Annotated in this window: 237 protein-coding genes, 3 tRNA genes, 1 other RNA gene and 2 riboswitches (2 of these 243 running past the window's edge); of the genes, 143 read left to right on the top strand and 98 right to left on the bottom strand. The window is 29.5% G+C overall.

Annotated features, from left to right (window positions below):
- The 17 genes from AC5YGC_RS06735 to AC5YGC_RS06655 all read left to right on the top strand — a co-directional run.
- On the top strand, window positions 1-407 hold the final stretch of the coding sequence (locus tag AC5YGC_RS06735; RefSeq protein WP_496139451.1) for a long-chain-fatty-acid--CoA ligase. 1,222 nt of this gene lie to the left of the window's left edge; 407 of the gene's 1,629 nt are visible here — the last part of the coding sequence; its start codon lies off the left edge, out of view; its stop codon occupies window positions 405-407.
- The gene (locus AC5YGC_RS06730; protein ID WP_496139450.1) at window positions 404-1,180 is read left to right on the top strand and encodes an alpha/beta fold hydrolase; all 777 of its coding nucleotides are present in this window, start codon (window positions 404-406) and stop codon (window positions 1,178-1,180) included. Before AC5YGC_RS06735 ends, AC5YGC_RS06730 begins: the two co-directional genes overlap by 4 nt.
- The gene (locus AC5YGC_RS06725; RefSeq protein WP_496139449.1) at window positions 1,177-2,286 is read left to right on the top strand and encodes a dimethylsulfoniopropionate demethylase; all 1,110 of its coding nucleotides are present in this window, start codon (window positions 1,177-1,179) and stop codon (window positions 2,284-2,286) included. Before AC5YGC_RS06730 ends, AC5YGC_RS06725 begins: the two co-directional genes overlap by 4 nt.
- 20 nt (window positions 2,287-2,306) lie before the next feature.
- Window positions 2,307-3,314: an aspartate-semialdehyde dehydrogenase gene (locus tag AC5YGC_RS06720; RefSeq protein ID WP_496139448.1), complete on the top strand. Its 1,008-nt coding sequence runs from the start codon at window positions 2,307-2,309 to the stop codon at window positions 3,312-3,314.
- Window positions 3,304-3,687, top strand: a complete 384-nt coding sequence (gene sdhC / locus AC5YGC_RS06715; protein ID WP_496139447.1) for a succinate dehydrogenase, cytochrome b556 subunit — start codon at window positions 3,304-3,306, stop codon at window positions 3,685-3,687. Before AC5YGC_RS06720 ends, sdhC begins: the two co-directional genes overlap by 11 nt.
- Window position 3,688: 1 nt before the next feature.
- Window positions 3,689-4,018 carry a succinate dehydrogenase, hydrophobic membrane anchor protein gene (sdhD, locus tag AC5YGC_RS06710; protein WP_415313326.1) on the top strand — a complete coding sequence of 110 codons (330 nt, stop codon included), beginning with the start codon at window positions 3,689-3,691 and terminating at the stop codon, window positions 4,016-4,018.
- Window positions 4,015-5,787, top strand: a complete 1,773-nt coding sequence (gene sdhA, locus AC5YGC_RS06705) for a succinate dehydrogenase flavoprotein subunit (protein ID WP_496139446.1) — start codon at window positions 4,015-4,017, stop codon at window positions 5,785-5,787. The genes sdhD and sdhA overlap by 4 nt, the downstream gene beginning before the upstream one ends.
- Complete coding sequence (locus tag AC5YGC_RS06700) at window positions 5,787-6,560, top strand: succinate dehydrogenase iron-sulfur subunit (protein WP_415308234.1); 774 nt, start codon at window positions 5,787-5,789, stop codon at window positions 6,558-6,560. The genes sdhA and AC5YGC_RS06700 overlap by 1 nt, the downstream gene beginning before the upstream one ends.
- Before the next feature lie 24 nt (window positions 6,561-6,584).
- The gene (locus tag AC5YGC_RS06695; protein ID WP_496139445.1) at window positions 6,585-8,078 is read left to right on the top strand and encodes a CoA-acylating methylmalonate-semialdehyde dehydrogenase; all 1,494 of its coding nucleotides are present in this window, start codon (window positions 6,585-6,587) and stop codon (window positions 8,076-8,078) included.
- 8 nt (window positions 8,079-8,086) lie between these two features.
- Window positions 8,087-9,049 carry a malate dehydrogenase gene (gene mdh / locus AC5YGC_RS06690; RefSeq protein ID WP_496139444.1) on the top strand — a complete coding sequence of 321 codons (963 nt, stop codon included), beginning with the start codon at window positions 8,087-8,089 and terminating at the stop codon, window positions 9,047-9,049.
- A gap of 3 nt (window positions 9,050-9,052) precedes the next feature.
- Window positions 9,053-10,213 (top strand): ADP-forming succinate--CoA ligase subunit beta, encoded by a 1,161-nt coding sequence (sucC, locus tag AC5YGC_RS06685; RefSeq protein ID WP_496139443.1) that lies wholly within the window; start codon window positions 9,053-9,055, stop codon window positions 10,211-10,213.
- Between the two features lies 1 nt (window position 10,214).
- Window positions 10,215-11,090, top strand: coding sequence for a succinate--CoA ligase subunit alpha (gene sucD, locus AC5YGC_RS06680; RefSeq protein ID WP_496139442.1), 876 nt, complete (start codon window positions 10,215-10,217; stop codon window positions 11,088-11,090).
- 34 nt (window positions 11,091-11,124) lie between these two features.
- A complete protein-coding gene (locus AC5YGC_RS06675) occupies window positions 11,125-14,028 on the top strand; it encodes a 2-oxoglutarate dehydrogenase E1 component (RefSeq protein ID WP_496139441.1) in 2,904 nt (967 codons plus the stop codon).
- Window positions 14,029-14,030: 2 nt separating this feature from the next.
- Complete coding sequence (gene odhB / locus AC5YGC_RS06670) at window positions 14,031-15,308, top strand: 2-oxoglutarate dehydrogenase complex dihydrolipoyllysine-residue succinyltransferase (RefSeq protein WP_496139440.1); 1,278 nt, start codon at window positions 14,031-14,033, stop codon at window positions 15,306-15,308.
- Window positions 15,309-16,709 (top strand): dihydrolipoyl dehydrogenase, encoded by a 1,401-nt coding sequence (gene lpdA / locus AC5YGC_RS06665; RefSeq protein ID WP_496139439.1) that lies wholly within the window; start codon window positions 15,309-15,311, stop codon window positions 16,707-16,709.
- Between the two features lie 68 nt (window positions 16,710-16,777).
- Window positions 16,778-16,987, top strand: a complete 210-nt coding sequence (locus AC5YGC_RS06660; protein WP_415286315.1) for a hypothetical protein — start codon at window positions 16,778-16,780, stop codon at window positions 16,985-16,987.
- Complete coding sequence (locus AC5YGC_RS06655; RefSeq protein ID WP_496139438.1) at window positions 16,984-17,763, top strand: prepilin peptidase; 780 nt, start codon at window positions 16,984-16,986, stop codon at window positions 17,761-17,763. Before AC5YGC_RS06660 ends, AC5YGC_RS06655 begins: the two co-directional genes overlap by 4 nt.
- 2 nt (window positions 17,764-17,765) lie before the next feature.
- Here AC5YGC_RS06655 and AC5YGC_RS06650 read toward each other — a convergent pair whose 3' ends face one another.
- Window positions 17,766-18,137, bottom strand: coding sequence for a hypothetical protein (locus tag AC5YGC_RS06650; RefSeq protein WP_496139437.1), 372 nt, complete (start codon window positions 18,135-18,137; stop codon window positions 17,766-17,768).
- A 91-nt stretch (window positions 18,138-18,228) separates the two neighbouring features.
- Here AC5YGC_RS06650 and AC5YGC_RS06645 point away from each other — a divergent pair, with 91 nt between their 5' ends.
- The 29 genes from AC5YGC_RS06645 to atpC all read left to right on the top strand — a co-directional run bounded on the left by AC5YGC_RS06645 (window position 18,229) and on the right by atpC (window position 48,332).
- Window positions 18,229-19,239: a PilT/PilU family type 4a pilus ATPase gene (locus tag AC5YGC_RS06645; RefSeq protein ID WP_496139436.1), complete on the top strand. Its 1,011-nt coding sequence runs from the start codon at window positions 18,229-18,231 to the stop codon at window positions 19,237-19,239.
- Window positions 19,220-19,822: a prepilin-type N-terminal cleavage/methylation domain-containing protein gene (locus AC5YGC_RS06640; RefSeq protein ID WP_496139435.1), complete on the top strand. Its 603-nt coding sequence runs from the start codon at window positions 19,220-19,222 to the stop codon at window positions 19,820-19,822. The genes AC5YGC_RS06645 and AC5YGC_RS06640 overlap by 20 nt, the downstream gene beginning before the upstream one ends.
- Complete coding sequence (locus AC5YGC_RS06635; protein ID WP_496139434.1) at window positions 19,785-20,504, top strand: prepilin-type N-terminal cleavage/methylation domain-containing protein; 720 nt, start codon at window positions 19,785-19,787, stop codon at window positions 20,502-20,504. The genes AC5YGC_RS06640 and AC5YGC_RS06635 overlap by 38 nt, the downstream gene beginning before the upstream one ends.
- Window positions 20,497-20,955 (top strand): prepilin-type N-terminal cleavage/methylation domain-containing protein, encoded by a 459-nt coding sequence (locus AC5YGC_RS06630; protein WP_502314014.1) that lies wholly within the window; start codon window positions 20,497-20,499, stop codon window positions 20,953-20,955. Before AC5YGC_RS06635 ends, AC5YGC_RS06630 begins: the two co-directional genes overlap by 8 nt.
- Window positions 20,952-21,827 carry a prepilin-type N-terminal cleavage/methylation domain-containing protein gene (locus AC5YGC_RS06625; protein ID WP_496139432.1) on the top strand — a complete coding sequence of 292 codons (876 nt, stop codon included), beginning with the start codon at window positions 20,952-20,954 and terminating at the stop codon, window positions 21,825-21,827. The genes AC5YGC_RS06630 and AC5YGC_RS06625 overlap by 4 nt, the downstream gene beginning before the upstream one ends.
- Window positions 21,824-22,387: a PilX N-terminal domain-containing pilus assembly protein gene (locus tag AC5YGC_RS06620; RefSeq protein WP_496139431.1), complete on the top strand. Its 564-nt coding sequence runs from the start codon at window positions 21,824-21,826 to the stop codon at window positions 22,385-22,387. Before AC5YGC_RS06625 ends, AC5YGC_RS06620 begins: the two co-directional genes overlap by 4 nt.
- Entirely contained in the window at window positions 22,387-22,911 is a 525-nt protein-coding gene (locus AC5YGC_RS06615) for a hypothetical protein (RefSeq protein WP_496139430.1), read from the top strand. Before AC5YGC_RS06620 ends, AC5YGC_RS06615 begins: the two co-directional genes overlap by 1 nt.
- Window positions 22,890-26,786, top strand: coding sequence for a PilC/PilY family type IV pilus protein (locus AC5YGC_RS06610; RefSeq protein WP_496139429.1), 3,897 nt, complete (start codon window positions 22,890-22,892; stop codon window positions 26,784-26,786). Before AC5YGC_RS06615 ends, AC5YGC_RS06610 begins: the two co-directional genes overlap by 22 nt.
- 524 nt (window positions 26,787-27,310) lie before the next feature.
- Entirely contained in the window at window positions 27,311-29,380 is a 2,070-nt protein-coding gene (gene pilM, locus AC5YGC_RS06605) for a pilus assembly protein PilM (protein WP_496139428.1), read from the top strand.
- Window positions 29,380-30,075 (top strand): pilus assembly protein PilO, encoded by a 696-nt coding sequence (locus AC5YGC_RS06600; RefSeq protein ID WP_496139427.1) that lies wholly within the window; start codon window positions 29,380-29,382, stop codon window positions 30,073-30,075. The genes pilM and AC5YGC_RS06600 overlap by 1 nt, the downstream gene beginning before the upstream one ends.
- Window positions 30,062-30,487: a hypothetical protein gene (locus tag AC5YGC_RS06595; protein WP_496139426.1), complete on the top strand. Its 426-nt coding sequence runs from the start codon at window positions 30,062-30,064 to the stop codon at window positions 30,485-30,487. The genes AC5YGC_RS06600 and AC5YGC_RS06595 overlap by 14 nt, the downstream gene beginning before the upstream one ends.
- 3 nt (window positions 30,488-30,490) lie before the next feature.
- Window positions 30,491-32,044 carry a type IV pilus secretin PilQ gene (pilQ, locus tag AC5YGC_RS06590; RefSeq protein WP_496139425.1) on the top strand — a complete coding sequence of 518 codons (1,554 nt, stop codon included), beginning with the start codon at window positions 30,491-30,493 and terminating at the stop codon, window positions 32,042-32,044.
- Between the two features lies 1 nt (window position 32,045).
- Window positions 32,046-33,746, top strand: a complete 1,701-nt coding sequence (locus tag AC5YGC_RS06585) for an ATPase, T2SS/T4P/T4SS family (RefSeq protein ID WP_496139424.1) — start codon at window positions 32,046-32,048, stop codon at window positions 33,744-33,746.
- Window positions 33,746-34,978, top strand: coding sequence for a type II secretion system F family protein (locus AC5YGC_RS06580; protein WP_496139423.1), 1,233 nt, complete (start codon window positions 33,746-33,748; stop codon window positions 34,976-34,978). The genes AC5YGC_RS06585 and AC5YGC_RS06580 overlap by 1 nt, the downstream gene beginning before the upstream one ends.
- Before the next feature lie 82 nt (window positions 34,979-35,060).
- Window positions 35,061-35,498 (top strand): prepilin-type N-terminal cleavage/methylation domain-containing protein, encoded by a 438-nt coding sequence (locus tag AC5YGC_RS06575; protein WP_496139422.1) that lies wholly within the window; start codon window positions 35,061-35,063, stop codon window positions 35,496-35,498.
- Window positions 35,499-35,517: 19 nt separating this feature from the next.
- Complete coding sequence (locus AC5YGC_RS06570) at window positions 35,518-35,904, top strand: prepilin-type N-terminal cleavage/methylation domain-containing protein (protein ID WP_496139421.1); 387 nt, start codon at window positions 35,518-35,520, stop codon at window positions 35,902-35,904.
- Between the two features lie 2 nt (window positions 35,905-35,906).
- Window positions 35,907-36,080 (top strand): hypothetical protein, encoded by a 174-nt coding sequence (locus tag AC5YGC_RS06565; RefSeq protein WP_496139420.1) that lies wholly within the window; start codon window positions 35,907-35,909, stop codon window positions 36,078-36,080.
- Window positions 36,077-36,595 (top strand): prepilin-type N-terminal cleavage/methylation domain-containing protein, encoded by a 519-nt coding sequence (locus AC5YGC_RS06560; protein ID WP_496139419.1) that lies wholly within the window; start codon window positions 36,077-36,079, stop codon window positions 36,593-36,595. Before AC5YGC_RS06565 ends, AC5YGC_RS06560 begins: the two co-directional genes overlap by 4 nt.
- Entirely contained in the window at window positions 36,596-37,153 is a 558-nt protein-coding gene (locus tag AC5YGC_RS06555; protein WP_496139418.1) for a prepilin-type N-terminal cleavage/methylation domain-containing protein, read from the top strand.
- The gene (locus tag AC5YGC_RS06550; RefSeq protein ID WP_496139417.1) at window positions 37,119-37,652 is read left to right on the top strand and encodes a prepilin-type N-terminal cleavage/methylation domain-containing protein; all 534 of its coding nucleotides are present in this window, start codon (window positions 37,119-37,121) and stop codon (window positions 37,650-37,652) included. The genes AC5YGC_RS06555 and AC5YGC_RS06550 overlap by 35 nt, the downstream gene beginning before the upstream one ends.
- A 616-nt stretch (window positions 37,653-38,268) precedes the next feature.
- Complete coding sequence (locus AC5YGC_RS06545) at window positions 38,269-39,267, top strand: phytanoyl-CoA dioxygenase family protein (protein ID WP_496139416.1); 999 nt, start codon at window positions 38,269-38,271, stop codon at window positions 39,265-39,267.
- Window positions 39,264-40,184, top strand: a complete 921-nt coding sequence (locus tag AC5YGC_RS06540; RefSeq protein ID WP_496139415.1) for a methyltransferase domain-containing protein — start codon at window positions 39,264-39,266, stop codon at window positions 40,182-40,184. Before AC5YGC_RS06545 ends, AC5YGC_RS06540 begins: the two co-directional genes overlap by 4 nt.
- Complete coding sequence (gene egtD / locus AC5YGC_RS06535; protein WP_496139414.1) at window positions 40,181-41,104, top strand: L-histidine N(alpha)-methyltransferase; 924 nt, start codon at window positions 40,181-40,183, stop codon at window positions 41,102-41,104. Before AC5YGC_RS06540 ends, egtD begins: the two co-directional genes overlap by 4 nt.
- A gap of 376 nt (window positions 41,105-41,480) precedes the next feature.
- Window positions 41,481-43,436 (top strand): replication restart helicase PriA, encoded by a 1,956-nt coding sequence (priA, locus tag AC5YGC_RS06530; RefSeq protein WP_496139413.1) that lies wholly within the window; start codon window positions 41,481-41,483, stop codon window positions 43,434-43,436.
- A gap of 110 nt (window positions 43,437-43,546) precedes the next feature.
- The gene (atpH, locus tag AC5YGC_RS06525) at window positions 43,547-44,104 is read left to right on the top strand and encodes an ATP synthase F1 subunit delta (protein ID WP_496139412.1); all 558 of its coding nucleotides are present in this window, start codon (window positions 43,547-43,549) and stop codon (window positions 44,102-44,104) included.
- Window positions 44,105-45,640, top strand: coding sequence for a F0F1 ATP synthase subunit alpha (atpA, locus tag AC5YGC_RS06520; protein ID WP_496139411.1), 1,536 nt, complete (start codon window positions 44,105-44,107; stop codon window positions 45,638-45,640).
- A gap of 3 nt (window positions 45,641-45,643) precedes the next feature.
- Window positions 45,644-46,519, top strand: a complete 876-nt coding sequence (locus tag AC5YGC_RS06515; protein WP_496139410.1) for a F0F1 ATP synthase subunit gamma — start codon at window positions 45,644-45,646, stop codon at window positions 46,517-46,519.
- A gap of 2 nt (window positions 46,520-46,521) precedes the next feature.
- Entirely contained in the window at window positions 46,522-47,940 is a 1,419-nt protein-coding gene (gene atpD / locus AC5YGC_RS06510) for a F0F1 ATP synthase subunit beta (protein ID WP_496139409.1), read from the top strand.
- Complete coding sequence (gene atpC, locus AC5YGC_RS06505; protein WP_415278147.1) at window positions 47,940-48,332, top strand: ATP synthase F1 subunit epsilon; 393 nt, start codon at window positions 47,940-47,942, stop codon at window positions 48,330-48,332. The genes atpD and atpC overlap by 1 nt, the downstream gene beginning before the upstream one ends.
- Here the strand turns inward: atpC and AC5YGC_RS06500 are convergent.
- The 12 genes from AC5YGC_RS06500 to metX all read right to left on the bottom strand — a co-directional run bounded on the left by AC5YGC_RS06500 (window position 48,325) and on the right by metX (window position 57,376).
- Complete coding sequence (locus AC5YGC_RS06500) at window positions 48,325-48,801, bottom strand: RNA pyrophosphohydrolase (protein WP_496139408.1); 477 nt, start codon at window positions 48,799-48,801, stop codon at window positions 48,325-48,327. The genes atpC and AC5YGC_RS06500 overlap by 8 nt on opposite strands.
- Complete coding sequence (locus AC5YGC_RS06495) at window positions 48,802-49,941, bottom strand: S41 family peptidase (RefSeq protein ID WP_496139407.1); 1,140 nt, start codon at window positions 49,939-49,941, stop codon at window positions 48,802-48,804.
- Window positions 49,938-50,288: a ribosome silencing factor gene (gene rsfS, locus AC5YGC_RS06490; protein WP_496139406.1), complete on the bottom strand. Its 351-nt coding sequence runs from the start codon at window positions 50,286-50,288 to the stop codon at window positions 49,938-49,940. Before rsfS ends, AC5YGC_RS06495 begins: the two co-directional genes overlap by 4 nt.
- A gap of 17 nt (window positions 50,289-50,305) precedes the next feature.
- Complete coding sequence (nadD, locus tag AC5YGC_RS06485; RefSeq protein WP_496139405.1) at window positions 50,306-50,848, bottom strand: nicotinate (nicotinamide) nucleotide adenylyltransferase; 543 nt, start codon at window positions 50,846-50,848, stop codon at window positions 50,306-50,308.
- Window positions 50,829-52,079, bottom strand: a complete 1,251-nt coding sequence (locus tag AC5YGC_RS06480; protein WP_496139404.1) for a glutamate-5-semialdehyde dehydrogenase — start codon at window positions 52,077-52,079, stop codon at window positions 50,829-50,831. Before AC5YGC_RS06480 ends, nadD begins: the two co-directional genes overlap by 20 nt.
- 1 nt (window position 52,080) lies before the next feature.
- On the bottom strand, window positions 52,081-53,187 hold the full coding sequence (gene proB, locus AC5YGC_RS06475; protein ID WP_496139403.1) for a glutamate 5-kinase: 1,107 nt from the start codon (window positions 53,185-53,187) through the stop codon (window positions 52,081-52,083).
- Window positions 53,177-54,160: an Obg family GTPase CgtA gene (cgtA, locus tag AC5YGC_RS06470; RefSeq protein WP_496139402.1), complete on the bottom strand. Its 984-nt coding sequence runs from the start codon at window positions 54,158-54,160 to the stop codon at window positions 53,177-53,179. Before cgtA ends, proB begins: the two co-directional genes overlap by 11 nt.
- A gap of 29 nt (window positions 54,161-54,189) precedes the next feature.
- The gene (rpmA, locus tag AC5YGC_RS06465) at window positions 54,190-54,444 is read right to left on the bottom strand and encodes a 50S ribosomal protein L27 (protein ID WP_271525759.1); all 255 of its coding nucleotides are present in this window, start codon (window positions 54,442-54,444) and stop codon (window positions 54,190-54,192) included.
- 12 nt (window positions 54,445-54,456) lie between these two features.
- Complete coding sequence (gene rplU / locus AC5YGC_RS06460; protein ID WP_496139401.1) at window positions 54,457-54,873, bottom strand: 50S ribosomal protein L21; 417 nt, start codon at window positions 54,871-54,873, stop codon at window positions 54,457-54,459.
- 65 nt (window positions 54,874-54,938) lie between these two features.
- The gene (gloB, locus tag AC5YGC_RS06455) at window positions 54,939-55,658 is read right to left on the bottom strand and encodes a hydroxyacylglutathione hydrolase (protein WP_496139400.1); all 720 of its coding nucleotides are present in this window, start codon (window positions 55,656-55,658) and stop codon (window positions 54,939-54,941) included.
- On the bottom strand, window positions 55,659-56,255 hold the full coding sequence (gene metW / locus AC5YGC_RS06450) for a methionine biosynthesis protein MetW (RefSeq protein WP_496139399.1): 597 nt from the start codon (window positions 56,253-56,255) through the stop codon (window positions 55,659-55,661).
- 2 nt (window positions 56,256-56,257) lie between these two features.
- Window positions 56,258-57,376 (bottom strand): homoserine O-acetyltransferase MetX, encoded by a 1,119-nt coding sequence (gene metX, locus AC5YGC_RS06445; protein ID WP_496139398.1) that lies wholly within the window; start codon window positions 57,374-57,376, stop codon window positions 56,258-56,260.
- 191 nt (window positions 57,377-57,567) lie between these two features.
- Here metX and hisC point away from each other — a divergent pair, with 191 nt between their 5' ends.
- Both hisC and AC5YGC_RS06435 read left to right on the top strand, forming a co-directional pair.
- Window positions 57,568-58,650: a histidinol-phosphate transaminase gene (hisC, locus tag AC5YGC_RS06440; RefSeq protein WP_496139397.1), complete on the top strand. Its 1,083-nt coding sequence runs from the start codon at window positions 57,568-57,570 to the stop codon at window positions 58,648-58,650.
- A gap of 2 nt (window positions 58,651-58,652) precedes the next feature.
- A complete protein-coding gene (locus AC5YGC_RS06435; RefSeq protein ID WP_496139396.1) occupies window positions 58,653-59,549 on the top strand; it encodes a prephenate dehydrogenase/arogenate dehydrogenase family protein in 897 nt (298 codons plus the stop codon).
- Here the strand turns inward: AC5YGC_RS06435 and AC5YGC_RS06430 are convergent.
- From AC5YGC_RS06430 to AC5YGC_RS06420, 3 genes are read right to left on the bottom strand one after another with little or no spacing between them, the layout of a single operon-like run.
- Complete coding sequence (locus AC5YGC_RS06430; protein WP_496139395.1) at window positions 59,546-60,292, bottom strand: NlpC/P60 family protein; 747 nt, start codon at window positions 60,290-60,292, stop codon at window positions 59,546-59,548. The genes AC5YGC_RS06435 and AC5YGC_RS06430 overlap by 4 nt on opposite strands.
- Window positions 60,282-61,658, bottom strand: coding sequence for an AmpG family muropeptide MFS transporter (locus AC5YGC_RS06425; protein ID WP_496139394.1), 1,377 nt, complete (start codon window positions 61,656-61,658; stop codon window positions 60,282-60,284). The genes AC5YGC_RS06430 and AC5YGC_RS06425 overlap by 11 nt, the downstream gene beginning before the upstream one ends.
- A 2-nt stretch (window positions 61,659-61,660) precedes the next feature.
- Window positions 61,661-63,106: a potassium transporter TrkG gene (locus AC5YGC_RS06420; protein ID WP_496139393.1), complete on the bottom strand. Its 1,446-nt coding sequence runs from the start codon at window positions 63,104-63,106 to the stop codon at window positions 61,661-61,663.
- A 90-nt stretch (window positions 63,107-63,196) separates the two neighbouring features.
- On the opposite strand from AC5YGC_RS06420, the gene AC5YGC_RS06415 reads away from it, so the two are divergent.
- From AC5YGC_RS06415 to AC5YGC_RS06400, 4 genes are read left to right on the top strand one after another with little or no spacing between them, the layout of a single operon-like run.
- Window positions 63,197-64,759, top strand: coding sequence for a lysine--tRNA ligase (locus AC5YGC_RS06415; protein WP_496139392.1), 1,563 nt, complete (start codon window positions 63,197-63,199; stop codon window positions 64,757-64,759).
- On the top strand, window positions 64,759-65,811 hold the full coding sequence (locus AC5YGC_RS06410) for a quinone-dependent dihydroorotate dehydrogenase (RefSeq protein ID WP_496139391.1): 1,053 nt from the start codon (window positions 64,759-64,761) through the stop codon (window positions 65,809-65,811). The genes AC5YGC_RS06415 and AC5YGC_RS06410 overlap by 1 nt, the downstream gene beginning before the upstream one ends.
- A 53-nt stretch (window positions 65,812-65,864) precedes the next feature.
- Entirely contained in the window at window positions 65,865-66,188 is a 324-nt protein-coding gene (gene rpmB / locus AC5YGC_RS06405) for a 50S ribosomal protein L28 (protein WP_496139390.1), read from the top strand.
- Complete coding sequence (locus tag AC5YGC_RS06400; protein ID WP_496139389.1) at window positions 66,188-66,742, top strand: queuosine precursor transporter; 555 nt, start codon at window positions 66,188-66,190, stop codon at window positions 66,740-66,742. Before rpmB ends, AC5YGC_RS06400 begins: the two co-directional genes overlap by 1 nt.
- Here AC5YGC_RS06400 and speB read toward each other — a convergent pair.
- Genes speB through AC5YGC_RS06385 form a run of 3 tightly spaced genes read right to left on the bottom strand, consistent with a single transcriptional unit; the run spans window position 66,739 to window position 69,838 of the window.
- The gene (speB, locus tag AC5YGC_RS06395) at window positions 66,739-67,614 is read right to left on the bottom strand and encodes an agmatinase (RefSeq protein ID WP_496139388.1); all 876 of its coding nucleotides are present in this window, start codon (window positions 67,612-67,614) and stop codon (window positions 66,739-66,741) included. The two genes, AC5YGC_RS06400 and speB, sit on opposite strands and share 4 nt — an antisense overlap.
- 2 nt (window positions 67,615-67,616) lie before the next feature.
- Window positions 67,617-68,660 (bottom strand): 1,9-bis(guanidino)-5-aza-nonane synthase, encoded by a 1,044-nt coding sequence (locus AC5YGC_RS06390; RefSeq protein ID WP_496139387.1) that lies wholly within the window; start codon window positions 68,658-68,660, stop codon window positions 67,617-67,619.
- Entirely contained in the window at window positions 68,660-69,838 is a 1,179-nt protein-coding gene (locus AC5YGC_RS06385; RefSeq protein WP_496139386.1) for a type III PLP-dependent enzyme, read from the bottom strand. The genes AC5YGC_RS06390 and AC5YGC_RS06385 overlap by 1 nt, the downstream gene beginning before the upstream one ends.
- Window positions 69,839-69,984: 146 nt before the next feature.
- Between AC5YGC_RS06385 and AC5YGC_RS06380 the strand changes: the two genes are divergently transcribed.
- Window positions 69,985-70,548, top strand: coding sequence for an ActR/PrrA/RegA family redox response regulator transcription factor (locus tag AC5YGC_RS06380; protein ID WP_496139385.1), 564 nt, complete (start codon window positions 69,985-69,987; stop codon window positions 70,546-70,548).
- On the opposite strand, the gene AC5YGC_RS06375 is transcribed toward AC5YGC_RS06380, so the two are convergent.
- Together AC5YGC_RS06375 and AC5YGC_RS06370 are read right to left on the bottom strand one after the other, a co-directional pair.
- Entirely contained in the window at window positions 70,541-71,092 is a 552-nt protein-coding gene (locus AC5YGC_RS06375; RefSeq protein WP_496139384.1) for a biotin transporter BioY, read from the bottom strand. The genes AC5YGC_RS06380 and AC5YGC_RS06375 overlap by 8 nt on opposite strands.
- A 32-nt stretch (window positions 71,093-71,124) precedes the next feature.
- Window positions 71,125-72,054: an ATP-binding cassette domain-containing protein gene (locus AC5YGC_RS06370; RefSeq protein WP_496139383.1), complete on the bottom strand. Its 930-nt coding sequence runs from the start codon at window positions 72,052-72,054 to the stop codon at window positions 71,125-71,127.
- A 50-nt stretch (window positions 72,055-72,104) separates the two neighbouring features.
- Between AC5YGC_RS06370 and polA the strand changes: the two genes are divergently transcribed.
- The 7 genes from polA to AC5YGC_RS06335 are packed head-to-tail and all read left to right on the top strand — an operon-like array spanning window position 72,105 to window position 80,602.
- A complete protein-coding gene (gene polA / locus AC5YGC_RS06365) occupies window positions 72,105-74,879 on the top strand; it encodes a DNA polymerase I (protein ID WP_496139382.1) in 2,775 nt (924 codons plus the stop codon).
- A gap of 50 nt (window positions 74,880-74,929) precedes the next feature.
- Window positions 74,930-75,637 carry a response regulator gene (locus AC5YGC_RS06360; RefSeq protein WP_496139381.1) on the top strand — a complete coding sequence of 236 codons (708 nt, stop codon included), beginning with the start codon at window positions 74,930-74,932 and terminating at the stop codon, window positions 75,635-75,637.
- Window positions 75,637-77,175: an ATP-binding protein gene (locus tag AC5YGC_RS06355; protein ID WP_496139380.1), complete on the top strand. Its 1,539-nt coding sequence runs from the start codon at window positions 75,637-75,639 to the stop codon at window positions 77,173-77,175. Before AC5YGC_RS06360 ends, AC5YGC_RS06355 begins: the two co-directional genes overlap by 1 nt.
- Window positions 77,176-77,218: 43 nt before the next feature.
- Window positions 77,219-78,505: an adenosylhomocysteinase gene (ahcY, locus tag AC5YGC_RS06350; protein ID WP_496139379.1), complete on the top strand. Its 1,287-nt coding sequence runs from the start codon at window positions 77,219-77,221 to the stop codon at window positions 78,503-78,505.
- Window positions 78,489-78,950: a tRNA (adenosine(37)-N6)-threonylcarbamoyltransferase complex ATPase subunit type 1 TsaE gene (gene tsaE, locus AC5YGC_RS06345; protein ID WP_496139378.1), complete on the top strand. Its 462-nt coding sequence runs from the start codon at window positions 78,489-78,491 to the stop codon at window positions 78,948-78,950. The genes ahcY and tsaE overlap by 17 nt, the downstream gene beginning before the upstream one ends.
- On the top strand, window positions 78,951-79,916 hold the full coding sequence (locus tag AC5YGC_RS06340) for a phosphotransferase (RefSeq protein WP_496139377.1): 966 nt from the start codon (window positions 78,951-78,953) through the stop codon (window positions 79,914-79,916).
- Window positions 79,913-80,602, top strand: a complete 690-nt coding sequence (locus tag AC5YGC_RS06335) for a sugar phosphate nucleotidyltransferase (RefSeq protein WP_496139376.1) — start codon at window positions 79,913-79,915, stop codon at window positions 80,600-80,602. The genes AC5YGC_RS06340 and AC5YGC_RS06335 overlap by 4 nt, the downstream gene beginning before the upstream one ends.
- Here AC5YGC_RS06335 and AC5YGC_RS06330 read toward each other — a convergent pair.
- Window positions 80,591-81,307, bottom strand: a complete 717-nt coding sequence (locus AC5YGC_RS06330; RefSeq protein ID WP_496139375.1) for a 2,3-bisphosphoglycerate-dependent phosphoglycerate mutase — start codon at window positions 81,305-81,307, stop codon at window positions 80,591-80,593. The two genes, AC5YGC_RS06335 and AC5YGC_RS06330, sit on opposite strands and share 12 nt — an antisense overlap.
- A 49-nt stretch (window positions 81,308-81,356) precedes the next feature.
- Between AC5YGC_RS06330 and AC5YGC_RS06325 the strand changes: the two genes are divergently transcribed.
- Both AC5YGC_RS06325 and AC5YGC_RS06320 read left to right on the top strand, forming a co-directional pair.
- Complete coding sequence (locus AC5YGC_RS06325) at window positions 81,357-81,761, top strand: hypothetical protein (RefSeq protein ID WP_496139374.1); 405 nt, start codon at window positions 81,357-81,359, stop codon at window positions 81,759-81,761.
- Window positions 81,748-82,347 carry a transglycosylase SLT domain-containing protein gene (locus AC5YGC_RS06320; RefSeq protein WP_496139373.1) on the top strand — a complete coding sequence of 200 codons (600 nt, stop codon included), beginning with the start codon at window positions 81,748-81,750 and terminating at the stop codon, window positions 82,345-82,347. The genes AC5YGC_RS06325 and AC5YGC_RS06320 overlap by 14 nt, the downstream gene beginning before the upstream one ends.
- Here AC5YGC_RS06320 and AC5YGC_RS06315 read toward each other — a convergent pair.
- From AC5YGC_RS06315 to msrA, 4 genes are read right to left on the bottom strand one after another with little or no spacing between them, the layout of a single operon-like run.
- The gene (locus AC5YGC_RS06315) at window positions 82,344-85,466 is read right to left on the bottom strand and encodes an efflux RND transporter permease subunit (RefSeq protein ID WP_496139372.1); all 3,123 of its coding nucleotides are present in this window, start codon (window positions 85,464-85,466) and stop codon (window positions 82,344-82,346) included. The two genes, AC5YGC_RS06320 and AC5YGC_RS06315, sit on opposite strands and share 4 nt — an antisense overlap.
- Window positions 85,466-86,335 carry an efflux RND transporter periplasmic adaptor subunit gene (locus AC5YGC_RS06310; protein ID WP_496139371.1) on the bottom strand — a complete coding sequence of 290 codons (870 nt, stop codon included), beginning with the start codon at window positions 86,333-86,335 and terminating at the stop codon, window positions 85,466-85,468. The genes AC5YGC_RS06315 and AC5YGC_RS06310 overlap by 1 nt, the downstream gene beginning before the upstream one ends.
- A 3-nt stretch (window positions 86,336-86,338) precedes the next feature.
- The gene (locus AC5YGC_RS06305) at window positions 86,339-87,151 is read right to left on the bottom strand and encodes a rhodanese-like domain-containing protein (protein WP_496139370.1); all 813 of its coding nucleotides are present in this window, start codon (window positions 87,149-87,151) and stop codon (window positions 86,339-86,341) included.
- A 1-nt stretch (window position 87,152) separates the two neighbouring features.
- On the bottom strand, window positions 87,153-87,596 hold the full coding sequence (gene msrA, locus AC5YGC_RS06300; RefSeq protein ID WP_496139369.1) for a peptide-methionine (S)-S-oxide reductase MsrA: 444 nt from the start codon (window positions 87,594-87,596) through the stop codon (window positions 87,153-87,155).
- Between the two features lie 35 nt (window positions 87,597-87,631).
- On the opposite strand from msrA, the gene AC5YGC_RS06295 reads away from it, so the two are divergent.
- Window positions 87,632-88,516: an EamA family transporter gene (locus tag AC5YGC_RS06295; protein ID WP_496139368.1), complete on the top strand. Its 885-nt coding sequence runs from the start codon at window positions 87,632-87,634 to the stop codon at window positions 88,514-88,516.
- A complete protein-coding gene (locus AC5YGC_RS06290) occupies window positions 88,509-89,144 on the top strand; it encodes a DNA-3-methyladenine glycosylase family protein (RefSeq protein WP_496139367.1) in 636 nt (211 codons plus the stop codon). Before AC5YGC_RS06295 ends, AC5YGC_RS06290 begins: the two co-directional genes overlap by 8 nt.
- Here AC5YGC_RS06290 and AC5YGC_RS06285 read toward each other — a convergent pair.
- A complete protein-coding gene (locus AC5YGC_RS06285) occupies window positions 89,131-89,427 on the bottom strand; it encodes a DUF1330 domain-containing protein (protein ID WP_496139366.1) in 297 nt (98 codons plus the stop codon). The genes AC5YGC_RS06290 and AC5YGC_RS06285 overlap by 14 nt on opposite strands.
- 28 nt (window positions 89,428-89,455) lie before the next feature.
- On the opposite strand from AC5YGC_RS06285, the gene AC5YGC_RS06280 reads away from it, so the two are divergent.
- The gene (locus AC5YGC_RS06280) at window positions 89,456-89,992 is read left to right on the top strand and encodes a phosphoribosyltransferase family protein (RefSeq protein ID WP_496139365.1); all 537 of its coding nucleotides are present in this window, start codon (window positions 89,456-89,458) and stop codon (window positions 89,990-89,992) included.
- A 33-nt stretch (window positions 89,993-90,025) separates the two neighbouring features.
- Here the strand turns inward: AC5YGC_RS06280 and AC5YGC_RS06275 are convergent, their stop codons facing one another.
- Complete coding sequence (locus AC5YGC_RS06275; RefSeq protein WP_168607077.1) at window positions 90,026-91,336, bottom strand: NCS2 family permease; 1,311 nt, start codon at window positions 91,334-91,336, stop codon at window positions 90,026-90,028.
- 131 nt (window positions 91,337-91,467) lie between these two features.
- Between AC5YGC_RS06275 and AC5YGC_RS06270 the strand changes: the two genes are divergently transcribed.
- On the top strand, window positions 91,468-91,773 hold the full coding sequence (locus tag AC5YGC_RS06270; RefSeq protein ID WP_496139364.1) for a hypothetical protein: 306 nt from the start codon (window positions 91,468-91,470) through the stop codon (window positions 91,771-91,773).
- 10 nt (window positions 91,774-91,783) lie between these two features.
- On the opposite strand, the gene AC5YGC_RS06265 is transcribed toward AC5YGC_RS06270, so the two are convergent.
- Window positions 91,784-93,859, bottom strand: coding sequence for a S9 family peptidase (locus AC5YGC_RS06265; protein WP_502314011.1), 2,076 nt, complete (start codon window positions 93,857-93,859; stop codon window positions 91,784-91,786).
- A gap of 17 nt (window positions 93,860-93,876) precedes the next feature.
- Between AC5YGC_RS06265 and AC5YGC_RS06260 the strand changes: the two genes are divergently transcribed.
- Entirely contained in the window at window positions 93,877-94,383 is a 507-nt protein-coding gene (locus AC5YGC_RS06260; protein WP_496139363.1) for a J domain-containing protein, read from the top strand.
- On the opposite strand, the gene AC5YGC_RS06255 is transcribed toward AC5YGC_RS06260, so the two are convergent.
- Both AC5YGC_RS06255 and AC5YGC_RS06250 read right to left on the bottom strand, forming a co-directional pair.
- Window positions 94,380-95,318, bottom strand: a complete 939-nt coding sequence (locus AC5YGC_RS06255; protein WP_496139362.1) for a glycosyltransferase family 9 protein — start codon at window positions 95,316-95,318, stop codon at window positions 94,380-94,382. The genes AC5YGC_RS06260 and AC5YGC_RS06255 overlap by 4 nt on opposite strands.
- Entirely contained in the window at window positions 95,315-96,250 is a 936-nt protein-coding gene (locus AC5YGC_RS06250) for a GDP-mannose 4,6-dehydratase (protein WP_496139361.1), read from the bottom strand. Before AC5YGC_RS06250 ends, AC5YGC_RS06255 begins: the two co-directional genes overlap by 4 nt.
- Before the next feature lie 44 nt (window positions 96,251-96,294).
- Here AC5YGC_RS06250 and AC5YGC_RS06245 point away from each other — a divergent pair, with 44 nt between their 5' ends.
- The 3 genes from AC5YGC_RS06245 to AC5YGC_RS06235 all read left to right on the top strand — a co-directional run bounded on the left by AC5YGC_RS06245 (window position 96,295) and on the right by AC5YGC_RS06235 (window position 98,480).
- Entirely contained in the window at window positions 96,295-97,179 is an 885-nt protein-coding gene (locus AC5YGC_RS06245) for a dihydrodipicolinate synthase family protein (RefSeq protein WP_496139360.1), read from the top strand.
- A gap of 87 nt (window positions 97,180-97,266) precedes the next feature.
- Window positions 97,267-97,416: a hypothetical protein gene (locus AC5YGC_RS06240; RefSeq protein WP_496139359.1), complete on the top strand. Its 150-nt coding sequence runs from the start codon at window positions 97,267-97,269 to the stop codon at window positions 97,414-97,416.
- An 800-nt stretch (window positions 97,417-98,216) separates the two neighbouring features.
- A complete protein-coding gene (locus AC5YGC_RS06235) occupies window positions 98,217-98,480 on the top strand; it encodes a hypothetical protein (RefSeq protein ID WP_496139358.1) in 264 nt (87 codons plus the stop codon).
- Window position 98,481: 1 nt separating this feature from the next.
- Here AC5YGC_RS06235 and AC5YGC_RS06230 read toward each other — a convergent pair whose 3' ends face one another.
- The 3 genes from AC5YGC_RS06230 to AC5YGC_RS06220 are packed head-to-tail and all read right to left on the bottom strand — an operon-like array spanning window position 98,482 to window position 99,781.
- On the bottom strand, window positions 98,482-99,024 hold the full coding sequence (locus AC5YGC_RS06230; protein ID WP_496139357.1) for a CDC27 family protein: 543 nt from the start codon (window positions 99,022-99,024) through the stop codon (window positions 98,482-98,484).
- A 43-nt stretch (window positions 99,025-99,067) separates the two neighbouring features.
- Window positions 99,068-99,415, bottom strand: coding sequence for a DCC1-like thiol-disulfide oxidoreductase family protein (locus AC5YGC_RS06225; RefSeq protein WP_496139356.1), 348 nt, complete (start codon window positions 99,413-99,415; stop codon window positions 99,068-99,070).
- Between the two features lie 3 nt (window positions 99,416-99,418).
- Window positions 99,419-99,781 (bottom strand): rhodanese-like domain-containing protein, encoded by a 363-nt coding sequence (locus tag AC5YGC_RS06220; protein WP_496139355.1) that lies wholly within the window; start codon window positions 99,779-99,781, stop codon window positions 99,419-99,421.
- A gap of 111 nt (window positions 99,782-99,892) precedes the next feature.
- Between AC5YGC_RS06220 and tldD the strand changes: the two genes are divergently transcribed.
- The 3 genes from tldD to AC5YGC_RS06205 are packed head-to-tail and all read left to right on the top strand — an operon-like array spanning window position 99,893 to window position 103,598.
- Complete coding sequence (tldD, locus tag AC5YGC_RS06215; RefSeq protein ID WP_496139354.1) at window positions 99,893-101,305, top strand: metalloprotease TldD; 1,413 nt, start codon at window positions 99,893-99,895, stop codon at window positions 101,303-101,305.
- Window positions 101,306-101,310: 5 nt separating this feature from the next.
- Window positions 101,311-102,630, top strand: a complete 1,320-nt coding sequence (locus AC5YGC_RS06210; protein WP_496139353.1) for a metallopeptidase TldD-related protein — start codon at window positions 101,311-101,313, stop codon at window positions 102,628-102,630.
- Window positions 102,627-103,598, top strand: a complete 972-nt coding sequence (locus AC5YGC_RS06205; RefSeq protein WP_496139352.1) for an NAD(P)-binding protein — start codon at window positions 102,627-102,629, stop codon at window positions 103,596-103,598. Before AC5YGC_RS06210 ends, AC5YGC_RS06205 begins: the two co-directional genes overlap by 4 nt.
- Before the next feature lie 2 nt (window positions 103,599-103,600).
- On the opposite strand, the gene AC5YGC_RS06200 is transcribed toward AC5YGC_RS06205, so the two are convergent.
- Entirely contained in the window at window positions 103,601-104,221 is a 621-nt protein-coding gene (locus tag AC5YGC_RS06200) for a DUF6134 family protein (protein ID WP_496139351.1), read from the bottom strand.
- 112 nt (window positions 104,222-104,333) lie between these two features.
- Here AC5YGC_RS06200 and yczE point away from each other — a divergent pair, with 112 nt between their 5' ends.
- On the top strand, window positions 104,334-104,981 hold the full coding sequence (gene yczE / locus AC5YGC_RS06195; protein WP_496139350.1) for a membrane protein YczE: 648 nt from the start codon (window positions 104,334-104,336) through the stop codon (window positions 104,979-104,981).
- Here yczE and typA read toward each other — a convergent pair.
- Window positions 104,978-106,804, bottom strand: coding sequence for a translational GTPase TypA (gene typA, locus AC5YGC_RS06190; protein WP_496139349.1), 1,827 nt, complete (start codon window positions 106,802-106,804; stop codon window positions 104,978-104,980). The genes yczE and typA overlap by 4 nt on opposite strands.
- Before the next feature lie 195 nt (window positions 106,805-106,999).
- On the opposite strand from typA, the gene AC5YGC_RS06185 reads away from it, so the two are divergent.
- A complete protein-coding gene (locus tag AC5YGC_RS06185; RefSeq protein WP_496139348.1) occupies window positions 107,000-108,835 on the top strand; it encodes a DEAD/DEAH box helicase in 1,836 nt (611 codons plus the stop codon).
- 164 nt (window positions 108,836-108,999) lie between these two features.
- On the opposite strand, the gene AC5YGC_RS06180 is transcribed toward AC5YGC_RS06185, so the two are convergent.
- The 3 genes from AC5YGC_RS06180 to AC5YGC_RS06170 form a co-directional block, all read right to left on the bottom strand.
- Complete coding sequence (locus AC5YGC_RS06180; RefSeq protein ID WP_502314010.1) at window positions 109,000-109,734, bottom strand: glycosyltransferase family 2 protein; 735 nt, start codon at window positions 109,732-109,734, stop codon at window positions 109,000-109,002.
- Window positions 109,731-111,290 (bottom strand): hypothetical protein, encoded by a 1,560-nt coding sequence (locus tag AC5YGC_RS06175; protein ID WP_502314009.1) that lies wholly within the window; start codon window positions 111,288-111,290, stop codon window positions 109,731-109,733. The genes AC5YGC_RS06180 and AC5YGC_RS06175 overlap by 4 nt, the downstream gene beginning before the upstream one ends.
- Window positions 111,291-111,393: 103 nt before the next feature.
- The gene (locus AC5YGC_RS06170) at window positions 111,394-112,122 is read right to left on the bottom strand and encodes a hypothetical protein (protein WP_496139344.1); all 729 of its coding nucleotides are present in this window, start codon (window positions 112,120-112,122) and stop codon (window positions 111,394-111,396) included.
- A gap of 422 nt (window positions 112,123-112,544) precedes the next feature.
- Here AC5YGC_RS06170 and AC5YGC_RS06165 point away from each other — a divergent pair, with 422 nt between their 5' ends.
- Window positions 112,545-113,453 (top strand): FkbM family methyltransferase, encoded by a 909-nt coding sequence (locus AC5YGC_RS06165; protein ID WP_496139343.1) that lies wholly within the window; start codon window positions 112,545-112,547, stop codon window positions 113,451-113,453.
- 209 nt (window positions 113,454-113,662) lie between these two features.
- Here AC5YGC_RS06165 and groL read toward each other — a convergent pair whose 3' ends face one another.
- Both groL and groES read right to left on the bottom strand, forming a co-directional pair.
- Complete coding sequence (gene groL, locus AC5YGC_RS06160) at window positions 113,663-115,327, bottom strand: chaperonin GroEL (protein WP_496139342.1); 1,665 nt, start codon at window positions 115,325-115,327, stop codon at window positions 113,663-113,665.
- 23 nt (window positions 115,328-115,350) lie between these two features.
- A complete protein-coding gene (gene groES / locus AC5YGC_RS06155) occupies window positions 115,351-115,641 on the bottom strand; it encodes a co-chaperone GroES (protein ID WP_415278084.1) in 291 nt (96 codons plus the stop codon).
- A 123-nt stretch (window positions 115,642-115,764) separates the two neighbouring features.
- On the opposite strand from groES, the gene AC5YGC_RS06150 reads away from it, so the two are divergent.
- The 6 genes from AC5YGC_RS06150 to AC5YGC_RS06125 are packed head-to-tail and all read left to right on the top strand — an operon-like array spanning window position 115,765 to window position 122,322.
- Complete coding sequence (locus AC5YGC_RS06150; RefSeq protein ID WP_496139341.1) at window positions 115,765-116,583, top strand: TIGR01459 family HAD-type hydrolase; 819 nt, start codon at window positions 115,765-115,767, stop codon at window positions 116,581-116,583.
- Between the two features lie 3 nt (window positions 116,584-116,586).
- Window positions 116,587-117,504 carry a riboflavin biosynthesis protein RibF gene (ribF, locus tag AC5YGC_RS06145; protein WP_496139340.1) on the top strand — a complete coding sequence of 306 codons (918 nt, stop codon included), beginning with the start codon at window positions 116,587-116,589 and terminating at the stop codon, window positions 117,502-117,504.
- A 1-nt stretch (window position 117,505) separates the two neighbouring features.
- Window positions 117,506-120,223 carry an isoleucine--tRNA ligase gene (gene ileS, locus AC5YGC_RS06140; RefSeq protein WP_496139339.1) on the top strand — a complete coding sequence of 906 codons (2,718 nt, stop codon included), beginning with the start codon at window positions 117,506-117,508 and terminating at the stop codon, window positions 120,221-120,223.
- Window positions 120,224-120,235: 12 nt separating this feature from the next.
- Window positions 120,236-120,736 (top strand): signal peptidase II, encoded by a 501-nt coding sequence (gene lspA, locus AC5YGC_RS06135; protein ID WP_496139338.1) that lies wholly within the window; start codon window positions 120,236-120,238, stop codon window positions 120,734-120,736.
- On the top strand, window positions 120,723-121,175 hold the full coding sequence (locus AC5YGC_RS06130) for a DUF3035 domain-containing protein (RefSeq protein ID WP_496139337.1): 453 nt from the start codon (window positions 120,723-120,725) through the stop codon (window positions 121,173-121,175). Before lspA ends, AC5YGC_RS06130 begins: the two co-directional genes overlap by 14 nt.
- Before the next feature lie 4 nt (window positions 121,176-121,179).
- Window positions 121,180-122,322 carry a phosphoglucose isomerase-related protein gene (locus tag AC5YGC_RS06125; RefSeq protein WP_496139336.1) on the top strand — a complete coding sequence of 381 codons (1,143 nt, stop codon included), beginning with the start codon at window positions 121,180-121,182 and terminating at the stop codon, window positions 122,320-122,322.
- Here the strand turns inward: AC5YGC_RS06125 and rsmD are convergent.
- Together rsmD and purD are read right to left on the bottom strand one after the other, a co-directional pair.
- Entirely contained in the window at window positions 122,314-122,880 is a 567-nt protein-coding gene (gene rsmD / locus AC5YGC_RS06120) for a 16S rRNA (guanine(966)-N(2))-methyltransferase RsmD (RefSeq protein ID WP_496139335.1), read from the bottom strand. The two genes, AC5YGC_RS06125 and rsmD, sit on opposite strands and share 9 nt — an antisense overlap.
- Window positions 122,877-124,142: a phosphoribosylamine--glycine ligase gene (gene purD / locus AC5YGC_RS06115; RefSeq protein ID WP_496139334.1), complete on the bottom strand. Its 1,266-nt coding sequence runs from the start codon at window positions 124,140-124,142 to the stop codon at window positions 122,877-122,879. The genes rsmD and purD overlap by 4 nt, the downstream gene beginning before the upstream one ends.
- 21 nt (window positions 124,143-124,163) lie before the next feature.
- Here purD and AC5YGC_RS06110 point away from each other — a divergent pair, with 21 nt between their 5' ends.
- Window positions 124,164-124,403, top strand: coding sequence for a DUF2093 domain-containing protein (locus tag AC5YGC_RS06110; RefSeq protein ID WP_496139333.1), 240 nt, complete (start codon window positions 124,164-124,166; stop codon window positions 124,401-124,403).
- Here the strand turns inward: AC5YGC_RS06110 and AC5YGC_RS06105 are convergent.
- Genes AC5YGC_RS06105 through ubiA form a run of 5 tightly spaced genes read right to left on the bottom strand, consistent with a single transcriptional unit; the run spans window position 124,356 to window position 129,992 of the window.
- Window positions 124,356-125,216: an LpxL/LpxP family acyltransferase gene (locus AC5YGC_RS06105; RefSeq protein WP_496139332.1), complete on the bottom strand. Its 861-nt coding sequence runs from the start codon at window positions 125,214-125,216 to the stop codon at window positions 124,356-124,358. The two genes, AC5YGC_RS06110 and AC5YGC_RS06105, sit on opposite strands and share 48 nt — an antisense overlap.
- Window positions 125,203-126,147 carry a tetraacyldisaccharide 4'-kinase gene (lpxK, locus tag AC5YGC_RS06100; protein ID WP_496139331.1) on the bottom strand — a complete coding sequence of 315 codons (945 nt, stop codon included), beginning with the start codon at window positions 126,145-126,147 and terminating at the stop codon, window positions 125,203-125,205. Before lpxK ends, AC5YGC_RS06105 begins: the two co-directional genes overlap by 14 nt.
- The gene (locus AC5YGC_RS06095; protein WP_496139330.1) at window positions 126,128-127,390 is read right to left on the bottom strand and encodes a glycosyltransferase N-terminal domain-containing protein; all 1,263 of its coding nucleotides are present in this window, start codon (window positions 127,388-127,390) and stop codon (window positions 126,128-126,130) included. The genes lpxK and AC5YGC_RS06095 overlap by 20 nt, the downstream gene beginning before the upstream one ends.
- Complete coding sequence (locus AC5YGC_RS06090; protein ID WP_496139329.1) at window positions 127,390-129,129, bottom strand: ABC transporter transmembrane domain-containing protein; 1,740 nt, start codon at window positions 129,127-129,129, stop codon at window positions 127,390-127,392. Before AC5YGC_RS06090 ends, AC5YGC_RS06095 begins: the two co-directional genes overlap by 1 nt.
- The gene (gene ubiA, locus AC5YGC_RS06085) at window positions 129,129-129,992 is read right to left on the bottom strand and encodes a 4-hydroxybenzoate octaprenyltransferase (protein WP_502314008.1); all 864 of its coding nucleotides are present in this window, start codon (window positions 129,990-129,992) and stop codon (window positions 129,129-129,131) included. The genes AC5YGC_RS06090 and ubiA overlap by 1 nt, the downstream gene beginning before the upstream one ends.
- A gap of 52 nt (window positions 129,993-130,044) precedes the next feature.
- On the opposite strand from ubiA, the gene AC5YGC_RS06080 reads away from it, so the two are divergent.
- A complete protein-coding gene (locus AC5YGC_RS06080) occupies window positions 130,045-130,449 on the top strand; it encodes a DUF2721 domain-containing protein (protein ID WP_496139327.1) in 405 nt (134 codons plus the stop codon).
- Here the strand turns inward: AC5YGC_RS06080 and AC5YGC_RS06075 are convergent.
- Genes AC5YGC_RS06075 through AC5YGC_RS06060 form a run of 4 tightly spaced genes read right to left on the bottom strand, consistent with a single transcriptional unit; the run spans window position 130,446 to window position 132,920 of the window.
- Entirely contained in the window at window positions 130,446-131,420 is a 975-nt protein-coding gene (locus AC5YGC_RS06075) for a zinc-binding dehydrogenase (RefSeq protein WP_496139326.1), read from the bottom strand. The two genes, AC5YGC_RS06080 and AC5YGC_RS06075, sit on opposite strands and share 4 nt — an antisense overlap.
- The gene (locus tag AC5YGC_RS06070; protein ID WP_496139325.1) at window positions 131,420-132,259 is read right to left on the bottom strand and encodes a pirin family protein; all 840 of its coding nucleotides are present in this window, start codon (window positions 132,257-132,259) and stop codon (window positions 131,420-131,422) included. The genes AC5YGC_RS06075 and AC5YGC_RS06070 overlap by 1 nt, the downstream gene beginning before the upstream one ends.
- 2 nt (window positions 132,260-132,261) lie before the next feature.
- Window positions 132,262-132,672, bottom strand: a complete 411-nt coding sequence (locus tag AC5YGC_RS06065; protein WP_496139324.1) for a DoxX family membrane protein — start codon at window positions 132,670-132,672, stop codon at window positions 132,262-132,264.
- An 8-nt stretch (window positions 132,673-132,680) separates the two neighbouring features.
- Entirely contained in the window at window positions 132,681-132,920 is a 240-nt protein-coding gene (locus AC5YGC_RS06060) for a CDGSH iron-sulfur domain-containing protein (protein ID WP_496139323.1), read from the bottom strand.
- A 94-nt stretch (window positions 132,921-133,014) separates the two neighbouring features.
- Between AC5YGC_RS06060 and AC5YGC_RS06055 the strand changes: the two genes are divergently transcribed.
- From AC5YGC_RS06055 to AC5YGC_RS06045, 3 genes are all read left to right on the top strand, one after another.
- Window positions 133,015-133,374, top strand: coding sequence for a winged helix-turn-helix transcriptional regulator (locus tag AC5YGC_RS06055; protein WP_496139322.1), 360 nt, complete (start codon window positions 133,015-133,017; stop codon window positions 133,372-133,374).
- Window positions 133,375-133,535: 161 nt separating this feature from the next.
- A riboswitch (SAM riboswitch) is annotated at window positions 133,536-133,600 on the top strand.
- A 75-nt stretch (window positions 133,601-133,675) separates the two neighbouring features.
- Window positions 133,676-134,737, top strand: a complete 1,062-nt coding sequence (locus AC5YGC_RS06050; protein ID WP_496139321.1) for a homocysteine S-methyltransferase family protein — start codon at window positions 133,676-133,678, stop codon at window positions 134,735-134,737.
- Between the two features lie 3 nt (window positions 134,738-134,740).
- A riboswitch (SAM riboswitch) is annotated at window positions 134,741-134,805 on the top strand.
- Between the two features lie 5 nt (window positions 134,806-134,810).
- A complete protein-coding gene (locus AC5YGC_RS06045; protein WP_496139320.1) occupies window positions 134,811-135,365 on the top strand; it encodes an OsmC family protein in 555 nt (184 codons plus the stop codon).
- A 28-nt stretch (window positions 135,366-135,393) separates the two neighbouring features.
- Here the strand turns inward: AC5YGC_RS06045 and AC5YGC_RS06040 are convergent, their stop codons facing one another.
- Window positions 135,394-136,065 carry a haloacid dehalogenase type II gene (locus tag AC5YGC_RS06040; protein ID WP_496139319.1) on the bottom strand — a complete coding sequence of 224 codons (672 nt, stop codon included), beginning with the start codon at window positions 136,063-136,065 and terminating at the stop codon, window positions 135,394-135,396.
- 17 nt (window positions 136,066-136,082) lie between these two features.
- On the opposite strand from AC5YGC_RS06040, the gene AC5YGC_RS06035 reads away from it, so the two are divergent.
- The 6 genes from AC5YGC_RS06035 to AC5YGC_RS06010 all read left to right on the top strand — a co-directional run bounded on the left by AC5YGC_RS06035 (window position 136,083) and on the right by AC5YGC_RS06010 (window position 141,475).
- Entirely contained in the window at window positions 136,083-136,784 is a 702-nt protein-coding gene (locus tag AC5YGC_RS06035; RefSeq protein WP_496139318.1) for an RsmE family RNA methyltransferase, read from the top strand.
- A gap of 81 nt (window positions 136,785-136,865) precedes the next feature.
- Entirely contained in the window at window positions 136,866-137,681 is an 816-nt protein-coding gene (gene coxB / locus AC5YGC_RS06030; protein WP_415286157.1) for a cytochrome c oxidase subunit II, read from the top strand.
- Window positions 137,682-137,683: 2 nt separating this feature from the next.
- Entirely contained in the window at window positions 137,684-139,321 is a 1,638-nt protein-coding gene (gene ctaD, locus AC5YGC_RS06025; protein ID WP_496139317.1) for a cytochrome c oxidase subunit I, read from the top strand.
- Window positions 139,322-139,484: 163 nt separating this feature from the next.
- A complete protein-coding gene (locus AC5YGC_RS06020) occupies window positions 139,485-140,021 on the top strand; it encodes a cytochrome c oxidase assembly protein (RefSeq protein ID WP_415291314.1) in 537 nt (178 codons plus the stop codon).
- A 2-nt stretch (window positions 140,022-140,023) separates the two neighbouring features.
- Window positions 140,024-140,812: a cytochrome c oxidase subunit 3 gene (locus AC5YGC_RS06015; RefSeq protein WP_496139316.1), complete on the top strand. Its 789-nt coding sequence runs from the start codon at window positions 140,024-140,026 to the stop codon at window positions 140,810-140,812.
- A 9-nt stretch (window positions 140,813-140,821) separates the two neighbouring features.
- Complete coding sequence (locus AC5YGC_RS06010) at window positions 140,822-141,475, top strand: SURF1 family cytochrome oxidase biogenesis protein (RefSeq protein ID WP_496139315.1); 654 nt, start codon at window positions 140,822-140,824, stop codon at window positions 141,473-141,475.
- Window positions 141,476-141,486: 11 nt separating this feature from the next.
- Here the strand turns inward: AC5YGC_RS06010 and AC5YGC_RS06005 are convergent, their stop codons facing one another.
- Window positions 141,487-142,074 carry an SCO family protein gene (locus AC5YGC_RS06005; RefSeq protein WP_496139314.1) on the bottom strand — a complete coding sequence of 196 codons (588 nt, stop codon included), beginning with the start codon at window positions 142,072-142,074 and terminating at the stop codon, window positions 141,487-141,489.
- Window positions 142,075-142,107: 33 nt separating this feature from the next.
- Here AC5YGC_RS06005 and AC5YGC_RS06000 point away from each other — a divergent pair, with 33 nt between their 5' ends.
- The 7 genes from AC5YGC_RS06000 (at window position 142,108) to cyoE (ending at window position 148,035) form a co-directional block, all read left to right on the top strand.
- Window positions 142,108-142,788, top strand: a complete 681-nt coding sequence (locus tag AC5YGC_RS06000) for a cytochrome c oxidase subunit 3 (RefSeq protein ID WP_415313141.1) — start codon at window positions 142,108-142,110, stop codon at window positions 142,786-142,788.
- Between the two features lie 298 nt (window positions 142,789-143,086).
- Window positions 143,087-143,929, top strand: coding sequence for a cytochrome c oxidase subunit II (locus AC5YGC_RS05995; protein ID WP_415313140.1), 843 nt, complete (start codon window positions 143,087-143,089; stop codon window positions 143,927-143,929).
- Between the two features lie 6 nt (window positions 143,930-143,935).
- Window positions 143,936-145,774: a cytochrome c oxidase subunit I gene (locus AC5YGC_RS05990; RefSeq protein WP_415313139.1), complete on the top strand. Its 1,839-nt coding sequence runs from the start codon at window positions 143,936-143,938 to the stop codon at window positions 145,772-145,774.
- 9 nt (window positions 145,775-145,783) lie between these two features.
- Window positions 145,784-146,488 carry a cytochrome c oxidase subunit 3 gene (locus AC5YGC_RS05985; RefSeq protein WP_415313138.1) on the top strand — a complete coding sequence of 235 codons (705 nt, stop codon included), beginning with the start codon at window positions 145,784-145,786 and terminating at the stop codon, window positions 146,486-146,488.
- An 8-nt stretch (window positions 146,489-146,496) separates the two neighbouring features.
- Window positions 146,497-146,835 carry a cytochrome C oxidase subunit IV family protein gene (locus tag AC5YGC_RS05980; RefSeq protein ID WP_415313137.1) on the top strand — a complete coding sequence of 113 codons (339 nt, stop codon included), beginning with the start codon at window positions 146,497-146,499 and terminating at the stop codon, window positions 146,833-146,835.
- 5 nt (window positions 146,836-146,840) lie between these two features.
- On the top strand, window positions 146,841-147,104 hold the full coding sequence (locus AC5YGC_RS05975) for a hypothetical protein (protein WP_496139313.1): 264 nt from the start codon (window positions 146,841-146,843) through the stop codon (window positions 147,102-147,104).
- Between the two features lie 31 nt (window positions 147,105-147,135).
- Window positions 147,136-148,035, top strand: coding sequence for a heme o synthase (gene cyoE, locus AC5YGC_RS05970; protein ID WP_496139312.1), 900 nt, complete (start codon window positions 147,136-147,138; stop codon window positions 148,033-148,035).
- Between the two features lie 35 nt (window positions 148,036-148,070).
- On the opposite strand, the gene AC5YGC_RS05965 is transcribed toward cyoE, so the two are convergent.
- Complete coding sequence (locus AC5YGC_RS05965) at window positions 148,071-148,316, bottom strand: DUF1467 family protein (protein ID WP_415278050.1); 246 nt, start codon at window positions 148,314-148,316, stop codon at window positions 148,071-148,073.
- Between the two features lie 170 nt (window positions 148,317-148,486).
- Between AC5YGC_RS05965 and thrC the strand changes: the two genes are divergently transcribed.
- On the top strand, window positions 148,487-149,863 hold the full coding sequence (gene thrC / locus AC5YGC_RS05960; RefSeq protein WP_496139311.1) for a threonine synthase: 1,377 nt from the start codon (window positions 148,487-148,489) through the stop codon (window positions 149,861-149,863).
- Complete coding sequence (locus AC5YGC_RS05955; RefSeq protein WP_496139310.1) at window positions 149,863-150,348, top strand: redoxin family protein; 486 nt, start codon at window positions 149,863-149,865, stop codon at window positions 150,346-150,348. Before thrC ends, AC5YGC_RS05955 begins: the two co-directional genes overlap by 1 nt.
- Here the strand turns inward: AC5YGC_RS05955 and rnhA are convergent.
- Genes rnhA through AC5YGC_RS05880 form a run of 15 tightly spaced genes read right to left on the bottom strand, consistent with a single transcriptional unit; the run spans window position 150,340 to window position 163,024 of the window.
- Window positions 150,340-150,765, bottom strand: a complete 426-nt coding sequence (gene rnhA / locus AC5YGC_RS05950; protein WP_496139309.1) for a ribonuclease HI — start codon at window positions 150,763-150,765, stop codon at window positions 150,340-150,342. The genes AC5YGC_RS05955 and rnhA overlap by 9 nt on opposite strands.
- Complete coding sequence (locus AC5YGC_RS05945; RefSeq protein WP_496139308.1) at window positions 150,765-151,733, bottom strand: homoserine kinase; 969 nt, start codon at window positions 151,731-151,733, stop codon at window positions 150,765-150,767. The genes rnhA and AC5YGC_RS05945 overlap by 1 nt, the downstream gene beginning before the upstream one ends.
- Complete coding sequence (ispH, locus tag AC5YGC_RS05940) at window positions 151,734-152,678, bottom strand: 4-hydroxy-3-methylbut-2-enyl diphosphate reductase (RefSeq protein ID WP_496139307.1); 945 nt, start codon at window positions 152,676-152,678, stop codon at window positions 151,734-151,736.
- On the bottom strand, window positions 152,668-153,603 hold the full coding sequence (locus AC5YGC_RS05935; RefSeq protein ID WP_496139306.1) for a beta-carotene 15,15'-dioxygenase, Brp/Blh family: 936 nt from the start codon (window positions 153,601-153,603) through the stop codon (window positions 152,668-152,670). Before AC5YGC_RS05935 ends, ispH begins: the two co-directional genes overlap by 11 nt.
- Before the next feature lies 1 nt (window position 153,604).
- Window positions 153,605-154,672 carry a lycopene cyclase family protein gene (locus AC5YGC_RS05930; RefSeq protein WP_496139305.1) on the bottom strand — a complete coding sequence of 356 codons (1,068 nt, stop codon included), beginning with the start codon at window positions 154,670-154,672 and terminating at the stop codon, window positions 153,605-153,607.
- Window positions 154,659-155,510, bottom strand: a complete 852-nt coding sequence (locus AC5YGC_RS05925) for a squalene/phytoene synthase family protein (protein WP_496139304.1) — start codon at window positions 155,508-155,510, stop codon at window positions 154,659-154,661. Before AC5YGC_RS05925 ends, AC5YGC_RS05930 begins: the two co-directional genes overlap by 14 nt.
- On the bottom strand, window positions 155,510-156,967 hold the full coding sequence (gene crtI, locus AC5YGC_RS05920) for a phytoene desaturase family protein (RefSeq protein WP_496139303.1): 1,458 nt from the start codon (window positions 156,965-156,967) through the stop codon (window positions 155,510-155,512). The genes AC5YGC_RS05925 and crtI overlap by 1 nt, the downstream gene beginning before the upstream one ends.
- A 42-nt stretch (window positions 156,968-157,009) precedes the next feature.
- The gene (locus AC5YGC_RS05915; RefSeq protein WP_496139302.1) at window positions 157,010-157,513 is read right to left on the bottom strand and encodes a F0F1 ATP synthase subunit B family protein; all 504 of its coding nucleotides are present in this window, start codon (window positions 157,511-157,513) and stop codon (window positions 157,010-157,012) included.
- Entirely contained in the window at window positions 157,494-158,033 is a 540-nt protein-coding gene (locus AC5YGC_RS05910) for a F0F1 ATP synthase subunit B family protein (RefSeq protein WP_496139301.1), read from the bottom strand. Before AC5YGC_RS05910 ends, AC5YGC_RS05915 begins: the two co-directional genes overlap by 20 nt.
- Window positions 158,034-158,089: 56 nt before the next feature.
- Entirely contained in the window at window positions 158,090-158,317 is a 228-nt protein-coding gene (locus tag AC5YGC_RS05905) for a F0F1 ATP synthase subunit C (RefSeq protein WP_006997791.1), read from the bottom strand.
- Between the two features lie 19 nt (window positions 158,318-158,336).
- Complete coding sequence (locus tag AC5YGC_RS05900) at window positions 158,337-159,071, bottom strand: F0F1 ATP synthase subunit A (protein ID WP_018413543.1); 735 nt, start codon at window positions 159,069-159,071, stop codon at window positions 158,337-158,339.
- Between the two features lie 12 nt (window positions 159,072-159,083).
- A complete protein-coding gene (locus AC5YGC_RS05895) occupies window positions 159,084-159,359 on the bottom strand; it encodes an AtpZ/AtpI family protein (RefSeq protein WP_271492225.1) in 276 nt (91 codons plus the stop codon).
- 7 nt (window positions 159,360-159,366) lie between these two features.
- The gene (locus tag AC5YGC_RS05890; protein WP_496139300.1) at window positions 159,367-161,940 is read right to left on the bottom strand and encodes an AAA family ATPase; all 2,574 of its coding nucleotides are present in this window, start codon (window positions 161,938-161,940) and stop codon (window positions 159,367-159,369) included.
- A gap of 8 nt (window positions 161,941-161,948) precedes the next feature.
- Window positions 161,949-162,539, bottom strand: coding sequence for a thioredoxin domain-containing protein (locus AC5YGC_RS05885; protein WP_496139299.1), 591 nt, complete (start codon window positions 162,537-162,539; stop codon window positions 161,949-161,951).
- Entirely contained in the window at window positions 162,536-163,024 is a 489-nt protein-coding gene (locus AC5YGC_RS05880; RefSeq protein WP_496139298.1) for a DciA family protein, read from the bottom strand. Before AC5YGC_RS05880 ends, AC5YGC_RS05885 begins: the two co-directional genes overlap by 4 nt.
- Between AC5YGC_RS05880 and AC5YGC_RS05875 the strand changes: the two genes are divergently transcribed.
- Both AC5YGC_RS05875 and AC5YGC_RS05870 read left to right on the top strand, forming a co-directional pair.
- On the top strand, window positions 163,025-164,005 hold the full coding sequence (locus tag AC5YGC_RS05875; RefSeq protein WP_496139297.1) for an A/G-specific adenine glycosylase: 981 nt from the start codon (window positions 163,025-163,027) through the stop codon (window positions 164,003-164,005).
- Window positions 164,005-165,156, top strand: coding sequence for an FAD-dependent monooxygenase (locus tag AC5YGC_RS05870; RefSeq protein WP_496139296.1), 1,152 nt, complete (start codon window positions 164,005-164,007; stop codon window positions 165,154-165,156). The genes AC5YGC_RS05875 and AC5YGC_RS05870 overlap by 1 nt, the downstream gene beginning before the upstream one ends.
- On the opposite strand, the gene AC5YGC_RS05865 is transcribed toward AC5YGC_RS05870, so the two are convergent.
- The 3 genes from AC5YGC_RS05865 to AC5YGC_RS05855 form a co-directional block, all read right to left on the bottom strand.
- Entirely contained in the window at window positions 165,153-166,223 is a 1,071-nt protein-coding gene (locus AC5YGC_RS05865; RefSeq protein ID WP_496139295.1) for a DNA methyltransferase, read from the bottom strand. The two genes, AC5YGC_RS05870 and AC5YGC_RS05865, sit on opposite strands and share 4 nt — an antisense overlap.
- A 121-nt stretch (window positions 166,224-166,344) precedes the next feature.
- A complete protein-coding gene (gene rnhB / locus AC5YGC_RS05860; protein WP_496139294.1) occupies window positions 166,345-166,905 on the bottom strand; it encodes a ribonuclease HII in 561 nt (186 codons plus the stop codon).
- Window positions 166,905-167,636 (bottom strand): uracil-DNA glycosylase family protein, encoded by a 732-nt coding sequence (locus AC5YGC_RS05855; protein ID WP_496139293.1) that lies wholly within the window; start codon window positions 167,634-167,636, stop codon window positions 166,905-166,907. Before AC5YGC_RS05855 ends, rnhB begins: the two co-directional genes overlap by 1 nt.
- Window positions 167,637-167,746: 110 nt before the next feature.
- Here AC5YGC_RS05855 and AC5YGC_RS05850 point away from each other — a divergent pair, with 110 nt between their 5' ends.
- The 4 genes from AC5YGC_RS05850 (at window position 167,747) to AC5YGC_RS05835 (ending at window position 171,566) form a co-directional block, all read left to right on the top strand.
- The gene (locus AC5YGC_RS05850) at window positions 167,747-169,333 is read left to right on the top strand and encodes a tetratricopeptide repeat protein (protein ID WP_496139292.1); all 1,587 of its coding nucleotides are present in this window, start codon (window positions 167,747-167,749) and stop codon (window positions 169,331-169,333) included.
- A gap of 3 nt (window positions 169,334-169,336) precedes the next feature.
- Window positions 169,337-170,182 (top strand): GHMP family kinase ATP-binding protein, encoded by an 846-nt coding sequence (locus tag AC5YGC_RS05845; RefSeq protein WP_496139291.1) that lies wholly within the window; start codon window positions 169,337-169,339, stop codon window positions 170,180-170,182.
- A 32-nt stretch (window positions 170,183-170,214) separates the two neighbouring features.
- A tRNA-Gln gene (locus AC5YGC_RS05840) sits at window positions 170,215-170,288 on the top strand.
- A 3-nt stretch (window positions 170,289-170,291) separates the two neighbouring features.
- On the top strand, window positions 170,292-171,566 hold the full coding sequence (locus AC5YGC_RS05835) for a tRNA nucleotidyltransferase/poly(A) polymerase-related protein (RefSeq protein WP_496139290.1): 1,275 nt from the start codon (window positions 170,292-170,294) through the stop codon (window positions 171,564-171,566).
- Here AC5YGC_RS05835 and greA read toward each other — a convergent pair.
- From greA to AC5YGC_RS05820, 3 genes are read right to left on the bottom strand one after another with little or no spacing between them, the layout of a single operon-like run.
- The gene (gene greA / locus AC5YGC_RS05830) at window positions 171,563-172,039 is read right to left on the bottom strand and encodes a transcription elongation factor GreA (RefSeq protein WP_496139289.1); all 477 of its coding nucleotides are present in this window, start codon (window positions 172,037-172,039) and stop codon (window positions 171,563-171,565) included. The two genes, AC5YGC_RS05835 and greA, sit on opposite strands and share 4 nt — an antisense overlap.
- 1 nt (window position 172,040) lies before the next feature.
- Entirely contained in the window at window positions 172,041-172,868 is an 828-nt protein-coding gene (gene hemF, locus AC5YGC_RS05825) for an oxygen-dependent coproporphyrinogen oxidase (protein ID WP_496139288.1), read from the bottom strand.
- Entirely contained in the window at window positions 172,868-173,329 is a 462-nt protein-coding gene (locus tag AC5YGC_RS05820; protein WP_496139287.1) for a TrmH family RNA methyltransferase, read from the bottom strand. Before AC5YGC_RS05820 ends, hemF begins: the two co-directional genes overlap by 1 nt.
- A gap of 86 nt (window positions 173,330-173,415) precedes the next feature.
- On the opposite strand from AC5YGC_RS05820, the gene petA reads away from it, so the two are divergent.
- The 3 genes from petA to AC5YGC_RS05805 are packed head-to-tail and all read left to right on the top strand — an operon-like array spanning window position 173,416 to window position 175,978.
- Complete coding sequence (gene petA, locus AC5YGC_RS05815; protein ID WP_496139286.1) at window positions 173,416-173,925, top strand: ubiquinol-cytochrome c reductase iron-sulfur subunit; 510 nt, start codon at window positions 173,416-173,418, stop codon at window positions 173,923-173,925.
- A gap of 9 nt (window positions 173,926-173,934) precedes the next feature.
- On the top strand, window positions 173,935-175,194 hold the full coding sequence (locus AC5YGC_RS05810) for a cytochrome b N-terminal domain-containing protein (RefSeq protein ID WP_496139285.1): 1,260 nt from the start codon (window positions 173,935-173,937) through the stop codon (window positions 175,192-175,194).
- Between the two features lie 4 nt (window positions 175,195-175,198).
- Window positions 175,199-175,978: a cytochrome c1 gene (locus AC5YGC_RS05805; RefSeq protein ID WP_496139284.1), complete on the top strand. Its 780-nt coding sequence runs from the start codon at window positions 175,199-175,201 to the stop codon at window positions 175,976-175,978.
- Here AC5YGC_RS05805 and ychF read toward each other — a convergent pair.
- Genes ychF through lgt form a run of 7 tightly spaced genes read right to left on the bottom strand, consistent with a single transcriptional unit; the run spans window position 175,955 to window position 181,880 of the window.
- The gene (ychF, locus tag AC5YGC_RS05800; RefSeq protein WP_496139283.1) at window positions 175,955-177,028 is read right to left on the bottom strand and encodes a redox-regulated ATPase YchF; all 1,074 of its coding nucleotides are present in this window, start codon (window positions 177,026-177,028) and stop codon (window positions 175,955-175,957) included. The two genes, AC5YGC_RS05805 and ychF, sit on opposite strands and share 24 nt — an antisense overlap.
- Window positions 177,028-177,588, bottom strand: coding sequence for an aminoacyl-tRNA hydrolase (pth, locus tag AC5YGC_RS05795; protein WP_496139282.1), 561 nt, complete (start codon window positions 177,586-177,588; stop codon window positions 177,028-177,030). Before pth ends, ychF begins: the two co-directional genes overlap by 1 nt.
- Before the next feature lie 45 nt (window positions 177,589-177,633).
- A complete protein-coding gene (locus tag AC5YGC_RS05790) occupies window positions 177,634-178,326 on the bottom strand; it encodes a 50S ribosomal protein L25/general stress protein Ctc (protein WP_496139281.1) in 693 nt (230 codons plus the stop codon).
- 44 nt (window positions 178,327-178,370) lie between these two features.
- The gene (locus AC5YGC_RS05785; protein ID WP_496139280.1) at window positions 178,371-179,303 is read right to left on the bottom strand and encodes a ribose-phosphate diphosphokinase; all 933 of its coding nucleotides are present in this window, start codon (window positions 179,301-179,303) and stop codon (window positions 178,371-178,373) included.
- Window positions 179,304-179,309: 6 nt separating this feature from the next.
- Entirely contained in the window at window positions 179,310-180,071 is a 762-nt protein-coding gene (pgeF, locus tag AC5YGC_RS05780) for a peptidoglycan editing factor PgeF (RefSeq protein ID WP_496140315.1), read from the bottom strand.
- A 4-nt stretch (window positions 180,072-180,075) separates the two neighbouring features.
- Window positions 180,076-181,119, bottom strand: a complete 1,044-nt coding sequence (locus tag AC5YGC_RS05775; RefSeq protein ID WP_496139279.1) for an SAM-dependent methyltransferase — start codon at window positions 181,117-181,119, stop codon at window positions 180,076-180,078.
- Window positions 181,116-181,880: a prolipoprotein diacylglyceryl transferase gene (lgt, locus tag AC5YGC_RS05770; protein WP_496139278.1), complete on the bottom strand. Its 765-nt coding sequence runs from the start codon at window positions 181,878-181,880 to the stop codon at window positions 181,116-181,118. The genes AC5YGC_RS05775 and lgt overlap by 4 nt, the downstream gene beginning before the upstream one ends.
- Window positions 181,881-181,926: 46 nt before the next feature.
- Between lgt and AC5YGC_RS05765 the strand changes: the two genes are divergently transcribed.
- Entirely contained in the window at window positions 181,927-182,181 is a 255-nt protein-coding gene (locus tag AC5YGC_RS05765) for a hypothetical protein (RefSeq protein ID WP_496139277.1), read from the top strand.
- Here the strand turns inward: AC5YGC_RS05765 and AC5YGC_RS05760 are convergent.
- From AC5YGC_RS05760 to AC5YGC_RS05750, 3 genes are read right to left on the bottom strand one after another with little or no spacing between them, the layout of a single operon-like run.
- Window positions 182,159-183,478: an ATP-binding protein gene (locus tag AC5YGC_RS05760; protein ID WP_496139276.1), complete on the bottom strand. Its 1,320-nt coding sequence runs from the start codon at window positions 183,476-183,478 to the stop codon at window positions 182,159-182,161. The two genes, AC5YGC_RS05765 and AC5YGC_RS05760, sit on opposite strands and share 23 nt — an antisense overlap.
- Complete coding sequence (locus tag AC5YGC_RS05755) at window positions 183,459-184,136, bottom strand: response regulator (protein ID WP_496139275.1); 678 nt, start codon at window positions 184,134-184,136, stop codon at window positions 183,459-183,461. The genes AC5YGC_RS05760 and AC5YGC_RS05755 overlap by 20 nt, the downstream gene beginning before the upstream one ends.
- Window positions 184,129-184,566: a MarR family winged helix-turn-helix transcriptional regulator gene (locus tag AC5YGC_RS05750; protein WP_502314006.1), complete on the bottom strand. Its 438-nt coding sequence runs from the start codon at window positions 184,564-184,566 to the stop codon at window positions 184,129-184,131. Before AC5YGC_RS05750 ends, AC5YGC_RS05755 begins: the two co-directional genes overlap by 8 nt.
- A 71-nt stretch (window positions 184,567-184,637) precedes the next feature.
- On the opposite strand from AC5YGC_RS05750, the gene AC5YGC_RS05745 reads away from it, so the two are divergent.
- Window positions 184,638-185,510, top strand: a complete 873-nt coding sequence (locus tag AC5YGC_RS05745; RefSeq protein WP_496139273.1) for a branched-chain amino acid aminotransferase — start codon at window positions 184,638-184,640, stop codon at window positions 185,508-185,510.
- Between the two features lie 5 nt (window positions 185,511-185,515).
- Here the strand turns inward: AC5YGC_RS05745 and pgsA are convergent, their stop codons facing one another.
- The 5 genes from pgsA to uvrB are packed head-to-tail and all read right to left on the bottom strand — an operon-like array spanning window position 185,516 to window position 191,252.
- Window positions 185,516-186,100, bottom strand: a complete 585-nt coding sequence (pgsA, locus tag AC5YGC_RS05740) for a CDP-diacylglycerol--glycerol-3-phosphate 3-phosphatidyltransferase (protein ID WP_496139272.1) — start codon at window positions 186,098-186,100, stop codon at window positions 185,516-185,518.
- Window positions 186,101-186,102: 2 nt separating this feature from the next.
- Complete coding sequence (uvrC, locus tag AC5YGC_RS05735; RefSeq protein ID WP_496139271.1) at window positions 186,103-187,938, bottom strand: excinuclease ABC subunit UvrC; 1,836 nt, start codon at window positions 187,936-187,938, stop codon at window positions 186,103-186,105.
- Window positions 187,925-188,350, bottom strand: coding sequence for a dihydroneopterin aldolase (locus tag AC5YGC_RS05730; protein ID WP_496139270.1), 426 nt, complete (start codon window positions 188,348-188,350; stop codon window positions 187,925-187,927). The genes uvrC and AC5YGC_RS05730 overlap by 14 nt, the downstream gene beginning before the upstream one ends.
- Window positions 188,347-189,099, bottom strand: coding sequence for an SDR family oxidoreductase (locus AC5YGC_RS05725; RefSeq protein WP_496139269.1), 753 nt, complete (start codon window positions 189,097-189,099; stop codon window positions 188,347-188,349). Before AC5YGC_RS05725 ends, AC5YGC_RS05730 begins: the two co-directional genes overlap by 4 nt.
- Window positions 189,081-191,252, bottom strand: coding sequence for an excinuclease ABC subunit UvrB (gene uvrB / locus AC5YGC_RS05720; RefSeq protein ID WP_496139268.1), 2,172 nt, complete (start codon window positions 191,250-191,252; stop codon window positions 189,081-189,083). The genes AC5YGC_RS05725 and uvrB overlap by 19 nt, the downstream gene beginning before the upstream one ends.
- A 35-nt stretch (window positions 191,253-191,287) precedes the next feature.
- Between uvrB and AC5YGC_RS05715 the strand changes: the two genes are divergently transcribed.
- Both AC5YGC_RS05715 and AC5YGC_RS05710 read left to right on the top strand, forming a co-directional pair.
- Window positions 191,288-192,487, top strand: coding sequence for an aminotransferase class I/II-fold pyridoxal phosphate-dependent enzyme (locus AC5YGC_RS05715; RefSeq protein WP_496139267.1), 1,200 nt, complete (start codon window positions 191,288-191,290; stop codon window positions 192,485-192,487).
- 7 nt (window positions 192,488-192,494) lie between these two features.
- Entirely contained in the window at window positions 192,495-193,511 is a 1,017-nt protein-coding gene (locus AC5YGC_RS05710) for a putative sugar O-methyltransferase (protein ID WP_496139266.1), read from the top strand.
- A gap of 50 nt (window positions 193,512-193,561) precedes the next feature.
- Here AC5YGC_RS05710 and AC5YGC_RS05705 read toward each other — a convergent pair whose 3' ends face one another.
- Window positions 193,562-195,331, bottom strand: a complete 1,770-nt coding sequence (locus AC5YGC_RS05705) for an ABC transporter transmembrane domain-containing protein (protein ID WP_496139265.1) — start codon at window positions 195,329-195,331, stop codon at window positions 193,562-193,564.
- A 103-nt stretch (window positions 195,332-195,434) separates the two neighbouring features.
- Here AC5YGC_RS05705 and AC5YGC_RS05700 point away from each other — a divergent pair, with 103 nt between their 5' ends.
- Window positions 195,435-195,884, top strand: coding sequence for a YtoQ family protein (locus AC5YGC_RS05700; protein WP_496139264.1), 450 nt, complete (start codon window positions 195,435-195,437; stop codon window positions 195,882-195,884).
- On the top strand, window positions 195,884-196,537 hold the full coding sequence (locus AC5YGC_RS05695; protein WP_496139263.1) for an NAD(P)H-binding protein: 654 nt from the start codon (window positions 195,884-195,886) through the stop codon (window positions 196,535-196,537). The genes AC5YGC_RS05700 and AC5YGC_RS05695 overlap by 1 nt, the downstream gene beginning before the upstream one ends.
- Before the next feature lie 5 nt (window positions 196,538-196,542).
- Here AC5YGC_RS05695 and AC5YGC_RS05690 read toward each other — a convergent pair whose 3' ends face one another.
- Window positions 196,543-197,562 (bottom strand): NAD-dependent epimerase/dehydratase family protein, encoded by a 1,020-nt coding sequence (locus AC5YGC_RS05690; RefSeq protein ID WP_496139262.1) that lies wholly within the window; start codon window positions 197,560-197,562, stop codon window positions 196,543-196,545.
- A 106-nt stretch (window positions 197,563-197,668) separates the two neighbouring features.
- On the opposite strand from AC5YGC_RS05690, the gene AC5YGC_RS05685 reads away from it, so the two are divergent.
- Window positions 197,669-198,046 carry a winged helix-turn-helix transcriptional regulator gene (locus AC5YGC_RS05685; RefSeq protein WP_496139261.1) on the top strand — a complete coding sequence of 126 codons (378 nt, stop codon included), beginning with the start codon at window positions 197,669-197,671 and terminating at the stop codon, window positions 198,044-198,046.
- A gap of 1 nt (window position 198,047) precedes the next feature.
- Here the strand turns inward: AC5YGC_RS05685 and trxB are convergent, their stop codons facing one another.
- Window positions 198,048-198,992, bottom strand: a complete 945-nt coding sequence (gene trxB, locus AC5YGC_RS05680) for a thioredoxin-disulfide reductase (RefSeq protein WP_496139260.1) — start codon at window positions 198,990-198,992, stop codon at window positions 198,048-198,050.
- Window positions 198,993-199,013: 21 nt separating this feature from the next.
- Here trxB and AC5YGC_RS05675 point away from each other — a divergent pair, with 21 nt between their 5' ends.
- From AC5YGC_RS05675 to AC5YGC_RS05665, 3 genes are all read left to right on the top strand, one after another.
- Window positions 199,014-199,967 carry an ELM1/GtrOC1 family putative glycosyltransferase gene (locus AC5YGC_RS05675; protein ID WP_496139259.1) on the top strand — a complete coding sequence of 318 codons (954 nt, stop codon included), beginning with the start codon at window positions 199,014-199,016 and terminating at the stop codon, window positions 199,965-199,967.
- The gene (locus tag AC5YGC_RS05670) at window positions 199,954-200,616 is read left to right on the top strand and encodes a hypothetical protein (RefSeq protein WP_496139258.1); all 663 of its coding nucleotides are present in this window, start codon (window positions 199,954-199,956) and stop codon (window positions 200,614-200,616) included. The genes AC5YGC_RS05675 and AC5YGC_RS05670 overlap by 14 nt, the downstream gene beginning before the upstream one ends.
- A gap of 176 nt (window positions 200,617-200,792) precedes the next feature.
- Complete coding sequence (locus AC5YGC_RS05665; RefSeq protein WP_496139257.1) at window positions 200,793-201,848, top strand: D-alanine--D-alanine ligase family protein; 1,056 nt, start codon at window positions 200,793-200,795, stop codon at window positions 201,846-201,848.
- Here the strand turns inward: AC5YGC_RS05665 and carB are convergent.
- Both carB and carA read right to left on the bottom strand, forming a co-directional pair.
- Window positions 201,845-205,069, bottom strand: coding sequence for a carbamoyl-phosphate synthase large subunit (gene carB / locus AC5YGC_RS05660; RefSeq protein WP_496139256.1), 3,225 nt, complete (start codon window positions 205,067-205,069; stop codon window positions 201,845-201,847). The two genes, AC5YGC_RS05665 and carB, sit on opposite strands and share 4 nt — an antisense overlap.
- Window positions 205,047-206,243: a glutamine-hydrolyzing carbamoyl-phosphate synthase small subunit gene (gene carA / locus AC5YGC_RS05655; protein ID WP_496139255.1), complete on the bottom strand. Its 1,197-nt coding sequence runs from the start codon at window positions 206,241-206,243 to the stop codon at window positions 205,047-205,049. The genes carB and carA overlap by 23 nt, the downstream gene beginning before the upstream one ends.
- Before the next feature lie 128 nt (window positions 206,244-206,371).
- Between carA and AC5YGC_RS05650 the strand changes: the two genes are divergently transcribed.
- The 5 genes from AC5YGC_RS05650 (at window position 206,372) to AC5YGC_RS05630 (ending at window position 210,725) form a co-directional block, all read left to right on the top strand.
- Entirely contained in the window at window positions 206,372-206,833 is a 462-nt protein-coding gene (locus AC5YGC_RS05650) for a GatB/YqeY domain-containing protein (protein WP_496139254.1), read from the top strand.
- Window positions 206,833-208,608, top strand: a complete 1,776-nt coding sequence (dnaG, locus tag AC5YGC_RS05645) for a DNA primase (RefSeq protein WP_502314004.1) — start codon at window positions 206,833-206,835, stop codon at window positions 208,606-208,608. Before AC5YGC_RS05650 ends, dnaG begins: the two co-directional genes overlap by 1 nt.
- 66 nt (window positions 208,609-208,674) lie before the next feature.
- The gene (gene rpoD, locus AC5YGC_RS05640) at window positions 208,675-210,498 is read left to right on the top strand and encodes an RNA polymerase sigma factor RpoD (RefSeq protein ID WP_496139252.1); all 1,824 of its coding nucleotides are present in this window, start codon (window positions 208,675-208,677) and stop codon (window positions 210,496-210,498) included.
- A gap of 9 nt (window positions 210,499-210,507) precedes the next feature.
- Window positions 210,508-210,582: transfer RNA gene (locus AC5YGC_RS05635), tRNA-Val, on the top strand.
- Window positions 210,583-210,648: 66 nt separating this feature from the next.
- Window positions 210,649-210,725 (top strand) — tRNA-Ile (locus AC5YGC_RS05630).
- A 20-nt stretch (window positions 210,726-210,745) separates the two neighbouring features.
- Here the strand turns inward: AC5YGC_RS05630 and AC5YGC_RS05625 are convergent.
- On the bottom strand, window positions 210,746-211,339 hold the full coding sequence (locus AC5YGC_RS05625; RefSeq protein WP_496139251.1) for an ABC transporter substrate-binding protein: 594 nt from the start codon (window positions 211,337-211,339) through the stop codon (window positions 210,746-210,748).
- Between the two features lie 13 nt (window positions 211,340-211,352).
- The gene (locus AC5YGC_RS05620; protein WP_496139250.1) at window positions 211,353-212,138 is read right to left on the bottom strand and encodes an MlaA family lipoprotein; all 786 of its coding nucleotides are present in this window, start codon (window positions 212,136-212,138) and stop codon (window positions 211,353-211,355) included.
- Window positions 212,139-212,216: 78 nt separating this feature from the next.
- Between AC5YGC_RS05620 and AC5YGC_RS05615 the strand changes: the two genes are divergently transcribed.
- From AC5YGC_RS05615 to AC5YGC_RS05535, 17 genes are all read left to right on the top strand, one after another.
- The gene (locus tag AC5YGC_RS05615) at window positions 212,217-212,948 is read left to right on the top strand and encodes an N-acetylmuramoyl-L-alanine amidase (protein WP_496139249.1); all 732 of its coding nucleotides are present in this window, start codon (window positions 212,217-212,219) and stop codon (window positions 212,946-212,948) included.
- Between the two features lie 42 nt (window positions 212,949-212,990).
- Window positions 212,991-213,345: RNase P RNA component class A (gene rnpB, locus AC5YGC_RS05610), an RNA gene on the top strand.
- 255 nt (window positions 213,346-213,600) lie between these two features.
- A complete protein-coding gene (gene mraZ, locus AC5YGC_RS05605) occupies window positions 213,601-214,068 on the top strand; it encodes a division/cell wall cluster transcriptional repressor MraZ (RefSeq protein WP_496139248.1) in 468 nt (155 codons plus the stop codon).
- A gap of 2 nt (window positions 214,069-214,070) precedes the next feature.
- Window positions 214,071-215,546, top strand: coding sequence for a cell division protein FtsZ (gene ftsZ, locus AC5YGC_RS05600; RefSeq protein WP_496139247.1), 1,476 nt, complete (start codon window positions 214,071-214,073; stop codon window positions 215,544-215,546).
- A gap of 18 nt (window positions 215,547-215,564) precedes the next feature.
- Window positions 215,565-216,575 (top strand): 16S rRNA (cytosine(1402)-N(4))-methyltransferase RsmH, encoded by a 1,011-nt coding sequence (rsmH, locus tag AC5YGC_RS05595; protein WP_496139246.1) that lies wholly within the window; start codon window positions 215,565-215,567, stop codon window positions 216,573-216,575.
- Window positions 216,572-216,880, top strand: coding sequence for a cell division protein FtsL (locus AC5YGC_RS05590; protein ID WP_496139245.1), 309 nt, complete (start codon window positions 216,572-216,574; stop codon window positions 216,878-216,880). Before rsmH ends, AC5YGC_RS05590 begins: the two co-directional genes overlap by 4 nt.
- Window positions 216,867-218,552 (top strand): penicillin-binding transpeptidase domain-containing protein, encoded by a 1,686-nt coding sequence (locus AC5YGC_RS05585; RefSeq protein WP_496139244.1) that lies wholly within the window; start codon window positions 216,867-216,869, stop codon window positions 218,550-218,552. The genes AC5YGC_RS05590 and AC5YGC_RS05585 overlap by 14 nt, the downstream gene beginning before the upstream one ends.
- 7 nt (window positions 218,553-218,559) lie before the next feature.
- Window positions 218,560-221,406 carry a bifunctional UDP-N-acetylmuramoyl-L-alanyl-D-glutamate--2,6-diaminopimelate ligase MurE/UDP-N-acetylmuramoyl-tripeptide--D-alanyl-D-alanine ligase MurF gene (gene murF / locus AC5YGC_RS05580; protein ID WP_496139243.1) on the top strand — a complete coding sequence of 949 codons (2,847 nt, stop codon included), beginning with the start codon at window positions 218,560-218,562 and terminating at the stop codon, window positions 221,404-221,406.
- Window positions 221,396-222,481 (top strand): phospho-N-acetylmuramoyl-pentapeptide-transferase, encoded by a 1,086-nt coding sequence (mraY, locus tag AC5YGC_RS05575; RefSeq protein ID WP_496139242.1) that lies wholly within the window; start codon window positions 221,396-221,398, stop codon window positions 222,479-222,481. The genes murF and mraY overlap by 11 nt, the downstream gene beginning before the upstream one ends.
- Window positions 222,481-223,776, top strand: coding sequence for a UDP-N-acetylmuramoyl-L-alanine--D-glutamate ligase (gene murD / locus AC5YGC_RS05570; RefSeq protein WP_496139241.1), 1,296 nt, complete (start codon window positions 222,481-222,483; stop codon window positions 223,774-223,776). Before mraY ends, murD begins: the two co-directional genes overlap by 1 nt.
- Complete coding sequence (locus AC5YGC_RS05565) at window positions 223,773-224,897, top strand: FtsW/RodA/SpoVE family cell cycle protein (RefSeq protein WP_496139240.1); 1,125 nt, start codon at window positions 223,773-223,775, stop codon at window positions 224,895-224,897. The genes murD and AC5YGC_RS05565 overlap by 4 nt, the downstream gene beginning before the upstream one ends.
- The gene (locus AC5YGC_RS05560; protein WP_496139239.1) at window positions 224,898-225,968 is read left to right on the top strand and encodes a glycosyltransferase; all 1,071 of its coding nucleotides are present in this window, start codon (window positions 224,898-224,900) and stop codon (window positions 225,966-225,968) included.
- Window positions 225,958-227,352: a UDP-N-acetylmuramate--L-alanine ligase gene (murC, locus tag AC5YGC_RS05555; protein WP_496139238.1), complete on the top strand. Its 1,395-nt coding sequence runs from the start codon at window positions 225,958-225,960 to the stop codon at window positions 227,350-227,352. Before AC5YGC_RS05560 ends, murC begins: the two co-directional genes overlap by 11 nt.
- The gene (murB, locus tag AC5YGC_RS05550; RefSeq protein WP_496139237.1) at window positions 227,352-228,260 is read left to right on the top strand and encodes a UDP-N-acetylmuramate dehydrogenase; all 909 of its coding nucleotides are present in this window, start codon (window positions 227,352-227,354) and stop codon (window positions 228,258-228,260) included. The genes murC and murB overlap by 1 nt, the downstream gene beginning before the upstream one ends.
- A 1-nt stretch (window position 228,261) precedes the next feature.
- Complete coding sequence (locus AC5YGC_RS05545; RefSeq protein WP_496139236.1) at window positions 228,262-229,176, top strand: D-alanine--D-alanine ligase; 915 nt, start codon at window positions 228,262-228,264, stop codon at window positions 229,174-229,176.
- Window positions 229,157-229,834 (top strand): cell division protein FtsQ/DivIB, encoded by a 678-nt coding sequence (locus AC5YGC_RS05540; protein ID WP_496139235.1) that lies wholly within the window; start codon window positions 229,157-229,159, stop codon window positions 229,832-229,834. Before AC5YGC_RS05545 ends, AC5YGC_RS05540 begins: the two co-directional genes overlap by 20 nt.
- Window positions 229,834-230,686, top strand: the 5' portion of a protein-coding gene (locus AC5YGC_RS05535; protein WP_496139234.1) for a cell division FtsA domain-containing protein. It continues 257 nt past the right edge of the window; 853 of the gene's 1,110 nt are visible here — the first part of the coding sequence; its start codon is at window positions 229,834-229,836; its stop codon lies off the right edge, out of view. The genes AC5YGC_RS05540 and AC5YGC_RS05535 overlap by 1 nt, the downstream gene beginning before the upstream one ends.

Below are 230,686 nucleotides of genomic sequence, written 5' to 3'. Positions count from 1 at the left end.
AAGCAACAGATAGGTCAATGGCAGGTGGATGGTTTCATTCAGGAGATTTAGCTGTGACCCATCCTGATGGATATATAAAAATTCAAGATAGATCTAAAGATATTATTATTTCTGGAGGAGAAAATATTTCTTCAATAGAAATTGAAAATGCAATTGCAAAACACCCTTCAGTTTCTTTAGCAGCTGTAGTGGCTAAGTCAGATGAAAAATGGGGAGAAACACCTTGTGCTTTTGTTGAATTAATTAAAGATAAGCCAGCAACTGAAAAAGAAATAATAGATTTTTGTAGAGAAACATTGGCAGGATTCAAAATCCCCAAAAGTGTTATTTTTTGTGATTTACCAAAAACTTCAACAGGAAAAATTCAAAAATTTGAACTAAGAAATAAAGTTAAGGAATTAAGTTGATCTTTCAGCTAGACAATAAGAATGTCTTTGTATCGGATTCAGGTCAAGGTATTGATAAAAAAAAAGTCACAATAGTTTTACTTCATGGAAGTGGTCTCTCACATATTGTTTGGTCTTTAACAGAGCAGTATTTATCAAATCAAAATTACAATGTTTTAGCAATTGATTTACCTGGTCATGGAAATTCTGAGGGTGATTGTTTAAAATCGATAGAAGAAATTTCAGATTGGTTAGAAAAAGTTTTTAAAGAACTTAATGTTTCTGAATTAACAATAATAGGTCATTCCCAAGGGTGTTTGGAAGCATTGGAATATTATTCAAGATATTCAAAAAGAGTTAAAAATTTAATATTTGTTGGTGGTTCTTATAGAATGCCTGTTAATCAAGATTTAATAGATCTTGCTGAGAGTGGAGATGATAAAGCAGTTAAATTAATGATGAAATGGAGCTATGAAAACTCTAAAAAGTTTATTGGAGGTAATCCTGTAGAAAAAATTATTAATTCTCCAAGAGATATTAGGGAGGTTTTAGCCATTGATCTTATAGCTTGTAATAATTATAAAAACGGATCTGAGGCTTTAAAATCAATCAAGTGTCCCACATTATTTATTTTTGGTGAACTAGATAAGATGGTTAACCTTGAAAAAGGCAAGAAATTTGCTGAACTTATTCCTAATTCAAAAACTCATATAATAAAAGAATGTGGACATATGATTATGTTTGAAAAAGCTTTTGAAATGAGAGAAAAGATCTCTAAATTTTTAAAAAAATGAAAAACTTTTCAGTAGCAAAATCTAGAAGATTAAGAAGTACTCCTTATACCTCAAGAATAGAGAAACAAGGGGTTACAGCATACACAATTTATAATCATATGCTGTTACCTGCTGCATTTGGATCAATAGAGGATAGCTACAAACATTTAAAAGAGCACGTTCAAGTATGGGATGTTGCTGCAGAAAGACAAGTAGAAATATCAGGAAAAGACTCTGCAGAGTTAGTACAATTGATGACATGTAGAGATTTATCAAAATCTAAAATTGGGAGATGTTATTATTGTCCAATAATAGATGAAAATGGAAATTTAGTTAATGATCCAGTTGTTCTAAAGCTGGATGAAAATAGATGGTGGCTATCAATAGCAGACTCGGATGTAATCTTTTTTGCCAAAGGTTTGGCATCTGGACATAAATTCGATGTTAAAATTATAGAACCAGTGGTGGATATAATGGCAATACAGGGTCCGAAATCATTTGCATTAATGGAAAAAGTTTTTGGAAAAAAAATTACTGAACTAAAATTCTTTGGATTTGATTATTTCGATTTTGAAGGGACAAAGCATCTTATAGCAAGGTCAGGATGGTCTAAACAAGGTGGATATGAAGTTTATGTTCAAAATACAGAGTCAGGACAAAAATTATATGACTATCTTTTTGAAGTTGGAAAAGAATTTAATGTAGGACCTGGGTGTCCAAACTTAATAGAGAGAATTGAGAGTGCATTGCTATCTTATGGAAATGATTTTGATAACAGTGATAATCCATTTGAATGTGGTTTTGATCAATATGTTAGTTTGGATAGTGATATAAATTTTTTAGGAAAAGATAAATTAAAAGAAGTTAAATCAAAAGGAGCCCAAAAGAAGTTAATGGGTATTAAAATTGATATAAAAGAAATTAGTCTCACAGGATCAAAAAATTTATATGATGAGAAAAATAATATAATTGGTGAATTAAGATCGGCTTGTTATTCACCTCATTTTCAAATGGTTATTGGAATAGCAATGATCCAGAAGTCCTACTGGGAAGTATCTCAAACCTTTAAAATTCAAATAAATGACAACACTTTTCGTGGAAAAGTTTGCGATTTACCCTTCATCTAGTATAAAAGCCTAATAACATCATGAATATAGCAATTGTAGGAGCCACAGGTAATGTTGGAAGAAAAATTCTCGAAGTTCTAGAGAGAAAAAAACTTCCTATAAAGGAACTATTTTTAGTTGCTTCACCAAGAAGTGCTGGTCAAAAAATAGATTTTAGTGGCAAAGAACATGAGGTCTTCAACCTTGAAACATTTGATTTTTCAAAAATTAAAATTACTTTCTTTGCGGCAGGTGGAAAAATTTCAGAACAATATGCTTTAAAAGCAGCAAAGCACTCAATAGTTATAGATAATTCTAGTTTTTTTAGAATGGATCCTGATGTGCCATTAATTGTTCCACAGGTAAATCCAGAAGCAATTAAGAGTATGAAAAAAAATATAATTGCTAACCCTAATTGCTCAACAGCTCAGTTAGTAATTGCTCTTAAACCGTTACATGACTTATTCAATATTGTACGAATAGTTGTTTCGACATATCAGTCTGTTTCAGGTGGTGGCAAAGACCCCATGGATGAACTAATAGAACAAACTAAATCATCTCTAGAAAATAAAGAAATTAAACCTAGAAATTTTACTAAACAAATTGCTTTTAACGCCATTCCCCACATCGATGTTTTTGCAGATGATGGTTATACTAAAGAAGAATTAAAAATGACTAATGAAACCAAAAAAATTCTTGGTGACAAAATAGAATTAACAGCAACATGTGTAAGAGTTCCAGTTATGGTTTCTCATGCCGAGTCAGTAAATATTCAATTTGAAAAATCATTTTCTTTAGAAAAAGTTAGAGACACTCTTAGTAAAGCAGAGGGCTGTAAAGTTTACGATAAAAGAGAAGATGGAGGATATAGTACTCCAATTGAAGCAGAAGGTAGAGACGAAACTTATATTTCAAGAATAAGAGAAGATAAAACTAACAAGAATTCATTAAACCTATGGATTGTTTCTGATAATTTACTTAGAGGAGCGGCATTGAATGCTGTTGAAATTGCAGAAACTTTAATTAAAAATAATCTTAATGGAAAATAATAATCCTTTATCACCACATATTCAGATCTACAGATGGCACATATCTTCTTTAGTATCTATTTCACATAGAATTACAGGAATAATAAATATAGCTGCCATAACAATAATTTGTTTTTGGATTGCATCCTTACTATTAGGTGAAAATAGTTATGAGTTTACTAAGGTACTTTTAAATTCTATTTTAGGAAAATTCATAATTTTAGGTTTAACATGGTCATTTAGTTTCCAGATATTAAGTGAAATAAGACATTTAATTATGGACCTAGGATATGGGTTTGAATTAAAAGTAACAAAGATAACAGGATTAATCGTGATCATTGGTTCATTTTTTTTAACAATTTTAATTTATTTAATTGGAAAGCAATTTATTTAGTATGAATAACGTGACTAAAAAATGGCTATTAATGAGAGTAAGCTCTGTGGTGTTAATACCGTTAATGACATGGTTTATTTTAAATTTAGTTTCAGTTTTCAATAAAGATTATGTTGATATTGTTAATTTTTTTTCAAATCAGCCATCTAAATTTTTAGTTTCTTTGTTGCTAGTTTTTGCTTATTTTTTTTCAGCTTTAAGTATTAGCGAGGTATTTGAAGACTATATACAGGATGAAAAAATCAAAAATGTCGCAAACAAAACTTTGAATATATTTGCTATAATAATTCCCTTAATTACAATTATAATAATATTTAATTTAAATACATGAGTTCATATAAAATTATAGATCATGAATACGATGTCATCGTACTTGGCGCAGGAGGCTCAGGCTTAAGAGCCGCTGTTGGTTTAAGTGAAGCTGGTTTAAAGACAGCCTGTATTTCAAAAGTATTTCCAACAAGAAGTCATACCTCTGCCGCTCAAGGAGGAATTTCTGCATCTTTAGGGAATATGGGCGAAGATGATTGGCGTTGGCATATGTATGATACTGTCAAAGGTGCTGACTGGTTAGGTGACCAAGATAGTATAGAGTATCTTTGTAAAGAAGCTCCAGCAGCTGTTATAGAATTAGAAAAATACGGAGTTCCATTTAGTAGAACTGATGATGGTAAAATTTACCAAAGACCTTTTGGTGGAATGACAAAAAATTATGGCAATGGAATTGTTCAAAGAACATGCGCAGCCGCAGATAGAACTGGACATGCAATACTTCATACCCTTTATGGACAAGCTTTAAAACATAACACTGAATTTTTTATTGAATACTTTGCTCTAGATTTATTAATGAAAGATGGTGAATGCAAAGGTCTTATTGCTTGGAATTTAAATGATGGAACAATTCATAGATTTAGAGCTCATAGTACAATAATTGCAACAGGTGGTTATGGAAAAGCTTATTATTCTGCAACTTCAGCACACACTTGTACTGGAGATGGAAATGCAATGGTTTTAAGAGCAGGTTTACCATTACAAGATATGGAATTTGTACAATTTCACCCAACAGGAATTTATGGACATGGAACTTTAATTTCTGAAGGTGTTAGAGGAGAAGGTGGTTATTTAGTTAATTCAAAAGGTGAAAGATTTATGGAGCGTTATGCACCAAAAGCTAAAGACTTAGCATCTAGAGATGTAGTAAGTAGATCAATGTCAATTGAGATTAATGAAGGAAGAGGTGTGGGTAAAGAACAGGATCATGTTCACTTACACTTAAGTCATTTAGACAAAAGTATTATTGAAAGTAGACTTCCAGGAATAACTGAAGCAGCAAGATTATTTGCAAATGTTGATGTAACTAAAGAGCCAATACCTGTAGTTCCCACTGTTCATTACAATATGGGAGGTATCCCAACAAATTATAAAGCCGAAGTATTAACAGGAAACGATTCTGAAACAGTTCCAGGATTAATGGCAATTGGTGAGGCTGCCTGTGTTTCTGTTCATGGAGCGAATAGGTTGGGGTCTAATTCTTTAATTGACCTAGTTGTATTTGGAAGAGCCGCAGCTAGAAGAGCTGCAGAACTTGTAAAACCAGGAACTCCACACGAGGATATAGGAGAGACTGAAACAGAAAAATGCTTAGAAAGATTTGATAAATTAAGAAACTCTAATGGTGAAAACAGTACTGCAGAACTTAGACTTTCAATGCAAAAAACTATGCAATCAAAGTGTGCTGTTTTTAGAACAGAAAAAACACTTAAAGAGGGTGTTGATGATATTAGAAAAGCATTCGATGGAATGGAATCAATTTCTGTAAAAGATAAGTCGCTTGTTTTTAATACCGATTTAGTGGAAACATTGGAGTTTGATAATTTGATAAGACAAGCAATTACAACAGTGGATTCTGCTTATAATAGACAAGAGAGTAGAGGTGCACATGCAAGAGAAGATTTCCCAAAAAGAGATGATGAAAAATTTATGCAACACACCATTGCTTGGTGTAATGGAAAAGATTCAAAAATTGGTTATAGACCAGTTACTAAAACAACTTTAACAAATGAAGTTCAATACTTTCCACCACAAGAAAGAGTTTACTAGTGGTTCAAATAAATTTACCTAAAAATTCAGAAGTTCAAAAAGGTATCTATTATCAAGATAAAACTGGATCAAAAAATATCAGAAAAGTAAATGTTTATAGATGGGATCCCTCAAATGGAGAAAACCCAAGAGAGGACACTTATGAAGTTGATATGGATAACTGTCCTTCAAAAGTATTAGATATTTTAAATAAGATTAAAAACGAAATTGACCCATCATTGGCTTATCGGAGATCTTGTGCACATGGTGTTTGTGGGTCTTGTGCAATGAATATGGATGGTAAAAATGGTTTAGCATGTACAAAACCTCACTCAGAAATTGAAGGAGATATAAATATTTATCCACTACCTCACCTAAAAGTTAAAAAAGATTTAATTGGGGACTTAAGTGGATTGTACAAACAATATGAATCAATTGAGCCTTGGTTGAAAACAAATACAAAAGTTGAAACTACAGAAATTATTCAATCTCAAAAAGATAGAAAAAAATTAGATGGTGCATACGAATGTATCATGTGTGCATGTTGCTCCACTTCTTGTCCAAGCTATTGGTGGAATGAGGATAAATTTTTAGGTCCTGCAGTTTTGCTTCAAGCTTATAGGTGGATAGTAGATAGTAGAGATGATGAAAGAAAAGAGAGATTAAAAAAAGTAGCTGATGAACTTAAGTTGTATAGATGTCATACTATTATGAATTGCACCAATGCTTGTCCTAAGGGATTAAATCCAGCAAAAGCTATAGCTGAATTGAAAAAAATGCTTGCAACAAGCTAATTACCCCTTTAAATAACACCATTCATGAATTTATTAGAACATTTTGTTGGTGGAAAGCTAATTTCAGGCTCATCTGATAGAAAAAGTAAAATTTTTAACCCTGCAACAGGCGAACAAGAGTCTGAGGTAAGATTAGCCAGTAAAACTGATCTTGATCAAGCTGTAGAAGTAGCTCAAAAAGCTTTTGAAACTTGGTCATTAAAACCTGCCCTTCAAAGAGCAAGAGTGATGTTCAAATTTAAAGAATTAATAGAAAAGAATGCTGATGAACTTACAAAATTAATAGTCTCAGAGCATGGCAAGGTTTATGAAGATGCTAAAGGTTCTTTAACAAGAGGCTTAGAAGTTGTTGAGTTTGCCTGTGGAATTCCACATTTACTTAAAGGAGAATTTTCAGAGAATGTAGGAACAAATGTTGATAGCTGGTCGATGCGTCAGCCTCTTGGAGTTGTCGCTGGTATTACACCTTTTAATTTTCCAGCAATGGTACCTATGTGGATGTTCCCTTTAGCTATTGCATGTGGAAATACCTTTATTTTAAAACCATCAGAAAAAGACCCATCTTGCCCACTAAGATTAGCAGAATTACTAACGGAAGCCGGACTACCTGATGGTGTTTTTAATGTTGTTAATGGAGACAAAGAGTCTGTTGATGCAATTTTAACGAACAAAGATGTCAAAGCTGTAAGTTTTGTAGGTTCAACACCAATCGCAAAATATATTTATGAAAATTCTGCTAAAAATGAAAAAAGAGTTCAAGCTTTAGGTGGTGCAAAAAATCATTTAGTTGTAATGCCTGACTGTGACCTTGATGGTGCAGTAAATGGATTAATGGGTGCTGCATATGGGTCAGCAGGAGAAAGATGTATGGCACAATCAGTAGCAGTAGCTGTAGGAGATATAGGTGATGAGTTAGTTGCTCGTTTATCAAAAAAGGCTGAAGCATTAAAAGTAGGGCCTGGTATGGATAAAACATCTGAGATGGGTCCACTAGTTACAAAAGAACATTTAGAAAAAGTAAAAAGTTATGTTGATCTTGGAGTTGAAGAAGGTGCTAAATTAATTGTTGATGGAAGAAATATAAAACTTCAAGGATATGAAAATGGTTTCTTTATAGGTGGCTGTTTATTTGATCATGTTAAAAAAGATATGAGAATTTATAAAGAAGAAATATTTGGACCTGTCTTATCAGTTATAAGAGTTAAAACTTTTGAAGAAGCAACAAAGCTAATTAACGATCATGAGTATGGTAACGGAGTAAGTATTTATACAAGAGATGGTGATGCTGGAAGAACATTTGCCAGTAAAATTCAAGTTGGTATGGTCGGAATTAATGTTCCAATACCAGTACCAATGGCATTCCATAGTTTTGGTGGATGGAAAAGATCATTATTTGGAGATAGCGCAATGCACGGTGCTGAAGGAATTAAATTTTATACAAAACTTAAAACAGTAACATCTAGATGGCCTTCTGGAATAAGATCTAATGCAGAATTTGTCATGCCAACAATGAAATAAGGAGAAAAATGAAAAAAATATCTTTAATAGGAGCAGGTCAAATTGGGGGCACTCTTGCTCACTTAATAGGAACCAAAGAAGTAGCTGATGAGGTGGTACTTTTTGATGTTGCGAGTGGCATAGCTAAAGGAAAAGCTCTAGATATAGCCCAATCTTCCTCTGTTGATGGTTTTAATGTGAAATTTTCAGGTACAGACAATTATGAAGATATAAAAGATTCAGATGTAATAATAATCACCGCAGGTGTTCCAAGAAAACCAGGAATGAGCAGAGATGATTTATTAGGTATTAATCTAAAAATTATTAAACAAGTAGCAGAAGGCATTAAAAAAAATGCACCCAATGCATTTGTTATATGTATCACCAATCCGTTAGACGTTATGGTGATGGCCTTTCAAAAATTTTCAGGGTTACCAGCAAATAAAGTAGTTGGAATGGCAGGAATTTTGGACAGCTCAAGACTTAAATTATTTTTATCTCTAGAGTTAAATGTTCCTGTAAAAGAAATTGAAGCAATGGTTATGGGAGGTCATGGAGACACAATGGTTCCTCTACCAAGATTCACAAAAGTTTCAGGTAAACCATTACTAGACTTAGTTAAAGAAGGAAAAATATCTCCAGAAAGATTAGAAGAAATTAACCAAAGAACTAGAGATGGTGGAGCTGAGATTGTTAAATATTTAGAAAAAGGTTCTGCATTTTATGCGCCAGCAGCTTCAGGAGTACAAATGGCAGAAGCATATTTAAAAGATGAAAAAAAATTACTTCCATGTGCAGTTCATTTAAATGGAGAATATGGAGTTAGCAATGTTTATGCTGGTGTACCAGTAATAATTGGAAAAGATGGTGTTGAAAAAATAGAGCAAGTAGACTTGGATGAAAAAGAAAAAAAAGAATTTATGCACTCAATAGATGCTGTGAAAGCATTATGGGAAGCTGCATCAAAAATAGACTCAGATCTATCTAAATAAATCATGAACATTCATGAACACCAAGCAAAAAAAATCCTAAAAGAATATGGGGCAGTTGTGCCCGAAGGTGTTTTTGGTTTCACAGTTGATGAGTTGCTTGAAAAAGCAAAATCATTAAAAACAGAAAAGTTTGTATTGAAAGCACAAATCCATGCTGGTGGAAGAGGTAAAGCAGGAGGTGTAAAAATTTTAGATACTATTGAAGAGCTAGGTGTTGCAGCAAAAGAATTATTAGGAAAAACACTTGTAACACACCAAACTGGCCCTGAAGGCAGAGAGGTAAAAAGATTATATGTGGAAGTATCTTCTAATATAGATAAAGAATTTTATTTATCCTGCTTAATTGACAGAGCTAGTTCAAAAATTGTATTTATTTCCAGCGATCAAGGTGGAATGGATATTGAAGAGGTTGCAGATAAAACACCTGAAAAAATTATAACAACAAAAGTAGATATTGTTAATGAAATCTCAGATGCTGATTGTGAGAAGATAATTAAAATTTATAGCTTAACCGATGATGCTAAAAAACAAGCAATAGCACTAATTAAATCAGTATATAGTATGTTTTTAGGTACAGATGCTAATATGGTTGAGGTTAACCCACTAATATTAACTGAAGAAAAGAATATAATCTGCTTAGACGCGAAGGTTAATTTTGATTCTAACGCATTATTTAGACATCCTGAAATTATAGAGTTAAGAGATTTAAATGAAGAAGATCCAGCAGAAATAGAAGCGAGCAAACATGATCTTGCTTATATAAAATTAGATGGAAGTATTGGTTGTATGGTTAATGGAGCGGGTTTAGCAATGGCAACAATGGATATAATTAAATTATATGGCGAAGAGCCAGCAAATTTTCTAGATGTTGGTGGTGGAGCCTCAAAAGAAAAAGTTTCTGCCGCGTTAAAAATAATTCTTTCAGATAAAAACGTTAAAGGCATATTAATAAACATTTTTGGTGGAATAATGAGATGTGATGTTCTTGCTCAAGGTGTTGTTGATGCTGCTAAAGAGATAAATATAAGCGTTCCATTAGTAGTTAGACTTGCAGGAACAAATTTTAAAGAAGGAAAAGAAATTTTAGATAATTCAGGATTAAAATTAATTTCAGCAGAAAATTTAGATGATGCTGCACAAAAAATAGTAGAGGCTATAAAATAGAATGTCAGTTTTAATTAATAAAAATACAAAAGTTATATGCCAAGGCTTTACAGGTACACATGGTACTTTTCATTCAGAACAAGCATTAGCATATGGAACGAATCTTGTAGGTGGAGTTACTCCCAAAAAAGGAGGACAAAAACATCTTGAACGTCCAGTATTTAATACTGTAGCTGAAGCTAAAAAAGAAGTTGGTGCTGATGCAACTATGATTTATGTGCCAGCAAAATTTGCAGCAGCAGCTATAATAGAAGCTATTGATGCATCCATTGAGCTTATAGTTTGTATTACTGAAGGTATACCAATTCAAGATATGCTTCGCGTTAAACAAAAGCTAAATAGTTCAAAAAGCAGATTGATAGGACCTAACTGTCCAGGAATAATTACTCCTGATGAATGTAAAATTGGAATTATGCCTGGAAATATTCACAAGAAAGGTTCTGTGGGAATTGTTTCAAGATCTGGAACTTTAACCTATGAGGCAGTTGCACAAACAACTGAAAATGGGTTAGGACAATCTACTTGTATAGGTATTGGTGGAGATCCAATAAATGGAACAAACTTTATTGATTGTTTAGACTTATTTTTAAATGATGATGAGACAGAATCTATTCTTATGATAGGAGAAATTGGTGGATCTGCAGAAGAAGACGCAGCTGAATTTGTTAAAAACCACAAAATAAAAAAACCTATGGTTGGATTTGTAGCTGGAATAACAGCACCCTCTGGAAGAACTATGGGGCACGCAGGAGCTATTATCTCAGGTGGTAAGGGTGGAGCAGAGGATAAGATTAAAAAAATGGAAGAATGTGGGATTACAATTGCAAAATCACCATCTGAACTAGGTAAAACATTATTTAATAAATTATCTAATTGAAAATTATTTTTCTGATATTATATCAATAAAATAGATGTCATCATCAAAAAATCTCGAATTCGAAAAAACGTCATTTCTTAGTAAATCAAATAGTGCATTTATAGAACAAATGTATTTAAAATTTATCAATAAAGACAAAGATCTCCCTGAAAGTTGGCGGCATTACTTTGATGGTATAGGTGAAGATTTAAGCATGATTGCCAAGGAAATTAATGGACCATCATGGGATATTAAACAAAAAATTGATATTGATGAAATTGAAAAAAGGATCGAAGAAGATGAAAAAAGAATTTCTAATGGAAGCAATGATGTAAAAGTTAATTCAAAAGATTTAATCAAAAGTAATCTTAACTCAATTAGAGCTGTTGCATTAATTAGAGCCTATAGACAAAGAGGACATTTATTAGCAAAGCTTGACCCACTCGGAATGATGAAAACGGAGTATTTAGATGAACTACATCCTGAATATTATGGGTTCAAAAAAGAAAATTATAATGAAAAAATTTATTTAGATGGTGTAATAAATAAAGAGCACTCTACTGTAAAAGAAATAATAAGTTTTTTAAAAAAAACTTATTGTGGGCCAATTGGTTATGAATACATGCATATATCAAACCCAACTGAAAGAAAATGGCTTAGAGATAGAATTGAGCAGGATGAGAACTTTCTTCAATTTACAAAGAATGGTAAAGAAGCGATTTTAAATAAACTTATTCAAGCTGAGGGATTTGAAAAATTTTTACATACAAAATATGTTGGTACAAAAAGATTTGGACTAGATGGAGGAGAAAGCTTAATCCCTGCTTTAGAACAAATTATTAAAATTGCTGGTCAATCAGAAGCTAAAGAAGTTAAAATTGGAATGTCTCACAGAGGTAGGCTCAATGTGCTAGCAAACGTTTTACAAAAATCATACAAAAGAATATTCAACGAATTTGCGGGAGACGTTCAAACAACAGGAGAAGAAGGAGCAGGAGACGTAAAATACCATTTAGGAGCATCGTCGGATAGAAAATTTGATGGAAATTCTATACATGTTGGTCTTACAGATAACCCTTCGCACTTAGAAGCAGTTAATCCTGTTGTATTAGGACAGACTAGAGGAAAACAATTTTTTCATGAAGATAAAGAAAGAAATAAAGTTTTGCCTATTTTAATACATGGTGATGCAGCATTTGCAGGACAAGGTGTTGTGGCTGAATGTTTTGCAATGTCTGGCTTACCTGGCCATAATACAGGTGGAACAATTCATTTTATTGTTAATAATCAAATAGGTTTTACTACAAGCCCAAGGTTTGCAAGATCATCACCATATCCATCAGATGTTGCAAAAATGGTAGACGCCCCAATACTTCACGTAAATGGTGATGACCCAGAAGCAGTTGTTTATGCGACAAGAATTGCAACAGAATTTAGATTAAAATTTAACAGAGACGTTGTTGTTGATATAATCTGCTACAGAAGGTTTGGTCATAATGAAGGAGATGAACCTTCATTTACTCAACCATTAATGTATAAAAAAATTAGATCACACCCTACACCAGTAGAAGTATATGGAAGCAAATTAGTAAATGAAAATACACTTTCAGAGGATGAACTTAAAAGGTTTAAAACTGAATTTAAAAGCTTACTAGATGATCAATACAAAAATGCAAAAGATTATAAGCCAAAAATTGAATGGTATGAGGGAAGTTGGTCAAGATATAAACCAGAAAAAGGAAAGGATAAAAGAGGTGTAAGTGGTTTTGACCAGAAAAAACTTTTAGAAATTTCAGAAAAGATTAATTCAACACCAGAGGAATTAAATTTACACAAAACTATAATTAAAATTTTAAATACTAGAAGAGCATCAGTATCAGATGGCAAAGGTATAGATTGGTCAACAGCTGAAGCTTTGGCATTTGGCTCATTATTAGAAGAAGGTTATCCAGTAAGATTGGTTGGGCAAGATTCAGGAAGAGGAACGTTTAGTCAAAGACACTCAGTTCTAAGAAATCAAGAAGATAACTCCAGATATGTTCCACTAAATAATATTTCAAAAGTTCAAAAACGATATGAAATAGTAGATAGTTTTTTATCAGAATTAGCAGTTTTAGGTTTTGAATATGGTTATAGTTTAGTTCAGCCAAATACTCTAACAATGTGGGAGGCGCAATTTGGTGATTTTGCAAATGGCGCACAAGTAGTAATAGATCAATTTATAGCATCAGGTGAGAGAAAATGGACAAGGGCATCTGGGCTAGTAATGCTTCTGCCTCATGGTTATGAAGGCCAAGGACCAGAACACTCTTCAGCAAGACTAGAAAGGTTTTTACAACTCTGTGCTAATGATAATATGCAGATAGTAAATTGTACAACACCAGCAAACTACTTTCATGCTTTAAGACGTCAAATGCATAGAGAATTTCGAAAGCCACTAATAATAATGACTCCAAAATCTTTATTAAGAAACAAGCATTGTGTTTCAAATATAGAAGACTTTGATAAAGATACATTTTTCCACAGAATTTTATGGGATCATGCATTAGATGAAGAAAATGGATTTATAAAATTAAAAGAAAGCTCAAAAATTAAAAAAGTAATTCTATGTTCAGGAAAGGTTTATTTTGATCTGCTAGATGCTAGAGAGAAATTGAAAAAAGATGATGTAGTGTTGTACAGAGTTGAACAACTTTATCCTTTTCCAGTTAAAAGTTTAGTTAAAGAAATCAAAAAGTATGCAAAAAATGCTAAATTTTATTGGTGCCAGGAAGAACCAAAAAATATGGGAGCATGGTTTTCCGTAAGGGATTATATACAATGGACATTAGAAACTATTAACGCTAATAATAAGGAAATTTCTTATATAGGAAGAAGTCCAGACGCATCTCCTGCAACAGGGTTTGCAAAAAGGCATATTTCACAACAGCAAGAAATTATTAACAAGGTTTTTGAATAAAAATGAGTGAAAAAATTTTAGTACCAGTTCTGGGAGAAAGTATTACTGAGGCGACAGTTGCTAAGTGGCTTAAGAAAGAGGGTGATACAGTTGAAGCAGATGAGGCAATTGTAGAATTAGAAACTGATAAAGTTAATTTAGAAGTTCCGTCTCCCATAGATGGAGTTTTATCTGAAATAAATTCAAAAGATGGTGAAACCGTAGAAGTAGGAGCTCTTCTTGGTACGATAAGTCAAAATGGAACTCAACCATCTGAAAAAAAAATAATTACAAAAATTGAACCTAAAAAAACAGAAAATAATGTAGTTAATTTAGAAATTAAAAAAGAAGCTCCTAAAGTTTTTAAAGAACCTGAAGAGGAAGAACCTTTAATATTAACCAATGAGGTTAAAGAAGAGAAAACTGACACTTCAAATAAAAATAATGAAATACTTTCACCAGCTGTAAGAAAAATTGTAGTCGAAAATAAAATTGATTTAAAAAATGTTAGTGGCTCTGGTAAAGAGGGTAGAATTCTTAAAGGTGACCTAATTAGCATGATGGGAGAAAACCCACAGCCATCAGAAAGAAAAATTAAATATGGTCAAGAAGAGAGAATTAAAATGTCTAGGCTTAGACAGACAATTGCAAAAAGATTAAAACAAGCACAAGAAAATGCAGCATTATTAACAACCTTTAATGAAGTTGATATGACTGGCATAATGGAAATGAGAAAAACGAACCAGGAAGATTTTCAAAGTAGGTATGGAATTAAATTAGGGTTTATGTCATTTTTTGTAAAAGCATGTGTTGCTGCACTAAAAATGTATCCATCAGTTAATGCTGAAATTGATGGAGATGAAATTATTTATAAAAACTATTATAATATAAGTTTTGCAGTAGGAACTGAAAAGGGATTAGTAGTACCAGTATTAAGAGATGCTGATCAATTATCATTTGCTGATATCGAAAAAAATATTAAAACTATTTCTGAAAAAGCTAGAGATGGAAAAATAACCATAGAAGACCTTCAAGGTGGAACCTTTACAATTAGTAATGGTGGAGTTTATGGCTCAATGTTATCTACTCCAATATTAAATTTACCTCAATCTGGTGTGTTAGGTATGCACAATATAGTTGAGAGACCAATGGTAATTGATGGTGAGATTAAAATTAGACCTATTATGTATCTAGCCTTGTCTTATGATCACAGAATTATAGATGGAAAAGAGTCAGTATCGTTCTTAAAAATGGTCAAAGAAAACTTAGAGGATCCAAGAAGGTTATTTTTAAATATTTAAATGTCAGATAAATTTCAAGCAGTTGTAATAGGTGGTGGTCCAGGAGGTTATGTCTGTGCAATAAGATTGGCACAATTGGGACTTAAAACAGCATGTATAGAATCAAGAGGTTCATTAGGTGGAACTTGTTTAAATGTTGGGTGCATACCTTCTAAAAATTTATTAAATATTTCTGAAAATTATCATAAGGCACAAAATTTTTCTAAACTTGGCATAGAAGTAGGTGAGGTAAAACTTAATCTTCAAAAAATGATGCAAAATAAGGATAAAGCAGTAACAATATTGACTAAAGGTGTAGAATTTTTATTTAAGAAAAATAAAGTCACTTATTTTAAAGGCACTGGAAGCTTTAAATCTGCAAATAAAATCTCAATATTAGATGATCAAAAAAAAGAAACTATAATTGAAGCAGATAAAACGGTAATTAGCACAGGATCTATGCCAGTAGAATTGCCAGGAATGAAATTTGATGAAAAAATAATTGTATCTTCAACAGGTGCATTAACTCTGCAATCGGTTCCAAAAAAAATGGTTGTAGTTGGTGGAGGTTATATAGGATTAGAGATGGGATCTGTTTGGTCTAGATTAGGCTCCGAAGTTCATGTGGTAGAATTTCTTGATCATATTACGCCAGGAATGGATAGAGAAATATCCTCAGAATTTATGAAAATTTTAAAGAAACAAGGAATTAACTTCCACATGCAAACTAAAGTAGAGGGAATTACTAAAAATACCAATGGAGCTAGTGTTTCAACGTCTGACAAAAATGGAAAAAAAATCAATTTTGATTGTGATGTTGTTCTTATATCTGTTGGCAGAAAACCTAACACTAACAATTTAAATTTAGAAGTAATTGGTGTTGAATTGGATGAAAAGAAAAGAATTATAACAAATAAAAGCTTTCAAACAAATGTAAGTAATGTTTATGCAATTGGTGATGTAATAGATGGACCAATGTTAGCGCACAAAGCTGAAGATGAAGGTATTGCAGTTGCAGAAAATATAGCAGGACAATCAGGGCATGTAAATTATGATATTATTCCAGGTGTTGTTTATACAACTCCAGAAGTTGCTTCAGTTGGAAAAACTGAAGAGCAATTAAAAGAAGCAAATATAAAATACAAAATTGGTAAATTTTCGTTTATGGCAAACTCAAGAGCTAAAGCAATTGATGAAGCAGAAGGCTTTGTTAAAATTCTAGCTGATGAAAAAACAGATAGAGTTCTAGGAGCACATATTATTGGACCTCATGCAGGTGAATTAATTGGAGAAATTGGAGTTGCAATGGAGTTTGGTGCTAGTGCTGAAGATATTGCAAGAACATGTCATGCACACCCAACATTTTCTGAAGCTGTAAAAGAAGCAGCGTTATCAGTAGATAAAAGAGCAATCCACTCTTAGAGTACTACCAAATTTTAACACCTTTAAAAATATTGATAATCATTAGTGCGTAGTGATAATTTATCTTTATGAAGTATTCAAAAATATATCTAACAATTTCTCTAGTTTGGATAATAGTTGTGGGTTATTTAGTTTGGGCCAATGGTTTATATGCAAGAGGTGACAAAAGTTTTAGATTAGATGAATGGATCTGGTTTGGTATCGTTCCAGCATTAGCCCCATATTTATTTGTATTTATTTGGAAACCTGAAGCAATAAAAAATATATTTAAATCTTGATTGTTTTTAATTTAATTTTAGTTTTTTTTATTGGAATTTGTTTGGGAAGTTTTGCAAATGTTTGTATTTTCCGATTACCAAGAAATAAACAAACAATAACTGGACGATCTTTTTGCCCTAAATGTAAAAAAAAAATACAATGGTTTGATAATATACCATTAATTTCTTATTTATTATTAAGTGGTAAATGTAGAAAATGTCATAAAAGTATTTCATTAAAATATTCTATAGTAGAGGGTATTTGTGGGGCTGGTTTTGTATTAATTTTTTTAAGTTATAGCAATTATACTTCAATTGTTTTTTTGAGCTTATTATTTATATTATACTTAATTATATTTTTTATTGATTTAGAACATTTCATTATTCCAGATAGCTTAAGCTTTACTCTAATGTTTTTAGCAATATCAAAAAACTTTTTACCGAATATTAATGCAAGTTTTATTTATGATATTAATCAATCAATTATTGGAGGAATGATCGGTTACCTTTCTATTTGGACTATTATTTATATTTATAAAGTAATAAAAAAAATTGAAGGCATGGGCTTAGGGGATGCTAAGTTGATGGCAGGTATAGGCCTATTATTTGGTTGGCAAGCAGTACCTTTTGTGCTCTTTGCTGCTTCAATACTAGGATTACTTTATGTTACACCTTCTTTGGTTAATAAAAAAATAAACCTTAAATCCCAAATACCTTTTGGGCCACACATTATTTTAGGTAGCTTAACATACTTTTTATATGGAGAGTTTTTATATAATTTGGTTTTGAAAGCTTAAGATTATTGATTCGAAAATTCTTTTCGATCAGTCCACCATTGATTTATAATTTCAAGCGAATTTTTTTCTAGAGTATAAAATTTTATTCTTTTATCTTTTTCATTTAATGTCTTTAAAAAATAACCTTTTCTTAAACCTTCGTTTAAAATAGTTTGTATGGTTGTTCTTTTCCCTAATTTCTTTGGAATGGTTTCACAGAGATATTCAAAACTTACAGGATGATTTTCATTAAAACTTGCTAGGGAAATTTCTAAAACTATTACAGAGTGCAATCTGGTCTCATAGTAGAAACCTTTTATATCTGTCGTATTACTTAAATTATAAAACTCTTTAAGATATTTTTCTGTTTTATATTCTGCATCTTTATCAATCATACGGCGATCTTTACCGTATAGTACTGGTAACAAAATAACATACCAAATTTCAACAGTTTTTTTGTTCGATTTAAAGGGTTAACATCTAACAATGATAGATAAAGTTAATGTTTTAGCAAAAGAAAATAAGAATATATCAGATTTTCATCTAAGAGGGGGTTCGGACATATCCTATAGACTTATGGGAGATATCGTAATCGTACCTGATAGTAAAATTACCGATAAAGACTTAACGGATCTTTTAAAAAATAATTGTGCAGAAGAAGAAATAAAAAAATTTGAAACTAAAAATGAATTAGATACTGCGGTTATTTTAGGAGACTTAAGATTTAGAGCTAATTTTTATAAAACTTTAAATGGGCTTGCTGCCGTATTAAGAAGAGTTGAGACTAAAATTCCATTAATGGAAGATTTAAATCTTCCTCAAATATTATTTAGTTTATTAGATGCTCATAAAGGGTTGGTGTTAGTTACAGGACCAACAGGTTCAGGAAAATCAACAACACTTGCAGCAATCATTAATCAAATAAACGAGTCTAGACCATCAAACATTATAACCATTGAAGATCCTGTAGAATTTATCCACAAAGATAAAAAAAGTATAGTTTCTCAAAGAGAAGTTGGAAAGCAAACTGAAAGTTTTACTCATGCATTGAAAGCTGCGTTAAGAGAAGATCCAGATGTTATTCTTGTGGGTGAGTTAAGAGATCTTGAAACTATTGGTATGGCTTTAACTGCAGCTGAAACAGGTCACTTAGTTTTTGGAACCCTGCATACAAGTGGAGCACCTAATACTGTAAATAGAATTATTGATGTTTTCCCACCTGAACAACAAGGACAAATTAGAGCACAACTAGCAGAATCGTTAAATATGGTTGTCACCCAAAAATTATTTAAGAAAAAAGATGGAACGGGAAGAGTAGGTGCGTTTGAAGTTATGGTTTGTAATGCTCCTATCAAGAATTTAATTCGTGAAGCAAAAATTCATCAAATTCCAAGTGTTATGCAAACAGGCCAACGAGAAGGCATGATGACCATGGATAAATCAATTGAAGATTTAGTTGGCAGAGGAGTTATTTCAAGTGCCGAAAAAAATAGTTAAGGGTTTTACTTTAATAGAACTTTTAGTGGTTGTTGCAATCATTGGAATCCTCGCTGCGGTAGGAGTGGTTGCTTATAGTAAATATACAAGCATTGCTCAAACAAGAGTTATTAAAGCACAAAATAATGAAATTTATAATTTCATTAAAACTGAGACATCTATTCAATGTGTTAATTATTCTGATCAATTATCACTTAGTTTTGAAGAATGGGGCAGGATATATAAAAAAACAGCAGTATGTAATTCTAATTGGGGATCATGGAATGGAGATTGGGACGTCGTAAGTAAAATGTTTAATGTATTTAAGTATTACTTTCAAATGAATCCTGATGTGCGATTTAAAAATCCAGTTTCTTCAAAGGTTAAACACCGAAACTCACAAGGATTTAATCCTTCATGCCCTTCATTAGGAGATGCAAAAAATATGCTTCCTGGTGAAACATGTATTACTTATGAGAGCTTAGGGTCTCGCGCTGTAAGTGTTAATGCATGTTCAAATAAAGGCTTTAATACTTGGCTTCTAGTTGTATCAAAACTTCCAAACAATGAATTTTATTTCAATTGCGCAGGTAAGATTTGGTAATGAAAAAAAAAAAATTAAAGCTTTTACAATAATTGAACTTCTAGTTGTCCTTGCAGTTATGGGTGTATTTGCAGTATTTGCTTATCCTAATATCTCAAACTGGATCAACGATCGTAATGTAAAAAAGGAAGTTTATGACGTTGTTACTTTTATTAAAGAAAGAAAATTAGAAGTAATTAATGATAAATATGGAATGATACAATTAAGTTTAAAGCCAAACCTAGAAGTTTACACAATGAGTAAAGTAAATTTTATTAATACTTACAGAAGTATTTCGAGCAATAGTAGCTTTAAAAGAAACAACCAATGCACTTATGGCACAATGCAATCTGGATTCGTAAGGAATCAAAGCTTAGAAACATTAAAATTAAGTGTCTCAAACAATGATAGCAATGTTCATGTTTATCCAAATGCAGCACATAATCCCTCTAATACTGTGCTTTGCTTAACAAAAGATAATTCAATTAGCTATATGAGGTTAAGAAAAACAGAAAGAGACTCAGAAACAGGAAAAACAGTAGATATCTTTATCTTCTGTTCAAAATCAAACTCAACCCAATACTCATGTAAATATAATGCCAACCTTGACCATATGTACAAAATAACGATAAGCAAAAATACAAACATGAAAGTTTATAAAAAAAATAAAAATAAGAATAGTTGGATAAAAATAGATGGTTAAAGCAAATAGAGGAATTTCATTAATAGAGTCGATGGTTTGTGTGGTAATAATTGGTATTGGATTTATAGCAATCATGCAGCTTTCAGCTTTTTCAATTAATTCAATGGACCGAGCAACTGAAAAAAATAAACTTAATTTTTTATCTGAAATGGTAATGGAGGATATGATTGGTGACCCAGATAACGCCTCTGGTTATGGTGGCTTTAATCAAACTTCATGTACTTATTCAAATACAAGCACCTCTAATCTTCATCAGAAAAAAAAAAATAAATGGAGAGACAAACTTTCAGAAAAGAATTTTTTAAAGATTGACAATAAAGATAAAAAACCGACCTGTGTGTCAGGTGATACAAAGAAAACGTTTATAGGTAATGGTAATACTTCTGGTCGACTTAATTTTTTTACAGGCAAGGGAAAAAGAAAAAAATATTTAGGAGTAGTATTTAAATGATAAAAAAGAATTCTGGTTTTACTCTTGCAGAAATTTTAGTATCAATTGTAATTGGAGCAATCAGTATTCTGGCTGCATTCGCCTCTTATAATTATTTTAATAAAACTCATCAATCTATTACACAGAAAGCAGCTATTAATAGTTCTGCGCGAGAAGCTTTAGCCATGTTAGCAAGGGACCTTAGAAATACAGGATACCATCATGTAGATTTTGCAAATTATAATTGTGAAGGATTAAGAGAATCTCAGTATGATTATATAGGGATTGGTCAAAAAGGAAGAACAAACGGATATTATGGTCAAGCCGATGGTTTAACAGTATTTTATTCAATCTCAGCTAAAGAGAGAATAAGAATACAATATTTTGTAACAAAACATCAGAATAGTTCTGATTGGTACTTAAAGAGAGTTGTTAATATCAATCCAGTTGGTCATTCAAGGTCAGGATGTGGTGCTTGGACTAGGAATTATAATATGCCAGTGGATGATGAAGTGCTGGTTCCTTACATTGAAGATTTTCAAATTATACCAAAAGATAAAGATGGAAACGTTTTATTTCCAGTATGCACTTCTTGTAGCAATTATGAAAACTCATATGGGGGGCAGACTAAAAGTAAAGAAAATATGAAAAAAGTTCATACAGTAGATGTTTATTTGACATTAAGATCACCAAAAGAAGTTTATGGTAAGGCTAAAATAACTAAAATTATTAACGGTGAAGCTCCGTATGGAAGTAACATAAATGTTCCGGCTGATAAATATTATCGAGAAACTTTTTTTGTCAGTGTACATACTAGAAATCTAGCAAAGCCTATTGCGATAGCTGAAACAACAGGTGAAAGCATTGGACAAACATCAACTTATAATAAATGAAACCTAAATTTATAAATAATAAAAAAGGATTTGCTCTTCCATTGGTATTATTACTTTTAGTGGTGATGACAATTATGGGAATGACATTAGTTACAATTTCCTCAAATGAACATAAAGCAAATAGTTACAAAGACTCAAATCAACAAGTATTTTATGCAGCAGAAAGTGGAATATCAGTTGCTAAGAAATATATGGTAGATAATACAAGTACATTTAATGGTTCCCAAAGTAATTTAGATGGAAATCTAAAATTCTGTAAGGCATCTTTTTTTCCTAATTTAAGAACTTCAACAGGGTTTCATTTTGATAAGAAATCACTTAACGAAGTAATTAGTGCATCAGGGGATGAAGCAACAAGACTGGGTAAATTTAGTTTTGAATATTTTATAGCCTATAGCCCAGATCAAAATGGTTACAACTCATCAGCTAAGATAAAATCAGGTACGAATAACACGCTGTACACGATTTATTCATGTGGTTGTAATGAAACTAAAGATAAATGCAGCTCTCAAAGTAACATTATAGTTCCTTTAGAAGCCGTGGTAACCTTGGTCAATTAATGAATAGATTTATAGTTTATTTATTTGGATTTTTTCTACTAGCGCAAGCAAACGCATTAGCATGCAACTTTAAAATTTCTAACTTTGGTGATCCTAAAGAAAATGTAAAACTTGAAGGACCACAACCCATTTCAATGCCAGATCAATTTGGTGGGGAAAGTTTGCTTTTCCCCATAATAGACGTATGTAAAAATGACAAATCATTTGATGGGACAATGCTAATTTATCTTTATATAGAAAACAAATTATCTCAAATTCAACTCTATAGACCTAATATGCAAGACACAAAGTTGATGGATTTTGCAATGAACAACTATGGTAAATTTAATTTACCAGAAGGCTTACCAAAATTAATGTGGCGTGGAAATTATCAATGGGAAATTGGTAATGATACTATTGAATATATTAAAACAGATATTCATGACGGACATGCTGAGGTTATAGAAATCACTAATAAACTTTATGCCAATACAATGGCTGAATACAACGCAAAAGTAGGTGAATGGTTAGACTCTCAAAAATAATTATTAGTTTACTTTTGGTATTTAGCTTTCAAGCAGAAGCTAAAAATCCACCCCCTGGAACAGGAACCTCAAATATCCCAGCCAATATTTTAATTATGTTGGATAACTCAGGAAGCATGAGCACAAAACTGTATGCATCGGTACAAGTTTATTATCCTTTGGATACAGCAACAGATAGTTCGGGTAATGTTTATGTATTGGAATATCACAATAGTAGAATCAAAGTGTTTGATAGTTCTGGAAAATACTTAAGAAGTTTTGGTAGTCATGGATACGGATGTAATCAATGGAGGTATGCAAGACAGTTTGATATCTACAATGATGAAATTTATTTAGCAGACACTTATAATCATAGCACAATAAGAATGAGTTTAACGGGACAATGTATTGCTAAAGAAAGTACTATATATAATTATCCACACGCAATAGCCGCACATAGTGCTTTTGTATACGTTGGCTATACGAGTTGGAGTGGTCATGGAAGATACATTAGTGCAGTTCATAGACATAGGTTAAATGCTTCAAATACTATTGACACAGGTTATTCTTCTGGTTTGCGTTACGCTTGGGGTATGTCACTTAATAATGGAGGAAATAGATTGATTATTGCAGACTACTCAAGAAATCAACTATATGAGTATAGTATAAGCAACTATAGTAGTACCAGATCAGCCGTTAGTTTGTCCTTGCAACAAAGATCAAGTTCAAGTTATTCATCTTCAAACGGTTATTTTCAAAGACCAACTGATGCAGCTTACGATAGTAGTGGCAATATCTATGCATTAGATCTTTATGGCAATAGACTTCAAAAGTTTAACTCTAGTTTAGTTTATCAGGCTAAAGTTGGCAGAAACTCTACTACCTCTGGATTTAGAAACCCTTACGGAATGCATATAGATAGTAATGATAAAATTTACGTTGCAGATTATTCTAATCATGCAGTTAGACAATACGATACGAGCTTAAGTGAAACAGCAACATATGGAGGTGGATCAGGTACTCGTTTATCAGCTGCAAAAAAAGTAATTAAAAAAATAGTTTCTGATACTAATTTAACAGCGGGAGCTAACTTTGGCTTAATGGAATGGTCAACAACCAGATCATCTGACACAAGAATTAGAGTTAAGATATCAGATAATGGTGCAAAACAAATTTATGCAAATGTAGATGGTGTTAGTGCCACAGGGTATACAACAGATTTACGACATGCAATGAACACTGCTAGAAATTACTTTACCAGTGGACAAGTTCCAGATTGGAATTTAACCTGTTCTTTAAATTTTTTAATTGTTATCAGTGACGGTGCCTGGGGTAGCCATAGTTCAGTTATAAGCATCACCAACCAAATTAGATCAGCTTATGATATAAAAACTTTTGCAGTAGGTTTTGCTTTAAGTGGAGCAAGCTCAAACTATAGTACACTCGCTACTGCAGGTGGAACTGTTAAGCCACTATATGCAAATAATGAAACAGAGTTGTTGGCAAAATTAACTGATGCCATTAAACAGGCTATCTCTGGCAGATTAACATTTACCACACCCGCTGTGATGTCTGATGTAAGTAGAAATAATTTTATATACCAATCTACATTTGAGTATGCAAAAGATATGCAATGGAAAGGTAGTTTAAAAAAATATAAATTAAATACTAATGGTAGCTTTGGGGCAGTTCAATGGGATGCTGCTGATAAATTAAATGCTAAAAGTGCCTCATCTAGAAACATATGGACACCAGAAATTAGTACAAGTATTAATAATTTTACAACAGCTAATAGAGACTCTTTAAAATCAAGAATGTTTCCAAGTCAAGCACCAACAGATACAGAAGTTGAAAATTTAATTAATTTTATAAGAGGGGTAGATACTTATGATCAAGATGGCGATGGTAATAAAACTGAATCTATCCATAAACTTGCAGATATTTATCATTCTGATTTAATTATAGTTGGAAAACCAGAGGCACCTGCAACAGATGATGGTTCAATTAACTCACAGAAGAAAGATTCTTATTATAGATCTCAAAATAATTATAATAATTTTAAAAGTGGTTCTACTTGTGGAGGTCCTTGTGCTAATCGTAAAGAAACTATTTATGCAGGGGCTAACAATGGTATCCTCCATGCATTTGATGCCTCAAATGGTGAAGAGTTATGGGGATATATTCCACCAAATGTTTTAGGGAACCTCGAAAAGATCCCGTCAAGTAAAGCTAATTCAACAAATGCTATTTATGGTATTGATGGCTCTCCTGTTGTTAAAGATATCTACTTTGATGACACTCCAAACGATGGAACAACTAATCCAAGATGGCGAACAATATTATTAGGAGGACTTGGAGCGGGTGGCAAAGGTTTATATGCAGTTGATATTACAGACCCAAATAGCCCAACACATCTTTTTGCAATACATAATGATGATACTAATAAGGCTATCCAGCATTGGGGATCTAATAGAATGAAAAATGATTTTGGTTATGCAGGAGGAAGTATTGACGCAAAATATGATTATAGAAAATTAGGTGAGACGTGGTCAACACCTAGAATAATTAGAATTAAAGTTGATGGTAAAGATAAATGGGTTGCAGTATTTGGTGGAGGATATAATGGTGCCGTTAATCCTAATGTTGGTTCTGCAGTATTTGTAATGGACTTAGAGGATGAGGGACGATTATTAAAAGTAATTGATATAGAAGACACAGCCGCACAATCTTATAGTTGGTCAACACCTAACCTTTTTAAAAGAACTAGTCGTTTAACTAATAATAATACTAGTTGGAAAGAATACGGTTATAATGGTGGTTATGGAGTATGTTTTGACTCTTCAAAAGGTGAAACTATGACACTTGAACTTACACCTCCAGTTGGTTACACAATAACTTACTCTAAGAACACTGGATCAACAGCTATCACAAATGGTGTAGGAACAGATAATGACTGTGTAGAATATATAACTTTTGATGAGCCTTGGCCAAATACAAGGTATGGAGGTCCTCCTAAACCTGATAGTGGATCAATTTTCTTTAGAAGACAATTAAACGATATAGTTAATTCTTTACCTGCAGACTTGAGTGTGATCACTGCAGATGGCACTAATAAAGCAAATTATAATGGTGCATTGATTTATGCTACGGACTTAGAGGGAAAAGTAACCAAGATTAATTTAACTGAAAATTTTGTCATGGATACAGATCAAAATAGCTCTACCTACAATTCAATTGTACGCCCAGTTGCATCTGATAAAGAGGTGCATCAAACTACATTATTTACTGCAGAGGCAACTTCTGCAAATGGAAGATATATTTATACAAGACCAGAAGTTACAATTAATGCTGATAATAATTTATGGTTATATTTTGGAACTGGAAACACTCAAAAGCTTCAAACACAATCTTCACAAGTACAAAATAGAGTTTATGGAATAAAAGATAAGAACTTTCCAAACTTTGTTAAAGTTAGCCCCACGGGTAACGTTTCAATGTGCCAAACAGCACCCACTTGTCCAGGTGGAACGGATCTTGGTTGGTATGTTAACCTTCAAAAATCTCAAAAACTGACAGCAGAACCTACTGTTGATAAAGATAGGGTATATTTTCCAATATATGAGCCAAGTCCTGCAAACAACAAATGTGGCATTGGAAGTGCTATATTAATGGCATTTAACACTACATGTGGAAACTCAGTATTAAATGTTAATATGGGTAAAGGAGTTCTCTCAAAAGTAGTAAAACAAGGAGATAATCTATATATTGGCCTAGGTGGAGATGCTAATAACAATATTGCAGGCTTTACTTCAAAAGATAACCTAATTACTGGTAAATCTAAGGCAAAAGCATCATCTGCAGCAGTTCAGTTAGAAAGCTGGAAAGAGAACTATTAAATATAAAAAATTTAACTTAATTTTACTACTCTAACACAAAATATTAGTACCTTACAAAAAGCTATATTTACCAGTAATTTTATAAATCACCCTAAATATTAAAAATTATAACACAAAAAAAATTTAGTCTCTCACAAAGCTAATTAACTCTAACACAAAGCTAATTAACTCTAACACAAGTATATTGTTACAAATTAAGCACATCAATAGCTAGTTTTTACTTAATTTTGAAATCATATTTTCTAACACAAAAAAATGCTTCTCTAACACAAAAATAATATGTTTAACAAAATAATTTATGAGTTTTAAAATATTTTAAGTCTTAATTGATAAAAAATAATAAAAATAAATATTGGTACCAATTTTAAATAGTATTTTTTAGATAGTTCTTAAAAAACATATAATTGTTTTTTGGTAGTTTTTATTTCTCAAATTAATTGGTGTTGTTCTTCGGTAGTTTTAGAAGGGGTGTTTTGTGTTAGAGTTTTCATTAATTGAGTGAAAATTTGTAAAAATTAGACTTCATGGAAAAAATTCATAAAAAAAATGGAAGATTACATATTTATGTACGCCAAGATAAATATAAAGGCGAACTAAAGTCACATAATTATGTTGGAAGAACATTTATTAATGGAAAACAAAAAGTAAGCTCATCTGGAACAGCTAATTTAGAAGAAGCAATTCCTATTTTAGAGAAATGGTTTGATGAATTACAATTAGAAGATAGGGTTGAAGAAAACAATAGTGAACAGACTGTAGATCAACCAGAAAATACTTCAGAAATTAATTTAGAGCAACCACAAGAAACAATATCAACTGAAAAAGAAATTGTCGAAGAAAAACCTAAAGAAGGTTTAAAATTAAGTATGTTAGACAAATTAAAAAATATAAAATTTTCTAAATCAAAAGATGCAACGCCAACTCCTGGTGAGCCTTCTAAAAAAAATAAAGAAAATAAACTTAAAGCAGTTTTTAAAAATTTCTTTCAATCAAAAGTTAAAAAATTAAGTATTGATGGAGAAGAGATAGCAGGTCTAGATATGACGAGGGAAGCTGTGAGAGTTGCACAAGTTTCTCAAGATAAAGAAGACAAGTGGATATTAGATAAGTTTTCTTATCGATCATTAGATCAAGAAAAAATAAGTGAAAATTTATTAGAGCATAAAGATTATTTGTCTGAAGAAATTGAATTAGCTATGGCTAATGCAAAAATTACTACAAAAAATGTTGCATTATCTATTCCAGTTACGAGTGCAATTATTAGAGTGGTTACTAGCCCGTTGATGTCTGATGACGAGTTGCAAAAAGCAATTGAGACAGATTCATTGTGGGATAATTTAGTGCAACTAACTGATAATCTAAACGACTATTCAATTTTTCATCAAATTATAAATAGAAATTCAAAAAATAATACGATGGAAATTTTATTTGTTGCTTCAAAGTTGGCAGATGTAAATGCTTATTCTGCTATTGCAAAAAAAGCTGGTCTCAATCCTGTTATTATGGATGTCCGTTGCTTCACTTTAAAAAATGCACACGATAATACAAAATATAAATCAATTACTGATAAAGGAAATTCAGCAATATTAGAGCTTGGCATAGATGAAAATTATATTATGATTATTCATAATAATATTCCAGTCATCACAGATATTTTTTTAAGACCTCAAGAAAAACAACACTTATTAGAAGTGACAAGTGATCAAGTTCCAACTGAAGCTGATGCTGTTGTTCGAAGATACGCAATGCAAGTTAAGCAAGCAATTACAGACTATGAGAGTAAATATGAAAATAAAATTACATCAATTCAGGTAGTTTCAAGTTTAAAAAATATTTCATTTTTATTACCTGCATTTAAGAAAAATTTACCAACTACTGGCTTTATAAATTTTGATCCTTTGCAAAATGTTGGAATACCTTCTTATAATAGTGAAAAATTCAATAATGATAATAAGTCACCTTTAGCATCAGTTCTTGGTTTAGCTTATCGGAAATTAGATGTGTTTGGTTATTACAAATTTGTAACGGCAGTTAAAAATATAAACTTACTACCCAACAGGGATGCTGTACGTCAGCAAAATAAATTAAAGTTTTTATCTGGTTTTGCATTTAAAGGAGCAGTGGGTGCTATTGCAGGTATTTATTTAATCTTAACCGTTTTTTCATTTTTCCAAATTAGCAACAATAAAGAAAAATTATTAGAATTTGATCAAGTACAATTAGAATTTGATAAATTGAATAAAGACTTTTCTCTTCTTGCTAAAGAAAGAAGAAAAATGCAACAAGCTTTAGATCTTGGAAAATTAGTTAATTCAAACCAAGCACGGTCTTATAGATCACTAGCACAAGTAACGAGAAGTGTTCCTCAAAGAGTTCAATTTACTAAAATGACTTTTGATGGGAATGCTAGTTTAATTATTGAAGGGGTGGCTTTCTCTGATCAAGATATTTTAAATTTTATCTCAAATCTAAATTCTAAATCTTTAATTGAGCAAGCATCTTTAGCTGCTATGAAAAATCAAACAGGTGAGACAAATTCTGGAAACAATAACAAAAAGGGATTTACAATCAATTGTAAATTAAAAATAATTTAATGGATCTAGCAAATTTAAAAAATATAGATTTAAATGATATAATTCAAAAACTAAAGAGTGGCGGTTTTTCAGATAAAAAAATATTAATAAAATTTGGTGGTGGATTTGTTGCAATACTAATTTTTTTAATTGGCTATTATGCTTTTGTCTCTCCAATTGTTCAAGCGCAAGTAGAGCAAATTAATATAATGAATGAAAATAAAATCAAAATAGAGGAATTTAGAAATAATATTGCAACACTAAAAGGTGCAGTTAAAAATTTAGAACCTGAATATGAAAAAAATAGTAAATTATTTCATAGCAAAAAAGAGGTTGAGGATCTTTATCAAAACATTAGTAAATTTGCACTAATCAACGGTCTATCTATTACAAACCTAAAAAAAGGTGAACCAAAAGCAGTTGCTGGAGACCCGCAGACTCAAAATACAGGACAAACAACTGAAAATAATTCAGATCAAAACACAAACACCACTGAAAATTCTGAAGGACAAAAAGAATTGTATTACTCAATTCCAGTTGACTACGAAATCCAAGGAAATTTTTTAAGTTACCTCAAATTTAGAAGAGCATTATCTAAATCACAAAAAGTTATTAATTTTGACAAAGAAGAAATTACTATCATTGCAGAAATACAAGGGCAGATTTTATCAAAAGGAACAATTTCAATAGTGGGGTTACCAAGTGAATACAAATAATAAAAAATTATTAATTTTTCTAATGACATTATTGCTGTGTCAATTTCAACTTATAAACTTAAAAGCAGCAGAGGTAAGCGCTATAGATGATGAAGAGTTACCAGCAATAGATCCTTTTGCAGGAGGGTTAGGCTCTACAAATCAAGTTGTGGAAACAGGCGATTCAGTAAGCACAAACAATGGTTTCTTAAATAATATGAGGTTAGTGGGAACAATTCTGGGTAAAAATAAAAAAATTGCAGTTTTTTCATCACCTGATGGGGGTGCATACAAATATGAAGAGGATCAAGAAATTGCAAATACAACAACGATAATAATAGAAATTTTTAATGATGTTGTCATCGTCCAAGATGAAGAAAATAACAAATTTGAAGTTTATATGAACAACATAATTAAACCAAGTGAAGGATAAGAAATGAAAAAATATTTTAGAATTTTATTATCACTATTATTTATTGTTTTATTGCAATCTTGTGCAACTACAGCAAAAAAACCAACATCAGTTCATGGAGATAAACCTTTAATCGATACAGCTAAAATTATTGTTGGTGGTCGTGCAGAAATGGACAAGAAAATTAAAGATGGTCCTAAGCCATACGATACAAGCATACCAAGAGCAGATAAACGTAAAACAATAACAACTGAAAATGTTAAAAATTACGTCAATATTTCAGATGAATACACTAACCTTAAACAAATGATTAATATTAATTTTCAAGGTTTAGATTTTAAATATGTGATGTCATTAATGGCTGATATTGCAGATATAAATATTTTAGTTGGAGATGAAGTAAATGGTACGGTAAATGCTAAAATCGAAAATGTAGGTTGGGATATTGCTTTTCAAACTTTATTAGATATGAAGACGTTAGTTGCTGATGTCGATGTGGTTAATGGTATAATAAGAGTTCATACACCAGAAAAACTAACGGCACAAGAAACAGCAAAATCTGCTAGAGCAGAAGTGTTAAAGAAAAAGATAGCACTTGAAGAATCAGTTGAACCAATTTTAGCTGAGATATTTAGATTATATTATATTAGTCCAACGCAGGCAAAAACTACATTAGAAGCTTTATTTGCAACGCAAGGTGCAGAAGGAGCAAATACGATGTCTAACCTTTCAATTACAGTTGAAGATACCACTAGATCAATAATTGTTAGAGGACATGAACCAGATCTTGATACTATTGATGCAGTAATTAGAGAGATAGATGTAAAGACCAAACAAGTTTTAATTGAAGCATTTATAATTGATGCATCATCAACTTTTGCTAAAGCATTAGGGGCAAGAGTAGGTGCAATGAGTGTAAGTGAAAGGGGTAGTAAAGGTACCACTACTATTTCTGGAATAACGTCTGGAGGAAATGCTGCAACAACTTCTGCTGGAATAACTTTGGGAGCTGCAGCGGGAACTATCTCAAACCAGGGTATTTCAGGGACAAGTGGAATTGGAATACTTAGACAAATTGGAGCAAGAGCATTAAAGATTGAGATTGAAGCATTAGAGTCGTTAGGGTTAAGTAAAACGCTTTCTCAACCAAGTGTGTTTACATTAAATAACCAGGAAGCAACTATCACTCAAGGAACTCAGATTGCTTACCAAACAACGGCAGACGGAACAACCACTACCGCATTTAAAGAGGCCGCATTATCATTAACAGTTACACCCAGCATAATAGGGGATGGCAATGTCTTATTAGATATAAAAGTCAATAACGACTCCCCAGTAGAAGTTGCAGGCTCAGATGAGCCAGGAATTAAAACAAATTCAATTGTCACAAAACTTTTAGTAAGTGATGGAGATATTGTGGTAATTGGTGGCATTAAAAAGAACACAACTAGTAATGTGAATAGTAAAACGCCAGGAGTTAGCAAAGTACCAGTAATTGGCAATCTATTTAAAAGTAAAAATAATAGTGACGAGTTGGTAGAATTACTAATCTTTATTGCCCCAAGGGTAATTGATTAAGATGGGTAAAATCAAACTAGATTCTACAAGTGAACAAAACATTCTAAATATGTTAATGGAGGGTTCCATTATTTCCTCTGAGCAAATATCTAAAATTAATTCAACAAGTGGTGAAATAGGAAAATCAAAATTAGAAACTGCTTTTGAATTAAATTTTGCAGATGAAGACAAGATATTAAAACTTTTATCAGCAAGTTATTCTTTACCAATTATAGATTTAAAAAAAACTGTAATAGATCCTAAGATCAAAAAAATTATTGATGCAAGGTACATCCAAGACAATTTGTTAGTGCCTTTTGAAATGAGGAATGGCATTTTAAAAATAGCTATAGCAGATGCATCAAAATTGGGATTAATGAAAAATTTAAAAACAATGACACAATTGGAGCCAGAACTATATGCGGCATCTATAAGTGATATTAGTAATTTTGTTGAAAGATTGAATAAAAATACTATACAAAAAATATCTGACAAAAACGTAAAAGTAGAAAAACTTGAAAAAGATATAGATGAAATTATTGAAGTTGGATCAGAAGTAATAAATTTTGGAAATAAGTTAATTACTGAAGCTATCAATTTAGGTGCTAGTGATATTCACATTGAATGCTTCAGAGACAGTGCACAAACAAGATTTAGAGTAGATGGCATCTTAAAAGTAATGGATAAGTATTCAAAGTTTTTGCATGAAAATTATGATGCAGTTATTGCAAGGGTTAAAATAATTAGTAAGCTTGATATAGCTGAGAGAAGAGTTCCCCAAGATGGTGCCTCAACATTTAAATCTGAGACAAAAGAGATTGATTTAAGGGTTTCACTTTTGCCAACCAAAAATAAAGAACGTGTTGTAATGCGTATCTTAAATAAAGATGCGGGTGATAAAGCTTTAAGCGAACTTGGTTTTGAAGAGAAAGATTTAAAAAAATTGATTAAAGCCGTTAGCTCACCTCAGGGAATGGTGTTAGTTACTGGACCAACGGGTAGTGGTAAGACAACCACTTTATATAGTGTTTTAAAGCATATTAATAAACCAGGGATGAATATCTTAACTGCTGAAGATCCGGTTGAATATGAAATGGAAGGAATAGGGCAAGTTCAAATAAAAGAATCCATTGGGTATACTTTTGAAGAGGCTTTAAGATCTTTTTTACGTCAAGACCCAGAGGTAATTTTAGTTGGAGAGATTAGAGATAAAGCAACAGTTGATATTGCATTAAAGGCAGCCTTAACAGGTCACTTAGTATTTAGTACCCTTCACACAAATGATGCCCCAAGTTCTATTACACGTTTATTGAATATGGGAACTCCAAACTACCTAATATCTGCAGCATTAACATTGATTATGGCTCAACGTTTAGCGCGAAAAACATGTTTAGATTGCCGTATTATTGATGAAAATATCACGCCAAAACTCTTAAATTCTATAGGTTTTTTACCAGAACAATCAGCAAGAGCTAAAATTTATAAGGGCAACGGCTGTGATGAATGTAGCGGTTCTGGTTACAAAGGAAGAATGGGAATTTATGAAATTTTAGAAATCGAAAGTGAGTTAAAGGCTGGAATTTTATCTAACCTTCAACAAAATGAATTAAACGCCATAGCAAAAAAAAATGGCTTTAGAACTATGCAAGATATGGGACAAGACATGTTGTTAAGTGGCGACCTTTCTTTTGCAGAATACGAAAGAGTTCTACAATCTAGCTAATGTTAAATTTTGAATATAAAGGAATATCTCTTGGTAAATATGTTGAGGGTGAAATTGAAGCTTTAAATAATGCAGAAGCAGCACACAAACTCAAAGAACAAAAAGTTATCATTACAAGATTAAAAGAAGCTAAAAAAAAGAAAGTTGTTACTAAAAAAGAAAAAACTTCTTTTAGTTTTGGTACGGGAATAAAGCCACAAGAAATTTTAATTTTCTGTAAACAGTTTGCAACTATGCTTAGAGCAGGATTGCCAGTATTGAATACTTTAGAAATGCTAGCAGCACAAACATCAAGACCTCCTATGAAGAAAATTATTGAAACTATTAAAAAAGATTTAGAATCTGGAAATGCATTATCAAAATGTTTTGAAAAACATACAAAAATTTTTGATACAGTGGTTGTTAATTTAATTAAAGCAGGAGAAGCTAGTGGTAAGCTTGATACTTTTTTACAGAAAATAGTGATTAATTTAGAGAAAAGAGAAAAGATTAAATCACAAATTAAAAGTGCTTTATTCTACCCAGGTGTTTTATTTTCAGTTGCAATATTAGTTACAGTTTTTATGTTAATGAATGTAGTGCCAACTTTTGTAAATATGTATGAGGGTATGGGTATGGCAGATGATTTACCAACACCAACAGCTGTTATTATGGCTATGAGTGAATTTGTTCGTTCTTCTGGTGGATTTTTTCTTCTTGTGTTTATAATTTCTTTTGTAGTTGGTTTTAAATTTTTGATTAAAAAAAATTACGAAGTTAGAAAAAATTGGCACCGTGTTACATTAAAACTTCCAATTTTTGGAAATTTAATTCAAAAGTCTATTTTAGCAAAAGTATCTTTGGTTTTAGGAAATCTTAATCAAGCAGGGGTAGATTTAATTGAAAGTATAGATATTGCAAAATCAGTTACGGACAATGTAATTGTAGTAGAGGCTTTAGAAAATATTAAAAAGGGAGTTTTTTCAGGTGAAAGCTTAACGGACTTATTTAATAAAGAAAAAATATTTCCAACGACCTTTAGCCAATTAATATCAGTGGGTGAACAAACAGGTAGTTTAGATGAAATGTTTGGCTCTATTGCGATATACTATGAAGAAGAGTTTGATGTAGCAGTTGCTAACCTTGCAAGTTTAATTGAGCCTATAATGATTGTATTTATGGGAATTACTATTGGTGGCCTAATGCTAGCTATGTATGCCCCAATATTTAATGTTGGCGCCATTATTGGATAAATTACTACCAAAATTCGGTAATTTTTTTAAGTTTTATACAAGTTATACTTTTTATAGATATTAACAGTAGGAAAAAAAAATTATGAAAAAATTAAATAAAGGTTTTACACTAATTGAATTGCTAGTTGTTGTAGCAATTATAGGAATTTTAGCAGCAGTAGGTGTTGTTGCTTATAACGGTTATACAGGAGCTGCAAAAGTTTCTGCAACGAAAACGATCCATGCACAAACAGTTAAGTACATTTCAGCTGAGATACAAAAGTGTAGCTTAGGTGAAAGTACGTTTGTTGGTAGTCAGGCATGTCCTGCTACTACTGTAAAAGCCATGAATGGTGCGGTTGCTACCTTAAAGGATAAAAATCCATACTCAACTTCAAATAATGCAGTTATAAGCTCAACTTCATATGTGGTTGGGCAGATCAGTTTATCTTCGAGTGGAACAAATGTTATAGTTAAATCTTGTAATAAAACAGGTTGTGCAACAGCTGACAAACAAGAAGCAACAATACAAGTAGATTAACATAAATAATATTTTCAAAATGAGGCAATACAGCCGAGGGTTTACTTTAATAGAACTCTTGGTTGTGGTTGCTATTATTGGAATTCTTTCAGCAGTAGGTGTTGTTTCTTATAGTGGATACAAAACTTCAGCTGAACAAAAACAAGCTGAGATTACCTTAAACTCAATCTACTTAGCTGAACAAGAATATAAATCTAATAATGGAGAGTATTATTATAATGCCTCAACATCAAATATAGTTACCAACTTATTTGATGGTATAGATGATTTGTCAGAACAAGCATATTCCTTTAAAACAACAAATGCTAATACCTTAAGTATTATTGCTACTAAAAAAACCAATTCAAGTTGTACAATTACAATCACTGAAACTAATAAAAAAGCAAATGTAAGTAATAGCTGTTAGTTATGCCTAAATTATTTAAATTTATTTATTACAACGTCGCTTTTGGAGTAGCATTGTGTGTAATTTTATTTCTTTATAAAATTAATATTTGGTTAGCAGTTGTTGGCTCTATTATTGTTATGTATCTTTTTGTAAAAATTACATCAAAAGTTTTAATATTTATTAACAATCTATGAAACGAAATGGTTTCACCCTAATAGAGCTTTTAGTTGTTGTAGCCATCATTGGCATATTAGCAGCTGTAGGTGTAGTTGCTTATAATGGGTATACGGGTGCTGCTAAAAAAGCTGTTACTAAAGCTAATCATAAAATAATTTTAAATACTATGGTAAGTCAAATTCAAATGTGTGAAGTTGACTCATCATTAGGGCTTTTAGATAATAAACTCAATTGCTCAGACATTTTTACATTAACGAATAATTATGGAAAAGTAACAAGTGCCATGAGTTCATATTTTGGCTCCATAATAGAAAATGCATATAGCTCAAGTGTACCAGCAACGCATGGTGGACGATATCAAGGAACATGTGTTTCAAGTGGATCTCAACCACAAGGATGGGGTGGTCTTAACGAACAAGGTGTCCATCATGTTGCAATGGGTTGGGTGAACAATGTGGTTACATTATATGTTGATAGTTGCGTTGAAAAAACTGGAAGCGCTTTAAGTTCAAAATATAAATTAGTTTTATAAATGGCAAAAAATAGAGCCTTCACCCTAATAGAGCTTTTAGTTGTTGTAGCCATCATTGGGATATTAGCAGCTGTAGGTGTGGTTGCTTACAATGGGTATACTAAAAGTGCTAAAGAAAAGACTACTGAAATAAATTTTAGAAACATAAATAAATCACTCATGATTGAATTTATGAAATGTGAACTTGATAGTGCAAATATAGTTTTTAGTAGTCATAGTTGTAGTAATAGTAATGCGCCAGCTACATCATTGATTGGTAGTTTTATTAATACAGGTATGAATATGAGAAATCCTTATTCTACTAAATCATCAGCAATCAGCTCAAATCCTTGTACTCTTGGTACGGTGTCAATAACAACACCTTCAAAAGGTAATTATTCTCTTAATATGTATTCCCCTAAAACTCAAAAAATTACCTCAACAAATATAGGAACTATTTGGACGCCAATTAAAACTAATGCTAAAAATACTTGGACACAAGTAAGCACTGGTTGTAAAAATACTTGGACACAAGTTAATACTAATGCAAAAAATAAGTGGAAAAGTGCAGGACCGTAAAGCCTTCACTCTAATAGAACTCCTAGTCGTAGTAGCCATCATTGGTATTTTAGCTGCAGTAGGTGTGGTTGCTTATAATGGGTATACGGGTGCTGCTAAAAAAAATATTGTTAAACAAAATCACAAGAATATTGAAAAGTGGTTTGTTCTAAAAGCTACAGAGTGTGAAATCGATGGAAAGATCACTTATAAAAGTTGGAGAAATAAAGGATCAACTGATGAGAAAAATTGCTATTATAATAATGGCTGGAGCTTAGTAATGGATTTAGGTTACAATCATATCCGATATCATTTTATGGCAGAGTATGGATATGATAAAAATTTTAAGAATCCATATGATCAAAATAATCCAAATACTAATCCTGAATGGAATAATGGATGTTCTTCCACAAAAGGTAAAACTAGCTTTTATGGAAATAACAAAGGTCAATTTCTTATTTGGTCAAATACAGGAGATGCTTCTTGTATTGAGACCAGTATTCAGTTTCCAGTTTCATAAAATATGAACCATAAAGCCTTCACTCTAATAGAATAGACTTGAACAATAAGTAAAGTTAAACTAATGTTAAAAATGTATTGGGATTGTTAACTGAATAGTGAATTAGTTTTATAATTTAGGTTCTATTCTTGTTACAGAAAGTAAAAAGTAAACAGTGTGTTTAGAAGTTATGTTTATCAATAGAAGTAGAGCGGTTCAAAAAAGAACAATACACTCTTAATCCCATATTATCCTATAAGATTTTTAAATTACCTTTTAGTACCAACGATAATAATCAATTATTAGAAAACTATTTAAATTTTTGTAATCGTTGGTATTGCACATTTATTAAAAAATTATTTTTTTAATTCTTGTTCTTTTCTTGTTCGGCGACTGTATTGTTGTTTTACATTACATCTAGCAGTTAGACTTGTGGTTCAGGATTGACTATATCTCTAGTACATGTAGACAAACTTCTTAAAATAGTTTTATTAATAATAATATGAATTATGCCGTAAACCAAAATATTGATGATCCCAAAAATAAGACAGTTTTGATTTATAATCATGCGTAAAACAAATACTTTATGTCAAAACGCACTCTTACTAATAAAAAATAAAACTACTACAATAGTCTAATGACAAACTCTAATGACAATTTAAATTCTAAAATATCTGATGCTGCTGATATCAGTAAACCATGGGATAAGGGTAATCAGGCCTGGTGGGACTGGTATGTTAGTCTTGCAGATAATGATGTTAAAGGAGATGAAATCATTAATGCTGATCCCTTACCAGATATTGCAATACCCAGTGATGATGAAGTTATCTCAGAATTAGCTGAGCCCTACCATTTAACCAATGATCAAATTTATTTTTTTAAAAAAAATGGTTTCATAAAACTTAAGAAGGTTTTCTCATCTGGGGCTGTGCTAAAACTTCGAGCTGAGTTAATTAATCTATTAAAAGAGGAGTTTAAGGTTGATCCAGATAAAGGAGCACATGATCGTTTTCTTAGTCTTGAAATGATTTGGCCTGACAACGCACTCCTTCGTGCTTACGTATTATCACCGCGTCTAGGGCAAATTTCAGCAGATCTTCTTGAAGTACCAGCTGTTAGACTTTACCACGACAATGTACTAGCTAAACAAGCTGGTTGTGGTCGTACCCCATGGCATTTCGATGATCATCATTTTCCGCTAGATACTAATGACGTAGTTACCGCTTGGGCGCCAGCACAGCCAATCCCTCTTGAGATGGGACCACTCTCTTTTGCCTATCCACTCGATGTCCACGAATTAGTTAACGCTGTTACGTTTGAAAAGACTGGTACTGGATATGACCGTGGGGTCTCAGATGTTTTTTTAAAAAATAATGTAAGTGTGAACGAAACTCCATTTGAACTGGGCGAAGTTAGCTTTCATCATAATTTAAATTTTCATACTGCTTCACGCAATCGTACTAATCGTAGCCGAGTGGCTCTAGCCAATACTTATTACCGAGATGGAGCGAGAGTAGTTAATGCACCTACGATGGTCTCTGGTGACTGGCAGAAATTTATGCCCAATGTCAAACCAGGAGACGTAGCTGCTAGTCCATTAAATCCAATTTGTTGGCCAGTTAAAGACAAATCATGAAAGACATAAATAATCAGAAGGGGCTAAATTCGATTTGGACTGACCGTCTTACTCGCAATCTACATCCTGATGGTAATGCTTTAGTTGATCACTTAAGAACTGTCCATCAAGAACATACCGGATTTACTGAAGTGTGCGCAAGTTCTTGTCGTGATGAAGCTGGACGTAATAGTTATGAATGGCTAGCTGAACTTGTACCTGATAATGAAAGTTTATGTGTATTAGATCTTGCTTGTGGGTCAGGACCATTATTAAAAATTTTATTTGATCGCAATAAAAATTTAAATTTAAAAGGTATAGACATGTGTCCTGAAGAATTAGCATTAGCTAAGACTCGACTTATAAACACAGGAGTTAATCTCATTGAATCAAAAGCACAAAATTTGACAGCAATCAATGATAACTCTATCGATATAGTGTTATGTCATTGGGCTTTAACATTAATGGACCCGATAGCTCCTGTGTTAGATGAAGTCAGACGAGTTTTAACTTCTGAGGGTCGGTTTGCAGCATTAGTTGATGGACCAATGAATGCCGCACCTGGCTACACAGAGGTACACGATTTAATTTATAGTTATGTACAAGAAGAAATACCTAGTTATGGAAAGATTGATTTAGGCGATTCAAGGATACGAGGATCTGAAAGCTTAAGTAATCTTGTACATAAGTCTTTTCCAGAAGCAAATGTAACTATCGAAACAAAAGTTGTATCTATGGAGGGATCAGTTACTCAAGTAGCTGAAATTGCAGCAGGATTTTTTTATGCTGCATTTGTCTTAAAGCCAGAGAAAAGAAAATTAATGATTACAAGTTTATCTAACCTACTCGCAATATCTAAAGAAAGCACTGATGCTGAAAGACAAGGACGATTTTCAATGCCAATTAGTCGTCTTTTAGTTGTGCCTGATATAAAATGAAATCATTTTTACAAGAAGTAAGTCTTGGTTTAAGTAAGAAAAACAAGAAGCTAAGTTCTAAATGGTTTTATGATTTTCATGGATCAAAACTTTTTGAACAAATTACTAAGTTGGAAGAATACTACCCAACACGAACTGAGAGAAAAATTTTAAAAGATAATAAAATTGAAATTGCCAATAAAATAGGCAAGAGCGCAGTTTTAATTGAACCAGGTGCTGGAGACATCAAAAAAATAGCTATTTTTCTCAGCAGCTTAGATAAGCCAAAAAAATATATACCCCTAGATATTTCTGAAGATTATATAACCAAAATATCTCAAGGTTTTAAAAAGAAATTTCCAAAAGTAGCTATTACTCCGAAAGGATATGACTTCTCAGGAAATAATAAGCTACCTTTTAAAATCAATTCATCAGAAAATATAATTATTTTTTTCCCAGGATCAACCATTGGTAATTTTGAAAAAAAGGATGCTGTTAAATTTTTAACAATGCTTAAATCAAAATTTAAAGCAAAAAAAATTATCATAGGCGCTGACTTAGTTAAAGATATTCCAACTCTAATTTCTGCTTACGATGATAAAAAAGGTGTAACTGCAAAATTCAACAAAAATATTTTAAAAAGAATAAACACTGAATTAGGTGGAGATATAAACTTAAATTCCTATAAACATTTAGCAATCTATAATAAATCAAAAAAAAGAATTGAGATGAGATTAAAATCTAAAAAAAATAATAATATTAGAATCAATGGTTCAACATATTTAATTAAAAAAAATGAAGAGATTCACACCGAGAATTCTCATAAATACACGATTAAATCCTTCAAAAATTTAGCTAATGAAGCCGGATGGAAAATTGAGAAAACTTGGGTTGATGACAAAAAACGTTTTAGTGTTCATTGTCTAGATCTAGCTTTATAGGTCTAGTTATTACCTTCCTTAATCTAAAAATTGGGCATAGGCTTCTTTTTAATTATTATGTTAATGTAAGATAAATAGTTGTTAAGGGGAAATTGATAAAAAAATGGTGGTGCCCTAAGTGCAGAAAAAAGAAAAAAAATTTAATAAATTATACTAGCTTATTTAATATCACTTGTACTAAAACAAAAGTTAAACTAAAATTGCGAGTATATTGGAATTACAAATTAAACTTTTGAATTAAATTTGGTTTAATGGTTTATTCATGGTGTGGAAAGAAGAAAGCTAACAGTGTATTTAGAAGTTATGTTTATCGATAGAAGTAGAGCTGTTCAAAAAAGAACAATACACTCTTAAATTATTTTCATATTATAATGTTATGAAAGTACCGATTCTTATACCAAATATTTTTAATCATCCATTTACCTACAATTCAGATTTAAATTTAAAGGTTGGAGACTATGTGGTGGTACCCTTTGGAAAGTCAGAAGTTACTGGGGTTGTATGGGATGATTTTGAAAAAAAAACAAACAAAAATTTTGCAATTAAAAAAGTTTTAAGAAAATTAGATGTTCCATCACTAAAGAAAAATACAATTAAATTCTTAAATTGGTTTTCTGAATATAATATGACCCCTAAAGGTATGGCATTAAAATTGTTATTATTAAGTAGTGGTGCAATAGAAAAGTTACCAATTGAAGTTTATGAGCCATTCAAAATTGACATTAAAGAAAATGAAATAAAACTTTCTAAAGAGCAAAAAGATTCATTAAAAAAAATGAACGTATTAAATCAAAAATTTAGAGTTCATGTTTTACAAGGCACTACAGGGTCTGGTAAAACGATGGTTTATTTTGAGGCTTTAAAAGAGATAATTAATAAGGGTTTTCAAGGTTTAATTCTACTGCCAGAAATTGGATTAACAGGACAATTTCAAAATAAATTTATAGAATTTTTTGGATTCAAGCCTGCTGTGTGGCACTCAGGTGTTACAAAAAAAAATAAAGAAATTATTTGGAGCGGAATAGCAAATGATAAAATTAAAGTTGTAATTGGTGCTCGGTCCTCATTGTTTTTACCTTTTAAAAAACTAGGATTAATCATTGTTGATGAAGAACATGATCAATCTTATAAGCAAGATGAGGGAGTAACTTACAATGCAAGAGACATGGCAATTTCTAGAGCATCCTTTGAAAATATTCCAATCAACTTAATAACAGCCGTCCCCTCCATTGAAACTTATGACAATATTAAAAAAAGCAAATATAGTTTATCAAAACTTGATCAAAGATATTTAAATGCATCTTTACCAAAATATGAAATAATTAATCTTAATAATTCAAAGTTAGAATCTCAATCTTGGATATCACAAGAAACAATTGAGAAAGTAAAATTTCATCTTGAAAAAAAAGATCAAGTATTATTTTTTTTAAATAGGAGAGGATTTTCACCCCATGTATTATGTAAAAAATGTTTTACTAGTTATTCATGTCCAAATTGTTCAATAAATTTGGTTTATCACAAAAACAAACAAAATTTATTATGTCACTACTGTGGATACAAAGCTTTACTAAATAGGGACTGCTCGAAAGAAGGAAAATGTGATTTTATTTTTAGTGGGCCTGGAGTTGAAAGGATATCTGAAGAAGTGAAAAAAATTTTTCCCACCAAGGAAACAACTATATTTTCTAGTGATACAATGAATAAAAAAAGTTCAGCAGATGTTTTGGAAAAAATTATAGATAATAAAATTCAAATTTTAATTGGAACTCAATTAATTTCTAAAGGATTCCACTTTCCAAGTTTAAACTGTATTGTTGTTGTTGATATCGATTTATCATCACAAGGTCATGACTTAAGGGGTGCAGAAAAGAATTTACAATTATATCACCAACTTTCAGGTAGAGCAGGAAGAACAGGAAAGCCAGCAACTGTTTATTTTCAAACTTATAATTTAGATACCAAAATGATAACAGATATTACAAATAAAGATCCAGATATTTTTTTAGATAAAGAACTTGAAATTAGAAGGGAAAATAATCTTCCACCATTTCAGAGATTTATTGCTTTAATAATTACTGGCAGCAATGAAAGAGAACTTGAAAAGGAGGCTTATAAGTTTAAAGTTTTTATAGAAAGTGCTGTCGAAGGTAGAGTTCTTGGCCCTGTGAATGCACCTATATTTAGATTAAAAAGAAAGTTTAGAGTAAGACTTTTGATCAGAGGTAGAAAATCTCTAAAAGTACAGAATTCACTAGCCAAAATCATTGAAAAATTCAAATTTCCCACAGGAATGAAACTAACAGTTGATGTTGATCCAATAAACTTCAATTAATGGCCAAAAAATAACACTTTTAGACAATGTGTGACTTGAAGAGAATAGGGTCATATGTTAATTAAAACTGAAATTTAATAAATCTTCAAATATTTATAAGGAACAATAAATTGAGCAAAAATAAAGGTTTTTCTGAAACATCAGCTGGAAGGTACTCTCTGGCACTTTATGAATTAGCAATAGAAGCTAATAATTTAAGCGAGATCGAGGTTCATTCTGCTTCAATCATTAATTTAATTGCTTCAAGTGAAGATTTTAAGTCTCTAATTAAGGATCCAACAAATAACAAAGAAGACCAATTGAATACTCTAAGCAAAATTTCAAAACAATATAAATTAAATGAATTATTAACAAAATTTTTAAGTTTCTTAATATCTAAAAGAAGATTCTTTTACGTAGATAAAATTCTAAAAAGCTTTGTTGAGACATGTTCAGTCAAAAGAGGTGAATTAAAAGCAGAACTAACTTCTGCAAAAGATCTTACTGAAAATGAGATTAACAACATAAAAGAAGAATTGACTAAAAACTTTAGTTCAAAAATAAAATTAAACTACAAACACGATGCAAGTTTAATTGGGGGTTTGATTGTGCAAGTCGGAAGCACAATGGTGGATACTTCCATTAAAAATAAATTACAACAAATCGAAAATAGGATGATAGAGGCATAAATGGATATAAACCCATCAGAAGTAACAAAGATATTAAAAGAACAAATTAAAAAATTTGGCGATAAAGCAGAAGTGACTGAAGTTGGTCAAGTTTTGTCAGTAGGAGATGGTATTGCTAGAGTATATGGATTAGACAATGTTCAAGCTGGAGAGATGGTAGAATTTTCCGATGGATCAAAAGGAATGGCTCTAAACTTAGAAAGCGAAAATGTTGGAGTTGTAATTTTTGGAGATGATAGAAAAATTAAAGAAGGTGACGTTGTTAAAAGAACAGGAAGTATTGTTGATGCACCCGTTGGAAAAGAATTATTAGGAAGAGTTGTTGATGGATTAGGAAATCCAATCGACGGTAAAGGTGCTTTAGATAAAGCAACTAAAAGAAGTAGAGTTGAAGTAAAAGCTCCTGGAATTATTCCAAGACAATCTGTTAGTGAACCAATGCAAACAGGCTTAAAATCAATTGACAGTCTAGTTCCAGTTGGAAGAGGACAGCGTGAATTAATTATTGGTGATAGACAAACTGGAAAAACTGCAGTTGCTATTGATGCGATCATTAACCAAAAAAAAATAAACGAATCTGGCGATGAAAAGCAAAAACTTTATTGTATCTATGTCGCTATAGGTCAAAAAAGATCTACAGTTAGACAAATTCAAAAAACTTTAGAAGAAGCTGGTGCAATGGAATATACAACAATTGTAGCTGCTACTGCTTCAGACGCAGCGCCACTTCAGTTTTTAGCACCATACACAGGCTGTACTATGGGTGAATACTATAGAGACAATGGTATGCATGCATTAATCATTTATGATGATTTATCTAAACAGGCTGTAGCTTATAGACAAATGTCACTTTTATTAAGAAGACCTCCAGGAAGAGAAGCTTATCCAGGAGATGTATTTTATTTACACAGCAGATTACTTGAGAGAGCAGCCAAGCTTAGTGATGAGCATGGTGGAGGTTCATTAACCGCTCTTCCAATAATTGAAACGCAAGGTGGAGACGTATCTGCTTTTATTCCTACTAACGTTATATCAATTACAGATGGTCAAATATTTCTTGAAACGGAATTATTTAACCAAGGAATTAGACCAGCGATTAACGTAGGTCTATCAGTTTCTAGAGTTGGATCTGCAGCACAAACAAAAGCAATGAAAAAAGTTTCTGGTTCAATGAAGTTGGAGCTTGCTCAATATAGAGAAATGGCTGCCTTTGCACAATTTGGATCTGATTTAGATGCATCAACACAAAAACTTTTAAATAGAGGTTCAAAACTAACTGAACTTCTAAAACAAAAACAATATTCTCCTATGACAGTTGCTGAGCAAGTAATTTCAGTTTTCTGTGGAGTTAAAGGTTATTTGGATGATGTAGAGCTTAAAGATATTGCTGAGTTCGAATCTAAAATTATTGAAAAATGTAAATCTGAAAAACCAGAAATTTTAGAATCTATTTTAAGCTCAGGTAAACTTGAAGAAGATACTGAAAAATCATTAGTTGAAACTATCATGGAACTTAAGAAGAACTTTAATTCTTAAAATATGGCAACACTAGACGACTTAAAAAAAAGGATAGCAAGTGTAAAGTCTACACAAAAAATTACCAAAGCTATGAAAATGGTTGCGGCTGCTAAACTTAGAAGAGCACAAGAAAATGCTGAAAAGGGAAGACCTTATTCTGAAAAAATGAATAACATTATTCTTAATTTATCTAGTGGTATTTCTGATAAGGAAAATGCACCTAAGCTCCTTTCTGGAACAGGTGAAGATAAGGTGCATTTATGTATTGTGTTAACGTCTGATCGTGGTCTATGTGGTGGTTTTAATACAAATATTATTAAAAAAGCCAAAGCATATTTTAAAAAAATATCTGATGAGGGAAAAACTTTTAAGATTATAACTGTTGGATCTAAGGGATATGATCAATTAAAAAGAGTTTATAAAGATCATATTGTAGAGAGAATATCTTTTAAAGATTCAAAAACTATCAATTATCTAGATGCTGAAAAAGTAGGAAAAATGATAATTGAAAACTTTGAAAAAGAAGAATTTGACGTGTGTACAATTTTTTATAATAAATTTAAAAATGTAATCACTCAAATACCTCAAGAACAACAAATAATTCCTTTAAAAACATCTGAAGCAGAAGAAAATTCTTCTGAGGATAATTATGAATTTGAACCAGATGAAGATGAAATTTTAAGCAATTTATTGCCTAAAAATATATCTACTCAGATTTTTAAAGCGATGTTAGAAAATTCAGCTAGCGAACAGGGTTCAAGAATGAGCGCAATGGATAGTGCAACTCGAAACGCAGGTGAAATGGTTGACAAGCTTACTATTGAGTATAATAGAAGTCGTCAAGCAGCTATTACAAAAGAACTAATTGAAATCATATCAGGAGCGGAAAGTTTATAATTATGAGCAAAGGAAAAATCACACAGATCATTGGAGCAGTAGTAGACGTAAAATTTGATGGAGAATTACCAGAAATTTTATCAGCATTAGAATGTAAAAATGGAGACAACAGATTAGTTTTAGAGGTTGCACAGCACCTTGGTGAATCAAGTGTTAGAACAATTGCAATGGATGCCACTGAAGGATTAAAAAGAGGGGACGAAGTAACTGCAACAGGTGCTCCCATTCAAGTTCCAGTTGGTCCAGAAACTTTAGGAAGAATTATAAATGTAATAGGTGAACCTATTGATGAAAAAGGTGAAGTTAAAACAAAAGAGAAATGGTCAATTCACAGAGCTGCACCTGAATTTAGTGATCAGTCAACAGAGACAGAAATTCTAGTTACAGGAATTAAAGTAGTTGATCTATTAGCACCATATGCCAAAGGAGGAAAAATTGGTTTATTTGGAGGTGCGGGTGTTGGTAAGACAGTACTTATTATGGAATTAATTAACAACGTAGCAAAAGCTCATGGTGGATTTTCTGTGTTTGCTGGTGTTGGAGAAAGAACTAGAGAAGGAAATGACCTTTATCACGAAATGATAGATTCAGGCGTTATTAAGCCAGAAGGTCCAGGATCAAAAGCAGCACTAGTGTATGGTCAAATGAATGAACCCCCAGGGGCTAGAGCAAGAGTTGCCTTAACAGGTTTAACTGTAGCTGAATATTTTAGAGACCAAGAAGGACAAGATGTATTATTCTTTGTTGATAACATTTTTAGATTTACTCAAGCAGGTTCAGAAGTTTCTGCATTATTAGGAAGAATTCCTTCAGCTGTTGGATATCAGCCTACACTTGCAACAGACATGGGTAACCTTCAAGAAAGAATTACAACAACTAACAAAGGTTCTATTACATCTGTACAAGCGATTTATGTACCAGCAGATGACTTAACTGACCCGGCGCCTGCTACATCTTTTGCTCACTTAGATGCAACAACTGTATTGTCTAGACAAATAGCTGAAATTGGAATTTATCCAGCAGTAGATCCCCTAGATTCTACTTCTAGAATTTTAGATCCTAGAATAGTTGGAGATGAGCATTACAGAGTTGCCAGAGAAGTGCAAAAAATTCTTCAAACTTATAAATCACTACAAGATATTATTGCGATTTTAGGAATGGATGAATTATCTGAAGAAGATAAATTAACAGTAGCTAGAGCTAGAAGAATTCAAAGATTCTTATCACAACCTTTCTTTGTTGCCGAAGTCTTTACTGGCTCTCCAGGAAAATTAGTAGATTTAGAATCTACAATCAAAGGTTTTGCTGCAATATGCAATGGTGAGTATGATCATTTACCAGAAGCTGCATTTTATATGGTGGGTACAATTGAAGAAGCTATAGAAAAAGCAGAAAAAATGGCGAAAGATGCTGCCGCATAATGAGTGAAGAGTTCAAAATAGAAATCGTAAACCCAGAAAAATCTTTTCTTTCAAAAGAAGATGTAACAGAAGTTGTTGTGCCTGCTTTTGAAGGAGAAATGGGGATTTTAAAGGACCATATCTCAATTATTTCATTTTTAAAGCCAGGGATTATTAAAATCTTTTCTAAATCAGGAGAAGATAATTATTACGTTGAGGATGGAATTGTTGAATTTAAGAATAATAATTTATCAGTTCTAACAAGTTCTATTTTCAATATTAAAGATATTGATAAAGATAAAATTAGTGAACTACTTGCTCAAGCAGAAGAAAGTTCAAAAAATAGTGACATTACAGATCAAAATAAATACTTAGTTGATCAAAAAATTGATGTGCTAAAAACTCTTAATTAAGAATTTCTTTTACTTTTTCTTTAACATCTTTGTATACATGTAGCTTAAAGTCTACAACTAGGTCAGTTATATTTTCAAGATCAATCCATTTCCATTCACAAAATTCAGGATGTTTAGTCTTAATATCAATCTCGTTATCTTGCCCTAAAAATCTCATTATAAACCACTTTTGTTCCTGACCCCTATACTTACCTTTCCAAATTATACCTAATAAGTTTTTTGGTAATTCATAAGAGATTAATCCATCACACTCTTTAATTAATTCAACATTTTTTATACTAGTTTCTTCTTCTAGTTCTCTGTAAGCAGCAGTTAAATAGTCCTCACCCTTATCAACACCACCTTGGGGCATCTGCCAAAAATTTTTTTGATTATCAATTCTTTTTGCAACAAAAACTTTATTATCTTTGTTTAGAACAACAATTCCAACTCCACTTCTAAGAGGTAAATTTACTTTATCGTCTAACATTTATCCGTTGAGTAATTTTATTGCAAAATTCAATTGATTATCGGTTTCAGAATTAAATTTAAAATCATCTGAACCTTCTGCAACTTCTATATCAGGCGTTACACCTACTTCAGAAATGGATTTTCCTGAAGGGAGATAATATTTTGCAATTGTTAATCTAATAGCACCTCTATTTTTTAAAGGGATTATTGATTGTACAGAACCTTTTCCATAACTATTTTCTCCAAGTATAATAGCTCTTTTATGATCTTTTAATGCACCAGCTACTATTTCTGATGCCGACGCTGATCCATAGTTAATAAGTATAATTAGTGTTTTACCATTTGTTAGATCACCTTTTTTAGCAAACCACTTTCGATTTTCTGAGGCTTGTCGACTTCTTGTTGATACAATCTCACCATTTTCTAAAAAAAAGTCTGAAATCTTAATTGCCTGAGAAAGTAAGCCACCAGGGTTATTTCTTAAATCTAAGATATATCCCTTTAGATCTTTATTTTTATTTAATTTATTAATCTTTTCTTTAATTTGTTCACTACTATTTTCGTTAAAAGAAGTTAGTCTTATATAGCCAATGTTATTATCTATAAGTTCAGATTTTACAGATTGAACCTGAATAACCTCTCTCGTTATATTAAAAAGTAATGTTTTTTTTACACCTCTTCTTCTAACTGTTATTTTAATACTCGATCCAACAGGTCCCCTCATTAATTCTACAGCTTCCATTAATGATTTCCCTTGAACCTGATTATTATTAATTTTTACAATATAATCACCAGCTTTTAAGCCTGCTTTTGATGCTGGAGTATTATCTATTGGTGATATCACTTTCACAACACCTGCTTCCATGCCAACTTCAATACCAAGTCCACCAAACTCTCCGCTGGTTTCAGTTTGCATACCTTCAAAACTTTCAGGCGTCATATATGCAGAATAGGGATCTAGTGATTGTAATAAACCATTTATGGCTGAATCCATACTTTTTGATTGATCTACTTCATCAACGTATTCTTTGCTAATTTTTTCAAGCACCTCACCAAACAAATCGATTTTTTTATATATGTCAGTATTTTCAGAAAAACTTTTTTGAAAAGTAAATAATAGTATTATAAAAAAAATAAAAAACCTTTTAGTCAAAATCATATCATCACTTTTTCTTTAGGAATAACTTGTGACCATATTTTTTCTAATTCATAAAATTTTCTTTTGTCTGGATGAAATATGTGAACAATTAAGTCTATACCATCAACCAATTTCCAGTCCGCACTTTCTTTTCCTTCAATCTTAGAATTTTTTACTCCATTAGTCTTTAATTTTTCTAATACCATTTCAGATAAAGCTTGAATATGCCTAGAAGAAGTTCCACTTGCTATAATCATATAGTCAGCCATTGAACTTTTATTCTTAAGATCTATTGAAATAATATCTAGGGCTTTATTAGAATCTAGGGTTTTTAGGATTAAATTTTTAAGGTCTACGTTTTTTTCCATTAATACATTTAACCTTATCAAATTTTTCTTAATTGAGAAGATGAAATATTGACCTTTTTAAAATTAATAAAAGATAATTTTTTTTTATTTACACCATTAAAGGTAACAGATCTTAATGATCTTGCTTTATATCCCTGTCGATCAAATACAAGCAGATTGCATTTTTTTATAATGGATTTCCATTTATGCCATTTATGAAAATTAATTAGATTGTCAGCACCCATAATGAAATAAATTTCAAATTTTTTATCTTTATCTAGATAATTAATGAGATCAATTGTTTTATTGGAAAGAACTTTTTCTTCATAAAACTTAACTTTAATAAAATTATTTTTACCAATGAATTTTTTTGCAAACTTTATTCTATTTTTTATATCTGTTTTACTTGTGCTTTTAAATGGGTTTTGTTTGGTAATTGCCCATATAATATTTTTTAATTCTAATATTTTTTTTGCTTGTTTAGAAATTTCTAAATGGCCCTTGTGGGCAGGATCAAAAGTTCCCCCCAAGATTCCAATTTTTGTCTTTTTTTGTTTTAAGTTATTTTCTAGTTTTACCATTACTAACAATTTCGTATTTGTATGAAACGAGTTGTCCTAATCCAACAGGCCCTCTCGGAGGCAATGTGTTTGTCGAAATGCCAACTTCACCACCAAAACCAAATTCACCACCATCAGCAAATTGAGTGGATGTATTATGCATTGCTATAGAGCTTTTAACATTTTTTAGGAATTTATTTGCAGTTCTTTTATTTTTAGTAACGATAGAGTCGGTGTGCATAGTTCCATATTTGTTAATATGATTAATGGCATCTTCACAATCTTTAACTGTTTTTACAGAAACTGTTGCTGATAAATATTCAGTAGACCAATCTCTTTCTTTTGCTGAATAAATTTTTCCCTTGTAATATTTTTTCAAAAAGCGGTCTCCATATATCTTGCAATGATTTTCTTCTAACTTTTTTAAAATTGGGTTACAGAATTTCTTAACAATTTTTTCATGTATTAAAATTGTTTCTGTAGCTCCACAAATACTAGTGTTTCTTAGCTTAGCATTATAGGTAATGTTTGTAGCCATCTTTAAATTAGCATCCTTATCAATAAAAGTATGACAAAGACCTTCCAAGTGACCAATAATAGGGACACTTGAAAATTGCTGAACTCTTTTTACTAAATTTTTTCCACCACGAGGTATTATTACATCAATATAATCTTTCATTCTTGAAAGCATAAAGTCGACCATTTTTCTGTCTTTAGAATCTATAAATTGAATAAAGTTTTCATTCACTTTATTTTCTCTAAGAGACCTCCTAAATAGTTTTGCTAAAATTTTATTAGTATTTATAGCCTCGGAGCCACCTTTTAAAATTACAGCATTTCCAGATTTGAAGCATAAACTTGCAACATCAGATGTAACGTTAGGTCTACTTTCATAAATAACACCTATAACACCAATAGGTATAGACACTCTGCTAATTGTTAAACCATTTGGTCTACGCCATTTTTCTAAAGTAGTATCAACAGGATCTTTTAAGTTAGCAATTTTATTTATAGAATTTTTTAAGCCTATTAATTTTTTTTCATCAATAGTTAATCTTTCTATTAGATTGCTTTTTAAGCCTTTGCCAAGAGCAAATTGAATGTCGGTTTGGTTAGCTTTAAGTATAGACTGTTTTTCTTGACCTAATAATAAGGCATATCTTTTTAAAATTTTATTTTTAGTTTTTGAATTAATTTTATCAAGCGATGCTTTACTTGCATTTTGACCTATTAATCTCATATATTTACTCATTTTATACCTCTACTATATCATCTTTATGAATTACTTCTGATTTAGAAATATATCCTAGTAATTTTTCAATCTCTTTTGAGTGGTGACCCATAATTTTTTCTATTTCATTCGATGAAAAAGAGCTAAGTCCTCTTGCGCATTCGTAATTATTCTTATCTAAAACTTTGATGTGGTCACCTTTGCTAAAACGGCCAGACACTTTTTTTATTCCTGCTGCTAATAAGCTTTTACCATTTGAAAGTGCCTGTTTTGCACCGTCATCAATAATAAGTGCGCCTTTAGGTGAAATAGAGCTAATAATCCATTTTTTTCTAGCAGCCAATTTTGAAACTTTAGGTAAAAACCATGTGCAATTATTCTCTTCAGTTATTTTTTTAATGGGTCTGCTTAATAATCCATTTGCTATTACCATTTGGCATCCTGATAATTGACAGATTTTTGCAGCATCTATTTTAGTCTTCATACCACCTGTGCCATGCTCACTAATACTTTTAGTGGCGATTTTTTCTATGTCTTTATCTATATTTTTAATTTCTTTTATTAATTTTGCATTTTTATATATTTTTGGATTGTGCGTATAAAGACCGTCTACATCAGAAAGCAATATAAGTGAGTCTGCGCCTGATATTTGTGCAACACGAGATGCTAATCTGTCATTGTCACCATACTTAATCTCTGAAGTAGCAATAGTATCATTTTCATTAACTATTGGCACAAAGCCTAGTTTAAATAAGTTATCAAAAGTTCTTTTTGCATTAAGGGCTCTTCTTCTTTGTTCTGTGTCTTCCAAAGTGAGAAGAATTTGAGAAATATTAATTTTCAATTTAACAAATACTTCTGAGAATAAATTCATTAGCTCAATTTGCCCAATAGATGCAACGGCCTGACTTTTATCAATCTTAAGGTTTTTTTTGCTAATATTTAGTTTTTTGCAACCCATTGCTATTGCTCCTGAGCTTACAATAATAATTTTTTTATTCTGTTTTATTAGTTCTTGAATATCTTTAGTAAATTCAGTGAGCCATTTTTTTCTTACTTTTTTTTTGTCATCTATTAACAAAGATGAGCCAATCTTAATTACAATTATTTTAGAATCTTTAAGATACATAGGAGAGTAATTTAGCTTTAATTTTAGATATTGAGCCTTTTTCTAATGTTGAGAGTGTAACCACCTCAGAATCTTTATTTTTAGAAAAATTCTTTAAAATTTCTTTCACTTCTTCTTCCTCTAATAAGTCTGTCTTATTTAATACAATTATTTCTTTTTTTTCTAGTAAATCTTTACTGTAACTCCCTAGCTCATTTCGAACTTGTTTATAGGTACTTTCAAGGTCTTCATCAGTAATATCTATTAAATGCATTAAAGTTTTACATCTTTCTATGTGTTTTAAAAATTGAATACCAAGACCAACACCTTCATGTGCACCTTCAACTAATCCAGGGATATCAGCTAGAGTTATTTCCTTATCATCATAACTTGCAACACCAAGATTTGGATTTAGTGTTGTAAATTTATAGTTTGCAATTTTAGGCATCGCATTTGTAATGGCAGCCAGTAAGCTTGATTTACCTGCGTTAGGTAATCCAACAATACCAACATCGGCAATAGTTTTTAATTGAAGCCAAATTACATATTCTTCGCCGATTGCACCTTTAGTAAATTTTTTTGGAGCTCTATTAGTGGAACTTTTAAATCTAGTGTTTCCAAGACCACCTTTACCACCATTAGCTACAATAAATTCTTCACCTTCTTTTTTAAAATCATAAATTAAAGTTTTATTATCTTCTTCAAAAACTTGTGTACCTATTGGAACTTTTAAAAATAGATCTTCTCCACCATGACCTGTACGATTTTGTCCAGAACCATTTACTCCTCTTCCTGCTTTATGGTGTTGTTGAAATCTATAATCGATAAGAGTATTTAAATTTCTTTCTGATCTTAGGAATATGGTACCACCTTTGCCTCCATCACCACCGTCAGGTCCACCGTATTCAATAAATTTCTCTCTACGAAAACTAGGGGAACCATGCCCACCATTGCCGGCCTTTACATAAATTTTTACTTGATCTAGAAACTTCATATTACAACTGTTAGTTTTTAGTTGTACTACTAATTGGGTTTCACGGAAACGAATGTTCTGTCTAATCTACCTTTTTTAAATACTACTTTCCCCTCAACAACAGAGAAAATTGAATGATCTTTTCCCATTCCCACATTTTCACCAGGAAAAATTTTAGTTCCTCTTTGTCTAACAATTATGTTTCCAGGTATCACTACTTCACCACCGTACTTCTTAACGCCAAGTCTCCGACCAGCACTATCTCGTCCGTTTCTCGATGATCCTCCTGCTTTTTTTGTAGCCATAATTTACCTAATTTATTTGTTAACTGCTTCAGCTTCTACTTTAGCTTCAACCTTTTCAATTTTTTTAGTTGGTTTAACCATTTTTTCTGCTTCAGATAAAATTTTACCATCTTTAGAAAATATTTTACTAATTCTTATTAATGAGTATTGCTGTCTATGACCATTTTTTCTTCTAGAATTTTGTCTTCGTCTTTTTTTGAAAATTAATATTGTTCTATTTTTTCCATTTTCAACAAGATCTGCTTCAACTTTTGCACCCCCAACCATTGGTGATCCAACTTCAATATTTTTGTCATCTCCGTAAGCTAAAATTTCTTTAAACTCTATCTTAGTTTCAAGCTTAGAATCCTCTAATCTTTCAATTTTAAGTATTTCTCCAGCCTTTACTTTGTACTGTTTTCCACCTGTTTGTATGATTGCGTATGACATTGTTTAATCTATTTTTTATAATCAGCAATATAGTCGGGGACTTATTATAGTCAAGTCCGAATAAGTTAGAAATTGTCCTTTAAATCCCTCAATTTTGAAAAGGTTTCTTCTGTATCAGATCTAAGAAAAATATTGCACTCTAATTCCTCTTTAATAGTAGATGGAATAGTAGGTAGATTATTTTTTAATTTTTCGTCTATATCTTTAATCTTAATTTTTAGGTTTTCATTGTCTTGGTCATGGGTAATACAAAATTTAGAGTTTTGTTTAGTATATTCATGTCCACAATAGATCCTTGTTTTTTCTGGCAGTGCTTTTATTTTCATTAATGAATTATACATCTGTGAGTATGTTCCTTCAAAAATCTTACCACAACCAAGTGAAAAGAGGGCGTCTCCTGTAAAAACAGATTCTTCATTATAAAAATAAAAACATATATGACCAAGGGTGTGACCAGGTATATGAAGTATTTTAGCTTGGAAATTTTCTTTGTGCCAAATGTCTTGATCACTAACCAGTATATCTATTTCTGGAATTCTATCCTTGTCTCCTTTATATCCAATAATATTAGCTCCATATTTTTCTTTTAATTCTATATTCCCCCCCACATGATCATAATGATGATGTGTATTTAATATATATTTTAAATGTATATTTTTATCTTCTAAATATTTGATAATAGGTTTTGCCTCACTGGGATCAATCACACATGCAATATTCTTAGTTTTATCAATAATTAGATAAGAATAATTATCTTGTAAGCAGGGTATTATTTGAATTTCCATTTAACTCTCAATTAAAAAAATACCTAGTTCTGCGGATAAATTTTTAATATTTAGATTAAGTTTATTAATAGAGGATATTTTTTCGTTATGTAGAGATGATGATTTATCTAATTTAATTTTTCTATTTTCACAAAAGTTATAAAAATCTTTTATGGTACACATATGAAGGTTAGGGGTATTATACCACTCATCAGGTAGATTTTTTGTAATTGGCATTGTTCCTTTAATTAATAGGTGAAGCCTAACTTTCCAAAAACCAAAATTAGGTATTGTAACAATAGCTTTTTTACCAACCCTCAATAGCTCTTTGATAACTATTTCAGGATTTAAAAATGCTTGCAGTGTTTGACTTAAAACAACAAAATCAAAGGAGCTGTCAGGAAATTGTAATAGATCTTTTTCTGCATCACCCTCAATAACAGTTAGTCCTTTTGATAAACATTTTTGAACATTATCTTTTGAAATTTCTATTCCCCTTATGTCTATTTCTTTATTATGCTTAAGATATTCCATTAATATGCCATCTCCACAGCCCACATCTAAAACCCTAGTATTTTTTTCAATTAGATCAGAGATTATTTTAAATTCTTGTTTCATGTTTAGTTTTTAGAGTAAGCTGTTTTAATATAATCACCTAGAGTATTTAAAAATTTAGGAACTTTTAAAAGGAATGAATCATGTCCTTTATCAGATTCAATTTCAACAAATCCGACCTCAGCACCTATGGCATTTAAGGCTATAACAATTTCTTTGTTTTCAGAAGTTGGATAAAGCCAATCAGAAGTAAAAGATATAATAAGAAACTTAGTTTTAGTTTTTTCGAATGCTTTAGATAAATTACCGTGATGTTCTTTGATTAGATCAAAATAGTCCATCGCTCTTGTTATATATAGGTAGCTATTGGCATCAAATCTATCAACAAATACAGATCCTTGATATCTTAAATAACTTTCTATTTGAAAGTCTGCATCAAAACCAAATTTTAGGTCATCTCTTTCTTGTAACTTTCTTCCAAATTTTTCTTGTAGACCATTTTTAGATAAATAAGTTATATGTGCAGCCATTCTGGCAACAGACAATCCTTTATTAGGATTTTTATTTTGATTGGAATAGTCACCATTTTCCCAATTAGCATCAGCCATAATCGATTGTCTGCCAAGTTCATTAAAAGCAATGTTCTGCGCTGAATGACTAGCTGTGCAGGCTATTGGAATAGCAACTTTTGCTTTATCTGGAAAGTTATTAACGAACTGAAGTGTCTGCATTCCACCCATTGATCCACCCATAACAGCAAATAATTTATCAATGTTAAAAAAATTTAAGAGATTAAATTGTGCATTAACCATGTCATTAATAGTGATGACAGGAAAAGTGATACCATATTTTTTATTAGTATCAGGGTTAATTTCACTAGGACCATACGAGCCCATACATCCACCAATAACATTGGCACAAATTACAAAATATTTATCAGTATCAATGGCTTTACCAGGTCCAACAGCATATGACCACCAACCCTCTTTTTTAGTGACTGGATTTATTCCAGAAACAAATTGATCACCAGTTAAAGCATGAAAAATAAGAACAGCATTATCTTTCATCTCATTTAGAGAGCCATAAGTCTCATAAGCCAGAGAATAATTATTGATAGTTTGACCACAATCTAATTTTAATGGTTTATCGATTATAATATTTTTTATGTTCACATTTTTATTCATAAATATTAGCCAAATTTGAATTGTGAGACAAAAAAACTTATTTAGCGGTTTTTTTTAAGCGCTCGCAATTCAGTTAAATCAGCGCATATTTTTTGTACTAGATAGTATTTCTTATGTCAATTTTTTTAAAAAATGACTTATTCGATATGAAAGGATAATATTTTATTTATAAGGTAAATTAAATTAATAAAATGACCGTTCCAAAATTTAAAGAATTCAAAATAGAAGCTTATAAGCCAGGTAAGTCAAATATAGCAAAAATACGAAATGTTATAAAATTATCAGCAAATGAGTCAGCTCTTGGTGTTAGCCCAAGAGTAAAGAAAATTTTACAGAATAAAGAATTGTTAATATCGAAATATCCAGACGGTAAGGCAAAAAACTTAAGAAAAGAAATTTCAAAGAAATATAAGTGTGATTTTGAGAAGATAATTTGTGGTGCAGGGTCAGATGAAATTATTCAAATGATTTGCCAGTTGTACTTAAAACCATCTGATGAAGTGATTGTTCCTCAATACAGCTTTTTAATGTACAGGATATATGCTCAAATAGTGGGGGCAAAAGTTGTTTTTTCTAAGGAAGAAAATTTTAAAGTTTCAATAAATGAAATTATTAAGAAAGTAACAAAAAAAACCAAACTTGTATTCATTGCTAACCCTAATAACCCAACAGGAACATACTTAAGTAGAGCAGAGCTAATAGACTTAAGAATGAAATTGAATAAAAATATTTTACTAGTTTTAGACGATGCGTATTTTGAATATATGAAAAATAAAGATTATAAATCTGGTTTAGATTTATTTAAAAATAAGGATAATGTTGTTGTGATAAGAACTTTTTCAAAAATATATGGACTGGCCTCGTTAAGAGTTGGCTGGGGTCATGGCCCCAAGAAAATTATCTCTGCAATGAATTTAATTAGACCTCCATTTAATGTAAATCAAGTTGGACAGATGGCAGCAATAGAAGCTTTAAAAGATAGAAACTTTATTAATCAATCTGTGAAACATAATATCACAGAAGCAAATAAAGTTAGAAATGATTTAGAAAAACTAAAAATTTTTTCAAATGAAGTAACAGCTAATTTTTTACTGTTAAATTTTGATAAATGTAAATTTTCAGCTAATTATATTTTTAACAAACTGCAGTCAAAAGGAATTATATTAAGATCTACAGAAGATGGATATAATATTAAAAACAAATTAAGATTAACAATTGGATCTAAAAAAGAGAATATGAGATTCATAACAACGATCAAGACTATCTTTAATTAATTATGAAAAATATTTTAATTATAGGCTGTGGTTTAATTGGTTCTTCATTGTTAAGATCAATATCTGAAAAAAAAATAGCTAAAAAAATATTTGTCTACGAAAAATCAAAATCAAATATTTCAAAAATTAAAAAATTAAAATTACCATGTGAAATTATAGATGATTTAAAAAAAATTATCCCAAACTTAGATTTAATAATATTTTGCACCCCACTAGGAGAATATGAAAAAATAATTTTAAAAATAAATAGATATTTATTACCTAAAACTATTATTACAGATGTTGGGTCATCTAAAGAAAAGTCTATGGACTTAATTAAAAGAAAATTGAAAAAAGGAATTTTTTGGACATCCAGTCACCCTATTGCAGGGTCAGAAGTTAGTGGCCCAGAAAATGGAGTAAAAAATTTATTCCTTAATAAATGGTGCATATTAATAAAAGAAAAAAATACCAACAGAAGACACCTTCTGATACTTACCAAGTTCTGGAAAAAAATTGGTTCAAAAGTTGCAATTATGGACTCAAAAAAACATGATACGGTTTTTTCTATGACAAGTCATTTGCCTCATTTAATTGCATATAATTTGGTTAAAACAGCTACAGATTTTGAAAAACAACAAAAATACGAATTAATAAAATTCAGTGCAGGTGGTTTGAGAGATTTTTCAAGAATTGCAGCGTCTAATGAAATTATGTGGAGAGATATTTTTTTTAATAATCAAAAAAATATTTCAAAAGTTATTGATTTGTTTATTAAAAATTTACGTTCATTTAAAAGAGATATTCAATTTAAGAATAATACGTCTATTATTAAAAAATTAGTTAATACTAAAAAAGTTAGAAAGAAAATAATTAAGTTGAAACAAGATATTAACAAGCCAGACTTTGGAAGAAGTTAATATTTTATAGAGGATATTTTTTTTACTATTAATTTTGCTGTTCTTTTAATTCTATTTATTGTCTCTGTTATATTCATAATCAAAACCTTCTTTTCTGGACCATATGCATGAATTAATTTTTGAGAGTTAATACAAAGAGCAACATGACTTTTCCAAAATATAATGTCACCTTTTTTAAATATTACACCTTTATCTTTTTTTACTGAATATTTTATTTGATCCTTTGTGTCTCTTGGATAAAATTTATTATTATAGTAAAAAAATAATTGTAAAATAGCAGAGCAGTCTATACCTCTATAAGTTTTACCACCCCAAACATATTTAGTTTTTAAAAACAATTTTAATACTTTTAAATAATCTTTTTCTATATGATTAATATTTTTTATTTCGCTTTTTTTAATCCATTTATTTTTTTCAAATTTGATAAATTTTTTATTTTCTTCAATCATTGAAATTCTTGATGCAAAAGGCAAAAAATATTTTGTCTTATTTTTTTGTTTATTATAAATATTTGCTTTTAAAATAAATATTTTATGAGTTGGCTTATGATCTTTAGTGTAATCTTTGTTTTTTATGTATCCAGTATAATTATCAAATAAAACCTTTATTTTTATCCAGCTTTTATTCTTAGATATAATTTTAAATTTTTCCCCATACAGAATTTGAGAAGTAACCTCAGAAACTATATCAGGTTTCTTATAGATATTTGATAAAGGTTTTTTGTAAAAGCAATTATTTTTCACGAAGTTTTAATTTATCTTTTATAAACCACAAACAAATCAATGAGGGTATTACCATGATGGCTGTAATGATAAAAAATATCCCCCAATCTCCATTAAGCCAATCTACTAATGCTCCAGATGATGATGCAAGTGTAGTTCTGCCAGCAGTCCCTATCGATGCAAGTAATGCGTATTGAGTTGCGGTATATGTTCGGTCTACTAATAATGAAATAAAGGCTACAAATGCAACCGTTGCAAATGCTGCGGCTATATCATCAAATATGACTGCTACTGCGAATAATAACTCAGATTTATCACTCCATGCCAAGACTGTGAATAATAAGTTAGTTGCTGCCATTAATATTCCTGCAACAAACATTGCTTTTAAAACGCCAGATCTAATTACAAAAAGCCCACCCAGCAATGTAAATATAACTGTAGTTATCCATCCTAAAGTTTTTGAATAAATTGCAATGTCACCTTTAGAGAAGCCTATTTCTTTATAAAAAACTATCGACATACGTCCAAGAAAAGCCTCACCTATCTTGAATAAAAAAATAAAGCTTAAAATCCCAATAGCAATTGAAAAGCCATTTTTCTTAAAAAAGCTTATTATAGGACCACCTAATGTACTGCTTATCCAAGCTATAAAATTAGTTATAATATTTTTTGATCCAAGTTTGCTTTCTATAAGTTTATCTGTTTCTTTTTGTTTCTTTTGTCTATCAGTAGAAAGAGGCTCATGAACAAACATTAAACCTATATTCATCAAAATTACCACAACTCCTAAAATTAAAAATGTAAATTGCCAGTAATTAGTAACACCAATATTCTCTAAATATTCTGCTGTAAATAAAGCTATTACACCACCCAATTTATATCCACTCCACCATCCAACAACAGCCATCGCAGCACCAGCTGCCATTGATTTGCTTTCATGCTCACCTATTTGTTCAATTCTTAAGGCATCAACGGTAATATCTTGTGTGGCTGATGCTATAGCAATAACTAAACCAACCGTAATCAGTAGTGCAAGATTTTCAGTGGGATTAATAAAACTCCAAGTAACAAGACAAGTTAAAATTGCAATTTGCATTAAAACTATCCATCCTCTTCTATGCCCGAGTTTTTTTGTTAGGTACGGTACTTGAAATCTATCAATAAGAGGGGCCCATAAATAGTTAAAAGCGTAAACTGCAAATATTAAACCTGCCCAACCAATTGTTGATCTACTCAACCCTTCTTCCTTAAGCCATAAACTCAAACTACTTCCTATGAGAACCCAGGGAAACCCTGAGATAGCCCCAAGCAATAATATTCTAAGCATTCTTTTATCTAAGTAGATAGAAAAAGTTTCTGAGAGCGATTGTTTTTTTATTTCAATCATAATTAATTCCTCCAAAAAGAAGGTAGAAACAATACCAGTATAGCAAACAATTCTAATCTACCCAATATCATTCCAAGACTTAAAATCCATTTAGATATTTCGGGTATATTTGAAAAATCGCCATTAGGGCCAATTGTAGAACCTAACCCTGGGCCAACATTGGAAATTGATGTGGCAGCACCTGAGATTGAGGTTACAAAATCTAAGCCACTTAAAGATAAAAATGCAGTTATCAAAAAAAATATAACCAAGTAAAGAAAAATAAAAGAGATAATTGAAGCCATAAATTTATCATCTACTTTATTTTTATCATATTTAATTATAAATATACCTCTTGGATAAATAATTTTTTTCAATTGATTAACAATAAATAGATATAAGATTTGAATTCTAAAAATTTTAATTCCACAAGTTGTTGAGCCAGCACAACCACCAATAAACATTAGAGTTAAAAAGAAAATTAGTGGAAAATTTCCCCATCCATCAAATTCTCCGGTGACATATCCTGTGCCAGTTAAGATAGAAATAACGTTAAAAACAATTACTCTTATATTAATTTGAGGAAAATCTTTATTTTGAAAAAGTGAATAAATAAAAAGTAGAATAATTGAAAAAATAATTATCTTAATAAATGATTTAATTTGGACATCGGAAGTAAATATTTTTTTATTACCATTTAAAAATTTTATATAAGCTATGAAAGGTAGGCTACCCAGTATAATAAAAACCATCGATGATATTTCAATGGGTAAACTATTAAAATATCCTATAGATTCATTATAATTCGAAAACCCACCTGTTGCTATTGTAGTCATGGAATGAGTTAGGCTATCGAAAATATTCATACCAAAAATTTTATAGGTAACAGCACAAAGTGTTGTTAACACCAAATATACGTAAATTAATCTAAGAGATATTTCCTTAGATTTTGGTAATAACTTTTCTGAAGAATCGTTACTTGAAATCTTAAATAACTGCATTCCCCCGACGTTCATTATTGGCATTAGAGTTATTGCCATTACAATAATACCAATTCCTCCTAACCATTGAAGCATAGCTCGCCATAAAAGTATTGATCTAGGCGCCCCCTCCAAGTTTGAAATAATTGTAGACCCTGTCGTGGTAATACCAGACATACTTTCAAAAAAAGAATCAGTAATGGACAGTTCAAGAGTAGAAAAAATAAAAGGTAAAGAGCCAAATATTGCAATACTCAACCAAGAAAGAGCGGTCAATAAGAATGCTTGTTGTAAGTTTAACTTTTTGTCATGGTTTAAATTTGTCAAAAAAAATAAAACACCAAATATTATTGAAACTATAGAAGCCCCAATAAAAGAAGAATCTAGTTCAGAATAAATAAATTGGGCTAAAATTGGAATCATCATAGAAATTCCAAGAATAATTTGCAAAATACCCAAGGTAAAAAAAACAGTTTTATAATTAGACATTTTGATAGAACATTATTTTATGGTAAATAAATTTCAACTCTATAAGAGTTAATAATAACACGTAATATAAGATATTTCTTATTAAACAAAGTGATTGAAAAAGAAAATTTAGATAAAACTAACGCATGGCCATTTGTTGAGGCTAAAAAAATGTTGCGTGAAAGAAAATCCTTTATTGAGAAAAAAGGTAAAATTATTTTACAAACTGGCTATGGACCAAGTGGATTACCCCATATAGGTACCTTTGGTGAGGTAGCAAGAACAACAATGATGGTTAATGCGCTAAAACAACTTACGAATATACCAACAGAAATTATAACTTTTTCAGATGACATGGATGGTTTCAGAAAAGTTCCTGAAAATGTACCTAATCAAGAGTTATTAAATAAAAACCTTCATAAACCTTTAACTCAAGTACCAGATCCATTCAAAAAATTTTCAAGCTTTGGTGAGCATAATAATGAAATGTTAAAAAATTTTTTAGATAAATTTAAATTTGAGTATAGTTTTAAAAGTTCTTCAGTTCTCTATAAAAGTGGTTTTTTTAATCCAACGCTACAATTAATTTTAGAAAACTATCAGGGTATCATGGATATAATTCTTCCAACACTTGGTAAGGAAAGACAAAGAACCTACAGTCCCTTTTTACCCATATGCCCAGATACTGGTAAGGTTTTAGAAATTCCGGTTTTAGAAATCTTAAAAGAAAAATCTAAAATTATCTTTGATAATAATGGAAAAAAACTTGAAACAAGTATTTTAGACGGACATTGTAAATTGCAGTGGAAAGTGGATTGGGCCATGAGGTGGTATGCCCTCGATATAGATTTTGAAATGTATGGAAAAGATTTAATAGAAAGTGCAATATTATCTTCAAGAATAGTTAAATTGATTGGCAAAACAAATCCATCTGGCTTTGCTTATGAACTATTTTTAGATGAAAAAGGTGAGAAAATTTCAAAGTCAAAAGGTAATGGGATCACTATTGATCAGTGGTTAGAATATGCTTCTCCTGAAAGCCTTTCATTGTACATGTATCAAAATCCTAAAAGAGCAAAAAAACTATACAAAGAAATAGTTCCAAAAACAGTTGATGAATATTTAGATTTTGTGGAAAAAGCTAAAAATCAAAATGAATTACAGTTATTAATGAATCCGGTTTGGCATGTACATAATGGATTAATTCCTAAAGAAGATACTATTATGAGTTTTTCAATGCTTTTAAATTTAGTGGAGGCAAGTAATGCAGATTCCAAGGAATTACTTTGGAAGTTTGTAAAAAAATATAAAAAAGATATCTCAGAAAAAAATCATATAATTTTTGATAATTTAATTGGCTACGCTATTAAATACTTTAACGATGTAATCAAACTTCAGAAAAAATATAAGAAACCAGATTCAAACGAAAAAATTGCATTAGAGGCCCTAGTAAAGACTCTTGATGATTGTAATGATGCAATGTTACCTGAGGATATTCAAACATTAATTTACTCAACTGGAAAAGAAAATGGATATTCAGAAAATCTACGTGATTGGTTTAAATTGATTTATGAAGTCGTATTTGGAGATGAAAATGGTCCAAGAATGGGCTTTTTTATAAGCTTCTTTGGAGTTAACGAAACTAAAAAATTAATAACAGAAAAAATAAAATAATGTTTTCAAAATTCAGATCACTAATTTTTAAAATTGATCCTGAAACTGCTCATAATTTAGCAATTAAGTCTTTAAGATTAAATTTTACACCAAATTTAAGGGATGAAAATAAAGATGATCCAATGTTCAAGACTAAACTATTTGGCAAAGAAATAGATAACCCAATTGGAATGGCCGCTGGATTTGATAAAAATGCTGAAGTTTATAATTCTTTATTTAAACTTGGATTTGGGTTTGTTGAGGTGGGGACCGTTACACCACTTAAACAGTATGGAAATCCAAAACCAAGAGTATTTAGATTGGTGGAAGACGAAGCACTTATAAATAGATTGGGATTTAATAATTTAGGATCAGAAAGTGTAAGCAATAGAATTCGATCAAATTTGAATAAGGGTTTATTGGGAATTAATATAGGTCCAAATAAAGATAGTGATGATAGGCTAAATGATTATTTAATTGGTCTTAGAACTTTTCATGATATCGCTGACTATATTACAATTAATATTTCCTCACCTAATACAGAAAACTTAAGAAGTTTTCATGATGAAACTAAATTTGATGAATTAATGAATTTAGTTAAAGAAGAAAAAATTAAGCTTAAATCTAAAATACCAATTGTTGTAAAAATTTCTCCTGATATTTCAGATGAACAAATTGAAGTATTAAGTAAAATATTGTTAGAACACAAAGTAAGTGCAATAATTGTTTCAAATACAACCGCAGGAAATAGAGGTAAATTAAACAATATGCTGAAACATCAAAAAGGTGGTTTATCTGGAAAACCTCTTGAAGAAGAGGCTAATAAATTAATAAGTAAGTTTTACAGATTATTAAAAAATAAAATTGAAATTATTGGAGTAGGTGGTGTGGACTCAGGAGAAAGTGCACATAGAAAATTTTTAGCTGGTGCAAGCTATGTTCAATTATATACTGGTATGGTTTTTCAGGGTCCCAATATTGTTGGAAAAATAAAAAAAGAGTTAAAAGAAATATTAATTACTGATGGGATCAAGAATTTTAGAGAAATAATAGGCAAGAAACAGCCTAATTAAAGCTAATAAACTTGACGAGGTCACAAACTCATCTTATATAGTCACTAATTATTATGTCTAAAAAATGTGAATTAACCGGCAAAATACCTATGAAAGGTCACAATGTTAGTCATGCTAACAATAAGACCAATAGAAGATTTTTACCAAATTTAAAAAAAACAAAATTTAAAAGTGAACTTTTAAAAAGAAGCTTAACTTTAACTGTTAGCAATGCAGGTGTTAGATGTGTTGATAAAAAAGGTACTTTTGATGAATTTTTAAAGACTGCAAGAAATAAAAATATATCACCAAGATTAAAAAAATTAAAAAAAAGTATATTAATTAAGTCACCATTCGTAAAAAAAGCACGCAAAGTATCCCCTAGTAAATCAGCTTAATGAAAAAGTTTTTTATACTACTCTCATTTATAATGGGAGTTGTTGTTTTAACTTCAAATTATTTAGTACAATTTCCGATCAACCATTATGGTTTGGAAGAAATATTAACTTATGGAGCTTTTAGTTATCCAGTTGCATTTTTAATTACAGATTTAGCAAATAGATCTTATGGCAAGGTTGTAGCTAGAAAAATTGTTTATGTTGGTTTTATTATAGGGATTGCATTTACCCTTTTCTTTTCAACAAATTTTGCAGACTTAATTTCAGTTAGAATTGCTATAGGTTCAGGCACAGCATTTATGGTTGCGCAGTTGTTGGATGTTCAAATTTTTGACTATTTAAGAAAAAAGAAATGGTTTGTTGCTCCATTAACTTCATCGTTAATTGGGTCTACTGTCGATACATTTTTATTCTTCTCTATCTCATTTTATGCAACTGGAATACCATGGGTTACTTTATCTCTAGGTGACTTAGCGGTTAAAATAATTGTTGCTTTAGCAATGTTAATTCCATTCAGATTATTATTGGGAATTCTTAAAGTTTCAAAAGCTTAGTATAAAAATTTGTACGATAAAATTTTATAAGCAAGTTTCGCTACAAGAAAATTGTAAGAATTAAAACCTTTTATAGGTGAAAGTTCATTTATATCTGCACCAACAATATTAGAGTTCTTAGCAGCTATCCTTATAATATTTAAAGTTTCATCCCATAATAGTCCACCTGGTTCAGGTGTACCTGTTGCGGGCATTATACTTGAATCTAAACCATCAACATCAAATGTTAAATAAACTGTTTTATTCTTTATCATTTTTTTAAATTTTTTTAAGTCCCATTTACTTTTGTCTTTTGCCCAAAAGATATCAATTCTAGATGAGTTTTTTTTTAAGAATGGTATTTCACTTTGAGATATATTTCTGATCCCAAATGAGATTATTGAAACATTTTTATGATCAAGACATCTCCTAATAGCTGAAGCATGAGAAAATTTTTCTCCATTATAACTCTCCCTTAAATCTGCATGTGCATCAAAATGTAGTAGGCATATTTCTTTGTGTTTTTTTACAAATGGAGCAATACATCCGGATGTTATTGAGTGTTCCCCACCAAAAGTGATTGGAAATAGTTTTTTATCTAATATTTCTTGATTTATATCAGACATCTTTTTAAGAGCTTTTTTAATGTCTTTATCAATTTTAAATGGTTTTAAAGTTTTAATTCCAATTTTTTTGTAGGGTTCACAATGTAACTCTTCATCATATAATTCAACTTGATGTGATGCTTTGATAATTTCTTTAGGGCCATTACGAGTTCCACCACCATAACTTACAGTTTTTTCTAAACCAAATGGAACAACTACTACTTTTTCTTTAAAATTAACATCATTGTCAATTCCTAGAAACCCATTTTTATTAGAAAGATATTTCAATTTTATTTAAATATTTTTGAGAAGTTTTTTCTCGTTCTATTTTTCCAGTCACCTTTATGATAAGCATCACTTGCAATCAAAGGAAGGACGCTAGTTGCTTCTGCAAAAACCATTTGTTCTTTTGCAATATCTACTTTGCCCCAAGAACTTGCTTCTTTTAATGTGGAGCTACTACAAGCACCATCCCTAGAATCTGCCACTGTAATTTGTACTGCATACTTATGCATCTCAACCTCTTTTCCTAAAAGTTCAGCACAGATAATAGTATCTTGAGCAAAATTTTTTGGTACTCCTCCACCAATCATAAATAAGCCAGATCCTTTCGATTGAATCTTTATTTCAGTTAATTCACGAAGTTCTCTAATAGAATCTATCGTAATATGGTTTTTAGGATTATTTTCTTGGTGAGTGACCAATCCAAAACCAGCGCTTGAGTCTGTAAATGCGGGACAAAAAATGGGAACATTATTGTCATATGCAGTTTCAATTAAAGAATCTTTTTTTTTAGAATTTTTCTTTAAATATTTTCCCATTTCATAAATAAATTCTCTTGATGTATAGCTTCTTGGATCAAGTGTATCTGCTATTTCACATATTTTTTGATCACATTCCTGTAACTCTTCTTCATCAATATATGTATCGTAAATCCTATCTATATAATTTTTTCTTAATTCAGTGTCATCTTGAAACTGTGAACCTTGGTAATGTTTAAAGCCTAAAGCTTCAAAAAAATCCATATCAACTATTGAAGCTCCTGTAGCAATAATTGCATCAACCATATTATATTTAACTAAATCTTTATAAATATTCATACATCCTGCGGCAGAAGTTGACCCAGCAAGCGTTAAAAAAATTGTGCAATCCTTATCTTGAATCATTTCATTGAAAATATTGGCTGCATTTGCTGTTTCTCTTGAAACAAAAGACATTTTTTCCATTGAGGAAATTATTTTCCTTGCATCAAACGAAGTAATATCGATGTGTTCAACTGGATTTTGTAAGAAGCTTTTTTTGCTATTATGAGTTAAATTTTTGTTTTCTGACATTAAGCAACTAATATACCTTTATTGCTCTCTTTACCATATAACGTCATTATAGGTTCGTCTTCTACTTCATAAATTTCATTAGAATAAAAACCATTGAATTGAGTTCTGAAAGTTAGACCGTAGGCCCCAAGTTGACCTAGCTCAATATAATCATTTTCCCTAATATTATTTGGAAGTAGAAATGGTCCCTTCATGTAATCCATACTATCACAAGTAGGGCCATAAAAATCAAAAGCAGTTAGTTTTTTTGATATTGCTTTTCCACTTTTAATCAAACGAGAAGGGTAAACTATGTTTGGTGTACCCGCATCAAAAAGAGTTCCATACGTTCCATCATTTATATAAAGTTTTTGTTTTTTTCTAAGATTTACTCTTACAATTGTTGATCCACTTTCTGCAACTAATGCTCTTCCGGGCTCACATAATATTTCAGGAAGTTTTTCCAACTTTAAATTTGATAAACCTTTTTTTATTTCTTCAAAATAATTATCCAAAGATTGAGGTACAAGATCTGGATAAATTGCAGGAAATCCACCTCCAATATTAATATAATCTGGAATAATTTTAGTTTTTTTTATTATATTTCTAATGTCTGCAATCCCTTTTGTATATGAAATAGGATGCATGCATTGAGATCCCACATGGAAACTTAAACCTATTTTTTTTGCATATTGCTTTGTTAATCTGAATAAAGCGGTCGCCTCAGATATGGACGCCCCAAATTTTGTTGATAAATCTATTTCAGCATGCTCATTTGAAACAGCTACTCTTAAAAATAATTCAAGGTCTTTTGCCTCGTTAGTTGTTTCAATAATTTTTATTAATTCATCTTTAGTATCAAGAGAAAAAGCTTTAACATTATAATTAAAATAAGCTTCTTTAATACTTTCTCTACTTTTGACTGTATGCATATATGAACATTTTGCATTAGGATTAATTGCTCTTATATCTTTAATTTCTTGAATAGAGGCTATATCAAAGTTCTCAATCCCACTTTCAACTATTGTTTTTAGTACTTCAGGATGTGGGTTAGTTTTTACTGCATAAAGCACTTTACCAGGAAATTTATTTCTAAAATATGTAGAAGCTAATTGTATTGATTTTTTCCTAATACAATAAATAGGTTTTTCTGGCTTTAGTTGATTTATAAGATCATCAACTGTTTTAAATTTTTGCATTATGTCTCCAAAAAAAATTTAATAAAAAAAAGTTTTTAAAAATACTTAAAAACTTTCATATAAATTATGCAATTAAGGCAATAATTAATTAATGTAAAGTAAATAATAAGTGTTGAAATTATTAGATAAGGCACCATATTAATGAGATGACTGAACTGAACAATTTAAAAAAACTTGCTGATTTTGACAATAAAACCTTATTAATCGTTGATGATGACAATCCTTTCAGAGACAGGCTTGCTAGAGCAATGGAAAAAAAAGGGTTTGAGGTTTTTCAAGCTGAGGGTGTGCAAAAAGGTATTCAATCAGTTATAGAAAAAAAACCAGGTTTTGCTGTTGTTGATCTTAGACTAACTGATGGAAACGGGCTTCAAGTAGTAAAACAAATTCAAATTTCTAATCCAAACAGTAGAATTATAATGCTAACAGGATATGGAAATATTCCAACAGCTGTAGCTGCGATTAAAGAAGGTGCAATTGATTATCTTGCAAAGCCAGCAGACGCAGATGATGTTGAGAAAGCATTGCTAGCTGATCCAGAGAAAAAAGCTGAACCACCAGAAAACCCCATGTCAGCTGATAGAGTTAAGTGGGAGCACATTCATAGAGTTTTTGAATTATGTAATAGAAATGTATCTGAAACTGCCAGAAGACTTAAAATGCACAGAAGAACATTACAAAGAATTTTATCTAAAAGATCCCCTAGATAAATTTTCTAAATTTAATAATTTTTTTAGCTAATATAGTTAACAAACAAATCTTAAATAATTCAGCTAATAAGAATGGTGTAACTCCTAACTGAAGAATTGGTTTGTCCCATCCAATTAAAGTTCCCAACCAAATAGCTCCAAATACATAGATTACTGAAACAGAAAATATTAATTTTCCAAAAATTATAAAAATATTTTTATTAAAATTTAAATAGCCCGCAAGAAAAGAAGCAAATAAAAACCCAATTAAATATCCCATTGTTGGACCAGTAAAATAAACTATCCCAACACCTTTTTCTGGTGAGTTAGAAAATACTGGCATTCCTAGAATACCCTCTAGAAGATAAACAGCTACAGATGCTAGGCCAATTTTATATCCAAAGGCAATTCCCAAAAATAGAACTACAAAGGTTTGCATTGTCATAGGTACAGGATAAAATGGTATTTTTAATTTAGCTGAAATAGTTAAAGCCATTGTTCCTATGAAAATTAGAATAAATGTTTTTAATACTTTTTGAATTGAGTTTGTTTTTAATAGATCCATATCTACAAATTACTATTTATTAATGTGATAATCTAGTTTTTTATTAGTCTTAAAAAAACATCCTCTAAATCACCGTCGTCAGTTGAAATATCTATAATTTTTACATTATTTTTCTTAATTAAATTAATTAATTCTTCCATATTAATTTTACTTTTTTCATAAGAAACACAAACCTCATTATCTAAGTGTGAGACTATTTTTAAAGATTCTAGATCATTTTCGTTAATATTAATCTTCATGTCAGTTTTAAAGGTTACTTTTTTGGTTTGAATTCTATCTAATAAATTTTTAGTGCTGTCTAGAGCAACAATATCTCCTTTATTTAATATAGCTATTCTTTTGCACATTTCCTCAGCTTCCTCAAGATAATGAGTTGTTAGAATGATAGTTACACCAAGTTCATTGAGTAATTTTACATTTTTCCATAAATTCTGCCTTAACTCCACATCAACACCAGCTGTAGGTTCGTCTAAAATAACTATTGGTGGCTGATGAACTAAAGCTTTAGCCATTAGCAACCTTCTTTTCATTCCACCAGATAAACTTCTAGCATAACTGTTAGCTTGCTTTTCTAGGGATACTAATTTTAGAATCGTATCTGTAATTCTATCTTTTTCTTTAATTCCATAGAGGCCAGCCTGTAACTCTAATAATTTCCTTGGACTAAAAAATGGATCAAGATTTATTTCTTGAGGCACTATTCCAACCGAAGCTCTAACTTGTCGTGGGTTCTTATCTAGGTCAAACCCCCAGACATTTACTTGTCCTGCTGTTTTTACCACTGTTCCTGCTAAAATATTTATAAATGTTGTTTTCCCAGCACCATTAGGACCTAGTAGACCAAAAATTTCTCCTTCTTTCACGTCCAAGTTTAAATCATTTAATGCGAGATTATCTCCAGTCTGTTTACTTGAATAAATTTTCTTTAAGTTTTTAACAGAAAGTATATTTTTTTGCTCCATGCGTGTTAATACATTTATAGTATTTAAAATTATTAAGATAATATTATTTAATGGATAAAATAAAAAAAACAGACCATTTTTATTTAATAGATGGTTCGGGTTATATTTTTAGAGCTTATTACGCATTACCACCTCTAACTAGAAAAAGAGATGGTTTACCTGTTGGTGCAGTTAGTGGGTTTTGTAGCATGCTATTTAAACTATTAGAAGATTCAAAATCGAATGAAAATCTTCAAAAACCTACACACTTTGCAGTAATATTTGATGCAGCTAGAAAAACTTTTAGAAATGAAATTTATTCAGACTACAAAGCAAATAGATCAGAAGCCCCAGATGATTTGGCACCACAATTTGAATATATAAGAAAGTCTGTAGTTGCTTTTAATTTACCATCTGTAGACCTTCCAAATTATGAGGCAGATGATTTAATAGCTACTTATGCAGAACAAATTATAGCAAAGGGCGCGAAAGTAACAATAGTCTCCTCAGATAAAGACTTGATGCAATTGTATAGAAAAGACGTTCGTATATTCGATCCAATGAAAAATAAATTTATAACATCTGAAGATATAATAACCAAATTTGGAGTGGGTCCTGAAAAAGTTATTGATGTTCAATCCTTAGCCGGGGACAGTAGCGATAATGTTCCAGGAGTTCCAGGTATAGGTGTTAAGACTGCAGCAGAACTGATTAATAAATATGGAACTTTAGAAAAATTGTTAGATAGTGCTCAAGAAATAAAACAAAATAAACGAAGAGAAACACTTATAGAAAATAAAGATAAAGCAATAATTAGTAAAAAATTAGTGACACTAATGAAGGATGCTCCAGTTGAAAGAAAGATAGAAGAATTTAATCTAAAGGAGATTGATAAAGATAAGCTATATAAATTTTTACGAGAAATGGAGTTTAATAGACTTCTTAGCTCTGTCATTTCTGCATATGGAGAACCAGAGCTAGGAGAAATCGCAAGAGAGATAAAACCTGAAAAAAAACAGCAAAATATAAGTAAAAAAAACTATCATCTCATCACTAATGAAAAAGAAATAGATGAGTGGATTAACGAAGCAGAAGAAGCTGGAGAACTAGCAATTGATACCGAAACTAGCTCACTAGATGCACATCAAGCTGATTTAGTGGGAATTTCATTAAGCACTAAAATTGGTAAAGCTTGTTATATTCCAATTGGTCATAAGTTTAAAGGATGTTTAAAAAAAGAAGCTGTAATTAAAAAATTAAAACCACTCTTAGAAGACAAGAGTGTAAAAAAGATTGGTCAAAATATTAAGTTTGATTTTATTGTCTTTTTTAAACAGGGAATAGATATGAATTCAATGGAAGACACGATGTTGATGTCTTATGTATTGGATGCTGGAAAAAATAGACACAACATGGATACCCTTTCCGAGATCCATCTACAGCATAAAACAATTTCATTTAAAGAAATTGTTGGCACAGGTAAGAAAGAAATAAACTTTAGTGATGTAGAACTGGATAAGGCAATGGAGTATGCAGCTGAAGATGCTGATATTACTTATAGGTTATATAAAATATTTAGTAAAAATTTAAAATTAGAAAAATTAACTAACATTTATGAGATATTTGAAAAACCCTTAATCAAAATATTAGCATTTATGGAAATCGAAGGAATAAAGATTGATAATGAATTTTTAAAGGTACTGTCTGAAAAATTTGAGAAAAAGATTAATAAACTAGAAAAAGAAGTTTTTAAAATTTCAAAAAAAGAATTTAATATTGCTTCACCAAAACAATTAGGTGAAATTATTTACAATGATTTAAAGATTGCTGTACTTAAAAAAACTAGAAAAGGAAGCTTTGCCACAAACGCAAGTGTGTTAGAAGACTTAGCATTTAAAGGACATGAATTTCCTAAATTAATTCTTGACTGGAGACAGGTATCTAAACTTAAAAATACTTATTCAGATGCTTTACCTGAACATATTAATCCAACCACTAAACGAGTTCATACTTCATTTTTATTGGCAGCAACAACAACAGGAAGACTAGCTTCCAGTGATCCAAATTTACAAAATATTCCTATCAAATCAGAGGATGGTAAGAATATAAGAAAAGCTTTTATAGCTGAAAAAAGCTTCACATTAATATCTGCAGATTATAATCAAATTGAAATGAGAATTTTAGCTGATTTGGCAGAAGTCAAAGAGCTGAAAAAAGCATTTAGTAATAATGAAGATATTCACTCTCTTACAGCAAGCCAAGTATTTAATGTTGATATAAAAAAGGTAGACCAAGACATGAGAAGGAAAGCCAAGGCTATTAATTTTGGAATAATTTATGGTATTTCACAATATGGGCTTGCAAAACAAATCAACGTTTCAAATCATGAAGCAGATGAATTTTTAAATGCTTATTTCTTAAAATTTCCTGAAATAAAAATTTATATGGATAATACAATTAAGTTTTGTAGAAAAAGTGGCTATGTAAATAATATTTTTGGTCGAAGATCTCATTTTAATGGAATTAATGATAAAAATTTCAATGTAAGAAATTTTCAAGAAAGAGCAGCTATCAATGCTCCCATTCAAGGGTCAGCATCTGAAATCATGCGACTTGCAATGATTAGACTTAATAAAAAATTTGAAAGCATCAAAAATAATAAATCAAAAATATTATTGCAAATTCATGATGAACTAATTTTTGAGGTTCCGGTAAAAGAAGTTAAAAATATAACTGAAATAATTAAGGATGAAATGACAAGTGTTACAGAAAGTGATTTACACACTTTTTCAACACCATTGACGGTAGATGTGAATACAGGGGACAATTGGGGAATACTTCATTAATTTATCTCCATTGCCTAAATTAGAACAATTTAGTATTTTTAAAGTACATTATGCAAACACAAACAATAGCTCTTATTGATGATGATAGAAATATACTCACAAGTATAAGTATAGCTCTTGAAAAAGAGGGCTTTAAAGTTCAAACGTACATTGATGGAGAAAGTGCTTTAATTGGGTTAACTAGAAATCCACCAGATCTTGCTGTTATAGATATAAAGATGCCAAAAATGGATGGCGAAGAACTTTTAAAAAAGTTAAGAAAAAAAACTTCCTTACCTGTAATTTTTTTAACTTCAAAAGATGATGAGATAGACGAACTGTTAGGCTTAAAGTTGGGTGCAGATGATTTTATAAAAAAGTCAGGAGGTTTTTCCATTAAAGTTTTAATAGAAAGAATAAGGGTTCAACTTAGAAAAAAAGATATTAACAATAATCTTGAAGACACAAAAAATATTATTTCACATGGCAAGCTAAAACTTGATCCCTCACAACTTGAATGTGAATGGGATAGCCAGCAATTACCAGATAAACTTACCACTACAGAATTTTTAATAGTTAAAGAATTAGCAAAGAGACCAGGAATAATAAAAGAAAGAGCTCAGCTTATGGATATTGCTTATAGAGAAGATACGGATATTGAAGATAGAACTATTGATAGTCACGTCAAAAGAATTAGAAAAAAATTTAAAAAAGTTGACCCTGATTTTACAGCTATAGAAACAAGATATGGCAGTGGATACAGATGGAACGTTGGTTAATGTTCAGCAATTTTTTAAAAAGTTTATCTATATTAAAAAAATTTTTATTTATTAATTTAGTTATTTTTTTAATTATAGGGTTTTTAGCAGCTCTATACATTAGCAATGCAAAACCTAATTTAATAAAAAACAAAACATCCAAGCATATTCAGATAATTAACAATACAATTGAGCATATTTTAAGATTAAATATAAAATTTGAAGAAGAGGATATTAGAAGATTTTTATTTTCAACAAGATTTTTATTTCAAAATCTAGACAGAGTTATCTTATTTGATAATCAATTTAATTTAGTAGGTGATACTGATACGCTAGATTTAGATCCAAGATCTTTTTCTAGCAGGTTAGATATAGTCGAGCTAGAAACTTTAGATAAAGAAGAAAGCAAAAAAACTGTAGAAACAAAAAATTTAAATAAAGAAAAAACTGTTTCACTTAAAGATGTTCTTACTAATTATTCGTGGTCAAAAGATTATGGAAAACCCTTCACCTTTACTCAGGAAGGTTATGATCAATTTTTATTAACAACAGTTAAAAGCATAACATTGAATGGAGTTAACATTGGATACCTAGTAATCACTGAAAATGCCAATGATGTTAAATCTGCTATTGATGAAAGAAAAACATTTATTCTAAGAACGGCAATATTTATAATTATAGTAATATTTATATTCTCTTTTGTTTTAAATAGATATTTTCTTAAGCCTATAAAGAACTTAGTAGCGTATACAAAAATTATAAAAGAAAAGAGTAAAAAAAAAACAAATATTAATGAACTTAAAAGTAGAAATGATGAGTTAGGAACTTTGTCAAATTCATTAGATGATATGACAAGTGAACTTCAAAAAAGAATTTCACATGCAGAAAATTTTTCAACTGACCTTGTTCATGAGATAAGAAACCCTCTAACATCATTAAAAAGTGCTTCAGAAATATTAAATGAGACTGATGATCAATCTCAAAGAAGTAAATTAATTAACATTCTGAATCACGATGTCCAAAGAATTGAAAGATTGATCACAGATTATTCTCAAATATTAAAAGATGAGGTTGCATTAAGTAAAGAAAAAATGAAAAAAATTAATCTCAAGTTAATTGCAAGGTCTGTAGTAGATGATTTTAATAATATTTATGAAGCAAAAAGAGGGATTAAAATAATGTTAAATGATCAAGATGATCAAGAAGAATATTTTATCAATGGAATAGAAAATAGAATTGAACAAATTATTGCAAATTTATTAGATAATTCAATTTCATTTAGTGAGGATAATAAAGAAATCTTAGTTGAAATTTACAAAGGAGATAAAGATAAAATTATTTTAAAAGTTATTGATGAAGGTAAAGGGTTTAAGGAGATAGATACTAAAAAAATATTTAATAGATTCTATAGTAATAGACCAGATACTTTTGGTGAACACTCTGGTTTAGGTCTAAATATAGTAAAAAACCTTGTTGATCTACATAGTGCAACTATTAATGCCTCAAACAATGTAACGCAAGAAGGAGCAAATGTTGAGATTGTCTTTCCTAAAGTCTAATCATAAGTTGATTAATTAAATTTTTATTATATAAAACTGAGCAATGGATGATTTTAAAGTTAAAGACATATCGCTAGCAGACTTTGGAAGAAAAGAAATTTCAATAGCCGAAAGTGAAATGCCTGGCCTAATGGCATTAAGAGAAGAATATTTAGGAAAAGCACCCTTAAAAGGAGCAAGAATATTAGGATGTCTTCATATGACAATTCAAACAGCAGTTTTAATCGAAACTTTAGTAGAGCTTGGAGCAGAAGTTAGATGGTCTTCTTGTAATATTTTTTCAACGCAAGATCATGCTGCTGCAGCAATAGCTAAAGCAGGAATACCAGTTTTTGCTTGGAAAGGTGAAACAGAAGAGGAAGCTGTATGGTGCATAAGACAAACAATAGAAGGTAAAAAAGACTGGAAAGCAAATATGCTATTAGATGATGGCGGTGATTTAACTGCAATGATGCATAGCGATTACAAAAATTTATTAAAGGAAGTAAAAGGTGTTTCAGAAGAAACAACAACTGGAATTAAAGCATTAAACAAAATGGAAAAAGATGGGTCACTAATGATTCCAGCAATTAATGTTAACGATTCGGTTACAAAATCAAAATTTGATAACCTTTATGGTTGCAGAGAAAGTTTAGTAGATGGAATTAGAAGAGCCACAGATGTTATGATGTCTGGTAAAGTTGCAATTGTTGCAGGCTTTGGTGATGTTGGAAAGGGTAGTGCTGCATCTTTAAGACAAAGTGGAGCAAGAGTTATGGTTACAGAAGCGGATCCAATTTGTGCACTCCAAGCAGCAATGGAAGGCTATGAGGTAGTTTTAATGGATGAAGCAATAAGTAAAGCAGATATTGTTGTTACAGCTACAGGTAATATAGACATTGTTACTGCAGATCATATGAGAAATATGAAAGATAGAGCAATACTTTGTAATATTGGCCACTTTGATAACGAGATTCAAGTAGAAGCCTTAAAAAATTACAAATGGACAGAAGTAAAACCAGAAGTAGACGAAATAGAATTAGTTGATGGAAAGAGAATTATTCTTTTAGCTAAAGGTAGATTGGTAAATTTAGGTTGCGCAACTGGACACCCAAGTTTTGTAATGAGTGCATCATTTACAAACCAAGTAATGGCACAAATTGAGCTTTGGGATAATCATAAAAATTATGAAAATAAAGTTTATGTGTTACCGAAATCATTAGATGAAAAAGTAGCTATGCTTCACTTAAAAAAAGTAGGAGCAAAACTTACAAAACTATCAAAAGACCAAGCTGACTATATAAGTGTTGAAACAGAAGGTCCATTCAAGCCAGATGCATATCGCTACTAATAGCGAAAAAATAGATATCTCCTTAGAATATAAAACATCTGAGCTAGCTAAAAAATTTTCAAGAACACTAAATAAAGGAGATGTAGCTTATTTTCATGGAGAAATAGGTGTAGGAAAAACAACATTTATAAGACACCTAATTAATAATCTTCAACAATTAAACAAAATAAATTTAACTGAAGTTACTAGCCCAACATTTAATTTGGTAAATGAATATGATGTTGGAAATTTTATAATACAGCATTATGATTTGTACAGGTTAACTGACTATAGTGAGATAAAAAATATTGGTTTATTTGAAAATAGAGAAGAAATTGTGACATTAGTTGAATGGCCTGAGAAAATAAAAAAAACTATTGATAACAAAATTGATTTATTTTTTGAATATAATGATGATTTAAATAAAAGATATTTAACAATTAAGGGAGTTAAAAATAAAAAATAGATGTTGCAAACTAATAATAGATTAAAAAAAATTAAAGGTGATGCATCATTTAGATCTTTTTATAGAAAGTCATCATCAAACAAAAAATCAATCGTAGTTTTTGCTTCTAAGGAAAAAGAGAAAAACTTGTTGATATATGATGCAATAAATAGTCTTCTAATTAAAAATAAAGTTTTAGCACCTAAGCTTTATAGTGAGAATTATAAAAAAAATTATATAGAAATTGAAGATTTTGGTGACGATTCAGTTTTTGGTCTATTAAAAAAAAATAAAGACCAACAAGAAACTCTCTACAAAAAATCTATTGATTTACTTGGTGTGATCCAAAAAATTAAACAAAATCGGTCTAAAAATTTTAAAGGAAAAACTTATAGAATTCCAATTTACGACAATATTAAATTATTCAATGAAGCAAATTTATTTTATGAATGGTATGCAAAAAAATTTGTAAAAAAACATAAATTAACCAAATTTAAAATTGATATAAAAAAACAAATTAAATTTTTATTAACAAACCTTCAATCAAAAGAAAAAGTTTTTGTTCATAGGGATTTTCATGTATCGAATTTAATGAAGTTCAAAAATAAAATAGGAGTTATCGATTCGCAGGATGCTTTAATTGGAAACAGGGCTTATGATTTAGCTTCGTTAATTGATGACGTTAGATCTAAAACAGATAAAATATTTAAAGATAAAATTTATCGTTATTATCTAAAATTAAATAAAAAAAGAATTAACGAGGCTACTTTATTAAGAGATTTTGAAATATTATCCATTCTAAGAAATATGAAAATCATTGGAATATTTACAAGATTAGCCGCGAGAGATAAAAAAAAGCAATATTTAAAATTAATTCCTTATGCTTGGAAATTAATTGAATTAAGAATTTCTAATAATAGAAAATTTTCTGAGCTCAAAAGTTTACTAGATCTTAATTTTTCAAAAAAAATAAGAAATCAGAAATGAAAATTAAAACTGCGTTAATTTTATGTGCTGGATATGGTAAGCGCTTAAACCCAATAACACTGACAACCCCAAAGCCTCTACTAAAGATAAATCAAACAACTTTATTAGAAAATTGTATTAATTTAATACATTCTTTAGGAATTAATAAAATTATAATCAACACATTTTATCTTAGTAAAAAAATTGAACAATTTCTTAAAGATAAGAAATTTAATTTAGAAATTAAGATAATTAATGATGGTTCAGATATTTTAAATACAGGTGGTGGAATTTTGAATATGATAAATTCATCTAATGAAACAGATTTTATTGTATTTAATCCAGACACTGTATGGAATGAAAATTATAAGAAGTACATTGAGGGTATGGAGAAGTTTTATTTTTTAAATAAAGTTAAAAATATACTTTTATTAGCCAATGAAAAATTGAGTTTTGACAAAAATTTGAGCGGTGATTTCAATCTTAAAAAAAACATAATAAAAAAAGATGAACTTAATTGTTTAATTTATACAGGGTGCCAGATCTTGAATAAGAGTTTATTTGACTCATATAAGGTTAGTAATTTTTCAATTTCAAATATTTGGAATGAATTAATTAATAAAGATGAGCTATTTGGTTTTGAGAGCATGGAAGACTTTAGACATCTAACAGATTTTAATATCTATAACCAATTATTAAAAAACTAATAAGTCCTTAGCTCTATCTTGATCTAGGTAAGAACATTCTTTAATATTTTGTTTTGAATCTAAACTTATCAAAAGTGGATTGCCTGTTGGTATTTCGAGTAATGTTATCTTTTGATTATCTAATTTAAATAAAAATTTGCATAGAGCTCTTATAGAGTTCCCATGAGCTGAAATTAAAATATTTTCATCATTTTTTAGTTTCTCTTGAATTTCATCAATATAAAATTTCATTACTCTTTCATAGGTATCTTTAAGCGACTCAGTGTCAGGAATATTTTCTTTTGGAATACTTTTATAAACCTCTATATTTAATGGGTGATATGGATTATTTTTGCTTAAGGGATCTGGCTTAATATCCCAAGATCTTCTAAAAGCATGGATTTTATCTTCACCAAGTTTTTCTTTCATTTCGTCTTTATTTAGTCCTGTTAAAGCTCCGTAATGCCTCTCATTTAATTGCCAGGCTCTAACTGGTTTTCTTTTATCTCTTAATGTGTCTTGGATAAATTTTAGTGTGTTGATAGCTCTTAACTGAAATGATGAATAATAATGATTAATATCAATTTTAATTTCCTTAATATATTCACCAGCTTTGCAGGCTTCTAATTTTCCTTGTCCAGTGAGATCAACATCAACCCAGCCTGTAAATCTTTTTTCTAGATTCCATTCACTTTGACCATGTCTTACTAAAATTAAATGAGCCATTTGATATATTCTGATAACTGATAAAAGAAATAAAATAAATAAGATTATTATGAAAAAAATAAAAAATTTTTTTAAAATAGGTTTTTATTCTGCAAATATCATATTGATAACTTTATATTTGTTTCCAGGTAGTATTTTTGGCTGCCTTTTATATGATAATTGCTATATTCAACCTCAAATTACGGAAGATCTTATTGCAGGAGACTTTATAATTTCATCAAATCATATTTATGCTTTTATTTTACTTACAAGCTTGGGAGTATTTTCTTTTTATAATACTAAAAAAATTAATTTTTTAATTGTTTATTTGTTTTTACTATCAATTATTTTAGAATTATTTCACATTATTATTCCAGTTCGTGGATTTGAAATGAGTGATTTATTTGGAAATATAGTAGGTGTTATGTTGGTAATATTTATCTATAAGATTGTGATTAGGTATGTCAAAACTTAGAAATTATTTTTCAATTTTATTGATTATCTTTATTACTGGCTGCTCCTCAATACCTCAAAACACTCTAAATAGTTGTTCAATTTTTAATGAAAGATATCTTTGGTATAAACATGCAAAGAAAACAGAAAAAAAATGGGGAACCCCAATTTATATTCAGCTAGCTATAATTAAGATGGAATCAGACTTTGATTGGTTAGCTAAACCTCCAAGACAAAAATTATTTAAGATCATACCATTCAAGAGGCCCTCTAGTTCATTTGGATATTCACAAGCGGTAAAGGGAACTTGGGAACAATATAAAAATGAAACTGGAAATAAATTAGCAACAAGAACAAGGTTTAAAGATAGTGTGGATTTTATTGGTTGGTACACCGATAAAACTGAGTCTCTTTTAAAAATTTCTAAGAAAGATGCTTTTAGACAATACCTTGCATATCATGAGGGGTGGGGAGGTTATAAAAATTATAAGAATAATCAGAAAGTTATAGGCTTAGCTAAAAAAGTAGAAAAACAATCTAATAAATACAAGTCACAATTACAAGATTGTCAGAAAAGATTAAATAAAAATAAATATATTATATTTTAACGAAGTTGTTTCTTTAGCTCAATATCAACAGCGTCTATTCGTTTTGTATTCTTTGCTAACACCAAGTACATGGTTGGAGTTACATATAATGTAAAGAATGTTGATATAATCATCCCACCTAGAATAGTGGCGCCCACAGCTAGTCTTGAAGCCTCACCAGCACCCGGTCCAATATTTCCTATAACTAAAGGCATCATTGCTATCATCGTGCTTATTGACGTCATCATTATGGGCCTAAACCTTAATTGGCAGGCTTCTTTAACTGATGTTTCAATATTTTTTCCAGCCGTTCTTAATTGATTGGCATAATCAACAATTAGAATACTATTTTTAGTCGATATTCCAATTAGAATAACAAGTGCTATTTGTGAGAAGATATTAATAGAACTGTTCAAGAATAGGATAAAAACCAAACCTCCAAACAAAGCCAGTGGAACAGTTAACATGATAATAAATGGATGAATAAATGAATTAAAGGTTGCAGCCATTACTAAATATGCAGTTAGAAATGCTAATCCAAAAATAATAAATAGTTCATTACTAGTTTCTTTTATTTCTTCTGATTTACCTTTCCATGCAATTTGATTAGAAGAGCCAATTTCTTCCATTGTTTCCTCTAAATATGCAATTGCTTCTGTAAGTGTATAAGATTCAGATATATTTGCAGATATTGTTACAGCTCGCTGCCTATTATATCTTGCTAATTTTTTTGCAGATCCTTTTTCGCTGAACTCTACTAAATTTGCTAAAGAAATAAGTTTACCAGTGCTTTCTGATCTAACAAATATTTTAGAAAGCCCTTCTTGAGATCGTCTATCAGTCAAGTATTGCTGAAGTATAATTGGGTATTCTTTACCAAGTCTATTAAAGTTCGTTACAGTTTTTCCACCATAAAGAGTTTCTAAAGTTTTCCCAATTGAGTCAGTAGATACATTTAAATCTTTAGCTTTATTTTTATTAATTACTAATTTGATTTCAGGTTTATCCCTAGAATAATCTGATTCAATTCTGGATAAATTTTTATTCTGTCTTAATTTTCTAATAACTTTGGATTGTATTTCCTCTAACTCTTCGTAAGTACTGCCCAATATAACCATTTGAACTGGTTTATTGTAGCTAGAAACCCTAATAGATTGAGGTGATATTGGAAAAGCAACAGTTTCAGGAACAGTCACAATTTTTCCAATTGCTTCTCTCATTATTGTTTGTGAGCTTTTATCTCTTTCAGCCCATTCATCTAATAATGCAATTATTATAAAGCTATTAAAAGAATTCTTATTGCTGCCGAAGCCTGGCACTCTCATTATAAATCTTTTATATGGACTATTCTCAGCTTGCAGAAGAGGAATTAATCTTTTTTCAACATCTTCTGCTCTTTTTTCAGTATATTCAAAAGAACTCCCCTCATCTGTAAATCCAAGAACAAGATATACACCTCGATCTTCCATAGGTAATAATTCTTTTTTTGTAAAATGAAATAAAACACTAGAGACAACAATAGTGAAGACAATAAATGAAATAATAATTTTTTTTTTATTTAGCCAATACTGCAATGTTTCTTCGTAAAATTTTGATAATGATTTAAAAAATTTATCAAATTTAGTAACTATAAAATTTTGTTTAGGTTCTTTCTTTAAAAACTTACTTGCTAACATTGGTGACAAAGTAAGAGCCACAAAAGAAGATACGACAACTGAAAATGACAGTGCTATAGCAGTCTCTCTGAATAATGTTCCTGCAATACCATCTATAAAAATTAAAGGAAGAAATACAGCTACTAAAATTAACGTAGTTGCAATAATGGCAAAACTGATTTGTTTCGATCCTTTGTATGCCGCAACTAAAGGGCTCTCTCCATTTTCAATTCTTCTATAAATAGCATCTGTCATTATGACTGAATCGTCAGTAATTATTCCAATCGCCAGAATAAAACTTAACAAGACAAAAATGTTTATTGATAAACCAAATAAATAAAGTCCCAAAAAGGATGCTATTAAGCTTACGGGTAATGCAACTGCTGGTACAATTACAGCCTTTATGTTTCCTAAGAATAAGTAAATAATAATAACTACAAGTATAAAAGCGATGATTAAAGTTTTGTACACTTCGTCAATAGCAGTACCCACATATGTTGCTCTATTAAAAGCTACCTCTATATTTAGATCATCTGGTAATGTTTTTTTAACTTCATCTATTTTTTTTTTTATTTCTCTAGAAAGCTCTACGGTAGAAGCACCACTTTTTGCATAAATACCAATTCCAACTGTTCTTAAATTTAAAGCATCTTTGCTCTGAGCCTTGAAAAGATTTTTTTCTGAAACTGGACCAAACTCAATATTTGCAACATCTGAAAGCCTCACAACACTATTTACATTCTTTTTTATGGGCAGAGCTTTTAATTTTTCAATATCATCATATGACTTATCTAAATTTAGTATCAAATCAATATTAGTAGCCTCTAATGTACCTGCTGGTAGGCTCACATTTTCTTTTCTTATTGCTCCCTCAACCTCTTGAATGGTTAAGTTATTTGCTGCAAGTTTAATTGGATCTATCCAAACTCTAACACTTAGATCTCTTAAACCACCGGTTCTAATAGTTCCTACGTTCTTAACGCTTGAAAATTGATCTACTAAATATCTCTCAACATAATCTCCAAGCTCTAAATCACTCCAGGTTGCAGAAGATACAGCTAACCACATAGTAGTTGAGAATCCCGCTGATTGTTTAAGTATTTGAGGGGCATCAGCTTCATCAGGTAATCTCCCAACAACCCTTCCTACTCTTTCTCTTATATCGTTGGCAGCATTATCTAAGTTAATATCAGTATTAAATTCAACATTAATTGAACTACTTCCATTTTCTGATGTTGAATTAATATTTTTTACTCCTTCTATTCCACCAATCACTTTTTCAATTACTTGAGTTACCTCTTGATCAATTATAGGAGCAGAGGCAGATTTGTAGTCCACTTTAATTTGAACCACAGGAGGTTGTAGGCCTTCAGGTAATTCTCTAACAGGTAATTGTGAAAAAACAAATATTCCAAAAACGATTAATATAAGAGACATTACCCAAGCAACAACTGGCCTTCTTATACTTACATCAGTTATAAACATTATTTTTTAATTGGTTTAATTTTTCCTCTTGGTCTAACTTTTTTTAGACCTTCAGCAACGATGTTATCTCCATTAGTCAAACCCGAAACTACTTCAATAAAACCAGAATCCCTTATTCCAATAATAACTTCAGCTTTATTAGCAACATCATCTTTTGCAACTTTATATACATAAGTTTTGTTACCTTCCATCATTAAGCTTGTATCAGGAATGCTTATAGAGTTCCTTTCGTTATACTTAACTATAATCTCTAAAAGAGACCCAGGTAAAATTTCAAAATTATCATTTTCTAACTTTATTCTTATTGCTAAAGATCTTGTATCAACATCAATTCTACCAGCAGTAGAATGAACAACTCCCAAATAAATTTTTTCATTATTACCTGAAAATTTAACATCAACATTTAAATTCTCCTTAATAAAACTTGAGTAAAGCTCAGGAATATCCACATCTACATAAATTATTGAAGTGTCTTCTAACTGTATTAAAAGAGAACTTTCAGAAACCTTAATATCATTTGAGAAATCTCTTTTAGTCACTACTCCATCAAAGGCAGCTATCAGATTTCTAGTCTTTAATTTTGTTATTAAATCACCTTTTTTCAATTTTTTATTAAATTCTATTGGTTTAACTATTTCATATTTCTCAATTTTATATGATTTAGTTCTAAATGGGATTGCTGTTCCATAAGTTGAAACCTTTTGAGAGAAATTTTTTACAACAACTTCTGTTACTATTATTCCTGGAGGAGGTCTTTTACTAAATTTTTTTTTAAAATGATTTCCTATCATTGTTCTTCCAACAATTACTATTGTAATAATCAAAAAGAAGACAAGGATTGCAGTTCCAATTTTTGTAGATCTTTTCATATTTTAATTCTTTCCGTACTCACTCCATGATCCGTCATAGATAGTAGGGATATATTTATTATCTATTAAAGAATAAGCAAGAGCCAAAACTGAAGCAGTAACTCCAGAACCACATGTAAATACTACATTTTTGTCAATCTCATATCCAGTTGATTTAAACTTCTCATGAATTTTTTCTTTGCTAATAAATGTATGATCTTTATTTATGAGCTCAGAGAAAGGGAGGCAAAAAGAGTTTTTGATAGAGCCGCTTCGCAATCCTTTTCTTGGTTCAGGAACTCTACCTTTAAATCTTTCTAAACTTCTTGCATCAATAACATTAAATTTATTTTTTAAAACATTTTTGTTAATTTGGTTTATATTTTTTACCAATTCTTTTTTTTCATGCACAGTATAGTTAGAAGGAATAATCTTAATTATATCACTAGTTGTTGATCTATCTTCTTCAATCCATTTTTTTAATCCACCATCTAATACATGGACTAATTCTGGATTGTGACCAAAGTAGATAAAATTATACCAACATCTGCATGAGCTGATTACATCTGAATTATCATAAATGACTATCTGCTCATCATCTTTAATTCCCATATTGGAAACAATATCACTCCATGACTTAGCATCTGTTAACATATGAGGTAGATCGATATCTTTTTTGGAGTTTTTATCTAAATCAAAAAAAATTGCATTTTTAATATGATTGTTTTTATATTCATTAAAACCATTTCGCTGTGTTTGAGGCATATGCCATGAGCAATCAATAATTTTTACTTCATCTAAATTTTTCTCTAGCCAATTTGTATCAACTAAAGACATATTATCTTTTTTCCAAATATCTCTGATGGTATTCTTCTGCTGGGCAGTAATTTTTTAATAAAGAAGATTTCGTTACAACGTTTCCAGATAATTTTAAATTTACTTTTTTTATAACATTTTCAGCAATTTCTTTTTGTCTGTCGCTTAAGTAAAATATTTCACTTCTATATTGTGTTCCAAAATCTGGTCCTTGTGAATTTAAGGTTGTGGGATCATGAATTTCAAAGAAAAATTCTAAAATTTTTTCATAAGATATGATTTTAGGATCAAAATCTAATTTAACAACTTCTGCATGATTTGTATTACCGGTGCATACTTCTTTGTAGGTGACTTCTTTGCTATCACCCCCACAATAACCAACTTCAGTTTTAATAACTCCCTCAAGTTTACTAAACTTAATTTCTGGTCCCCAAAAACATCCTAATCCTAATACTGCTATTTCCATTGATTATCCTTTAATTTGATTTACAAATTATTCTTATGCTAACTAAAAATCAATTAGGTTTTTTGTACATGTTTCTATCTGTATGCACCTTTTCCGTTATGGATTTGCTTGTAAAATGGTCAAGTGACTACCCAACTGGAGAAGTTTTATTTTTTAGAGGCTTTTTTGGACTGCTACCTACTTATTTTTTGATACCGAAAAATAAATTAAGAACTTTTTACACAACCGAAAGGTCAAAAGAGCATTTATTTAGATGTTTTATGGGTTTAATGGCTTTAATAGCAATAGTTGTTGCGTTAAGAGAGCTTCCTTTAGCAGTCGTTGTTAGCCTATCATATGCAGCCCCACTATTTATTACCGTGTTATCAATTTTTTTACTAAGTGAGAAAGTAGGTGTTTTTAGGTGGCTGGCAGTCATAATTGGGTTCATAGGTGTTATTATAATTGCTGAGCCAGGCTTTAAGGGTATGAATTACCTCTATTTTCTTCCTCTTATATTTTGTATTGGAATGGCTTTTGTAACCATTACGATTAGAAAACTATCCACAACAGAACCTGTTTGGCTTATCTCAATTTTTTTTACAATTACTATTTCAATTGCTGGCTTGGCCACAATTCCAATGGGGTGGAAAATACCAAACTTTCAAGATTTTATCCTTTTAGCTTTAATTGGAGTAACAGGAGGTTCTGCAAATTTATTTTTAACTCAATCATATAAACTTTCTGAAGTATCTTTGGTAGCGCCCTTAAAATATTTAGCTTTGGTATTTGCTATATTTTTTGGTTATTTCATTTGGAACGAGATACCAACTATAAAAACATTAATTGGTGCATCACTTGTAGTTCTTGCGTCTCTAATAATTTTTAGAAGAGAAATTTATCATAAACAAAAAATACCATCTACTAACAGGCATGAGTAAAAAACCAAGATATTGGAATACTGCAAAAAAATATTTATCTAACAAGGATAAAGTAATGTCTTTATTAATTAATAAATATAAATCTCCTTCTGAGGCTGTGCTTACTTCTAGAAAGGATATATTTTTTTCATTATGCAAAAGTATCATTGGACAACAAATTAGTGTTGCTGCTGCTAATTCTATATTTTCAAAATTTCAAAAAAAATGTAAGAATAAAATAAATGCTAAAACTGTTTCTGCACTATCAACTACTCAGATAAAAAGTTGTGGATTAACTAAACAAAAAGTTAAAGGAATAAAAAGCTTAGCGAAACAAATATTGAATAAATCATTTAACCCTAGGTTAATTCCTAAAATGTCAGATGAAGAAGCTATTATTTACCTATCCCAATTAAGACAGATTGGAAGATGGTCAGCTGAAATGATTTTATTGTTTACTTATAATCGATCAAATATTTGGCCCATACAAGATATTGGTCTTTTAAGGGGAATTTCAAAAAATTATAAAAAAAAATATCTACCACCTGAATCTTATGTAAAATTATTAAATAAAAGATTTAGTCCATACTGCTCAGTTGCAACTTGGTATCTTTGGAGAAGTATAGATCCAGAACCTATTCAGTACTAAAACCTTCTACTATTTGTAGGTTTCGTTCTGTAGTATCTTTAGCTACAGCCCAACCATCTTGATATTCTTTAGAATCATGGCATTTCATAGCCTGTTCATGACTTGGAAATTCCCAAATTACAGTTCTTGGGTAAGTTTCACCCTCTAAAGTTTCAAATTTTCCACCTCTCACCAAGGGCTTTCCTCCATAACTTTTTATTATTTCAGTAACTTTTGAACCATAATTTTTTAAATTTTCTTGGCTATCTATTTTTTTGTACAAAGCAATCCAGTAAGCTTTCATTATTTCTCCTTTTTAAATAATTTTATATATGATAATGAATTTCATGGCAGAGAAATTAATTATCACTTTTGATCAGTATACAAAAATTGTTGAAAAACTAGCAGTAGAAATTCACAATAACTATAAGCCAACAGTATTAGTAGGTATTATGAGAGGAGCGGCTCCTATATTAGACATCCTTTCTAGAATTTTAAAGTTACCTATAGCCTATATAGTTATTCAAAGTTACTCAGGAAAAGGAATGCAAGATAAGCAAGGTCAATTAATGTTTGCAAGAGAAATTAGTTCTTTAGCTGAAAATAAAGATTTTAACAAAGTTTTATTAGTAGATGATTTATCTGACACTGGATTAACTTTAAATAAAAGTATTGAATGGTTAAAAAATTATGAGCCAACCAAAGATTATATAAACGAAGTTAAAACTGCATGTTTATGGAAAAAAAAATCATCTACATTTGAACCAGATTTTTGCCCAGTAAAACTAGATTCAGACCCATGGATTGTTCAGCCTACTGAGCATTATGAAGAGATGTCTATGGAAGAAATAATTAAGAGAAATAAATAGGGCTGGAATAATTCCAGCCCTAAAAATTATATTTTAAGCAACTGCAAAACTAACAACACTTAAGATTGCAATAACCCATATTGCCGGTGAAGTTGAAGAAAACTTACCAGTAAATAATCTGATTAATGCGTATGATACAAACGCTAAAGCAATGCCATTGCTAATACTATAAGTTAACGGCATAGCAATCATTGCAAGGATAGCAGGAGCTGCTTCACCAATATCATCCCATTCGATATCAGTTATGTTTCTAACAAAAAGAACAGAAACAAATACTAAAGCTGCACCATCAATTTGCTTAGGTAAACTTGTTGCTAAAGGAGCAAAGAATATACAAGCTAAAAATAGGAGACCAATTACTAAAGAGGTCATTCCTGTTTTTCCACCAGCTTTTACACCAGCACCAGATTCAACATAACTTGTTACAGTTGTTGTTCCCATCATTGCACCAGCTACGGTTCCAACACTGTCAGCCATCATTGCTTTTTCGATATCTTTAACTTTACCATCTTTACCAACCTTGCCAGCAACGTTTGCTACAGAAGTTAATGTTCCTGCCGTATCAAAAAAATCAACAAACAATAAAGTAAACACTACAGTTGTCATTCCAGCTGTTAATGCTGCTGATAAGTCAAAATCAAATAGATAAGTCATTGGAGGTGGTGAGCTTGCAATTCCATTAAATTTAGCAAGTCCAGTAGCCCAAGCAATAATACTGAATAACAAAATACCAATAATGATATTTCCTTTAACTTTCATTTTTTCAAGAACAACCATTAAAATAAATGCAGCACAACCCAATAGAACAAGTGGATCGCTCAAGTCACCTAATTGAACTAATGTTACTGGATTATCAACAACAACTTCCATGATTTGAAGTCCAATTATTGCTAGGAAAAGTCCTATACCAGCACCAATTCCTAATTTTAAACTTCTTGGAATTGAATTAATTAACCAGGCTCTGATAGGTGTTAATGAAATGATTAAAAACAAAACTCCAGCAACTAGTACAGCTCCTAAAGCTTCTTGAGGAGTATAGCCCATTCCAGCACAAACACCGAATGCAACGAATGCATTAATTCCCATACCTGGAGCCAAACCTATTGGCCATGTTTTTCCATAAAATGCCATTATGAAACAAGCAAGTGCCGTTGCAACAATTGTTGCCGTATATACTGCCCCAAATTCAAAGAAACCTTTTTCTGGTCCAGCAAATTCACCTGATAATATAAATGGATTTAAAAACATAATGTAAGCCATTGTCAAAAATGTTGTTACACCAGCTATTACTTCTGTTTTAAAATCAGTCTTGTGTTTTTTATAGTCGAAATATTTTTCTAACATTGATTCTCCTAAGATTAAGATGGACTAATATTAGATTAATTAGGAAAATACTCTTAAAAATCTAAGTTTATCAACATATTTCAACTTATAAGTTTATATTTATGCCATATTTTGGGTGTTATGATTGAAAAATGCAAAAATTTAAATTTATTTTAATAAGCTTATTTTTTTTAACTCTTGTTGCTGGCTGTCAAACAATCAAAGATAAAACAGATGCAATTGTTGAAAAAGAAAATGCTAAATTAAGCGAATATATTGGAAAAACTTCAAGTAATTTACAAATGGAATTAGGTAGGCCAGATGAAGATTTTAAAAATGATAAAGGCAATTTAGAGCTTATTTACAATACCACAAAATATGGAATACTTTGTGAAAGAAGATTTGAAGTAGACTCTAATTCTATTGTAATTGGTTTTGTTTCAAATGGTTGTTTCTAAAAACTAAAGACTAAATTTTTTCAGCAATTTTTAATGCAAATGCATAATCAATTGCAATTTCTTCTATAGCTCCATCTCTACCAGATTTACCACCATGGCCTGCGTTCATTTCAGTTTTTAAGAGTAATAAATTATTATCAGTTTTATACTCTCTAAGTTTGGCAGTAAATTTTGCTGGCTCATCAAATAATACTCTATTGTCACTTAAACTTGTTGTGATCAGCATATGAGGATAATCCATTTTTTTTATATTGTTATAGGGAGCATAAGAATAAATATAATTAAAGTGATCTTTTTTATCTTTTGCATTTCCAAATTCATCAAATTCCCCAACCGTTAGAGGTAAAGAGTGATCTAAATTAGTTGTCAAAGAGTCGACAAATGGTACCGCCATTATAATTCCTAGAAATAATTCAGGGGCTTGATTAACTACAGCGCCCATAAGAAGACCACCTGCAGAGCCACCCATACCTATTATTTTATTTTTTGAGGTATAATTATTTTCAATTAGGTACTTTGCAGAGGCAATATAATCTTCAAAAGTATTTTTTTTATTAAGCAGTTTTCCTTCTTTCCACCACTTCATACCTCTTTCCATACCACCTCTAATATGGGCTGTAACCCAGATGATATCTCTATTAATTAAACTTAATCTAGTAGTAGAAAAACTAGGGTTCATAGAACTTCCGTATGAACCATAACCATAAAGCAACAATTTAGCACTTCCATCCATTTTAGTATTTTTATGTCTTGTAATTGTAAGAGGAACCAATCTTCCGTCGTGTGATTTACAATCAACTCTTTCAACAATGTAGTCATCAGGATTATGACCAGAGGGGATCTCTTGTTCTTTAACTAATTTTTTTTCTTTTGTGCTTAAGTTATAAGAGTAAACTCTAGACTGTGTCTTAGGTGAAGAATAACTTATGTATATCTCATCTGTATTTTTATCTCTTTGCATTAAAGAGGCACCTGGAACATATACAGTTTCATCAGAAAAAATTAGTTCTTCTTCTATTCCAGTTATAATATTTTTAACAAATAGTTTATCTAAAGCATCTGAAGTTTCAGATCTTATGATCCAATTTTTTAAAAATGTTAACCCTCCAATTAATACCTCATCTTTTGCAGTAATAAAGGCTTTCCAGTCTGGTTCTTCTAAACTATCACTAATGTCTATTTTAAAATCTTCAGCATTTTCATTAGTATGATTATAAAATTTATCATCCCAAGAATTAACCGAATAAAGAATTCCTCTTTGTCTTTTTTTTATTAGTTTAGGCTTAGGATCTTTCTCATTAACATCGAAGTAATATTGTTCAGAAGTATTATGGTCTGAAGAATTGATAAAAAAATATTTATCATCTGAGCTTAAACCAATTCCAACCGTAAAAGCTTCACTTTTTTCTTCAAAAATTAATTGATCTTCGCTAACTTTAGTTCCTAATTTGTGTCTATAAATTTTTCTCGGTCTATGATTTTCATCAAGTTTTGAATAAAAAATATATTGATCATCTAGACTAAAAGTTATGCCACCTGATGTATCCTCTATCTTGTCAGTAGCTAATTTTTTTGTATTTATATCTCTAATATATATTGTGTAATATTCAGAACCCTTTGCATCTAAAGAGTATCCTAAATATTTATCATTAAAACTAACCTCTAAATCACCAACACCAAAGTATTCTACATTAAGTTTTTCTTTTTCCTCATCACCATTCCAAATTTCTTCAATATTATTAGTTCCAATTTTTTTCCTTAATTTTATAGAATAATTTCCTTTGGTAGTCGTTTTTGACCAATATTCATAATCAAAATCTTTAAAGGGTAGAGATTCATCATCTAACTTTATCCTTCCTTTGATTTCATCAAATAATTTTTTTTGAATGTTTTTGGTGTCTGATAAGTGAAAATCTGTATAGGAATTTTCTTCTTCAAGATATTTTCTAACTTCAGGGTTTAATTTTTTATTATCCTTTAAAACCTCAAGGATATCATCTTGATGTACCCAGCTATAATTATCTTCCCAACTAATATCATGACACGTTTTTATTTCTGATTTTTTTTTAAGATGTGGTATTTTCATGGATACAAATTAAATATATGAATATTATCATTTATACACTAATTTTTTTGGGAATTATTTACTTTTTACTTAAGTTAGTAGCCAATACTTCATCAAAAGAAATATCAAAACATTTAAGAAAATTAATTTTCTTAGGTTTAATAATTTTGGCAATATTACTTGTCATTGCAGGTAAGTTTTTATTAAGTATACCACTTACGATACTTAGCTTAGCTTTAGTTAAGCTAAAGGGGTTTTCAATATTTCAATTAATTGGTTTATTTAGACTTATACAAACCCTTAGAAGCTCTGGGAGATTTTCATTTAATCAAAATCAAAATATAAAAAATTCTTCTACGATATCTATAGAGGAGGCTTATAGGATCTTAAATTTAGATATTAAAAAAAAAATTACCAAAGACGATGTTCAAAAGGCACACATAAAGATACAAAAAAAAATACATCCTGATATTTCTCCAGAGACAGAAAGGTTATCGATGATCGTAAATGAAGCAAAGGAAGTAGTTTTAAAAAATATACTCTAGAATTTATTATTGAGAATTTCTTGATAAACTTTATTAACAGACACATCACCTGGGTTTAAATTTGATCCATGGGTTATATTTTCAATTTTAACATTTACAGGAAATATTCTCTGATAATTTTTACTATAATCTGTGTATGCTTTAGGTGAGTCTAGGAGTATTACTAAACTTTTTATTCCCGACTGAGCTGTTATATGCGATCCAAATGAATCGTTCCCAACATACATGTTGGCTGAACATAGAAATGGAATAACTTCTTCTATTTTTTTTTCATATAATGAAACATAATTATTGTTGTTAATATTATTTGTAATTTCATCAGACAAACTTTTATCATTTGGTCCACAAAGGATAAAAAAATAATAATCTCCATTATTGTTGAGTTTATTTATCAAGTCATAAAAATTTTTAGCACCCCACTTTGTTGTTGGTCCAGAAGATCCAGCCGCAATAACGATTTTAAATTTTTTATTATCTAAACTGTTATTAATATTTTCAATTTTTTTTTTATGAATAAAAAAATCAGTTTCTGTAGGACAATTATTTATATTTAAAGATTTTTCAGTAAATTTTTTTGCAGCATAAACTAAATGTAATTTTCTTTTTTTTAACAGTGGATAACAAAAAACTTTCTTAATATTAGACAAAACTGAAGCTAAATAGATTCTTGCACTAGGATAAAAAATGAAAATCTGATCAAATCTAAAAGTATTCAGTAAATTTTTTAGTTTTAAAATATCGATAAATCGTTTGTGGTATTTATCAATAAAGATGATTTTTTCAATTAATGGGTCGTCTATCAAGGCTACTTCTAAATTATTGCACAATGTAATAATTGTGACAGGACCATATTTTTTTGCTATCTCATGGCAATAAGCAAGGTGTAGTAAATTTGCACCCAACCCTTTATAGCTTAAGTATATGCAAGTTTTCATATTGAGTTATAGATTTTTTGAACTAATTTTGTGCCACCAATTTTTATTTGATAATTAAATTTTTTATTTAAGATTTTATAATTTTTATTAACACCCATCATCACTTTAATTTCATTTGGTCTGATAAATTTTTTATTAATTGAAAAATATTTTCTATAGTCAAGATTGTTTTGTTTATAGGCAGTTTTTAAAATATCATAACCAGAAATTCCATGACCACTAGATAGCATCAAGTCTCTCGGTTTAATTTTTGTAAGGAAGTATATACCTTTTACAATTTCTGGAGCCCAAGAATAATCTCTTATTGTGTCAAGATTACCAACAATAATTTTTTTTTTTAATTTAGCATGTATACAGGTTTTTTTAATAAAAAAATCATTATCTCTTAATGGAGATTCAACTTGAAAAAAAATTATACTACAACAACTGACTCCTTTTTTTCTGAATTTTTTTACCTCTTTATAAGCTTTAATTTGTGACAAAATATAGGGGTTATTATTCTTTGAAATTTTAGATTTTGTATTAACTAGTCCATTTTTTGGTTCAAATATGTAGCCTGAGTTCGCTTTATAAAATTTTGTTTTTAGTTTGTGCTTATGAAGGATTTCTAAAATTCTTTTTGCACCAACATAATTTGAATCATGGGTTATTTTTTTAAGTTTAATACTTTTTGTTAGAGAGCTTTGTCCTGAAAAATAGAAGATATTTTTTGGACAGTATTTTTTTAAAAGTTTTAATATTTTTTGCTTTTTTAAAACATCTAATTCCTCAAAAATAACCTTATTTTCAATATTTAATTTATTATAATTTTTATAAGATTTTCTAGTTTTTCTTGAAGTTACTATAACCTTATGGTTTTTTGATATTAGCAATTTTGCTAAGTAACCGCCTATGACTCCAGAACCTATAATTATTGAATTTACTTTTTTCATTTTTAATTGTTTAAAGTGTATAAGTAATCATTATAATAATTAATATGAAAAAAATTAAAGGTATTTATGCAGCTGGAATGTCAGTTTTTAATGACGATTTAAGTCTAAACATTGAAAAGACAGTTAATCATGCTGAAAAAATAATAGATATGGGTTGCCACGGTGTTGCTATTTTTGGAAGTACAGGACAAGCACAACTTATATCCATCAGTGAAAAAATAGGATTATTAAACAAATTATCAAAAAGCAAATATAAAGAAAAATATTTAATTGGAACTGGACTTAATTCTTTAAATGAAACTATAAATTTAATGAAAGTTGCTAATTCTTTAAATTTTAGTGATTTTTTAATAATGCCACCTGCTTATTATAAGTATGGTGATAAAGAAGTAATAGAGTTTTACTCAAGGGTGGTTGAGGCTGTGCCCGAAAGTAAGATTATTTTATACAACTTTGAAAAGTTGTGTGGTTATAAATTTAGCATTGAATGCGTTGAAGAGCTTGTTAAGAAGTTTCCAAAACAAATAGTTGCTGTTAAAGACAGCTCGTATAACTTATATGAAAATTTGAATATTGATAATTTCTCAGTTATGCTAGGATCAGAGTTAAAACTCCTAAAAGGTCTTGAACTTGGATGTGATGGTATTATTACGGCAACTTGCAATGTAACAGCAAATTTGTCTAGAAAAGTTTATGATGATTTTAATAAAAAACAACAACAAAAAGAAAATGAGCTTCTGTGCAAGGTTAGAAGTACATTTGATCAATATAATTTAATATCAGGGTTACATTCTTTTATGTCAGGTCAAGATGACAGTTACAAAAATGTTATACCACCCGTCAGTCTTTTAAATGAAAAAGATAAAAAACAACTGCTAGAAGATCTTGGTAAGCTTAATTTTACATTAAAATCCCTAAAGACGGCTTAAGTAGATTTAATAAAATTTTTCACAATATATTTAAACAAGAGACTATATTTATCAGTAATTAATTGATAAATCTAATTTTCTTAAAGTATGAAAAAAATAAAAAAAAATCTTGTTAAAAAAAAACCTTTAGTAAAAAAAAAGGTTAAAAAAAAACCTTTAGTAAAAAAAAAGGTTAAAAAAAAACCTTTAGTAAAAAAAAAGGTTAAAAAAATTATAAATAAAAAAAAAAAAATTTAAAAGTAAAAAAAAATATTGATAATAAAAAAAAGATAAGCAAAAATATAAAAACAAATAAGAAAAAACAAAAAGCAACCATAATATCAAGGGTAGTTGAGCTTCAAAATTCTTTAAAGCCAGAATTCAATTTTAAAATTAATTTTAGTTTAGAAAAGTATATTCAAGCTTTTTTTAATAGTATCGCCAATAAAATATCTGAATATAAAACTTTAAAAGCTGAAGAAAAAAGAAGAAGACAACTTGAAGCAATTAAAAAAAAAGAAAAAGAAAAATTACAAATTCAAAAACAAAAAGTAAAAGAAGAAGAGGAACAAACTAAATTTCAAGAAAAAGCATTAAAAGAAGAAATTAAACTTGAAAAAGAAAGAGCAAGAGACATAAAGTTATTTTTACGTAAAGAGCAAGCGTTACTTAGAATTGAACATGCTGAAAGACAAAAACAATTTCTAAAACAATTACAGTTAGAAAAACAAATAGAAAAATTTAGAATTAGAGAAATTAAAGAATTAGAAAAGCTTGAAAAGGTTTCATTAAAAGAAAAAAGAGATGATTATGCTGGCCTTCAAGCAAGAATAGAGAAATTAAAAGATAAATACAGGATTATAAGGGATCAAAAAATTAGAGAGAGAGTAGAGGCTTTAGGAGTAAAAATTCAAGGTGATGAAGATAGAGAAACTTTACTCCAAAAAGAGAAAGATTATAAAATTGCAAGACAAAAAATAGAACTTTCTCTTGAAAGCTTTTATAGAAGTGCCAGCAGTTTAGTTTTTCAATTAAACAAACGACACATCACTAGACACATGTCTATATTTAGATGCATTGACCAAAGATTTGAAACTGGTGAAATTTTTATTAAATGGGATGAAGCACCAGATGAAGAGTGGCTATTATTAATTTATATAAAAAATAATTCCCCTGACGAAGGAATAGTTATTGAAGATAAATCGGATCCTGAAAAAAATTCTTCTCATGAATTCAAATCAAATGAAATATTTAAAGCATCAGATCTAATGGTCGACTCGTTAACGCAGTTAATTTCAAGAAAAAGAGCTAAAAAAGATTAAATTAAATACTATCTTCTTTAATTAATCTTTCAATTTCAGGTATCAGTTCACGACTTTTAAATGATGGGTAAAATTTTAATGCGTTCTCAATACTCTTAATTGCCTTTTCATACTCTTGAAGTTTTATAAAAATTCTTGCTTGTCCTGATAAAGCTCCAAAGTGCCTAGGCTCTATATCTAAAACTTTATCAATATCATTTAATGAATTTGTAAACTGGCTCATTAAAAAATATACAGTTGCTCTTTTATTCCAAGCTTCAGACCATTTAGGGTCATTCTCCAGTACATTGCTAAAAACTTTTAGTGCATAATTATAATCACCATATTGCATTAGCTCTGTTCCAAACTCTAACTTTTCGGTTAATTTAAAATCATCGGGATGCTCATTCCAAACAGACCAAATTTTTTTTTCCAATAAAGCAGCACTTTTTGAATTATTAATAGTTTGAAGTTGGTCAAAAAGATTATTTAAAATATTTTTTTGAGAAGACTGCACGGAAGAAATAAAACTAAATATAAATAAAAATAGTATAAAAATTTTCATACAAAAATATATTTTATTCAGTATCTCTTCTCAACATTAAAAACTATTTTAAAAGTTGTTTTTTATTTTTTAGAAATAAAAAAAATGCAATAATCTCATAAAAAAATGAAAATAAAGTAAAGATTATAGGAGTTTTAAAAAAATTATAAAGAAACTTGTATTTAGGAATTTTTTTCCACACCAATAAAAAGGCTTCTGCTCCTCCAATTACCATCTCACCATCTTTAACATGAAGTCTACGTAAAAGGTTCTTTGCATTCTTTTGAGTCTCTATTTCGGCAGATTTATTATTTGTGATATCTACCCACTCTATGTCTTTAATATTTTGTTTTTTATACAAATCTATTTCTACTTGGCAAATTTTACATGAATTATTAAAATAAACTTTCATAATTTATTTTTTATCTTTCCAAGCTGTCATTCCACCAGTCATATTTCTTACATTTTTTATTCCCATTTCTTGCATAGTTTTTGTTGCAAGTGTGCTTTGACCCCCAAGACCGCAAAAAACTATATATTCTTTGTCAGGATTTTTCTTAAACATTTCATTTTCTAAAGGACTACCATCAGCGAGATAAAACTCTAATAAGCCTCTTTCTAAATTTATAGCATTACCAATAGTTTCTGATTCAAAACTATTTTTATCTCTTACGTCTATAAATTGAACATTTGGGTCATTTAGTTTTTCTTTGGCTTCATCAACCGAAATATTTTGTATCTCGTTAGAAACATTCATTAATTCATCAAATTTTTTCATTATATTGTCCTTTTTTTTTAATTTATTCCTAAAATTATATAGAATTCGATAGATTGTATATGTGCGAAATACGACAATTGAAAAAATTATTATAACTATTACTTGTTATCTATGAGTGATTTTTTTACTAAAACAGATTTATCAAGAAAAGATGCAGAAAGTATTATTTCTGAAACATTAAATAATTGTGACGATGGTGAACTTTATTTAGAAAATTCTAAAAGTGAGTCTATTGTACTTGATGATGATAAAATAAAGAGTTCTAGTTATAGTTCTGATCTAGGATATGGCTTAAGAGCTGTAACAGGTGAAGTAGTAGCTTATTCTCATTCAAATGAAATTTCAAAAAAATCATTAAAACAATCAGCTAGCAATCTAAGCTCAACATTGAAATCTCAAAAGGGTATCTACAATCATGAAATTTCAAAAACTAATGAAAAATTTTATAAAAATGTTAATCCGATAGAAGAAAAATCACTACAATCTAAATTAGATCTTCTAAAAGAAGTTAACAATTATACGAGAGCCAAAGGTGGAATAGTACAACAGGTTACTGCTAGTTTTGCAGGTGAGTATAAATCTATAGAAATTATAAGATCAGGAGGTGAGGTTTTAACAGATGTTAGGCCTTTAATTCGTTTTAATGTTTCGGTCATGCTTGAAAAAGATGGAAAAAAAGAAACAGGAGTTTATGGAATTGGTGGAAGACAATCCTATGATGAATATCTTAAAGATGATAATTGGAAAAAAGTATGTGATGAAGCATTTAGAATTGCCTCAGTAAATCTTGAAAGTAAACCTGCGCCAGCAGGAGAAATGAAAGTTGTTTTGGGATCAGGTTGGCCAGCAATACTCATCCATGAAGCTATAGGACATGGTCTTGAAGGTGATTTTAATAGAAAAAAAACATCTGCTTTTCATAATTTAATGGGTCAAAGAGTTGCCAGTGAAGGTGTTACTATTGTTGATGATGGAACTCTTCATAATAGAAGAGGAAGTTTAACAATCGACGATGAAGGGACACCAACTGAAAAAACTGTTTTAATAGAAAATGGTATATTAAAAAATTTTATGCAAGATCGATTAAATGCAAGATTAATGAATACAAGATCAACAGGTAGTGGAAGGCGAGAAAGTTACAAACATGTTGTTCTCCCAAGAATGAGAAATACCATGATGTTAAATGGAAAATATTCTCAAGAAGAGATGATTAAATCAGTTGATAAAGGAATATTTGCAGTAAGTTTTGGTGGTGGGCAAGTGGATATTACTTCAGGAAAATTTGTTTTTAACTGTACAGAAGCTTATGAAATTATTAATGGTAAAATTGGATCACCTATTAAGGGGGCAACGTTGATTGGTGATGGTCCTTCAATTTTAAAAGAGGTTTCATTAGTTGGAAATAACATGATGCTCGACCCAGGTATTGGAACTTGTGGAAAAGCTGGGCAAGGTGTTCCAGTAGGTGTGGCGCAGCCATCTATCTTAATTGACAAAATGACTGTTGGTGGAACTCAATTATAAATCATATGGTTAAAGATCAAGATTATTTAAAAAAGACAGCTTCTTTTTGCATAGATTTAGCAAAAAAACTTGGTGCAACAGATTCAAGTGCAGCTGTTATGCACTCCATCTCAGAAACGGTAAATTTCAGAAATAAAAAATTAGACGAATCTGATAGATCGGATAGCCTAGGTGTTAGTCTTACAACTTATATCGGCAAAAAAAAATCAAGTATCTCTTCTTCAAATCTTACAGAAGAAAATATCAAGACGTTGGTAGAAAGATGTATTGAGACAACAAAAATTACTCCAGAAGATGAATATAATTCATTACCAGATAAAGACTTATTGGCTAATAAAATTAATGATCTAAATTTATATGATGATGACCATATAGAGAATGATGAAAAAATTGAATATTTAAAAGAAGTAGAAGAGGCTGCATTTCAAAAAAAAGAAATCATTAATACAGAAACTGGTTTCTCCGAGTCAAAATCAAATTTTATATTAGCAAGCAGTGATGGTTTTTTAAATGGCTATAAGTCTTCTTCTTTTTCAGCATCATGTGTCGCCGTAGCAAAAGATTCTAATAATAAAATGGAAAGAGATTATGAATTTACTAGTACTTGTCATCTAAATGATATGTTAAAGCCTAGCCAAATTGGTGCAATAGCGGCAAAAAAAACATTACAAAAATTAGATCCAAGAAAAATAGAAAGTGAAAAAATTAGTATTGTCTTTGATAGAAGAATTTCAAAAGGAATGTTGAGTGTTTTTGCAAGTGCAATAGCTGCCTCTTCTATTGCAAGAGGTACATCTTTTTTAAAAGATAAAATTAATGAAGAAATATTTACATCTTCAATAAATATTTTTGATAAACCTAATATAGTTAAAGGATTAGGTTCAAGATATTTTGATTCTGAGGGAGTAAAAACTGATGAATTAAAATTAGTAGATCAAGGTATTTTAAAACATTATTTAGTGGATACTTACAATGGGAAAAAGCTAAACCTTAAGTCAAATGGCAGAAGTGGTGGAACAAGTAATTTATATTTTGAAAAAGGTTCTATTTCATACAGGGACTTATTAAAATTAAACCAAAGAACTTTATACATTACAGAAACTATCGGTCATGGAAGCAATTTAGTTACAGGAGATTATTCAGTTGGTGCCACAGGGTTTATGGTTGAAAATGGAGTGTTTAAATATCCAGTAAGCGAAATAACTATTGCTGGAAATTTTAAAGACATATTCAAAAATATTACCTTAGCTGACGATCTTGAGTTTAAATATTCTACAAATGCTCCTACGATGTTAATAGAAGGTATGGTAGTTGCAGGTAAATGAAGGACTTTTGTATCATTGGTTCTGGCATTTCTGGTGCAACAATTGCAAACTCCCTTAGTAAAAAATATTCATTAGATGTTTATGATAAGGCAAGAGGGGTTGGGGGAAGATCATCTAATAAAAAGCTTAATAAGAATGAAAGCTTTGATCATGGTGTTCAGTATATTTCACCAAAAAGTATCCAATTTAAAAGGTTTATAAAAGATTTAATTAATAAAAAAATTCTTAAAAAGTGGACTGGAAAGCATATTTTTCTTAATGATAATAAAAAAGAGGATAAGAGCCATATTAAGATAATTGGTAAAAAGGGGAATAATGCAATTAGTAAATATTTATTAAAGAATATTAACTGTAATTTTAGTAGTGAGGTTATTAAAATCGCTAATAGAAAAAAAGTTTGGGAAATATCTTTTTCAGATGGATCAATAAAATTTTATAAATCTTTAATATTAACCTGTCCATTCCCTCAATTAAAAAAACTTTCAAAAAAATATATTAAACATTCATTTATCAATAAAAGAATTAAAATGGATGCGAATATAACTGTCATGATGACTACAAAAAAAAGTAAACTTAATGTTAGTAGTTATTTTTTTAATGATAAAATTTTAGGCTGGGCTGGAAATGAAAATAGTAAAATGCGTTTTAAAAATAAAAATGATCTTTGGACCCTACAAAGTACTTACTCATGGGCAAATAAAGAGATTAATAAAAATCGAGACAATAATAAATTGAACACAAAAATTTTGATTGAGCAGTTTTTTAAGCTTACAGGGATCAAAAAAACTAAAGCCTTATTTTCATTAAATCATGGCTGGAAATATTCATCTAACTCAAAACCTTTAAGAATTAAAAGTTATTGGAATTCCTCTTTAAACCTTGGAGTTTGTGCGGATTGGTTTGTTGGGCCTAGATTAGAATCGGGATGGATAAGCGCTCAAGATCTTTTTAATAAAATAAATAAATAATTTTATTCAAACTTTTTAACTTTATATTCCCAATTTCCTAATCTAGAATAAGTAACTTTTAAGATTAAAGAATTTTTTTTATTAAACCATATATCAAAATTAAGTCTTTTATCTTTTGGTAAAGATATGTCTTTTGAGGTTAATTTAAAATGATCTACTTCATAAATTTTACCATAAAGTTCAATTTTTTCTTTACCGATAAACGTTACTACCTGTTCTTTGATACTACCTGATACTGGGCTAATTTGACTATTAGTTTGTAAAATTTTATGGCTCCACCAGTTTCCAATTACGTTGTTTGTTGATGCCATACCACTATAGGAAGAACCTTGAATATCAAATTTATCTGTTTGTTCATTAAATTCTAAATCTACATATTTTTCTTTATCATTTTGAAGTGTTTTAGAATTAAAAGAAATCAATTTATCTTTAATATATTTTTCCTCTCCGTACCCTTCAATTTCAAAAATTGTTGCTCCAAATAACTTTACTGTAAACTTAATTTGATTTGTAACTATTGTCTTATCTCCATCTTTTTTAAAAAAATAGTAATTATATCCAATAACTTCACCATCTTTTAAAATCTCCATTTCAATTTTATTAAATTTATTATAATGCGCCATGTGGGCATTAGAGCTAAGTGAACATGTTAAAAAGAACATTAGTATAAAAAATTTTTTCATAAAGCGTTAACAATAATAGACTTTAATTTTAAAAGAAGTAATTTATTAAAAAATGTTCTTGAAAATCAAAAATATTCCTAAAGTTTATTGGAGTTCTGAAAAACCATTAAATCTTAAACCAAAATTTTCAACTTTCTTTTCTTTGTGTTTTGGATTAACTTTATTTGGTTTAGGTGAGGGATTATTAATTGTCTCTTTTGCTGGGGCCTCACCTTGGTCTGTTCTTGCACAAGGTATTGCAATGAATGTTAATTTTTCAATTGGAATAATAACTATATTTGTAAGTATTGGTGTTTTACTTTTGTGGCTGCCATTAAAACAAAAGCCTGGAATTGGAACAATATTAAATGCAATAATTATTGGTTTAATGATTGATATCTCCATAAAATTTGTACCAACTCCTGAAAATTATATTTCTCAAATACTTTTGGCTATTATAGCGGTATTTACAGTAGGACTTGGTGGTGGTGTTTATCTAGTTGCCAATTTAGGAGCTGGACCAAGAGATGGACTAATGGTGGGCTTACAAAAAAAAACAAATTTACCGATCGCTACTGTTAGAGTCTTTCTTGAAATTACAGTGATGTCTATCGGTTGGTATTTGGGTGGTACAGTAGGAGTTGGGACTTTATTATTTGCCTTTGGAATTGGACCAGCTGTTGCTTTAGGATTATATCTTGTTGGAAAAACTTTTAATTAAAGCGGTGTTCCAGATTTTTCATTCTTTTTTCTATCAGTAGGATTTAAAATAGCTTTTCTTAATCTTAGCGATTTAGGAGTGATCTCCAAAGCTTCATCAGTATTTAACATACTTAATTGTTCAGCAATTGACATTTGTCTTACTGGAGTAAGTACAACATTTTCATCAGTTCCTTGAGTTCTCATATTCGTTAATTGTTTACCTTTCATGACATTGATAATCATATCACCTGGTTTTGGTGCTAATCCGACAATCATTCCTTCATAAACGGGATCATTATGAGTTACAAACATCTCACCACGTGCCTGTAAGTTAAATATTGCAAATGCAACAGCTTTTCCATTAGCCATTGAAATTAAAGCGCCATTTTTTCTTCCATCCATTTCGCCTTCAAATTTTCCATAACCATGGAATATTCTGTTAATTACACCGGTACCTTTTGTTAAAGTTAAAAATCTACTTGTGTAACCCATTAAACCTCTTGTTGGCGCGTGAAAGATTAATCTTTTCTTATCTTTTCCAGTATCTTTAAGATCAAGTAATTTACCTTTTCTTCTGTTCATTGAATCAATAATTTTTGATGAAAACTCTTCATCTAAATCAACTGTGATTTCTTCAATAGGCTCCATTCTGTTTCCATTTTCATCTTTTTGATACAAAACTTTTGGAGGGCTTACTGTCATCTCAAAACCTTCACGTCTCATTTGCGTTAATAAGATTTCAAGCATCAATTCACCACGTCCACTAATTACAAAAGCATCTACATTATTATTTTGAGAAAAAGAAATCCCAACATTGTTTTGTGCTTCAGTGACCAATCTATCTCTGATTTGAGTACTTGTTAATTTTTTACCTTCTGTCCCAGCTAAAGGTGAACTATTAACACTTATAGTAATAGACATAGTGGGAGGATCTATTGGCGTTGCGTGTATTGGTTCAGTCACTTCTAGATCACAAATTGTGTCAGCCACGTTAGCTTTTTCTAAACCTGCAATTATAACAATATCACCCGCTTCACCAACTTCGATTGGTACTTTTTTTGTTCCCTCGTATCTAAAAATTTTAGTTAATCTACCTTCATCAACTTTCTCACCTTTAAGGTTTATTGCCTTAATAGGTTGATTAGCTTTTGCTGTACCTTGAGATATTTTTCCAACCAAACTTCTTCCTAAAAAACTATCTGCGTACAATAGAGTAGATAACATTGCGAAAGGCTTCGTTTTATCAAGCTCAGCAGGGTTTACATGTTCTAAAATCAAATCTAATAGTGGGTGAAGATTTTCTCTTGGTCCATCAACTTCTTTGCTAGCCCATCCAGATCTTCCGCTAGCGTATAAAACTGGAAAGTCTAATTGTTCTTCATTTGCATCTAAACTCACAAATAAATCAAATGTTTCATCTAAAACTTCGTCAGCTCTTTGATCTGCTTTATCTAATTTGTTAATTATAACAATTGGTCTTAACCCTTGCTTAAGAGCTTTTGCTAAAACAAATTTTGTTTGAGGCATTACACCTTCAGCAGAATCGATAAGTAATAATGCTCCATCAGCCATACTTAATACACGCTCAACTTCTGCAGCAAAATCTCTGTGACCAGGTGTATCAATAATATTAATTCTTGAATCTTTCCAGTTGATTGAAGCAGGTTTAGCTAAAATAGTAATTCCTCTTTCTTTTTCTAGCTCACCAGAATCCATTAACCTTTCATCAACAACTTCATTTTCTCTAAATGAACCACTCTGTTTCATAAGAGTATCTATCATGGTAGTTTTACCATGGTCGACGTGTGCAATAATTGTGATGTTTCGAATATTGTTATTCATAATTTGAGGCTCTTATACATGAATTGAGTCATTTGAAAACTTAAAAAAACCCATTATTTCCTCATTAAAGCTATTTTAATAAAAAATTAGCTTCTTGTGATTATTAAAAAAACGTATAAATATCGCTATACAAATTAGACGTATTAAAGGATTAAGAGCATATCTCCTTAAGTTTTAAAAAATCTAAATACCCAAATGGAAAACTTTAAATTACTAAAAATAGAAGATTCGTTAAAAAATTCATTGGAAAAAATGAAGTTTACGAAACCAACTCCAATTCAAGCTATGGCAATACCAGTTGCTTTAGAGGGAAAAGATATTTTAGGAACGGCCCAAACAGGAACTGGAAAAACATTAGCTTTTAGTATCCCTTTAATTAATAAATTAATATTAGATAAAAATGCATTTGCGTTAGTTATGTGCCCAACTAGAGAGCTTGCAACTCAAGTAATGGCTGCAATTAAGAGTATTATTAGCGATAAAATTAATATTAAAACTGCCTTGCTTATTGGTGGAGAGGCAATGCAAAAACAACTTAGACAACTGGGAAACAGATCTAGAATAATTGTTGGAACACCAGGAAGAATTAATGATCACTTAAAAAGAAAAAGCTTAAATTTATCTGCTACCAAATATTTAGTATTAGATGAAACTGATAGAATGTTGGACATGGGGTTCACTCCCCAAATAGAGTTAATTTTAAAATTTGTTCCAAAGGATCATCAAACTTTATTATTTTCAGCAACATTACCTCAGAATATTGTTAGAATTTCTGAAAGATATCTAAATAAGCCTCAAAGAATTTCAACAGGGTCAACGTCAGTTCCTATTGCAAAAATTAAACAAGAAACCCTTCAAGTTTTTAAAGAAAATAAATACGATCAACTAGTAGATCAATTTATAGCAAGAAAAGGATCAATATTAGTTTTTGTTAAAACTAAAAGAGGTGCTGATAAAATGGTTAAGCGTCTTAAAGAAGAGGGTCATTCAGCTGATGCTATTCACGGAGATCTTCGTCAAAGTAAAAGAGATCGTGTAATTACTTCATTTAGGAAAGGCCTTAAGAGAATATTAATTGCAACAGATGTTGCTGCAAGAGGTTTGGATATTCCATTAATTCAGCATGTAATAAATTATGACCTTCCGCAAGTGCCAGAAGATTATGTTCACAGAATTGGAAGAACTGCTAGAGCAGGAACAGAAGGTTCTGCTTTAACTTTTCTTACACCAGATGATAGGTCGATGTGGAACGAAATTAGTAAATTAATTGATCCGAATTTTAAACCTGCGCCACGTGGAGCAAGAGGAGATTCAAGAGGTGGAAAAAGAGGAAAAGCGCCATACAATAAAAAAAGAAAATTCAAAGACGAAAAAAAATCTAGCTCATCATCAAGAGATGGAGAGAAAAAAAGTTTCGGTTATAAAGGAAAATCTAGTTTTGGAGATAAATCAAAACCGTCTAGTTATGGAAGATCTAGCTCATCATCAAGAGATGGAGAGAAAAAAAGTTTCGGTTATAAAGGAAAATCTAGTTTTGGAGATAAATCAAAACCGTCTAGTTATGGAAGATCTAGCTCATCATCAAGAGATGGAGAGAAAAAAAGTTTCGGTTATAAAGGAAAATCTAGTTTTGGAGATAAATCAAAACCGTCTAGTTATGGAAGATCTAGCTCATCATCAAGAGATGGAGAGAAAAAAAGTTTCGGTTATAAAGGAAAATCTAGTTTTGGAGATAAATCAAAACCGTCTAGTTATGGAAGATCTAGCTCATCATCAAGAGATGGAGAGAAAAAAAGTTTCGGTTATAAAGGAAAATCTAGTTTTATAAAAAAAGATGATTCAAAACCTACTGGTTTCACAAATAATCCAAAATATTTTGGAAAAAAAACATCTGAAAGTTTATCTACTAGTGGAGAGAAAAAAAGTCCTAGTTTTAATGGAAAGAAGAAGTTTAAAAGTAGAAGTGATAGACCTAAAACCTTCACCTTCAAAAAACATAGCCAAAAAAAACTAAAGTCTAAGACTTTTTAGATTTTTCTTTTTTATTTTTTCTTTTTTCTTTCAAGCTTAATTTTGGCTTTTTAGCAGTACTTGAATCTTTAAATGATTTTCCACTGTATCTTTTTGACATATAAAATATTTGATTTTAGCTAAATTTCAACATTCTTGTTCATACCTTTAATACTTGGTCAAGGTCATTTTTTAAATTTTATTTTAAATAATCCGTTAATAGATATAAATAACATTCTGAAAAATTGAAAAACTAAGTTTGTCATTTTAGTTTCTCCATAAACACGATCAAAATATAATACTGGATGTTCATATATTCTCAAATTTAAATATTTTGCTGATAATAAAAGATTAAAATCACCCCAATGATCTTTAGGACCCCACATATCCCAAAATTTTCTAATTTTAGACCAATCTTTCTTTAAAAATGCTTTTGAACCACATAAAGTATCTGTTATTTTTTGACCCAATATAAAGCTGTAAAATATTGAAAAAAATTTATTTCCCCAATAGTTAGGTCTATTCATTGCATTTTTTTGTTGTTTTTTTATCATTCTAGAACAGTTTATGAAATCACTTTTATCTAAATCAAGGCTTTTAATAATAGATCTTATCTCTCTTCCATTCACTGTGTTGTCCGCATCATGAATAATAAAAATCTCATTTTTAGCAAGATTGAATCCTTTTTTAACATTTGATGCTTTATTTATTCCTGGGCCTTTATAATATTTAATAGTAACATTTTTTTTTTTATTTAACTTTATCAACTGAAATATTTTTTCTTTAGTGGTATCAGTAGATTTGTCATCTCCAAATAGTATTTCAATCTTTCGATCACTTATATTAATGGAATTATAAATTGACATAATATTACCTGCTTCATTTTTGCATGGAATAATTATGGATAAGCTTTTTTTCATTTTATATCGCATAAATTTAATAAAGTTTTTTTACTAATTTTTTTGTGCCATACCCTCATAAAAACATCATCACGAATTACATTTTCCATTGAACAATGTTTATTATATTTACTAGTGATTTTATATGGCTTTTCATAGTACACATGGTGTTTTTTAATAGCAAAATATGAACTATAAAGATTATTTGTTATCATTAGAATAGTGATTATGTAAACGTATCTTAGGTCAAAATATCCATTTATATATTTAAAAATAAAAATAATATTAAAAAAAAGTATGAATGTTGAATATATAAAATAATTTTCAGATATTCTAAGTGAAAATATTAAACATATTAGAAGAAAATAAGAATTGATCAGTAATAATAAAAAAAACTCTTTTAATTTTTTTTTAATTAAAAAGAAAATTGGTATTAGCATGCCAATCAAAACAAATAAAATTAATATTTTTTTTTGAAGATAAATTTTATAAAAATAATTTCCAAAATTATCTAATAATGATCCAGTTATTAAGCTTAGTTTATTAAAAGGAATTTCGTGATTACCAGAACTTATAGAAAACATAGACATCCAACCAGGAAAATTAATTAAAACCTTGTAGTAAAATAAATGAAAGGGCTTTATTGAAATAAAAATAATATTAACCAAAGCAAAACCCAGGATAAAAGTAATAAAAATATTTGAAGTTGCTAGGAATGATTTTGTTTTGATCTTACTAATATATAAAATAAATAAATAAAGCAGTATTGAAAAAATTAACACACCAACTTTATTTATTGTACCATCTGAAAAAAACAAAACTAAAATTAAAAGTATAAAAAAATAACTAAATGAAAAAATATTAAATATTGTTTTATTTAGTCTTATTGGTTTTTCAAAATATTTTGAATTAAAATATATAGAGAAAAAAACTACCGGTAACAAAAAAATTATTTGCATTTTAGCAAATATACCAAGTGCAAAAAAAACTCCTGACAAAAAAATATATTTATAATTAAAATTTTTATTACTTATAAATTTATTAAAATATAAAAAGAATATTAAAAAAAAAAGAAAAGAAATAAATTCTGTTCTTATCTTGATTAACGAAACAGTTGTAGTGCAAAAATATAAGAATAAAATAGCGAGAAATGTATTGAGATGACTATTGTTAATAAATTCATCAAAAAGTTTTTTTAAAAAAAAAGTTATAAAAAAAATAATTAATAAATTTGAAATTCTTAGATAATAAAACAATTTATTAATCTCTAAAGATGAAAAGTCATTATCACTAAAAAAGCTTAAGTCTCTAAAATCTAAAATATTAAAAAAATAAAGTAAATCAATAACATAAGATAAGAATAATATTTGTGTATATCCCGGATGATCAAAATATTCTGGTTTGAAACCAGAATTTAAAAGTAATGCATTGTAAGTTAATGTGAAATCTTGATCTGCATAAGATGTCCAATGTAAAAATATATTAGATTGAAAAAAAACAGATATGCAAAATAAAAAAATGAGACCTGCATTTATAACATCTTTATTGAATTTTTCAGTTTTATTAATTAATTGCATATTAGTTTAACATTTAAATTTTATGAAAATCTTTTAAACGTTTTTTAACATCTTTCAAATTTTTTAATAATTACTAGCTACATAAATTTTTTAGGTAAATGGATTAATTTTTCCAATAATAACAAATTAGTTCAGGGTATACTTTATTATTATTACACTTATTGTCTAAATTTTGAATTTCTGACAGTCCACAATTTTTATTCTCATTGTTGAATTTATTAATTGCTCCCAATGCACCTTTTGAAGGGTTTCCTGCAAATGCCGCCGTGTCATCAAAAATTATTATTGTCCAGGATTTTAATTTTTCTTTCAAATTATCAAGTACTGTAAAAACACTATCAAAAGAATATTTTCCAAGATCTATAGAAATGATACCAAAAAAGGAATTATTCTCTAAATAATCTTTAGATGTTATTTGTATATCACCCTCTCTAAATTCACAAGTCTCAGAGATGTAGCGTCTGACAGATTCATTAGAATTCAAGATTTCTAAAATTTTTGATAAATTTTTTTTAAATTCTACAAGACTTAGCTTAACAGCATTTAAACTTTCATCGCTTGTATCAGATTTAAAATGATCAAACATAACAATTTTATGTGTGTGAGGATTATCCAAATTATAATAAAGATCTAAACAATCATGAATATGGTTAGCTGAATTCAATCCAGTACCAAACTCTAAAAAATTTAAACCATCTACATCAATTTTTTCTTTTTTGCGCACTTTCTCAAAATGTTGAATTAAAGAATAAAAAGTAGAATTTTCTAATTCTTTTTTTTTGTAACTTCTTATTTTTCTTAATTTTTTAATCAAGTTTAATAATGATTTCATCAAGATCTATTTTTAAAATTTTTTACTCAATTAATTAAAACTTTAACACAAAACACTCCATAAACCTTCTTCAAACTTCACTGCAACTTCACTGCACATTTATAGTACAGACATAAAAAAAGGGCAGTGAAGACTGCCCTTTTAAAATTTTATTTAGAAAACGTGGGATTACATTCTCATTCACTTATTGTTTTACTAGCTTAATTAATGGTTTTTCGTGCCGTTTCGTGTTTTTAGAATATCAACCGAAGATTAGCCGAATATTATCAATCTCAAATATGAGATTTAGGTAAATAGGTAATTATTTAACCACTTTTAATTTGTTCATTACTCTAAAGGTCAAATTCAAAAGGAAGTCAAAAGATAGGATTATTATTTCTATATTAATAACAAAAAATTAATCATATATTAAATATACTTTTATGACATTCGCTATCTTTGCTAAACAAATAGGATTAAAAAACTTTTTTTTAAGAGGCATAAAAATAAAAATAATTAAAAAATTTATAAAAGAAAAATTTATTTATAAAGTCATTACAAACAATAATTATAGTATTTATAAATGGGATCCATCTGGTACTGAAGTTTTTATGACCCAATGCTTCACGGATTGGGGAAATGAATATCTTTTTTTAGATAGTTTAAAAAATAGACAAAATGATATTTTTTTAGATATTGGTTGTCATAGTGGATATTATCCAACCTTATTTAAAAATTATTTTAAAAAAATCATTGGTTTTGAGCCAAGTACCAAATGTATTAATATTTTAAAAAAAATAGATATCGATAATTTTTATTATCATCAATATTTTGTTGGGGATGAAAATATTTCTGTAGTTGCTGGTGATTCTGAGAGTGGCTATTCTTTCTATTCTGATAATTCAAATCATAAACTAAGTAATTTAAAAAATATGAATCAAATTACTATAGATAAGTTTTGTAAAAATGAAAATTTAGAGAATATTACAGCAATTAAGATAGATATTGATGGTATAGATTTAAAAGTTTTATATGGAGGTGAAGAGGTCATTAAATTAAACAGACCTTCTATTATCATTGAAAATTACACAAGAGAGTTATTCCATTTTTTTAAAGACCTAAACTATAGTTTGTTAACTTTGGTTTCCTCTAAAGAAAAACCATACAATCTTAATTTGATAGAATTAAAAAATTTTGATGAAGATAGGTGGATTAAAATGATTTGCTGTATACCAAATGAATACAAAAATAATTATGAAAATAATTTTTTTAAAGGTGATATTATCTCAGGAATAAATAAGAAGGAAATTCTTAAAACATTTTGTTTCAAAAAAAAACCCCCAAAACTTTAATTCCGAACATTCTAATCCTAACAAATCAACGTCTATTTTACTACTTTGAAGTTATTTAGTACCCTAAGAGTTCTCAAATAATAGACTCATTTGATGATTTTTTCTTCGTGCTTTTTTCGTGCTTTCTTCGTGCTCTAATAAAATGTTGGGACAAAAAAAAAGCCCAGTAAAAACTGGGCTTTTTATAATTTTTAGTAAAGTGAATGGGTTTACATACCCATGCCACCCATGCCACCCATGCCACCCATGCCACCAGGCATTCCACCAGGCATTCCACCAGCACCAGAATCTTTGTCATCTGGTTTGTCAGCAATCATGGCTTCAGTAGTTACAAGTAATCCAGCAATCGAAGCTGCATCTTGTAAAGCTGTTCTTACAACTTTAACAGGATCGATGATACCTTTTGCAAACATATCAACGTACTGTTCATTCTGAGCATCGTAACCTTGGTTCTTTTTATTTTGTTCAAGTAGTTTTCCAACTACAACTGAACCATCAACTCCAGCATTTAAAGTTATTTGTCTAATAGGAGCTTGTAAAGCTTTAGCCACTAACGTAACTCCAGCTTTTTGATCGTCTCCTTTAACTTTAAGTGTAGTTAGACTTTGTGAAGCATATAAAAGAGCGCAACCACCACCAACTACTATTCCTTCTTCAGCAGCAGCTCTAGTTGCGTTAAGAGCATCTTCAACTCTATCTTTTCTTTCTTTAACTTCTACTTCAGTTGCACCACCAACTTTGATTACAGCAACTCCTCCAGCAAGTTTTGCTAGTCTTTCTTGAAGTTTTTCTCTGTCATAATCAGAAGTTGTTTCACCTACTTGTTGTTTGATTTGAGCACATCTAGCTTCAATTTCAGATTTTTTACCACTGCCGCTAATAATTGTACTATTATCTTTATCAACTTTAACTCTCTTACAAGACCCAAGATCTGTAAGTTTAACATTTTCAAGTTTAACTCCAATGTCTTCAGAAATAACCTGACCACCAGTTAAAATTGCAATATCATCAAGCATTGATTTTCTTCTATCACCAAAACCAGGTGCTTTAACCGCAACAACTTTTAAACCACCTCTAAGTTTATTTACAACAAGAGTTGCAAGAGCTTCGCCCTCAACATCCTCAGAAATAATCATTAGTGGTCTACCAGCCTGTACAACAGCTTCTAGAAGCGGAACCATTGGTTGTAAGTTAGTTAATTTTTTTTCATGTAATAAGATGAAAGGGTTTTCTAACTCAGTAGTCATTTTATCAGCGTTAGTAATAAAGTATGGTGATAAATAACCTCTATCAAACTGCATACCTTCAACAACGTCTAACTCAGTTTCCACTCCCTTAGCTTCTTCAACAGTAATAACACCTTCATTACCAACTTTTTGCATAGCTTTTGCAATCATGTTGCCAATTTCTTTATCACCATTAGCTGAAATAGTTCCTACCTGAGCAATCTCATCAGTATCTTTTACTTTTTTTGCTGAAGCAATTAAGCTTGCTTTAACATGATCTACTGCTGCATCGATTCCTCTTTTAACATCCATAGGGTTCATGCCAGCTGTTACATATTTTACACCTTCTTTAACAATTGCTTGTGCTAAAATAGTTGCTGTAGTTGTTCCATCACCAGCTTCTTCATTTGTTTTGCTAGCAACTTCCTTAACCATTTGAGCACCCATGTTTTCAAATTTATCTTCAAGATCAATTTCCTTAGCAACTGTAACACCATCTTTAGTAATTCTTGGTGCACCATAAGATTTGTCGATAACAACATTTCTACCTTTTGGTCCAAGAGTAACTTTTACTGTGTTAGCAAGGATATCAACACCTCTTATCATTGCCGCTCTTGCTTCAGAGTCGAATTTTACAATTTTTGCCATTTTGTTTTCTCCTTTAAATTAAATTATTTGCTCGAAATACCCATAATGTCAGACTCTTTCATTATGCTGTATTCTTTGCTGTCTATTTTGATTTCAGTTCCTGACCATTTGCCAAAAAGAACTTTATCTCCAACTTTCACATCCATTGGAATTAGTTTTCCATCTTCAGTTTTTGCTCCACCGCCAACAGCAATTACTTTACCTTCTTGAGGTTTTTCTTGAGCTGTATCAGGGATAATTATTCCTCCAGCAGTTTTTTCACTACTGTTTAAAACTTCTATTAGAACTCTATCGTGTAACGGTTTAAATTTCATAAATTCTCCTTTTATTATGCGACTCATATAGCTATTAGGCTAACTATTTCAAGAGATGTTAAAAAAAATATGTGGGGCAAAAAACCAGAGAAATTGTGTTTTTTATAAGTTATACCTCCCATAATGAGTAAGAATTTAGATAATGATGGATTAAAATCAATTGTAGAGAATTATGATATTTTTTATATCGATTTATGGGGCGTTGTTCATAATGGGATAACTCTTCATAAAAACGCAATTGAAGTTTTAGAAGAAATCACCAAAGCAAACAAAGACTACGTTCTATTAACTAATGCGCCAAGACCTAATAAAACAGTAAATAATTTTTTAGAAAAAATGGGAATGAATAAAGAAATTAGGGAAAAAGTTTATTCCTCAGGAGAAGCAGCGCTGAATTATTTAAGAAAAAATTCTCTAGAAAAAAAATTTTATCATATAGGGCCACCAAGAGATTTTGATTTATTTTTAGATTTTAAAAAAAATAAGACTAACAACATCAAAGAAAGTTCATATTTACTCTGCACAGGTTTATTTGAAGAACAAGGTGTAGATTTAAATTATTACAAAGAATTATTCAAAGATCATATTAATAAGAAAATGATATGTACTAACCCAGATTTAATTGTTGATAGAGGTGAAAAAAGAGAATTGTGCGCAGGGTCTGTAGCACTTGTTTTTGAAAAAATGGGAGGAGAAGCTATTTATTTTGGAAAACCATTTCCTGAAGTTTACAATCAGGCAATTAGTAATGAAGGAAAAAGAGTTTTATCTATTGGTGATAATTTAAATACAGATATTAAAGGAGCCAATCTTTTAAATTATAATTCTTTAATTATATCAAATGGTGTTCATAGAGATGAAATTAAAAAAGAAGGTATAGATGTAATTTCAAAGAAATATGAAGTCGTTGTAAACTTTATTCAAACAGAATTAAAGTGGTGAAATATGAAGCTGTATAAAGATTTTAATATTTCAAACAATCATAAAAAATCAATTATCTTGATTGGTAATTTTGATGGTGTTCATTTAGGTCATCAAAAATTATTTAAGTTAGCAAATACTTATAAAAAAAAATTTAATTTAAAAATTGGTGTTTTAACATTTGAGCCAATGCCCAAAATGTTTTTTAATAAAAACTTTAAAAATTTTAGAATTTCAAATGTAAATCAAAAAAAAATAATTTTAGATCACTTAGGAGTTGATTTTATAATTACTAAAAAATTTGACAAAAAATTTTCTGCAATTAAGTCTGATTTTTTTATTAAAGAAATTTTATCAAAAAAATTAGAAGCTGAATATATATTTGTCAGTAACAACTTTAAATTTGGCAATAAAAGAGAGGGAGATGTTAGACAGTTAATAAAAGATGAAAAAAAGTATCATTACAAAATAGTAAAACCACAACCACTAATCTTAGATAATAAAGTTATCTCCTCTACATATATTCGCTCTCTTCTAGAAAAGGGACAATTAAAAAAAGCTAATAAGTTATTAAGTCGAAATTGGTCAATTGAAGGAATTGTTCAAAAGGGAAGACAGCAAGGAAAAAAAATTGGTTTTCCAACCTGCAATATCGATATTAAGGATTATGTGATCGCGATGCCTGGAGTGTATGTTGCTAAAGTAAAACAAAAAAACTCTAATAAATCACTAAAAGCTATTGCTAACCTTGGTTATAGACCAACTTTCAATCAAAAAAAAATTTTATTAGAAGTGCATATTTTTAATTTTTCTGGAAATCTTTATAATAAGTATTTATCAGTAGAGTTCACAAAGTTTATAAGAAAAGAAAAAAAATTCAAAAACGTTGATCAATTAAAAAAACAAATTCAAAGTGACTTAAAAGTTGCTAAAAAAAATTAACATGAGCAAAGAAAATATAAATTTACCCAAAACAACTTTCTCCATGAAGGCAAATTTACAGAATAAAGAACCTGAAATTTTAGAATATTGGAAGAAAATTGATCTTTATAAAGAGTTGAGAAAATCCAATAAGGGAAAAGAAAAGTTCATACTTCACGATGGTCCACCATATGCAAATGGTAATATTCACATGGGTACAGCTTTAAATAAGATTTTGAAAGACATAATAGTAAAATTCCATCAAATGGATGGTAAAGATTCTGTATATGTTCCTGGATGGGATTGTCATGGTCTACCTATTGAGTGGAAAATTGAAGAGCAATATAAAAAAAACAAAAAAAATAAAAATGAAGTTCCAATAACAGAATTTAGAAAAGAGTGTAGAGAGTTTGCTCAAAAATGGATTGAAGTTCACAAAACACAATTTAAAAGATTAGGTGTTGTTGGAGATTGGGATAATCATTATGCAACAATGAGTTTTGAGGCAGAAGCTCAAATCGTAAGAGAGTTAGGAAAATTTTTAAAAGAAGGAAGTCTTTATAGAGGTTTTAAACCTGTTCTTTGGTCAACTGTAGAGAAAACAGCTTTAGCAGATGCTGAAGTTGAGTATCAAGATCATAAATCAGATACAATTTACACAGCCTTCCCAGTTAAAAAAACAAATATAAAAGAATTAGAAAATACAGAAGTTATTATATGGACAACTACTCCATGGACTATACCTGCAAATAAAGCATTAGCTTATAATGAGGCCTTAGATTATTTAATAATTGAATTAAGTGATGAGGGAGATTTTAAGAATAAAAAAATAGTAGTTGCAGAAGCTCTACTAGAGTCTGTTATCAAAGATTGTGAAATCAAAAGTTACAAAGAAATAAAAAAATTTAAGGGTAAAGATTTTAAAGATACAATTTGTAATCATCCTTTTTTAGAGCTTGGTTATGATTATGATATACCAATGCTTGAAGCAAGATTTGTTACAATAGAACAGGGAACAGGTATTGTTCATTGCGCACCCAGTCATGGTCCTGATGATTTTAATCTTTGTTTAAAGCACGGGATAAAAGCTATAGAGACTGTAGATGGTGATGGTAAATACACTAAAAATCTTCCTTTATTTGAGGGAACTCATATTTTTAAAGCTAACCCAATTGTTATTGAAAAATTAAAAGAACAAAAAAAGTTATTATCTAATGGGGAACTAGTTCATTCATATCCACATTCATGGAGATCAAAAGCACCCCTTGTTCATAGAGCAACTCCGCAATGGTTTATTTCAATGGAAAGCCATGGCTTGAGAAAAAAAGCGTTAAAAGCTCTTGATGACACTAAATTTTATCCAGACAAAGGTAGGGAAAGAATAAAAGCAATGATTGAAACAAGGCCAGATTGGTGTGTTTCAAGACAAAGAGTTTGGGGAGTGCCACTTCCAATATTTGTTCATAAGACTACTAAAGAAATTTTAGTAGATGATAATGTAAATGAGAATATTGCGAACATTTATGAAAAAGAAGGTTCTGATTGTTGGTTTTCTGATAATCCTCAAAGATTTTTAGGGGACAAATATAAAGCAGAAGATTACGAAAAAATAAGTGATATTGTTGAAGTTTGGTTTGATAGCGGATGCACTCATGCATTTGTTTTGGAAAAAAGAGAAGATCTTCAATGGCCAGCATCAATGTATTTAGAAGGTTCTGACCAGCATAGAGGTTGGTTTCATTCGTCACTTTTAGAATCTTGTGGAACGAGAGGTAGAGCGCCCTACGAATCAATATTATCGCATGGATTTGTTGTGGATGGCAAAGGTCTCAAAATGTCAAAATCTGTAGGAAACGTAATTGCTCCTGAAGATATTTTAAAAAAATATGGTGCAGATATTTTAAGAATATGGGTTGCATCATCTAATTATGCTGAAGATTTAAGAATTGATTATTCTATTTTAGAACAACACGCTGATTCATATAGAAAAATTAGAAATACATTTAGATATTTGCTAGGTAACTTAAATGATGATTTCCAAAAAATTGACATGGATAGTCTAGACATCAAACAATTACCGGAGTTAGAGAGATATATGCTTCATAGAGTGTATGAGCTAAATAAAAATTTTAAAAATTATTTTAAATCTTATGACTTTCACAATCTTTATAAAGAGCTTTTAAATTTTTGCACAGTAGACTTATCATCATTTTATTTTGATATTAGGAAGGATGCTTTATATTGTGACTCAAAAGATTCTGATAGAAGAAAGAGTAGTATAGTTGTTTTAAATATTATTTTAGAATCATTGGTTAAGTGGTTTGCACCAATACTTTCATTTACAACAGAAGAAATTTTTACCCTAATAAACAAAGAGCAGAAAAGTATTCATCTGGAGCAATTCATGAAATATCCAGAGTCTTTTCAAGATGAAGAACTGCATAAAAAATGGACAGAATTAAAAAAAATTAGAGACATCTGCAATATAAGTATTGAAGCAAAGAGAGCTAGCAAGGAAATAGGATCAAGTTTAGAAGCTAGCCTAGTTATCAATCTAAATGAAACATTATTCGAAATTTCAAAAAATGTAGATTTTTCAGAAATATGCATTACATCTTCTGCTTTAGTTCATCAATCAAACACAGATGAAACAATTATTGAAACGATTAAGGCCGAAGGAAATAAATGCCCAGTTTGTTGGAAAATCAATAAAGTTAAATGTGAGAGACATTCAGATTAACTAAAAATGTTGATGGACAAAATTAACTTAAAAAACTTTTATTTAAATTTAGTAATTATATTAATAGTTTTTATATTTGATCGTGCAACAAAGTTTTACATCTTAAAACTTGCAGAAGTAGAAACTTCGGTTGATATTTATATCACTCCTTATTTGAACCTGTTCTTAATATGGAACAAAGGAATAGCTTTTGGTTTACTTTCAATAGATGAAAGTATTATTTACAACTCTATTACAATTTTAATTGGTCTTATCATTATTGCTATTTTGTTTATGATGTTGAAAAATAATAATGTTCAGCGTTATTTTTTTGCATTAATTGCAGGTGGTGCCCTAGGAAACTTTTATGACCGGATAGTTTATACAGCTGTTCCAGATTTTATTGATTTACATTTTTATGACTTTCATTGGTTTGTTTTTAATGTGGCTGATATATCTATTACTATTGGAGTTTTTTGCCTTATTTTAGTAGAACTTTTCTTTAATAATAAAAATATAAATGAAAAAAACTAATCAATTAATAGCTTCTTTTTTAATACTTCTCTTTTTAAACTCCTGTGGATCAATTGCCAAAGGATTGGGAGGAAGCAAAAAAAAAGGAAGTGATGAGTTTTTAGTTGAAAAAAAATCTCCTTTAGTGCTACCACCTAGTTTTGGAGAATTACCAGAACCTGGAAAGGAGCCTGAACAAAATATAAAACTAGATAAAAAAGATACCTCAGATATTGAAGATATAATTAATCAAAGCTCCTCTACAAGCACAAGCAAGAAAAGTGATGATACAAAAAATTCTATAGAAAAATCTATTATTAAAAAGATTAATGAAAAAAAAGTTAATTCAATAGAAGCTACAGAAATAATTTTAGATGAAGCTATAGAAGAAAATGAAAAACCAAAAAAAGAAGGGTTTTTTGAAAGACTAAAAGATAAATTCAATAATCTTGAACATTAGAAAAATGATATTTAAAAATTTTTTAAACATCAAACACTCTAAAATAATAAAAAAAGACTTTTTAAAATTACTAAAAGATCAGCCAGCATTATTTGAAACTTTAAAACCTACATATAAATATAGTTATTCAAAAAAAGTACTTAAAAAATATAAAAAATTATCCAATTTAAGAATAATTGGTATGGGTGGATCAGTTCTTGGATCTGAAGCTATTTACGATTTTTTAAAAAATAAAATAAAAAAAAAAATTACTTTTGTTAATAATTTAAATAGCAATGCAGATTATTTTAATAATAAAAATATAAATTTGAATTTAATTATTTCTAAATCAGGAAATACATTAGAGACAATAGCGAATGCCAATGCATTAATTAATAAAAATGAAAAAAATATTATTATTACAGAAGCAAAAAATAGCTACCTAACTAACTTAGCAGCAAAGCTTAAGGCAGAAATATTTGAGCATAAAAATTATGTAGGAGGTAGGTATTCTGTATTGTCTGAAGTTGGAATGTTACCTGCAGAATTAATGAATTTGAATGAAAAGAAATTTAAGCAATTTAATAATCTTATTAAAAATAAGAATTTTATTAATAACCTTGTAAACAGTGTGTCAACTACGTTAAACTTAATTAAGAGTGGAAAACAAACATCAATAATTTTAAATTATGATGAACAATCTGAAAATTTATTTAAATGGTATCAGCAACTGATAGCTGAAAGTTTAGGAAAAAAATCCTTAGGATTATTGCCTGTTGTTTCTTCAATGCCAAAAGATAATCATAGTTTAATGCAACTTTATCTAGATGGTCCAAATAAATATTTTTATACATTTTTTAATGTCCTGGAGAATAGAGATATAAAAATTAAGAATGGTGGTGTGTTAAATACTCATAAGTTTTTAAAAAACCTAACAATAGAAAAAATAAAACAATCTCAGATGATTGCTACAGAGAAAGTCTTTATTTCTAAAAAAATACCCTTTAGAAGTTTTAGAATTTTAAAAAGAAATGAACAGTCTTTAGGTGAACTGTTCTGTTTTTTTATATTAGAGACCATTTTACTTGGTCGAGCTTTAAATGTTAATCCATTTGATCAACCTTCTGTTGAGTTGATAAAAATAGAAACAAAAAAAATCTTAAGTTAAAGTATTTCCAAATATAATTTTTGAAATACCATAATTTTTTTCTAAAATTAGGTTAAATTCTTTGGGTAGATCATCCTCTTCTTTTTTATGTCTGTGAATAATTATGATACCACCGTTGTTGAGTAACTCTAATTCAGTTATTGCATTCAACAGAAAGGATAATTTTTTCTCCTTATAGGGAGGGTCCATAAAAATAATATCAAATTTGTCATTTAATAATTTAAGTGTATTTTTAGAAAAAATATCTTTTTCAATTACTTTTGTTTGATTTTGTTGATTTAAATTATCTATATTTTTTTTTAAAATATTTAATACTTCCGTATAACTCTCCAAGAAGGTAACATTTTTAGCACCTCTTGATAAACATTCGAGACCGAATGATCCAACACCCGAAAATAAATCTAGAATATTAGAACTTTCTAACTCTATATTTAATAATTTGGAATGTTTTAATATATTGAAAATTGACTCTTTTGTTAAATCTTTAAGAGGTCTCGTTAGCTTATCTTTAGGTAGAAGGATTTTTTTGCCTTTAAAATTTCCTGAAATTATCCTCATTCATCAATCACCTTATAACCAATGTCTTTTCTATAGAACCCGTCTTTCCAATTAAGGTTTTTAATTAAACTTATAGTTTTATCTCTACTGTTTTTAAAATTTGATGAAAGACTAACGAAATTAATTACCCTTCCACCATTTGAATAAACTTTATCATTTATTTTTTTTGTTCCAGCATGAAAAAAATAATCATTCTCATCCAGCTTTAGATTTTCAATATTTTCTATTAAAATTTCATTATTATATTTATTAGGATAGCCCTTTGAGCATAAAACAATACATAGACTTTTTTTATCATGCCACTCTATATTTATGTTTTTTAGGTTTTTATTGCAGCATGCATCTATAATTTCTAACAAATCTGTTTTTAATTTAGGTAAGATTGTCTGACATTCTGGATCTCCCATTCTTACATTGTATTCAATCAAATACGGTTCATCTTTAACTATCATTAAGCCAGCATATAAAAATCCTTTATAATTAGACCCCATTTCTTCCAGGGCTCTAATGGTAGGTTTGATTATTTTATTTAATATTTTTTTTTCTAAGGATTGATTGAGCAACCTTGATGGTGAATACGCACCCATCCCACCTGTATTCGCTCCTTTATCACCCTCTAGAACTCTTTTATGATCTTGTGCTGTTTCAAAGCTTTTGATTTCTTTACCATCGCTTATAATAAAATAGCTCATTTCTTCACCAACAAGAAATTCTTCAATTAAAATATTTTTGGCTAATCCAAACTTTCCATCAAAAACCTCTTTTATTGCTAAATTTGCATCATCCTTATTTTCACAAATGTAAACACCTTTTCCAGATGCAAGACCATCAGCCTTGACAACAAGTGGAAACTTAGTTTTGTCTAGAAAAGATATTGCATCATTAGCATTTTCAAAAATACCAAACTTAGCAGTTGGTATATTGTATTTTTTGCATATTTTTTTTGTAAAAATCTTTGAACCTTCTAATTGAGAAGAAATTTTATCAGGACCAAAAATATTTATTTCTGTATCGTTAAAGAAATCTACTATTCCATCAACTAATGGTTTTTCTGGTCCAACTATTAATAAGCTAATTTCATTCTTGATTGAAAATTCTTTAATTTTATTAAAATCTAAAAAATCAATTTCAATATTTTCTGCTATATCCGAAGTTCCTGCATTACCAGGAAAACAGTATATCTTATCAACCTTAGGTGATTTTTTGATGGATAAACATAGAGCATGCTCTCTTCCACCACTTCCAATTATTCCAACTTTCATATAGATGTATATAAACTAAAAATGAATAAAAAATTAGCAAAATTAAAATATTTACCAAATAACTTTGAAATTATTGAAAATGGAGATCATGTTGTTTGTGCTATATCAGGAAAATTAATTAGTTTAGAAAATCTTAATTATTGGAATGTCGAGCTTCAAGAACCATATTTTTCATATGTAGAAGCTCATAAAAAAAAGAGACTAACTAAATTCTTACTTCCATCTATCATGAGACCATATCCATTCACCTGGATTTTTTAGAATTACTTTCTCTAGCCAAATGTTTAGCTCTCTAGTAATTTTTTCAGTTGAAGAGTTCTTTGAAAACTCCATAGGTTTTTCAACCTTAATATTAAAATTTACCCCATTATGTCTTTCAATAGAAATTGGCACCACTTTACAATTAAATTTTTTTATAAATTGTGCAGGAATAGTTGTGGTGAATGCTTCTTCATCAAAGAATTTAGATTTTATTCCTTGAGAGACTCTCTGATCTATCATTAAGGCTATAGAGTAGCCTTTTTTATATAATCTTAATAATTCTCTAACTCCACTAGTTCCTTTTTTAATTTGATTTTTGCAAATATATTTTTTTCTAATTCTTTCCATTAATACGTTTAAGAAAATATTATTTAAGGGACGATATATTGCAGACAGATTCACACCAGATTTTTCAATTTCCATCGCCATTAATTCAAAATTGCTAAAATGACCAGAAATAAAAATTACTGGAGTCTTTTCAAGTTTTATTTTTTCAAGAATTTCTTTACCTACTGTATTAATATTTGATTTAAATTGATTGTTTCTAAAACCTTTGAGGAACATATATTCAGACAATGTTCTTCCATAATTATTCCACATATTTTTTGTAATGATTTTAACTTTCAACAGATTAATTTTAGGAATAGCTCTTTGAATATTTGATTTAATTAAATTTTTGGATCTAAAAATTGGTCCAAAAGTTTCAAATAATTTTCCACTGATATAAGATGAAACTTTTAATCCTAAAAATTTATAAATAATAAAAAGATTTGATATGATCAAAAACTCAAAAAAATATTTAATTTTTTTCATTTAACTTGCTTAGTTTGTTTGTAAGACTTTTTTCATCTGATATATTAAGACTTGATTTGATATAAAAAATTTCATTTCTATTAAAGTTTTCTAGCCTTAAATAATCTTTTTCTGTAGTTATAATACGTGCATTATACTTTTTCGCATTAATTATTATTTTATCATAATCTTTTTTTGAATAATGGTAATGATCTGGATATTCTAAATCACTTACAATCTTTAATTTATTATTTTTCAACATTTCTACAAAAGTTTTGTGATTACCAATGCCAGAAAAAACTAAGTAACTTTGGTTTTTATCTAATTCATTTATGTTTAGTGGTGTATATTTTCCAGAATTAATATCTATATTTGGATTAATTTTTTTGATTTGTTCTTTAATGGCAATTAGACTTTCTTCATTTCCATTTAAAAAAACGTTTTTATAAAATTTTAGGTTATTAATACTCTCTCTTAAAGGTCCCGATGGCAACGTAAGTCCATTTCCAATCCAATTTAGATTGTTAAAACAAACAATTTCTAAGTCATATTTGATAGAGCTGTCCTGAAGTCCATCATCAAAAATAGCAACTTCAAAACCTTTTGAAATTGCCTCATCAAGTGCAGTAATTCTTTTTAAATTACTAAATAAAGTTCCATTTTTACTAAGTAGTTTTTGCTCATCAGTTTGGTTGGGATAAAATTTTTTAATAAAACAAACTTTGATATTATTTTTATCTAAAATTTCCTTTATCTTGATGGTTAGTGATGTTTTGCCAGTTCCTCCAATATAGATGTTTCCAACACAGATTGTTTTGATTTTTGAATTAGAAAATTTAGGTTTTGATTTTACTTTAGCAATTAAACCTAAAATTATTGAAAAAGGTAATAGTAGATAGGAAAGAAAGGATGGCTTTTTATAATCCCAAAATTTAGGTTTTTTTAATTTCATTATTGAATAAACTATTTATCTCATCTTTAGTTTCATTAAGTATTTTTTTTCCTATTTTTGCAATTTCTAAATAATTTTTTTTGTTATTGGGCTTAGTAATTAATTTGTCTATTGATTGAGTTAAGCTTTTTACTCCATTAACCTTGTAAGCAACCTTTAGTTTATTAAGTAATTTATAGATATCTTTAAAGTTATCTACATTCGGTCCATACAAAACAGTAGAACCTAAGTTGGTAGGTTCAAAAGGATTTTGGCCACCTTTCCCAGATATTGATTTACCCATAAATACTATATCAGAGGCTTGATAAAATTTTTTCGTTTCACCATATGTGTCTACCAAGTAAATATCTGTATTATTTAATTTTTTTGGTTTTGAGCTGTGCAAAACTATATTTAAATCTAAACTTTTAATTTCATTAACTATTTTACTAACACGATGAATATGTCTTGGTATTATTATTGTTAATAAATTTTTATATTTTTTCTTTAGGTTTACATGAACATTTGCACAAATGATTTCTTCACCTAGGTGTGTACTTGAAGCACACCAAATTTTTTTAAGCTTTATGTTTTTTAAAAAAGTTTTGTCTAATTTGTTGAATTCATTTTGTTTATTACTAACAAACTTAAGATTCCCTATCTTTTTAATTGTTGAGACATTTAATTTTTTAAGATAATTAAATGTTTCTTCATTCTGAGGGTAGGCAATTGAAATATTCTTAAAAACTGAGTTTGAGAATTTTTTAACACGTCTCCATTTATTAAAAGTTTTTTTTGTAATTCTTGCATTAAGAAGTTTTAATGGAATATTTTTTTTACTAAGAGCCCTAAAGATACTGGGCCAAATTTCAGATTCAACAAATATTGCAATAGTTGGTTTCCAGTAATTTAAAAACTTATAAGAAAAGAATATCGAGTCTATTGGAAAAAATTGATGAACAGTTTTTTTAAAATTAAATTTTTTAAATATTTGGGCGGAACTTAAAGTCGAAGTGGTTATTAAAATTTGATTTATAGACTTATTTTTTTCAAGTTCTTGAACTAGGGAAATAATGCTTAAAAGTTCACCAACACTTGATCCATGAAACCAAATTAAGTTTCCATTAATACATTTTTTTGATGGAAAGCAAAATTTTTCTTTATATCTTTTTCTATGTTCTTTTTTTTTTAAAATTCTAAAAAATATAATTAATGGAGAGAATATTAACAGTATAGTTATCAATATTTGATATAAAAAAAACATTACTTTTTTTGAATTTGTTTTTCGTAGAAATTTTTGTAAAGTTTTGAAGTATTCAATAATTCACCATGCTTGCCATTCGCAACAACATTACCGGCATCGATTATGTAAATTTGATCTGAGTTTAAAATTGTTGATAGTCTATGAGCTATTACAATGGTAGTTTTATCTTTAGTTAATATTTTTAAAGCATCTTGAATTTTGCTTTCTGTTTCGGCATCTAGTGAAGAGGTTGCTTCATCTAAAAGAATTATTCGACTTTTTTTAATCATGGCTCGCGCTATGGACAGTCTTTGCTTTTCACCACCTGATAATCTAATCCCATTTTCACCTATTATGGTTTCATATTTATTAGGTAATTTATCTATAAACTCATGTGCATAAGAAAATTTTGCTGCGGCTACTATATCTTCATCTGTGACATCACTTTTAGCATATTTAATATTATTTTTAATTGTATCATCAAACAAAGTCGTATCTTGGCTTACAAGAGAGATTTTATCTCTTAGAGATTTAATTTTCACTTTGTATATAGATTGATCGTCAATCAAGATGTCTCCTGATTGAGCATCATAAAATCTAGGTATTAAATTCAAAATTGTTGATTTTCCAGAACCACTATGCCCAACTAAAGAAGTCATTTTCCCCCCAGCTATATTTAGGCTTATATTTGATAAAATATTTTTTTCTTCAGCATTATATCGAAAGTTAATACCATTAAACTTAATGTCAGAGTGGGTAATGTTAATATCTTGTGAGTCTTCATGGTCAGCAATTTTATTTTGATTATCAATAATAGGCAGAATTCTATTCGCTGCAGATAGCCCTTGTTTTAATATCATATTCATGCCCGATAGCGCTCTAACCGGCTGGTATGCAAGCATCATTGCAGCAAGAAAAGAGAAAAAATTTCCTATTTCAATCTCATTATTAAGAGCTAATTTTCCAGAATAAAATATTAAAATTGCAATCATTATTCCAGTCAAGGTTTCCATGATTGGTGACAGCCTTACAAACACAGTATTAATTTTAATATTTTTTTCTTTTAGCTGATCTAAATGACCATCTGTTCTTTTACTTTCATAATCTTCTCTTTGAAATATTTTAATTAATTTATGATTTTTAAATAATTCAATTAAATGTGTATTCAAAAAACCAGATTTTTCTTGTGCTTCTGTAACAACTTTCCCAACTCTTTTACTAAGAGTTTTAGATGCCATACCAGCTATAGGTATCATAATTATTGCAATCAATGATAATTTCCAATTTTGATAAAACATTACAAACAATAAACCCAATAGAGTTAAGCTATCTTTGAATAAGCTTAAAATGGCTGTACTGAGCATATTGGTAATATGATTTACATCATATGTAAGATTTGAAATAAATTTTCCAGAATGTTTTTTATCTATTAGTTGTGTATCTGCATTAATTAAAGATTTTACCATTTGAGATTGAAGAATTTTTTTAACTTCTTCAGCAACTCTAATCATAATTGCTTTTGCAAAATAAAGAGCAAACCCTTTAATAGTAAATGCTACAATTATTAATAAAGGAATTATAAATATTAGTGACTGATCTTTCTCAACAAATATTTTTTTTATAGCAGGATCTAAAAGCCAAGCTATTGCAGAAGTACTTGTTGCAACAAGAACTCCAAAAAAAACTGATATTAATATTTTATTAATATATTTTTTTGAATAATCCTTATAAAGTCTTTTATAAATTTCTGAATTGTTCATTAAAACTTTCCAATTAAAATATTAAAAAAAATAAGAAAACCAACTAAATTATTGCTTTTAAAAACTTTTAAGCACATAGATGGGTTTTTTGAGTTAAAAAATTTAATCTGGTAAAAAAATAAGTGAGTAATTGTTATTAACAAGCTTGCATAAAAAAAGTAATTATAATCCATCATATAGCCCACAATTAAAATAGAGAAAATTAGAAAAGCATAGCATGTAGACACAAAGTTTTTGGGTTTTTTTTTGAATTTTATTGAAGTTGATTTTACACCTATAATTTCGTCATCTTTAATATCTTGAAACCCATATATTGTGTCGTATCCTAGTGTCCAAAATATGGCTCCAAGATAAAAGATAATAGCAACAGTATTTATTTCACCCTGTATTGATGTCCACCCTAAAATCAAACCATAATTAAATGTTATTCCTAAAAATAATTGAGGCCAATAAGTAAATCTTTTCATCAAAGGATAAGTGAAGGCTAGAGGCATAGATCCTAGTGCAAGCAAGATTGTTAAGTTGTTAAAGTTAATTAAAACCAAAAATGCGAGTAGACATAAAATAAAAGTATAGAATATTCCTAATTTTATTGAAACTTGATTAGACGCAATAGGCCTATTTTTTGTTCTTGAAACTTTTTTGTCAAATTCTTTATCGGAAATATCATTTACAATGCATCCTGCAGAACGCATTAGAACTGATCCTAAAAAAAAAAATGATAAGTAAAAAAAATAATCATTTAAGTTTTTTGAAAAATCATAAGCAAGAGTTAGTCCCCATGCACAAGGCCAAAATAACAACATATAGCCAATAGGCCTTTTCAATCTTGTTAGTTCAATAAAGAGATTTAATTGTTTCATAATAATTTACTTGTAAATAACAAAGGCTAGTTTCATAATCAAATTGATTCGTATGAATATAGATTACACAGTTACAGCATTGATGTTTCCAGCTATTCCTTTGTTGATGAGCGTATATAGCAATAGGTTTCATTCTTTGAGTAAGCTTATTAGGCAACTTCATGATGAACATGTATACGAAAACCACATTCCGCCCGAGTGGAAAAAACAGTTCATAAATTTAAGTGGAAGAATTAGCTTGTTAAAGTGGACCATCATGTTTGCTGCATTTGGTTTTTTATTTAACATGCTGACTGTTTTTGCTCTTTATCTAAGTGAAATTTTTGCAGCAAGAATAATTTTTGGATCTTGTTGTTTATCAATGATGATTTCAATTGTTGTTTTTATGAGAGAAATTCAAGTATCAACAAATGCATTAAAACTGCACATGTCTGATATGGATGTTAATTTAGATTAGTTAGGAATAATAACTGCAGGACCAGTTAGCAGTCTTGCTTCTAATTCTTCATGTGCTTTTTTAGCATCATCAAGCGAATATCTTTTTGAAATTTCAACTTTAAATTTCCCAGATAAAATTGCATCAAAAACTTTTTCAGCTGATTCAACTAACTCTTCTCTAGTCATTGTATAATGTGCAATTGAAGGACGAGTAAAAAATAATCCTTTTGCATTAATATGTTTTTTAACATCTATAGTATCAACGTAACCTGATGCATTACCAAAAGCGACCATCATGCCTCTAACTTTTAAAGTTTCAATTGATCCATCAAATGTTTTAATGCCAACACCATCATAGACAACATCAACTCCATTTTTACCTGCAATTTTTTCCACCTCTTCAACAAAATTTGTGTCTGTATAATTTATTACATGATGACAACCATTTTTTTTAGCAATAGCCTCTTTTTCTTTAGAGCCAACTGTTCCAATAACTTCAGCTCCCAATGCGTTAGCCCACTGACATAAAATTTGGCCCACACCACCAGCAGCTGCGTGGTATAAAACCTTGTCACCTTTTTTAATTGGGTAAGCTCTGTGTAATAAATATTCAGCAGTTATTCCTTTAAGCATAATACAAGACGCAATTTCATCTGAGATACCTTCTGGAACTAAAACTAATTTTTCTTGAGGAAATAATTGTTTTTCTGAATAACTTCCAATTGGCATTGAAGAGTGAGCCACTCTATCTCCAACTTTAAATAGATCAACTTCAGAACCAACTTCTTCAATTATCCCACATGCCTCTAGGCCAATTCCACTCGGTAGAGGAATAGGGTACAAGCCTGTTCGGTGATAAACATCAATGTAGTTAAGACCAATTGATAGATTTTTTATAAGAACTTCTTTTGGACCTGGTTTACTGATTTCAATGTCTTTAACTTCTAAAGTTTCAGGACCACCAAATTTTTCTATTTTAATAGTTTTCATTATTTTACAAATGTACCATTATGATAATCTTGCACTGCTTGCAAGATCTCAGCTTTAGTATTCATTACAAATGGACCCCCTCTAGCAATAGGCTCACCAATAGGCTTTCCAGATATTAATAAAAACTTGGCTTTAGTTAAGCTAGATACTTTTAATTTTTCACCTCTAGTCAGAATAATTAAAGTAGAGTTTTTAGCTTGGTCATGGTTTTGATCTCCAACCTTGATTTCTCCATCAATTAAGTAAATTAAAGAATTATGTGTTGAGGGAAGATCAAAATTAAACTCTTTACCTTCTTCAATCTCTACATCAAAGTAAACGGGTTCAACGTTATGGCCCTTAACAGGTCCTTCTGCATTTTCAAACTTTCCAGCAATCACTTTGACAGTTTTATCATCGTCTTTATGAGTGCTCATTTTATCTGCATCAATATAAATGTATTCAGGTTTGTTCATTTTTAATTTTGCTGGCATATTTACCCACAATTGAAACCCATGCAGCTTACCTTCGGTCATTGCAGGCATTTCTGAATGAATTATTCCACCACCAGTTTTCATCCACTGAACATCCCCTGAAGACATTCTACCTTTAGCACCAGTGCTATCCTCATGTTCAAATTCACCACTTAACATATAAGTTACTGTTTCAATTCCTCTATGAGGGTGAGGAGGGAAACCACCAATGTAATCATCTTTATTTTCAGAACCAAATTCATCCAACATTAAAAAAGGATCGTGGTAATCAATAAGGTGAGTGCCAATACTTCTTTTTAATTTAACACCAGCACCATCTGATGCTGCAACTGGTTCTATTATTTTTTCTACTTCGATTTGGCTCATATTTACGTTCGATTACCTTTAATTAAAAAATAAACTCCACCAATTAAAAGAAATATTTGTTCACTGGTAAATAGTTTTGTTGTGAAGAACCAGTCTTTGTGAGCAAAGATCAGTATAGTTATCATTAAGATAGTTATGTTTAGTCCCGATAGTCTTGTGAGTATATTTCCAAAAGGATTTTTAATAAAACCACTTATTATTAATACCAATCCAGTCAACAACTCAGATATAGCAACAGTTGATGCTAGTGCAGGTGATAAGTTAAAATAATCAATTAATCCTTGAGGGGGTAAAGGAAATTTACCTAAGCCATGAATTATAAAAGCTATCCCTATTCCAAATCTAAAAAATAAAGAGGCTAATCCATCTATGTTTGAAAAAAAATTATTAACTTTATTATTTAAATTTTGCATTTTATCCTTTATTTTTTATTATGTGATCCATCACAAAATGGTTGATTGTTAGTTTGTTTACAAGCACAAAAAAACATTTTTTTAGTTTCTTCAGCCGTGTATGCCAGAGGTGTAAAATCTGTACCTTTATGTGATCCATCACAAAAAGGCTGCTTTGCACTTTTTCCACATGAACACCAATAATAAGATTTATCTTTTTCAACTTCAACAGCGATTGCACTTTCGCCTGCTCTTTCTCCATTATTCATATTTATCCTTTCAATTTGTTTGACTTGTACATAGTGCCTTGTTATTAATAATGCAATAACGCAAAATAATCATACTAGTATATAAAAACATACCATGAAAAACTTAATAGATTGTCCAGCTGAAAGAGCTGTTTATTTTCTTGGAGGTAAATGGAAAATTAGAATTTTGTTTAGTTTACTGCAAAGTAAAAAAATTAGATTTGGTGAACTTAAAAAAGGATTGAAAACCATTACACAACAAATGTTATCCAAGCAGCTTAAGGAGTTAGAGGGAGATGGAATAATTAATAGAAATGTTATTCGAATAATGCCCCCAAAAGTTGAGTATTCACTTACTGAATTTGGCTTTTCGGTTATGCCTATCTTAAGATCTTTTTCAGAGTGGAATAAAAGAAATACTCGAACTATTTCAGTAAAGCTAAATAAGAATTTTGTAGAAAATAGAATTAGATAGCCTTAAAAATACGGTAAAAATTTAAGTATCCTTTAGTTCTAAAATATGATTAAAATTAGTTAGTGCTGATTTAAGTTAAATTGCAGAGCGCTTTATAAATTCCTGCTAAAGCGACGTTTCAACTACCGCTTTAGTAGGTGGTTTTTTTGGAAATTTTTCAAATCTAAACCGGGTATTTGAACCATATTGTGCACCCAGCATTTGCTTAAGCACTAAAAAGGAGAAAAGAGATTGTTTAAATTTACAACCCTCTTGTTTAACGTTTTTCAGTTTCTTTTCTCCAATAATTTGGAGAAAAAAAATGACAAAAAATAAATTAACAGAAAGATTAGATCAAGGTCCTGTAATTTGTGCTGAAGGTTTTTTATTTGAAATTGAAAGACGTGGGTACATGGCATCAGGAGAATTTGTGCCAATGGTTTCATTGGACCATCCTGAGGTATTAGAGAATTTGCATAGAGAATTTCAACATGCAGGTTCAGATATTGTTGAAGCTTTTACTTATAATGGACACAGAGAAAAAATGCGTGTTATTGGTAAAGAAGAACTTCTTGAACCTTTAAACCGTTCAGCACTAAAAATTGCTAAAAAAGTAGCACTAGACACACCTAAGGGGTCTAAACCAAATTTAATGGCAGGTAATATTTCAAATTCAAATATTTGGAAACATAATGACCCTCAATCTCAAAAAGCAGTTGAAGGAATGTTTACAGAGATGGTTGGTTGGGCTGTTGAGGAAGGGGCTGATATGTTGATTGGTGAAACTTTTTATTATGCTGAAGAGGCTTACAAAGCTTTAGAGGTAATGAAAAAAACAGGTTTACCAACAGTTCTAACAATTTCTCCAATGGGTGAAAATAAAATGAGAGATGGAAAATCTGTTGTTGATACTTGTAAAGAGCTTGAACAACGTGGAGCCGATGTTGTTGGTTTAAATTGTTTTAGAGGGCCAGCTACAATGTTTCCCTTTTTAAAAGAAATTAGAGAAGCAGTTAAATGTCATGTTGGAGCCTTGCCTATTCCTTACAGAACCAGTGAAGACTTTCCAACATTTTTTAATCTGCCAGACAGAAGTAATTGTGCTTGTCCATCACCACATGGAAGAACGTTTCCAACGGCATTAGATCCACACTTCTGCAATAGATATGAAATAGGTAAATTTGCAAAAGATGCTTATGCATTAGGAGTGAATTATTTAGGAGTTTGTTGTGGAGCAAATCCAATGTTGATTAGGGAAGTTGCTGAGTCGATTGGATTAAAAGTTCCAGCAAGTAAATACAGAGAGAACATGGAAAATCATTTTATGTATGGAAAAAATAAAAGAATTTCAAAACATATGACTGAATACGGAGATAAAGCGTAAATAAATTAAGGAGGGCATTTAACTAAATTGTGCGCCTGACATATGTCGAAGCACTAAAACAGGAGATAAAAAAATGAGTAATAATCTAAAAGAAACAATAAGTAATCTACAGAAGGATTTTATAGCTAATCCAAAAAATGCTGTGGTCCAATATGAAAGCAACTCAATTCTTAAGGAAGGGCTTCAATCTGTGGTTACCCTCAGAGAACATAAATTGATAGTGGATGAACCCAAAAGTTTTGGTGGAAAAGACGAAGGACCCAGTCCAGTAGAGTTAATATTAGCAGCTTTAGCAACGTGTCAGGAGATAACGTATAAAGCTTTTGCTACAGCAGCTGGTATTAATATTGATAGTGTCAGTGTTAATTTGATAGGTACGCTTGATCTTCAAGGTTTTTTAGCTTTAAATAAAAACACTAGACCTGGCTTTCAACACATCTCAGGTACTGTTGATATTAAATCTTCATCACCAAAAGCTGAGATAGATAAATTGATTGATACTGTAAATACACATTGTCCAGTTTTAGACATTTTATCAAAAGGAGTTCCTATTAAATTATTTCAAAAGGTTGCTTCGAGCACTTTTGTTAATAAAGAGCAAACTGAACAAAGAGCAAGCGTTGCTTAAATTATATTAGTTAAGGTCTCATGCTATCTCATGAGGCCTTAATAAGATTGTTTAATTGTTCTAAATTTTTTATTTCATTTTTAGGTTTGTAATCAAGGTTATCAAAAATATTATTATTTCTATTAACCCAAATAGAACTGTAACCATAATTTCCACCACCAGAAACATCCCAAGTATTAGCACTTAAAAATGCAACTTCTTCTTTTTGTATTTTGTATTTTTTAATTGGCATGTCATAAACTTTTGAGTCTGGTTTATAAATGCCAACTTCTTCAATTGAAAAAATATCATCAAATATATTATCTAGATCATTACTCTTCACCAATTCATTAAGAAGAGAAGGTGTACCATTTGAAAGGATACCTAATTTATAGTTTTTTTCTTTAAGTTTTTTTAAAACTTCTGGCACTTCAGGAAAAGGTGAGAGTACCTTATAAAGATTTAATAATTCACTTTTCATTGAAATATCAATTTCAAATGCCTTCATTGATTTATCTAAGCTATCTTCGGTCACTTGCCAAAAGTCTTTGTGTCTATTCATTAGACTTCTAAGCCAAGTGTACTCTAATTGAGTAGTTCGCCAGTAATTAGCAAAGCCTTCCCATTTATCACCAATTTTATCTTTGCATTTTTCTGCAGCAGAATTGACATCAAATAAAGTGCCATATGCATCAAAAATTATTGCTTTAATATTTTTCATAAATTAACTTAACATTAATGAGCAATATTAGATTATTTTTTAAAGAAAGTTTATCACTTAATTTAACTGCAAAACTTGATAAATCACAATCTCACTATGTAAATAAAGTGATGAGAGTTAAAGTTGATGAAGTCTTCTCTTTATTTAATAGCAGTGGAGAGTGGGAAGCAAAAATTTTAAATATTTCAAAAAGTATAGTTGAAGTTAATATTACAAAACAATTAAGACAAAAAGAAAATGTAAAAGAATTGTGGTTAGCTTTTTCACCTATTAAATCAAATTATTTTAATTTTATGATTCAAAAAGCAACAGAGCTCGGTGTTACAAAATTTTTACCAATAATATTTGACAGAACAATTGTAAGAAAAATTAACAAAGAAAGATTAGAAAAAGTAATTATAGAAGCTGCCGAACAGTCCAATCGTATTAATGTTCCATCTATTGAAGATCCTCAACCATTAAAAGATTTTTTAAGTAATGAAAAAATGGATTTAATATTTACCGATTTAAATTCTCAAAATAAAAAATTAGATTTAGAAAAGCTAATTAGTAATCCAACTTGTGTTATTATTGGTCCAGAAGGAGATTTTTCAGAGGAAGAAAGAGGGGAGATTCTTACATTTAAGCACGTTCAGCCAATTAAAATAAATGAAAATATATTAAGATCAGAGACTGCAGTAATTTCAGCTCTATCTATTGTTAGTTATTTGATTAATTGATGGTTTTTAAAAGCTAAAGTGTGATTTTGTCGCAAAATCTAAAGTGTAAATTTTATGAAAGCACTTTATATACTGTTGTAAATGAACAAGTTTTTACTTACAATTTTAGCAACTATCTACTCAACAGGTGCATTAGCCGATCAACCTAAAGAATGGCAACTAGGATTTCAAAACCCAGCCTCTGATGGAATGAGAGATATCGTTAGTTTTCATAATAATATTCTACTTCCAATAATTATTGCTATCACTGTCTTTGTTTTATTTCTTATGATTTATACCTGCATAAGATTTAGAGAGTCAAAAAATCCAGTTCCATCAAAAACTACTCATAATGTTGCAGTAGAAGTTTTGTGGACATTAATTCCGTGTTTAATTTTAATCGTGATGGCGATCCCATCATTTAAACTTTTATACAAGCAAGATACGATCCCAAAAGTCGATGTAACAATCAAAGCTGTTGGATATCAGTGGTACTGGGGATACGAATATCCGGACGAAAATATTATTTTTGAATCGTACATGATTAAAGAAGATGAGTTAAAAGAAAACCAACCAAGATTACTAACCGTTGATCACGAAGTTGTTGTGCCAGTTAATAAGGTGGTTAAGGTTTTAATTACTGCAAACGATGTCTTACACGCTTGGGCATTACCATCTTTTGGAGTTAAAAGAGATGCGGTTCCAGGAAGAATAAATGAAACTTGGTTTAAAGCTGAAAAAGTAGGAACATATTATGGTCAATGCTCTGAGTTATGTGGAATACAACATGCTTTTATGCCAATCACAGTGAGAGTTGTAACAGATGAAGAATATGCAATATGGTTAGCAGAAGCTAAAATGAAATTTGCAAAAGAACCAATTACAGAAAATGAATATAAAAAACTAGCGAGTAAATAAAAATGTATACACAAACAGCATCACACGACAATCATCACACACCAACAGGTTGGAAGCGTTGGGCTTATTCAACTAACCATAAAGATATTGGAACAATGTATTTAATTTTTGCAATTTTTGCAGGAATTATTGGAACAGCTTTTTCAGTATTAATGAGAATTGAATTAATGCATCCTGGCGATGGAATTTTAGGTGGAAATTATCACTTATATAATGTGTTGGTTACTGGTCATGGATTAATAATGATTTTCTTCATGGTAATGCCTGCAATGATTGGTGGTTTTGGTAATTGGTTTGTGCCAATTATGATTGGTGCACCTGATATGGCCTTTCCTAGAATGAATAATATTTCATTTTGGTTATTACCAGCTTCATTTATTTTATTACTACTTTCAATTTTTGTAGATGGCCCTCCAGGTCAACAAGGTGTCGGCGGAGGATGGACTTTATATCCGCCTTTATCTTCTAAAGCTGGACAGCCAGGACCTGCAATGGATTTTGCTATTTTAAGTTTGCACTTAGCTGGAGCTTCTTCAATTTTAGGAGCAGTTAACTTTATTACAACAATTTTGAATATGAGAACACCAGGTATGACTTTGCACAAAATGCCTTTATTTGCTTGGTCTGTTCTAGTTACAGCATTCTTATTGTTGTTATCACTTCCAGTTTTAGCTGGTGCAATTACAATGCTTTTAACGGATAGAAATTTTGGAACAGCATTTTTTGATGCTCAAACAGGTGGAGATCCTGTTTTGTACCAGCATTTATTTTGGTTCTTTGGTCATCCAGAAGTTTATATTTTGATACTTCCTGGCTTTGGAATGATCAGTCATATTGTTTCAACATTTTCTAAAAAACCAGTATTTGGATATTTGGGAATGGCTTACGCAATGGTTTCAATTGGTGTTGTAGGTTTTGTTGTTTGGGCTCACCACATGTATACGGTTGGTTTAAGCACTGATACTAAAGCTTATTTTATAGCAGCAACAATGATTATTGCAGTACCAACAGGTATTAAAATATTTTCATGGATTGCAACAATGTGGGGTGGATCAATTTCATTTAAAACTCCAATGCTATGGGCATTAGGATTTATATTTTTATTTACAGTTGGTGGAGTAACAGGCGTTGTGCTTGCAAATGCAGGTGTTGATACTGCAATGCATGATACTTATTATGTGGTTGCTCACTTTCATTATGTATTATCTTTAGGAGCAGTATTCGCAATCTTTGCTGGATTTTATTATTGGTTTGGTAAAATGTCTGGTTATGAATATTCTGAAACCTTAGGAAAAATACATTTTTGGTTAACATTTATTGGAGTTAACTTGGTATTTTTCCCTCAACATTTTTTAGGTTTAGCGGGAATGCCAAGAAGATATGCTGATTACCCAGATGCATTTGCGGGATGGAATTACGTTTCATCAGTTGGTTCATACATAGCAGTTGGTGGTTTATTAGTATTTTTTGTTAACTTAATTTATTCTTTTTCTAAGAAAAAAGCTGCAGCTCAAAACCCTTGGGGTGAAGGTGCCACAACTTTAGAATGGACCATACCATCACCACCAAATTTCCATACCTTTGATGAGTTGCCGAAGTTTGTGGATGATCAAGATACTGAAAAATCTAATACTCATTAAATTTTAAGAAAATTATTTTTAACAAATAAGATATTATTATGCTGACACTTGACAAAAAAACTAAAAAAAAAAACATCTTTACTGCGTTTGGAATAATAGCCTTCATGATATTCCTATTTTTTTTTACTCTCTATAATGTGGGAGTTTTTGACAGACAATTATGATCCAAAAAAAAACGCTCACTCCTATAATTTTAGCTGGAATCTTTTTTATCATGCTTGGCCTTTCATTTGCTGCGGTACCTTTATATGACATATTCTGTAGAGCGACTGGGTTCGGTGGAACTACGCAAATATCAAAAGAGGCACCAGATATAGTTTTAGATCAAAAAGTAAGTGTTCGCTTTGATACAAATGTAAACAAACTACCCTGGAATTTTAAAGTAAAAAAAAATGTTATGGATGTGAATATAGGTCAAGTGAATCGAATCGAATTTCAAGTAGAGAATTATGGCGATGAAACAACTTATGGTGTGGCTGCTTTTAATGTATCTCCCTCATCTTTTGGTAAATATTATAGTAAATTAGGCTGTTTTTGCTTTGAAAAGCAAGAGCTAAAAGCAGGAGAAAAAGCAACATATATAATGACTTTTTATTTAGATCCAGAAATGGTAAACGACCCAAACACTAAAAATATTAAAGATGTAACTATGTCCTATACTTTCTTTTCATCAGATTACTATAACCAATCAAAATTATAAAAATGTCAGCAGAAAAAAAACACGATTATCACTTAGTAGATCCAAGTCCTTGGCCTATTTATGTATCATTTTCTAGCTTATTTTTAGCAATAGGGACTGTCTATTATTTGCATAGTGAAGTTTCCTGGGGAATGTACTTAGGTTTTGCTCTTTTATTTTATGGAGTATACATGTGGTTTAGGGATGTAATAATAGAGTCGGTTGACCACGATCATCATACACCTGTTGTTAAAATTCATTTAAGATATGGAATGACTCTTTTTATCGCCTCCGAAGTAATGTTTTTTGTTGCGTGGTTTTGGGCTTATTTTAATGCAAGTTTATTTCCTACAGAACTCATGGGCAATGTTTGGCCTCCAGTAGATATTATAACATTTGACCCTTGGGATATTCCATTGATAAATACATTAATTCTACTATTATCAGGAACAACAGTTACCTGGGCGCATCATGCCTTAGAAGAAGGTGATAGAGAAAGTTTTGTGCAAGGTTTGGCAATGACAGTTGCTTTAGGTTTTAGCTTTTCTTTATTGCAGATTTATGAATACTATCATGCAAGTTTTGATTTTTCAGGAAATATTTATGGTGCTGTGTTTTATATGGCAACAGGTTTTCATGGGTTTCACGTTGTTGTAGGAACTATATTTTTAGCTGTATGTTGGTGGAGAGGCAAGACTGGTCATTATAAAAAAGATGAGTTTTTCGGCTTTGAGGCTGCTGCGTGGTACTGGCATTTTGTTGATGTAGTATGGCTATTCCTATTTGCTTCAATCTATGTTTGGGGAAGTTAATAGTTTACCTTGAGAAATAAACTTTTATTTTCAATTTTTGTATTCTTTTTTATATCTATATTTATAGCATTAGGTAGCTGGCAACTAGTAAGATTAGATTGGAAAAATGAATTATTAAATAAAATTGATGTTTCTTTGGAGAAAGAACCTGTTGATTTAATGACCAATGTTCCTGAGGACTATCTAAAAATCAAAACTTCAGGGGTTATAGATTTTGATAAACAAATTTATTTGTATAGTTTAAACGAAAAAGGTGCACCGGGATTTAATGTTGTTAATCCAATTATAATTAATAATAAAAACTTTTTATTAAATAGAGGATGGATACCTTTTGATAAAAAAAATACTAAAGAAATTGATATTTTTGATCATAAAACTATTTTAGGAACGTTAAGAAAACAATCTAAGGCTAACAGGTTTAAGCCTGTTAATGATATTAACGATAATTACTGGTTTACTTTAGATAGGGATGATATTTTTCAATATACAAATAAAAAATTTTCACCATTTGTAATTTACTTAAATAATAATTTAGAATTACCAAAACCAAAAATTATTACTGTAAATATTTCAAATAGCCACAAAAAGTATGCTATTACTTGGTTTTCTTTAGCACTGTCAATTTTTTTATTTTATTTATATGTGAGAAAAAATACATATTAATTTTTACAAGCTTACAAATAACTCTTAATTATTTTAAAAATATTGTCCAAATTTTCATGATGACTAATTCGATCAATATACTTTCCTTTATCTAATAAAAGTATTGAAGAACTATGATTAATTAAATAACCACCGTCTTCATTAAAGATTTTTTCACTTAAAACACCCCAAGATTTTGAAAGCAAAAATACTTTTTGTGGATCTCCAGTTATTCCATAGATCTTACTTTTAAATGAATTCAAGTAATCCTTAATTATTTGAGGATTGTCTCTTTCAGGATCAATACTTACAAAAAAAACTTTCAAATTTTTTTTCTCACTATCATCTAATTTTTCGATAACCTGATCTAGATTAGATAGTGTCATTGGACATATGTCGGGACAATTTGTAAAACCAAAAAAAATTGCAGTTAACGGTCCTTGAAAAGATTTTTCTGTTATGGGCTCATTATTTACATCTGTTAAAGTAAATGCAGATCCAGTATATGAGGCTACAATATCTTCTTTCTTTTCTTGTATCGATAATACAATAGGCAACATAATAAATAAAAAAATTAACAAACAGCCACCCAGTATAGTTATTGAGGTCTTTAATTTCATATTTTATGAATTAATATATTATATATTATAATTATGTCTAAATTTATTAAAAAACTTTTTGGAACATTGTCTGATAAGCCTTGGGAAAAAGAACAGATGGAAAGTGATAACCATCATCAAGGTAAAACTTTTGATATATCGTTGCAGACATCAGCCGTTATTGTTATCTTTGGTGTGAGCACAGTATTATTTACTTTAGTTGTTACAGGATACCTTTATAGCATTCCAGTGACTCAAGATACAGAGTATCTATTGAAACCTAATTTATTATGGTTAAATACTTTAGTTTTATTATATGTTGCTTATTTTTTTAATAAAATCACAAATGATTTAAAAAAAAATAATTTTGAAAAAATTAAAAAGAATTTGCTTATAGTTGGCTTTTTAAGCTATGCTTTTTTATTTGGGCAGATCCTTTTTTGGTTTCAATTAATGAAAAATGGAAACTATGTTTCTACAAATAATTATTTTTCATCGTTTTATATTTTTACTGCACTTCATGGTTTACATCTTTTAGGAGGATTATTTTTTTGGGGGAAAGTTTTTTCCAAAGTTAATAAACTTAAAAAAGAAGAAATTATAAAAGAACAAAAAAGTATAGATGCACTATCTCTTTATTGGGCTTTTTTATTAATTGTTTGGTGTGTATTTTTTTTAATTATGTATGTTTTTAATGATACAGTTATTGCTTGGTGTCGAGCACTACTTGCTTAAATGCTTTAAAGAAACAACGTTAAAATGGCCCCAATAACAATTACAAAAATTAATAAAATATTAACAGATTTTAAATATTTTTGTATTTCAGGTTTCCTTTCTTTTTTTGAAAAAACTCCTGCTCCCAGAGAAATTACAAGATAAAAGCAAAAAACTAAAACCAGCACAACTACAAAGAGACTAAATTTATCAAGCATAATTTAATTCAGTATAAAGCCTTATTTACTCATTTATTAATATATTTTTCTATGGATTCGGAAATTTATTTCAATTACTGTTATCTAAGAGAGAGACAAATATGCACCCGGGAATTATATTTTTAGGGGTAATTGTTGGTTCGGTTTTGTTCCATATATATACTCCATGGTGGTGGACAGACATAGCTTCAAACTGGGGGGCAATGGATGATACAATTAATTTAACATTTTGGATTGGTGGAGGAGTATTTGTTTTAGTTTGTTTGTTCATGGTTTATTGCGTTCTTAAGTTTTCTTATAAAGAAGGTCGTAAAGTTGAATACAAACCAGAGGATCATAAACTAGAAAAAATATTAACTATTGCAACCACTATAGGAGTGATAGCTCTTTTGGCACCAGGACTTATTGTTTATAATAATTATATTAATACTCCTAAAAATGCATTGCATGTCGAGGTGAATGCGTGGCAATGGGGATGGCAATATAGATTACCTGGTGAAGATGGAATATTAGGCACTGCTCATGTAGCAAAAATTAGTGATGACAATCCTTTTGGAATAAACTTGGATGATCCAAATGGAAAAGATGATATTTTAATTCAAGACGATGTACTTCACCTAAAAACAAATAGGCCGGTAAAAATTTTATTAAGATCACTTGATGTTTTACATAATTTTTATGTGCCTCAATTTAGAGCAAAGATGGATGCTATTCCTGGAATAATTACTTATTACTGGTTTGAACCAAATAAACTAGGTGAGTATGAGGTTTTATGTGCCGAATACTGTGGGGTAGGTCACTATGCTATGAGAGCAAAAGTTATAGTTCAAAGTGAAGGCAATTATGACAACTGGATTAAAGAACAAGAAACTTTTTCAGATTTAATAGCAAAACAAAATAACGATAAATTAAAATTAACAATAATTGCAAAAAATAAGAATTAAAAATATATGTCAGACGAATATAACCAAAAAAATATACCAATTAAAGCACAGTCTTCAGAAACTACTTCAGGCTCTTCTGGTTCGTCAAAAGATATTGACTATGTAAGACCTGCAGAGCTTCCAGAGCAAGATTTATATCACGGTCATAGCTTTATTACGAAGTGGATTTTTTGTCAGGATGCAAAAGTTATTGGAGTGCAATATTTTCTTACCGCAGTATTTACGGGAATTGTTGGTTTGGTACTTTCATGGCTAATGCGTTTGCAATTAGGTTTTCCAGAATTAGTTCCATTCATTACTGCCGAACACTATTATCAATTTGTAACTATGCATGGAATGATAATGGTGGTTTATTTTTTAACCGCATTATTTTTAGGAGGTTTTGGGAATTATTTAATTCCTTTAATGGTTGGTGCAAGAGATATGGTTTTCCCATATGTAAACATGGTCAGTTTCTGGATGTTCTTTATTGCAGTTTGTGTTCTCATGGCTAGCTTCTTTGTTCCGGGTGGACCAACTGGAGCGGGCTGGACACTTTATCCACCTCAAGCAATTTTACCAGGTACTCCAGGATCAAATATGGGAATTATTTTGATGCTAGTTTCTTTATCTTTATTTGTAATTGGATTTACTATGGGTGGATTAAATTACATAATTACTATTTTACAAGCACGTACTAGAGGCATGACTTTGATGAGGATGCCATTGACTATTTGGGGAATTTTTACAGCAACTGCTTTAGCAATGTTAGCTTTTCCAGCTTTATTGGTTAGCTGCATTATGATGACTTTAGACAAGATGCTTGGAACTAGTTTCTTTATGCCAACAATTCTTCAAGCAGGAGAAGTATTAAGTTATGGTGGTGGAAGTCCAGTTCTTTTCCAGCATTTATTTTGGTTTTTTGGACACCCTGAAGTTTATATCGTAGCTCTTCCTGCTTTTGGAATAGTTTCAGACTTAATATCAGTTCATGCTAGAAAAAATATATTTGGATACCGAATGATGGTTTGGGCTATCGTTGGTATTGGTGCTTTAAGTTTCTTTGTTTGGGCCCACCATATGTATGTTAGTGGAATGAATCCTTGGTTTGGGTTTTTCTTTGCAACAACTACTCTTATCATTGCAGTACCAACTGCATTGAAAGTTTATAACTGGATAATCACACTATTTAGAGCCAACATAAGAATGAATACTGTAATGCTTTTTTGCTTAGGTTTTATTGTGACCTTTGTAAATGGGGGAATTACTGGAATTTTTTTAGGCAACGTTGCTGTAGATATTCCATTATCTGACACGTATTTTGTAATAGCCCATTTTCATATGGTGATGGGAATTGCCCCGCTTATGGTAATCATGGGAGCTGTTTATCATTGGTTTCCCTTAGTTACAGGAAGAATGTTAAGTGAAAAATTAGGTAAGTGGCATTTTTGGTTCACTTTTTTAGGGGCTTATTCCATTTATTTTCCCATGCATTATCTGGGTTTTATCGGAGTACCAAGAAGGTATTTTGAAATGTATGACAGTCCTTATGTGACTTCTGCAATAGGAATGAATGAATTTATAACTGTAGCAGCTTTAATTGTTGGTTTCTCACAGCTTATATTTATTTACAATATAGTAGTAAGTTTGAGTATTGGAAAACCAGCTGGAAAAAATCCTTGGAAAGCAAATTCTTTAGAGTGGCTAACTCCAGAAGTGCCACCAGCACATGGTAACTGGGGAGAAAAATTGCCCGTTATTCATAGATGGCCTTATGACTTCAATGTGCCTGGAGCAAAAGAAGATTATATAACTCAAACAACCCCACCAAGTGAAGTTATAAGTGCGGAGGTTGAAAAAACTTAATCAATTTTAATGTCAGATAATTCATTAAATAATTTACCTGGAGGTTTTAAAGGCATGTCTCAGGATATGGGATCAGATCAAACTGCCTTTAAAGGTGTTCAGTGGGGTAAAGTTATGATGTGGATTTTTCTACTTAGCGACACTTTTATATTTAGTTGTTTTTTAATTTCATACATGAAGGGAAGAGCTTCTACGGTAGTAGATTGGCCAAATACAAGTGAAGTTTTTTCATTACATGTCAATGGTGTACCTGTTCCATTATTATTAATTGCAATTATGACATTTGTTTTAATCACAAGCAGTGGAACCATGGCACTTGCGGTTAAATATGGATATGAAAAAAATAGAAAAATGTGTGGCTGGCTAATATTAGCTACAGCTATAGGTGGTCTTACTTTTGTTGGTATGCAGGTATTTGAATGGTCTAAGTTAATACACGAAGGTGTTAGACCATGGGAAAATCCATTTGGAGCCAAACAATTTGGGTCTTTCTTTTTTATGATCACTGGTTTTCATGGAACGCATGTATCGATTGGAGTGATATTTCTATTTATTTATGCAAGAAAGGTTTTTAGAGGTGATTTTGATAAAGGCAAAAGAGGGTTTTTTACTTCAATGAAATCAGACTATGTAGCAATAGAAATCTTAGGACTTTATTGGCATTTTGTTGATTTAGTATGGGTATTTATATTTGCCTTCTTTTATTTATGGTAAACTAGATTATGGATGAGATAGAAAACAAAGAAACAGTTGCTTCAACACATAAGATAGGAATCTACTTATGGATTTGGGGATTATTATTTGTACTTAGTTTTTTTTCTTACATGGTTGACTGGTTTGCATTTCAAGGGTTATTAAGGTGGACCTTAATTTTAATATTTATGTTTCTTAAAGCAGGCCTAATAATGGCTTTCTTTATGCATTTATTTTGGGAGCGATATGCCCTAGTTAATGTTCTTTTGTGGCCAATGACAGCAATAGCTTGTTTTATTGGGCTTATGGCGGCAGAAGCAAAATACACTGTTTTTACAAGATTATTATATTTTTTTATAGGAGGGTAATTTATATGACTGGTTTTACTGTACTCGCTGGAGTGATAATATTTTTTTTACTTTTTATTTACGCAACATGGTTTGGTACTCAATTAAAATTAGAGAAGCAAAAAGACAAAGGCCCCGCAATTACAATTAATCCATATGACAATATGTCTCTTACTAGAAGATTTATTGATAAAAAAAATAAAAAAATTGGAATTTTTGATTTAGGAAATCATATTCTTATTATTGGAATGGTATCAATTTTAGTGTTTATTTTATTAAATGTAGAATAGGCACATCATATCTGATAATCGTTTAACCAAAATGATTAGAAAAAAAACTGTCTCACTAGATTTTAATGAATTAATTAAATCTTTATATCTATTGATGAAACCAAGAGTAATGTCTCTTGTTATATTTACATGCGCCGTTGGCCTTTTAACTTCCAATTCAAATATAGGCATTATTAATGCTATGATAGGCATAACTTTAGTTGCTTTAGGTGCGGGAGCGGCTGGATGTCTAAATATGTGGTACGAATCAGATTTAGATGCACTCATGACAAGAACATGCTTAAGACCAATTCCCACTGGTAAAATTAATAGAAACCAAGCACTTACTTTTGGAGTGTTGCTTTCAGTTATTTCAGTTGTAGCATTAAATTATTTTTCAAATTTTCTATCAGCATCTTTGTTATTATTTACAATATTTTTTTATCTTTTTGTCTACACAATATGGCTAAAAAGAAAAACACCACAAAACATTGTTATTGGTGGAGCTGCTGGTGCATTACCACCTGTTATCGGGTGGACTATAGCAACTAATACAATCAGTTTAGAGCCATTAGCTTTATTTTTAATAATTTTTATTTGGACGCCTTCACATTTTTGGGCATTGAGCTTATATAAAGCTGATGATTATAAAAAAGCAAAAATTCCAATGTTACCTTTAACAGATGGTATTGAAAAAACAAAAGTATACATTTTTATTTATTCTTTATTAATGCTACCCATCATTATTTTTCCATATTGGATTAATTTTTCAGGTTTAATCTATTTGATTCCAGCATTTGTTCTTACAATTTATTATAATTTTATTTGCTTTGATTTATATCAATATAAAAAAAATAAATTTGATTTAAAGAAAGCAAAAAAAGTCTTTGGCTACTCAATTTTGTATCTATTCTTAATTTTTGTATTACTTTTAATAGATAGTCTTATTTAAATTTTTCGACTCAAAATGTTGTGGTATAATATCTTTTAACTGATTATATTTGTTAGATCTAAATATTCATATTTCATCAATAAACAAATTATTGTGAAAATAATAGTCGTAATACCAATGGAATAAAAAGTCTTTTTAAGAATTTTAGGATTTTCAGGTGCTCCAACCTCATTTGCTGGGATTAAAAATTTTCTTTTTCGATTAACATCTATTGGTAATATAGAAAAAAATACCACTAACTGAATAATTAGATACATTGTAACTAGTCCAATTGTACTCAATTTACCCCCTATATCTTTACCATTAAAGGGTATATAAATTAGTCTAAAGTTAAAAGATAATAAGTCATCAATTTACAATTATATTCTTAACTAGTTTATATTTGTAAGAAGATTTTTATTAGCCAATTTTTCACAATTAATATATTTATATTTTAAAAAAAATTAATTAGATGAAGTATATAAGCACTAGGGATAACTCAAAAGAATATAGCTTTGAGCAAGTATTTATTAAAGGGCTTGCAGATGATGGGGGCTTGTTTATTCCAAAAGAGGTTAAAAAATACAGTGCTGAACAAATAAAGGCATTAAGTAACTTGAGTTATCAGAATTTAGCAAAAGAAATAATATACCCATTTATAGGTGACTTTATGACAATAAATGAGTTGTCAGATATTGTTGATAAATCATATTCTGTATTTAGAAAAGATAACGTCGTAGATTTAATTAAATTAGGTGATACTAAGGTTTTAGAGCTGTTTCATGGCCCGACACTAGCCTTTAAAGATATAGCAATGCAATTGTTAGGAAACTTCTATGAGCACTATTTAAAAAAAAATAATAAGAATATAAACGTTGTAGTTGCAACATCTGGAGATACAGGTGCTGCTGCAATAGATGCGATTAAGGGAAAAAAGAATATGAATATATTTGTTCTTCACCCTCATGAAAAAGTTTCACTCGTTCAAAGAAAACTAATGTCGACAGTCAAAGAAAAGAATGTCTTTAATATAGCGATTGAAGGTAATTTTGATGATTGTCAAAATTTAGTTAAATCAATGTTTGCAGATAAAGAATTTTCTAACTCAATAAATATGTCTGGAGTAAATTCAATAAATTGGGCAAGAATTATTGCGCAAGCTGTATACTATTTTTATACATACTTTCAAACACAAGACAAAAGGCCTATTAATTTTTCAGTACCGACAGGAAACTTTGGAGATGTATATGCTGGCTATCTATCAAAAAAAATGGGTTTACCAATAAACAAATTTATAGTTGCAACTAATAAAAATGATATTTTGCATAGAGCAATTTCTAATGGAAACTATGAAGCGGAAAGTGTGTCTGAAACCAACTCACCAAGTATGGATATTCAAATAGCTAGTAATTTTGAAAGGCTAATTTATGATTTAAATGATTGTGATGATAATGAAACTAGTACAATCATGCATGGAATTAAAAAAAAAGGTAAATATATTATTTCAAAAGATAAAATGGAAAAAATAAATAAAGATTTCTTATCAGCAAGCATGAGTGAAGAAGAGATTTTAGATACTATTAAAGAAGTTCACATAAAATATAACATTATACTGGATCCTCATAGTGCAATAGGATTTGGATCTTTAAATAAAGTAAATTTAGAAGGCAATAATATTGTTTTAGCTACTGCACATCCATGCAAGTTTCCTGAGGCTATAGAAAAATCAATTGGGATCAAACCTGACTTACCTGACGAACTAAAGTATGTTATGGATGAAAAAGAAAATTATGATATTATTTTAAATAATCTAAGTAAAACTCAACAATACATTAAGGAAAAAATATAATGAAATTAAAAGAAAATGAAACAATCCCTAATTCTGAATTTTTTATTATGGAAGATGGAAATCCTGTTAAGAAAAATACTTTTGAGTTTTTTAAGGATAAAAAGATAGTTTTATTTGGTTTACCTGGTGCTTACACATCAGTTTGTTCAGCCAAACATTTACCTGGATACGTTGATAGCCATGATAAATACCAAGCAAAAGGTGTAGATTTAATAGTCTGTATCTCAGTAAATGATCCATTTGTAATGGAAGCTTGGGGCAAGAGCCAAAATGTTGAAGATAAAGTTTTGATGATGGCTGATCCATTTTTGAGTTTTACGAAAGCAATTGGTGCTGATGTTGATAAAAGTGCCAGAGGCTTAGGTGTAAGATCAAATAGATACACAATGTTAATAGACAATCTAAAAGTAGTTAAATTGCAAGAAGAAGAAGATGCTGGTGCATGTGAAGTTTCAGCTGCCCAAAATTTTTTAAATTTAGTTTAATCCAGCAGCTTGTTTGGCTAATAAATCAACTTCTTCATTTAGAATATTTCCAGCATGAGCCTTAACCCATATCCATTTAATTTCATGAGATTGATTTAGTTCATAAAGCTGAGTCCAAAGTTCTTTGTTTTTTACTGGTTCCTTTTTAGAAGTTAACCAATTGTTTTTAATCCATTTATGCACCCAATCAGTAATACCTAATTTCACGTATTGGGAGTCTGTATAAATTTCAATAGGTTGGTGTTCTTTTATTTCCTGAAGCGCTTTAATTGGAGCCATTAGCTCCATCTTATTATTAGTTGTGTCTTTAACACTTCCACTAATTTTTTTAATTTCATCATTAATATTGATGATTGCAGCCCAACCACCATTTCCAGGGTTTTTTAAACAAGAGCCATCAGTATAAATTTTTATCATTATTTATAATAATCTTTGTAGTCATTCAGATTGTTATGAATAATTAGTTTTTGAAAATATTCGTTAGGTTCTTTGATCTGAATTAGTGCAGTTTTAGGAGTATTAAAATAATCATAAATTCTAGTTAGTAGGTATCTTAAAGCTGCCCCTCTACATAATATATTTAATGAGTCTCTCTCTTTTTTTGAAATAGTTCTTATAGTTTCATATCCATCAATTAAGTATTTAATTTTTTTATTATTCATTACAAAAGAATTTTTTTTCTTATCAAAACATAAAGCATTTATACAAATTGCAATCTCATACATCAGAAAATCATTGCTTGAAAAATAAAAATCAATAAATCCAGAAAATTTATTTTTATTAAAGAAGATATTATCTATAAATAAATCTCCATGAATAATTCCACTTGGTAAATTTTTTGGCCATTGATTTTTAATATCTTTTAAGCATACATTAAGAGTGGGTTTTAGTTTTGGAGCTATTTTATTAGATTTAAATTTTATACTTTTTAATAAGTTACCTAATTTATTAATAGACATAGAGTTTTGTCTATATAGCTTTATTTTAGTTCCAACTTTGTGAAATTTTGCAATATTTTTTCCAATATCAAAACAATTTTTATAATTAAGAGTGGCCTTATCTTTTCCCTTTAAAAAAGTCACAATACTAGAGGGTTTATTTTGAATTCTACTTAAGTGCTTGCCATCATTATTCTTTAATGGTTTTGGACAAATAATTTTTTTTTGATTTAGTTTTTCCATTAAGTTCATAAAAAAAGGTAAATCTTTTTCCTGAACTCTTTTTTCAAAAATTGTTAAAATAAATTTTTTTTTATTTGTTTTTAATAAGTAGTTTGTATTTTCTATTCCTTTTTTAATTCCTTCAGATTTGATTATTTTTCCTAATTTATAATCTCTATTTATTGATTGAAGGTCTTTACTATTTATTTTAGTGTATACAGCCATCTAATTTAATTTTGCAGGAACTTTAAAAACAATATTTTCTTTGATAATTTCAACTTCCTCAATTTTTATTTTAAAATTTTCTTTCAATTTATTAATGAAATTTTCAACCAAAACTTCAGGTGCTGATGCGCCTGATGAAACACCAATTATTTTGCAATTTTGTATTTTTTCAAAAGGAATTACACTCTCTGAATGAATTAGCTCGGCATATTGGCAGCCAGCTTGTTCTGCTACCTCAACTAAACGAACCGAATTTGAGGAATTTCTACTTCCTAAAACAAAAAACATATCACATTTTTTGGCAATATTTTTAACAGCTGATTGACGATTAGTAGTTGCATAGCAAATATCTTCTTTAAATGGTTCTTTAATCTGTGGGAATTTTTTTTTAAGAGCTTTTATTATATTCTTAGTGTCATCAACAGACAGAGTTGTTTGAGTAACATATGCAATTTTTTTATTATTATCTAATTTATATAATTCAACATCATGCTCATCTTGAATTAAATCAATCGAATCTTCTGATAATTGTCCCATAGTACCAATAACTTCTGGATGATTGTTATGTCCTATAAGAACAATATGGTAACCAGCTTTGTGAAGGTTTTCTGCCTCTCTATGAACTTTTGAGACAAGAGGGCAAGTAGCATCTATATATTCCATTTTATAGCTATCAGCTTCTAGAGGTACCGATTTTGGTACTCCGTGCGCAGAAAAAATTACTGGTCTAGTTTTATCTTTAATCTCCTCTAACTCTTCAACAAAAATTGCACCTATTGCCTTAAGACTATCCACTACATGTTTATTGTGTACTATTTCATGCCGCACATAAACGGGTGCACCATATTTTTTAATACTTTTTTTAACTATTTCTATTGCTCTTTCTACCCCAGCACAAAAACCTCTTGGAGCAGATAACAATACTTTAATTTCTTTATTTTTCATTTTTTTCTAAAAGATACTCAAGCAATATATGAGGAAAGGTTAAAGACGCCAAACCAATAAATATAACTTTTAATATTGCATCATTTAATTGATAGAAATTAGAAAGGAAATATAAGCTTATGACATATAAAATTGCAGTTAAAACTATAAGTGGCATAGCTTTTTTAATAAATGTTATAGCACCAATTTTAAAACTTTTTTCATTAAGCTCTGCTATCAACGAAATTGAATGTCGGAATGAATGTAGGAAGCAAAAGTATACTGTAAAGGCAATTAGTGGAGTTAAAAAATAATTCAGAACAATAATAGAAAAAAAATCCAAAAATATCAAAATATTCATAATTTTAAAATCTTTCAAAAAGTAATAAATACTAGAAAGTAAAGAAATAGATAAAGCAAAAAGTAATATACTGTTATCTTCAATAAAGTTTAAGAATAAATAAAACTTTTCATTTTCTATTAAAAGTAATTTAAAAATATTAATTGTTTCAACAAAGTGAAACATTAGTGGTGCAACGATTATTAGAGAACCTTTTAAGAAATAAAGAATTAGATTGGATACATTTTTATTACTTATCAAAAATTCAGTATCTTCTTTGCCAAAATGATATGAGGCCACAACTAAAAATAAAATAAGAGACACAGTTGGAAAAAATAACCAAAATATAATGATACCAATCCCAATAAGGGAATATATTAAATAAAAGAAATAAGATTTTTTTATATTATATAACTGGCTAAGTTTTTTACCTTTTTGATTATCTAACGCACCATGTGAAATTCCGATTGAAAGAATAAAAAATAAACACACTATTGGAGAGATGATTAAGTTTTCGAATCGATTAACAATCAAGGCAATAAAACATGAAAAAATAAAAAAGATAATTGAATGATAGAAATTAATTTTATTTATCAGACTATACATTTTATTTTAAAAGGGCTTTAATAAATAACCATTTAGGCATTTTAAGAATTATTAATAAATCTTGAAAAATATTACTCTTATTAGATAGAAATTTAATTACAGTTTCAGGAGAGTTATCAAACATTTTGAAAAATATATATGGCATTTGTTTAGCATGATTGCTTAAAACTCTTAAAAATATTTTATCTAGAAACTGATATTTTTTTTTAATTTCATATCTTCTAATTTTATCAATATTATTGATATTTTCCCTTAAATATCTGCTGTGGTCTTGGATATTCAAAAAAGTATACCCAGTACTTAATCTAGTCATATGTCCTGCAGTGCCAATATTTATTTTATTTTTTTCATTAATATTTGATGGATAAAATAGTGGTACCGCACCATTTTCTTTATAATTAATTTTGTAATTTTTAATATTTAAATGATTTTCAATGTAATCTCTTAATTGCTCATCATAATCCATTTCTAGATCATTATTCATTTTAGATAGCCAGGTGGTTTCAACTAAAGCCTTATTTTTGCTATAAGGCAATGTGTAAAAGAAATGAACACTGTCATGTTGTGGACAATCAAAGTCCATTAAATTCATGATTTTTTCATCAAAAACATCATTAGCAGTCTCAATCTCAATACCTTTAAAGTGTTGCCAAAGTTTATTTTCTTTAGAATCTATTGATGGAACACTATTAAAAATTAAGGAGTTATTTAAGTTTACCTCATTAATATTTTTATAAAATTTGACATTATGATTTTGCTTCAGTGTAGAGTTTATTTTTTTATAGAATAGTCCACTATCAATTGATTGATAGGGTAGTTTATTGCATTCTAAAAATTTAGTTTTATTCGGTATATTTATAGAAAAATTATCCCAACTTTTTTTTACACAATCTTCAAAATTATGGCTTGTTGTTTTCCAGAAAGACCAAGTTTTATCCCTCTTGTAATCTAATCTAGGCTCAATAATTGCTAATGTTTTATCTTTAAGTTTATTATGAGTTTCTAATTCGTATGCCAAAGATAGCCCAGCACAACCACCACCAATAATTATATAGTCAAATTCTTTCATTTAAATCTATTTCCTCACTAATTAAAAAGTGTTCATTATTCATATAACCACTTTTTTGTTTTGTTAAAAAAAGTGTTACTAAGTCAAATACAGAAAGAATGGTCTGATAGATTTTTGCAATACTATTTACATAAATCTTACCTGCTTTATTATAATTCTCTATATTCTTTGTTCTTAAAATTTTATCACCTATTTTTTTGTAAACCCTTCTTGCTACTAGTATTGCAAATCTAAACTTAAAGGGTATCTCCTTTATTGCTATAAAAGAACTTTTATAGAATAAATCAGCTAAAGCTAATGTGTCGCTTATTGTCTCAAAATCATTCTTAATATAAAATCTATTAACCCTCGAGTCTTCGATAACATCCCTAGATATATTTGTTAGTTGCATTGCAATGCCTAAATCTATGGCAGCTTTCATTGAATTGTCACCCTTAACATTTAAAATTTTTGCCATCATCAAGCCTACTGTACCAGCAACTCTGTAAGAATAAATTAACAAATCTTTTTTATTATTTAATTGAACTTTTTTATTTAAATCTGATTCAACACCATCAAATAAGTCTTTAATAATTTTTATTGAAATTAAATGATGATCCATAAGATCCCACATATTTTTAATTATTATATTATTATAGTTTTTATTAAGAAAATCATTCTTAAAGACTAATAGATTTTTTTTCTTAACTTCTAATTCTTCATCGTTATCTGCAATATTATCTACAGTTCTACAAAAATCGTATAAAGAGGAACACTTTCGATAGGTTTTTTCTGGTAAAAAGAAACCAGCCCAGTTAAATGACTTTGCGTAAATAGACAGGTAGTTTTTATTATGCATTATATAATCTTATCTAGAACCTTTGCAGAGGATAGCACACCAGGAACACCTGCGCCAGGATGTGTTCCTGCCCCAACAAAATACAAACCATCATAAATTTCTGATTTATTATGAAACCTAAAATATGCAGACTGTGTAAATTTAGGTTGGATCGAAAAACCTGATCCAAATTTAGTATTCAATTCATTTTCAAAATAATCTGGCGTTAAATAGAAATCTTCAATAATATTCTCTCTAAGATTAGGAAGTAATGCTTTTTCCATTTTATCTATTACTAAATTCTTCATTTTTTCACCTTCAATTTTCCAATCAATTTTGGATTGATTGTTTGGGACGGGCACAAGAACATAAAAGCAATCATTTCCTTCAGGCGCCATTGATTTGTCGGTAGCTGATGGTCTATGAAGGTAATAGCTTATGTCATCATTTAATTTTTTATTATCAAAAATATCACTCAGGTGTTCTTTATATTTATCACCAAATTTAATTGTGTGATGTTCAACATCTGGGTATGTTTTTTTTGTTCCAAAATAGTAAACAAATAGACCCATAGAGTACTGCATTCTATTCTGCTTCCATTTAAATAGAGAGCTTGTTTTATTTAGGCTTAGAAGCTTTTCATATACAGCAGGAGGATCGGCATTACATATTACATTATTTGAAAGTATTTCTCTTTGATTATCTAATTTTACTCCACTAATTTTTCCATTATTTGAAATTATTTCTGTTACCTCATGTCCTTTTATTAATTCAATTCCTTGTTCAATCATTAATTTTTCTAAGCCATTGATTATGTTCCCAGTTCCACCCATTGAGTAATGTATGCCCCATTTTTTTTCGAGATATAGAATTAATCCGTATATTGATGTTGTTGTAAAGGGGTTTCCACCAACTAATAGAGGATGCATACTTAGCATACGTCTTAATTTTTCATTTTTTATGTATGAAGAAACTAATGAATAAACTGATTTATAGCTTTTAAGTTTTAGTAAAGAAGGTAATTGTTTCATCATCACAAGAGGTTTGTCAAATGGAACGTCAGCCAGTTCTGTAAAGCCTTTATCAAATATTTTTTTTGTGAATTTTACAAGCTGCTCATAACCCTTAACATCATCTTTATTTATTTCTTCAATTTGTTTTTTCATTTGATCTTCATCACCAGAGTAATCAAATACACCTCCATCTTCATAAATAAACCTATACCAAGTTTTCAAAGGAGTTAGCTTTATGTAATTTTGAGACTTTTTATTAAATAAAGTGAAAAGCTCTTCAATTAGATATGGTGCGGTAATTACTGTTGGCCCAGCGTCAAAAGTAAAACCATTTTTTTTAAACACTCTAGCTCTTCCACCCAAGTCAGGGTGTTTTTCAATTAAAGTTACTTTATGATTTTTGGCTCTTAATCTTAGTGCTGCAGCTATACCACCAAATCCAGAACCAATAACAATAGATTTCATTGAGTTAATTTATAGTTTTTTTAAAAAATTGTAAGGTAATTATTAGCTTATTTTTTTTAAAGCTATTTTTGTTTCTTCAAGGTTCTTTTCAAAAAGACTATCAAGCTTTGATTTATCAACAGAAGTATTAATAATTTTTTTAACTGAATCAACGGCAATTTTAATTGAAACATCTTTTATTTCTTTAAGTGCAGCTTCTTTCATTTGTGAAATTTTATTTTCTGCTAAATTCTTTTTAATTTCTGAAGATTTGTGAAATTTATCATTCATTTCAATGATAAGGTGATCACTATCTTTTTTAGCTTGTTGCAAAATATCATTGCTTACTGTTTGTGCGGTATCAAGTTTATTTTGAGCACTATCTAGTAAGACCTTTGCTTCTTGTCTTAGCCTTTCGCTTTCATCTATTTCATTTTTAATATCAAGGATAAGCTTATTTAAAAGTTCATTAATTTTTTGAGGTATTTTTAAATAAACTAAAGCTCCTATAAATATTAAAAAGGATATAGCTACCCAAAAAGTTGCATCAATTACCATAATATTCATCCATTTTTTTTCTTGAAAGATCTTCTACTATTGCAGAAATACTACTACTGTTAACTTCGGCTCCTATTAGTTGCTGCAGCAAGTCCGAAGAAGTTTCTTCAGCAATCTTCCTGATTTTTTCTGGTGCATTATTTCTAAAAGTTTTTATCTCAATCTCTGCTTTATTAACCTCTTCATTAATTTCTTTATCTAGTGCTTCTTTTTTTACACTAATATCTTTCAACACTTTTTCTCTAGCTTGTTTAAAGTAGTTTTTTGCCTCATTTTTGCTGTCGTGTACTATCTTTTCGTATTCTTCAATTTTTTGTTCACTTTCTTCTCTTTTCTTCTCTGCAGCCTCAATATTTTCTAAAATTTGAGATTTTCTAGTTTCTAGGTTGGCACTTATTTTTGGAAGTATAAGTTTAGATAAAACAACATATAAAATTCCAAAAGTAATAATTAACCAAAAAATTTGAGAAACCCAAAACTCAGGATTTAATTGAGGCATTCCACCGCTTTCAGCTGCAAAAGCTTCCATAAAAAACAGGAAGCTTAAAAATATCGACTGAAAAAATATTTTTTTAATCATTAAATTTAAAATGCAAATAAAATAATTAACGCTACAACTAATCCAAATAGGCCAGTTGCTTCAGCTAAAGCAAAACCTAATAAAAGATTAGGAAATTGTTTTTGGGCTGCAGATGGGTTTCTCATTGCGCCAGAAAGGTAATTACCAAAAATAATTCCAATTCCAACACCGGCACCGGCTAGAGCTATTGCTGCTAGTCCTGCTCCGATCATTTTTGCTGCTTCTAATTCCATTATATCCTCCTTATGTTAGTTAATGGTGTAAATTTAATGCATCATTTAAGTAGATGCAGGTTAAGATTGCGAAAACATATGCTTGAAGAAAAGCAACTAGTATTTCCAAGCCAGTTAATGCAACCGAAAAACTCAGTGGAAGCCATCCACCAACTATTCCAAGGCTTATTACAAAGCCTCCGAAAACTTTCATCATAGTATGACCAGCCATCATGTTTGCAAATAAACGAACTGAAAGACTAACCGGTCTACTTAAGTAAGAAATTATTTCTATAACAACTATTAGCGGCAATAGTACAGCAGGCACTCCGCTAGGTACAAATAATTTTAAATATCCTAATCCATGTTTCATAAATCCAATAATTGTTACACCTACAAAAATAAATGAAGCTAAAATAAAAGTAACAATGATATGGCTAGTTACTGTAAAGGCGTAAGGGATCATCCCAAACATATTGCAAAATAGTACAAACATAAATATTGAGAAGATAAACGCAAAGTAGGGTTTTGCTTTTGATCCTGCGGTATCACTAATCATTTTAGAAACAAAAGTATAACTTAATTCAGAAAGAAGTTGCATCTTGCTTGGTAGTAAAGAGTTTTTTTTTGACCCTAAATTAAAAACTAATAAGATTGCAAGTGAACTAATCACCATAAACAAACTTGCGTTTGTGAAAGAAATATCTATTGCCCCTAATTTAATTTCTGGTCCAATTCTATAAACTTCGAATTGGTTCATTGGGTTTGTAGCCATAATTTTTTAAGTCTATTTTTGCATATTTTTTGCAGATCTGAATACATTTATAATTCCAGCAACAACACCTACAAAAAAAAATATTAATATTAACCAGGGCTTAGTACCAAAGGTCTTGTCTAAAATAAACCCTATAATTGTCCCAACTGCCACTGCAGACACTAATTCTGTACTTAATTTAAAGGCAGTTCCAATAGAAGAGGGTGCCTCTTCATTTTTATAGAGATTTTTCTTTGAAAGTTTAGTTTTTGCAATCTCCAAGCGAGTTTTAAGACTATCTTTTGGCATTTATGTATTAAGCAACCATACTCTCAGCTTTTTGTAAATCAACAGCTACTAGTTGGCTAATACCCTTTTCAGGCATAGTTACCCCATAAAGTCTATTCATTTTTGACATAGTTAGAGCGTGGTGAGTTACAATAATAAATTTAGTGTTAGTTATTTTAGTTAAATCATCAAGAAGTCCACAAAATCTTGTTACGTTAGCATCATCTAGTGGAGCATCAACTTCATCTAAAACACAAATTGGGGATGGATTAGTAAGGAACACAGCAAAAATAAGAGACAAGGCTGTTAAAGCTTGTTCACCACCAGATAATAAGGTTATAGACTGAAGTCTTTTACCAGGAGGACTTACCAACATTTCTAAACCAGCTTCAAGTGGGTCATCAGAGTCCACTAATTCTAGCTTTGCATTTCCACCATTAAATAGTTTTGTATAAACTTCATTAAATTTTCTATTAACTTTTTCAAAAGCTTCTAACAATCTTTCTCTTCCTTTTTGATTTAATTCATTAATACTTTCTTTTAATTTTATAATAGCAGACACAAGATCTTCTCTATCTTGCTCCATTTTTTTAATTTCAATTTCATATTTGCTGGTTTCTTCATCTGCTCTAAGGTTGACTGATCCCAATTTTTCTCTTTCTCTTTTTTTTTCATCAAGAGCTTCTTCTTGATCAACAGAATTGGGTAACTCTACAACACCATTTAAATTAGAATTTTCTAGAATATCATTTTCTTCAAGATTAAGTTCAGAGCTAACCCTTTCTAACAGATCTTCTTTACGTTTTTTTAAACCTTCAACAGTAGCTCCTGAGCTTGCTTTTCTTTCTCTTATTTGAATAGATCTTTCTTGAACGTCATTTAACTCAAGTCTTAAAGAGTTTATCTTTTTATCTGTTTCTTCTATAATTTTTTCATTCTCAATTTTTTCATTTTGTGAAATTCTCAGACCCTCTGTAGCTTGACCTTTTTTTTCTGCTTGAGCCTTGGGTTGTTGGTCACGTTCATTTAATTGTGATAATAATTTATTTTTTCTTTCAGTTAATTCTGTTACCATTTTTTGTGAGTTTGAAAGTAAGTTTTTCCAACTTTCAACTTCTGATTCTATAGCTTTGATTCTTTCATTTCTTTTTATAGACTCTTTTTTAATTGATTGGTTTTTACTAAAACTATCTGCATATTTTTCTTGAAGTAATTTTATATTGCTATTTTTTTCATCAATATCAGTTAATTTACTTTTACTTTCGTCATTAGCTAAATTATTTAAGAAATTATTTAATTCCATTTTGGTTCTATCCAGCAATGTAAGAGCCTGGTTAGCTTCATTACTGTCTATTAATTCTTTAATTTTTTCGATTGTATTAATGACGTCTTTAATTGGGTCAATACTGATATTTATGTTGCCATTAGCAAATATTTCAATAATTTCATCGACAGCTTTTTGCTCTTCATTGAGTTGGTTTTTTGCCTTCTCAAGGTCTTCGTTTGATAATTTTTCTGTTTCAAAATATTTAGAGTCTATTTCTATTAATTCACTTTTTTCTTCTTTTAATCTTTTTTCATTTGAGTTTGCATCTATTACAATGCCTTTTTCTCTATCAATATCTTCTTCAATTGTTTTTAGTGATTTTTTAAAATTTTCTATCTCATCTTGTGTTCTTACATTTTCCTCATCTAGACTTTGTAATTCTAAGTTCAATCGTTGAATTCTTGATAGGTTTTCAATATTCTTTTCTCTTAATGGAGAAACTTTATCTGTTTCAGTTTTAATTAAACTTTCAAATTGATTGATCTGTTGATTAAAGTTGCTTACTTCTCCCTCAGCTTCATTGTTAATTTCATTTTCTATTCTAATTTCATTATCAATGTCTAATAATTTTAGATAATATAAACCTGCTTCAATTTTTTTTATTTCTTCAGATATAAGTTTATATTTTGTGGCTTCCTCAGCTTGTTTCTGAAGGTTTGCTAGTTGTTTTTCTTGTTGTCTTCTTAATTCATCAGCTCTTTTCAAGTTTACTTCTGCTGCGTTCAACCTAAGTTCAGCCTCATGTCTTCTAACATGTAATCCTGAAATATTAGCTGCCTCTTCTAAAATTGCACGTCTGTCTGTAGGCTTAGCAGTAACTAAGGCTCCAATACGTCCCTGACTAATCATTGATGGTGAATGAGCGCCTGTAGATAAATCTGCGAAAAACATTTGAGCATCCCTAGCTCTAACTTCTTTGTCGTTTATGTAAAATTTTGAACCTTTATCTTTTTCAATCTTTCTTCTAACCTCTATATGATCTAAATCTTTATATTGCATTGGACCATCATGACTTGCATTATCTACACTTATTGAAACTTCTGCTATATTTTTAGAAGACTTATTAGATGTACCATTAAAAATAACATCTTCCATACCTGAACCACGCATACTCTTAGCTGAGGTTTCACCCATAACCCATCTTAAGGATTCTACAATATTAGATTTCCCACAACCGTTAGGACCAACGATGCCAGTTAAGCCATGCTCTATTAGAAAATTTGTTTTTTCAGCAAATGATTTAAATCCATTTAATTGGATTTTTTTAAACTCCATGGACTAACTTATATCAGTTTTTCCAGATATTTTTTTAAATTCTTATAATTTAGGGCTTTATCAAACTTTTTGTCATCAATTATTATCGTAGGAGTAGCATTAACTTCAAATTTTTTTACCCCATCGATTCGATCATTTAAAACGTAATCTTCTATAGCTTTATCGCTCAGGCATTTTTCAAAATTTACATTCACATTTTCACCTTCTAAGAATTTTTTCAAATAACTTGTTGCTTCTTCTGGTGTTTTTCCTCTGGCCCATTTTTTTTGGCCAGAGTATAAAGTATTCATAATACTTGAACTGCCATCGTTATTACATTGTGCAATTTTTGATGCATTAAATGCAGCTAAATCTAATGGAAAATGTCTAAATTCAATTCTTACCAACCCTTTATCAATGAAGTCTTTTTTTAGTTCTGGATAAACATCTTTATGAAAATTTGCACAGTGACCACAAGTCAATGACTCGTAAGCAATTATTGTTATTCTGGCACTTTCTTCACCCTCGGTAATTCTTTTAATTATTTCATTATCTGCAGCAAACACTTTAGCGGAGAAGATTATAAATATTATAAATAATGCTGAGGTTAATTTTTTCATCGTTGTTTAAATAGTTTTGTTAATTCAAGTAATGATTTTTTAATTTTGTCATTTTTAATACTATTTATTCTATCTGCATATTTAATATTTGTCACATGGTTTTCATTAGCATCTAATTTTTTGAATTTTGTTTGAAAATCATCAAAACTTATAAATTTCAATTTTTCAACAACGGCATAGCCAAAGAAACTATTCATTTTATCCATTATTATTTTTTTTGAATATTCTAAATCAATTTCGTGCCCTCTCTTCACCATTATTTGAAGAGTGCTTACTCCAAATTTATTCGAATTTTTAAAGGATTTCGGATAACATATTTGAAAAAGATCATCTCCAACTATGTACTTCCAGTTATTAAGTGTTTCAGAAAATATATGACCCTTTTCTTTGATTATTTTTTTAATATTTTTTGGCAAAGTGTCTTTAAAAGACCTTAAGCCTTGAATAGTTTTGAACCTCTGCTTAATATTATTTTTAAATTGCATATGACTAAATCCATACTAACAAAAAAAATTCTTTATTGGTACGATAATAATAAAAGATCACTCCCATGGAGAAAAAAACTATCACAAGTTAAGCGAGAATATTACACGTTAGTAAGTGAATTTATGTTGCAGCAAACACAGGTTGCTACTGTTATTCCATATTTCAATAATTTTATAAAAGATATTCCTGACATTAAGTCTCTATCAAAAATTAAGGAACATAAGCTTTTAAAGTATTGGGAGGGCCTTGGTTATTATTCAAGAGTAAGAAATTTAAAAAAGACTGGGCAAATATTAGAAAAAAATTTTAATAGAAGGTTACCAAGCACAATTGAAGAATTAAAATTATTACCTGGAATAGGTGACTATACTTCTAATGCAATAATGGCAATTGCCTTTAACAAGCCATTTATTCCCTTAGATGGAAATATTGAAAGAGTAATTAAAAGATTGTTAAATTTAAAATTACCTAAAGAAATTACAAAAGATAACCTTGTTAAGAGCAAAAAAATATTAGGTAGCTCAATTAGGGCAAGTGATTATGCGCAAGCTTTAATGGAGTTAGGTGCATTAATTTGTCGACCTAAAAACCCCTTATGTCACCAATGTCCTTTAACTAAAAATTGTACATCTTTTAAAAAACAAGATTTTGAAATAATAAAAGAAAGAAAAAAGAAGATTGATAGATTTTATTTATTAGAAGTTTATAAAAAGAATAATCAATTTTTGTTAATAAAAAATACTAAATTTAATTTTTTAAAAAATTTACAAATATTTCCTATGAAGCAAATATCCAAACCTGATAATTTAGCAAAAGCTTTAAACTTTAAGATATCAAATATGAATATGAATATAATAATCAAGTTTTCCAAGTTAAAAGGTGCAATTTCTAACTCTTCTTGGATTGATAGCTCTAAGCTTGATGATTATACTTTGCCAACATTTACTAAAAAAATTTTTAATCATTTAAAAAAAAATTAATGAAAAATATAGCAATAATAGGGGCGGGTATTTCAGGTCTGTATATTGCAAATCTTTTAAGCCAAAACTCAAATTATAAAATTACAATTTATGAGAAAAATAGCTCTGTTAACTTAGAGAAAGGATATGGAATTCAACTTTCAGTGAATAGCATTAAACTATTAAATCAAATAAATTTTCAAAAAATTAGGGTAGAAGATAAATTTCACCCCCATAAATTAGACTTCTATTCTTTAAAAAATAATAAGAAAATATGTGATTTAGATATATCCATGTTTAATAGTACTGATACAAAATATACTACCTTGCAGCGCTCTACTTTAATTAATTTCTTAAAAGATGGGCTTCATGAAAATATTATCAATTATAATAAAAAAGTTATAAAAATTAATGAAGAAGCTGAAAGCAAAGAGGTATTTTTTGAGGATAGTTCATCAGTAAAATGGGATTACTTGATTATTTCTGATGGAATTTTTTCAAAAACAAAATCATTAATTGCTAATAAAGAAATTAAACCAAAGTATTTTAACTCTATTGCTTTAAGAGCAACAATAGATCAGGATGCTATTAAGGGAATTAACCCAGAGAATATATCTTTATTTTTAGGATCTAATTTACATTCAGTTCTTTATCCAATTAATAGCAAAAGACAGCTTAATTTCATTAGCATTCTTAGAAAAAAGCTTAACACTAAAGAGTTATCTGACTATTCTTTATTTGAGAGCAAAGATTTTACTGCGTCTATTATATCTGAAATATCAAAGCAAGTAGCTCCTGAAATAATTAAAAATCTAAAAGGTATTAAATGCTTCCCTATATTTGTGAGTTCCGAGGTGTTTGAACTAAAAAATCAAAATACTTTTATTATTGGTGATGCTTTTTTTGCTTTACCTCCAACCTTTGCGCAAGGTGCATCTCAATCAATAGAGGTTGCACATGAACTGTATAAAAATTTAGAAAATGAAAAGACTCAATTTAACTCTGAAAGAGTTAAAAGGGTAAAGATGATTGATATGAAATCAAAACTCAATTATTTTGCTTTTCATTTATCTAACCCTTTAACAATTTGGATTAGAAACTTAATAATACAAAAATTAGTAAAAAATAAAAAATTTATTAACAGCTATCTTGGTAAAATTTATAAAGACTAATTTTTAGAAATTAATCTTTGTCTTAAATTATCAATTGGCACAGAAACACCATTCACTGTGCAATGCCAATAAGTCCATCCATTACAGCTTTCAGAGCCAAGTATTGTTGCTGCAACTTTATGAATCGATCCTTCAGCTTGATTATGCTTGATACTTCCATCTGCCATAATCTTAGCAACTATCTTTTTCTTTTGATCAAAGATACTTGTTCCAGGCTTTATTATTCCAAGCTCTACCAAAGATCCAAAAGGTATTCTAGGCTTGGATCTATTATTTTTTAGAGTGTCTAAGAAATTATCTTCCAAAGGTTTTGTATTTTTTAACCTTTCTTCTGCTGCTTTAAAATAGATCTTCTCTTTTTCTATACCGTAATATTTTCTACCTAATTTTTTTGCAACAGTTGCAGTTGTTCCAGATCCTAAGAATGGATCTAGAATTAAATCGTCCTTATTTGATGATGCTAATAAAACTCTATGTAATAAAGATTCTGGTTTTTGAGTAGAGTGAACTTTTTTCCCATCTTTCTTAAGTCGCTCCGCTCCATTACAAATAGGTAAATTCCAATCAGATCTCATTTGAAGATCATCATTTAAACATTTCAAAGATTGATAGTTGAAAGTATATTTTGACTTTTCGCTTTTAGAAGCCCAAATTAAAGTTTCATGAGCGTTCGTAAATCTTGTTCCTCTGAAATTAGGCATTGGGTTATTCTTATTCCAGATAACATCGTTTAAAATCCAAAAACCTAAATTCTGTATTGCAGTGCCCACTCTAAAAATATTATGATAACTTCCTATGACCCAGATGGCTCCATCTTTTTTTAATATTCTTCTACATTCTGAAAGCCAAGCAACTGTAAAGTCGTCATATTTTTTAAAGCTTTCAAACTGATCCCATTTATCATTAACAGCACTGACTTTGCTTCTGTCTGGTCTTGTAAGGGAATTTTTTAATTGTAAATTGTATGGTGGATCAGCAAAAACAAGATCAAAGGTTTCGCTTGGAATTTTTTTTAATTCCTCGAGACTGTCACCATTAATAATCTTATTTTTATAATTGTTTTCCATTTTCTATAAAACAATTAAACTTCAAATGGATTCTACGGTCAACCTGTGATTGAATTAAATGGATTCAATTTGTGTTTATTATTTCTTAAACAACCAGATCTTGTGTTGTTATTATTAGGATTTATAGAAGATCACTAATAGGTGAAAATGTTTTGCGGTGATATTTGGTAATACCAAATTTCTTAATAGCTTTTAAATGTTCTTTGGTTCCATAACCAGAGTTTGTATCCCATCCATAATTATTAAATTCTTTTGAAAGTTTTGTAATAAATTTATCTCTACTGACTTTTGCAATAATTGATGCAGCAGAAATGCTTGGAATTTTTTGATCTCCTTTAATTATATATTCTAATTTATAGTTTTTTAGGTCAGGCAGTTTGTTGCCATCAATTAAAACAAGTGAAGGTTTTGTTTTTAACTTAAGAATAGCTCTTTTCATTGCAAGTAAACTTGCATGCAATATATTAATTTTTTCAATTTCTTTAGTCGACGCCTGACCTATAGCCCATATAGAATTTTTTTTGATATATTTTTCAAGCTCCTCTCTCTTGTCTTTTGTTAGAGTTTTTGAATCCTTTAATAATCTTTTATCAATAGAAATATTTAATATGACAGCTGCCGCATAAACGGGTCCAATTAAGCTTCCTCTACCAACCTCATCAACACCTGCTAAGATTTTCATTAAATGGATAGTATTAGTTCTAAGATTTTTTGTTTAATCTTTTTTAAGTCATCCCATGAATGTTTTTTATTTTCAGGAGCTCTTAAAAGATAAGAGGGGTTAAAAGTTATGATAACGTTGTAACTTGTATTCTTGACAATTACTTCCTTCCATTTTCCTCTCTCAATAGAAATTTTATTATTTAAACCTGTTAAAGATTCCATAGCAGTACTACCCATAAGAATTATTATTTTAGGATTTATTATTGAAATATGTTTTTGTAAAAATTGAGAATATCTTTTAATTTCTGTAGAGTTTGGCTTTCGATCTTCAGGGGGCCTAAAGTTTACAGCATATGTTGTATAAATATTTTGTTTTTCAATATTTATTGCAATTAGCATTTTTTTTAAGAGATCTCCTACCTCACCCATAAAAGTTAATCCGGAATTATCTTCTTCAACACCTGGGGCTTCACCAATTATCATTATTGGGCTATTAATATTTCCATCTCCTAAAACCATCTTTTTTGAATTATTCTTTAAGTTACAATCACTAATTGAGTTTATTTGTTCTTTAAGATCCTCAAGATCTTTAACTTTATCTATTTTTTGAATATTCATATCTTTTTTTAAATCATTACTAGTATTTTTTAGTCTATTGATTGGGTTTTCATCAAAAATAAAGTCAGATCCAGTAGAGTTTAAAAACTCAGAGTCAAAATTCGTTTTTTGATTTATTACTTTTTTAGACATAGAATGGTCAAATGTTGGTAAAGTTTTTTAAATTATTTTTAATATTATTACTTTATCAAAGTCCATTATACTCAAAAAATACCAGTTTAAACGATTTTAATGCGAGGTATTTGTCTAATTATTTTTCAGGAATTGTAGCTTATGAAAATCTAGATAATACGGAAGCTTTAAAATTTTTTAATTCATCAAAAATATTAATAAAACAGCATGATGCCTATCTTGAGAGGTATGTATTTTCTTTAGTGCTTGATGGCAAAGTTAAGAAAGCAATTAATCAAGTTAAACAGAACTCAACAAAAAACAACTCTGACTTTTTTCAGGCTAATCTGTTACTGGCAGTTGATAGTTTAAAGAAAAAAAACTTTAAAAAAAGTAAAGTTTATATTGATAGATCATATGAATTTATTAACAATGATAGGCTTTCCCTAATCATTGCAGAAACCTTCAAACAATATTTATCAGTTTTTGAAGAAAAAAAATTAATGAAGCAAAAAAATACGTTTGGAAATTTTTCATTTATTAACGAAGTTTTTCAACGATGTTATTTAAATGATAAAGATACTGAGAGATATTTTAATACATTAATTAATTCACAAAACGATGCTGATTATTCAAGATATACATTTTTTTTGATCAGTCATTTAATCGAGAATGATAATTATGATAAGGCAAAAAAAGTTACTAATAATTTTGATTATTTAAATTCATCAGTGTTAATTTCTCAAGGTAAAAAATGGATAGAAGATAAAAACTTAGGTAATTTTCAAGATATTTTCTTATGCACTAATTCGAATGACATCGTTAGTGAGCTATTTTTTCTAACAGCAAATCTCTATTCATCTCAGAATGATTATGAGAAATCAAATTTTTACTTAAACATAGCAAACTATTTAAATCCTAAATTTATTTTCAATTTGTCTCTATTAGCTGAAAATTATTATTTGAATGACGATTATTCCAATACATTAAAAACTCTCAAAGTATTTGATAAAAAGCATGAATTTTATTATTGGTTTAAGTTAAAAAAAGAGTCTCAAATTATTTTAAAAAAGTCTGATCAAGAAACATCTCTAAATTTTATCAATGAAAAATTTAAAGAAATTAAAAACCCAAATAAAAAATTTTTATTTGATATTGCAAATATGCATAAAAATGCAAAAAGATATATTGAAGCGATAAGTTTTTACGATCAAATACTTTTAAAAATGGACGTTAATTCCGACTTATACGCTGAAATATTATATAGGCGTGGAGGAAGTTATGAAAGATCTGGAGATTATATAAAAGCAGATAAAGATTTATTAAAATCTCTAGAAGCCAACCCAGATGATGCTTATGTTTTAAATTATTTAGCTTATTCATGGCTGGAAAGAGAACATAAAATTGAAACAGCTCTTAAGATGCTTGAAAAAGCTTATGCAGCAAGAAGCAACGATCCATATATTATTGACTCAATCGGTTGGGCATATTACTTGGTTGAAGAATATGAGAAGGCAGAAAATTTTCTTAAAAGAGCGGTTGAATTAATGCCTCAGGATCCAATAGTTAACGATCATTATGGTGATATTCTTTGGCAGCTGGATAGAAAAATTCAAGCAAGATATTTTTGGCAAGCTGTTTTAAATTTAGATGAAACAGAAGATACCATGAAAGAAACTATTAAAAATAAATTAATAGAGGGATTAAAAAATTCCTAAATTATGAATAGTTTTAAGATAAAGTCTTATGCAAAGATAAATTTAGCACTAAACGTTACTGGAAAAAAATCAAAGCTTCATAATATTGAAAGTTTAATTTCTTTTATTGATTTACATGATTCAATCACACTAACAGAAAGCAAAATAAAACAGCATAAAATCAAATTTTTTGGAAAGTTTTCTAAAAATATTAGTAAAATTAATACCATTTCAAAATTGTTAAAAATTTTAGATAATAAAAAATTTTTAAATAATAAAAAATTTGAAATTAAAGTTATAAAAAATATACCCCAAAAAGCAGGAATGGGAGGTGGGTCCATGAATGCTGCCAGTCTATTAAATTTTTTTATTGAAAAAAAAATAATTAAATTAAAAAAAAGTGAGATAAGAAAAATAAGTAATGAAATAGGATCAGATGTTATCTTAGGTATAAAGCCGTCATCTGCTATTCTTTTATCTAATGGAGATATTAAAAAATATAAAAATAAAATTAAATTTCATATATTAGTTGTGAAACCTAACTTTGGATGTTCTACAAAATATATTTATTCTAAAGTTAATTCATTCTCCAAACCGCAATTCAACCCTCCTAAACAGAAACTATTTGAAGCAAAATGTTTAAAAAATTTAGACAATGATCTTGAAAAGGTTGCCTTAAATAAATATCCAGAACTTAAAATAATTAAATCCTACCTCATCGGTTTACCCGATGCTCTATTTGCTAGAATGTCTGGATCAGGATCCTCAATAGTGGCTTATTTTCATTCCAAAAAGGCGTGCAAAAAAGCCTGCAGTCAATATAAACGAAAATTTAATAGCCACTGGTGTATTGAATCAAAAACTATATAATTTTTTTTTTTTGTGATATATGCAACTAATATTGGCCCATGGTGAAGTGGTATCACATCTGTTTTTGGTACAGAGATCCGAGGTTCGAATCCTTGTGGGCCAGCCATATATGAATAACTTATTAGATAAAATTTTTTTTAGATCTCAAAACCTTAATCACATAAATTTAGGCTTCAAAAATATTAAAAAAGAAACAGAGGTTTCAAAAATATTTGAAGCAATTCATTCATACACTAGCAATAGTGAAATCCGTTATGTTGGTGGATGTGTAAGAAAGATTATCAACAAAGAAAGATATGACGATATAGATTTAGCAGTAAATTTAAATCCAAAAGAGGTATGTGAGGCTCTTACTATAAAAGGTATAAAATATTACGAGAGTGGAATAGAACATGGAACAATTACAGCGTTAATTAATGATATAAAATTTGAAATTACATCATTAAGAAAAGACGTTGATACAGATGGACGACACGCAAAAGTAGAGTTTTCTGATAGTTGGAAAGATGATGCTTCTAGAAGAGATTTTACTATCAATTCTATTTATGCTGATATTGAAGGAAGTTTATTTGACCCATTTGATGGAAAGAAAGATTTAGAAAATGGAAAAATTAATTTCATTGGAAATGTAGAAACAAGAATTAAAGAAGATTATTTAAGAGTGTTAAGATATGTTAGATTTTTTCTTAGGTATTCCAAACATAGTCATGACCCAAAAGTTATTAAAGCAATTAAAAAAAACCTAAGTGGTGTTTCAAGTATTTCTTCAGAAAGATTAATAGATGAATTTCAAAAATTATTAAAATCAGATGGTTTTCTAAAGTTAACCAAGGATAAGGATTGTTTAGAGATTATAAATCTTATTTTTCCACAAATTAAAAACATTTCTCTATTTAACAAAATGAATAGTTTTGCAAAAAAAAATTTTCTTGAAGTAGATTTTATTTTTTTATTATCTTTAATGATTATTGATCGAACTGACAATGTAGATTATTTTATTTATAAATTCAATTTATCTAAAAAAGATCAAAAAAGACTTATATTTTTGAATAAGTTTAATTTAAAAAAAAATACTAACCAAACTTTTTCAGAAAAAAATTTGAATAAGGTTTTTTATTTTAATGGTAAAGAGGCATTATTAGATGTTCTTTATTTTAAGATTTTTAAATCCAAAAAAGTAGACAATAAGTTAATTAAATTAATTGAAATTTTTAAGAAAAAAGAAATGCCTGTCATGCCATTTAAAGCTAGTACCTTGATAGAGAAATATCAAGTTCCTGAGGGTAGAGAGCTGGGACAGAAGTTAAAAGCAATAGAAGAGGTCTGGACTAGTAATGATTTTAAAATTTCAGATAAAGAAGTTCAAAAAATAGTAAGTAATTAAACGTACTTTACATCTTTAATTTCAAAGTTTTTTACACCTGCAGGAGTTTTAATTTCAACTAAATCGTTTTTGTTTTTCCCAATTAAACCTCTACCTATTGGTGATTGAAAAAATATTAGTTTTTTTTGAAGGTCAGCCTCATCTTTTCCAACTATTTTATAGGTAATTTTTTCTTCAGTATCTAAATTTTCTAAATCTACAGTTGAGCCAAAGATGACTTTTCCATTATTACTCATTTTTGTAACGTCAATTACATTTGCTCTCGCAATATTATCATTGATCTGAACTATTCTTCCTTCATTGTGTGATTGTTCTTCTTTTGCAGCATGGTATTCAGCATTCTCTTTCAAATCTCCATGTGATCTTGCTTCAGATATTGCAGCTACTATCTGTGAACGTTTTTTCTCTTTTAAAAAAATTAGCTCTTCTTTTAAAACTTCAAGTCCGGCGGTTGTTATTGGTTCTTTTTCCATTTTAATTCCATTTTGCTATTGGAGGTAAAGACATTAATATTCCTTCAACATTACCACCTGTTTGTAAACCAAATTTTGTTCCTCTATCGTATAGTAAGTTAAACTCAGCATATCTACCTCTTTTAATATACTGTATCTCCTTTTGTTTTACAGTCCATTTCTTTTTGTATTTCAATTGTATTATAGAGTTAAATAACATTTGAAAGGTAACTCCAAGATCTGCTACAAATTTAAAGTCTTTCTCCCAATCATTTTTTTTGTAATCAAAAAAAATACCACCAATTCCTCTTGTTTCTTTCCTATGTGGTAAATAAAAATATTCATCACACCACTTTTTATATTTTTTATAGAATTTTTTATCATGTCGATCACACATTTTTTTTAATTCGTCATGAAGAAAGCTTTTTTCCTTAAGATCTTGAATGCAAGGTGTTACATCCATACCACCACCAAACCATCCATGCGTTGTATAGATAAACCTTGTATTAAAGTGAATTGCTGGAACATGAGGGTTTTTCATATGCATTACAACAGAAATTCCTGACGCCCAAAAATTTAGATTTTTAGAGGCACCTGGAATTTTTTTACTCATCTCTTTTGAAAATTTTCCATGCACTTCTGAAAAGTTTACACCAACTTTTTCAAAAATTTTACCATCTTTTAAAATTCTAAACTCTCCACCACCTTCATCTTTAATTTCATTTCTATTCCAAGTTTTAGATTTAAATTTTAATTTTTTACCTTCTAGTTTTTCAATATCGCTACAAATTGTGTTCTGCAGCAACTTAAACCAATTAGAAGCAAGTTTTTTTTTAATTTCTTTATCCATTATTTATTAAAGTTAGTTTGTCTTAAATTTTCTGAAAGAATTATAGCAACTGAAGAGGCTATATTTAAAGATCTTTTATTGTCCATCATGGGTATTTTTAACCTATACTTAATTGAATTATGAACATGATCTGGTACACCAGCGCTTTCTCTTCCAAATAGCAGTGTATCATTACCCTCAAATTTGAAAGCAGTATAAGTGTCTGATGATTTAGTTGTTAACAATATTACCCTCTCATTCTTTTTTGATTTAAAAAACTCATCTGAACTTTGATAAAATTTTATCATTTTTTCATCCATGTAATCCATCACAACTCTTTTAAATCTTTTATCGCTGAATAAAAAACCACATGGTTCAATTATTTCTAAATCAGCACCCAGACATGCACATGTTCTAACAATAGCTGCTGTATTTTGAGGAATATCAGGTTCATATAAGGCTATTTTAGGTCTCAAATTCATGTTTTATGTGTCATTGTTTCAGTGGAAAAAAAACTTTTTTCTTATATGAAATCATATATTAAATAACAATATACAAAAAATAAAAGATGTCTGAAAAAAAACCTGAAAGAAGAGAGTTTTTATTTACTGCCTCTTATGCTGTAGGAGCTGTTGGAGTGGGGGCTGTTGTTTGGCCTTTAGTCGATCAAATGAACCCAGATGCCTCTGTTAAAGCATTAGCTAGCACAGAAGTTGATGTAAGTTCAGTTCAACTTGGAAAAACAATCACTGTACTTTGGAGAGGAAAACCAGTTTTTATTAAAAGAAGAACACCCGAGGAAATAGCAGAAGCAAGAGCTGTTAAGATGGAAGATTTAAAAGACCCTCAAAAAGATGAAGATAGAGCGAAAGATCCAGAATGGTTAGTAATGTTAGGTGTCTGTACACACTTAGGATGTGTCCCTTTAAATGATAAAGGAGATTATAATGGTTGGTTTTGCCCTTGTCATGGTTCGCACTACGATATATCTGGAAGAATTAGAAAAGGTCCTGCTCCAACAAACATGGAAGTTCCAAAATATGAATTTGTTAATAGCAACACAATTAAAATTGGATAATAAATAATTATGAGTGATCACGAGTACGTACCCAATTCAAAATTTGGAAAATGGTTTAATGACAGGCTTCCACTTTTATCACTTGCTAGTCATTTAACTGATTATCCAACACCTAAGAATTTAAATTATTGGTGGACATTTGGTGGAATTTTAACTTTTTGTTTAATTACACAAATCGTTACAGGTTTAACTTTAGCCATGCACTACATTGCTCATGCTGACATGGCTTTTGAAAGTGTTGAACATATCATGAGAGACGTAAACTATGGTTGGTTAATAAGATATATTCACGCAAACGGTGCTTCAATGTTTTTCCTAGCAGTCTATATTCATATATTTAGATCTTTGTTTTATGGATCATATAAATCTCCAAGAGAAATAATTTGGATTATTGGAATTATAATTTACCTTTTAATGATGGCGGCAGCATTTATGGGATATGTTTTGCCATGGGGCCAGATGAGTTTTTGGGGAGCAACAGTTATTACAAATCTTTTTAGCGCTATACCTTTAGTGGGTGAAGGAATAGTAAATTGGTTGTGGGGAGGTTATTCTGTTGATAACCCAACTTTAACAAGGTTTTTCACGTTACATTATTTGATACCATTTTTAATCTTAGGCTTAGTGGTTCTTCATATTTGGGCACTGCATATTCCTGGAAATAATAATCCAATAGGAATTGATGTTAAAAAGCCTTCTAAGGATACAGTGCCATTCCATCCATATATTGTGATCAAAGATGCCTTTGCATTATTAATGTTTGTGATTGTTTTTGCATTTTTTGTTTTTTATTCACCAAATATTTTAGGGCATGCGGATAATTATATAGAAGCAAACCCAATGGTTACACCAGCCCATATAGTTCCTGAGTGGTATCTATTACCATTTTATGCAATCCTAAGGTCTGTTCCTGATAAATTAATGGGAGTAGTTGCAATGCTGTCAGCAATTTTAATTTTAGCTGCACTGCCTTGGTTAGATACTTCAAAAATTAGATCAGCAGTATTCAGACCTCTTTACAAGCAATTTTATTGGATACTAGTAGTGGATGTATTAGTTCTAGGTTACGTGGGTGCAATGCCAGCTGAAGGGCTTTACTTATTGATTGCTAGGGTCGCCACAGCTTACTACTTTATTCATTTTTTAATAATCTTACCGTTATTAGGATTTAAAGAAAAAACTATACCTTTACCTTTAAGTATTACAGAACCAGTACTTGGAGGAATGCCAATGGCATCAGCTGTTAAAAAAAAAGAAAGTTTAAATTAATTCAGTGAAAAATATTTTTAAAATAACTTATTTAATAGCCTTTATTTTAACTGGAGCAATCCAAGTTAATGCAGCTGAAAAAGTAGATTTTTTAAAAACAGATTGGAGTTTCAAAGGTCTTTTAGGTAAATTTGATAGGGGTTCGCTTCAAAGAGGATATCAAGTTTATACTGAGGTTTGTGCGTCGTGCCACTCAATGAAATATGTAAGTTATAGAAATTTATTTGAACCAGGTGGACCAGAATTTACTGAAGAGCAGGCTAAAGCAATAGCCGCAAGTTTTGAGGTTAGTGATGGACCCAATAATGATGGTGAAATGTTTATCAGACCAGCAAAATTATCAGATAAATTTGTAATGCCGTTTGAAAATGTTAAAGCAGCACAAGCAGCAAATGGAGGAGCTTATCCACCAGATATGTCTGTGCTAGCAAAAGCTAGAACTGGAGGTGTAGATTATATTTACTCATTGTTACTTGGTTATGAGGATGCTCCAAGTGGAGTGACACTTGATGATGGTGTTTACTATAACAAGTATATGTATGGAAATAATATTAAAATGGCAGAACCATTATCAGATGGTTTGGTGGAATATAGTGATGGCACTACAGCATCAAAAGAACAAATGGCAAAAGATGTTACAACATTTTTAATGTGGGCAGCTGAGCCTCATTTAGAAAGTAGACATAAAATGGGCTTTAAAGCTATTTTATATTTAATTATTTTAACTATTCTAGTTTACTTTAGTATGAAGAAAATTTGGTCACGTATTGAATCTGAAGTTTAATATATCACCATCTTTGACAATATAATCTTTCCCTTCGAGTCTCATTTTTCCATTAGTTTTAGAATTTACCCAACCTTGATTTGCTATGAAATCTTCGTATGCAATTGTTTCAGCTCTAATAAAACCTTTTTCAAAATCAGTATGTATTTCACCGGCTGCTTTTGGTGCAGTGCAATTTTTTTGAATAGTCCAGGCTCTAGTTTCTTCAGGTCCAGATGTAAAGTAAGTGTCTAGCTCTAAAATATTATAACCCTTTTGAATTAACATATTTAAGCCAGTTCTTTTTAATCCAATCATCTCCATATAATTTTCTTTTTCTTCATTTTCTAATTGATTTATTTGGTTCTCAATATCAGCCGAAACTGTTAAGGTATTTTTTACACCAAATTTATCAATAAAAGCTTGTGTGTATTTATTTCCATTTTGAACACTTGCTTCATCAACGTTACATACAAAAATTTTAGGTTTTAAAGACAATAAACCACTTTGGTTTATTAATTTTTTGTCAAATTGTTCATAAAGTATTTGAATATCTTTAGAATTATTTATGCAGTCAGAAGCAATTTCTAATATTTTTAATTGTTCCTCATCTACATTTTTCTTATTATTTTTTTCCAATCTTTTTTGTATTGATTCAAGGTCTGCCAACATCATTTCTGTTTCAATAATTTCCAAATCTCTAATTGGATCAACAGTTGGGTTCACATTCTGAATATCATCAGAGTCAAAACATCTGATCATATGTATGACTGCATCCACTTCTCTTATATAGGATAAGAATTTATTACCTAAGCCCTCACCTTTAGAGGCACCTTCTACTAGCCCAGCTATATCTACAAACTCAATAGTAGTGTAAATCTTTTTTTTTGATTTTGATATTTCTTCTAATTTATCTAGTCTTTCATCTGGTACAGGCACTACACCAACATTTGGCTCTATCGTACAAAAAGGGAAATTTGCAGCTTGTGCCTTGCTAGAATTTGTAAGTGCATTAAATAATGTAGATTTACCAACATTAGGTAAGCCAACAATTCCACACTTAAAACTCATTACTTGTTATTTACAGTGCTTGAGAATAAATCTAATTTTTTATCAATTAATATAGTCATTGAATCAATAATATTTTTAGTAATTTTTTCTAGTTGTATCATTTCATCTTCATCAAAATCTTTTAATACATGGTCTGAAACATCAGCCTTAGTTTTGGGTCTTCCAATTCCTATTCTTACTCTTGAATAATCTTTACCAATAAATTTATCAATAGACTCGATACCATTATGTCCCGCACTAGATCCTGCAAATTTTGCTTTTACTTTTCCAAACTCAAGGTCAAGGTCATCATGGAAGACAATCACATCTTCAGCATCAATTTTGAAGTATTCAATTAATTCCCTTATACAAATTCCAGAGTTATTCATAAAGGTTAAAGGTTTTATTGCATAAACCTTCTTATCTTCAATATTACCTGTGGTTAACAATCCTTTAAATTTTGGTTTTTGTTTAGACAGACCAAATTTTTGATTAAGAGCATCAATTAACTTGAAACCAATATTGTGTCTATTGTTTTCGCTATCGGGTGTTGGATTTCCTAAGCCTACAAATAAAAGCATATTTTTTTTAAATCGTATCTAGGAGTCTTCACAATAATAAGTTGATTATTTTTTTTCTTCTGTGGCTTTTTTTTCATCACCGTCTTTTTTATCACCTTCAGCTGCTGGTGCTGCTTCTTTACCATCTTCTGTTGCTGCTGTTGTCTCTTCAGCTTCAGCTGGTTTTTCTGGCTCTTTCATAACTGTAGGTGCTGCCAATGTTGCAATTACAAAATCTCTTCCAATAATAGTTGGTGTAACACCTTCTTCTAGTTTAACTGAAGATATTTTGAAACTTTCCCCAATATCTACTCCATCTAAATCAATAGTTATTGCAGATGGTATTTTTTCACTTGGGCATTTTAATTCTATTTCTCTTCTAACAATGTTTAGTACTCCACCTCTTTTTAAACCTGGTGAAGTTTCATGGTTAATAAATTCTACAGGTACTTCTATTCTAATTTTTACACCTGGGACAACTCTAAGAAAATCAATATGAGTTGGCTCATCTGATATTACATTATAAGTAATTTCTCTTGGTAAAACATTTTGAGGCTTACCATCTAAATTAAGAGTTATTATATTTGATAAGAAACTTCCTTTTTGTATTAGAGATTTTAATGTTTTTTTTAATACGGTAACTTTTTGATTTTCTTCTGGTCCCCCATAAATTATGCCAGGGATGTCTCCAGCCAATCTAAGAGAGCGAACATCTCCTTTTGACTTAGTGTTTCTAGTATTTGCGTCAAGTGAATTCATAAAAAGATGGCTTTTAGCCCAAGTTTCTTAATAACTCAAGATAATTATTTAAATAAATCAGATACAGATGTTGAGTTAGAGATCCTTTTAATTGCCTCACCCATAAGGGCTGAAATAGGCAAAACTTCTATATTTTTAACATTTTTAATTTTATCTTGATTATCAATTGTGTCTGTTACTACTAATTTTTTAATGACAGATTTTTTAATTTTATCTACTGCCTCTCCACTTAAAACCCCGTGAGTAATATAAGCGTAAACTTCTTTAGCACCTCTATCCTTTAAAGCTTTCGCAGCGTTTACTATAGTTCCACCTGAGTCAATTATGTCATCAACTATAATGCAAGTTTTCCCCTTAACATCTCCTATAACATTCATAACTTTGGATTGACCTGGTTTAGGTCTTCTCTTGTCCACAATAGCAAGTTCTACATTTAAAATTTTACCAAGTGCTCTCGCTCTTTCAGTTCCACCAACATCTGGTGCAACACAAATAATATTTTTACTTTTGATATTTTTTTTAGCATGTCTTGCAAAAATTGGTGTAGTAAATAAGTTGTCTACAGGAATGTCAAAAAAGCCCTGAATTTGTCCTGCATGAAGGTCTACAGTAACAACTCTATCAGCACCTGCTTTGGTAATTAAATTAGAAACAAGTTTTGCAGAAATAGAGGTTCGAGGTACTACTTTTCGATCTTGTCGTGCATATCCAAAATAAGGAATGACAGCAGTAATATTTTTTGCCGAAGATCTTTTTAAAGCATCAATGCAAAGTAGTAATTCCATTAAGTTGTCATTTGCAGGTGATGAAATAGACTGAATTATAAAAATACTATTACCTCTAATGTTTTCATTAATTTCTATATAAATTTCTCCATCAGAAAACTTTTTTATACTTGAGTTCACAAGCTTAGTTTTTAAATATTTTGCAATATTTTTGCTTAGAGGTTTATTGCTGTTTCCAGTTAATAATTTCATGAGATATTATGAATTAATCATAATTACAGAAATATTTCTACCATAATCATTCTCATTGCGGCTAATAGATCTTCTTGCACTAAAAAAACTATTTTTAGGATTAAATGTATCCTTATTAATTATATCAATTTTCTTTATATTTAAGGCCTTTAATTGAGAATGGATGTATTTTTTTAAATTAAAGAAATCTTTATTTTGAATTTTTTTAAAAAGTTTTTTATTTTTCCTATCTTTTTTGATGAGTTTTTTAATAAAATCTTTTTTTACCTCATAATTTTTTACTGAAATACATGGCCCAATAACAGCAGTAATATTTTTAGAAGCACAGCCTTTTTTTATCATAAAATTTAACGTTTTTTTAATTATCCCTTTGAAAGCACCTTTCCAGCCAGCATGAATTGCTGCAATCATCTTTTCTTTCTCATCATAAATTAGTATTGGGGCACAATCAGCAGTCAATATAGCTATAGGAAATTCCTTTTTATTTGTGATTAGCGCATCTCCCTCAAAATTATAATTTTTAAGTTTTAGATTTTTATCTATAAAATGAAATTTATTACTGTGAATTTGCTTAAGTAAGATAATTTTTTTAAGTTTAGTTTTAATTTTCTTTTGAACGATTTGAAGATTTTTTAAAACATTTTTTTTATTATCTGAAGATCCAAGACCACAATTTAAACTCTTAAAAATACCTAGAGATTTTCCACCCCTTCTATTAAAGAATGCATGCTGTAAGTTTTTAAATTTGTTGAGTTTCTTTGACTTAATCAGTTTAAAACCCCAATTTAAATTTATTTTTATCTGTTGTAATTAGCATTACTTTAAACAATTCACCCATTTGATTTTTATCTATAAGCCTTTTTATTCTAAAATAAATATCAGCTTTTTCACTAAATAACATTTTCTTGGACAATATTTCTGCTCTTTCAAGAATACCAAGTTTTGTTAAAAACTCACCTTGAGTAGTATTCATTGAGGTAAGTGAGCTTAATTCTTTAACTATTCTATTTATCAAATTGAAACTTAAATTATAAGTAATATCAGAATCACCAAATCCCTCTAGCACATCACAATATTTATGTTTCGATATAGCTTGCAGGGTATTTTTCATTTTTTTATCAATATACGCATAATCTATTATTAAAATTCCACCATTATTACGTTTAATCTTATTGTTAATAATTTTTAAGTATTCAGTTGATTGAGGTGAATACTCAATAAAGTTCTGCTGTTTTGCAATATTAAATTTAATTTTATTTTCAAATTTTTCCATATCAAAAGGAACATCGAAATATTCAAATTTATTATTAAAAAATCTAACATATCTTTCAAACCATTTTCTTTCTTTCTTTATAAATTGCTTAATAGGCAAAGCGTCAAAAAATTCGTTTGCTAAAAAGATACATGGTAAATTATCTAATTCGCTTAAATCATTTAACCACTTAATATTTTTTTTATTAATATTAACCTTCTGTTTTTTTTTAAGTAATTTGCTTCTTTCTAAAATCTTAATACGACAAGAATTTTTAAATATCGGAAATTTATCAAAGGTATTGACTAAAACTTTCATCATTTCACCATTACCAGCACCTAACTCAATTAAATTAAACTTTTCAGGGCAACCTAGATTTTGCCAAAATGAAATTACCCAAATTGCAATCATTTCTGAAAATAATACAGATATGTTGGGTGAAGTTATGAAATCACCCTTTTTTCCAAAGGGATCTTTTTTCATGTAGTATCCAGATGTTTTGTTATAAAGAGATTCCTCTATAAACTTATCTAGAGTAAACGAGTCATTATCCTTAATTTTCATTTTTTTAAGGATAAAAGATAAGCCCCAGTCATGAAAAAAAGAATACTTATCAATTGGCCTAATGTTAGATTTAAAACTAAGTAGCCGATTTGTGGATCTGGAGATCTAAAATATTCTATAAAAAATCTAAATAGAGAATAAAAGATTAGGAATAAAGCAGAGATTTTTCCAGGTACTCTTAAATAATCTTTTTTAAAAAAATACCCAAGTACAAAGAAAAGAATTATCCCCTCAAAAAAAGCCTCATATAATTGAGAGGGGTGTCTTTTGATATTATCTATTAGAACAAATTGAACTGACCAAGGGAGGTCTGTGGCTCTCCCATAAAGCTCTGAGTTTATGAAATTGGCAATTCTACCGAAAAAAATCCCAATTGGAGCAGATAAGGCAACTAAGTCTAAAAATATAAATGAATTTGTATTATGTTTTTTTGAGAACAATATTGATGCAATTATAATTCCAATTAAAGCACCATGAAATGACATTCCGCCATTCCAAACCATTAATATTTCAATAGGGTTATCTAAATAATATTTTAGATTATAAAATAAAGTATATCCAAGCCGACCCCCCAAAATCATACCTATAATAAGATAGGTTATGAAGTCATCAAATAGCTGAAGAATATGAGAGTCTTTTATTAATTTTTTTTTACAATACAGCCAACCAAGTGCAATACCGATAATATAAGCCAAAGAATACCATCTGATTTCTAATGAAAATATTTGAAACGCAACTGGGTCAAAATTATTAGTAAACATTTTTAAAAAACTACGTATAAAGTATATTAATTTTATAAACGAATATATGACAAAATCAAAATTTGTAATTGATAAATTAACAAAGCTATTTGAGCAAGGGCTAATTTCTTATAAAGATTTAAGCTCTGAAATCATAAATGTTTTAAGATCTAAAAGAGATGAAATCATTTTTAAAATGAAATTAACTAGCAAAGAAGAAACGGATATATTAATTAAAAGAGTTGAAAATTTAGAAAAAAAAATCAACAAATTTGAAAAAAAAAGTCCAAATAAAAAATCTACAAAGGTAAAAAAATCTTAACTCTAAGACCGTTTAAAGGAGATTTTTCTAATAAAATATTTCCTCCATGAGATTTGATTATGTCAGATGTAATTGATAATCCAAGACCAACACTAGATTTAGAATCCCCTCTACTTTTATCTACTTTATAAAATGGTTTGAAAACATTTTCTAACTCTTCTTTAGGAATGCCAACTCCATCATCATCAATAGTAATTATTATGTTACTGTCTTTTTTTGATAGATGAAAATTTATATTTTCAGCATATTTAATTGAATTATCAATTAAATTATTTAAAGATCTTTGTATTAAATTCTTTCTTCCATTCATATAAACTCTTGGAATTATTTCTTTAGTTATTTTATCATTATTATATTTATCTATTGTGATTTTGATTAATTCAGAAATATCAAAAGTTTCATCTTTTTCTAAATAAGATGAACTTGTAAACTGTAGATATTCATTAAGCATTTTTTCCATTTCATCTATATCTAAAGACATTTTTTCGGATAAATCTTTATCTTTCATAAAAGAAAGCTGAAGTTTTAGTCTTGTTAAGGGTGTTCTTAAATCGTGACTTATACCGGATAACATTTCAGACCTTTGATTTAGGTGCCTCATTATTCTTTTTCTCATTTTATCAAATTCCAAACCTGCTTGTCTGATCTCTAAGGCTCCTGATGGTCTGTACTCATCAATATTTTCCCCTTTACCAAATTTTTCTGCAGCTTTAGCTAAGTTTATAATTGGCCTTGTTTGATTCTTCAGAAATAATATGGCTATAGTTATCATTAGTAGAGCTGGTAAGGTAATCCATAGTGCAAATATTCTAGCAGATGAGCTTGCTACCCTATCTTTTGGGATAAAAAATTCGAAGTAACCGTCGTTATGTTTAATATTTATATGAATAAGCTCTTTGTAACTCGTTGTATCAAACCAGTAATTTTTAGAGCCCATATTAGATTTTAGTTCTCTCCTCAGCGTTCTATCTATTGGGCTAAACCATCTTTCTTTTTGAGGTTTTTTAAATGAATCATCTTTTTTAAACTCAACATTAAGATCTAAATAAATTGAGAATAAGCCTGACAGGTCGTTATTATTATATTTTCTATTATCGTAAGCTGCTATGAATGTTTTCATCTCACCGATCAATGCTCTTGTCATACCTTTATTTGTTTTAATCCAAAGACTATCAAAAAAAACAATTGTTATAACTACTTGAAGAACAATTATTGGCACTGCTACGATTAATAAAGCTCTATAAAATAATCTTTTGGGGAGTAAATTTTTTACAAAACTATTCAATCCATAAAACATAACCAGCACCTCTTAAAGTTTGTAAGTATTTTGGATTTTTTGAGTCTATTTCTATTTTTTTTCTAAGTCTTGTAATTATTACATCTATTGATCTTTCTTTATCAAGGTCAGTTAGTTTGCCAATATCCTCTCTTGAAAAAGTTTTGCCAGGATTGTTAATCATTTTTTCTAATATAATTTTTTCAGTACTATTTATTTTATATTCAGTATCATTTTTAATGATTAAAAGTTTGTTAAGATCAATTTTAATATTATCAAAGGTTATAATTCTTTTTTCATCATTTCTTTTTGTTTTATTTAAAATATTTTTTATTCTTAAAGTAAGTTCCTTTGGTTCAAAAGGTTTTGACAAATAATCATCAGCACCCATCTCTAGACCTTCAACTCTATTTTCTGCTTCTCCTTTAGCTGTTAATAAAATTATAGGGGTATCAATCTTAGATTTATTTTGCTTGATAAAATCAAGGCCACTTTTGCCTGTCATCATTACATCTAAAACAATCAAATCAAATTTAATTATTGAAATTTTTTCTTCAGCGTTTTCTGCACTATCCGATGTAGTAACTAGAAAGTTATTTTCATTTAAATATTGTTTAATTAGAGATCTAATTCCCTCATCATCATCTACAATTAAAATATGGGCTGCAAAATCATTCATTAATTATTTTCTTTAAAACATTATCAAAGTTTAGGACTTGATCAGAGCTTGAATTTAAAAGAGCGTTATAAATTCTTTTTTTTTGCGTCAAAAATATCTCATCAAAAATTTTTTCTCCTTTTTCATTTAAAAAAATGTGTTTTACTCTTGTGTCTTGTTGATCTTTTTCAAAAAAAATAACATCAAGTTTAATTAAATCTTTTAAAACTCTATTTAAACTCTGCTTAGTAACTTTTAGCTTTTTTAATAGGTCAGAAATTGTAATCCCCTTATACATTGATAATAGATGTAAAACTTTGTGGTGAGCTATACCTATAGAGTATTTATCTAAGGTTTTCTTGGCATCTGAAAAAGATTCACGATAACTTGTAAATAACTTTTCAATCAATTGCTTTAACTGAGTGTCTTTTAAATATAAAAGTTCTTTCATTATGGGTAAGTTATATTGACATATTATAGATACAAAGATAATTTTAGGAAAAAATTTAAATTATTTCATACATGATACCCTACGATAAAAGATCTGGTAAAATCTGGTATAATAACGAGCTTGTTGATTGGGCTGATGCAAAAATTCACATTTTAAATCATGGATTACATTATGCTAGCTGTGTATTTGAAGGAGAAAGAGTTTATGACGGATCAATATTCAAATTAGAAGAGCATACTACAAGACTTTTTTATTCAGCTAAAAGAATGGGAATTACAATGCCATATTCAGAAACAGAAATAAATGATGCATGTAATAAAATTATTTCAGTTCAAAATATAAAAGATGGATATGTAAGACCAATGGCCTGGAGAGGTAGTGAAATGATGGCAATCTCTGCACAGCAAACAAAAATTCATGTTGCTGTAGCAACCTGGGATTGGGGTTCTTATTTTGATCCAAAATTAAAAGTTAATGGAATTAAATTAAATATTTCAAACTGGAGAAAGCCAGCACCAAATACAATACCGTGGGACACAAAAGCATCTGGCTTATATATGATCAACACCCTGTCAAAACATGAAGCAGAACAGCAAGGTTATACAGATTCTTTAATGCTAGATCATGAAGGAAATGTTGCAGAAGCAACTGGAGCAAATATTTTTTTTAAAGATAAAAACGGAGAGATACACACTCCAATTCCAGATTGTTTTTTAGACGGAATAACAAGAAGAACTGTTATTGAGATTGCAAAATCTAAAGAAATTAAAATTAATGAGAGAAAAATTAAACCAGAAGAGTTAAAAGATTTTGTTGGTTGTTTTTTAACTGGGTCAGCTGCAGAAGTAACACCCGTATCATGTATTGCTGATAATCAATTCAAAGTTTGTGAAACTATAATTGATTTAAATGAAAGCTATCAAGCTTTAGTTAGAAAAAAATAGATTATTTACTTTTTATTATCCTCAGACATTGCATGGTCAATACCTTTTATTAAATACTCATAACCAGTATACAGAGTTAAAAATGCAGAAAGCCAAAGCAGGATTATACCAATAGTTTGAGCATTATAATCTTGAAAATTTAAAATTTTATTACCAGTTTCACCTGTCAGTAAAAGAGCTATGGCAACCATTTGTAAAAAAGTTTTTAATTTTGCTAAATTAGTTACTGGTAATTTAATTTGCCCTCTAGCTAGAAACTCTCTTAAGCCTGAAATTAGTATTTCTCTTGTAAGTATTATAATTGCAGCAATAACCTCATAATGTTTAATGGTTCCACTCATAACAAGCAATATAAGTGCAGTAGCAACAATAATTTTATCTGCTATAGGATCAAGTAATTCACCTAACTTAGACTCTTCGCCCATCATTCTTGCCAACATTCCATCTAAAAAATCAGTAAATGAAGCAATTACAAACAATACGCATGCAGTTAAGTCACCATAAAAGCCTGGCAAATAAAATGCTAGAACAAAAAAGGGTACAATTATTATCCTACCAATTGTTAAAATATTTGGAATTTTTTTAAGCATAATTATTCGTGAAAAAAGTTATATATCTTTTTTGCAACTTTTTCCTCAACACCTTCAACTAATTTAATCTCATCAAAACTTGCAGATTCTACTGCTCGAGCAGAGCCAAAATGGTTCAATAGAGCTCTTTTTCTAATCGATCCAATACCATCAATTTGATCTAATAAAGATTTTGTAATTCCTTTTGCTCTTTTTGCTCTGTGAGAGGTGATAGCAAATCTATGCGCTTCATCACGCAATCTCTGCATAAAGAAGAGGGTAGGGTCATTCTTATCAAATTTAAATGAATTTCCTTTATAGAAAAAAGTTTCATCGCCACTATTTCTTAATTTACCCTTAGCAATAGCAATCATAGGAAGATCATGTAAGCCAAATTCATCCAATACTTCTTTGGCAGATGAATATTGACCCTTACCACCATCAATTAATATTAAATCAGGAAGAGTTAAATAATTTCCTTTCTCTAGCATTGCTCTCTTAAATCTTCTTGTCAGAACTTCTTTTAACATTGCAAAATCATCTTGTTCAGCACCCTTTGTCTTGATGTCAAATTTTCTATATCTTTTTTTTACAAATCCTTCATTTCCAAAAGTAATCATAGCGCCTACGCTATTGGTTCCTGAGATATGGCTATTATCATAAACCTCAACTAAATTTAGGCTATTTTTAAGATCAAATTTTTTAGCTACACCTTCAAATAAATTTTTATTATTATTTGTTTCATAAATTTTTCTATTAAGTGACTCTTTGGCATTTTTTTCTGCCATAGCGATAACTTTAGCTTTAGTACCTTTTTTTGCTACATTAATAGAGATTGTGCTACTTTCTTTTTTGCTTAAAGTTTCTTCAATTAATTTCTTGTCCTCAATTTCTGTATTAATAATTATTAATTTTGGAACATTTTTATTTTCATAAAACTGCATCAAGAAGGAAGACATTATTTCAGATACGTCCTGATCAGGATCATGTTTTGGAAAATAAGCTTGGTTACCCCAATTTTGTTTGGACCTGTAAAAAAATACTTGAACACATGTTTTGCCAGATTCTTTATAGGCAGCAATTACATCAGCATCAACTAGATTGGCTTCATTAATTCTTTGTGATGATTGAATTATATTTAAGGATTTAATTCTATCTCTAAAAATAGAAGCTTTTTCAAAATCCAGCTTTTCGCTGGCTTCCTCCATTTGTTTAGATAGATTTTTTTGTATATCTCTTGATTTACCCGATACAAACTGAATTGCTTGATCTACTGATTTTTTATAATCTTCTTTATCAATATAATCGACACAAGGACCAGAACATCTTTTTATCTGATAAAGAATGCAGGGTCTTTTTCTATTCTTGAACGTGCTATCATCACAAACTCGAATTTGAAATATTTTTTGAAGCATCTTAATGGTCCAATTTGCAGTTCCTGCTGAAGCAAACGGTCCAAAGTAAAATCCTTCTTTATCTTTTTTGCCCCTATGTTTTGTAACCTGTGCCCATTGGTCTTTATTACTGATGAAAACAAAGGGAAAAGATTTGTCATCTTTAAGTAATATATTGAATTTAGGTTTATATTTTTTAATTAAATTAGCCTCTAAAAGAAGTGCTTCACTTTCATTGGCAGTAGTCGTTATCTCTAACTTAAAAGTTTGAGAGAGCATCCTTGCTGTTCTGATGATATGATTTTTTTCAGCTACATAGCTTTTTAATCTATTGGGCAGGTTTTTTGCTTTACCTACATACAAAATCACATCTTTATGATCAAGCATTCGATAAACTCCAGGACTTTTAGGAATTAATGGGAGTTCTTTTCTAATTACGTCTTTGCCTAATTCAGAGCTTTTCATGACTTCTTTTTTTGGTAATTTGGATACCAACAGAGGCACATTCTTTTATAATTTCTAATTTTTCAATTTGAAGCATAATTTTTCCAATTCGTTTATCTTTAAATAATACATCAAAAACATCTTCGGCAAGTGTTTCTAAAAAATTATAATGCTTCTTTTTTGCAAGTTTTGTAATTAATTTTACAACCTGACCATAATTAACAATTGATTTAATATCTTTGTCATTTGTTGGTTTTCTATCTTCATAATCAATCTCTAAACTAAATTTTACTTTCTGAGTCTTTTCTTTTTCAAAATCATAATAACCAAGCTTTAAATCTAGAGTTAATTTTTTAATAAGAATTTTTTTTTCGTAATTAAATAAACTTTTATTTTTATCTATTTTGACAATATTTAAATTATTTTTCTTCATTCTTTTCCGATTACATCTGGTGTTTGCCAGTTTAAACTTTGTCCACTATCTATTGCTATTACTTGACCTGTAATTGAACTGTTTTTGATAAAAAAGTCAACAGCAGAACATATGTCTTTTACATTTACCTGCTGTTTTAAAGGGGTTGCTAAGTACTGCTTTTTAAAATGCATGTCAGTTTGTCTTTTATTTTTAATAGTTGGTCCAGGTGCAATTCCATTAACTCTTATGTTTGGAGCTAATTCCATAGCACTAGTTTTTGTAAGAGTGTAAAGCCCTGTTTTACTTAAAGTGTAAGAAAAGAAAAAGGGAGTTAACTTAAAAACTCTTTGATCTATAATATTTATAATATTGTTATTTTTACCTTTAACATTTTTTGAAAATTCTTTTGTAAGATATGCGGGTGCTTTCAAATTTACATCAATATGTTGGTTCCAGCTTTTAGAAGAAAAATTTTTAAGACTATCATTTTCAAACAATGAAGCATTATTAACTAAACAATCAAAGTATTTCAATTTTGACTTTGAGAGTTTTATAATTTTTTTTAAATCCTGTTCTTTTGCAAGGTCACCTTTTACCAAATAAACTTTTGTTTTATTTTTTGATAATTCTTTTTGTAATTTTTCAGCTTCAGATTTAGACTTATTGTAATGAATTACCATTTCAACTCCTGGACCTGAGAGTTTTTTTGCAATGGCAGCACCCATTCTTGTTGCGGCTCCAGTGATAATTATTTTGTTTGCTTCCATTTTTTCTTACCTTTTTGTGCTCTTGTACCAGGTAAGCCCATTGTTGATCTACCTTTTGGATATGTTCTATTTTCTTGGTTATAGTGTTTTATTTTTGGGTTTAAAACAATTTCTAACTCTGATGCTTCTAAATTTCTTATTTCATCTCTAATTTTACCAGCTTCTTCAAATTCAAGGTTTGTGGCTGCATCTTTCATTCTTTTGTTGAGCATCTTTAAGTGTTTCTTTAAATTTCCACCAATATTGTCTCCAGTACCTACTTTTAAATAATCCTTATCATAAACGTTCTGCAACACATCGCTGATTTCTTTTTTAATAGAAACAGCATCAATATTATGCTTTTTATTATAGGCAACTTGAATTGCTCTTCTTCTATCTGTTTCTTGAATTGCTTTTTTTATACTTTTAGTTTCTTTATCTGCATAAAGAATAACTCTTCCTTCTAAGTTTCTTGCAGCCCTTCCAATAGTTTGAACTAAAGAAGTTTCAGATCTTAAAAACCCCTCTTTATCAGCATCTAAAATTCCAACCAATGCACACTCTGGAATATCTAGTCCTTCTCTTAAAAGGTTAATTCCCACTAAGACATCAAAAACACCAAGCCTTAAATCCCTCATGATTTCTATTCGTTCCAGTGTATCGATATCTGAGTGTAAATATCTAACCCTAATACCATTTTCATGAAAATATTCCGTTAAATCCTCAGCCATTTTTTTAGTTAAAGTTGTGACCAATACTCTAAAATTTTTATCAATTGTTTTTTTACATTCATACATCAAGTCATCAACTTGATTTTTCGCAGGTTTTATTTCAACTGGTGGATCAATTAGACCAGTAGGCCTTATTATTTGTTCAACAAATTTACCCTTAACTTGTTCTAATTCCCAAGGACCAGGCGTTGCTGATACAAAAACTGTTTGGGTTCTCATTGCATCCCATTCTTCAAATTTAAGAGGTCTATTGTCCATGCAAGAAGGTAATCTAAAACCATATTCAGCAAGATTACTTTTTCTAGATCTGTCTCCTTTGTACATACCATTTAATTGAGGAACTGTTACGTGGCATTCATCTACAAAAATAAGAGTGTTGTCAGGAAAGTATTCAAATAGAGTGGGAGGTGGTTCTCCTGGTTTTCTTCCAGATAAAAAACGAGAATAGTTTTCAATACCAGCACAAGACCCTGTTGCTTCAATCATTTCTAAATCAAACTTAACTCTTTCTTCTAATCTTTGCGCTTCAAGTAATTTATTTTGTTCTTTGAATTTTTTTAAAGTTACTTCTAATTCTCTTTTAATTTTAATGATTGCTTGTTCTATAGTTGGTTTAGGAGTGATGTAGTGGCTATTTGCATAAACTTTTATTACATCTAAATCTTGTATTAGATCTCCTGTTAAAGGGTCAAATTCTTCTATTTTTTCTAGTTTGTCGCCAAATAAACTTAATCTCCATGCTCTATCTTCAAAGTGTGAGGGAAATATTTCAAGATATTCTCCTCGAGCTCTAAAAGTTCCTCTATAAAAACTCTGATCATTTCTTTTGTATTGTAAATTTACTAAAGTTTTTATTAGTTGCTCTCTACTGTATTCATAATCTTTCTTTAAACTCAACGTCATCTTGCTGTACGCCTCAACAGAGCCCAGACCATAGATACAAGAAACACTTGCAACAATAATTACATCATCTCTCTCTAATAGTGATCTAGTAGCTGAGTGACGCATACGATCAATTTGTTCATTAATAGATGCTTCTTTTTCAATATAAGTGTCAGACCTTGGAACATAAGCTTCTGGTGTATAGTAATCATAATAAGATACAAAATACTCAACGGCATTGTCTGGAAAAAAAGATTTCATCTCTCCATAAAGCTGTGCAGCTAGTGTTTTGTTAGGAGCAAGTATTAGAGCCGGTCTATTAGTTTTTTCAATTACCTGGGCCATTGTAAAAGTTTTTCCAGAACCTGTTACACCAAGCAAAACTTGGTTTAACTCTTCTTTATTTGCACCCTTAACTAGTTGTTTTATTGCTTCTGGCTGATCACCGGCAGGTTTAAAATCTGTAACAAGTTTAAATTTTTTTCCACCTTCTAGTTTCTGGTGAATTTCAGGATTTTTACTCTGTATATCTGTAATTAAATCTTGATAAGTATTTTGCATTATCTATAAAACTATTAGAATAAAAATATATTTCAATGAGCATTATATCAGACAGTCTGAAAAAGATTAAACCATCGCCAACTATTGCTGTAACTCAAAAGGCAAGAGAGTTAAAAGCTGCTGGAAAAGACGTTATAGGTTTAGGAGCAGGAGAGCCTGACTTTGATACACCAGATAATATCAAACAAGCGGCTATAAAAGCCATTAATGACGGTGATACCAAATATACAGCCGTTGATGGAACTGCTGCCTTAAAAGATGCCATTGTTAAAAAATTTAAAAGAGAAAACAATTTAGACTACACAACCGATCAAATCACAGTTGGTGCTGGTGGAAAACATGTAATTTATAATGCCATGATGGCAACCCTAAATGAAGGGGATGAGGTTATAGTTCCTGCGCCTTATTGGGTTTCTTATCCTGACATGGTTTTATTAGCCGGTGGAACTCCAATTATTTTAGAGTGTAATGAAAAACAAGGATTTAAAATTAATCCAGCTGAATTAGAAAAATCTATAACAAAAAAAACAAAGTGGATAATATTAAATTCACCATCAAATCCAACAGGTGCTTGTTATACCGAAAGTGATATTAAAGAAATTGCAGATGTTTTAGCAAAACATCCTCACGTACATATTTTAAGTGATGATATTTATGAACACGTAATATACGAAGGTTTTAAATTTTTTACTATTGCACAAATTGATAGCTTGAAAGAAAGAGTTCTTACAATGAATGGTGTAAGTAAAGCTTATTCAATGACTGGTTGGAGAATAGGGTATGCTGCTGGTCCAAAAGAAATTATTAAAGCAATTGCTAAAATACAATCACAATCGACAACTAATCCATCTTCAATTAGTCAAGCTGCAGCAGTTGAAGCATTAAATGGAACTCAAGATTTTATTAAAGAGAGAGCAACTTCATTTCAAGAGAGAAGAAACTTTGTTGTTAAAGCATTAAATGAAATAGGGGGAATTGAATGTTTAAATCCAGATGGAGCATTTTATGTTTTTCCAAGCTGCAAAGGGTTGATTGGGAAAAAAGATACAAGTGGTAAGGAGCTTAAGACAGATACTGATTTTGTTCAGTCTTTATTAGAAAATAGTGGTGTTGCAGTTGTTCAAGGTTCTGCATTTGGTTTAGAAGGTTTCTTTAGAATATCTTATGCAACTTCTATGGAAAATCTTAAAATAGCTTTAGAAAAAATAAGTTTATTTTGTAAGAATTTAAAATAGTTGATTAATGATAAAAAAAATTTTAAAAAGAATATCCAAAGATAATTTTTCAATCAAATTAAGTCCAGAAAATTTAAAAAGACTGGAAAATTATTGCAAATCAGTTAAAATAAAAAATAAATCAGATCATTGGGATAAAAGAAACAATTTGGACCTTTTGTCGTTTGAGAATGATAGGGTAATATTGAGTAATAAACCTAGTGGCTTTGATAACTTTTATAAATTAAAATTTACTAAACTTAATCCTTATGAAAAATATTGGAACTTCATTGGATTATTTAAAAAATTTATTTCCAACTTTGTTGGTAATTATTATGGTCTAGGTTTTTGCGGTATTAGACATTTTGACAAACATTGGCCAAAAAATAAATCATTTTTTTATTCTGGAAATATGTTTGATAAAAAAAATTACATTTATAATATCAAGAAATATAGCCCATTTTGGTACTTTAATGAGATTTATAATATAATCAAAGATCGGGATAACTTAAATTATTTAGAGATTGGCCCAGGAAGTGGTGATTTAATTACAATTATTAAAAATCACTCAAAAGTAAAGCAAATATACTCTATCGATTTGCCTCAAAACATACCTTTTTGTTTTTTGAATATAATTACAAATTTCCCAAACTCAACATATCTATTACCCAATGAGATAAACAACGAGTATCAAAAAATTGATGCCGAGTTTGTCTTTCTAGATACGGAAAATACCAAACTTTTACCCAATAATTTTTTTGATATTGCTGTGAATACTGCATCTTTAGGTGAAATGAATCATGAAGAAATAAAAAAATATTTTACTTGTTTGAGAGATTGCTTGAAAAAAAATAATGTTTTTCTTAATATTAATAGAGTTGAAAAAAAAATTATTAATGATTCTAATCTAGAGTATTTGAGATTTTCAGAATATCCCTGGAATAAAAATGACAAAGATTTTATGTATGAGATAAGCAATATTAATGTAGGCAGAAATATGAACAATGCCTTTATTAAGGTAACAAATCTTTATACTGAAAATTAAATTTTCTGAACTTAATTTGATTCAAAAAATATCTTCTTTTTGCAAAAGTCTTAGCTAGGTTTTTGCTTTCCCCACATCTCAAAATATTTACCTTTTTTTAACAATAAACTCTCATGCGTCCCTTGTTCGATAATAGAACCCTGATCAAGAACAATAATATTATCAGCATTTGCAGCTGTAGATAGACGGTGAGCAATTATTAAAGTTGTTTTACCTTTAGAGACATTTTCTAGATTTTTTTGAATTTCCTTTTCTGTACTAGTATCTAATGCAGATGTCGCTTCATCAAAGAAAAATATTTTAGGATTTTTTAGAATAGTTCTTGCAATAGCAACTCTCTGCTTCTCTCCACCAGATAATTTCAACCCTCTTTCTCCTACAATTGTTTCATAACCATCCGGTAAAATTGTTATAAAATCATGTATATCTGCATTTTGTGCTGCACTAATAACCTGCTCTTTAGTAGCACCAGTATTACCGTAAGCTATATTATAATAAATTGTGTCATTAAATAAGACAGTGTCTTGTGGGACTACACCAATAATTTTTCTTAAAGAGTTTTGAGAAATTTTATTTACATTTGTATTATTAATAAAAATATTTCCCTCTTTTGGATCATAAAACTTGAATAACAGTCTACTTATTGTTGATTTACCAGCACCAGTTGGTCCTACGATAGCTACTTTTTTTCCATTAGGAACAGTAAATGAAATATTTTTAATGATAGTTCTTCTTATATCGTAATCAAAACTAATGTTTTCAAATCTAATTTCTGCATCGTTACTTTGGGGTATATCATCAAGATCATCATTTGTTGTTGGGGCAACCTCTAATAAGCTAAACATGTTTTCCATATCAGTCAGTGCTTGCCTAATTTCTCTATAAACAGAACCTAACCAATTCAATGGCTGATATAATTGGAGCATGTAGGCATTAATTACAACAAACCCACCAATATTAATCTCTCCACTTTTGATCCCATAAACTGACATCACCAACATTATAGTAATACCCACCATTATGATAAATGTTTGGGCTATGTTTAATAGTGAAAGAGAATGTCTACTTTGATTTGCTGCTAACTCATATTGTTCTAATGATTGATCAAGTCTATTAGCTTCAAAGGCTTCATTGTTAAAATATTTAACTGTCTCAAAGTTCAATAAACTATCAATCATCTTAGTGCTAACATCGTTATCAGCTTGGTTCATTCTTTTTCTAAATACATTTCTCCATTCAGTAATCTTAAAAGTTAAGAAAGAATAAAGGCCAATAGTTACAAGTGTTACAACAGCATACCATGGGCCATATAAATAAAATAAAATCCCAGAAACCAAGAACACTTCAAAGAAAGTAGGAGCAATATTAAACAAGACATATCTTAGGAGAAAATCTATTCCTTTAGTTCCTCTATCTATATATTTTGCTAGTGCACCTGTTTGTCTATTTAAATGAAATTGTAAAGATAGATTGTGAAGATGTTGGAACATTGTCAAAGATATTTGTCTAATAGAATGCTGGGAAACTTTTGAAAATAAGGCGTCTCTAATTTCAACAAATGTGAAAGCAATTACTCTTGTAACACCATAGCCAACTACTAAAGCTATTGGTACCAGCATAAATAAATTAACGCCTGAACTTAATTCTGTCAGAGAGTTTACCGCACTACCCAATACTAAAGGAGTGCTAACGCTTGCTATTTTTGCTAAAACTAAAGCAACAACTGCAAAACTAACTCGTAACCTTAAATCTTTCCTTTTTTTAGGCCACAAATAAGGAAGCAACAGTTTAAAAGTCTTAATGTATTTACCCTTTTTCACAATCTAGATATAACTGATTAGTAAAAATTTGTTACAAGCAAATTAGACTTTATAATGAATTAAAAAATGATATTTAAACTAAAAAAGTAATAAGGAGATATAAATGTTAAGTGTATATTTGGCAGGTGAAATTCACAGTAATTGGCGAGAAGAAATTATTCAACTTTGTGAAAAAGAGAAATTAGATGTTAAATTTACTTCTCCTGTAACTGATCATGAGGCTTCTGACAATTGTGGTGTAGAAATTCTTGGAGCTGAAGAAAAAATTTTTTGGAAAGATAGAAAAGGTGCAAATATTAATTCCATTCGAACCAAAAAATCTATTCAAGATTGTGATGTAATTATTGTTAAGTTTGGAGAAAAATTTAAGCAATGGAATGCAGCATTTGATGCGGGTTATGCTACAGCACTTAATAAATCTATGATTGTTATTCATAATGATGATCATCAACATGCTCTTAAAGAAGTGGATGGCTCTGCTGCTGCTGTTGCTTCAGATCAAAAACAAGCTTTTCGTATATTGAAATATATATTGGAAGGTTCCTTAAAGTAATGAAAACAGCTTTGTTATTTGGCTCATCAGGCTTAGTTGGAGGGCATCTTCTTAATCAATTAATTAAGGACATTAATTATTCTAAAATAAAATTATTTGTTCGTTCAGTTCCTGAAATTAGCGATTCAAAAGTAGAGATTATTAAGACTGATTTTAGTAATTTACAAAATCACAAAGAAGATATCAAAGGAGATGATTGTTTCGTTTGTATTGGTACAACAAAAAAAAATGCACCTGATAAAGATGAATATAAAAGGGTTGAACTTGATATTCCTAAAGAAATTGCAAAAATTGCAAAATCAAATTTGGTTAACTCATTTATTTTTGTCTCTGCATTGTATGCAAACCCCAAGAGCTCAGGAGAATACATAAGATTTAAAGGATTGGTTGAAGAAGAGTTAAAAGAACTTAATTTTCCAAAACTTGGAATAATGAGATCGTCTTTTTTAATAGGTAATAGAAAAGAAAAGAGAGCAAGTGAAACAATAGGTATTTTTGTTTTTAAGTTACTTTCTCCATTACTTTTAGGTCCTTTAAAGAAAATGAAACCTATTCATTCCGAAACAGTTGCAAAAGCAATGATAGCTGTTATTCAAAATGATATTCAGCAAACTATTTTTGAGTCTAACGAGATATCAGAAATAAGTAGTTAGTATTCTTAAACTAATCCAAGTCTAATTACTGAGTTCCCAGCATCTACAATACTATCTTTTGCAGATTTAAATTTCATATCCAATAAATCTTCAGAATATGAAGTATCAGTCTGCATCAAAATGCCAAGATCAGGCAACATAATCTTTACAGAAGAGTCTAAGTAACTGATCAATTTAACCATAAAATTTGGCATTTCTTTTTTTGGAAGTTTTTTTGCATACTTTGGAAATGCTTCAGCCATAATTTTAGAAACTTCGAGCATTTTTTTTACTTCTGAACCAATAATTAAACGTCTTCCATTAACCTTGGGATTTTTTATAGATAAAACATGCGCTCTTGCTACATCTTTTACATCAGAAATTAATATTCCAAAATTTGGCACCATAGGATATTTTCCTTTAAGGAAAAGTTCAACATAGCTAGTTGAGGTATTTGTTTTTTTATCTAAAGCATCACCAAAAACTCCTCCTGGATTAATTACAGTTAATTTGTCTTTTAACCCTTTGCTTTCCATTAATTTCCATGCAGCTTGTTCAGCTTTTGTCTTTGATATAATGTAGTCATTCGATCCACTCCAATCAGTATTTGACCAATCACTTTCTCCAAAAGTATATGGGTTTGTTCTGTTAGGTTTTTTAAACATAGCGGCTATTGATGAAGTAAGAATTATTTTTTCAACATTAGCTTCTATACCGGCGTTTAAAACTCTTAACGTTCCACCTTTAGCAGCTGGAACTAAAGCCTCTCTATTTCTTGAGCTTTTCATAGGGTAGGGAGAAGCGGTATGTATGATATATTTACAATCTTTAGCAGCCTCAACCCAACCATCATTTTTTAATAAGTCCAATTCAACAAATGATAATTTATCTGTTGAAACATATTCGCTTAGAGTCTTCTTTGTTTTATCTAATGAGTTTTGGCTTCTAACAGTTCCTAAAACTTCATATCCAGAATTTAATAATTCAATTGCTATATGTTTTGCTATCCAGCCGCTTATTCCAGTTAATAATACTTTATTTGTCATTTTGTTGTTCCTTTTTAATTAAATTTTTATTTTGATACATATGGACATAAATAATCTTTTATCAACTAATTATAAGCTTACTAGTCACTTCACAGTTACTTAAATAATGACTAGTCATTTTTTGTTATTAGTTTACAAAAAAGATGTGGAAAAAATTAATCAAAAACAATCATGTCCTTTTTCAAACGTTATGGAGTTATTAGGAGGAAAATGGAAAATTTTTATTATTGCAAGAATCTATGAAAATAAGAAAATCAGATTTAATGAGCTTAGAAAAACAGTAACCAATATCAGTTCCCAAGTTTTGGCAAGAAAACTTGATGAAATGAGAAAAGATGGTTTGGTTGTTAAAATTATTAATAAATCTCAAAACGTAGATTATAAACTAAGTGAATTCGGAAATTCAGCAATACCAATAATATCTGCTTTAAAAAAATGGAGTTCAGGTAGGAAAAAAGAAATTTCTAAAATAGTGAATATTTAAGTTAGTGAGATAAGAATTTTTCAGCCTCAAGTGCAGCCATGCAACCCATTCCAGCAGCAGTTACAGCTTGTCTGAATGTTTTGTCTTTAACATCACCTGCAGCATAAACACCAGGGATATTAGTTTCTGTTAAATCTGGTTTAGTTAATAAATAACCTTCTTTATCCATATCTAATTGATCTTTAAAAAGAGCCGTTGCTGGATCATGACCAATTGCAATAAATAAACCATCTATTTTCATTTCTTCAATTTTATTTGTTTTAAGATTTTTAACTTTAATCGCTGTAACATTTTTAGGTTTGCTATTTCCAATAACCTCTTCAACAGCACTATCCCAAATTATTTCAATTTTTTTATTTGCCATTAATTTTTTTTGAAGTAATTTTTCTGCTCTTAAAGTATCTCGTCTATGAATTAATTTTACCTTCGATGCAAATTTTGTAAGAAACATTGCCTCTTCTACAGCTGCATTTCCACCGCCAACAACTGCTACAACCTTTTCTTTAAAGAAAAAACCGTCACATGTTGCGCACGCTGAAACACCAAAGCCTCTATATGCTTGTTCTGATTCTATATTTAACCATCTTGCTTGAGCACCTGTTGAAATAATTATACTATCTGCAGTATATTTTTGTCCACTATCTCCAATAGCTTCAAAGGGTGTAGATTTTAAATTTACTGATCCGATATGATCTTCAATCATTTCTGTACCAACTGCTTTTGCTTGGTCTCGCATTTGATCCATTAACCATGGACCTTGAATTACATCTGAAAAACCAGGGTAATTTTCCACGTCTGTTGTTGTAGTTAATTGTCCACCTGGTTCAGAGCCGTATACTAAAACAGGGCTTAGCATTGCTCGGGCAGCATACACAGCTGCTGTATAGCCAGCTGGACCTGACCCTATTATTAACACTTTTGTGTGTTTAATTGGATTATCACTCATGCAGAAGTTATATAAGGATAAATGACAAAATTAAAAGGGTTATTATTAACAGAGGGCATGCACGGCATGATTAGCCAAGTTGAAGGATTAGCTAAGGCTTTAGATTTAGATTTTATACACGAGAAGATTGAAATTAATAATTTTTGGAAATTATTTCCACCCAAAGTAACACCTGTGCAAGATTTTGTTTTTAAAAATAAAATTGATAGCCAGTTTGATGTTGTTATTTCTTGTGGAAGAAAAAGTATAATACCATCAATATATTTAAAGAAAAAATTTAAAAATAAAATCATAAATATTCACATTCAAGAACCTAAGGTCTCATTAGATAATTTTGATTTTGTAGTTGCGCCCGAACACGACGGTTTAAAGGGAAATAACGTATTAACAAGCAAAGGCGCGGTTCATTATTTAACTAATGATGAGCTGGATCAGAATGAAAATTATTTAAAATCTAAAATTAATACTCGAAAAAAAATTGTTACTTTAGTATTAGGAGGACCAACTAGATATTATGATTATAACAATCAAGTCATAGATGGCATTTTTTCAAAGATTGAACAAAATTTTATAAAAAATAATTATCAAGTAATTATTATTCCCTCAATGAGAACTCCTCAGAATATAATTGAAAAAGCTAAAAATTATTTTGATAAAGATCAAATCATAATCCCTAATGTTGATAAAAAAGCCTATCTTTCTTCACTTAAAATATCAGATCATATTATTGTTACTTGCGATTCTACTTCAATGATTTCAGAAGCTGCAATTACTGGAAAGCCAATTTATGTAGCTCAAATGCCAGCAATTAAAAATAATCAGAGATTTAAAAGCTTTTTTAATTTATTCGAGTCTTTAAATATAATAAAAGAATTAAATAATTCTGTTGAAAATTGGACTTATACAAAACTAAACGAAACTAATAAAATAGCGAACCAAATAAAAGAAAAAATAAAACAGCATGACTTTTCTTAATTCAATTTTAAATAACTCCAAGGAACACAATGATCCTTTTAAACATTGGGAGTTAAATAAACCATTATCAAATGATGCTATTAAAGAAATCATAATTGCTGACATACCTGATCTAAATCAACTTGATTTAGAATATGATGGAACAAGAGCTATTGACGGGGGTGCACCAGAATTTAGAGAAGGGATAACAAGTGGTGGTAAAGCAATAAAATTTAGATGTTTTATTACAAAAGAAAATAGCAAGAAGTTTCCGGCATTAACAAAACTAATCAATGAACTTCAATCAAAAGAAACATGCTCCAAGATTTCAAATCTTATAAATAGAGATCTGTCTAATTCTTATGTAAGAGTAGAAGTAATTTGTGATAGAAAAGGATTTTGGCTTAAACCACATTGTGATATTAAAGAAAAACTAGTCTCGTGCCTGTTATTTGTTAATGAATTTAATGAATCTGAGACACTAGGTACTGATTTTTATAATGAAAAGTTAGAAAAAGTTAAAACTGTTCCATATAAAAATAACTATGGTTACTTCTTTACTAGTGGGCCAAATACTTGGCATGGGATGGAAAAGAAGGAGATCGTCAAAGAAAGACGTTGTTTACAAGTTAATTACGTCTCTTTTCCTACGGACTGGAAAGTTAAGTAGTATTAAATTTATAGAGACTTGTATCTATCACAACTGATAGGGCGTACACTTAATTTTTAAGATACTGCCAGATAATTTTACACTTCATTACTTAGGCAATAATTTTTTAGAAAACAACTTTATTAGAATAGCCCATCATTCATGCTTTTTTGCGTGGGTTATGTGTTGGATTTATTATGATTATAAAAGACATAGCTAAACAAGGAATTCGAGAAATAGGTAATATTTTACCTTTAAAAAAAAATAATATTATTCCAATAAAAATTAGTAAGACTATAGAAATAGTCGTAGTCCCTAATTTGGGTGAGTTAAATTCACATCAAGATAATGTTGGAATTATTCTAGAAGAAAAAAATGTTCTAAGGATTTTATCTAAACGATATAAAAATGTTTTAATTACTGAAATTAATTCAGAAGAAGATCTTGAAGCCCTAGTTAAAAGAAAGCCTGATTTAGTATTCTCTGGTGTTAAGTATTTCTTTTTTAATAATAGGAAAATATGGCTAAATGATTATTTAGAGATGTTTGAAATTCCATATATCGCCTCAAGTAAAGCAGCTCTTGATAATGAAAGTGATAAAAATAGAGCGAAAAAGATTATGCAAAAAAATAATATTAGAACTGCAGATTTTTTTATAACAAACCCCGGTGAATACTTAAAAGAATCATCAATACCAATAAAATTTCCCCTTTTTATAAAACCAGTAACTGGTGGAGATAGCAGGGGTGTGGATAAAAATTCAATTGTATTTAATTTTGAAGATTTTACCTCAAAAGTATTAGACATTAAAATAAAGCAAAACTCACCTTCTTTAGTCGAAACATATTTAGCAGGAAAAGAATATAGTGTTGGTATTTTTGAAGATAGTATTGACGGAACTTTAAGAGCTATGCCAATAGAAATTATCGTAAAAGAAAATGTAGACGGTCATTGCATTCTTGATTTTGATGTTAAAAAAAATGACGAAGAGAGCGTAATTCTTGTTTCAGATGTTGTGGTCTTTGACAAACTTTCTAAATTAGCAAAAGATTCTTTTAAAGCTTTAGGTGGAAAATCTTTAGGTAGAATAGATATTAAAATGGATCATTTAGGCTCTCCTCATTTTATAGAAGCAAATTTAATGCCAGGTCTTCGAAAAGGCTATTTCTATAGATCGTGTGTACTAAACCTTGATATGAGTTACGAAGATATGATTTTTAGTATTGCAAATACTGGCTTGTCTTCACATTAAATATCTTGGAGCGCTGTAACAGTAATCTCTTTTGTTTTTAAAGATCTAATCCCCATCAAGCAAGCTTGAGCAGTAGACATGTTTGTACAATAAGGAACTTTATTACCTAGTGTTGCTCTTCTTAGAGCCATTGCATCATGAAGACGATGCTCACTATTTCCACCACCCGTATTAATAACTAAGGCAATTTTTTTAGAATTTAGTACATCAACAATGTGAGGTGATCCTCCACTAACCTTGTTTATCGTTTTGCATTTTATTCCATGTTTACGAATGTACTCTGCAGTTCCACCTGTTGCACATAAAGTAAAATTTAATTTTATTAGTTGTTTTGCAAGGTCTACACCTTCGTCTTTATGACCATCTTTGAGAGAAATAAATGCCAAACCTTTAGTGGGTAAAGAGTTTGAAGCAGCAATTTGGCTTTTTGCGTAAGCCATACCAAAGTCTTTATCAAATCCCATAACTTCACCTGTTGATTTCATCTCAGGCCCCAATAATAGGTCACTATTTGGGAATTTATTGAAAGGAAATACTGCTTCTTTAACTGCAAATAAGTTTTTATTTTTACCTCTTAAGTTAAATTTAGATAACTTTTCACCAGTCATTACTCTTGAGGCAATTTTTGCAAGAGGCAATCCTTTGGCTTTAGATACAAAAGGAACTGTTCTGCTTGCTCTTGGATTTACTTCTATTACATAAATTTCATCATTTTTAATGGCAAATTGAATATTCATAAAGCCTTTAACATTTAAAGCCAAAGCTAGTTTTTTTGTTTGAGCCTCTATTTCAGTTATTAGTTTTGGTTTAATAGATATAGGAGGTAAAGAACATGCAGAATCCCCTGAGTGAATACCTGCTTCTTCAATATGTTGCATGATACCTGCAACAAACACTTCTTTTCCATCAGATATAGCATCAACATCAACTTCCATAGCATGGCTAATAAACTTATCTATTAATATTGGATTATCTTCTGCAGCTTTAAATGCCTCTTCTACAAAGTTTTTTAATTGGCTTTTTTCATGAACAATTTCCATCGCTCTTCCACCTAATACATAAGAAGGTCTTACCATTAAAGGCAGTCCAATTTTTTCAGCAATTTGAATGGCTTGCTTATAAGTTTTGGCAATACCACTCTCTGCTTGTTTTAATTTTAATCTGTCAAGCAACATTCTAAATCTATCTCTATCTTCAGCTAAATCTATTGATGTGTACTGCGTACCTAAAATTGGAAGCTTGTTATCGTGTAGGAATTTTGCAAGTCTTATAGGAGTTTGTCCACCAAACTGAGCGATGATCCCAATAAGGTTTCCTTTTTGCTGTTCTTTTTTGATAATATTATAAACATACTCTTCTTTAAGAGGTTCAAAATAAAGTCTATCACTTGTATCGTAGTCTGTTGAAACTGTCTCAGGATTACAATTAATCATTATTGTTTCAAAACCACTATCTTTAAGAGCGTAACTTGCTTGGCAACAACAATAATCAAACTCAATTCCTTGGCCTATACGATTTGGTCCACCCCCTAAAATTATAATTTTTTTTCTTGAAGAAGGCTCTGCTTCACACTCTGAATTCAAAGCATAATTTCTTTGGTATGTTGAATACATATAAGGTGTGAAAGATTTAAATTCAGCAGCACAGGTGTCTACTTTTTTGTAAACTGGTAATACTTTTAAAGCAGTTCTTTTTTTTCTAACAAGGTCTTCAGGAATTTTTGTGATTTCAGATAATTTTTTATCAGAAAAACCTATTGATTTAATTCTGTTAAATTCATTGTAGTCTTTAGGGAGACCTTTTTTTTGTATTTGATTTTCCTCATCAACAATTTCTTTTATTTGCTCTAAGAACCAGGGGTCTATTTTACAAAGTTGGTGAATTCTTTTAATGCTTATTTTTTTTCTAAACGCTTCAGCAACTAATAATATTCTATTTGGAATATTTTTTTTCAATTCTTTTTCTATTTCTTTTATATTAAGTGAAAAAATTCGATCTAAGCCTGAAAAGCCAATTTCAAGAGAAACCAATGCTTTTTGCAGAGATTCTTTAAAGTTTCTACCAATTGCCATCGCTTCACCAACTGACTTCATTGAAGTTCCAAGAATTGCCTCAGAAGTAGAGAATTTTTCAAAGGTAAACCTCGGTATTTTGGTTACCACATAATCAATACTTGGCTCAAAAGAAGCAGGTGTTGTTTTAGTAATTTCATTTTTTAATTCATCAAGTGTGTAGCCAACAGCTAGTTTTGCGGCAACTTTTGCAATTGGAAACCCTGTTGCTTTAGATGCAAGAGCTGAAGACCTCGATACTCTTGGGTTCATTTCAATGATAACCATTCTGCCATCCTTAGGATTGATTGCAAATTGAACATTTGATCCACCCGTTTCTACTCCAATTTTTCTAAGACAAGCAATTGAGGCATTTCTCATAACTTGGTACTCTTTATCCGTAAGTGTTAGAGCGGGTGCAACTGTAATGGAATCTCCTGTGTGAATTCCCATTGGGTCAATGTTTTCAATAGAACAAATAATAATACAGTTGTCTTTTTTATCTCTAACAACTTCCATTTCAAATTCTTTCCAACCCTCAAGGCATTCTTCAATTAAAATTTGGCTAACAGGAGACTCGTGTAAACCATCTTTAACTATTTTAAGATATTCTTTTTCAGTTTTGGCAATTCCTCCACCCAAACCACCCAAAGTAAATGCAGGTCTAATTATTGCTGGTAATCCGATTTGTTTTAAACCTTTTGCAGCATCTCTAATATGATTTACCACTTTAGATTTTGGTAAGTCCAAACCAATATCTAACATATTTTTTCTGAATTTTTTTCTGTCCTCTGCATTAGAGATTGCCTTAGAATTTGCACCAATTAACTCAATCTTGTATTTTTTAAGAATTCCTTTTTTTTCTGCTTCCATTGCTAAATTCAAAGCAGTTTGACCACCCATTGTTGGTAAAATTGCATCTGGTTTTTCTTTTTTTAGAATTTTTTCTAATACCTCTAGAGTTATGGGCTCAATATAAGTTTTATCTGCAACACCAGGGTCCGTCATGATAGTTGCTGGATTAGAGTTAATTAAAATAACTTTATAACCTTCATCTTTAAGGGCCTTACAGGCTTGTGTACCTGAGTAGTCAAACTCACATGCTTGACCAATGATTATTGGTCCAGCACCAACGACTAGTATAGTTTTAAGATCTTTTCTTTTTGGCATTTTTTTTTATGTTGTTGATAAATTCTTCAAATAAGTAAACACTATCTTGCGGTCCTGGATTTGATTCAGGGTGATATTGAACAGAAAAAACAGGTTTATTTTTTAATCTAATTCCTTCAATGCAATTATCAAATAAAGACTTATGAGTTACTTCAATATTTTTTGGCAATGTTGCTCTTACAATTTCAAAGCCATGGTTTTGACTGGTAATTTCGACATTATCTTTAATCAAGTTTTTAACTGGATGATTAGCACCTCTATGACCTAGTTTCATTTTTTTAGTTTTTGCACCAAGTGCTAAGGCAAGAATTTGATGACCAAGACAAATACCAAAGATAGATAAATTATTTTTGATTAATTCTTTAATAATTTCAATTGCATATTTTCCAGTTGCCGCAGGGTCACCAGGACCATTGGATAAAAAGATCCCATTTGGCTTTAATTTAAGAATGTCTTTTGCACTCATTTTGCATGAAACTACTGTTACTTTACAATTAAGATCTGAGAAATACCTTAGGATATTTTTCTTAATTCCATAGTCAATTGCAACAACATGTAGTGAGTTTTTTTTATTTTTTAAATAACCGGTTTCTTTTTTCCAAGTTTTAAAACCTGACCAAATATAATTTTTTTTAGTAGTTACCTGTTCTGCTAAATCTAAATTATTTAATCCACTCCATTTGGCTGTGATATTTGCTAATTTACTAATATTGAAATTACTTTTATTAGAAAAAGAAATAGTACCTTTAGGTGCTCCATTATCTCTAATATAATTGGTTAAACCTCTTGTATCCAAACCAGTGATCCCAACAATTTTGTTTTTTTTTAACCACATGTCTAAATTAGCTAAAGATCTATAATTAGAAGGACTTGTTATTTCAGAGTTAAAAATTACACCTTTTGTCCAAACTTTATCAGACTCTAAATCTTCTTTATTAGTTCCAACGTTACCAATGTGTGGAAAAGTAAAATTAATAATTTGCCCAGCATAAGATGGATCTGAAATAATTTCTTGATATCCGGTTAGAGAAGTATTGAAACACACTTCACCTGTCGCAGTTCCTTGATGGCCAATACCAACTCCTTTAAAGATAGTTTTATTTTCAAGAACTAAAACGCCTGTGTGAATCTGTGAGATTTTATTAGAGCTAATTTTTTTTGCTTTTTTGATCAATTACAACTCATGAGTTAAAAGTTAATACAATAAAACCTTAATTATCGCAACAGAGATGTATTATAAAATTATAAAAAAACAATTTTTCTTTTGAAGAATTTTCACTTTGCAGTAGATTAAAAAATATTATGACATTGAAAGAAAAAATTGAAACTAACTATAAAAATTCTCTAAAATCAAAAAATAAGGTTGAAATCTCAACCTACAGGTTAATTTTATCTGGAATAAAAGATATCGATATTATCAATCGATCTGGCGCCAACATAAAAGAGACAGACGATGAGGACATTAAAAAACTTTTAAAGAAAATGATCAAACAAAGAACCGAATCAATAGATATCTATCAAAAAAATGACAGAATGGATTTGCTAGAAGTTGAGCAAAATGAATTTGATCTTTTATCTAGTTTTTTACCACAGCAGTTAAATGATGAAGAAACTAAAAAGATATGCGTTGATACAATAAGTAAATTGGGTGCCGCATCAATTAAAGACATGGGTAAAGTGATGGGTGAATTGAAAAAGTCATATCCTGACAATCTAGACTTTGCTAAAGCTGGACCCTTACTCAAAGAACTATTGAATAAATAATGAAATACCCAAAAGAGTATTTGGATGAAATTAAAACTCGTTTAAAGGTTTCGACAGTTGTATCAAAATCTGTCAGTCTAAAAAAAAGAGGCAAAGAATTTGTAGGCTTATCACCCTTTAAAACTGAAAAAACACCTTCATTTACAGTTAATGATGAAAAAGAATTTTATCATTGTTTTGCAACATCAGAACATGGAAATATTTTTGATTTTGTAATGAAAACTCAAAATTTGAGGTTTGGAGAAGCGGTAAAATCATTAGCAAATCTTGCAGGTATGAGACCTTATACATTCTCAAAACAAGATGAAGAACGTGAAAAAAATTGGCAAGAGTATTGTTCAATCTATAATCAATATGTTCAATTTTATCACAAAGAAATTTTAAAAAATGAAAGTTTAACTATTGCGAGAGGCTATTTAAAGAAAAGGAACCTTAGTAAAAATGAAGTCAAAAATTTTAAGATTGGATTTGTTGAAAGAAACTCTAATTTTTATGAAAAATTAAAAGATGAATTCAGCGAGAAAGTTTTAGTTGAAAGTGGTCTTTTTTATTTAGATGAAAAAAAGAATAAATACGTTGAAAGATTTCGAGATAGAATAATATTTCCAATTAATAATATTTCAGGCCAGCCTATTGGATTAGGAGGAAGAACCATCCAAGAAAATAGTTATTCAGCAAAATATATTAATTCCCCTGAAACACCTTTTTTTAAAAAGGGCTCTAACTTATACAATTTAGATTTAGCTAGAAGATTATCAAATAAAATAGATCATGTATATTTAGTTGAAGGATATATGGATGTAGTTGGTTTAAGTAAAAATGGGATCGAGAATGTTGTAGCAAATCTTGGAACCTCTTTAACGGATAGACAAATTTTAATGCTCAACCAATTCTTTGAAGATATAATTATCTGTTTTGATGGTGATGAAAGTGGATACAAAGCAGCGCTTAGAGCAGCAGAAAATTCAATTAAAGAACTACAACCAGAAAAACAAATTTCGTTTCTTTTTTTACCAGATGGCGAAGATCCAGATAGCTATGCAAATAAAAATGGTAAAGCAAACTTTATTGATTTTACCAAGCAAGCAAAAATCTCAATTCACCAGTTTATATTTAATCACTATAAACAACAAACTGATAACAACCCTTCATCAATGGCTATTTTTGAAAAAAAATTAAGAGCTATTGCGGCGACCATAAAAGATAATTTTATAAAAAAATATGTACTAGAGTTTTTCTTGGAGAAAATTTCATCTTTAACTCCACACAGCAATGTAGGAAAAAAACAATTTTATACTAAAAAGATAAAATCATTACAGTCTACTCAAAAACACTTTAATGAAAGCAAATTATTGAGTGGTGTTGAGCTTAAAGAGTTTTCATTGCTTTATTTAATAATGAATAATTTAGATTTATTTCAAGAAAATATTCACATGATTGAAAATATAAATCTATTTAGTGAAGAAAATAAATTAATTCTTGAAACTTTGGTAACTAAACTAAAGAGTGGAGAAAAACTTACCTTAGATCAAATTCCTATTGATCCCCAATTAACTGAAAAAATTTTTAAATTTGCTTCGATAAAGCATATTCTTAATCATCATCAAAATGATCAGAATAAAATGTTTGAATTATTAGAAGAAGTCTCTAGAGACCTTAAAAACTACGATTTAGAGTTTAGAATTGAAGAACTTGAGTCAAAGTTCTCTAAAGATTTAAGCGAAAGCACTTTCAATGAAATAAGAGAGCTAAAAAAACAAAAAAACATCAATTAAATCATTCAAAAAATACGTGGATTTTTCTCAAATTGCGCTTATATAAGTCATTTCAAATATACTATTGTGGAAAGAATAATTACAAAATCATTTGCTAGACTTATGGGTCGTGGAACCCATAGAGGATTTATAACTTTTGATGAGTTAAATAAATCATTAGGTAAAAGAAATCTTTCAGACGAAAATTTAGAACAAGCCTTCATGCACATTCTTGATGAGAATGTAGCACTTGTAGAAAAAAAATCTGATTTTAAAGTTTTAAGAAAAAAAGAAAATTCATCTAAAGAAGAGGGTAAGACAATTGAGAAAAGTGATGACCCTATAAGAATGTATTTAAGGGAGATGGGTGGAGTAGAGCTTTTATCTCGTGAAGGTGAAATTGCAATTGCAAAAAGAATAGAGGCTGGAAAAGATGTAATGCTTATTGCATTAGCACAAAGCCCAATTACCGCACAACAATTTGTAGAGTGGGATGAAAAACTTCAGAGTGACGAAATTTTAGTTAGAGAAATTATTGATATTGATACTAACTACATGGAAGACGAAAATACAGGTCCGAGTGCTAAACAAAGAAATTCTGGTGAAACTGATAAAAACGATGAAAATAATGGAGATGATGATGAGTTTAATCCAACGCTTGCAGCAATGGAAACTGAAATCAAACCAAAAGTTTTAAAAACTGTAAATACTTTAACAAAAGAATATGCAAAATTAATCAAGTATCAAAAAGAAAAACTCGAGGGTATTTTAAACGCTGTAAGCTTCTCAACTGCTAAAGAAAAAGGACATGATAAAATTGTAAGTGATATTTTAGAAAATATTAAATCATTACAGTTATCACCATCTGTACTAGAGGAATTGGTTCAAAAGCACTATGTGGAAAATAAAAAAATTGTTTCATTAGAGGGAAACCTTTTGAGGTTAGCAATGGATCAAAAAATTCCGAGAAATGAATTTATTAAGTTTTATATTGGTAATGAAATTAATCCAAATCTTAAAAAGTTCCTGGATACTAACCCCATGTGGAAACAGTTTTTTTCTAAAAATAAAGATGAATTTAAAAACATAAGAGAGAGATTAATTGAGATTAGTCATAAACTTGGAATTTCAGTCACTGATTATAAAAAAATAGTTAGCCGAGTTCAAAAAGGTGAAAAAGAATCTAGAATTGCAAAAAAAGAAATGGTTGAAGCAAATTTAAGATTAGTAATTTCAATTGCAAAAAAATATACAAACAGAGGACTTCAATTTTTAGATCTTATTCAAGAAGGAAACATTGGCCTTATGAAAGCTGTAGATAAATTTGAATACAGAAGAGGTTATAAGTTTTCAACATATGCTACTTGGTGGATCAGACAGGCAATCACTAGATCTATTGCTGACCAAGCTCGTACAATAAGAATTCCAGTTCACATGATTGAAACTATTAATAAAATTGTAAGAACTCAAAGATTAATTTTAAGTGAGTTTGGTAGAGAGGCTACACCTGAAGAACTAGCGCAAAAATTAAGAATGCCTTTAGATAAAGTTAGAAAAGTTTTAAAAATATCAAAAGAACCAGTATCTCTTGAAAAACCAGTGGGTGATGAAGAGGATAGTAGTTTAGGTGATTTTATTGAAGATACAAAAGCATTAGCACCTTTAGAACAAGCTATTAAGTCAAATTTAAGTGAAGCTACGACTAAGATTTTATCAACTCTAACACCAAGAGAGGAAAGAGTTCTTAGAATGAGATTTGGTGTTGGAATGAATACAGATCATACTCTTGAAGAAGTAGGTCTCCAGTTTTCTGTAACAAGAGAGCGTATTAGACAGATAGAAGCTAAAGCTTTAAGAAAATTAAAACACCCAAGCAGATCCAAACAGCTAAAAAGCTTTTTAGAAAGTTAAAATTTCAAAGGGACTGTAGCTCAATAGTAGAGTACTGCATTGACATTGCAGGGGTAGTTGGAGCGTAACCAACCAGTCCCACCATTTTCATTATCTTTTACCTATGCTAGACATCGGTTACATTATAATATAATTAAAGTTTAATTTTTAGGGCCTGTAGCTCAGTTGGTTAGAGCAGTACACTCATAATGTATTGGTCCCAGGTTCGAGTCCTGGTGGGCCCACCAAAAATTATTTTTATAGATGATTATTTAATAAACTCTTTTAAAGTAGAAAAAAGAGCATTTATATCTCCATCATTACTCTGAATGATAGAAGAGAATTCTTCCTTTTGAGTTCTTGCTAGACTTAAGCCTTCAATAATTAAATCTCTGATGAAAGGGTTTTCTGGGTTTTTTGTATAAATTCTCCAATCAATTTTAACCTCAGGTCTCTGTTCTGTTCCAACTAAAATACTAGATACCATTGTGTAATTTTCATTTAATTTTTTTTTAGACACAACTTCAATCTCTGGATTTGAGTATTCAGCCAGTCGACTAGAAAAACTTTTTAGAAAATATTGTTCGAAAAGCATTTCATATTGATTTATTTCATTGTCACTTATATTTTTTCTATAAGCTCCTAAAGTGTAATAACCAATACCATTGATATCAACGGTTTCACTTGCAATTTGTTTTAGCTTTTCTATTTTTTCTTCTTTTGAATATTTGTTATTTAATGCTTCTGAAGCTCTGTTCACTGTTGACTGAACAAACACATCTGGCTCAATTGAATATGATTGATTAATACCAAAAAAGTTAATTATGACGAAGGTAAATATTAAAAACTTTTTTAATCTCATTAAGTTTTATAATTTATTGAGTTTCTATTTCTTCCCAATCACTATCGTTTTGGGTTTCAGTTATTGAATTAGAGTTAGCTATTTTTAGTTGTCTATCTTGTAAATATAAACTTCTAACTGAAGCATAAAAATCCATAGAATTTTTTTCTAAGTTTTCAAACGAGTCTATATTTTTTGCTCTAAAATCTATTCCAGAACTTGCTCTTGATGCATAATAATCAAAGTCAGAAAAATGTTGAGTATCATTAGCAACAGTAACATTATACCAAGCATCTCCACCAAGTATATTTGCAAATGATCCAGCTGTATCTCTAATAGTCGATGGTCCTAAAACAGGTAAAACGATATAACATCCCGGACCAACACCCATCACACCAAGTGTTTGGCCATAATCTTCTTTTTCATACTCTGGAAAACCAATTTTTTCAGCCACATCAAATATTCCAATAACCCCAACTGTTGTATTAACAATAAATCTACCTGTGTTAACTCCAGCTTTTTTTAATTCTCCTTGGAGAATATTATTAGGTATTGTTACAAGTGTAGAGAGATTGTCTAGAGCATTACCTGTCCCAGCTCTAACCGGAGAGGGTAAAACTCTATAAGCTTTAGCAACAGGCTCAAAAATAACGCCATCAAGAACTTGGTTAAATTTAAATGTCGCTCTGTTTACACCTTCAAAACAATCCTTAACTTCTCCTGAATTTTTTTTTGATAAGTTGTTTTCACCATCTGTGCCAGCGCTTAAATTTGTTGCTAACATTAAGCTTATAAGTGAAGTTATTATAATTTTTTTCATTATCTGATTATATAATATATATAATGTTAATGTAAATCAGCAATTAGCTTTAAATATGGCCCAAAAATGGCTTTAAAAATGATATTAAATTATTCCCCAAATTTTAATCCTAAAAAAAGAACTTCTAAGCAAATCAAATTTATTATTTTCCATTATACAGGAATGAAAAACGAATCTAATGCCTTGAAAAGACTGACAGATATACAATCTGAGGTTAGTTGTCATTATTTCATAAAAAATAATGGGGAAATTATAAAAATGGTACCTGACTTATACATTGCATGGCACGCAGGAGAATCTTCTTGGAAAAATCACAAATCTTTAAATCAAAATTCTATTGGAATTGAAATTACAAACCCAGGACATGAGCATGGTTATAAAAAATTTAAAAAAAAACAAATCACTTCTCTTTTCAAGTTAAGTAAATTTTTAATAAAAGAATATAAAATTAGTCCTAAGAATATTTTGGGACACTCAGACATAGCAGCACTAAGAAGAAAAGATCCAGGTGAAAAGTTTCCTTGGGAATATTTATCTAAAAATAAAATAGGGATATGGCACACATTAAATAAGAAATATTTGATAAAAAATAGAAAACTAAAAATAAACAAGATAGAAGAGAATATTTTTTTTAGAAACTTGTTTAAGATTGGATATTCAATAACATACGCAAAAGATAGCAGTAAGAATAAATCTTTAAAAGAATTGGCAAAAACTTTTCAAAGAAGATTTAGACAAGAGTTGGTTGATGGTAAAATTGATCAAGAATGTCTAATTATTAGCAAAAATCTTATCAAGGCATATAATTAAATTTTTCTTGAAGTTCTATAGTTAAGTAATAAATTACATCTGCTAGATGAACGATTTATCGCTTTAATTTTTTAAAGAGGAAAGTCCGGGCTCCGCAAAGACACAGTGCCAGATAATACCTGGCGGGGGAAACCCTAGGGATAGTGCCACAGAAAATATACCGCCATAACATGGCAAGGGTGAAAAGGTGTGGTAAGAGCGCACCGGTTCTATTGGTAACAATGAACGCTGGAAAACCCCACTGGGAGCAAGACTAAGTAGAGATGACATTGTTGCAAAACTAAAAGCCGTCTTTGGCTAGTCATCAGGGTTAGTTGCTTGAGCTTAAGAGTGATCTTAAGCCTAGAGAAATGATAGGTTTAAATGACAGAACCCGGCTTATAGTTCGTCTAGCAAACTTATCCACAGTTCAATTTTAATTAAATTTAGGTGTTCACCTTTTGATTCATAATTGAATCACTTCTGTTCTTATTTTTAATCCTAGAATTGTATTGAGTTAAAACTAAAAATTGATTTTAGACTTAATATGGATACATAAAAGTTATTCACAATCATTGTTAAATAGGCCTAAAATGAACATATTGACACTATAGTTAAAAACCCATATTATCCCATATATTCCCAAATATGGAATTTATGAAATATAAAAAATATGTTTTTATCTACGTACGAGAACAAAATAGACAAAAAAGGAAGAGTGTCAGTGCCTGCTAGTTTTAGATCTCACCTTTCTAACTTAGGATACAACGGAGTTATCTGTTATCCCTCATTTAATAATCAGTCTATAGAAGCCTGTTCACAAGATAGAATTGAAAAACTTTCTGCAAGTATAGATTCATTAAGTCCATTTGAAGAAAAAAGAGATTATTTTTCAACATCAATCTTATCTGAAAGTATGAATTTACAATTTGATAGTGAAGGTAGAATTTCATTATCAGCAAAATTATTAAAGCATGCAAAAATAAAAAATAGCATGTTGTTTGTTGGTCAAGGTCAAACATTCCAAGTATGGGAACCAGCAGCATTTGAAAAATTTAAGATCAATGCAAGAAAAAAAGCAAATCTAAATCGTGCAAGTCTTAAATGGGAAAAACATTTTAATAACAATGAGGGGAAATAAAAATGACAATTAACTTTAAATCACCAGAAATTAAAGAATTACAACCAAGACTATTAGTAGTGGGAGTTGGTGGAGCAGGTGGAAATGCACTTAATGAAATGATTGATAATGGGCTTCAAGGAGTAGAGTTCATAGCAGTAAATACAGATGCTCAAGATTTAAAGTTAAGTAAAGCTAAAGCAAGAATTCAAATTGGTCTAAGTTTAACAAAAGGTTTAGGTGCTGGTGCGAAGCATGACATTGGTCAAGCAGCTGCAGATGAGTCTTTGAATGAAATTGTAAATACACTTCAGGGTGCAAACATGGTTTTTATAACTGCCGGTATGGGTGGTGGAACTGGAACAGGCGCTGCACACGTTATTGCAAGAGCTGCTAAAGAATTAAATATTTTAACAGTAGGTGTTGTGACACTTCCTTTCTTATATGAAGGACCATCAAGAATGAGAAGAGCTCAGCTAGGTCTAGAAGAATTAAGAAAACATGTGGATACAATTATTGTAATTCCAAATCAAAATCTATTTAAGGTTGCGAATGAACAAACTACATTTGAAGAATCTTTTAATCTTTCAAATAACGTTTTAATGCAAGGTGTACAAAGTGTAACTGATTTAATGGTTAGACCGGGTATAGTTAATTTAGATTTTGCTGATGTTGAAACTGTAATGGCTTCAATGGGTAAAGCAATGATGGGAACTGGTGAGGCTGAAGGAGAAGGTAGAGCAGCTAAAGCAGCAGATATGGCAATTAGCAACCCATTGATTGATGATTATACGTTAAAAGGTGCAAAAGGATTACTAGTAAATATTACTGGTGGTAAGGATCTTAAACTTTTTGAAGTTGATGAAGTTGTTAACAAAATAAGAGCTGAAGTAGATCCTGAAGCAGAAGTGATTATTGGTGCTATCACATCTGGTGACCTTGATGGAAAAATCAGAGTATCAATTGTTGCAACAGCATTAGATGGCCAACAACCAGAAAGTAAATCTGTAATCAATATGGTTCACAGAATACAAAATAGAAATCCTGGTTATTCAGATTTTAACAGTGCAAGTTCTGCTCAATCGTTTAACTTTTCACCTACGATGACAAGCCCCATTTCACATGGAGCAAATGCATTAAAGTTAGAAAATGAAATAATTGCAGAGCCAGCTACAAACACTGCATCATCAGAAATGATGAATGAGCAAACTCCTACCAATCAAGAAGTTGAAAGTATTGTTGAAAATAATCAATCAAATGATTATGAGCAATCTTTTTCAGAGGAAGCACTTACAACTGCACAACCTGAAGAAAATAGCCCAATAGAGGAAGTGCATATTTCTAATGGACTTGAAAACTTTGGTGTAGAAGGTGAAGATGCTCCAGATCTATTTAGTTCGGATAGCGCAACTTCAGAGACAGAAGGATTTTTATCAACTGAAACTTCAGAAAATGATGATCTAGAAATTCCAGCATTTTTAAGAAGACAAAAGAATTAATGGTCTTCAAAAAAATAAATGATAGCCACCATAATACCAGATGTGAGAAATCATTATCCAGTATTGCTAAGTGAAATAATTAGCATTATTACCCCTCAATATGGTGGCACATTTATTGACTGTACGTTCGGTCAAGGCGGATACACAAAAAAAATACTAAATTTCCCAGCAACAAAAGTAATTGCATTAGATAGAGATTCTGAGAGCTCTAAAAAAGCTCAAGAACTTCAAAATAGTTTTGAAGATAGGCTGTTATTTAAAAATATAAAATTTAGTCAATTAAATAATCTAAAGTTAAAAGATGAAAATATCAAAGCTGTAATTTTTGATTTAGGGTATTCATTGAATCAGATTAAAGACCCAAAAAAAGGTCTTTCATTTGATGCTGTAGGTGAACTTAATATGAAAATGGGTATAAATGATTTTTCAGCAAAAGAAGCAATTAATCAATTAGATGAAAAAGAACTTACAAAGATATTTAAATATTTTGGTGATGAATTAGACAGTAAAAGAATAGCACACAATATCGTTGAAGACAGATCCAAAAGAGAAATCACAACAGAAGAGCTAGTTAGAATTATAGAGTCTTCGAAAAGAAAAAGAAATTATAAGACACATAGTGCAACTAAAGTTTTCCAAGCATTAAGAATATTTGTAAATAAAGAAATTAGTGAACTAATTTATGGATTAATTAATGCAGCTAAAGTTGTTAAAAAAGATGGTGTTATTGCAGTTGTGACATTTCATTCTCTAGAAGATAAAATTGTTAAATACTTTTTTAAAAGTTTGTCTGAAAATAAAAGTGTCTCAAGACATATGCCAAAAACTGAAGAAAAATTAAATTTATTTAAATCTGTTATAAAAAAGCCAATAGTACCAAGTGATAAAGAAATTAGAGAAAATCCACCCTCTAGATCAGCCAAGTTACGTTATGTAATTAAAAAAGAAGACTTTTTTGATTTTGAAACAGATATCTTAGATAAATTTAAACATTTAATTGACATTGAGAATTTGTCAAAAAAACTATGAAACAATTAGTTTTATTTGTTATTTTTGTATTAATACTGATCACATCACTTGTTAAAAATTCTACAAAAGAAATGGAAGATCAAATTTTTGTAATCAATGAAAACATAAGACCTTTAAAATCAGAACTTGAAGATGTGCTGCTTGAGTTTAATTATTTAAGCTCCCCTGAAAAATTAGTTCAATATCAGACACAATATTTTGAAAAAGATTTAATTAAAATTGAAATTATGAATATTAAAGAAATCACTGAAAATAAGGAAAATTTAGAAATAAAGGACTTAATAAGCAAGAGTGGAAATGAATAATAAAAAAAATATTATTCTAGAAGAATATGAAAATGAATTTTCATATAAAAAAAGTAAAACAAATTTAGATATACAATTTAATAGAATAGCCTTTATTTTTTTTGTTTTCTTAATAATTTCAGTAATTTATTCAATACAATTGCTTCATTTAGGCTCATTAAAGTTAGACGTTAAGACAAATTATGCACCAAGTATAAAAGATTATAGAGCAGATATAATTGATAGAAATGGAAATTATTTGGTTAAAACTGTTAGCTCGATTGATATTGGTATCAGCCCAATAGAAGTAATAGATAAACAAAAATTATTAATTAATTTAAAGTGGATTTTTCCTGAGAAAGATTATGTTGAAGTTGAAAAAAAACTTAACAAAAATAAATTTTTTAACTTCGAAAAAAAAATATCTTCAATAAATTATCAAAAAATAATGTCCTTGGGGGATAAATCAATTAGACCCGAAGAGCAGCTAACTAGAATTTATCCTCAAAAAAATCTCTTTAGTCATATTATTGGTCAAATAGATGATGATAATAAAGGTATATCAGGACTTGAAAAATCTTTTAATGAAAAATTAAAACAAACAAACGAACCACTTAAATTAACTGTAGACACTGATATACAATTTTTAATTAGAGAAGAATTAGTAAAGTTTCAATCTATATTTAGAAGCAAGGGTAGTGCGGCAATTTTAATGAATGTTAATAATGGAGAAATTATATCTATGGTTTCATATCCAGATTTTGATCTTAATAAAAGAGAGAAGATAGTTGATCTTAACTTTATTAATAGGGCAACAAAAGGAGTATATGAATTAGGTTCTGTGTTTAAGATCTTTACTGTAGCAGCTGGATTAGAGGAAGGTTTAATAGATATAGATACTAAGTTTTTAGATTTACCAAAAACAATCTATTGTGCGGGTAAGCCAATTAGAGAATACAATAATAGAATACCATCTGATCTCACTGTAGAGCAAATTTTAATTAGATCTGGAAACATAGGGTCTGTAAGAATTGGACAAAAATTAGAAATTACTAAATTAAAAGCTTTTTTAGAAAAAATTGGAATCCTAAGTAAAATAAATTTTGACATAGAGGAAGTTGGTGAGCCTATTCCATTTAAGTGGGGAAAATGCAAACTTGCGACTGTGTCTTTTGGGCATGGAATAACTACAACTCCATTACAGTTGGCAAAAGCGTATGCAATCATTTCAAACGGTGGTTTTGAAGTTGAGCCAAGTTTAATAAAAAAAGAATTAAAAGATTCTCAAAAAAAAAGAAGAATAATTAAAGAGGGTATTTCAAAGAAAATAAATCTGATACTTAGAAAAATTGTAGCCACTAAAGAAGGCACAGCGGGACTTGTAAACATCAAGGGTTACGAAGTTGGTGGAAAAACTGGAACGGCTGAAAAATCTATAGCTGGAGGTTATACAAGAAAAGCAAAAGTTAATACATTTGCGGGTATTTTTCCCGTCTCTAACCCTAAATATGTGCTAATAGTTTTACTAGATGAGCCGAAAACATCATCAAATTATGTATATGAATATAAAAATAAAAAAGGTTCATATAAAGGAACCCCATTTAATACAGCAGGGTGGACATCTGTAGAAGTAGCTGGAAAAATCATAGAAAAAATTGGGCCTATTTTGGCCACAAAACATATGGAAGATTAATACTTATATGTTGATTGGTAACTTCCTCAAAAATATTAAAAAAGAATTTAAAAATCATCAGTTTGCTGGCCTTAGTTTTAACAGTGAAGATTGTAAAAAGGATTATATTTTTTTTGCAATTAAAGGGTCAAAATCAGATGGAAATAAATTCACTAATCATGCGATTGAAAAGGGAGCAACAATAATTATTTCTGAAAAAAAATTTGAAGGTATTAAAAATAAAGTACTATTTTTAAGATCAAAAAATGTTAGGAAATTATTATCAGAATTATCGTATAAGATAAAAAAAAATAAACCTAACAATTTAATTGCTGTAACAGGAACAAATGGAAAATCATCAATTGCAGATTTTTATTTTCAAATACTAAACTTAAGCAATAAAAAAGTAGCTTCTATTGGAACATTGGGAATTAGGACAAAAAATAATTTAAAGAATGTTTCTAATACCACATTAGATTCAATTGGATTAAGTAAAATATTAAATGATTTAAAAAAACAAAGAATTGACAATGTTATATTGGAAGCTTCTAGTCATGGACTAAAGCAAAATAGACTTGATGGATTGAAATTTAATACTGCAATTTTTACAAATTTATCTCATGACCATTTAGATTATCATAAAACATTTAATAATTATCTTAAATCGAAATTGTATCTATTTGAGAAGTTATTAAAACCTAAAGGAAGCATCATTACTGATAGTAAGATTCCAGAATATAAAAATTTAAAAAAAATATCGCTAAATAATAAATTTAATCTTCAAGTTTTATCAAAAGGTAATAATGGAATAGATATTTTTTCACATCAATTTAAGGATGATAAACAAATAATTGAAATTACACACAATCAAAAATATTACAAATTGCAAACAGATTTAATTGGTAGAATTCAATTAAAAAACTTATTTATGGCAATGCTTGCTGCTAATAAAGGTAATTTAAAATTTGATAAAATAGTGAAATTAGCTTCAAGAGTAAAATCAGTAAGTGGTAGGTTTGAAAAAGTTGGAACTTTAAAAAATAAATCAAAAGTTATTTTAGATTATGCTCATACACCCGATGCATTAAATACTTGTTTGTCTAATTTGAAAGAACAATTTGAAAATAAAAGAATTTTCATTGTATTTGGATGTGGCGGTAATAGAGATAAAGATAAGAGACCCATGATGGGAAAAATAGCCAATCAATATTGTGACAAAGTTTATTTAACTGATGATAATCCACGAGATGAAAATCCAAAAAAGATAAGATTAGCTATTAAAAAAACCGTTGATAAATCAAAAGTTTTTGAGATTTCAAACAGGTCTAAGGCTATTCATAAGGCTATATTTGATTTAAATACTGGCGATATTTTAGTTATTGCAGGCAAAGGTCATGAACATATGCAAGATTATGGAAAGTTTGTAAATAAATTTTCTGATAAATTAGAAATACTAAAAAATATTAAATTAAAAAATAAAATTCTTTCAAATAATCTTAAAATAAATATTTTAAAAGAGATTAGCAACTCTCCTCAAATTAATCCTAATATAAAAATAAACGATGCATCAATTAACTCTAAAACAATAAAAAAAAATGACATATTCTTTGCAATAAAAGGAAATAATAAAGATGGAAATTTATATGTTAACGAAGCTTTCCAAAATGGTGCATCATTAGTAATAGCTAACAATCAAAAAAAAACTAAAAAAAAAATTATAGTAGATGATACGTTACAACTTTTAACAGAGGCTTCATCTAAACTAAGAGAAAACTTATCTAGTAAAATTATATCTATAACAGGCAGTTGTGGAAAAACCTCTCTTAAAGAATTGTTAGGAAAAACTTTAAGCAAGATTAGTAATGTAACATATTCACCTAAATCTTTTAATAATAAATTTGGAGTACCGCTAAGTTTATTTAATCTAAGAGAAAATGATAAATTTGGTATTTTTGAGATTGGAATGGATAGAAAAAATGAGATTGATTATTTATCAAAAATAATCAAACCTGATGTTGGTGTTATTACAAATATTTCTTATGCACATATTAAGAATTTTAAAAATATTTATCAAGTAGCTTTAGCAAAGTCAGAAATTATTAATAATATAAAAATAAATGGATATCTTGTTTTAAACCGAGATGATAAATTTTATAATTTGCATAAAAATATTGCTAAGAAAAAAAACATAAATGTTCTTACATTTAGTTTAAAAAATAAATCAGCAAATATTTTTTTAAAAAAAATAGTTAAAGAAAAATATAAATATAAAATATTTGTAAATATTAATAAAAAACAAACTTATTTTTATGTAAGATCAATTTTTGAAAATAATTTAAAAAACTTATTAGCGGCAATTGTAATTATATCAATTTTTAAAGATATACAAAAATTAGATAAAAATATATTTTTTGATTATGAGATAGCAAAAGGTCGTGGAGATATTACAAAAGTTAAATTTAATAAAAAGAATATTTATATTGTAGATGAAAGTTACAACTCTAATCCGTTATCATTAAAATCTGCTATAAAAAATTTTGACGAATTAAAAATTGATAAGTCTAAAAAAAAATTAATTCTGGGTGATATGCTGGAGTTAGGAAATTATTCAAAGAAGCTACACCTACAGGCTGGTAAAGATATTAACAAAACTTCTCTTAAAAATATTAATGTAGTAGGCAAACATATTCTGCATACTTATAAAAACCTTGATAAGAGCCGTAGAGGTGTCATTTTGGAAGATAAGTCTAAAATAATTGATTTGATTAAAAATGATTTAAATAATAATGATTATTTAATGATTAAGGGTTCAAACTCTACTGGACTTAACAATCTAGTTAACAAATTAATAACTAGTAAGTTTAATGCTTTATAATCTTATAACTCAATTAATTGATCAATATAGCTTTCTAAATGTATTTAAGTATTTAACATTTAGAACAGGGCTTGCAATGTTTACATCAATGTTTGTAGTCTTATTGATAGGTACACCTTTTATTAAATTTTTTTCAGCAAGAAAAATTTTAAATCCAATTAGAGATGATGGTCCTACTGAACATATAGTTAAGAAAATTGGAACGCCAACAATGGGGGGTGTTTTAATTTTACTTGGACTATTTTCAGGAATATTACTTTGGGGAGATCTATCAAATTATCATATATGGTTTTTGTTATTTATTGTAACAGGGTTTGGGGTATTAGGTGCATATGATGATTATAAAAAAATTAAGTTTAAAGATTCATCTGGTGTATCATTCAAATTTAAGATTATTTCTCAAATTTTAATAGCCTTTGTTGGAATTTTTGGTTTAACTCAGTTATCTCAAAATATCGAACTTACAAACTTGTATTTTCCTTTTTTTAAAAATTTAATTATTAATCTTGGATGGTTTTTTATTCCATTTTCTATTTTTATAATTGTTGGATCATCTAATGCAGTTAATTTAACAGATGGTTTAGATGGCTTAGCGACAGTGCCAGTCATATTAGTGGCAGCATGTTTTGCATTTATTAGCTATGTTACTGGTAATATTGTATTTTCAGAATATTTAAATATTCCCTATCTTGAAGGTATGGGAGAAGTTTCAGTTTTTTGTGGATCAATCATAGGAGCTTGTTTGGGATTTTTATGGTTCAATGCACCACCTGCTAAAATATTTATGGGTGACACTGGCTCATTAGCATTAGGTGGATCTTTAGGGGCAATTGGTATTATTACTAAACATGAGATTGTTTTAGCAATAACAGGTGGATTATTTGTACTAGAAGCTGTGTCAGTTATAATTCAAGTATTTTCATTTAAGTTAACGGGTAAAAGAATTTTTAGAATGGCACCTATACATCATCATTTTGAGAAAAAAGGATGGGCAGAATCAACGGTTGTAATTAGATTTTGGATTATATCAATAATCTTAGCAATGATTGGATTGGCGACATTAAAACTTAGATAATGTTAAATCTAGAAAAAAGCTTTTTTAAAAAAAAAATATTGATTTATGGTCTAGGTAAAAGTGGTCTATCCACTTACAGTTTTTTAAAAAAAAATAATGTTATTAGTTTATTTGATGATCGAATAATTACTAAAAAAAAAATTAAAAATACTCACACAACATACAAAGAAATAATTAAAAATGAATTTGACTACATTATAATTAGTCCAGGAATAGATATTAATAAGTGCAAATTAAGTAAATTTTTAAAAAAAAATCATAAAAAAATTTATACAGATTTAGATATTTTTTATAGTCGATATGCTTTTAATCAAAAAATAACTATTACAGGTACAAATGGAAAGTCAACTACTGCTAAGCTTTTGTACGATATATTAAAAGATCAAAAAAAAGATGTTCGTTTAGTTGGCAATATAGGCAATCCAATTTTAATGGAAAAAAAGATCAAAAAAGACACTCTATTTATAATAGAGGCTTCATCTTATCAGCTAGAATATAGCAGGTTATTTAAGACAAATATATCTATAATCTTAAATATTACAACAGATCACCTCGAAAGACACAAGACTATAAATAGATATGTAAGTGCTAAATTTAAGTTAATAAAGAATCAATCTAAAAATGATATTGCGATTTTAAATACAAAAAATTTTTACATTAAAAGAGAAATAAAGCAAAAAAAATTTGCACCATCAATTTTGAAAATAGAAAAATATACAAGTGATAAGTTTATTAAAAAAATTGATAATTGTTATTTTGATACAGATGGTAATAAAGAAAATTTGACATTTGTACTAAAGGTTTCAAAGCTATTAAATTTAGATAATAACCTGCTATTAAAAACATTAAAAAATTTTAAAGGATTAAGTTTTAGACAAGAAATAATTCATAATTCTAAATTTTTAAAGGTTGTTAATGACTCTAAAGCCACAAGCTTTTCTTCATCAGAAAAATTATTGAAATCATTAAAAAATATTTATTGGATAATAGGTGGTTTACCTAAAAAGGGAGATAAATTTTTACTTAAAAAAAAAGATTGTAAAAAGATCAAGCTATATATTTTTGGAAAAAATAAAATTTTTTTTATTAATCAATTAAAAAACAAGATGGAGTTTCAATCATTTTTAAATTTAGAGACTTTAATTGCTAAGATTTTTTTAGATATTAAAAATGAAAATAATTTTATTAACAAAACAATTCTTTTTAGTCCAGCCTCTGCATCATTTGATAGTTTTAAAAATTTTGAAGAAAGAGGCAAATATTTTAATAAACTTATAAAAAATTATATAAAATGATAAATATTAGCTCGCTCAATTCAGTATATTATAACTGGTGGAAAAATATAGATAAAACAATTTTTTTATTGATAATATTTCTATTTAGCTTGGGTTTATTTTTTTCTTTAGTTTCAACTTCATTAATTGCTTCTGATAAGTTAGATACAAATAATTATTTTTTCTTTTTTAAGCATTTAACCTATATCTTCATTGGGTTGGTAACTTTAGTATTTTTCTCTTCTCTAAGTGAAAAGAATCTTTTTAGAATCTCTATTTATCTTTTTTTTATTATTTTATTTTTTTTATTTTTAGTACCAATTTTTGGTACCGAAGTTAAAGGATCAAAAAGATGGTTAAATCTTTTTTTTCTTCCTCAATTTCAACCAATTGAATTACTAAAACCATTTATAATCATTTTCGTAGCAACAATTTTATGTAGTGAAAAAAATTATAATATTTATATCAAGTATTTATTGACTATTATTGCCATTATCCCAATTTGCTTACTATTAATAATGCAGCCTGACATCGGTCAAACACTTTTAGTGTTTTTATCTTGGGCAATATTAGTTTTCATATCTGGCATAAACCTACTATTCATTTTATTATTTATAAGCTTTGCTATTGTAGCCTTGTTATGTGTGGTTTTTTTTATCCCAAAATTTATTTATATTAAAAGTCGTATTCTTTCTTTCTTTAACCCTGATGGAGGAACCCATAATTTTCAATCCGATAAGGCTATAGAAGCAATCAGTAGTGGTGGGTTTTTTGGTAAAGGAATAGGAGAAGGTACCTTAAAAACAAGAGTTCCAGAGGCTCATACTGATTATATAGTTTCAGTTATCTCTGAGGAGTTTGGTGTTATTGCAATAATATTGTTATTAATTTTATTTTTGTTTTTAATTTACTCTGTTTTTAAAAAAATTTATTTAGAAAAAAGTGAAAAAATTAAACTAGTGCTAACTGGAGCAATAAGCCTAATAATTTTTCAAGCATTAATACATCTTGGGGTGAATATAAGACTATTTCCCACAACAGGAATGACATTACCATTTTTAAGTTATGGGGGCTCTTCAATTGTAGGAGTTTCTATATTATCTGGAATAATTTTAAATTTAACAAAAAGAAAAATTGATTAGATGAATAAAAAAATACTAATTAGCACCGGTGGATCAGGAGGTCATGTTATACCTGCAACCATAATATACAAACATCTAGAGAGTAATTTTGATGTTTATATGACATCTGACTTTAGGGGTGTCAAATTTTTAAACAAAGATGAGTACAATTTAAAGATATTTAATGTGAGGCCAATTTCAAAAAATTTATTAATAATGCCATTTAATTTTCTTTTAATGATAATTTTGATTTTCAAATCTATTTCTTTCTTAAGAAAAAATAAAATTAATATATTAATTTCGACAGGTGGATATATGTCACTACCTCTATGCCTAGGCGCTAAAATTTTAAATATTAAGCTGTTGTTATTTGAACCAAATATGGTTTTAGGTAGATCAAACAAGCTCTTTATAAGTTACTGTCAAAAAATATTTTGTTATTCTAATAATGTTAAAAAATTTCCTATTAAATTTAAAAATAAAATTAAAGTAATTCCAGCATTATTAAGAAAAAATTTTTATGACAAGAGAGATAGTAATAACTCCTTAGATACAATTAATTTACTTATAATTGGTGGTAGTCAAGGAGCTAAAATATTTGATGATTTAGTAAAAAATACAATTATCAAATTATCTAAAAAATATAAACTAAAAATTTATCAACAAACTAGTTCTATTAACTTTGAAAGTTTTAAAAAAAATTATGAAAATAACAATATTAATTGTGAATTATTCAATTTTAATGATGATGTTATAAATTTTATGCAAAAAACAGATTTATGCATTACTAGAGCAGGTGCTTCAACTTTAGCTGAGTTAAATTTTACCGAGATTCCATATTTAGTAATACCTTTGCCAACCGCAAAAGATAACCATCAATTTGAAAATGCTTATTTTTATAATAAACTTGGCTTCAATTGGTTGCTAAATCAAAAAGAAATAGATGAGAAAATATTACTCGATAAATTAATTAATATTATTGATAATAAAGAAGAATATCTTGCTAAAAAAAAGAACATGAAAGATTTTAACTATGAAAACACATGGAATAATATAAATCTGAAAATTATATCTGTTATTAATGAAAATTGAATTAGCTAAAACTGAAATTATACATTTTATTGGTATAGGAGGTATTGGAATGAGTGGCCTTGCACTCATTATGAAAAGAATGGGGTTTAATGTTCAGGGTAGCGACGTCCATGCAAATAAGAATATTGAAAGATTAAAAAAAGATAAGATCAAAATTACAATTAGCCATACTAAAAAAAATATAGCAAAAGCAACAATTGTTGTCATTTCATCAGCTATTAAAAATAATAACCCTGAATTAATTGAAGCTAAACTAAAACAACTACCTGTTTATAAAAGAGGAGAGATGTTGGCAAATATAGTCTCTTTAACAAAAAATATAGTTGTTACAGGTTCACATGGGAAAACAACAACTACGTCTCTATTGGCCTCAATATTTTCAAAGACAAAATTGGACCCAACTATCATTAACGGTGGAGTCCTTAATGCAATAAAAAATTCTGCAAAACTAGGTAAAAGTGATTGGTGTATATTAGAAGCTGATGAGTCAGACGGTAGCTTCATACATGTGCCACCTACTTATTCTATAGTAACAAATATTGATCGTGAGCACATGGATTTTTATAATTCAATGAAAGATCTTAAAGAATTATTTATTAAATTTATCAATAAAGTCCCCTCGTTTGGGAAATCTTTTATTTGTATAGATGACAAAAATAATAAAGATTTATTAAGTAAATTAAAAATGAAGAATTATTATACATATGGAATTGACCATAAATCACATTTCTGTATTAAAAATATAAAACAAGAAAAAGAATATTCTCAATATGACTTAGCTATAAATTTGCCAGGAAAAAAGAATTTAACTATAAGAAAAATTAAATTACCACTTTTAGGAATTCACAATATTAGAAACTCTACAGCAGCAGTAGGTGTGGCATTAACAATTGGAATATCACAAAATATTATCAAAAAAGGGTTAAAAGAATTTAAAGGTGTTCAAAGAAGATTTAATAAAATTTTTACACATAGAGAAACTAATTTTTATGATGATTATGCCCATCATCCAACTGAAATTAGAGAAGTGTTAAATGGTGTGAGAGCTGCTTATAAGAAGGAAGAAGTGATTTGTATATTTCAACCACACAGAATTTCTAGACTAAAAGATCTTAAAAAAGAATTTAGCTTATCATTTAAAAAAGCTGATGTTGTAATATTATGCCCTATATATACAGCTGGAGAAAAAATAAAATTAGGTTTTAAATATAATAATTTTGCAAAAGATATTATTAAAAATTCAAAAGTAAAATTGTTTATGATTGAGGATCAGTATCAATTAGCAAAATTTATTAAAAATACTATTTTTGGTAAAAAGATAGTTGTTGGTATGGGTGCAGGCACAATTTCAACATGGATGAGACAATTACCAGAATTGATCTAATGAGCATTGAAGAAATAAGAAAATTTTCAGATGAAATTAGTAGTAAAATTCACTTTGATTATGACTTAAAAAAGAGCAATTGGTTTAATATTGGTGGACAAACCAAAGTTTACTTTAGACCGGATAGTTTGCCTGACTTAATTTTGTTTTTAAAAAAATTTGGAAAAAAAGAAAAAGTACATATTTTAGGTGCGGGCTCAAATACTCTTATAAGTGATGAAAAATTTGATGGTGTTGTTATCAAGTTAGGAAAAAATTTTTCCAATATCTCCATATTACCAAATGATGTCATAATAGCAGGCTGTGCCTGTCTCGATAAAAAGCTTTCTGATTTTGCACTGAATAATGGAATAGGTGGATTTGAATTTTTAGCATGCATACCAGGTACTATAGGTGGGGGACTAAAGATGAATGCTGGATGTTTCAATAAAGAGTTTAAAGATGTGCTAGTATCAATCCAAGCAATTGATAAAAATGGACAGATTTTAACAATACCAGCGAGTAAAGTTATATTCAAATATCGAAGTAATGATTTAAAAGAGGACTTAATTTTTTTAAGTGCATCATTTAAAGGATCAAGAAAAAATAAAAAAGAAATCGAAAAAGAAGTCTTAAAATTAAAGGAAAAGAAAGATAATGCACAACCAACAAAATTAAAAACAAGTGGCAGTACATTCAAGAATCCAATTGATCAAACCGATAAAAAAGTTTGGGAATTGATAAAAAAATCTGTAGCACTAGATATCAGCTTTGGAGATGCTCATATTTCAAATAAGCACTGTAATTTTTTTGTAAATAAAAATAATGCTAGTTTTGAAGATATGAATAAATTGATTGAATTTGTTAAGACAAGTGTGGAAAAAAAAACTGGAATAGTATTAGAAAAAGAAATTAAAATTTTAAAATAAAATGAAAAAAAAAATCTTAATATTATCAGGTGGTATATCCAAGGAACGCCTAATTAGCTTAGATACTGGAAAACAAGTTGCCAAAGAGTTAATCAAAAATGGATATAAGGTTTTAAATAGTGAGCCTGATAAAAATCTATCAAAGGATATTACTTTATTTAAACCAGATAGTATTTTTAATGCGCTACATGGACAATTTGGTGAGGATGGATACATTCAAACGATTTTAGAGACCAAAAAAATTCCATATACGCACTCAGGTATAATTGCATCATCTATAGCAATGGATAAAGAAATTTCAAAAAAAATTTTTATAAAAAATAAAATACTTACTCCAAAATATATTAAATTTGATCATAAAAAAAATAAATTTAATATTATAAAATTAATTGAAAAAAAATTAAAATTCCCTGTAGTAGCAAAACCTATAAATGAAGGGTCTAGCGTTCATGTATATATTTGTGACAAGACTAATATAATAAAAAATCTAAATGCTTTAAGAGGTTATAATGAAATATTAATTGAGGAATTTATACCAGGTAGAGAAATCCAAGTCGCAATAATGGATAATAAAGCACTTGGTGCAATTGAACTTGAGCCTAAAAGAAAGTTTTATGATTATGAGGCAAAATATAATTCTAGCGCTAAGACCAAGCACTTAATTCCTGTAGATTTGAGCAAAAACAATCTAGCTAAAATTACTAGCATAGCAAGAGAAGCTCATAAAATTATAGGCTGTAGAGGTGTTACGAGATCGGACTTTAAATTTTTTAAAGGGAAGTTTTATTTACTAGAGATAAATACTCAGCCTGGAATGACTAAACTTTCATTGGTCCCTGAGATAGCAAAACATAAAGGTATAAGCTTTATAAAATTAATTGAATGGATTCTAAAAGATGCATCAATCAAAAAGTAAAAAAAATAAGATAATAATTTATTTATTATTTTTATTCATTTTAAGCACTACTAGTGCAAAGTTTATAAAAGATCAAAAAAAATTATCTTCATTAATAAGTAAAATTAATATTACAGGTCTTTCTGAGAGAAAAAATTCAGAGATCTTAAATAACCTTAATAACCTTTTATACAAAAGTATATTTGTCATTAGCGAAGATGAAATAAGAGAGATTTTAGAAAAACATAATATTATACAAGAGTTTAATATAAAAAAAATTTACCCATCAACACTTAACATTGAAATTAATCCAACTAAATTTATTGCTCGAGTTTCTAATAATAGTCAATATCTAGTAGGTGCTAATGGTAAATTAATTGAAGATAAAAGTAACAATGAATTACTCCCATACATCTTTGGTGAATTTAATTCTCATGATTTTTTGTCATTTAAAAAAAATATTGAAAAATCTATGTTTTCTTTTTCAAATTTAAAAGAATTATCTTTTTTCCCATCACGTAGGTGGGATATTTTAACTGATAAGGATATTTTGATTAAGCTACCACAAGAACATATTGTAGCGTCATTAAATTTATCTAAGAAACTTATCAATAATGATAATTTTAAAGATTATAAATTTATTGATTTGAGAATAAAAAATCATTTGGTTATCAAGTAATGAGTGACAAAAAATTTCAAACAATAATTGACTGTGGCTTTTCAAAAATAAGAGCAGGTGCATTTAATGAAGAAAGCAAGAACAATCCTTTTTTTATTGAGAGTAATTTTTATACAGATCAATTTAATTTTAAATTAGATATTCAAAAAATTGTTGCATCACTAGAAAAATCCACAAATGAATATATTGATAATATAAATTTGATGATAGATAGTTCAAAAACAATTTCTGTTGGAATTTCTGTATTTAAAAAAATTGAAGAACTGAAATTAAGACAAGATGATATTTTATTTTTAATTCAAGAAGCGAAACAGCAAGTAAAAAAATATTATTCAGATTATAATATTGTACACATAATTATAAATAATTATAAAATTGATAATGTTGATTATTCTGAGCTACCAGATGAAATTGATTGCCAATTCATATCACTAGATATTGTTTTTATCTGCCTTCCAAGTGAGTTAGTGCTTAGCTTTAAAAATATTTTTTCAGAATTAAATATATCAATTGATCAAATAATTTGCTCTAGTTATGCAAAATCAATCAATTATAAAAATAATTTAAATTTAACAGGAAAGGTATCTTTCATAGATATTGGTTTTAAAAAAACATCAATTATTTCCTTTAACAATGATAAATTAATCTTTATGGACGTTCTGCCAATAGGTGGAAATCATATTACTAAAGATATTTCTCTACTTTTAAAGATTGATATTAACGAAGCAGAAAAACTTAAATTAAATTTTGAAAAAAATAACTCACAAGTTGATAATCCAAATTTTTCTTTGGAAATGCTGCAAAAAATAGCTTTTGCTAGAACAGAGGAGATTTTGGAATTATGTGATAAAT

The organism is Candidatus Pelagibacter sp. uisw_138, assembly GCF_059512485.2.
Note: the sequence above shows the minus strand (reverse complement) of the source record. Positions and strands in the feature narration are given on the sequence as shown.

Excerpts from the sequence above, each read along its gene's own strand:
- AC5YGC_RS05620 (WP_496139250.1), bottom strand. The coding sequence starts at position 212,138 with ATGAAAAAAATTATAATAACTTCACTTATAAGCTTAATGTTAGCAACA.
- AC5YGC_RS05845 (WP_496139291.1), top strand. The coding sequence starts at position 169,337 with ATGAATAGTTTTAAGATAAAGTCTTATGCAAAGATAAATTTAGCACTA.
- AC5YGC_RS06095 (WP_496139330.1), bottom strand. The coding sequence starts at position 127,390 with ATGTTTTTTTTATATCAAATATTGATAACTATACTGTTAATATTCTCT.
- AC5YGC_RS06725 (WP_496139449.1), top strand. The coding sequence starts at position 1,177 with ATGAAAAACTTTTCAGTAGCAAAATCTAGAAGATTAAGAAGTACTCCT.
- AC5YGC_RS06325 (WP_496139374.1), top strand. The coding sequence starts at position 81,357 with ATGAAAAAAATAAAAAATTTTTTTAAAATAGGTTTTTATTCTGCAAAT.
- AC5YGC_RS06230 (WP_496139357.1), bottom strand. The coding sequence starts at position 99,024 with ATGAAAATTTTTATACTATTTTTATTTATATTTAGTTTTATTTCTTCC.
- AC5YGC_RS05915 (WP_496139302.1), bottom strand. The coding sequence starts at position 157,513 with ATGAATATTATGGTAATTGATGCAACTTTTTGGGTAGCTATATCCTTT.
- AC5YGC_RS06360 (WP_496139381.1), top strand. The coding sequence starts at position 74,930 with ATGCAAACACAAACAATAGCTCTTATTGATGATGATAGAAATATACTC.
- AC5YGC_RS06125 (WP_496139336.1), top strand. The coding sequence starts at position 121,180 with ATGATATTTAAAAATTTTTTAAACATCAAACACTCTAAAATAATAAAA.
- AC5YGC_RS06310 (WP_496139371.1), bottom strand. The coding sequence starts at position 86,335 with ATGAAAAGATCTACAAAAATTGGAACTGCAATCCTTGTCTTCTTTTTG.
- AC5YGC_RS06390 (WP_496139387.1), bottom strand. The coding sequence starts at position 68,660 with ATGTCAGAAAACAAAAATTTAACTCATAATAGCAAAAAAAGCTTCTTA.
- rpmA (WP_271525759.1), bottom strand. The coding sequence starts at position 54,444 with ATGGCTACAAAAAAAGCAGGAGGATCATCGAGAAACGGACGAGATAGT.
- AC5YGC_RS06250 (WP_496139361.1), bottom strand. The coding sequence starts at position 96,250 with ATGAAAAAAGTAAATTCAATAATTATAGGTTCTGGAGTCATAGGCGGT.
- AC5YGC_RS05870 (WP_496139296.1), top strand. The coding sequence starts at position 164,005 with ATGAAAAATATAGCAATAATAGGGGCGGGTATTTCAGGTCTGTATATT.
- AC5YGC_RS05560 (WP_496139239.1), top strand. The coding sequence starts at position 224,898 with ATGAATAAAAAAATACTAATTAGCACCGGTGGATCAGGAGGTCATGTT.
- AC5YGC_RS05765 (WP_496139277.1), top strand. The coding sequence starts at position 181,927 with ATGACAAAATCAAAATTTGTAATTGATAAATTAACAAAGCTATTTGAG.
- AC5YGC_RS06545 (WP_496139416.1), top strand. The coding sequence starts at position 38,269 with ATGACAAACTCTAATGACAATTTAAATTCTAAAATATCTGATGCTGCT.
- AC5YGC_RS06185 (WP_496139348.1), top strand. The coding sequence starts at position 107,000 with ATGGAAAACTTTAAATTACTAAAAATAGAAGATTCGTTAAAAAATTCA.
- ispH (WP_496139307.1), bottom strand. The coding sequence starts at position 152,678 with ATGAAAAATAAAGAAATTAAAGTATTGTTATCTGCTCCAAGAGGTTTT.
- AC5YGC_RS06075 (WP_496139326.1), bottom strand. The coding sequence starts at position 131,420 with ATGAAAACTATTAAAATAGAAAAATTTGGTGGTCCTGAAACTTTAGAA.
- AC5YGC_RS05955 (WP_496139310.1), top strand. The coding sequence starts at position 149,863 with ATGAAATTAAAAGAAAATGAAACAATCCCTAATTCTGAATTTTTTATT.
- sucC (WP_496139443.1), top strand. The coding sequence starts at position 9,053 with ATGAACATTCATGAACACCAAGCAAAAAAAATCCTAAAAGAATATGGG.
- AC5YGC_RS05750 (WP_502314006.1), bottom strand. The coding sequence starts at position 184,566 with ATGAAAGAACTTTTATATTTAAAAGACACTCAGTTAAAGCAATTGATT.
- AC5YGC_RS06285 (WP_496139366.1), bottom strand. The coding sequence starts at position 89,427 with ATGAAAGCTTACTGGATTGCTTTGTACAAAAAAATAGATAGCCAAGAA.
- AC5YGC_RS05945 (WP_496139308.1), bottom strand. The coding sequence starts at position 151,733 with ATGGCTGTATACACTAAAATAAATAGTAAAGACCTTCAATCAATAAAT.
- gloB (WP_496139400.1), bottom strand. The coding sequence starts at position 55,658 with ATGGAAATTCAAATAATACCCTGCTTACAAGATAATTATTCTTATCTA.
- ctaD (WP_496139317.1), top strand. The coding sequence starts at position 137,684 with ATGTATACACAAACAGCATCACACGACAATCATCACACACCAACAGGT.
- mraZ (WP_496139248.1), top strand. The coding sequence starts at position 213,601 with ATGTTTTTATCTACGTACGAGAACAAAATAGACAAAAAAGGAAGAGTG.
- AC5YGC_RS06555 (WP_496139418.1), top strand. The coding sequence starts at position 36,596 with ATGGCAAAAAATAGAGCCTTCACCCTAATAGAGCTTTTAGTTGTTGTA.
- AC5YGC_RS06315 (WP_496139372.1), bottom strand. The coding sequence starts at position 85,466 with ATGTTTATAACTGATGTAAGTATAAGAAGGCCAGTTGTTGCTTGGGTA.
- AC5YGC_RS06500 (WP_496139408.1), bottom strand. The coding sequence starts at position 48,801 with ATGTTAGACGATAAAGTAAATTTACCTCTTAGAAGTGGAGTTGGAATT.
- ribF (WP_496139340.1), top strand. The coding sequence starts at position 116,587 with ATGAAGCTGTATAAAGATTTTAATATTTCAAACAATCATAAAAAATCA.
- pilM (WP_496139428.1), top strand. The coding sequence starts at position 27,311 with ATGGAAAAAATTCATAAAAAAAATGGAAGATTACATATTTATGTACGC.
- AC5YGC_RS05930 (WP_496139305.1), bottom strand. The coding sequence starts at position 154,672 with ATGAAAGAATTTGACTATATAATTATTGGTGGTGGTTGTGCTGGGCTA.
- AC5YGC_RS06040 (WP_496139319.1), bottom strand. The coding sequence starts at position 136,065 with ATGAAAAATATTAAAGCAATAATTTTTGATGCATATGGCACTTTATTT.
- egtD (WP_496139414.1), top strand. The coding sequence starts at position 40,181 with ATGAAATCATTTTTACAAGAAGTAAGTCTTGGTTTAAGTAAGAAAAAC.
- AC5YGC_RS05995 (WP_415313140.1), top strand. The coding sequence starts at position 143,087 with ATGCACCCGGGAATTATATTTTTAGGGGTAATTGTTGGTTCGGTTTTG.
- AC5YGC_RS06695 (WP_496139445.1), top strand. The coding sequence starts at position 6,585 with ATGAATTTATTAGAACATTTTGTTGGTGGAAAGCTAATTTCAGGCTCA.
- cyoE (WP_496139312.1), top strand. The coding sequence starts at position 147,136 with ATGATTAGAAAAAAAACTGTCTCACTAGATTTTAATGAATTAATTAAA.
- priA (WP_496139413.1), top strand. The coding sequence starts at position 41,481 with ATGAAAGTACCGATTCTTATACCAAATATTTTTAATCATCCATTTACC.
- AC5YGC_RS06080 (WP_496139327.1), top strand. The coding sequence starts at position 130,045 with ATGAATATAGATTACACAGTTACAGCATTGATGTTTCCAGCTATTCCT.
- AC5YGC_RS05760 (WP_496139276.1), bottom strand. The coding sequence starts at position 183,478 with ATGTTTTATGGATTGAATAGTTTTGTAAAAAATTTACTCCCCAAAAGA.
- AC5YGC_RS05725 (WP_496139269.1), bottom strand. The coding sequence starts at position 189,099 with ATGGAAGCAAACAAAATAATTATCACTGGAGCCGCAACAAGAATGGGT.
- AC5YGC_RS05980 (WP_415313137.1), top strand. The coding sequence starts at position 146,497 with ATGGATGAGATAGAAAACAAAGAAACAGTTGCTTCAACACATAAGATA.
- AC5YGC_RS05625 (WP_496139251.1), bottom strand. The coding sequence starts at position 211,339 with ATGAGATTAAAAAAGTTTTTAATATTTACCTTCGTCATAATTAACTTT.
- AC5YGC_RS06355 (WP_496139380.1), top strand. The coding sequence starts at position 75,637 with ATGTTCAGCAATTTTTTAAAAAGTTTATCTATATTAAAAAAATTTTTA.
- AC5YGC_RS06090 (WP_496139329.1), bottom strand. The coding sequence starts at position 129,129 with ATGAACAATTCAGAAATTTATAAAAGACTTTATAAGGATTATTCAAAA.
- AC5YGC_RS06200 (WP_496139351.1), bottom strand. The coding sequence starts at position 104,221 with ATGGCGCATTATAATAAATTTAATAAAATTGAAATGGAGATTTTAAAA.
- AC5YGC_RS06540 (WP_496139415.1), top strand. The coding sequence starts at position 39,264 with ATGAAAGACATAAATAATCAGAAGGGGCTAAATTCGATTTGGACTGAC.
- AC5YGC_RS05820 (WP_496139287.1), bottom strand. The coding sequence starts at position 173,329 with ATGAATTTGAGACCTAAAATAGCCTTATATGAACCTGATATTCCTCAA.
- AC5YGC_RS06275 (WP_168607077.1), bottom strand. The coding sequence starts at position 91,336 with ATGTTAGAAAAATATTTCGACTATAAAAAACACAAGACTGATTTTAAA.
- atpA (WP_496139411.1), top strand. The coding sequence starts at position 44,105 with ATGGATATAAACCCATCAGAAGTAACAAAGATATTAAAAGAACAAATT.
- AC5YGC_RS06240 (WP_496139359.1), top strand. The coding sequence starts at position 97,267 with ATGAAAAAAATAAAAAAAAATCTTGTTAAAAAAAAACCTTTAGTAAAA.
- AC5YGC_RS05690 (WP_496139262.1), bottom strand. The coding sequence starts at position 197,562 with ATGACAAATAAAGTATTATTAACTGGAATAAGCGGCTGGATAGCAAAA.
- AC5YGC_RS06385 (WP_496139386.1), bottom strand. The coding sequence starts at position 69,838 with ATGCAAAAATTTAAAACAGTTGATGATCTTATAAATCAACTAAAGCCA.
- murB (WP_496139237.1), top strand. The coding sequence starts at position 227,352 with ATGAGCATTGAAGAAATAAGAAAATTTTCAGATGAAATTAGTAGTAAA.
- AC5YGC_RS05745 (WP_496139273.1), top strand. The coding sequence starts at position 184,638 with ATGATACCCTACGATAAAAGATCTGGTAAAATCTGGTATAATAACGAG.
- AC5YGC_RS06210 (WP_496139353.1), top strand. The coding sequence starts at position 101,311 with ATGGTTAAAGATCAAGATTATTTAAAAAAGACAGCTTCTTTTTGCATA.
- AC5YGC_RS05890 (WP_496139300.1), bottom strand. The coding sequence starts at position 161,940 with ATGGAGTTTAAAAAAATCCAATTAAATGGATTTAAATCATTTGCTGAA.
- msrA (WP_496139369.1), bottom strand. The coding sequence starts at position 87,596 with ATGGAAATAGCAGTATTAGGATTAGGATGTTTTTGGGGACCAGAAATT.
- AC5YGC_RS06005 (WP_496139314.1), bottom strand. The coding sequence starts at position 142,074 with ATGAAATTAAAGACCTCAATAACTATACTGGGTGGCTGTTTGTTAATT.
- AC5YGC_RS06070 (WP_496139325.1), bottom strand. The coding sequence starts at position 132,259 with ATGAGCCAAATCGAAGTAGAAAAAATAATAGAACCAGTTGCAGCATCA.
- AC5YGC_RS06175 (WP_502314009.1), bottom strand. The coding sequence starts at position 111,290 with ATGCAATTAATTAATAAAACTGAAAAATTCAATAAAGATGTTATAAAT.
- AC5YGC_RS06265 (WP_502314011.1), bottom strand. The coding sequence starts at position 93,859 with ATGAAAATACCACATCTTAAAAAAAAATCAGAAATAAAAACGTGTCAT.
- uvrB (WP_496139268.1), bottom strand. The coding sequence starts at position 191,252 with ATGCAAAATACTTATCAAGATTTAATTACAGATATACAGAGTAAAAAT.
- AC5YGC_RS06205 (WP_496139352.1), top strand. The coding sequence starts at position 102,627 with ATGAAGGACTTTTGTATCATTGGTTCTGGCATTTCTGGTGCAACAATT.
- AC5YGC_RS06065 (WP_496139324.1), bottom strand. The coding sequence starts at position 132,672 with ATGCAAAATTTAAATAATAAAGTTAATAATTTTTTTTCAAACATAGAT.
- AC5YGC_RS05975 (WP_496139313.1), top strand. The coding sequence starts at position 146,841 with ATGACTGGTTTTACTGTACTCGCTGGAGTGATAATATTTTTTTTACTT.
- AC5YGC_RS06720 (WP_496139448.1), top strand. The coding sequence starts at position 2,307 with ATGAATATAGCAATTGTAGGAGCCACAGGTAATGTTGGAAGAAAAATT.
- AC5YGC_RS06550 (WP_496139417.1), top strand. The coding sequence starts at position 37,119 with ATGCAAAAAATAAGTGGAAAAGTGCAGGACCGTAAAGCCTTCACTCTA.
- sucD (WP_496139442.1), top strand. The coding sequence starts at position 10,215 with ATGTCAGTTTTAATTAATAAAAATACAAAAGTTATATGCCAAGGCTTT.
- AC5YGC_RS06180 (WP_502314010.1), bottom strand. The coding sequence starts at position 109,734 with ATGAAAAAAAGCTTATCCATAATTATTCCATGCAAAAATGAAGCAGGT.
- AC5YGC_RS06675 (WP_496139441.1), top strand. The coding sequence starts at position 11,125 with ATGTCATCATCAAAAAATCTCGAATTCGAAAAAACGTCATTTCTTAGT.
- hisC (WP_496139397.1), top strand. The coding sequence starts at position 57,568 with ATGACCGTTCCAAAATTTAAAGAATTCAAAATAGAAGCTTATAAGCCA.
- AC5YGC_RS06170 (WP_496139344.1), bottom strand. The coding sequence starts at position 112,122 with ATGAAATCATTATTAAACTTGATTAAAAAATTAAGAAAAATAAGAAGT.
- AC5YGC_RS05810 (WP_496139285.1), top strand. The coding sequence starts at position 173,935 with ATGAGTGATCACGAGTACGTACCCAATTCAAAATTTGGAAAATGGTTT.
- lgt (WP_496139278.1), bottom strand. The coding sequence starts at position 181,880 with ATGTTTACTAATAATTTTGACCCAGTTGCGTTTCAAATATTTTCATTA.
- rsmD (WP_496139335.1), bottom strand. The coding sequence starts at position 122,880 with ATGAGGATAATTTCAGGAAATTTTAAAGGCAAAAAAATCCTTCTACCT.
- mdh (WP_496139444.1), top strand. The coding sequence starts at position 8,087 with ATGAAAAAAATATCTTTAATAGGAGCAGGTCAAATTGGGGGCACTCTT.
- hemF (WP_496139288.1), bottom strand. The coding sequence starts at position 172,868 with ATGGATAAAGAAATTAAAAAAAAACTTGCTTCTAATTGGTTTAAGTTG.
- AC5YGC_RS05865 (WP_496139295.1), bottom strand. The coding sequence starts at position 166,223 with ATGGAAAACAATTATAAAAATAAGATTATTAATGGTGACAGTCTCGAG.
- AC5YGC_RS06255 (WP_496139362.1), bottom strand. The coding sequence starts at position 95,318 with ATGAAAACTTGCATATACTTAAGCTATAAAGGGTTGGGTGCAAATTTA.
- AC5YGC_RS06320 (WP_496139373.1), top strand. The coding sequence starts at position 81,748 with ATGTCAAAACTTAGAAATTATTTTTCAATTTTATTGATTATCTTTATT.
- AC5YGC_RS06570 (WP_496139421.1), top strand. The coding sequence starts at position 35,518 with ATGAGGCAATACAGCCGAGGGTTTACTTTAATAGAACTCTTGGTTGTG.
- AC5YGC_RS06650 (WP_496139437.1), bottom strand. The coding sequence starts at position 18,137 with ATGATTGATAAAGATGCAGAATATAAAACAGAAAAATATCTTAAAGAG.
- AC5YGC_RS06495 (WP_496139407.1), bottom strand. The coding sequence starts at position 49,941 with ATGATTTTGACTAAAAGGTTTTTTATTTTTTTTATAATACTATTATTT.
- AC5YGC_RS05700 (WP_496139264.1), top strand. The coding sequence starts at position 195,435 with ATGTTAAGTGTATATTTGGCAGGTGAAATTCACAGTAATTGGCGAGAA.
- AC5YGC_RS06380 (WP_496139385.1), top strand. The coding sequence starts at position 69,985 with ATGACTGAACTGAACAATTTAAAAAAACTTGCTGATTTTGACAATAAA.
- tsaE (WP_496139378.1), top strand. The coding sequence starts at position 78,489 with ATGCATATCGCTACTAATAGCGAAAAAATAGATATCTCCTTAGAATAT.
- AC5YGC_RS05790 (WP_496139281.1), bottom strand. The coding sequence starts at position 178,326 with ATGAATTCACTTGACGCAAATACTAGAAACACTAAGTCAAAAGGAGAT.
- crtI (WP_496139303.1), bottom strand. The coding sequence starts at position 156,967 with ATGAAATCTATTGTTATTGGTTCTGGATTTGGTGGTATAGCTGCAGCA.
- AC5YGC_RS05775 (WP_496139279.1), bottom strand. The coding sequence starts at position 181,119 with ATGAAAATTAAGGATAATGACTCGTTTACTCTAGATAAGTTTATAGAG.
- AC5YGC_RS06305 (WP_496139370.1), bottom strand. The coding sequence starts at position 87,151 with ATGTCTTTAGTTGATACAAATTGGCTAGAGAAAAATTTAGATGAAGTA.
- murD (WP_496139241.1), top strand. The coding sequence starts at position 222,481 with ATGTTAAATCTAGAAAAAAGCTTTTTTAAAAAAAAAATATTGATTTAT.
- tldD (WP_496139354.1), top strand. The coding sequence starts at position 99,893 with ATGAGTGATTTTTTTACTAAAACAGATTTATCAAGAAAAGATGCAGAA.
- AC5YGC_RS06105 (WP_496139332.1), bottom strand. The coding sequence starts at position 125,216 with ATGAAAAAAATTAAATATTTTTTTGAGTTTTTGATCATATCAAATCTT.
- AC5YGC_RS05715 (WP_496139267.1), top strand. The coding sequence starts at position 191,288 with ATGAGCATTATATCAGACAGTCTGAAAAAGATTAAACCATCGCCAACT.
- AC5YGC_RS05590 (WP_496139245.1), top strand. The coding sequence starts at position 216,572 with ATGAAACAATTAGTTTTATTTGTTATTTTTGTATTAATACTGATCACA.
- murF (WP_496139243.1), top strand. The coding sequence starts at position 218,560 with ATGTTGATTGGTAACTTCCTCAAAAATATTAAAAAAGAATTTAAAAAT.
- mraY (WP_496139242.1), top strand. The coding sequence starts at position 221,396 with ATGCTTTATAATCTTATAACTCAATTAATTGATCAATATAGCTTTCTA.
- typA (WP_496139349.1), bottom strand. The coding sequence starts at position 106,804 with ATGAATAACAATATTCGAAACATCACAATTATTGCACACGTCGACCAT.
- AC5YGC_RS06615 (WP_496139430.1), top strand. The coding sequence starts at position 22,387 with ATGAATAGATTTATAGTTTATTTATTTGGATTTTTTCTACTAGCGCAA.
- AC5YGC_RS05785 (WP_496139280.1), bottom strand. The coding sequence starts at position 179,303 with ATGAAATTATTAACTGGAAACAGCAATAAACCTCTAAGCAAAAATATT.
- uvrC (WP_496139271.1), bottom strand. The coding sequence starts at position 187,938 with ATGAAAAGCTCTGAATTAGGCAAAGACGTAATTAGAAAAGAACTCCCA.
- AC5YGC_RS06610 (WP_496139429.1), top strand. The coding sequence starts at position 22,890 with ATGGTTAGACTCTCAAAAATAATTATTAGTTTACTTTTGGTATTTAGC.
- sdhD (WP_415313326.1), top strand. The coding sequence starts at position 3,689 with ATGAATAACGTGACTAAAAAATGGCTATTAATGAGAGTAAGCTCTGTG.
- AC5YGC_RS06565 (WP_496139420.1), top strand. The coding sequence starts at position 35,907 with ATGCCTAAATTATTTAAATTTATTTATTACAACGTCGCTTTTGGAGTA.
- AC5YGC_RS06645 (WP_496139436.1), top strand. The coding sequence starts at position 18,229 with ATGATAGATAAAGTTAATGTTTTAGCAAAAGAAAATAAGAATATATCA.
- AC5YGC_RS06150 (WP_496139341.1), top strand. The coding sequence starts at position 115,765 with ATGAGTAAGAATTTAGATAATGATGGATTAAAATCAATTGTAGAGAAT.
- ileS (WP_496139339.1), top strand. The coding sequence starts at position 117,506 with ATGAGCAAAGAAAATATAAATTTACCCAAAACAACTTTCTCCATGAAG.
- carB (WP_496139256.1), bottom strand. The coding sequence starts at position 205,069 with ATGCCAAAAAGAAAAGATCTTAAAACTATACTAGTCGTTGGTGCTGGA.
- AC5YGC_RS06515 (WP_496139410.1), top strand. The coding sequence starts at position 45,644 with ATGGCAACACTAGACGACTTAAAAAAAAGGATAGCAAGTGTAAAGTCT.
- lspA (WP_496139338.1), top strand. The coding sequence starts at position 120,236 with ATGGACAAAATTAACTTAAAAAACTTTTATTTAAATTTAGTAATTATA.
- AC5YGC_RS06130 (WP_496139337.1), top strand. The coding sequence starts at position 120,723 with ATGAAAAAAACTAATCAATTAATAGCTTCTTTTTTAATACTTCTCTTT.
- AC5YGC_RS06295 (WP_496139368.1), top strand. The coding sequence starts at position 87,632 with ATGCTAACTAAAAATCAATTAGGTTTTTTGTACATGTTTCTATCTGTA.
- AC5YGC_RS05895 (WP_271492225.1), bottom strand. The coding sequence starts at position 159,359 with ATGCCAAAAGATAGTCTTAAAACTCGCTTGGAGATTGCAAAAACTAAA.
- rsmH (WP_496139246.1), top strand. The coding sequence starts at position 215,565 with ATGATAGCCACCATAATACCAGATGTGAGAAATCATTATCCAGTATTG.
- lpdA (WP_496139439.1), top strand. The coding sequence starts at position 15,309 with ATGTCAGATAAATTTCAAGCAGTTGTAATAGGTGGTGGTCCAGGAGGT.
- AC5YGC_RS06580 (WP_496139423.1), top strand. The coding sequence starts at position 33,746 with ATGTTAAATTTTGAATATAAAGGAATATCTCTTGGTAAATATGTTGAG.
- polA (WP_496139382.1), top strand. The coding sequence starts at position 72,105 with ATGGATAAAATAAAAAAAACAGACCATTTTTATTTAATAGATGGTTCG.
- AC5YGC_RS06410 (WP_496139391.1), top strand. The coding sequence starts at position 64,759 with ATGTTTTCAAAATTCAGATCACTAATTTTTAAAATTGATCCTGAAACT.
- AC5YGC_RS05875 (WP_496139297.1), top strand. The coding sequence starts at position 163,025 with ATGACTAAATCCATACTAACAAAAAAAATTCTTTATTGGTACGATAAT.
- nadD (WP_496139405.1), bottom strand. The coding sequence starts at position 50,848 with ATGGTAAAACTAGAAAATAACTTAAAACAAAAAAAGACAAAAATTGGA.
- ftsZ (WP_496139247.1), top strand. The coding sequence starts at position 214,071 with ATGACAATTAACTTTAAATCACCAGAAATTAAAGAATTACAACCAAGA.
- AC5YGC_RS05670 (WP_496139258.1), top strand. The coding sequence starts at position 199,954 with ATGACTTTTCTTAATTCAATTTTAAATAACTCCAAGGAACACAATGAT.
- AC5YGC_RS05685 (WP_496139261.1), top strand. The coding sequence starts at position 197,669 with ATGACTAGTCATTTTTTGTTATTAGTTTACAAAAAAGATGTGGAAAAA.
- yczE (WP_496139350.1), top strand. The coding sequence starts at position 104,334 with ATGTTCTTGAAAATCAAAAATATTCCTAAAGTTTATTGGAGTTCTGAA.
- groES (WP_415278084.1), bottom strand. The coding sequence starts at position 115,641 with ATGAAATTTAAACCGTTACACGATAGAGTTCTAATAGAAGTTTTAAAC.
- AC5YGC_RS05905 (WP_006997791.1), bottom strand. The coding sequence starts at position 158,317 with ATGGAATTAGAAGCAGCAAAAATGATCGGAGCAGGACTAGCAGCAATA.
- lpxK (WP_496139331.1), bottom strand. The coding sequence starts at position 126,147 with ATGAAATTAAAAAAACCTAAATTTTGGGATTATAAAAAGCCATCCTTT.
- AC5YGC_RS05665 (WP_496139257.1), top strand. The coding sequence starts at position 200,793 with ATGATTATAAAAGACATAGCTAAACAAGGAATTCGAGAAATAGGTAAT.
- AC5YGC_RS06375 (WP_496139384.1), bottom strand. The coding sequence starts at position 71,092 with ATGGATCTATTAAAAACAAACTCAATTCAAAAAGTATTAAAAACATTT.
- AC5YGC_RS06560 (WP_496139419.1), top strand. The coding sequence starts at position 36,077 with ATGAAACGAAATGGTTTCACCCTAATAGAGCTTTTAGTTGTTGTAGCC.
- metW (WP_496139399.1), bottom strand. The coding sequence starts at position 56,255 with ATGAAACAAGAATTTAAAATAATCTCTGATCTAATTGAAAAAAATACT.
- trxB (WP_496139260.1), bottom strand. The coding sequence starts at position 198,992 with ATGAGTGATAATCCAATTAAACACACAAAAGTGTTAATAATAGGGTCA.
- dnaG (WP_502314004.1), top strand. The coding sequence starts at position 206,833 with ATGAAATACCCAAAAGAGTATTTGGATGAAATTAAAACTCGTTTAAAG.
- AC5YGC_RS06235 (WP_496139358.1), top strand. The coding sequence starts at position 98,217 with ATGTCTATATTTAGATGCATTGACCAAAGATTTGAAACTGGTGAAATT.
- AC5YGC_RS06660 (WP_415286315.1), top strand. The coding sequence starts at position 16,778 with ATGAAGTATTCAAAAATATATCTAACAATTTCTCTAGTTTGGATAATA.
- AC5YGC_RS05885 (WP_496139299.1), bottom strand. The coding sequence starts at position 162,539 with ATGAAAAAATTAACCTCAGCATTATTTATAATATTTATAATCTTCTCC.
- AC5YGC_RS06480 (WP_496139404.1), bottom strand. The coding sequence starts at position 52,079 with ATGAGTAAATATATGAGATTAATAGGTCAAAATGCAAGTAAAGCATCG.
- AC5YGC_RS06620 (WP_496139431.1), top strand. The coding sequence starts at position 21,824 with ATGAAACCTAAATTTATAAATAATAAAAAAGGATTTGCTCTTCCATTG.
- AC5YGC_RS05755 (WP_496139275.1), bottom strand. The coding sequence starts at position 184,136 with ATGAATGATTTTGCAGCCCATATTTTAATTGTAGATGATGATGAGGGA.
- pilQ (WP_496139425.1), top strand. The coding sequence starts at position 30,491 with ATGAAAAAATATTTTAGAATTTTATTATCACTATTATTTATTGTTTTA.
- AC5YGC_RS06400 (WP_496139389.1), top strand. The coding sequence starts at position 66,188 with ATGAAAAAGTTTTTTATACTACTCTCATTTATAATGGGAGTTGTTGTT.
- AC5YGC_RS06420 (WP_496139393.1), bottom strand. The coding sequence starts at position 63,106 with ATGTCTAATTATAAAACTGTTTTTTTTACCTTGGGTATTTTGCAAATT.
- AC5YGC_RS06425 (WP_496139394.1), bottom strand. The coding sequence starts at position 61,658 with ATGATTGAAATAAAAAAACAATCGCTCTCAGAAACTTTTTCTATCTAC.
- AC5YGC_RS06340 (WP_496139377.1), top strand. The coding sequence starts at position 78,951 with ATGTTGCAAACTAATAATAGATTAAAAAAAATTAAAGGTGATGCATCA.
- AC5YGC_RS05925 (WP_496139304.1), bottom strand. The coding sequence starts at position 155,510 with ATGCATAATAAAAACTACCTGTCTATTTACGCAAAGTCATTTAACTGG.
- AC5YGC_RS06335 (WP_496139376.1), top strand. The coding sequence starts at position 79,913 with ATGAAAATTAAAACTGCGTTAATTTTATGTGCTGGATATGGTAAGCGC.
- AC5YGC_RS06575 (WP_496139422.1), top strand. The coding sequence starts at position 35,061 with ATGAAAAAATTAAATAAAGGTTTTACACTAATTGAATTGCTAGTTGTT.
- pgsA (WP_496139272.1), bottom strand. The coding sequence starts at position 186,100 with ATGCTTAAAAAAATTCCAAATATTTTAACAATTGGTAGGATAATAATT.
- AC5YGC_RS05710 (WP_496139266.1), top strand. The coding sequence starts at position 192,495 with ATGATAAAAAAAATTTTAAAAAGAATATCCAAAGATAATTTTTCAATC.
- AC5YGC_RS05935 (WP_496139306.1), bottom strand. The coding sequence starts at position 153,603 with ATGTATAGTCTGATAAATAAAATTAATTTCTATCATTCAATTATCTTT.
- AC5YGC_RS05880 (WP_496139298.1), bottom strand. The coding sequence starts at position 163,024 with ATGCAATTTAAAAATAATATTAAGCAGAGGTTCAAAACTATTCAAGGC.
- AC5YGC_RS06220 (WP_496139355.1), bottom strand. The coding sequence starts at position 99,781 with ATGAAAAAATTTGATGAATTAATGAATGTTTCTAACGAGATACAAAAT.
- AC5YGC_RS05730 (WP_496139270.1), bottom strand. The coding sequence starts at position 188,350 with ATGAAGAAAAATAATTTAAATATTGTCAAAATAGATAAAAATAAAAGT.
- AC5YGC_RS05985 (WP_415313138.1), top strand. The coding sequence starts at position 145,784 with ATGTCAGATAATTCATTAAATAATTTACCTGGAGGTTTTAAAGGCATG.
- coxB (WP_415286157.1), top strand. The coding sequence starts at position 136,866 with ATGAACAAGTTTTTACTTACAATTTTAGCAACTATCTACTCAACAGGT.
- rplU (WP_496139401.1), bottom strand. The coding sequence starts at position 54,873 with ATGTCATACGCAATCATACAAACAGGTGGAAAACAGTACAAAGTAAAG.
- proB (WP_496139403.1), bottom strand. The coding sequence starts at position 53,187 with ATGTATCTTAAAGATTCTAAAATAATTGTAATTAAGATTGGCTCATCT.
- purD (WP_496139334.1), bottom strand. The coding sequence starts at position 124,142 with ATGAAAGTTGGAATAATTGGAAGTGGTGGAAGAGAGCATGCTCTATGT.
- metX (WP_496139398.1), bottom strand. The coding sequence starts at position 57,376 with ATGAATAAAAATGTGAACATAAAAAATATTATAATCGATAAACCATTA.
- atpD (WP_496139409.1), top strand. The coding sequence starts at position 46,522 with ATGAGCAAAGGAAAAATCACACAGATCATTGGAGCAGTAGTAGACGTA.
- cgtA (WP_496139402.1), bottom strand. The coding sequence starts at position 54,160 with ATGAAGTTTCTAGATCAAGTAAAAATTTATGTAAAGGCCGGCAATGGT.
- AC5YGC_RS06245 (WP_496139360.1), top strand. The coding sequence starts at position 96,295 with ATGAAAAAAATTAAAGGTATTTATGCAGCTGGAATGTCAGTTTTTAAT.
- odhB (WP_496139440.1), top strand. The coding sequence starts at position 14,031 with ATGAGTGAAAAAATTTTAGTACCAGTTCTGGGAGAAAGTATTACTGAG.
- AC5YGC_RS05565 (WP_496139240.1), top strand. The coding sequence starts at position 223,773 with ATGATAAATATTAGCTCGCTCAATTCAGTATATTATAACTGGTGGAAA.
- greA (WP_496139289.1), bottom strand. The coding sequence starts at position 172,039 with ATGGAAAAAGAACCAATAACAACCGCCGGACTTGAAGTTTTAAAAGAA.
- AC5YGC_RS05545 (WP_496139236.1), top strand. The coding sequence starts at position 228,262 with ATGAAAAAAAAAATCTTAATATTATCAGGTGGTATATCCAAGGAACGC.
- AC5YGC_RS05650 (WP_496139254.1), top strand. The coding sequence starts at position 206,372 with ATGACATTGAAAGAAAAAATTGAAACTAACTATAAAAATTCTCTAAAA.
- ahcY (WP_496139379.1), top strand. The coding sequence starts at position 77,219 with ATGGATGATTTTAAAGTTAAAGACATATCGCTAGCAGACTTTGGAAGA.
- AC5YGC_RS05695 (WP_496139263.1), top strand. The coding sequence starts at position 195,884 with ATGAAAACAGCTTTGTTATTTGGCTCATCAGGCTTAGTTGGAGGGCAT.
- AC5YGC_RS06280 (WP_496139365.1), top strand. The coding sequence starts at position 89,456 with ATGATAATGAATTTCATGGCAGAGAAATTAATTATCACTTTTGATCAG.
- groL (WP_496139342.1), bottom strand. The coding sequence starts at position 115,327 with ATGGCAAAAATTGTAAAATTCGACTCTGAAGCAAGAGCGGCAATGATA.
- thrC (WP_496139311.1), top strand. The coding sequence starts at position 148,487 with ATGAAGTATATAAGCACTAGGGATAACTCAAAAGAATATAGCTTTGAG.
- AC5YGC_RS06055 (WP_496139322.1), top strand. The coding sequence starts at position 133,015 with ATGAAAAACTTAATAGATTGTCCAGCTGAAAGAGCTGTTTATTTTCTT.
- rnhA (WP_496139309.1), bottom strand. The coding sequence starts at position 150,765 with ATGATAAAAATTTATACTGATGGCTCTTGTTTAAAAAACCCTGGAAAT.
- AC5YGC_RS05615 (WP_496139249.1), top strand. The coding sequence starts at position 212,217 with ATGATATTAAATTATTCCCCAAATTTTAATCCTAAAAAAAGAACTTCT.
- AC5YGC_RS06015 (WP_496139316.1), top strand. The coding sequence starts at position 140,024 with ATGTCAGCAGAAAAAAAACACGATTATCACTTAGTAGATCCAAGTCCT.
- AC5YGC_RS06435 (WP_496139396.1), top strand. The coding sequence starts at position 58,653 with ATGAAAAATATTTTAATTATAGGCTGTGGTTTAATTGGTTCTTCATTG.
- AC5YGC_RS06035 (WP_496139318.1), top strand. The coding sequence starts at position 136,083 with ATGAGCAATATTAGATTATTTTTTAAAGAAAGTTTATCACTTAATTTA.
- petA (WP_496139286.1), top strand. The coding sequence starts at position 173,416 with ATGTCTGAAAAAAAACCTGAAAGAAGAGAGTTTTTATTTACTGCCTCT.
- rpmB (WP_496139390.1), top strand. The coding sequence starts at position 65,865 with ATGTCTAAAAAATGTGAATTAACCGGCAAAATACCTATGAAAGGTCAC.
- AC5YGC_RS06050 (WP_496139321.1), top strand. The coding sequence starts at position 133,676 with ATGACAAAAAATAAATTAACAGAAAGATTAGATCAAGGTCCTGTAATT.
- sdhA (WP_496139446.1), top strand. The coding sequence starts at position 4,015 with ATGAGTTCATATAAAATTATAGATCATGAATACGATGTCATCGTACTT.
- murC (WP_496139238.1), top strand. The coding sequence starts at position 225,958 with ATGAAAATTGAATTAGCTAAAACTGAAATTATACATTTTATTGGTATA.
- AC5YGC_RS06635 (WP_496139434.1), top strand. The coding sequence starts at position 19,785 with ATGAATTTTATTTCAATTGCGCAGGTAAGATTTGGTAATGAAAAAAAA.
- pth (WP_496139282.1), bottom strand. The coding sequence starts at position 177,588 with ATGCTTTTATTTGTAGGCTTAGGAAATCCAACACCCGATAGCGAAAAC.
- AC5YGC_RS06625 (WP_496139432.1), top strand. The coding sequence starts at position 20,952 with ATGATAAAAAAGAATTCTGGTTTTACTCTTGCAGAAATTTTAGTATCA.
- AC5YGC_RS05910 (WP_496139301.1), bottom strand. The coding sequence starts at position 158,033 with ATGGAAGCTTTTGCAGCTGAAAGCGGTGGAATGCCTCAATTAAATCCT.
- ubiA (WP_502314008.1), bottom strand. The coding sequence starts at position 129,992 with ATGAAACAATTAAATCTCTTTATTGAACTAACAAGATTGAAAAGGCCT.
- AC5YGC_RS06290 (WP_496139367.1), top strand. The coding sequence starts at position 88,509 with ATGAGTAAAAAACCAAGATATTGGAATACTGCAAAAAAATATTTATCT.
- AC5YGC_RS05990 (WP_415313139.1), top strand. The coding sequence starts at position 143,936 with ATGTCAGACGAATATAACCAAAAAAATATACCAATTAAAGCACAGTCT.
- AC5YGC_RS06330 (WP_496139375.1), bottom strand. The coding sequence starts at position 81,307 with ATGGCTCATTTAATTTTAGTAAGACATGGTCAAAGTGAATGGAATCTA.
- AC5YGC_RS06060 (WP_496139323.1), bottom strand. The coding sequence starts at position 132,920 with ATGAATAATGGAGAAAGAGCAGGCGAAAGTGCAATCGCTGTTGAAGTT.
- AC5YGC_RS05675 (WP_496139259.1), top strand. The coding sequence starts at position 199,014 with ATGACAAAATTAAAAGGGTTATTATTAACAGAGGGCATGCACGGCATG.
- ychF (WP_496139283.1), bottom strand. The coding sequence starts at position 177,028 with ATGAGTTTTAAGTGTGGAATTGTTGGCTTACCTAATGTTGGTAAATCT.
- AC5YGC_RS06600 (WP_496139427.1), top strand. The coding sequence starts at position 29,380 with ATGGATCTAGCAAATTTAAAAAATATAGATTTAAATGATATAATTCAA.
- AC5YGC_RS06225 (WP_496139356.1), bottom strand. The coding sequence starts at position 99,415 with ATGAAAGTTTATTTTAATAATTCATGTAAAATTTGCCAAGTAGAAATA.
- AC5YGC_RS05540 (WP_496139235.1), top strand. The coding sequence starts at position 229,157 with ATGCATCAATCAAAAAGTAAAAAAAATAAGATAATAATTTATTTATTA.
- AC5YGC_RS06045 (WP_496139320.1), top strand. The coding sequence starts at position 134,811 with ATGAGTAATAATCTAAAAGAAACAATAAGTAATCTACAGAAGGATTTT.
- AC5YGC_RS06110 (WP_496139333.1), top strand. The coding sequence starts at position 124,164 with ATGAATAAAAAATTAGCAAAATTAAAATATTTACCAAATAACTTTGAA.
- AC5YGC_RS05855 (WP_496139293.1), bottom strand. The coding sequence starts at position 167,636 with ATGTCTAAAAAAGTAATAAATCAAAAAACGAATTTTGACTCTGAGTTT.
- AC5YGC_RS06000 (WP_415313141.1), top strand. The coding sequence starts at position 142,108 with ATGTCTAAATTTATTAAAAAACTTTTTGGAACATTGTCTGATAAGCCT.
- AC5YGC_RS06630 (WP_502314014.1), top strand. The coding sequence starts at position 20,497 with ATGGTTAAAGCAAATAGAGGAATTTCATTAATAGAGTCGATGGTTTGT.
- AC5YGC_RS06585 (WP_496139424.1), top strand. The coding sequence starts at position 32,046 with ATGGGTAAAATCAAACTAGATTCTACAAGTGAACAAAACATTCTAAAT.
- AC5YGC_RS05835 (WP_496139290.1), top strand. The coding sequence starts at position 170,292 with ATGAATAACTTATTAGATAAAATTTTTTTTAGATCTCAAAACCTTAAT.
- AC5YGC_RS06165 (WP_496139343.1), top strand. The coding sequence starts at position 112,545 with ATGACATTCGCTATCTTTGCTAAACAAATAGGATTAAAAAACTTTTTT.
- AC5YGC_RS06270 (WP_496139364.1), top strand. The coding sequence starts at position 91,468 with ATGCAAAAATTTAAATTTATTTTAATAAGCTTATTTTTTTTAACTCTT.
- atpC (WP_415278147.1), top strand. The coding sequence starts at position 47,940 with ATGAGTGAAGAGTTCAAAATAGAAATCGTAAACCCAGAAAAATCTTTT.
- rnhB (WP_496139294.1), bottom strand. The coding sequence starts at position 166,905 with ATGAAAATCTTAGCAGGTGTTGATGAGGTTGGTAGAGGAAGCTTAATT.
- AC5YGC_RS05900 (WP_018413543.1), bottom strand. The coding sequence starts at position 159,071 with ATGGCTACAAACCCAATGAACCAATTCGAAGTTTATAGAATTGGACCA.
- AC5YGC_RS06260 (WP_496139363.1), top strand. The coding sequence starts at position 93,877 with ATGAATATTATCATTTATACACTAATTTTTTTGGGAATTATTTACTTT.
- sdhC (WP_496139447.1), top strand. The coding sequence starts at position 3,304 with ATGGAAAATAATAATCCTTTATCACCACATATTCAGATCTACAGATGG.
- rsfS (WP_496139406.1), bottom strand. The coding sequence starts at position 50,288 with ATGGAAAAAAACGTAGACCTTAAAAATTTAATCCTAAAAACCCTAGAT.
- AC5YGC_RS06370 (WP_496139383.1), bottom strand. The coding sequence starts at position 72,054 with ATGGAGCAAAAAAATATACTTTCTGTTAAAAACTTAAAGAAAATTTAT.